The sequence below is a fragment of the Streptomyces sp. NPDC088810 genome (genome assembly GCF_044750305.1).
Lineage (GTDB): Bacteria > Actinomycetota > Actinomycetes > Streptomycetales > Streptomycetaceae > Streptomyces.
In genome coordinates this window covers 173,815-372,379 of the sequence record NZ_JBIVJQ010000001.1, presented here as the reverse complement: position 1 = coordinate 372,379, position 198,565 = coordinate 173,815, and the positions used below count along the sequence as shown (strand labels likewise).

At 71.5% G+C, this 198,565-nt stretch carries 178 protein-coding genes, 5 tRNA genes and 4 pseudogenes; 93 read left to right on the top strand and 94 right to left on the bottom strand.

Annotated features, from left to right (window positions below):
- Nucleotides 1–813 (top strand): annotated as a pseudogene (locus tag ACIP4Y_RS01700) (FHA domain-containing protein); the annotation flags it as partial.
- Nucleotides 814–820: 7 nt separating this feature from the next.
- Here ACIP4Y_RS01700 and ACIP4Y_RS01695 read toward each other — a convergent pair.
- Nucleotides 821–1,798 carry a methyltransferase domain-containing protein gene (locus tag ACIP4Y_RS01695; RefSeq protein WP_401386394.1) on the bottom strand — a complete coding sequence of 326 codons (978 nt, stop codon included), beginning with the start codon at nt 1,796–1,798 and terminating at the stop codon, nt 821–823.
- Nucleotides 1,799–1,893: 95 nt separating this feature from the next.
- Here ACIP4Y_RS01695 and ACIP4Y_RS01690 point away from each other — a divergent pair, with 95 nt between their 5' ends.
- The 4 genes from ACIP4Y_RS01690 (at nt 1,894) to ACIP4Y_RS01675 (ending at nt 9,475) form a co-directional block, all read left to right on the top strand.
- The gene (locus tag ACIP4Y_RS01690) at nt 1,894–2,298 is read left to right on the top strand and encodes a globin (RefSeq protein ID WP_401386391.1); all 405 of its coding nucleotides are present in this window, start codon (nt 1,894–1,896) and stop codon (nt 2,296–2,298) included.
- A 149-nt stretch (nt 2,299–2,447) separates the two neighbouring features.
- Nucleotides 2,448–5,750, top strand: a complete 3,303-nt coding sequence (locus tag ACIP4Y_RS01685) for an FtsX-like permease family protein (protein WP_401386388.1) — start codon at nt 2,448–2,450, stop codon at nt 5,748–5,750.
- Nucleotides 5,743–8,481, top strand: coding sequence for an FtsX-like permease family protein (locus ACIP4Y_RS01680; protein WP_401386385.1), 2,739 nt, complete (start codon nt 5,743–5,745; stop codon nt 8,479–8,481). Before ACIP4Y_RS01685 ends, ACIP4Y_RS01680 begins: the two co-directional genes overlap by 8 nt.
- 40 nt (nt 8,482–8,521) lie before the next feature.
- Nucleotides 8,522–9,475 (top strand): ABC transporter ATP-binding protein, encoded by a 954-nt coding sequence (locus ACIP4Y_RS01675; protein ID WP_401386382.1) that lies wholly within the window; start codon nt 8,522–8,524, stop codon nt 9,473–9,475.
- Nucleotides 9,476–9,494: 19 nt separating this feature from the next.
- Here ACIP4Y_RS01675 and ACIP4Y_RS01670 read toward each other — a convergent pair whose 3' ends face one another.
- The 5 genes from ACIP4Y_RS01670 to ACIP4Y_RS01650 form a co-directional block, all read right to left on the bottom strand.
- Complete coding sequence (locus tag ACIP4Y_RS01670; RefSeq protein ID WP_401386379.1) at nt 9,495–10,172, bottom strand: hypothetical protein; 678 nt, start codon at nt 10,170–10,172, stop codon at nt 9,495–9,497.
- Nucleotides 10,169–10,585, bottom strand: a complete 417-nt coding sequence (locus ACIP4Y_RS01665; protein ID WP_358647490.1) for a thioesterase family protein — start codon at nt 10,583–10,585, stop codon at nt 10,169–10,171. Before ACIP4Y_RS01665 ends, ACIP4Y_RS01670 begins: the two co-directional genes overlap by 4 nt.
- Nucleotides 10,586–10,591: 6 nt before the next feature.
- Nucleotides 10,592–12,256 carry an energy-dependent translational throttle protein EttA gene (ettA, locus tag ACIP4Y_RS01660; protein ID WP_358647488.1) on the bottom strand — a complete coding sequence of 555 codons (1,665 nt, stop codon included), beginning with the start codon at nt 12,254–12,256 and terminating at the stop codon, nt 10,592–10,594.
- Nucleotides 12,257–12,458: 202 nt separating this feature from the next.
- Nucleotides 12,459–12,908 carry a hypothetical protein gene (locus tag ACIP4Y_RS01655; protein WP_401386375.1) on the bottom strand — a complete coding sequence of 150 codons (450 nt, stop codon included), beginning with the start codon at nt 12,906–12,908 and terminating at the stop codon, nt 12,459–12,461.
- Between the two features lie 20 nt (nt 12,909–12,928).
- On the bottom strand, nt 12,929–13,204 hold the full coding sequence (locus ACIP4Y_RS01650; RefSeq protein ID WP_401386372.1) for a hypothetical protein: 276 nt from the start codon (nt 13,202–13,204) through the stop codon (nt 12,929–12,931).
- Nucleotides 13,205–13,434: 230 nt separating this feature from the next.
- Between ACIP4Y_RS01650 and ACIP4Y_RS01645 the strand changes: the two genes are divergently transcribed.
- Nucleotides 13,435–13,926: an MSMEG_6728 family protein gene (locus ACIP4Y_RS01645; protein WP_401386369.1), complete on the top strand. Its 492-nt coding sequence runs from the start codon at nt 13,435–13,437 to the stop codon at nt 13,924–13,926.
- Nucleotides 13,923–14,441, top strand: a complete 519-nt coding sequence (locus tag ACIP4Y_RS01640) for an HAD domain-containing protein (protein ID WP_401386366.1) — start codon at nt 13,923–13,925, stop codon at nt 14,439–14,441. Before ACIP4Y_RS01645 ends, ACIP4Y_RS01640 begins: the two co-directional genes overlap by 4 nt.
- A gap of 19 nt (nt 14,442–14,460) precedes the next feature.
- Here ACIP4Y_RS01640 and ACIP4Y_RS01635 read toward each other — a convergent pair whose 3' ends face one another.
- The 4 genes from ACIP4Y_RS01635 to ACIP4Y_RS01620 form a co-directional block, all read right to left on the bottom strand.
- Nucleotides 14,461–15,819, bottom strand: a complete 1,359-nt coding sequence (locus ACIP4Y_RS01635; RefSeq protein ID WP_401388610.1) for a Cys-Gln thioester bond-forming surface protein — start codon at nt 15,817–15,819, stop codon at nt 14,461–14,463.
- 289 nt (nt 15,820–16,108) lie between these two features.
- Nucleotides 16,109–16,585, bottom strand: a complete 477-nt coding sequence (locus ACIP4Y_RS01630) for a single-stranded DNA-binding protein (RefSeq protein WP_401386363.1) — start codon at nt 16,583–16,585, stop codon at nt 16,109–16,111.
- A gap of 307 nt (nt 16,586–16,892) precedes the next feature.
- The gene (locus tag ACIP4Y_RS01625; RefSeq protein WP_401386360.1) at nt 16,893–19,232 is read right to left on the bottom strand and encodes a GTPase; all 2,340 of its coding nucleotides are present in this window, start codon (nt 19,230–19,232) and stop codon (nt 16,893–16,895) included.
- 3 nt (nt 19,233–19,235) lie between these two features.
- Complete coding sequence (locus ACIP4Y_RS01620; RefSeq protein WP_401386357.1) at nt 19,236–20,843, bottom strand: dynamin family protein; 1,608 nt, start codon at nt 20,841–20,843, stop codon at nt 19,236–19,238.
- 319 nt (nt 20,844–21,162) lie between these two features.
- Between ACIP4Y_RS01620 and ACIP4Y_RS01615 the strand changes: the two genes are divergently transcribed.
- Nucleotides 21,163–21,238 (top strand) — tRNA-Arg (locus tag ACIP4Y_RS01615).
- Nucleotides 21,239–21,415: 177 nt separating this feature from the next.
- On the opposite strand, the gene ACIP4Y_RS01610 is transcribed toward ACIP4Y_RS01615, so the two are convergent.
- From ACIP4Y_RS01610 to ACIP4Y_RS01600, 3 genes are all read right to left on the bottom strand, one after another.
- Entirely contained in the window at nt 21,416–22,105 is a 690-nt protein-coding gene (locus ACIP4Y_RS01610) for a tyrosine-type recombinase/integrase (protein ID WP_401386354.1), read from the bottom strand.
- Nucleotides 22,106–22,204: 99 nt separating this feature from the next.
- A complete protein-coding gene (locus ACIP4Y_RS01605) occupies nt 22,205–22,354 on the bottom strand; it encodes a hypothetical protein (protein WP_401386351.1) in 150 nt (49 codons plus the stop codon).
- Between the two features lie 5 nt (nt 22,355–22,359).
- Nucleotides 22,360–22,584 carry a hypothetical protein gene (locus ACIP4Y_RS01600; protein ID WP_401388711.1) on the bottom strand — a complete coding sequence of 75 codons (225 nt, stop codon included), beginning with the start codon at nt 22,582–22,584 and terminating at the stop codon, nt 22,360–22,362.
- Between ACIP4Y_RS01600 and ACIP4Y_RS01595 the strand changes: the two are divergent.
- Nucleotides 22,539–22,679: pseudogene (locus tag ACIP4Y_RS01595) on the top strand (NUDIX hydrolase); the annotation flags it as partial. The gene ACIP4Y_RS01600 and the pseudogene ACIP4Y_RS01595 sit on opposite strands and share 46 nt — an antisense overlap.
- 2,865 nt (nt 22,680–25,544) lie before the next feature.
- Here the strand turns inward: ACIP4Y_RS01595 and ACIP4Y_RS01590 are convergent.
- The gene (locus ACIP4Y_RS01590; RefSeq protein WP_401386348.1) at nt 25,545–26,099 is read right to left on the bottom strand and encodes a hypothetical protein; all 555 of its coding nucleotides are present in this window, start codon (nt 26,097–26,099) and stop codon (nt 25,545–25,547) included.
- Nucleotides 26,100–26,216: 117 nt separating this feature from the next.
- Here ACIP4Y_RS01590 and ACIP4Y_RS01585 point away from each other — a divergent pair.
- The 4 genes and pseudogenes from ACIP4Y_RS01585 to ACIP4Y_RS01570 all read left to right on the top strand — a co-directional run.
- Nucleotides 26,217–26,510 (top strand): annotated as a pseudogene (locus ACIP4Y_RS01585) (RNA polymerase subunit sigma-24); the annotation flags it as partial.
- A 9-nt stretch (nt 26,511–26,519) separates the two neighbouring features.
- On the top strand, nt 26,520–27,029 hold the full coding sequence (locus ACIP4Y_RS01580; protein ID WP_401386345.1) for a nuclear transport factor 2 family protein: 510 nt from the start codon (nt 26,520–26,522) through the stop codon (nt 27,027–27,029).
- Nucleotides 27,030–27,117: 88 nt separating this feature from the next.
- Nucleotides 27,118–27,381: a hypothetical protein gene (locus tag ACIP4Y_RS01575; RefSeq protein WP_401386342.1), complete on the top strand. Its 264-nt coding sequence runs from the start codon at nt 27,118–27,120 to the stop codon at nt 27,379–27,381.
- A 246-nt stretch (nt 27,382–27,627) separates the two neighbouring features.
- Nucleotides 27,628–27,849: a hypothetical protein gene (locus ACIP4Y_RS01570; RefSeq protein ID WP_358647838.1), complete on the top strand. Its 222-nt coding sequence runs from the start codon at nt 27,628–27,630 to the stop codon at nt 27,847–27,849.
- Nucleotides 27,850–28,193: 344 nt separating this feature from the next.
- Here the strand turns inward: ACIP4Y_RS01570 and ACIP4Y_RS01565 are convergent, their stop codons facing one another.
- Complete coding sequence (locus tag ACIP4Y_RS01565) at nt 28,194–30,104, bottom strand: M64 family metallopeptidase (protein WP_401386338.1); 1,911 nt, start codon at nt 30,102–30,104, stop codon at nt 28,194–28,196.
- A gap of 9 nt (nt 30,105–30,113) precedes the next feature.
- Nucleotides 30,114–30,560 carry a hypothetical protein gene (locus tag ACIP4Y_RS01560; RefSeq protein ID WP_401386335.1) on the bottom strand — a complete coding sequence of 149 codons (447 nt, stop codon included), beginning with the start codon at nt 30,558–30,560 and terminating at the stop codon, nt 30,114–30,116.
- A 366-nt stretch (nt 30,561–30,926) separates the two neighbouring features.
- Between ACIP4Y_RS01560 and ACIP4Y_RS01555 the strand changes: the two genes are divergently transcribed.
- From ACIP4Y_RS01555 to ACIP4Y_RS01545, 3 genes are all read left to right on the top strand, one after another.
- The gene (locus tag ACIP4Y_RS01555; RefSeq protein WP_358647832.1) at nt 30,927–31,232 is read left to right on the top strand and encodes a hypothetical protein; all 306 of its coding nucleotides are present in this window, start codon (nt 30,927–30,929) and stop codon (nt 31,230–31,232) included.
- A gap of 306 nt (nt 31,233–31,538) precedes the next feature.
- Nucleotides 31,539–32,498: a D-2-hydroxyacid dehydrogenase family protein gene (locus ACIP4Y_RS01550; RefSeq protein WP_401386332.1), complete on the top strand. Its 960-nt coding sequence runs from the start codon at nt 31,539–31,541 to the stop codon at nt 32,496–32,498.
- A 337-nt stretch (nt 32,499–32,835) separates the two neighbouring features.
- The gene (locus ACIP4Y_RS01545; RefSeq protein WP_401386329.1) at nt 32,836–33,129 is read left to right on the top strand and encodes a chaplin; all 294 of its coding nucleotides are present in this window, start codon (nt 32,836–32,838) and stop codon (nt 33,127–33,129) included.
- A 102-nt stretch (nt 33,130–33,231) separates the two neighbouring features.
- Here the strand turns inward: ACIP4Y_RS01545 and ACIP4Y_RS01540 are convergent, their stop codons facing one another.
- The 7 genes from ACIP4Y_RS01540 to ACIP4Y_RS01510 all read right to left on the bottom strand — a co-directional run bounded on the left by ACIP4Y_RS01540 (nt 33,232) and on the right by ACIP4Y_RS01510 (nt 37,982).
- Nucleotides 33,232–34,098, bottom strand: coding sequence for a tyrosinase family protein (locus ACIP4Y_RS01540; protein WP_401386326.1), 867 nt, complete (start codon nt 34,096–34,098; stop codon nt 33,232–33,234).
- The gene (locus ACIP4Y_RS01535; protein ID WP_401386323.1) at nt 34,082–34,576 is read right to left on the bottom strand and encodes a tyrosinase family oxidase copper chaperone; all 495 of its coding nucleotides are present in this window, start codon (nt 34,574–34,576) and stop codon (nt 34,082–34,084) included. The genes ACIP4Y_RS01540 and ACIP4Y_RS01535 overlap by 17 nt, the downstream gene beginning before the upstream one ends.
- Nucleotides 34,577–34,677: 101 nt before the next feature.
- Entirely contained in the window at nt 34,678–35,190 is a 513-nt protein-coding gene (locus ACIP4Y_RS01530; protein ID WP_401386320.1) for a hypothetical protein, read from the bottom strand.
- Between the two features lie 151 nt (nt 35,191–35,341).
- Nucleotides 35,342–35,845, bottom strand: coding sequence for a DUF5949 family protein (locus ACIP4Y_RS01525; protein ID WP_358647820.1), 504 nt, complete (start codon nt 35,843–35,845; stop codon nt 35,342–35,344).
- Nucleotides 35,846–36,007: 162 nt separating this feature from the next.
- Entirely contained in the window at nt 36,008–36,295 is a 288-nt protein-coding gene (locus tag ACIP4Y_RS01520; protein WP_358647818.1) for a hypothetical protein, read from the bottom strand.
- A 153-nt stretch (nt 36,296–36,448) separates the two neighbouring features.
- Nucleotides 36,449–37,573, bottom strand: a complete 1,125-nt coding sequence (locus ACIP4Y_RS01515) for a hypothetical protein (RefSeq protein WP_401386315.1) — start codon at nt 37,571–37,573, stop codon at nt 36,449–36,451.
- A gap of 169 nt (nt 37,574–37,742) precedes the next feature.
- Entirely contained in the window at nt 37,743–37,982 is a 240-nt protein-coding gene (locus ACIP4Y_RS01510; RefSeq protein WP_401386312.1) for a chaplin, read from the bottom strand.
- Nucleotides 37,983–38,196: 214 nt separating this feature from the next.
- Between ACIP4Y_RS01510 and ACIP4Y_RS01505 the strand changes: the two genes are divergently transcribed.
- The 9 genes from ACIP4Y_RS01505 (at nt 38,197) to ACIP4Y_RS01465 (ending at nt 49,070) form a co-directional block, all read left to right on the top strand.
- On the top strand, nt 38,197–39,297 hold the full coding sequence (locus ACIP4Y_RS01505; RefSeq protein ID WP_401386310.1) for a DUF3344 domain-containing protein: 1,101 nt from the start codon (nt 38,197–38,199) through the stop codon (nt 39,295–39,297).
- Nucleotides 39,298–39,352: 55 nt separating this feature from the next.
- Entirely contained in the window at nt 39,353–40,546 is a 1,194-nt protein-coding gene (locus tag ACIP4Y_RS01500) for a glycosyltransferase family 4 protein (RefSeq protein WP_401386307.1), read from the top strand.
- Entirely contained in the window at nt 40,543–41,964 is a 1,422-nt protein-coding gene (locus tag ACIP4Y_RS01495; protein ID WP_401386304.1) for an exopolysaccharide biosynthesis polyprenyl glycosylphosphotransferase, read from the top strand. Before ACIP4Y_RS01500 ends, ACIP4Y_RS01495 begins: the two co-directional genes overlap by 4 nt.
- Nucleotides 41,965–41,967: 3 nt before the next feature.
- Nucleotides 41,968–43,329, top strand: coding sequence for an O-antigen ligase family protein (locus tag ACIP4Y_RS01490; RefSeq protein ID WP_401386301.1), 1,362 nt, complete (start codon nt 41,968–41,970; stop codon nt 43,327–43,329).
- A gap of 337 nt (nt 43,330–43,666) precedes the next feature.
- Nucleotides 43,667–45,391: a murein biosynthesis integral membrane protein MurJ gene (gene murJ, locus ACIP4Y_RS01485; RefSeq protein ID WP_401388607.1), complete on the top strand. Its 1,725-nt coding sequence runs from the start codon at nt 43,667–43,669 to the stop codon at nt 45,389–45,391.
- On the top strand, nt 45,375–46,136 hold the full coding sequence (locus ACIP4Y_RS01480) for a polysaccharide deacetylase family protein (RefSeq protein WP_401386298.1): 762 nt from the start codon (nt 45,375–45,377) through the stop codon (nt 46,134–46,136). The genes murJ and ACIP4Y_RS01480 overlap by 17 nt, the downstream gene beginning before the upstream one ends.
- The gene (locus tag ACIP4Y_RS01475) at nt 46,133–47,290 is read left to right on the top strand and encodes a glycosyltransferase (protein ID WP_401386295.1); all 1,158 of its coding nucleotides are present in this window, start codon (nt 46,133–46,135) and stop codon (nt 47,288–47,290) included. Before ACIP4Y_RS01480 ends, ACIP4Y_RS01475 begins: the two co-directional genes overlap by 4 nt.
- Complete coding sequence (locus ACIP4Y_RS01470) at nt 47,287–47,934, top strand: lipopolysaccharide biosynthesis protein (protein ID WP_401386292.1); 648 nt, start codon at nt 47,287–47,289, stop codon at nt 47,932–47,934. Before ACIP4Y_RS01475 ends, ACIP4Y_RS01470 begins: the two co-directional genes overlap by 4 nt.
- Nucleotides 47,931–49,070, top strand: a complete 1,140-nt coding sequence (locus ACIP4Y_RS01465) for a GNAT family N-acetyltransferase (protein ID WP_401386289.1) — start codon at nt 47,931–47,933, stop codon at nt 49,068–49,070. Before ACIP4Y_RS01470 ends, ACIP4Y_RS01465 begins: the two co-directional genes overlap by 4 nt.
- On the opposite strand, the gene ACIP4Y_RS01460 is transcribed toward ACIP4Y_RS01465, so the two are convergent.
- From ACIP4Y_RS01460 to ACIP4Y_RS01445, 4 genes are all read right to left on the bottom strand, one after another.
- The gene (locus ACIP4Y_RS01460; protein WP_401386286.1) at nt 49,067–50,422 is read right to left on the bottom strand and encodes a glycoside hydrolase family 26 protein; all 1,356 of its coding nucleotides are present in this window, start codon (nt 50,420–50,422) and stop codon (nt 49,067–49,069) included. The genes ACIP4Y_RS01465 and ACIP4Y_RS01460 overlap by 4 nt on opposite strands.
- Before the next feature lie 355 nt (nt 50,423–50,777).
- Nucleotides 50,778–51,542 carry a chaplin family protein gene (locus ACIP4Y_RS01455; RefSeq protein ID WP_401386283.1) on the bottom strand — a complete coding sequence of 255 codons (765 nt, stop codon included), beginning with the start codon at nt 51,540–51,542 and terminating at the stop codon, nt 50,778–50,780.
- A gap of 121 nt (nt 51,543–51,663) precedes the next feature.
- Nucleotides 51,664–51,903, bottom strand: coding sequence for a chaplin (locus ACIP4Y_RS01450; RefSeq protein WP_358638468.1), 240 nt, complete (start codon nt 51,901–51,903; stop codon nt 51,664–51,666).
- Between the two features lie 234 nt (nt 51,904–52,137).
- Nucleotides 52,138–52,536: a rodlin gene (locus tag ACIP4Y_RS01445; protein ID WP_358638495.1), complete on the bottom strand. Its 399-nt coding sequence runs from the start codon at nt 52,534–52,536 to the stop codon at nt 52,138–52,140.
- Between the two features lie 245 nt (nt 52,537–52,781).
- Between ACIP4Y_RS01445 and ACIP4Y_RS01440 the strand changes: the two genes are divergently transcribed.
- On the top strand, nt 52,782–53,180 hold the full coding sequence (locus ACIP4Y_RS01440; protein ID WP_358638466.1) for a rodlin: 399 nt from the start codon (nt 52,782–52,784) through the stop codon (nt 53,178–53,180).
- Nucleotides 53,181–53,231: 51 nt separating this feature from the next.
- On the opposite strand, the pseudogene ACIP4Y_RS01435 reads toward ACIP4Y_RS01440, so the two are convergent.
- The 4 genes and pseudogenes from ACIP4Y_RS01435 to ACIP4Y_RS01420 form a co-directional block, all read right to left on the bottom strand.
- A pseudogene (locus tag ACIP4Y_RS01435) lies at nt 53,232–53,693 on the bottom strand (long-chain fatty acid--CoA ligase); the annotation flags it as partial.
- A gap of 130 nt (nt 53,694–53,823) precedes the next feature.
- Nucleotides 53,824–54,678, bottom strand: coding sequence for an ABC transporter permease (locus ACIP4Y_RS01430; RefSeq protein WP_401386278.1), 855 nt, complete (start codon nt 54,676–54,678; stop codon nt 53,824–53,826).
- Nucleotides 54,675–57,323, bottom strand: coding sequence for a CocE/NonD family hydrolase (locus ACIP4Y_RS01425; RefSeq protein ID WP_401386275.1), 2,649 nt, complete (start codon nt 57,321–57,323; stop codon nt 54,675–54,677). The genes ACIP4Y_RS01430 and ACIP4Y_RS01425 overlap by 4 nt, the downstream gene beginning before the upstream one ends.
- Nucleotides 57,324–57,474: 151 nt before the next feature.
- Nucleotides 57,475–58,866 carry an APC family permease gene (locus ACIP4Y_RS01420; RefSeq protein ID WP_358638460.1) on the bottom strand — a complete coding sequence of 464 codons (1,392 nt, stop codon included), beginning with the start codon at nt 58,864–58,866 and terminating at the stop codon, nt 57,475–57,477.
- Between the two features lie 433 nt (nt 58,867–59,299).
- On the opposite strand from ACIP4Y_RS01420, the gene ACIP4Y_RS01415 reads away from it, so the two are divergent.
- Complete coding sequence (locus tag ACIP4Y_RS01415; protein WP_401386270.1) at nt 59,300–60,127, top strand: hypothetical protein; 828 nt, start codon at nt 59,300–59,302, stop codon at nt 60,125–60,127.
- Between the two features lie 54 nt (nt 60,128–60,181).
- On the opposite strand, the gene mmsA is transcribed toward ACIP4Y_RS01415, so the two are convergent.
- The 5 genes from mmsA to iolC form a co-directional block, all read right to left on the bottom strand.
- Nucleotides 60,182–61,684: a CoA-acylating methylmalonate-semialdehyde dehydrogenase gene (gene mmsA, locus ACIP4Y_RS01410; RefSeq protein WP_401386267.1), complete on the bottom strand. Its 1,503-nt coding sequence runs from the start codon at nt 61,682–61,684 to the stop codon at nt 60,182–60,184.
- A gap of 16 nt (nt 61,685–61,700) precedes the next feature.
- Entirely contained in the window at nt 61,701–63,578 is a 1,878-nt protein-coding gene (gene iolD / locus ACIP4Y_RS01405) for a 3D-(3,5/4)-trihydroxycyclohexane-1,2-dione acylhydrolase (decyclizing) (protein ID WP_401386264.1), read from the bottom strand.
- Nucleotides 63,575–64,414, bottom strand: a complete 840-nt coding sequence (gene iolB, locus ACIP4Y_RS01400) for a 5-deoxy-glucuronate isomerase (protein WP_401386261.1) — start codon at nt 64,412–64,414, stop codon at nt 63,575–63,577. The genes iolD and iolB overlap by 4 nt, the downstream gene beginning before the upstream one ends.
- A 7-nt stretch (nt 64,415–64,421) precedes the next feature.
- Complete coding sequence (locus ACIP4Y_RS01395) at nt 64,422–65,282, bottom strand: deoxyribose-phosphate aldolase (RefSeq protein ID WP_401388604.1); 861 nt, start codon at nt 65,280–65,282, stop codon at nt 64,422–64,424.
- Nucleotides 65,283–66,013: 731 nt separating this feature from the next.
- Nucleotides 66,014–66,964, bottom strand: coding sequence for a 5-dehydro-2-deoxygluconokinase (gene iolC, locus ACIP4Y_RS01390; protein ID WP_401386258.1), 951 nt, complete (start codon nt 66,962–66,964; stop codon nt 66,014–66,016).
- Between the two features lie 348 nt (nt 66,965–67,312).
- Between iolC and ACIP4Y_RS01385 the strand changes: the two genes are divergently transcribed.
- On the top strand, nt 67,313–67,513 hold the full coding sequence (locus ACIP4Y_RS01385; RefSeq protein ID WP_208032352.1) for an AlpA family transcriptional regulator: 201 nt from the start codon (nt 67,313–67,315) through the stop codon (nt 67,511–67,513).
- 42 nt (nt 67,514–67,555) lie between these two features.
- Here the strand turns inward: ACIP4Y_RS01385 and ACIP4Y_RS01380 are convergent, their stop codons facing one another.
- Entirely contained in the window at nt 67,556–68,599 is a 1,044-nt protein-coding gene (locus ACIP4Y_RS01380; RefSeq protein WP_401386254.1) for a zinc-dependent alcohol dehydrogenase family protein, read from the bottom strand.
- A gap of 288 nt (nt 68,600–68,887) precedes the next feature.
- Here ACIP4Y_RS01380 and ACIP4Y_RS01375 point away from each other — a divergent pair, with 288 nt between their 5' ends.
- From ACIP4Y_RS01375 to ACIP4Y_RS01355, 5 genes are all read left to right on the top strand, one after another.
- Nucleotides 68,888–70,300 carry a condensation domain-containing protein gene (locus tag ACIP4Y_RS01375; protein ID WP_401386251.1) on the top strand — a complete coding sequence of 471 codons (1,413 nt, stop codon included), beginning with the start codon at nt 68,888–68,890 and terminating at the stop codon, nt 70,298–70,300.
- 252 nt (nt 70,301–70,552) lie between these two features.
- Nucleotides 70,553–70,795: a hypothetical protein gene (locus ACIP4Y_RS01370; RefSeq protein WP_358638444.1), complete on the top strand. Its 243-nt coding sequence runs from the start codon at nt 70,553–70,555 to the stop codon at nt 70,793–70,795.
- Nucleotides 70,796–70,969: 174 nt separating this feature from the next.
- A complete protein-coding gene (locus ACIP4Y_RS01365) occupies nt 70,970–71,311 on the top strand; it encodes a hypothetical protein (RefSeq protein ID WP_401386246.1) in 342 nt (113 codons plus the stop codon).
- A gap of 166 nt (nt 71,312–71,477) precedes the next feature.
- Nucleotides 71,478–71,762 (top strand): hypothetical protein, encoded by a 285-nt coding sequence (locus ACIP4Y_RS01360; RefSeq protein ID WP_401386243.1) that lies wholly within the window; start codon nt 71,478–71,480, stop codon nt 71,760–71,762.
- A gap of 320 nt (nt 71,763–72,082) precedes the next feature.
- Nucleotides 72,083–72,427, top strand: coding sequence for a hypothetical protein (locus ACIP4Y_RS01355; protein WP_401386240.1), 345 nt, complete (start codon nt 72,083–72,085; stop codon nt 72,425–72,427).
- A 147-nt stretch (nt 72,428–72,574) separates the two neighbouring features.
- Here ACIP4Y_RS01355 and ACIP4Y_RS01350 read toward each other — a convergent pair whose 3' ends face one another.
- From ACIP4Y_RS01350 to ACIP4Y_RS01340, 3 genes are all read right to left on the bottom strand, one after another.
- Nucleotides 72,575–72,859, bottom strand: a complete 285-nt coding sequence (locus ACIP4Y_RS01350; protein WP_401386237.1) for a hypothetical protein — start codon at nt 72,857–72,859, stop codon at nt 72,575–72,577.
- 167 nt (nt 72,860–73,026) lie between these two features.
- Nucleotides 73,027–73,317 (bottom strand): hypothetical protein, encoded by a 291-nt coding sequence (locus ACIP4Y_RS01345; RefSeq protein ID WP_358638436.1) that lies wholly within the window; start codon nt 73,315–73,317, stop codon nt 73,027–73,029.
- Nucleotides 73,318–73,476: 159 nt separating this feature from the next.
- Nucleotides 73,477–73,962 (bottom strand): hypothetical protein, encoded by a 486-nt coding sequence (locus tag ACIP4Y_RS01340; protein WP_401386234.1) that lies wholly within the window; start codon nt 73,960–73,962, stop codon nt 73,477–73,479.
- Between the two features lie 454 nt (nt 73,963–74,416).
- Between ACIP4Y_RS01340 and ACIP4Y_RS01335 the strand changes: the two genes are divergently transcribed.
- The gene (locus ACIP4Y_RS01335) at nt 74,417–75,190 is read left to right on the top strand and encodes a hypothetical protein (protein ID WP_401386231.1); all 774 of its coding nucleotides are present in this window, start codon (nt 74,417–74,419) and stop codon (nt 75,188–75,190) included.
- Nucleotides 75,191–75,264: 74 nt separating this feature from the next.
- Nucleotides 75,265–75,540: a hypothetical protein gene (locus ACIP4Y_RS01330; RefSeq protein WP_358638430.1), complete on the top strand. Its 276-nt coding sequence runs from the start codon at nt 75,265–75,267 to the stop codon at nt 75,538–75,540.
- Between the two features lie 633 nt (nt 75,541–76,173).
- Here the strand turns inward: ACIP4Y_RS01330 and ACIP4Y_RS01325 are convergent.
- Nucleotides 76,174–76,923, bottom strand: a complete 750-nt coding sequence (locus ACIP4Y_RS01325; RefSeq protein WP_401386227.1) for a chaplin — start codon at nt 76,921–76,923, stop codon at nt 76,174–76,176.
- 236 nt (nt 76,924–77,159) lie between these two features.
- Here ACIP4Y_RS01325 and ACIP4Y_RS01320 point away from each other — a divergent pair, with 236 nt between their 5' ends.
- Together ACIP4Y_RS01320 and ACIP4Y_RS01315 are read left to right on the top strand one after the other, a co-directional pair.
- Nucleotides 77,160–77,399 (top strand): heavy-metal-associated domain-containing protein, encoded by a 240-nt coding sequence (locus ACIP4Y_RS01320; RefSeq protein WP_358638426.1) that lies wholly within the window; start codon nt 77,160–77,162, stop codon nt 77,397–77,399.
- 86 nt (nt 77,400–77,485) lie between these two features.
- Nucleotides 77,486–79,750 (top strand): heavy metal translocating P-type ATPase, encoded by a 2,265-nt coding sequence (locus ACIP4Y_RS01315; RefSeq protein WP_401386223.1) that lies wholly within the window; start codon nt 77,486–77,488, stop codon nt 79,748–79,750.
- Between the two features lie 762 nt (nt 79,751–80,512).
- On the opposite strand, the gene ACIP4Y_RS01310 is transcribed toward ACIP4Y_RS01315, so the two are convergent.
- From ACIP4Y_RS01310 to ACIP4Y_RS01295, 4 genes are all read right to left on the bottom strand, one after another.
- Nucleotides 80,513–81,802, bottom strand: a complete 1,290-nt coding sequence (locus ACIP4Y_RS01310; protein WP_358638423.1) for a citrate synthase — start codon at nt 81,800–81,802, stop codon at nt 80,513–80,515.
- A gap of 178 nt (nt 81,803–81,980) precedes the next feature.
- Nucleotides 81,981–84,257, bottom strand: a complete 2,277-nt coding sequence (locus ACIP4Y_RS01305) for an ATP-dependent RecD-like DNA helicase (protein ID WP_401386219.1) — start codon at nt 84,255–84,257, stop codon at nt 81,981–81,983.
- A gap of 41 nt (nt 84,258–84,298) precedes the next feature.
- A complete protein-coding gene (locus ACIP4Y_RS01300) occupies nt 84,299–84,493 on the bottom strand; it encodes a DUF397 domain-containing protein (protein WP_358638419.1) in 195 nt (64 codons plus the stop codon).
- Nucleotides 84,494–84,500: 7 nt separating this feature from the next.
- Nucleotides 84,501–85,337, bottom strand: a complete 837-nt coding sequence (locus ACIP4Y_RS01295) for a helix-turn-helix transcriptional regulator (protein ID WP_358638492.1) — start codon at nt 85,335–85,337, stop codon at nt 84,501–84,503.
- A gap of 203 nt (nt 85,338–85,540) precedes the next feature.
- Here ACIP4Y_RS01295 and ACIP4Y_RS01290 point away from each other — a divergent pair, with 203 nt between their 5' ends.
- The 7 genes from ACIP4Y_RS01290 (at nt 85,541) to rbsD (ending at nt 93,305) form a co-directional block, all read left to right on the top strand.
- Nucleotides 85,541–85,954, top strand: coding sequence for an ATP-binding protein (locus ACIP4Y_RS01290; protein WP_401386216.1), 414 nt, complete (start codon nt 85,541–85,543; stop codon nt 85,952–85,954).
- Nucleotides 85,954–86,850 (top strand): hypothetical protein, encoded by an 897-nt coding sequence (locus ACIP4Y_RS01285; protein ID WP_401386213.1) that lies wholly within the window; start codon nt 85,954–85,956, stop codon nt 86,848–86,850. Before ACIP4Y_RS01290 ends, ACIP4Y_RS01285 begins: the two co-directional genes overlap by 1 nt.
- Nucleotides 86,851–87,417: 567 nt before the next feature.
- A complete protein-coding gene (locus tag ACIP4Y_RS01280) occupies nt 87,418–88,467 on the top strand; it encodes a LacI family DNA-binding transcriptional regulator (RefSeq protein WP_401386210.1) in 1,050 nt (349 codons plus the stop codon).
- Nucleotides 88,464–89,984: a sugar ABC transporter ATP-binding protein gene (locus ACIP4Y_RS01275; RefSeq protein ID WP_401386207.1), complete on the top strand. Its 1,521-nt coding sequence runs from the start codon at nt 88,464–88,466 to the stop codon at nt 89,982–89,984. The genes ACIP4Y_RS01280 and ACIP4Y_RS01275 overlap by 4 nt, the downstream gene beginning before the upstream one ends.
- A complete protein-coding gene (locus ACIP4Y_RS01270; RefSeq protein ID WP_401386204.1) occupies nt 89,974–91,923 on the top strand; it encodes a substrate-binding domain-containing protein in 1,950 nt (649 codons plus the stop codon). The genes ACIP4Y_RS01275 and ACIP4Y_RS01270 overlap by 11 nt, the downstream gene beginning before the upstream one ends.
- A gap of 93 nt (nt 91,924–92,016) precedes the next feature.
- Nucleotides 92,017–92,919, top strand: coding sequence for a ribokinase (locus tag ACIP4Y_RS01265; RefSeq protein ID WP_401386201.1), 903 nt, complete (start codon nt 92,017–92,019; stop codon nt 92,917–92,919).
- Entirely contained in the window at nt 92,916–93,305 is a 390-nt protein-coding gene (gene rbsD / locus ACIP4Y_RS01260; protein ID WP_358638405.1) for a D-ribose pyranase, read from the top strand. Before ACIP4Y_RS01265 ends, rbsD begins: the two co-directional genes overlap by 4 nt.
- Nucleotides 93,306–93,490: 185 nt before the next feature.
- Here rbsD and ACIP4Y_RS01255 read toward each other — a convergent pair whose 3' ends face one another.
- From ACIP4Y_RS01255 to ACIP4Y_RS01245, 3 genes are read right to left on the bottom strand one after another with little or no spacing between them, the layout of a single operon-like run.
- Nucleotides 93,491–94,291 carry a sugar phosphate isomerase/epimerase family protein gene (locus ACIP4Y_RS01255; protein ID WP_401388601.1) on the bottom strand — a complete coding sequence of 267 codons (801 nt, stop codon included), beginning with the start codon at nt 94,289–94,291 and terminating at the stop codon, nt 93,491–93,493.
- A 32-nt stretch (nt 94,292–94,323) separates the two neighbouring features.
- Complete coding sequence (locus ACIP4Y_RS01250; RefSeq protein ID WP_401386197.1) at nt 94,324–95,475, bottom strand: dihydrodipicolinate synthase family protein; 1,152 nt, start codon at nt 95,473–95,475, stop codon at nt 94,324–94,326.
- On the bottom strand, nt 95,472–96,623 hold the full coding sequence (locus ACIP4Y_RS01245; protein WP_401386194.1) for a Gfo/Idh/MocA family protein: 1,152 nt from the start codon (nt 96,621–96,623) through the stop codon (nt 95,472–95,474). Before ACIP4Y_RS01245 ends, ACIP4Y_RS01250 begins: the two co-directional genes overlap by 4 nt.
- Nucleotides 96,624–96,834: 211 nt before the next feature.
- Here ACIP4Y_RS01245 and ACIP4Y_RS01240 point away from each other — a divergent pair, with 211 nt between their 5' ends.
- The 4 genes from ACIP4Y_RS01240 to ACIP4Y_RS01225 all read left to right on the top strand — a co-directional run bounded on the left by ACIP4Y_RS01240 (nt 96,835) and on the right by ACIP4Y_RS01225 (nt 101,040).
- On the top strand, nt 96,835–97,881 hold the full coding sequence (locus ACIP4Y_RS01240) for a LacI family DNA-binding transcriptional regulator (RefSeq protein ID WP_358638399.1): 1,047 nt from the start codon (nt 96,835–96,837) through the stop codon (nt 97,879–97,881).
- A 116-nt stretch (nt 97,882–97,997) separates the two neighbouring features.
- Nucleotides 97,998–98,594 carry a dihydrofolate reductase family protein gene (locus ACIP4Y_RS01235; protein ID WP_358638397.1) on the top strand — a complete coding sequence of 199 codons (597 nt, stop codon included), beginning with the start codon at nt 97,998–98,000 and terminating at the stop codon, nt 98,592–98,594.
- A gap of 304 nt (nt 98,595–98,898) precedes the next feature.
- Nucleotides 98,899–99,699, top strand: coding sequence for a sugar phosphate isomerase/epimerase family protein (locus tag ACIP4Y_RS01230; protein ID WP_401388598.1), 801 nt, complete (start codon nt 98,899–98,901; stop codon nt 99,697–99,699).
- A 99-nt stretch (nt 99,700–99,798) separates the two neighbouring features.
- On the top strand, nt 99,799–101,040 hold the full coding sequence (locus tag ACIP4Y_RS01225; RefSeq protein ID WP_401386190.1) for an MFS transporter: 1,242 nt from the start codon (nt 99,799–99,801) through the stop codon (nt 101,038–101,040).
- A 112-nt stretch (nt 101,041–101,152) separates the two neighbouring features.
- On the opposite strand, the gene ACIP4Y_RS01220 is transcribed toward ACIP4Y_RS01225, so the two are convergent.
- Entirely contained in the window at nt 101,153–101,683 is a 531-nt protein-coding gene (locus tag ACIP4Y_RS01220; protein ID WP_401386187.1) for an alpha/beta hydrolase, read from the bottom strand.
- Between the two features lie 82 nt (nt 101,684–101,765).
- Here ACIP4Y_RS01220 and ACIP4Y_RS01215 point away from each other — a divergent pair, with 82 nt between their 5' ends.
- Together ACIP4Y_RS01215 and ACIP4Y_RS01210 are read left to right on the top strand one after the other, a co-directional pair.
- Nucleotides 101,766–103,634: a glycoside hydrolase family 3 protein gene (locus ACIP4Y_RS01215; protein ID WP_401386184.1), complete on the top strand. Its 1,869-nt coding sequence runs from the start codon at nt 101,766–101,768 to the stop codon at nt 103,632–103,634.
- Between the two features lie 114 nt (nt 103,635–103,748).
- Nucleotides 103,749–104,069 (top strand): CU044_2847 family protein, encoded by a 321-nt coding sequence (locus tag ACIP4Y_RS01210; RefSeq protein ID WP_401386181.1) that lies wholly within the window; start codon nt 103,749–103,751, stop codon nt 104,067–104,069.
- 48 nt (nt 104,070–104,117) lie between these two features.
- Here ACIP4Y_RS01210 and ACIP4Y_RS01205 read toward each other — a convergent pair whose 3' ends face one another.
- The 10 genes from ACIP4Y_RS01205 to ACIP4Y_RS01160 all read right to left on the bottom strand — a co-directional run bounded on the left by ACIP4Y_RS01205 (nt 104,118) and on the right by ACIP4Y_RS01160 (nt 118,355).
- Entirely contained in the window at nt 104,118–105,533 is a 1,416-nt protein-coding gene (locus ACIP4Y_RS01205) for a S28 family serine protease (protein ID WP_401386178.1), read from the bottom strand.
- Between the two features lie 105 nt (nt 105,534–105,638).
- Nucleotides 105,639–106,046, bottom strand: a complete 408-nt coding sequence (locus tag ACIP4Y_RS01200) for a hypothetical protein (RefSeq protein ID WP_401386175.1) — start codon at nt 106,044–106,046, stop codon at nt 105,639–105,641.
- A gap of 111 nt (nt 106,047–106,157) precedes the next feature.
- Entirely contained in the window at nt 106,158–109,877 is a 3,720-nt protein-coding gene (locus ACIP4Y_RS01195) for an ABC transporter ATP-binding protein (protein WP_401386172.1), read from the bottom strand.
- A 243-nt stretch (nt 109,878–110,120) separates the two neighbouring features.
- Nucleotides 110,121–111,041: a serine hydrolase gene (locus tag ACIP4Y_RS01190; RefSeq protein WP_401386169.1), complete on the bottom strand. Its 921-nt coding sequence runs from the start codon at nt 111,039–111,041 to the stop codon at nt 110,121–110,123.
- A gap of 306 nt (nt 111,042–111,347) precedes the next feature.
- On the bottom strand, nt 111,348–112,271 hold the full coding sequence (locus tag ACIP4Y_RS01185) for a serine hydrolase (RefSeq protein ID WP_401386166.1): 924 nt from the start codon (nt 112,269–112,271) through the stop codon (nt 111,348–111,350).
- Between the two features lie 289 nt (nt 112,272–112,560).
- Nucleotides 112,561–113,223 (bottom strand): class F sortase, encoded by a 663-nt coding sequence (locus ACIP4Y_RS01180; protein ID WP_401386163.1) that lies wholly within the window; start codon nt 113,221–113,223, stop codon nt 112,561–112,563.
- A 131-nt stretch (nt 113,224–113,354) separates the two neighbouring features.
- Entirely contained in the window at nt 113,355–113,849 is a 495-nt protein-coding gene (locus ACIP4Y_RS01175) for a sortase (protein WP_358638378.1), read from the bottom strand.
- Nucleotides 113,850–114,175: 326 nt separating this feature from the next.
- Nucleotides 114,176–115,861 (bottom strand): thiamine pyrophosphate-binding protein, encoded by a 1,686-nt coding sequence (locus ACIP4Y_RS01170; protein WP_401386159.1) that lies wholly within the window; start codon nt 115,859–115,861, stop codon nt 114,176–114,178.
- Complete coding sequence (gene speB / locus ACIP4Y_RS01165) at nt 115,858–116,838, bottom strand: agmatinase (RefSeq protein ID WP_401386156.1); 981 nt, start codon at nt 116,836–116,838, stop codon at nt 115,858–115,860. The genes ACIP4Y_RS01170 and speB overlap by 4 nt, the downstream gene beginning before the upstream one ends.
- Nucleotides 116,839–116,894: 56 nt before the next feature.
- Nucleotides 116,895–118,355, bottom strand: coding sequence for a sodium:solute symporter (locus ACIP4Y_RS01160; RefSeq protein WP_401386153.1), 1,461 nt, complete (start codon nt 118,353–118,355; stop codon nt 116,895–116,897).
- A gap of 193 nt (nt 118,356–118,548) precedes the next feature.
- On the opposite strand from ACIP4Y_RS01160, the gene ACIP4Y_RS01155 reads away from it, so the two are divergent.
- Together ACIP4Y_RS01155 and ACIP4Y_RS01150 are read left to right on the top strand one after the other, a co-directional pair.
- Nucleotides 118,549–120,288, top strand: a complete 1,740-nt coding sequence (locus ACIP4Y_RS01155) for a PucR family transcriptional regulator ligand-binding domain-containing protein (RefSeq protein WP_401386150.1) — start codon at nt 118,549–118,551, stop codon at nt 120,286–120,288.
- Nucleotides 120,289–120,374: 86 nt separating this feature from the next.
- Entirely contained in the window at nt 120,375–121,163 is a 789-nt protein-coding gene (locus ACIP4Y_RS01150) for a phosphatase (protein ID WP_358638368.1), read from the top strand.
- 84 nt (nt 121,164–121,247) lie between these two features.
- Here the strand turns inward: ACIP4Y_RS01150 and ACIP4Y_RS01145 are convergent, their stop codons facing one another.
- The 4 genes from ACIP4Y_RS01145 to ACIP4Y_RS01130 all read right to left on the bottom strand — a co-directional run bounded on the left by ACIP4Y_RS01145 (nt 121,248) and on the right by ACIP4Y_RS01130 (nt 124,784).
- Complete coding sequence (locus tag ACIP4Y_RS01145; RefSeq protein ID WP_401386146.1) at nt 121,248–121,589, bottom strand: hypothetical protein; 342 nt, start codon at nt 121,587–121,589, stop codon at nt 121,248–121,250.
- A gap of 278 nt (nt 121,590–121,867) precedes the next feature.
- The gene (gene tesB, locus ACIP4Y_RS01140; RefSeq protein WP_358638365.1) at nt 121,868–122,734 is read right to left on the bottom strand and encodes an acyl-CoA thioesterase II; all 867 of its coding nucleotides are present in this window, start codon (nt 122,732–122,734) and stop codon (nt 121,868–121,870) included.
- A gap of 46 nt (nt 122,735–122,780) precedes the next feature.
- On the bottom strand, nt 122,781–123,938 hold the full coding sequence (locus tag ACIP4Y_RS01135) for an acyl-CoA dehydrogenase family protein (protein WP_401386142.1): 1,158 nt from the start codon (nt 123,936–123,938) through the stop codon (nt 122,781–122,783).
- A 249-nt stretch (nt 123,939–124,187) separates the two neighbouring features.
- Nucleotides 124,188–124,784 (bottom strand): TetR/AcrR family transcriptional regulator, encoded by a 597-nt coding sequence (locus ACIP4Y_RS01130; protein ID WP_401386139.1) that lies wholly within the window; start codon nt 124,782–124,784, stop codon nt 124,188–124,190.
- Between the two features lie 97 nt (nt 124,785–124,881).
- Between ACIP4Y_RS01130 and ACIP4Y_RS01125 the strand changes: the two genes are divergently transcribed.
- From ACIP4Y_RS01125 to ACIP4Y_RS01080, 10 genes are all read left to right on the top strand, one after another.
- On the top strand, nt 124,882–126,498 hold the full coding sequence (locus tag ACIP4Y_RS01125; RefSeq protein WP_401386136.1) for a carboxyl transferase domain-containing protein: 1,617 nt from the start codon (nt 124,882–124,884) through the stop codon (nt 126,496–126,498).
- An 11-nt stretch (nt 126,499–126,509) separates the two neighbouring features.
- The gene (locus tag ACIP4Y_RS01120; protein WP_401386133.1) at nt 126,510–128,426 is read left to right on the top strand and encodes a biotin carboxylase N-terminal domain-containing protein; all 1,917 of its coding nucleotides are present in this window, start codon (nt 126,510–126,512) and stop codon (nt 128,424–128,426) included.
- Nucleotides 128,427–128,443: 17 nt separating this feature from the next.
- On the top strand, nt 128,444–129,364 hold the full coding sequence (locus tag ACIP4Y_RS01115) for a hydroxymethylglutaryl-CoA lyase (protein WP_401388595.1): 921 nt from the start codon (nt 128,444–128,446) through the stop codon (nt 129,362–129,364).
- Between the two features lie 5 nt (nt 129,365–129,369).
- On the top strand, nt 129,370–130,530 hold the full coding sequence (locus ACIP4Y_RS01110) for an acyl-CoA dehydrogenase family protein (protein WP_358638353.1): 1,161 nt from the start codon (nt 129,370–129,372) through the stop codon (nt 130,528–130,530).
- A gap of 201 nt (nt 130,531–130,731) precedes the next feature.
- Nucleotides 130,732–131,778 (top strand): ABC transporter substrate-binding protein, encoded by a 1,047-nt coding sequence (locus ACIP4Y_RS01105; RefSeq protein WP_401386129.1) that lies wholly within the window; start codon nt 130,732–130,734, stop codon nt 131,776–131,778.
- Between the two features lie 40 nt (nt 131,779–131,818).
- Nucleotides 131,819–132,661 carry a siderophore-interacting protein gene (locus ACIP4Y_RS01100; RefSeq protein WP_401386126.1) on the top strand — a complete coding sequence of 281 codons (843 nt, stop codon included), beginning with the start codon at nt 131,819–131,821 and terminating at the stop codon, nt 132,659–132,661.
- A gap of 117 nt (nt 132,662–132,778) precedes the next feature.
- Entirely contained in the window at nt 132,779–134,221 is a 1,443-nt protein-coding gene (gene desA, locus ACIP4Y_RS01095) for a lysine decarboxylase DesA (protein WP_401386123.1), read from the top strand.
- Nucleotides 134,205–135,491 (top strand): lysine N(6)-hydroxylase/L-ornithine N(5)-oxygenase family protein, encoded by a 1,287-nt coding sequence (locus ACIP4Y_RS01090; RefSeq protein ID WP_401386120.1) that lies wholly within the window; start codon nt 134,205–134,207, stop codon nt 135,489–135,491. The genes desA and ACIP4Y_RS01090 overlap by 17 nt, the downstream gene beginning before the upstream one ends.
- Nucleotides 135,488–136,027, top strand: a complete 540-nt coding sequence (locus tag ACIP4Y_RS01085) for a GNAT family N-acetyltransferase (RefSeq protein WP_401386117.1) — start codon at nt 135,488–135,490, stop codon at nt 136,025–136,027. The genes ACIP4Y_RS01090 and ACIP4Y_RS01085 overlap by 4 nt, the downstream gene beginning before the upstream one ends.
- Nucleotides 136,024–137,793: an IucA/IucC family protein gene (locus ACIP4Y_RS01080; RefSeq protein ID WP_401386114.1), complete on the top strand. Its 1,770-nt coding sequence runs from the start codon at nt 136,024–136,026 to the stop codon at nt 137,791–137,793. Before ACIP4Y_RS01085 ends, ACIP4Y_RS01080 begins: the two co-directional genes overlap by 4 nt.
- 60 nt (nt 137,794–137,853) lie before the next feature.
- Here ACIP4Y_RS01080 and ACIP4Y_RS01075 read toward each other — a convergent pair whose 3' ends face one another.
- On the bottom strand, nt 137,854–139,452 hold the full coding sequence (locus ACIP4Y_RS01075) for a beta-N-acetylhexosaminidase (protein ID WP_401386111.1): 1,599 nt from the start codon (nt 139,450–139,452) through the stop codon (nt 137,854–137,856).
- Between the two features lie 95 nt (nt 139,453–139,547).
- Here ACIP4Y_RS01075 and ACIP4Y_RS01070 point away from each other — a divergent pair, with 95 nt between their 5' ends.
- Entirely contained in the window at nt 139,548–140,420 is an 873-nt protein-coding gene (locus ACIP4Y_RS01070) for a DUF4429 domain-containing protein (RefSeq protein ID WP_401386108.1), read from the top strand.
- Nucleotides 140,421–140,442: 22 nt separating this feature from the next.
- On the opposite strand, the gene ACIP4Y_RS01065 is transcribed toward ACIP4Y_RS01070, so the two are convergent.
- Entirely contained in the window at nt 140,443–142,002 is a 1,560-nt protein-coding gene (locus ACIP4Y_RS01065; protein ID WP_401386105.1) for a purple acid phosphatase family protein, read from the bottom strand.
- Between the two features lie 165 nt (nt 142,003–142,167).
- Between ACIP4Y_RS01065 and ACIP4Y_RS01060 the strand changes: the two genes are divergently transcribed.
- A complete protein-coding gene (locus ACIP4Y_RS01060; protein ID WP_358638334.1) occupies nt 142,168–142,425 on the top strand; it encodes a hypothetical protein in 258 nt (85 codons plus the stop codon).
- 46 nt (nt 142,426–142,471) lie between these two features.
- The gene (glmS, locus tag ACIP4Y_RS01055; RefSeq protein WP_358638332.1) at nt 142,472–144,289 is read left to right on the top strand and encodes a glutamine--fructose-6-phosphate transaminase (isomerizing); all 1,818 of its coding nucleotides are present in this window, start codon (nt 142,472–142,474) and stop codon (nt 144,287–144,289) included.
- Nucleotides 144,290–144,357: 68 nt separating this feature from the next.
- On the opposite strand, the gene ACIP4Y_RS01050 is transcribed toward glmS, so the two are convergent.
- Together ACIP4Y_RS01050 and ACIP4Y_RS01045 are read right to left on the bottom strand one after the other, a co-directional pair.
- Nucleotides 144,358–144,918: a hypothetical protein gene (locus ACIP4Y_RS01050; RefSeq protein WP_401386101.1), complete on the bottom strand. Its 561-nt coding sequence runs from the start codon at nt 144,916–144,918 to the stop codon at nt 144,358–144,360.
- Nucleotides 144,919–145,065: 147 nt separating this feature from the next.
- Nucleotides 145,066–145,593 (bottom strand): universal stress protein, encoded by a 528-nt coding sequence (locus ACIP4Y_RS01045; protein WP_053710488.1) that lies wholly within the window; start codon nt 145,591–145,593, stop codon nt 145,066–145,068.
- A 314-nt stretch (nt 145,594–145,907) separates the two neighbouring features.
- Here ACIP4Y_RS01045 and ACIP4Y_RS01040 point away from each other — a divergent pair, with 314 nt between their 5' ends.
- The 4 genes from ACIP4Y_RS01040 (at nt 145,908) to ACIP4Y_RS01025 (ending at nt 148,705) form a co-directional block, all read left to right on the top strand.
- Nucleotides 145,908–146,177: a hypothetical protein gene (locus ACIP4Y_RS01040; protein ID WP_401386097.1), complete on the top strand. Its 270-nt coding sequence runs from the start codon at nt 145,908–145,910 to the stop codon at nt 146,175–146,177.
- Nucleotides 146,178–146,555: 378 nt separating this feature from the next.
- Nucleotides 146,556–147,776: a helix-turn-helix domain-containing protein gene (locus ACIP4Y_RS01035; protein WP_358638327.1), complete on the top strand. Its 1,221-nt coding sequence runs from the start codon at nt 146,556–146,558 to the stop codon at nt 147,774–147,776.
- Nucleotides 147,777–147,901: 125 nt separating this feature from the next.
- Nucleotides 147,902–148,504 (top strand): oligoribonuclease, encoded by a 603-nt coding sequence (gene orn, locus ACIP4Y_RS01030; RefSeq protein WP_358638325.1) that lies wholly within the window; start codon nt 147,902–147,904, stop codon nt 148,502–148,504.
- Nucleotides 148,505–148,632: 128 nt separating this feature from the next.
- Nucleotides 148,633–148,705, top strand: a tRNA-His gene (locus ACIP4Y_RS01025).
- A 168-nt stretch (nt 148,706–148,873) separates the two neighbouring features.
- On the opposite strand, the gene ACIP4Y_RS01020 is transcribed toward ACIP4Y_RS01025, so the two are convergent.
- Nucleotides 148,874–149,929 carry a LacI family DNA-binding transcriptional regulator gene (locus ACIP4Y_RS01020; RefSeq protein WP_358638323.1) on the bottom strand — a complete coding sequence of 352 codons (1,056 nt, stop codon included), beginning with the start codon at nt 149,927–149,929 and terminating at the stop codon, nt 148,874–148,876.
- Between the two features lie 308 nt (nt 149,930–150,237).
- Between ACIP4Y_RS01020 and ACIP4Y_RS01015 the strand changes: the two genes are divergently transcribed.
- From ACIP4Y_RS01015 to ACIP4Y_RS01000, 4 genes are all read left to right on the top strand, one after another.
- The gene (locus tag ACIP4Y_RS01015) at nt 150,238–151,569 is read left to right on the top strand and encodes an ABC transporter substrate-binding protein (RefSeq protein WP_401386092.1); all 1,332 of its coding nucleotides are present in this window, start codon (nt 150,238–150,240) and stop codon (nt 151,567–151,569) included.
- Nucleotides 151,566–152,591, top strand: coding sequence for a carbohydrate ABC transporter permease (locus tag ACIP4Y_RS01010; protein WP_401386089.1), 1,026 nt, complete (start codon nt 151,566–151,568; stop codon nt 152,589–152,591). Before ACIP4Y_RS01015 ends, ACIP4Y_RS01010 begins: the two co-directional genes overlap by 4 nt.
- A complete protein-coding gene (locus tag ACIP4Y_RS01005) occupies nt 152,588–153,472 on the top strand; it encodes a carbohydrate ABC transporter permease (protein ID WP_401386086.1) in 885 nt (294 codons plus the stop codon). The genes ACIP4Y_RS01010 and ACIP4Y_RS01005 overlap by 4 nt, the downstream gene beginning before the upstream one ends.
- A gap of 100 nt (nt 153,473–153,572) precedes the next feature.
- Complete coding sequence (locus ACIP4Y_RS01000) at nt 153,573–155,003, top strand: GH1 family beta-glucosidase (RefSeq protein ID WP_401386083.1); 1,431 nt, start codon at nt 153,573–153,575, stop codon at nt 155,001–155,003.
- A gap of 75 nt (nt 155,004–155,078) precedes the next feature.
- On the opposite strand, the gene ACIP4Y_RS00995 is transcribed toward ACIP4Y_RS01000, so the two are convergent.
- The 3 genes from ACIP4Y_RS00995 to ACIP4Y_RS00985 form a co-directional block, all read right to left on the bottom strand.
- On the bottom strand, nt 155,079–156,524 hold the full coding sequence (locus ACIP4Y_RS00995; protein WP_401386080.1) for a cellulose binding domain-containing protein: 1,446 nt from the start codon (nt 156,522–156,524) through the stop codon (nt 155,079–155,081).
- 110 nt (nt 156,525–156,634) lie between these two features.
- Nucleotides 156,635–158,038: a sensor histidine kinase gene (locus tag ACIP4Y_RS00990; RefSeq protein ID WP_401386078.1), complete on the bottom strand. Its 1,404-nt coding sequence runs from the start codon at nt 158,036–158,038 to the stop codon at nt 156,635–156,637.
- Nucleotides 158,038–158,754 carry a response regulator transcription factor gene (locus ACIP4Y_RS00985; RefSeq protein WP_401386075.1) on the bottom strand — a complete coding sequence of 239 codons (717 nt, stop codon included), beginning with the start codon at nt 158,752–158,754 and terminating at the stop codon, nt 158,038–158,040. Before ACIP4Y_RS00985 ends, ACIP4Y_RS00990 begins: the two co-directional genes overlap by 1 nt.
- Nucleotides 158,755–158,853: 99 nt before the next feature.
- Between ACIP4Y_RS00985 and ACIP4Y_RS00980 the strand changes: the two genes are divergently transcribed.
- Entirely contained in the window at nt 158,854–159,366 is a 513-nt protein-coding gene (locus tag ACIP4Y_RS00980; RefSeq protein ID WP_401386072.1) for a hypothetical protein, read from the top strand.
- 18 nt (nt 159,367–159,384) lie between these two features.
- Here ACIP4Y_RS00980 and ACIP4Y_RS00975 read toward each other — a convergent pair whose 3' ends face one another.
- The 3 genes from ACIP4Y_RS00975 to ACIP4Y_RS00965 form a co-directional block, all read right to left on the bottom strand.
- Entirely contained in the window at nt 159,385–159,732 is a 348-nt protein-coding gene (locus ACIP4Y_RS00975) for a hypothetical protein (RefSeq protein WP_401386069.1), read from the bottom strand.
- 165 nt (nt 159,733–159,897) lie between these two features.
- Complete coding sequence (locus tag ACIP4Y_RS00970; RefSeq protein ID WP_401386066.1) at nt 159,898–160,764, bottom strand: spermidine synthase; 867 nt, start codon at nt 160,762–160,764, stop codon at nt 159,898–159,900.
- A 48-nt stretch (nt 160,765–160,812) separates the two neighbouring features.
- Entirely contained in the window at nt 160,813–161,226 is a 414-nt protein-coding gene (locus ACIP4Y_RS00965) for a hypothetical protein (RefSeq protein ID WP_401386063.1), read from the bottom strand.
- 266 nt (nt 161,227–161,492) lie between these two features.
- Between ACIP4Y_RS00965 and ACIP4Y_RS00960 the strand changes: the two genes are divergently transcribed.
- Complete coding sequence (locus ACIP4Y_RS00960; RefSeq protein WP_401386060.1) at nt 161,493–162,977, top strand: hypothetical protein; 1,485 nt, start codon at nt 161,493–161,495, stop codon at nt 162,975–162,977.
- Between the two features lie 10 nt (nt 162,978–162,987).
- Here the strand turns inward: ACIP4Y_RS00960 and ACIP4Y_RS00955 are convergent, their stop codons facing one another.
- On the bottom strand, nt 162,988–163,584 hold the full coding sequence (locus ACIP4Y_RS00955) for a histidine phosphatase family protein (protein WP_358638297.1): 597 nt from the start codon (nt 163,582–163,584) through the stop codon (nt 162,988–162,990).
- Nucleotides 163,585–163,822: 238 nt separating this feature from the next.
- Between ACIP4Y_RS00955 and ACIP4Y_RS00950 the strand changes: the two genes are divergently transcribed.
- The 4 genes from ACIP4Y_RS00950 to ACIP4Y_RS00935 are packed head-to-tail and all read left to right on the top strand — an operon-like array spanning nt 163,823 to nt 168,765.
- Nucleotides 163,823–164,767, top strand: coding sequence for a phosphatase PAP2 family protein (locus ACIP4Y_RS00950; protein ID WP_401386055.1), 945 nt, complete (start codon nt 163,823–163,825; stop codon nt 164,765–164,767).
- Complete coding sequence (locus ACIP4Y_RS00945; RefSeq protein ID WP_401386052.1) at nt 164,664–165,851, top strand: hypothetical protein; 1,188 nt, start codon at nt 164,664–164,666, stop codon at nt 165,849–165,851. Before ACIP4Y_RS00950 ends, ACIP4Y_RS00945 begins: the two co-directional genes overlap by 104 nt.
- Nucleotides 165,842–167,431 (top strand): hypothetical protein, encoded by a 1,590-nt coding sequence (locus tag ACIP4Y_RS00940; RefSeq protein ID WP_401386049.1) that lies wholly within the window; start codon nt 165,842–165,844, stop codon nt 167,429–167,431. Before ACIP4Y_RS00945 ends, ACIP4Y_RS00940 begins: the two co-directional genes overlap by 10 nt.
- Nucleotides 167,428–168,765 carry an AAA family ATPase gene (locus tag ACIP4Y_RS00935; protein ID WP_401386046.1) on the top strand — a complete coding sequence of 446 codons (1,338 nt, stop codon included), beginning with the start codon at nt 167,428–167,430 and terminating at the stop codon, nt 168,763–168,765. Before ACIP4Y_RS00940 ends, ACIP4Y_RS00935 begins: the two co-directional genes overlap by 4 nt.
- Nucleotides 168,766–168,786: 21 nt before the next feature.
- On the opposite strand, the gene ACIP4Y_RS00930 is transcribed toward ACIP4Y_RS00935, so the two are convergent.
- From ACIP4Y_RS00930 to ACIP4Y_RS00920, 3 genes are read right to left on the bottom strand one after another with little or no spacing between them, the layout of a single operon-like run.
- Nucleotides 168,787–169,635, bottom strand: a complete 849-nt coding sequence (locus tag ACIP4Y_RS00930; RefSeq protein WP_401386043.1) for a helix-turn-helix domain-containing protein — start codon at nt 169,633–169,635, stop codon at nt 168,787–168,789.
- A gap of 14 nt (nt 169,636–169,649) precedes the next feature.
- On the bottom strand, nt 169,650–170,165 hold the full coding sequence (locus ACIP4Y_RS00925) for a DUF6879 family protein (RefSeq protein ID WP_401386040.1): 516 nt from the start codon (nt 170,163–170,165) through the stop codon (nt 169,650–169,652).
- The gene (locus ACIP4Y_RS00920; protein ID WP_401386037.1) at nt 170,137–170,391 is read right to left on the bottom strand and encodes a hypothetical protein; all 255 of its coding nucleotides are present in this window, start codon (nt 170,389–170,391) and stop codon (nt 170,137–170,139) included. Before ACIP4Y_RS00920 ends, ACIP4Y_RS00925 begins: the two co-directional genes overlap by 29 nt.
- Before the next feature lie 908 nt (nt 170,392–171,299).
- On the opposite strand from ACIP4Y_RS00920, the gene ACIP4Y_RS00915 reads away from it, so the two are divergent.
- Nucleotides 171,300–171,788, top strand: a complete 489-nt coding sequence (locus ACIP4Y_RS00915; RefSeq protein WP_401386034.1) for a hypothetical protein — start codon at nt 171,300–171,302, stop codon at nt 171,786–171,788.
- Between the two features lie 120 nt (nt 171,789–171,908).
- Here the strand turns inward: ACIP4Y_RS00915 and ACIP4Y_RS00910 are convergent, their stop codons facing one another.
- The 5 genes from ACIP4Y_RS00910 to ACIP4Y_RS00890 all read right to left on the bottom strand — a co-directional run bounded on the left by ACIP4Y_RS00910 (nt 171,909) and on the right by ACIP4Y_RS00890 (nt 176,170).
- A complete protein-coding gene (locus ACIP4Y_RS00910; RefSeq protein WP_401386031.1) occupies nt 171,909–173,324 on the bottom strand; it encodes a DUF3987 domain-containing protein in 1,416 nt (471 codons plus the stop codon).
- 88 nt (nt 173,325–173,412) lie between these two features.
- Nucleotides 173,413–174,159 (bottom strand): histone-like nucleoid-structuring protein Lsr2, encoded by a 747-nt coding sequence (locus tag ACIP4Y_RS00905; RefSeq protein ID WP_401386028.1) that lies wholly within the window; start codon nt 174,157–174,159, stop codon nt 173,413–173,415.
- A 498-nt stretch (nt 174,160–174,657) separates the two neighbouring features.
- Nucleotides 174,658–175,566 (bottom strand): hypothetical protein, encoded by a 909-nt coding sequence (locus ACIP4Y_RS00900; RefSeq protein WP_401386025.1) that lies wholly within the window; start codon nt 175,564–175,566, stop codon nt 174,658–174,660.
- Nucleotides 175,567–175,580: 14 nt separating this feature from the next.
- A complete protein-coding gene (locus tag ACIP4Y_RS00895; RefSeq protein ID WP_401386022.1) occupies nt 175,581–175,925 on the bottom strand; it encodes a hypothetical protein in 345 nt (114 codons plus the stop codon).
- Nucleotides 175,926–175,954: 29 nt separating this feature from the next.
- Nucleotides 175,955–176,170 carry a helix-turn-helix domain-containing protein gene (locus tag ACIP4Y_RS00890; protein WP_401388592.1) on the bottom strand — a complete coding sequence of 72 codons (216 nt, stop codon included), beginning with the start codon at nt 176,168–176,170 and terminating at the stop codon, nt 175,955–175,957.
- Between the two features lie 321 nt (nt 176,171–176,491).
- Between ACIP4Y_RS00890 and ACIP4Y_RS00885 the strand changes: the two genes are divergently transcribed.
- Nucleotides 176,492–176,878, top strand: coding sequence for an STAS domain-containing protein (locus ACIP4Y_RS00885; RefSeq protein WP_401386019.1), 387 nt, complete (start codon nt 176,492–176,494; stop codon nt 176,876–176,878).
- A 188-nt stretch (nt 176,879–177,066) separates the two neighbouring features.
- On the opposite strand, the gene ACIP4Y_RS00880 is transcribed toward ACIP4Y_RS00885, so the two are convergent.
- Both ACIP4Y_RS00880 and ACIP4Y_RS00875 read right to left on the bottom strand, forming a co-directional pair.
- Complete coding sequence (locus tag ACIP4Y_RS00880) at nt 177,067–177,678, bottom strand: hypothetical protein (protein WP_401386016.1); 612 nt, start codon at nt 177,676–177,678, stop codon at nt 177,067–177,069.
- A 70-nt stretch (nt 177,679–177,748) separates the two neighbouring features.
- Complete coding sequence (locus tag ACIP4Y_RS00875) at nt 177,749–179,506, bottom strand: recombinase family protein (protein WP_401386013.1); 1,758 nt, start codon at nt 179,504–179,506, stop codon at nt 177,749–177,751.
- Nucleotides 179,507–179,860: 354 nt separating this feature from the next.
- Here ACIP4Y_RS00875 and ACIP4Y_RS00870 point away from each other — a divergent pair, with 354 nt between their 5' ends.
- Entirely contained in the window at nt 179,861–180,958 is a 1,098-nt protein-coding gene (locus ACIP4Y_RS00870) for an LLM class flavin-dependent oxidoreductase (RefSeq protein WP_401386010.1), read from the top strand.
- Here the strand turns inward: ACIP4Y_RS00870 and ACIP4Y_RS00865 are convergent.
- On the bottom strand, nt 180,937–182,742 hold the full coding sequence (locus ACIP4Y_RS00865) for a putative bifunctional diguanylate cyclase/phosphodiesterase (RefSeq protein WP_401386007.1): 1,806 nt from the start codon (nt 182,740–182,742) through the stop codon (nt 180,937–180,939). The two genes, ACIP4Y_RS00870 and ACIP4Y_RS00865, sit on opposite strands and share 22 nt — an antisense overlap.
- 331 nt (nt 182,743–183,073) lie before the next feature.
- On the opposite strand from ACIP4Y_RS00865, the gene ACIP4Y_RS00860 reads away from it, so the two are divergent.
- A complete protein-coding gene (locus tag ACIP4Y_RS00860; RefSeq protein WP_401386004.1) occupies nt 183,074–184,333 on the top strand; it encodes a M6 family metalloprotease domain-containing protein in 1,260 nt (419 codons plus the stop codon).
- Between the two features lie 83 nt (nt 184,334–184,416).
- Here ACIP4Y_RS00860 and ACIP4Y_RS00855 read toward each other — a convergent pair.
- From ACIP4Y_RS00855 to ACIP4Y_RS00840, 4 genes are all read right to left on the bottom strand, one after another.
- A tRNA-Lys gene (locus ACIP4Y_RS00855) sits at nt 184,417–184,490 on the bottom strand.
- Nucleotides 184,481–185,050 carry a bifunctional DNA primase/polymerase gene (locus ACIP4Y_RS00850; protein WP_358638281.1) on the bottom strand — a complete coding sequence of 190 codons (570 nt, stop codon included), beginning with the start codon at nt 185,048–185,050 and terminating at the stop codon, nt 184,481–184,483. The genes ACIP4Y_RS00855 and ACIP4Y_RS00850 overlap by 10 nt, the downstream gene beginning before the upstream one ends.
- 126 nt (nt 185,051–185,176) lie before the next feature.
- Nucleotides 185,177–185,545 (bottom strand): hypothetical protein, encoded by a 369-nt coding sequence (locus ACIP4Y_RS00845; RefSeq protein ID WP_358638279.1) that lies wholly within the window; start codon nt 185,543–185,545, stop codon nt 185,177–185,179.
- A 105-nt stretch (nt 185,546–185,650) separates the two neighbouring features.
- On the bottom strand, nt 185,651–186,382 hold the full coding sequence (locus tag ACIP4Y_RS00840; RefSeq protein ID WP_401386000.1) for a decarboxylase: 732 nt from the start codon (nt 186,380–186,382) through the stop codon (nt 185,651–185,653).
- Nucleotides 186,383–186,623: 241 nt separating this feature from the next.
- Between ACIP4Y_RS00840 and ACIP4Y_RS00835 the strand changes: the two genes are divergently transcribed.
- The 8 genes from ACIP4Y_RS00835 to ACIP4Y_RS00800 all read left to right on the top strand — a co-directional run bounded on the left by ACIP4Y_RS00835 (nt 186,624) and on the right by ACIP4Y_RS00800 (nt 193,236).
- The gene (locus tag ACIP4Y_RS00835; protein WP_401385997.1) at nt 186,624–187,577 is read left to right on the top strand and encodes a D-2-hydroxyacid dehydrogenase; all 954 of its coding nucleotides are present in this window, start codon (nt 186,624–186,626) and stop codon (nt 187,575–187,577) included.
- Nucleotides 187,578–187,605: 28 nt separating this feature from the next.
- Nucleotides 187,606–189,012, top strand: a complete 1,407-nt coding sequence (locus ACIP4Y_RS00830; RefSeq protein WP_401385994.1) for an amidase — start codon at nt 187,606–187,608, stop codon at nt 189,010–189,012.
- Between the two features lie 129 nt (nt 189,013–189,141).
- Nucleotides 189,142–190,056: an ectoine/hydroxyectoine ABC transporter substrate-binding protein EhuB gene (gene ehuB / locus ACIP4Y_RS00825; protein WP_401385991.1), complete on the top strand. Its 915-nt coding sequence runs from the start codon at nt 189,142–189,144 to the stop codon at nt 190,054–190,056.
- Nucleotides 190,056–190,703 carry an ectoine/hydroxyectoine ABC transporter permease subunit EhuC gene (gene ehuC, locus ACIP4Y_RS00820; protein ID WP_401385988.1) on the top strand — a complete coding sequence of 216 codons (648 nt, stop codon included), beginning with the start codon at nt 190,056–190,058 and terminating at the stop codon, nt 190,701–190,703. Before ehuB ends, ehuC begins: the two co-directional genes overlap by 1 nt.
- Nucleotides 190,700–191,350, top strand: coding sequence for an ectoine/hydroxyectoine ABC transporter permease subunit EhuD (ehuD, locus tag ACIP4Y_RS00815; protein WP_401385985.1), 651 nt, complete (start codon nt 190,700–190,702; stop codon nt 191,348–191,350). The genes ehuC and ehuD overlap by 4 nt, the downstream gene beginning before the upstream one ends.
- Entirely contained in the window at nt 191,340–192,122 is a 783-nt protein-coding gene (gene ehuA / locus ACIP4Y_RS00810; RefSeq protein ID WP_358638267.1) for an ectoine/hydroxyectoine ABC transporter ATP-binding protein EhuA, read from the top strand. Before ehuD ends, ehuA begins: the two co-directional genes overlap by 11 nt.
- Before the next feature lie 195 nt (nt 192,123–192,317).
- Entirely contained in the window at nt 192,318–193,070 is a 753-nt protein-coding gene (locus tag ACIP4Y_RS00805) for an IclR family transcriptional regulator (protein ID WP_401385981.1), read from the top strand.
- Between the two features lie 92 nt (nt 193,071–193,162).
- Nucleotides 193,163–193,236, top strand: a tRNA-Lys gene (locus tag ACIP4Y_RS00800).
- 139 nt (nt 193,237–193,375) lie between these two features.
- On the opposite strand, the gene ACIP4Y_RS00795 is transcribed toward ACIP4Y_RS00800, so the two are convergent.
- The 4 genes from ACIP4Y_RS00795 to ACIP4Y_RS00780 all read right to left on the bottom strand — a co-directional run bounded on the left by ACIP4Y_RS00795 (nt 193,376) and on the right by ACIP4Y_RS00780 (nt 197,180).
- Nucleotides 193,376–193,843 carry a DUF3592 domain-containing protein gene (locus tag ACIP4Y_RS00795; protein WP_401385979.1) on the bottom strand — a complete coding sequence of 156 codons (468 nt, stop codon included), beginning with the start codon at nt 193,841–193,843 and terminating at the stop codon, nt 193,376–193,378.
- Nucleotides 193,844–193,962: 119 nt separating this feature from the next.
- Complete coding sequence (locus ACIP4Y_RS00790; protein ID WP_358638261.1) at nt 193,963–194,568, bottom strand: lytic polysaccharide monooxygenase; 606 nt, start codon at nt 194,566–194,568, stop codon at nt 193,963–193,965.
- Nucleotides 194,569–194,693: 125 nt separating this feature from the next.
- Complete coding sequence (locus tag ACIP4Y_RS00785) at nt 194,694–195,830, bottom strand: SPFH domain-containing protein (protein ID WP_401385976.1); 1,137 nt, start codon at nt 195,828–195,830, stop codon at nt 194,694–194,696.
- Nucleotides 195,831–195,902: 72 nt separating this feature from the next.
- Nucleotides 195,903–197,180: a peptidoglycan-binding protein gene (locus ACIP4Y_RS00780; RefSeq protein WP_401385973.1), complete on the bottom strand. Its 1,278-nt coding sequence runs from the start codon at nt 197,178–197,180 to the stop codon at nt 195,903–195,905.
- 186 nt (nt 197,181–197,366) lie between these two features.
- Here ACIP4Y_RS00780 and ACIP4Y_RS00775 point away from each other — a divergent pair.
- Together ACIP4Y_RS00775 and ACIP4Y_RS00770 are read left to right on the top strand one after the other, a co-directional pair.
- A tRNA-Lys gene (locus ACIP4Y_RS00775) sits at nt 197,367–197,440 on the top strand.
- 76 nt (nt 197,441–197,516) lie between these two features.
- Nucleotides 197,517–198,206, top strand: a complete 690-nt coding sequence (locus ACIP4Y_RS00770) for a FadR/GntR family transcriptional regulator (protein WP_358638255.1) — start codon at nt 197,517–197,519, stop codon at nt 198,204–198,206.
- Nucleotides 198,207–198,565 lie beyond the last annotated feature (359 nt).

The window sequence follows — 198,565 nt, the reverse complement described above, 5'->3', positions numbered from 1 at the left end:
CCGGGCCAGGGCCAGGGCCAGGGCCCCGGTCAGGGCTTCGGCGGCCCGGGACAGGGTCCCGGCGGCCCGTCCGCACCCCCGGCCTTCGGGCGTGAGCCCTCCCGTCCCGGTGGCCCCACGGCGCCCGGCCCCTCCGGCTTCGGCGGCGGTCCCGGCGGTGCCCCGCAGGGATTCCAGCAGGCCGGGGCCCCGGCTCCGCCCGCGTTCCCGCGCGAGACCGGCCGCCCGCCGGCGGGCGACGACGACTGGGTGATCTCCCCGCCGTCGTCCCCAGGACCGGGCGGACCGGGCGGACCGGGTCAGGGCGGCGGCGGTCAGGGCGGCGGCTACGGCTACCCGCACCCCGGCGCCACCCAGGCCCCCTCCGGCCCCAACGGCTTCCCGCAGGCACCGCAGTCCTCCCAGCCGGCCACCTGGACGGCGACCATCGGCCCGGACCGCGAGTACTTCATGGCGATGATGCACCGCTCCGGCCCCGAGGCCGCCGGCCTGAACCTGCCCGCGTACTCGCCCGAGCAGCAGCGCACGCTCTCCGGCAACCAGGTCACCATCGGCCGCCGCCGGCACTCCACCGGCGACACCCCCGACATCGACCTGTCGGTGCCGCCGGAGGACCCGGGCGTCTCGCACCAGCACGCGGTGCTCGTGCAGCAGCCGGACGGCAGCTGGGCGGTCGTCGACCAGAACTCGACGAACGGCACCACGGTCAACATGTCGGAGGAGCCGATCCAGCCGTTCGTGCCGGTCCCGCTCCAGGACGGCGACCGGGTGCACGTGGGCGCCTGGACGACGATCACCGTCCGCCGGGGCTGAGCCGCGCTCAGGGCAGGGGCCAGACGTACGGCCCCTGCGGGTCGTCCAGCCACGCCCAGGTGTGCCCGCCGGCGACCGTGACGCCGTAGCGTCCGCGGCCCGGCTCGCCCTCGCGCTCCCACAGGGCGTACGCCTCCTGCGGGTCGAGGGTGCCCCGGGTCAGCGCGAGCAGGAAGCGGAACGGTTCCTGCCGGCGGGCCCGGCCGGGCAGCCCGGCCAGGCAGACGCCCTCGGGCTCGGCCCTGCCCTCGCCGCGCAGCGGCACGAAGAAGGCGGCCCCGGGCAGGAAGCGGCCCTCGGCGTGCTCCGCGTCCCGCACGGTCAGGGCGAGCAGGCCGGTGGCGAGCGGGGTGAGGATGCGCGCGCCGGGGCGGCACTGGGCGAGCCAGGCGCGCGGCACCGTGGGCAGCTCGCAGGTGGCGATGATCCGGTCGAAGGGGGCGCGTTCGGGCACTCCGCGCGCACCGTCGCCGGTGACGACGACCGGGTGGCAGCCGGCCGCGGCGAGGTGCTGCCGGGCCGACTCGGTGATCTCCGGTTCGAGGTCGACGGTGGTGACCAGGTCGCCGGCGCCGAGCCGGTGGGCGAGCAGGGCCGCGTTGTAGCCGGTGCCGGCGCCCACCTCCAGCACCCGGTCGCCGTCCTCGACGCGCAGGGCGACCAGCATCCGGGCCATCAGGGAGGGCTGGCTGCTGGAGGAGACCAGCTCGCCGTCGCGCAGCCGGGTGGCCAGCGGTTCGTCCGCGTAGGCGCCGCGCACCCAGCGTTCCCGGGCCTCGCGGTCGGGGCTCTCGGCCCAGCGGCGCTCGTAGCCACGCGCCCCGGCGACGTAGTAGTACGGCACGAACAGGTGCCGGGGCACCGCCGCGAACGCCTCCCGCCACACCGGGTCCGCGGTCCAGGCCCCGTCGGCGTCGATCTCCCGCACCAGGGCGGCCCGTGCCGCGTCGGCGAGAGCCTCGATGTCCGTGTCGTGGGCGCCCATGGGTCCACAGTAGGGGCGGGCGGTCCGCGGGCGGGGGCGTCCGGGGTGGTCCTAAGCCTGGAGTCCTGGGCCATCCCGTCTGAGACGATGGACGGGTGAATGAGATTCGGCGCGGCACGCTTCAGGAGCAGACCTTCTACGAGCAGGTCGGCGGGGAGGAGACCTTCCGCCGGCTCGTCCACCGTTTCTACGAGGGGGTCGCCGAGGACCCGCTCCTGCGGCCGATGTACCCGGAGGAGGACCTGGGCCCGGCCGAGGAGCGGCTGGCCCTGTTCCTGATGCAGTACTGGGGCGGGCCCACGACCTACAGCGAGAACCGCGGCCACCCGCGGCTGCGGATGCGGCACGCGCCGTTCACCGTGGACCGGGCGGCGCACGACGCCTGGCTGCGGCACATGCGGGCGGCGGTCGACGAGCTGGGGCTGTCCGAGGAGCACGAGCGGACGCTGTGGAACTACCTGACGTACGCCGCCGCGTCGATGGTGAACACCCCTGACTGATCGGGACGTCGCTGAAGGTCGGATTCCGGTCACCCGTCGCCGCATTCCGATCACAATCCGGTATAGACCGGCAGACAACCGCTTACCCGGCGCCCGGCGCTCTGCCAGCATCGCCCGAAGGTCTGGCAGTCCGGACACACGGGGGCCGGGTGACGGGGTTCGTCTTCTCACGCGCGCGTGCGCACCGCCTGCTGCTGTGCGCCGCTCTGCTGACGGTGGTGCTGACCACCGCGGTGCTGGCGACGCTCACGGCGTACTCGGGGGCGATCGGTGACGCGGCGCTGCGCCATGTGCTCGGCGACTCCCGCAACGCCGCCGACACCGCGCTGATCGTCAAGGCGGACGTGCCGCCGGCCGAGCGGGCCGCCGCCGACACCGCCGTACGCCGGGGAGCCCGCACCACGTTCGCCGGGTTACCGGTGACCGTACGGACCCTGCGCCGCTCGGGGCCGTACGCGCTGCCCCGCTCGCTCCAGCCGGCCGCGAGCCGGTCGGGCGACCCGGACCTGACCTACTTCGCGGCCCTGGACACCACCCGGCTGCGGCTGGCCGCCGGCCGCCTCCCGCGCCGCGGTGCCGGCGAGGTCGAGGTGGCGCTCCCGCAGGCCGCCGCCCGGGCGCTGCGGCTGGCGGCCGGCGACCGGCTCACCCTGACGGACCGGCTGAACGGCCCCGCGGTCCGGGTCCGGATCGTCGGCGTGTACCGCCCCGTCTCGGTGACGGCACCGTACTGGCGGCTGGACGACCTGCTCGGCCGCGGGGTGAAGGAGTCCGGCTTCACGACGTACGGCCCGCTCCTCGCCGCCCCCGGCGTCCTCGCCGGCGGCCGGGTCAGCGCCGGTTCCACGGGCTGGCTGGCCTCGGCCGACTTCACCTCGGTGACGACCGGCCGGATCGGGGAGCTGCGCACGGCGGCCCGGAAGGGCAGCGCGGCCCTGCGCGAGCCGACCGCGCTGAGCGGTACGACCGTCTCGCAGACCGCGCTGCCGGACGTGCTGGACCGGGTGGACCGTTCGCTGCTCGTGGCCCGCTCCACCCTGCTGATCATCGCCCTCCAGCTGGTACTCCTCGCCGGCTACGCGCTGCTCCTGGTCGCCCGGCTGCTCAGCACCGAACGCGCCGACGAGACCCGGCTGCTGCGCGCCCGCGGCGCCTCCCGGACCCGGATCGCCGTCCTCGCCGCGGCCGAGGCGCTGCTGCTCGCGCTGCCCGCGGCGGTGTGCGCGCCGCTGCTCGCCGGCCCGCTCACCGCCCTGCTCGCCGGGCACGGCCCGCTGGCCCGGCTCGGCCTGCGCCTGGACCTCCCGCCGGCCGGCCGGCCCGCAGTGTGGCTGGTGGCGGCCGCGGTGGCTCTCGGCTGCGCGCTCGCGGTGGCCGTCCCGGCCCTGACGGGCGCCGGGGCCGAGGTGCGCAAGCCGGGCGCCCGGCGGGCCTGGCCGCTGCCCCGCACGCTCCGCAGCAGGCCGGGCCGCACCGCCGTACCGGCCCCGCTGCGGGCCGGTGCCGACCTCGGGCTGCTCGCGATCGCCGGGGTGGCCTACCGGCAGCTGGGCCGGCAGGGCTCCGGGGGCGTGGCCGCGGACCGGTCGGGCACGCTCGGCGTCGATCCGCTGCTGGTGGCCGCGCCGGCGCTGGCCCTGCTCGCCGGGACCGTGCTCACGCTGCGGCTGCTGCCGCCCGTGGCCCGGTTCGCCGAGCGGTGGGCGGCCGGCGGGCGAGGGCTGCCGGTGGCACTGGCCGGCTGGCAGTTCAGCCGGCGCACCGCACGCGGCGCGGGCCCGGTGCTGCTGCTGGTCCTGGCCGTCGCCCTCGGCATGCTCGCGATCGGGCAGGCCTCCTCCTGGGACCGCTCGCAGGACGACCAGGCCGACTTCCGGGCCGGGGTGCCGGTGCGGGTCCTGGCCGCCGGGGCGGACGGGTTCGGCCGTACCGGCCTGTACGCCGATCTGCCGGACGTGCGCGAGGCCGCCCCGGCCGTGCGCGCCGCCCAGCCGCTGTCCGGCGACCGTACGGCCACCGTGCTGGCCCTCGACACCGCGCACGCGGCGGACGCCGTCCTCATGCGCCCCGACCTGGCCGACGAACCGGTACGGCCGCTGCTGGGCCGGCTCGCGCCCGGGGGCGCCCCCGCCGGGACCGAGGTGCCGGCGGGCACCGCCCGGCTGGAGCTGACGGCCCGCCTGCGCAGCTCGACCGGGCCGGGCACCACGACCGCGGTGACGGTGACGCTCGCGGACCGGTACGGGGTGCCGTACCAGCTGCCGCTCGGGCAGCTCCCCGCCGACGGGCGCCCGCACACCCTGAGCCTCGCCCTCGCCGCCTCCGGACCGGCGACCTTCACCGGACTCCGCCTGGACCTGACCCAGCCCGCCGAGCGCGCCGAGCGCCACCGCCTCGTCCTGGAGCGGTTGACCGCGGCCACGGCGGACGGCACGGAGCAGCGGCTCACGCTGCCCGCCCGGTGGACCACCACCGCCGAGGCCGGCGGCGCCGCCGTACCGAGCGCCGCCACCAGCCCCACCCGCCCCGAGGTCACCGGCACCCGCCCGCCGGCCTTCACCTACAGCACCGGCTACCTCCCCGACGCCGGCATCTGGACGGTCGCCTCCGCCACCCTCCGGCTCCAGGTCGCCCAGGCCGCGCCCGCCGAGGTGCCGGCCCTCGCGACCGACCGCTACCTGACCGCGGCGGGCGCCCGCGCCGGGCAGCGGATCGACCTCACGTTCGGCGACCGGCGGGTGCCGGTGCGGATCGTCCGGGCGGTCCGGGCGCTGCCCGCCACCGCCGACCCGGCGAACACCGGCGTCCGCGACGGCGGCGCCGTCCTGCTCGACCTGCGCGCCGTGAACCAGGTGCTCCAGGCCCGGTACGGGGAGAGCGCCGTGCCCACCGAGTGGTGGCTGGGCACCGCGCCCGGCGCCGCCGCCCGCGTGGCCGCCGCCGTGCGGGCGCTGCCGGACGTCGGTCCCGGACAGGTCGTGGTGCGCGACGAGATCGCCGCCGAGCTGCGCGACGACCCGTTCGGCGCCGGGCCGCAGGCCGCGTTCACGGCGGCGGCCGTGGTCGCGGCGGCGCTCGCCGCGGTCGGCTTCGCGGCCGGCGCCGCCGGCGCGCAACGGGCCCGCAGAGCCGAGTTCGCCGTGCTGCGCGCGCTCGGTGTGCCGCGCCGCCAGCTGGCCCGGACGGTCGCCGCCGAGCAGGCCGTCCTGGTGGGCCTGGCGCTCGCGGTGGGGCTCGGCCTGGGCACCGTACTGGCCCGTGCCGTCCTGCCGTTGATCGTCCTGACCGGGGAGGCGACCCGGCCGGTGCCCGACCTGCTGGTCCGGCTGCCGCCCGGCCGGGTCGCGTTGCTGCTCGCCGCCGTCGCCGCGGCCCCGCTGCTGATCGCGGCGGTGGCGGCCGCGCGCCGCGCCGAAACGGCGGCGGCACTGCGCGCACAGGGAGGTGAGTGAGTTGGACGGCCGTCCGGCACCGGCGGCTCCCGTGATCGCGCCATGGGTGCGGACCCGGCTGCGGGCCGCACCCGGCGCCGCCGTCGCGCTCGCGCTGCTGGTCGCGCTGACCGCGTGCCTGGCGGGCGCCTTCCCGCGCGCGGTGGACCGGTACGAGGACGCGGGCCTTCAGCACGCGCTCCGGCAGGCCCGCCCCGACCGCACCACCGTACGGGTGCAGGCGCCCCAGCCGGACCTCTCCCTGCCGCCCGAACGGCGCGCCGCGGCGCTGCGCCCGGCCACGCTGCGACGGCAGTACGAGAAGGTGCTCGGCGCGGTCGGCAGCCCGCTGACCGTGGACCGCGCCCAGTCCGCGTACGGCGTCACCGGCACCGTCAACCCGGCGGTGCCCGACCCGTGGCTGCCCCGGCCGACCGGGCTGCCCGCCCATGTCTCGCTGACCGCGCGCAGCGGCCTCGCCGAGCACGCGCGCGTGCGCACCGGGCGGCTGCCGCGCGCCGCGCACCCGGTCGACGGCACGACAGCCGAGGTGGAGGCCGCCGTCACCGCCGCCACCGCGCAAAGCCTGCACATCGAGGTGGGTTCGGTCGTCCACGTGCCGGCGCCCGGCCGTGCCCCGCTCGCCGTCCGGGTCACCGGCATCCTCGTCCCGCGCGACCCCGACGGCGCCTACTGGTCCACCGTCCCGCTGCTGCGCACCCCGACCCTCGTGACCCTGCCCACCCCCGGCCCGGACCCGGACAGGTACTGGCTCGGCGCGCTGCTGCTCGCCCCGGACGCGGCCCCCGCCCTGCTGGGCACCAGCACCAACCCGGCCCGCTACTGGCACCTCGCGCCCCGCCTGAGCGGCCTGCACGCACACGACGTGGAACGGCTCGAGCCGGCCGTCGCCTCCCTGGAGTCCGGGCCCGCGCTGCAACGCGCCCGCGCCGCCACGGACTACGGGGCCGACACCGGAACCGAACTCGACGGCGCGCTCGCCTCCTTCTCCCGGCTGCGCTCCGGCATCGCCCCGCTGGTCGCCGTCGCCGCCGCGGGCACCGCGACGGTCGTCGCCGTCGTCCTGCTCATGACCGGCGGGCTGGCCGCGGACCGGCGGCGCACCGAACTCGCCCTGCTGCGCGCCCGCGGCGCTTCCCTGCCGGGCCTCGCCGGCCGGCTGCTCGCCGAGACCGCCGTGGTCGCCGTACCGGCGGGCGCGCTCGGCCTGGCCGTGGCCCTGCTCGCGGTCCCCGCCGGCCGGCTCGCCCCCGCGGTCGCCGCCGCCCTCGCCGTCACCCTCACCGCCTGCGCCGCCCTCCCGCTGCGCGCCGCCCTCGCCCACCGCACGGTCCGGCTGACGGCCCCGCGCGAGGACCTCGCCTCGATACGGCCCTCCCGGCGCCGCGCGGTCGCCGAGCTGACCCTGCTGGTGCTGGCCGCCGGGGCGGTGGCGACCCTGCGCCGGCGCGGCACGACCGGCGACCAGCTGGTGGCCGTGGCCCCCGTCCTGGTCGGGGTCATCGCCGCGCTGCTGCTGCTCCGCCTCTACCCGCTGCTGCTGCGCCGCCTCTCCGGCCCCGCCGGGCGGCTCCGCGGCGCCCTCGGCCACCTCTCCCTGGCCCGCGCGGGCCGCGCCCAGGCCTCCGCGGTGCTCCCGTTGCTCGCCCTGCTGACCGCGCTGACCACGGCGGCGTTCGGCGGCTCGGTGCTGGCGGGGGTGGCCGAGGCCCGGGACCGGGCGGCCCTGCTCACCGTCGGCGCGGACGCCCGCGCGGACGCGAGCACCCCGCTGCCGGCGGACACCCCCGACCGGGTCCGGTCGGTGCCCGGGGTGCGCGCGGTGACCCCCGTCGGCATCTCCTACCAGGCCAAACCGCAGGACGGCCAGGACGCCGTACCGCTGGTGGGCGTGGACCCGCGCGGGTACGCGGAGCTGACGGCCCGCACCGGCCTGGGTGCCTTCCCGGCCGACCGCCTGGCCGGCCGCTCCGGCACCCTGCCCGCCGTCGCCTCGCCCTCCGTCGCCTCCGCGTACGGCACCCGGCGGCCCTTCCTGGTCCGGCTGGAGGACGGCAGCGCGGTCACCGTGCACATCGTCCTCGTCCGCGACCGCACCCCGGCGGTCCCCGGCGCCGACTTCCTCCTCGTCGACCGTGCGGGCCTGCCCGCCCCGGCGGCCCGCCCCACCACCCTGCTGCTGACCGGCGACCGGCTGCACGCGGGCGCGCTGCGGGACGCCGTCGGTGGCGCCGCCGTCCGGATCCGCGCCGAGGAACGCGCCCGGTACGCCGACTCGCCCCTCCAGTCCGGTGCCGAGCACGTGTACACGGCGGCGGTCGCCACCGGGGCCGGCTTCGCCGTCCTGGCCCTGCTGCTGTCCCTGCTCCGGGCGGCCCCCGAACGCGCCGCGCTCCTGGCCCGCCTCCGCACGATGGGCCTCACCCGCGCCCAGTCCCGCCGCCTGCTGGTCCTCGAGTCCCTGCCCCAGGCCGTCCTGGCAGCCGTGGGCGGCACTGTGACCGGCTGGTCCACGATCCGCCTCCTCTCCCCCGGCATCGACCTCACCGCCATCGCCCTCCCGACAGCCGAGGCCCCCTCCCCCGGTGCCGCACTCCGGCCCGACCCGTGGTCCCTCACGACCCCGGCCCTCGCGGTCCTGACGGTGACGGTGGGAGTGGCGGCCCTCCAGGCCTGGTGGACGGGCAGACGGAGTTCGGTGAGGGAACTACGGGCGGGGGACGGCCGATGAACGTCGAGCCGCAGCACCGGGCACCCACGCAGGAGACCCCATGACAACGAACCCGAGCCTGACCGAGCTGGCACACCGCGTCAGCGAGGCCAGGGCGAACCCCGTCTACGGCCACGACGCCCTCATCACCTGCGACCGCCTCGTGCGCATCTTCACCACGGACGGCATAGAGGTCCAAGCCCTCCAGGGCCTGGACCTCCTCGTCCGCGAGGGCGAACTCATGGCGCTGGTCGGCGCGTCAGGCAGCGGCAAGTCCACCCTGATGAACATCCTCGCCGGCCTCGACACCCCCACCGCCGGTGCCGCCCGCGTCGCCGGCCGCGACCTGCTCACCATGACCGCGAAGGACCGCCTCGCCTACCGCCGCGAGGTCGTCGGCTTCGTCCGGCAGCAGACCGCCCGCAACCTGCTCCCCTACCTCACCGCGGCCCAGAACGTCGCCCTCCCGCTCCAGCTCTCCGGCGCCCGCAAGGGCCGCCGGGCCCGCACCGAACGCGCCCTGGAACTCCTGGAGTTGCTGCAGGTGGCCGACTGCCGCGACCGCCGCCCGGAGCAGATGTCCGGCGGCCAGCAGCAGCGCGTCGCGATCGCCGTGGCCCTCGCCAACGGCCCCGCGGTGCTGCTCGCCGACGAACCCACCGGCGAACTCGACTCCCAGACGGCCGCCCAGATCTTCGACGCGTTCCGCACGGCCAACGAGACCCTCGGCACCACGATCGTCATCGTCACCCACGACCAGGCGGTGGCGGGCGAGGTCCGCCGTACGGTGGCGATCCGCGACGGCCGTACCTCCACCGAGGTGCTGCGCCGCAGCGAGATCGACGCGGCGACCGGCCATGAGACGGTCGTGGCCCGCGAGTACGCCATGCTCGACCGCGCCGGCCGGCTCCAACTGCCCGCCGACTATCTGCGCGCCCTGGACATGCGCGACCGCGTGGCCCTGGAACTGGAGTCCGACCACATCGGCGTATGGCCGGACGACACGGGTGCCTGACGGAACCGGGGACTCCGGCTCAGCGCACGCTCAGCCCGAAGGACCCGAGCCCCGCCTGCCGTACCGCCACCGACCCGTACGGCGTGCGCAGCCGCAGCCACGCCCCCGAGGAGAACAGCCCGGTGTCGCCCGGACCGGTCCCGGGCCGCAGGAAGCCCAGGGACTGGGCCGCGTGCACGGCCCGCACCGGCAGCCGGGTGCCTCTGATCTCCCGGGACCAGATGTCCCGCCCGATCCGGTCCAGCTCCGCGCGGGTACGGCCCTCGGGCGCCAGCTCCTCGGTGCGTGCGCGGAACTCGGCCACCGCGGCGGCGACCGTGGCGCGCAGCGCGTCCGGCGCGGGCAGCCCGGGCTCCGGCTGCCAGCCGGCGCGCGGCGGCAGCAGCCCGGCCCACGGCGGTCCGGTGACCGCGCCCGGGACGGCGGCGGTGGCCGCCCGCTCGTCCACGGACTCCAGGAGCTCGCCGGCGGAGACGGTCACGTCGAGGGTGACGTCCAGCCCGTCCTCGTACGGCTTCGCCAGCCGCACCGCGCGGACGGCCAGCACCTCGAAGGACGGCGGCCGGCCGAAGACGGCCAGGGCGGTGCCGGCCGCCTGCAGCCGCACCGCGGCCCCACGGTCGTAGTGGAGCAGCCGGGAGAGGAAGGCGGCGAGGTCCGCCGCCTCCGTCTCGTCGGCCAGGTGCAGCACCGTCATGCCGCGACGGCCTCCTCCTTGTCGGCCCCGTCCCGGTACTCCTCGAGGAACGCGCGCTCCTCGGCGGTGATCCGGCGGGGCCGCTGGGCCTCGAAGTCGAACGGCACGATGACCGTCGAGGCCCGCACGTACACGAGATCCTCGTCCTTCACCTCGTAGGCGATGGTGAAGGACGCGGCCCGGATCTCGGTGACCCACAGCTCGATGTCCACCGGGTGGTGCCGGTGCACGAGCTGCCGCTTGTAGTCGATCTCGTGGCGCGCCACCACCGACCCCTGCTTGAAGTCCTTCTCCGGACGGAACAGGAAGTCGATGCGGGCTTCCTCCAGGTAGCGGACGAAGACCGCGTTGTTGACGTGGCCGTAGGCGTCCATGTCCGACCAGCGCAGCGGACAGCGGTAGAGGTGCCGCAAGATCGATCAGCCCCGGGTCAGCTTCTTGTAGGTGGCACGGTGCGGACGCGCGGCGTCCGGGCCGAGCCGCTCGATCTTGTTCTTCTCGTACGACTCGAAGTTGCCCTCGAACCAGAACCACTTCGACTCACCCTCGTAGGCGAGGATGTGCGTCGCGACGCGGTCGAGGAACCACCGGTCGTGGGAGACGACGACGGCGCAGCCGGGGAAGTCCAGCAGCGCGTTCTCCAGGCTGGAGAGCGTCTCGACGTCGAGGTCGTTGGTGGGCTCGTCGAGGAGGAGCAGGTTGCCGCCCTGCTTCAGGGTCAGCGCAAGGTTGAGCCGGTTGCGCTCACCGCCGGAGAGCACGCCGGCCGGCTTCTGCTGGTCCGGGCCCTTGAAGCCGAACGCGGACACGTACGCCCGGCTCGGCATCTCGACCTGGCCGACGTTGATGTAGTCGAGGCCGTCGGACACGACCTCCCACAGCGTCCTCTTCGGGTCGATGTTCTCGCGGCTCTGGTCGACATAGGAGATCTTGACGGTGTCGCCGACCTTGATGTCACCGGAGTCCGGGGTCTCCAGACCCTGGATCATCTTGAACAGCGTGGTCTTGCCGGCGCCGTTCGGGCCGATGACGCCGACGATGCCGTTGCGCGGCAGCGTGAACGACAGACCGTCGACCAGCACCTTCTCGCCGAAGGACTTGTGCAGGTCGTTGACCTCGACCACGACGTTGCCCAGACGCGGGCCCGGCGGGATCTGGATCTCCTCGAAGTCCAGCTTCCGCATCTTCTCCGCCTCGGCGGCCATCTCCTCGTACCGCGCGAGACGGGCCTTGGACTTGGCCTGCCGCCCCTTGGCGTTGGAGCGGACCCACTCCAGCTCTTCCTTGAGCCGCTTCTGCCGCTTGGCGTCCTTCTGGCCCTCGACCTTGAGGCGGGCGGCCTTGGTCTCCAGGTACTTGGAGTAGTTGCCCTCGTAGCCGTGGAGGCGGCCGCGGTCGACCTCGCAGATCCAGCCGGCGACGTTGTCCAGGAAGTACCGGTCGTGGGTGACGGCGACGACGGTGCCCGGGTACTTGGCCAGGTGCTGCTCCAGCCAGTTCACGGACTCGGCGTCGAGGTGGTTGGTGGGCTCGTCGAGCAGCAGCAGGTCGGGCTGCTGCAGCAGCAGCTTGCACAGCGCGACGCGGCGGCGCTCACCACCGGAGAGGTTGGTCACGGGCCAGTCGCCGGGCGGGCAGCCCAGGGCGTCCATGGCCTGCTCGAGCTGGGCGTCCAGGTCCCAGGCCTCGGCGTGGTCCAGTTCCTCCTGGAGCTTGCCCATCTCCTCCAGCAGCGCGTCCGAGTAGTCGGTCGCCATCAGCTCGGCGATCTCGTTGAACCGGTCGAGCTTGCCCTTGATCTCGGCGACACCCTCCTGGACGTTCTCCAGGACCGTCTTGTCCTCGGTCAGCGGCGGCTCCTGCAGCAGGATGCCGACGGTGTAGCCGGGCGAGAGGAAGGCGTCACCGTTGGACGGCTGCTCCAGCCCCGCCATGATCTTCAGCACGGTCGACTTACCGGCACCGTTCGGGCCGACGACACCGATCTTCGCCCCCGGCAGGAAGCTCAGGGTGACGTCGTCGAGGATCACCTTGTCGCCGTGCGCTTTGCGCGCCTTGCGCATGGTGTAAATGAACTCAGCCAAGAGAAACCGTCCGGCAGCTTGAAATCTGGCAGTGGGCAGATACACCCCATCTTGCCGTACGGCCACCCCTGGGCGGAAACGCGTCGGGGCGAACGCCCCTGACCTGCGGCTTCGCCGCGCGCTCGGGTGGCTCATCCGTCACCGCAGGTCGCCGCCGGTCAGCCCCGACCGCCCGCGCACGGGGCCCGGAGACGGCCCTCGGTCACGGGGCGGTGTCGGGGCGGGCGGTGTGGGCGGGGTGGCCGGCCGTGCGGCGGGATTCCTTCATCTCCGCCTCGTAGAGGTGGTCCCGCCCTCCGGCCAACCGCTCCACCGCGGCATGTTCGAGGTCTTTGAACGGCTGGTAATAGGTGTCGTTGTAGGCCTCGATGATCTGGAACGTCCAATGGCCCGGGATGACGTTGCGGCCCAAGATTTCCGTCTGTACCTTGTCGGCCCACGCGGAGTGGCCGGCTTCCCGCAGAAGCCGTATCGCCCGGTCCAGTTCCAGATCGGCAGTGCCGGTCAGCTGATGAAAACTGTAGAGATGACCGCGGGCGCGTTCTGTCGTCTCCAAAGCCTTCGACAGCGACCCCAGAGCTCGGAGCGTCGTATCGCTCAGGCCGTCGGGGCGCTGATGTGCGCGGTCGGGACCGCCGCCGTCAACGTTCATGATCTTCCGTGTGGCCCTTTTCAGCCGGCTACCCGGTGTTCCGGGAATTCATGGACGCTGGCCGTCAGGGTGCCGTCCTGCTGTTCGTAATGGGACAGGGCGAGACCGAGACCGAAGAACGTGGGAGCCCACTCGCCCACGAAGAGGCCCCACCGGTCGGCGCGGGCGAGCCCGGTGCCGGGTTCGGCCTTCAGGCTGGTCACCCAGGCGGCAACAGTGAGGCCGATCGAGGTGAAAGCGGCCATGTAGGCGTGCTCGCTGCGGACGCCCATCTCGTGCATTTTCTTGACGATCATGTTGTTCTCCCGGTGCGCATCACAGCAGGCGCTGTCCAGACCTGAGTTCCCCACATTCCCGAGCCACACCCCGGCTCCGGGAAATCCGAGGACATTTTTATTTGTCGCTTCAACGTCGGTGCGGCCGACGGTGTTGGCACCAGGCGAAGTACTCCCGTAACCTTGGACTTCACCTCGCGCGAGTCGGGGATCAAGACCACGACAGTTCCCTGGCCGACAGGGGCGACGGCATGCAGACTTTCCTGCCTTATTCCGACTTCAGGTCCTCGGCCCTGACCCTGGACCGCCGGCGACTCGGAAAACAACGGGTCGAAGCATTGCAAGTACTTCGTGGCCTCGTCGTCCCGGGTTACGGATGGCGGCATCACCCGGCGGTACGCATGTGGGCGGGGTACGAGGAAGCGCTGGTCCGCTATGGCCTCGAAGTCTGCAAGGTATGGCGTGAATGCGGCCATCAGGACAGCTGCGCGGCCACCCTGGTCGCCGATCTCCTCGCATTCCGTCCCGGTGCGTCGGTTCGCCACCAAGCGCCGCTGGCGGCCGCCGGAGAACTGCCTCCCTGGCTCGGCGACGAGGCGTTCCACCGCAGCCACCGGTCAGCGCTGGTGCGCAAGGACCCGGGCACCTACGCGCCGCTCTTCCCCGATGTGCCGAACGATCTGCCCTACACGTGGCCGACGTCGGACCGTGCGGGGAACCTGCCGGGTGCCGTGCCGCCGTGACCGGTGCGGCGGGGCCTGCCCTGCTCTTCCTGGACGTCGACGGACCGCTCCTCCCGTTCGGGTCATCGGTCGCTGATCACCACGGTGCGCCCCTCGATCACCGGGGGAACCCGCTGCTGGAGCGGCTCGACCCGCGGACCGGGCCGCGGCTGCTCGCTCTGGGCTGCCGGCTCGTGTGGGCCTCGACCTGGGGGGACGAGGCGAACACGACGGTCGCCCCACGCCTCGGGCTGCCGAGGCTGCCCGTGGTGGAGTGGCCGGAGACCTGCGCCGACGACAGCCCGCGCGGCCTGCACTGGAAGACCCGCCCCCTCCTCGCGTGGGCCGGCCGCCGGCCGTTCGTCTGGCTCGACGACGAGATCGGCGCCCTGGACCGTCTCTGGGTCGCCGCCCGGCATCCCGGACCCTCGCTCCTGCACCGCGTCGACCCGGCCAAGGGCCTCACGGACGCCGACTTCGCCGCGCTCACCGCTTGGCTCCGCACCGCCGCGCCGCCCGCGTCCGCAGCCCTCTGAAAGCCACGGCAGCCCCGGGTCACTCGCCGGTCGGGTTCTCCCGCCGGCGCAGCACGACCAGCACCGCGCCGCCGATCACCACGAAGCCGATGGCCACCCCCGCGATCAGCGGGGTGATCGCGGAGCCGCCGGTCGCGGCCAGGTTGGTGTCGGGGACCGTGCTGCCGCCCACCGTGGCGGGGCTGGGCTCGTTGCGGAGCTGGGCCGTCTCCGTGGTCAGCGTGCCCTGCGTCTTGCAGTCCAGGACGCCGGTGAAGCGGTGGCTGAAGCCGTGCGGGCCGGTGATCGTGAAGTCGTAGGCCTGGTCCTCCTGGAGCGGCACCGTCACCGTGCGGGACACGCCCGCGGGAATCGTGTGCTCGGCGCCCAACAGCGAGAAGGTGAACGGCGCGTCACCCTTGTTGACCGCGGTGATGTCGACACCGCCCTTGGCGCAGTTCTTGCGGGCCGAGACCGCCGGTATGGCGCCCTCGGCCGCCCAGCCGGCCGTCGCGGTCGCGGAGACCGTGGACTCGCTGGAGCCGGCCAGGATCTGGGTCTGGCTGCGGCTCTCGGAGGCGAAGGCCCGGCCCACCGGCACGGTGGTCGACGCCTGCACGGACAACTGGGCCGATCCGTCCGCCGCGTCCTCGGGGACGTCGAAGAACAGCTGACTGCCGTCCTTCGCCGAGGTGATCGCCCTGCCGGTCCTGTCGATGATCCGGACCCCGCTGGTGGCGGCGTCCGCCGGCTGGCTCACCGTGACCGCGCCCGCGTTGGTGTGCACGGTCACCGGTCCCAGCAGGTCGCCCGGCCGCCCGGAGACGGCAGGCGGGTCCAGCGTGAGCGAGGCCTGCGGCTCGGTGACGCTCCGGGCACTCTTCTCCAGGTAGTCGGCGAGCTTCTCGGCCTGCGGGTCGACGGCGTCGACCTTCGCGCCGTCGGAGTAGCGCCAGATGGCCACCTGGGTGCCGGCCGCCGCGTCCTGCTCGGTCAGCCCGCTCGTGCCCGCCCGCCGGGCGAGTGCGGCGAGGTCGTTGACCTGGGGGTAGGAGTTCTGCAGGATCCAGCGGATCCGGCCCGCGTCCTTGTTGGTGCCCAGCGAGGTGCCGCTCCAGGGCGTCTCCTGGTACCGGGCGTCCCGCTGGGTCGGGTTGTGCAGGTCGACGCAGTACGTCTGCAGGGTGCCGCCGCCGTCCACGGACATCTCGAACAGGCCTGCGGACACCCGCTGGTCGGCGCCGTTCTCGTGGATCACGGCCTCGCCGTAGGTCTTCAGTCCGTTGATCGTGGCCGCCGCCCCGCCCTGTGTCTGCGCTCTGTCCTCGGCCACGGCCGTACCGGCGCCGGACAGCACGCCGGCCGCCACGAGTCCGGACACCGTGGTGGCGGCGGCCAGGCGGGCCGTTCCGGTGGACCGGCAGAACCCAGAGAGCGCAGCAAGCACAGAATTCCCCTTCGAGCAGGACCCGTTGGACGTGGGGGACGGTCCCACCAGCAGAATCGGCAGCCCCTAGGGGCACGCCCGGCATCCTATGGATCAGCCGGAGCCTCTCCCGGCGGTCGGATCATCCGATGGCCGATCCGATCCGTAATCGTTATCGCGAGGACAGTCCTTGAGCTGGCCATATCGACAAATCCACCGGTTCGTACGGTGTGTCGCGGCGGCGCGACGATCCCGACTGACGTCATGTCACCGTCACTGCCTCGCGGTCCTGTTGCCGCGCCCGGTCGTCCTGCGGGTCCGCCGGGCGCGGTGTCTCCCGGTCCGGCTCGGGCCGGACGGCCGTCGGCGGTGCCTCCGGTTTGACGGCGCGTTGGAAGGCCGCCGTACCGCGCGACAGGTCGTGGCCGATCGCGACGGCGTCGATGTCGGCGGAGGCCCACTGCTGCTGTCCCTCCCGCACCTCCGTGCGCACCTTCAACCGGCCCTGCACGACGACCGGCTGGCCCACCTCCACGCACGCGGCCACGTTGACCGCGAGCTGCCGGTTGGCCCACACGGTGAAGAAGTTGGTGTGCCCGTCCGTCCAGGCGCTCTTCTCCCGGTCCCAGTAGCGCGCGGTCACCGCCAGCCGGAACCGGGCCGACGGCCCCGCCGCCAGCTCGCGGTACGCCGGCTGGGTCGCCACGTTGCCCACCACACAGACGATGGTCTCGTTCATGTCCTCGCTCCCCTCCCCCGCCCGTCCCCTTCCGGCCGGGCGGACACGCGTACGGGCCCGTCCCGTACGGCTGCGTCTGCCGTGCCGGCGCGTACGACTGCCGTACGTGCCCGCACGTCCCCGCGACCGCCCGCACCGCCCGCCGCTTTCCGCGGCGGGACCCGCCGTGCGATCGCCGTGACCTCAGACTGCCTCCGCCGGGCCGAGCCCGCTGAGCGCTGTGGACCACCACCCGCCTGTGGAAAAGTCCGCCACCCGGACGGGTGACGCCTCGTCCCCGCCCCCTTCACCCACCGCCGGCGGCCCCTCAGCCCACCCGGGACCCGGACCGTACGACCCTGCCGTACTGCTCCCGCACCTCCCGGTACCGCAGCAGCTCCGACGCCACGGGATCGAGCACCCGGGCCCGGCCGCAGCTCGCCGCCGCCTCCCGCAGCCGCCGCTCCGCCTCCTGGCCGTAGCGCCGTGCGGGCCCCCGGGCCGCCATCCGGCAGGCCCACTCCACCAGCGGCCCGCCAATGATCCCGCACACCATCAGCAGCACCGGAACCCCCAGGTTGGGCGCCATCATCCCGGCGATCTGCCCCGCCAGCCACGCACCGCCCGCGACCTGCAACAGCGTCATCGCGGCCTGGACCAGTACGGCCACCGGCCACCAGCCCGGCCGCGGCGGGCGGCCCGGCGGCAGTCCGGCCCGTGCCGCCAGGTCGTCCAACGCCTCGGACAGCCCGTGGGAGCCGCGTACGGCGGCCTCGCGCACCGCCTGGGCCCAGGGCGCGGGCAGCCCGGCCGAGGCCCGGTCGGACACCGTACGGACCGCCTGTTCGACGCGCTGGCGGGCCGTGGCCTCCTCGTCGGCCTGGGCGCGCACGGCGTGGCGGCCCGTCGTGGAGTCACCCCGGCCCTGGTACCAGCGCCACAGCCGCAGCCAGGGCGTGCCGCAGGCCCGGTTGGCGTTGCGCAGCCAGGCGCGCTCGGCGGCCTCGCCCGCCGCGGTGGCACCCACCGCGTCCGCGAGCTGCGCGGCGAACTCCTCGCGCGCCTCCTCGCTCAGGCCGACCCGCCGGCCGGTGGCGTAGACGGGCCGCAGCTCGGCCGCGGCGGCGTCCACGTCGGCCGCCACCCGGCGGGCCGCGGCGCCGCGCTCCGCCACGAACTGGCCGAGCGCCTCGCGCAGATCGCCGACGCCCTCGCCGGTGAGCGCGGACAGCGCGAGCACGGTGGCGCCCGGTTCGCCGTGCTCGCCGAGCGCGATGCCGTCCTCGTCCAGCAGCCGCCGCAGATCGTCCAGGACCTGGTCGGCGGCGTCCCCGGGCAGCCGGTCCACCTGGTTGAGGACGATGAACATGATCTCCGCGTGGCCGGCCATCGGCCGCAGATAGCGCTCGTGCAGGACCGCGTCGGCGTACTTCTCGGGGTCGACCACCCAGATGACCGCGTCGACCAGCTTCAGGATCCGGTCGACCTGTTCGCGGTGCTGTACGGCGGCGGAGTCGTGGTCGGGCAGGTCGATCAGGACCAGCCCGCGCAACTGCCCCTCGACGTCCGGGCTGTGCAGCGGGCGGCGGCGCAGCCGGCCCGGGATGCCCAGCCGGTCGATCAGGCCGGCCGCGCCGTCGCTCCAGCTGCACGCGATGGGCGCGGCCGTGGTCGGCCGTCGTACGCCGGTCTCCGAGATGGGGACGCCGGCGAGCGCGTTGAACAGCTGGGACTTGCCGCTGCCGGTGGCGCCGGCGAGGGCGACGACGGTGTGCCGGCCGGAGAGCTTGCGGCGCGCGGCGGCCTCGTCCAGCACCCGGCCCGCCTCGGCGAGGGTACGGCTGTCCAGACGGGTGCGGGAGAGCCCGACGAGCTCGCGCAGGGCGTCCAGGCGGGAGCGCAGCGGGCCGTCGTACGCCAGTGGGGCCGGGGTGTGGCTGCCCGGCCCGCGGTGCGCCGGCTCCCCGGCTGAGGCGCGGTCGGCGGCGAGGGCGGCGGCGTTGGCCTCGGTGACGCGCCGCGCGATGAGGCCGTCGTCCCAGGTCTCCGAGGAGGACTCGGACTCGGCGTCGGACTTGGGGGGCGCGGCGTCGGCCGCGGGGCGGGGTGTGGAGGGGTGGGCGTGCGGCCGGGGGACGGGGACACCGCCCTCCTCGGCACGGTTCCCGCGCGCCGGGCGATCGTTGTCGTCCTTCACGCGCGCGGGGCGGCTGTTGTCGTCCCTGTCGTCCTTCACGCGCGCGGGGCCGCTGTTGTCGTCCCTGTCGTCCTTCACGCGCGCGGGACGCCCGCCGACGGCGTCCGTGCCGCTACCGTCCCCCGCCTCGCCCCCGTCCCCCGTGCCCCCGTCGCTCTCGCTCTCCTGCTCGTTCTTCGCCTTGCCCACGTCCTCGCCGGTGGAGAGGCCGCCGTCGGCGGGACGGCCGTCCGAAGTCCGCTCGTCGCCGGGGCCGTCCTCCTTCACGAGGCTCAGGCGCCCTTCCGTGAAGCCGCCCGCGCGTGAGACGCCGTCCCCGTCACCAGAACCGGCGTGACCGGAGTGACTTGCGTGTTCGGCGTGACCGCTGTGCTCCATGGCCCCGCCGCCGTCACCGCTGTCGCCGCCGTGGTCATTGCGCCTCATGTGCTCGGTGTGATCCATGTGGTCCTGGTCAGTGACGGCGGTCACCGGTCACCTCTCCTTCTGCAGTACGGACAGCGCGGCGATGAGTTCGGCCTGAGGCTCGGGATGGACGTCCAGCGCGTCCAACGGGGCGAGACGCCGCTCGCGTTCGGCGTGCATGACCCGGTCCACGTGCTCGATGAGCAGCCGCCCGGCCCGGTCGCGCAGCCGCAGCACGCCGTGGGCACCGAGCCGTTCGGCGAGCCCCTCGCCCGCGGTACGGGCCCGGCGTCCGCCCAGTACGGCGGTGGCGACCAGCGCGGCGACCACCTCGGGGTCGGGCGCGCCGGTGCGTTCCAGGACCCGTACCTCGTCCTCGGCGTACTCCTCCAGCTCGCGCCGCCAGCGCCGGGCCGCGAGCCCGATACGGTGCTCGGCCCGCTCCGCAGACGCCTCACGGCCGGCGAGTTCCGGGGCGTCGGCGGCGGGTTCGCGCCGCCAGGCGTCGTCGACGCGCTCGTCGGCGGCGGTGACCGCACACAGCAGGAGCGCGGCCAGGCTCTCCACGAGGGCGTCCAGGAGCTCCCCGGCGGTGCAGTCCAGGGGGAAGGCGCGCCAGCGCTTGAGCGCGTCCCCGGCGAGTACGGCGCCGGCCTGGAGACGGGCCCGCACGCGCGCGTGCTCCTTGTCGTAGGCGGCCTCCACGGCGGAGGTGAGCCGGAGGGCAGCCGCGTACTGGGCGGCGGCGGCGCTGGCCAGCTCGGGCATGCGGGACTTGAGCGAGTCGAGGACGCCGTAGGCCGTACGGGCCATGACGTGCTGCCGGGCCGCGGGGTCCTGGGCGTGCTGGACGAGCCAGCTCTTCAGGGGCGCGACGGCAGTGGCGGGCAGCAGACCGGCGCCCCAGGCGGACTCGGGCAGTTCGGGCACGGTGAAGCGGGGTACGTCGCCGAGCCCGGCCTTGGTGAGCAGGGCGCCGTACTGCCGGGAGACCTCGGAGACGACCTGGTGGGGAACCCGGTCCAGGACGGTGACGAGGGTCGCGTCGTACTCCTTGGCGGTGCGCAGCAGGTGCCAGGGGACGGCGTCGGCGTAGCGGGCGGCCGTGGTGACCATGATCCAGATGTCGGCGGCGCAGATCAGTTCCGCGGCGAGGACGCGGTTGTCGGCGATCAACGAGTCGATGTCGGGGGCGTCGAGGAGGGCGAGCCCGCGCGGGAGCGTGTCGGCGGTCTCGACGCGCACCACGCGCGCGGGATCGTCGTCGGAGATCACGAGCTCGTCGGCGGGGTCCTGGTGCGGTACCCACACGCGTGTGAGCTGGGGGAGCACGCGCATGCCGCTGAACCAGTGATGATCCTCCGGATGGCAGACCAGCACCGGCGTCCGGGTGGTCGGCCGCAGCACACCGGCCTCGCTCACGCGCCGGCCGACGAGGGAGTTGACGAGCGTCGACTTGCCCGCGCCGGTGGAGCCGCCGATGACGGCCAGCAGCGGCGCCTCGGGCTCCCGTAGGCGGGGCACGAGGTAGTCGTCGAGCTGCGCGAGGAGTTCGTCGCGGTTGGCACGCGCGCGTGGCGCCCCCGCGAGGGGCAGCGGAAAGCGTGCGGCGGCGACACGGTCGCGCAGAGCGGAGAGTGTGTCGAGCAGCTGAGGCCGTACGTCCAAGGTCACCACATGCGAAGAATGCCCAATTTTAGGGGAATTCTGAAGCATATGGACATGTCTGCGCGCCGACGGAACAGAACGGACGGAAGGGACGACCCGGACAGGGGCACAGGCCAGGCATAACGAGTGCACAACACCCGGTGCGTCGGACGCCAAAAGCGGTGCACGATTCGTACCTGCCTGCGATTATCAGGACCGCTTCACCGAACCTCCACATCGAGCCACGGAGGCGAAGCGACAGGGTCAAGGAACCGGGAGCCCTATCCTTGACCCCGGCAACGTCACGGGTCAGCCCACCCAGGGCACCGCACACGAGGCCACCCCACCGGCCCCCGTAGCTCAGTGGATAGAGCAGGCGCCTTCTAAGCGCTTGGCCGCAGGTTCGAGTCCTGCCGGGGGCGCCACGCTTCGCCCTCCCGCTCGGGAGGGCTTTTTGCTGGTCAGAGCGGATGTCAGTGGGTACAGCGAAGCCCCGGACGCCCTCTTGATGATCAAGGGTTGACTCCGGGGTGTCCGGCTGTCACCGGGTTCTCGCGGGTGGCTGTGTCGAATACGTGTCGAAGTTCTCGACCGGGGGAAGATCAGCCAGCGCCCGGCACCTCCGCCTCCGGAAGGTCACCCGCGGCTTCCAGCCGCCGCTTCAGGTCCGGCAGCTGCCCGTCGATGCACCGGGCGTACGTGGCGAGGAGCACGGCGACGCTGTTCCCGGCCCACTCGGCCACCTGGGCGGGCGGGATCCCGTCGTTGAGCCACTTCGTCAGGCGCGTGTGCCAGATGTCGTACACGCGCCGTCCAGTGGGTGACTCGAAGACGTGCGGGGGCAGTACGGCCTTCCGCGCGCTGCGCCACGCCCGCCGGATGACAGAGCCGGCGAGGATGCCACCGAACTCACCTTGGAAGAGGAGATCACCCGGGTGGAGCTGTTCATCGGCGATGTGCTGCCGCAGGATGCGCGTCAGGGCCGGGTGCCCCGGCACCGTGCGCGTCTCGCCCTGCGCTCGGCCCTTCAGGTCACGTTGCTCGTGAATCTCCCCCGTGTCGGTCCACTGCTTCCCGATCTCCGGCGTCGCCGTGTGGATCAGCAGCTCGCACCACTGGTCGTCGGCGTCGGGTTCCGGCAGGGTCACGTCCTCCACCCGCATGGCTACGGTTTCCTCGGGGCGGGGCCCGCAGTAGTACAGCGTGGCGAAGAAGGCGTGGAGCCGCTTGCCGCCGGGCGGCCGGCGCCGTATCCAGTCGAGGATGGCCGCCGCCTGCTCGGGATTCAGCAAGGACCGCTTGTCGACAGCGTTCGTGGTCTTCGTGGCCGCCGTCGACTCCTTGCCCTTGGGAAGGGGGTTGGTCCGAAGGATGCGCCGCCGGATCGCGTACTACATGGCGACGTTGAGGATCCGACGGTTGCGCTTCCGGGACCAGGCCGCCGCTTGCTTGCCATCGAGGCGGGTGTCGATGGCTTGCAGGACCTGGTCGACCTTCTCCGGGTCTTCCCAGGCCGAGACGGGCAGGGAATTCCGCTCCACCCACTTCAGGATGGCCGCCACGTCTCGGGGCGCGTCGGACGTCGGTTGGTGTTGAACGCCCATTCGCGAAGGGCCGTCCGCACGGCCGCAGGCGGGAACTGGGTGCGCTTTGCCCTCAGCAGGGCGATGGTGGTGGCGGTCAGGGTCTTCGCGATGTTCTTGCGACTGTTGCCGCCGAGTTGAGGCCAACGGGCGTCCACGTACTCGACGGCGAACTTGTACCAGCTCATGGCAGCCGACTTGGAGCGAAGTCAGCGAGCGCATGTCCGAGGTCTTCGCAGTCAGGCTCCTGGACGCCTTGGACGGCAACGGCCCACACGTACGCGAACGAGCACGCACCTTGTATGACGCCTCGGACGAGGCCCGGCGTGCGCTCAAGCACCTCGAAGCTCAGGTCTACATCGAGGGACCGCCATCGGTGATCTCAGCAGCAGTGGATCTAGGCACCAGTCTGACAGACTTCAAGCATCAGGTGTTCGACGTAATGGACCCCGAGGCGAGCGGGACGGTGGAGGCCATGAAAGCGGCTTGCACTGCGGCTTACGGGAAATATGTTGGCTTCCTCTATTAGGCTTCCCAAGCCGTGGGTGCCGATGGCCTTCAGACAGTACCTGAGTAGGTCGACATGTCTGGTGACTGAGCCGACCGCTCTGAGCAGCATTTGGTGCCCTGAGCAGTGCCGAAGCTGTCCCGCTCTGGTCTAGTGGCCGTCTCAGTTTCCGTCTCATTCAGCGCGGTTCACCGCCGTACAGGCAGGGCCGTCCGCATGGGCACCCCCAGCCGCACCCGCCCATGGACGCAGGTGAACGACCCTGTACTCCGCCCAACAAGGCACCAACAGACTTGGAAAACGTGCGTCTGCTTTCGGTCCGCGCTGCTCGGTGCGCGGCCGGCGCTGGCAGGTCTCTCCTTAGCCATCGACGAAGCCCGACCGTTGGTTAGGTCCCGGGTCGTGCCCGGACCACCCCCAACAGAGCCGGGGATGCAGCTGCTCTACAGAGTTGGACACCCCGGAAGCCGACCGCGCGTCTGAGACCCTAGCCATGGGCGCTGACAACGCTCCTCGCGAGCAGACACCCTGACGCCACGCGTCCGCACCACAACCGCACCAGATCGAGCGGGGAACAGCGGGGAATCACGGTGAAAGCAACCGGGCCCGACAAGGCCGCGTCGGAGCGGTCCGCCCAAGTCAGCGCCCAAACCGGCCCCGAATGACCGCAGCTTCCCAAGCTGAGGGCACTCCACCTGTGTCATGTCCAAGCGAGTCCCAAGGCTCGACGGCGAGGGTTTGAGGCTCACGCATGGCGCCAAGATGGAGGCATGGGTAGCTGGGGGGATCTAGCGGGACAAACGGCCAGTGCGCTCATTGGGACGTTGGCCGGCGGCGGCATCGCGATGTATGTGGCGCGGTGGCAAACCGCAAGGACTGTCGAATCACAAGTCCAGCTCGCGGCATCTCAAGAAGCTGCCAACAGCGCGTTAGCCCGTCGGCAATCGATGCAGCAGCGCTCCGCAGAGGCTGCACAGCGGCTCTTGGAACGCCTCGCAGAGCTTTACGCGTGGCTGCCCTCCTTGCCGGATCTTGCAGAGGACGAGCCGCGGCTGAGCCCGCAGGCTCGTGAGCGTTGTGCAGTGGCCCTCGACTCGGTCCGCCGGGGCATGCAAACCGACCTTCTCTCCGTAGGGGATGACCGTGTCCGCGCCCGGTACCGGGCGCTAGTGCGGTTGTGCTTCGACGTCGGGTACCGAGGCATCGGCCAGAGCAATCGCGAGCGCCAGGTTCGCGACGTACGCGGGTACCTGCGCTATGTCCAGTTCACGCTTGAGGCCGTGATCGACGGTAGCCCCTTGCCGGATGACTACGCGGCACCAGTGCTTGAGCGAAGTGACAGCACTCCCTGGCTGCCGCCGGCCTTGCCCTGGCACTGGCAGGACCCAGCCGACGACAGTTGACGACTGGCCACGTGAACACGGGCTTCGAGACACCGCTGTCCGTGCAATCTGCTCTACAGCAGTGGAATACAGCAACCGCCACAACCGCAGCAGACCGACAAAGCCCCTCGAAGACCTCACGACCAGCGTCCTGGACCGCAATGGCCATCCAGCCGATAGTTCGGGACGAAGGGATCGTGCCAGAACCGTGCCAGGTTGTGCGGGGAGCCGCGGGGAATGGCGGGGAACAGGTCGTCGGCCGGTCATGCTACATGGCCGCTCCGCACGAGATCAGCCCAGCAACCACACATAGAAGACCCAAGCTTCCCAAGCTCACGGCGCAGTGCCGTCTTCACTGACGCGCAGGTCTTCTCGCATACGCGCCCGAAGCACAGCAAGAGCATCGTCATGAGTTCGGCGTCCCTCCAGGTACACGGGATCAGTGACCAAGACTCCCTCCATTACCCGATCGCGGAGGTCGCGCAGGCGGCGGAAGGCATCCTCCGAGGCCTCTAGGACGCGGCTGGGCGCGCTGATGGCCATCTGATACCTCAATCCGATGCACGGTCCGAACGCCTCGCGAGCTGTGACGCGACGCGTTGAGGGTTCCATGTCCGGGTCACGAGCCATGTTGCCGCAAGCGTGACGAGCCTCGGACAGGCCAGCGAGGTAGTCCCCATACAGGGCTCGACGCGCTTGCGTCTCACGATCTAAGCGCTCCCGCCTCCACCGTTGACGGTCCAGAAGCATCGCGGATCCTGTGGCGATCGCCGCGCCAACTATGGTGCTGATCAAGGTGATCCACTGCATAGACAGACCGTAGTCACTGGTACGGCGCGGGTCGGCCCCGCACCACAAGCGCACCAGATCGAGCGGGGAACCACGGGGAACCGCGGGCAAAGCAGTCGAGCCCTAAGAAGCCACAGTCCGACCGTTCGCCCAGCTCAGCGCCAGAACCGGCTCCGGATGCTCGCAGCTTCCCACGCTGAGAGCGCGAGTTCGATTCTCGTCACCCGCTCCAATGCAGGCCCCCAGATCATGGGCTCGGGATTTCTTCGTTGTCTGGTCCCGGGGGCAGAGAGGGCTCACCACGTCCGCACCAGAGGGTGGGCTACGTGCTCGTGGGTTCCTGCCTTTGGTGCGGAGGGTTGCGGTGCTTTTCCTGCAGGGAATCGGGGCCGAGCAGGGGGCAAGCCCACCAACACGCGGCTAGGACAGGAGTGCCAGGCAGAGCGGCGATCGGCCGGCGCGAGCCACCTCACGGCCCAAAAATGAGTCCGATCACGTCGAAGGCCCGTCGCACGCTGCGACCCCAAATCAAGGTACATGCTATGACGATGCAACTACCCGTAACAATCGGCTCAGCTTCATCCGGAAAACCAGCTGCGGGCACTGCGATCGCTGCACCAGCCGCAAGCACAGCAGCCGCAATGATCCTAATGTATTCTCTATCTGGAGTCGGCTCTACATCCGTAAGCTGCTCTGGATCCAGCAGGGAAGAAAGTCGCGCCTGGCAATAGCGATCGGCGATCTTTGTAAGCATTTCTCCAATCTCCTCCAACCCCTCTCGCGGGTTATCGTCTAATCTCCTCTCGGCTTTGCGCAGTGCACCAATCACCTTCCTCTCATGCAATTTCAAAGCTGTACGGCGGTGTGACCAGAGCGGGACCGTGCCTCGCTGATTATGCGCATTGCGTAGAGCGCGAGTAACCGCTCCAATCCGCCGCGATGCACGCCGAAGCTCATGCGCCATTTGCTCGCCTCCAGATGAATGCGCACGGGCACACGCCGAAATAGCTTGCGCGATCTCCATTATGATCGCATAACGGCGAGCTCGCACCAACCATGTGATCCGAATTTGATTTTCACCTCCTGAGGTGGCGCCATGACGTCTAGCTACTATCGAGGGCGAGCTTTCGACGCCGGCCACATGATCGCGCCGGATGTCGTCCTGCTGACCGACGGTGGCGGAGTGGTGCCTGCCGCGCCGGCGCCCGTCGTGGGCGCCGACAGGGTGGCCCCCCTGCTGGCCAGGATCGACGCCGCGGTGTCGCTGCAGATGACACAGATCAACGGCTACCCGGCGCTCGTTCTCCGGCGGGACGGCAAGGCCGACACCATCCTGGCGGTGCGCATCGACGGCGGCCTCGTCACCGGGCTCTACGCCGTGCGCAATCCCGAGAAGCTGTCACGCATCGACCGCGAGACCCCGTTGAGCCGCTGAGCCCTTCCCATGGCCCGGGCGAAGACACGGGCAGAAAACCGCTGGCAGAGCGAACTGATACGTCTGGAGTCTGCATTGAGCCTCACCACCGACGACCGCCTGGAAATCCACGAGGTGATCGCACTGCATGGTCACCTGAGCGACGCCGGCGCCTATGAACGATTCGACGAGGTGTTCACCTGCGATCTCGTCATCGACGCCGGCGATCTCGGTCTCGCTCAACTGCCGGCACGCGCCCCCTCCCGGCCGCTCCTCGACGTGTACATCGCGGCCGCGCACCGCCACGGGTCCGATGGCCCGCTTGCCCACCATGTCACCAACGTCATCGTCCGTGAGGACGGCGAAGGCGCCCGGGCGTGGTCGAAGGGCATGGCCTTGAACCAGGACGGTTCCGTTGCCAGCGTCACCTACGAGGATCAACTCGTGCGCACACGTCAGGGCTGGCGCATCAGGCACCGGAAGATTTCAGCTCGTCGTAAGGCTGGGCATGGCGTCGAACCGCTCAGCCTGCCCGGCTGATCTCCGCGGCTGACGCGCAGGTCGGAGGCGTACGGGTGGACCGTCTTCCCGCCCCCACGAAACTCGCCCCTCGCCCCTCACCCGACCGGTGAGTTCCGCCGCGCCGGGTCGTCTGCATGTCGGGGATGGGCCCCTGGCGCTGCGGGAGGCCCGAGGAGAGCCGCCGCGCGCGATCGGCTGGCTGACGGGGCAGGAAAAGGCCGACGGTCGGCTGGAGTTCGGCGGCTGGGTCTGGCGTTATGACCTGGTGCCGCTCGGTCCGTCCGGGACCGAGGTGACGCTCACGTACGACTGGTCGGCGGTGCCGCGGTTCATCCGGGAGCGGTATCCGGTTCCCGCCGTTCGGTCCTGACCACCTCATCGACTCACTGCACCACCTGGCCCAGCTCGCCGCAGCCGCGTCCGACGCCTCTGCGCCCGGGTGGCGCTGTTCGAGGGCGGGTGCGGCACGCATCGGGCCGGAGTGCCCTTCGTCTGCGTTCCAGTTTGGTCTCTGTTGGTCAGGAAAGCGCAGGTCACGGACGTGGAGTGGGTGGCCTCGTGTGGATCTGTGCCCACGGCCACAGCAAAGGGCGCGCGAGTAGGCCCATACTGAACCATGACAAAGCCTGCTGCGCCGAAGCGTCACCTGCCCACCAGCCCCTTCAAGGCCCCGGTTCCACCGGCCCCCAAGCACTTCGCCATGGGCGATCAGGTCACGCACGACATGTACGGCCTCGGCCGGGTGATCGGCATCGAGGACGGTGTCGCGGCGCTCGTGGATTTCGGTTCGGTGCAAGTGCGGGTCCTGAGCCCGTACGCCAAGATGACCAAGCTGTAGAACCGCTGTGCCCGGTCACGGCACACCAGGACCCTTCGGGGACCTGCAACGAAAGAGAGCCCTCTCATCGATCTGACATCGCTGTTCTCCGCCCCGGAAGACCAACCGCGCCGCGCCGCTGCGGCGTCGCCCGCTCCGGCGACCAACCCCTTCCAGGCCCCCGACTTCGGGGAAGAGGAGACCTTGCCGCTCGAGGACGCACAGGCGGCTTGCCTCCACGAATGACGGTGGCGCCGGCAACGGCCCTGCCGCCGGCCGCCCTGCCCTCGGTGGCGGACGTACCAGTCCGCCACCCCCCTTGGTGAGCAAGGGCAGGCGCCGGGGCTCCGGCCGTCGCCGGGTTCTCAGGTGATGCCGAGCCGGAACCAGCCGGCCCAGCCGCCCGACGCGTCCCACCACGTGCTGTAGACGGTCCCGTCCGTGCCGACCGCGAACAGGTCCAGGTGTTCGGTGATCCGGGTCAGTGCCGCGATCTGGCTGCCGGGCTTGGCGACACCGCCGGAGACGTTGAACCACGCCGCCCATCCCGTGGTGTCGTGCCACCACGTCGAGTAGATCCGGTTGTCGGTGCCGACCACGAACAGGTCCATGTGATTCGTGTAGCGCACCACGGCTGTGACCGGTGAGCCCGCAGACGCGACGCCCCCGGACACCTGGAACCATCCCGCCCAGCCGCTGCGCGCGTCCCACCACGTCGACATGATCTTGCCGTCGGACGCCGTGGTGAACAGGTCCAGGTGGTCGCGGTGGCGGGCGACAGCCGTGACGGTGGAGTCGGGCCGGCAGGTGATGCCCGGCAGGGGGAACCACGCCGACCAGCCGGAACGCTCGTCCCACCAGGCGCTGTAGACGCGGTTGTCCGTGCCCACGGTGAAGACGTCGAGGTGGAAGGGGTAGCGCGCCACGGCCGTGACCGTGGCGCCGTTCGCCGCGACACCGCCGCCGATCTGGAACCAGTCGGCCGCCCAGCCCGTACGGGCGTCCCACCACGTCGACATGGTCCGGCCGTCGGACGCCGTGGTGAACAGGTCCAGGTGGTCGGCGTACCGACTGACGACGTTGACCGTCGAACCGGGCCGCGCGACGAGGCTGCCGACCCGGAACCAGCTCGCCCAGCCGGTCGACTGGTCCCACCAGGTGCTCCAGATCCGGCTGTCGGTGCCCACGACGAACAGGTCGAGGTGGCCGGCGTACCGTGCGATCGAGGTGACCGGCGCGCCCGTACCGCCGGGAGAGGCGAAGCCCCCGGAGACCTGGAACCATCCTGCCCAACCGCTGCTCGCGTCCCACCAGTCGGACATGGTGCGCCCGTCCGCCGCCACGGCGAAGACGTCCAGGTGCTCGGGGTAGCGGGCGACGACGCTGATCGGCGTGCGGTCACGGGCGGGCAGGGTCGCGAGGGGGCCGATCCGGTTCCAGATCACCTGTCGGCACACCCGGCAGAACGGGACGCTCAACTCCCGCATCTTGCAGGTGTACTCGGGCCGGTAGGCGCCGCAGTGGTAGTAGTGCGCACCCTCGAAGCAGCCGACCGTGCCGGCGGGTACCGGGCTGGGCCGTGTGTCCACCGTCGCGCAGTTCGGGTTGCTCATCGTGGGCAGCGCCGTGCTCGTGGCGACCGCCCAACCCCATTTCAGGGTGGTGCGGTTGGTGTTCAGCGTGACGTTCGGCTCGCCCGGCTCACCCGCCGGGTGGTGGTCGTGTCCGGTCTCGTTGCCGCCCGCGTAGTACGCGTACTCGTCCGCCAGTCCGTACGCCGTGTGCCCGACCTCGTGGATGGCGATCTCGGTTGCGCCGCTCGCGAGGGAGTAGGTGCCGACCGAGCCGCCGCTCCCGCCGTAGACCGTGGAGTTCACCACGACGATGGCGACGGAGAACTCCGGTACCTGGGCCGCGGCCGTCTGGAGCACCGTGGAGTTGTTGCACACGAGCAGCCGCCGGACGCCGTTCGCGCCGAACGTGGAGTCGAAGTACGTGCGGGCCGTCGCGCCGGTGCCCCCGGCGCCGACCGGGTCGTCGGCGCCGGAGTCGGTGGAGGTGACGTTGACCCGCCAGATGTTGATGGCCGGCCCGAGTTCGTTGTAGGGCGCGGTCGCGGTGAGCGCGGTGACGAAGTCCTTGCAGGCGGTGTCGAAATCGGTCTGCTGCGCGGCGGTGAAGCCGTCGCCCAGCAGCACGATGGTGAAGGCGCGGTTGCGCGGTGCGGAGCCGAAGATCTGGGTGCGGCCCTGGACGGTGCCGTCGGCGGTGGTCATCCCGGCCCCCTACCGCTCGAGCCGGAAGGTGGCGAGGTCGACGTCCTGCGTCGCGCCGGGCGGCGGACTCGTCGCGCCTCCGGCAGCGAATCGCGCCTCGGGGGCTGCCGGGGCGACGCGGACCACGGCGACCTCGGCGGCCTCGGCCGGTGCGGGGAGGAGCACGGTGAAGGCACCGCGTGCCTCGACGTCGACCCGGGTGATCGGCTCCGAGTGGTCTTCCGGGAAGACCTCGGCGCTCTCCCGGAAGGCCCCGCGGACGGGGACGCGGGCGAGGCGCCGGCCCTTGTCGTCGCGTGTCTCCACGAAGTTGCCCGGACGTACCTCGGGATGAGCGTCGAAGCCACTGATGACCGCGTCGACCGACTGCTGGGAGACGAGTCGTACGGAATCCCCCTCGTACTCGAAGATCAGGCGGACGACTCGGGCGGTGGGCGTCTGTTGCGGGCCGGCCATGGTGGCTCCTCCCCCGGAGACTGTGATGTCCGGAGATGTTCCCTGTCTGTGAAGTGCCGTGGAAGGCTGGTGTGCGCCCACGGCCGGGAACTCACACTGGAGCGCTGCGTCCCGTCTAACGAGGGCTCACACAACGGGCTTAGCCGGTGCGGCGCGGAGGGCCACGGGGGAAGCCGCAAGGATTCCCAGGGGGGACCGTGCGTGTTTGTCATACTTCGGGATTGTTCCCATGATATCGCTGACGGATCACGGGCGCTTGTCGGCACGGGGCCGGGCATGCCTTGGTCGGGGCTGGTTACTGGTGGGTTCACCGGCTTTTGTAAGATCCACTTCGACCAACTCGCGCCCTGTCAGGGGGAACAACTCATGACCAAGCGCCTTTCCGCGCTGGCCGTCTCGGCGGTCATCGCCGGCGGCTTCCTCGTCACGTCGGTGCCCGCTCACGCCGCCACGTCGGCCCAGAGCACGGTTGTGGCCAAGGCCACCGTCACGTGCAACCAGAAGGAGATGCGCCAGCAGATCGCCCGGCTCAAGACCAAGGCCGCGCAGCTGAAGCGGCTGGGGGAGAACGCGGCGGCCAGGAAGGCGCTGAGCGACGCGGCGGCCCTCCAGAAGAGGCTCGACGCGTGCATCAAGGCCGAGAACGAGCAGAGCAAGCCGTTCCCCGGCTGAGCCCCAGGTCTCCTCGCGTGGCGCTGCCCGACCCGTTCCGCGGGGGGTGGCGCCACACGCTTGTCCGGCCTGGAGCGTTTCCCCTGGTCAGCGTTGTCGCCATGGGGAGTGAGTCTCCTCAGGCGCTGCCTCGTCAGGCAAAGCGTGCGTTCCTTCAACGGGGGGCTTGTGGGGACCTTGGGGTTCTTCGCCTTCCTTCCCGGGCTGCCCCATGTCATCGACTGGGGAGCGGTTCTCGCGGCCCTCGGGGCGGGTGCCGAGCCGAGGGCGCCAGGTCGCTACAGTCGCCCTCGGAAGGGAGACGACGTGCGACTTCGCTGTGCGGTGCTGGATGACTTCCAGGGCGTGGCAACCGAGTTGGCCGACTGGTCGGTGGTCGAGGAGCAGGTGGAGGTCGTCGCGCTGCGCGAGCACATCGAGGGAGAGGATGCTCTCGCCGACGCGCTCGCCGGTTACGACATCGTCGTCACCCTGCGCGAACGCGTCCCCTTCCCCGGCTCGCTGATCGCCCGCCTCCCCCGGCTGAAGCTGCTCGTCGCCTCCGGGATGCGTAACAGCGTCATCGACTACGCTGCCGCCGAGGCGCACGGGGTCACCGTGTGCGGTACGGCGAGTTCCAGCACCCCGCCGGTCGAGCTGACCTGGGCGCTGCTGCTCGGGCTCGCCCGGGGCATCGTCCAGGAGAACAACGCCCTGCGGGGCAACGGCCCGTGGCAGTCGACCGTCGGCGCCGATCTGCACGGACGCCGGCTGGGCCTGCTCGGGCTGGGGAAGATCGGCAGCCGGGTCGCCCGGGTCGGGCTCGCCTTCGGCATGCGCGTCAGCGCGTGGAGCCAGAACCTCACGAAGGAGCGCGCCGAGGAGGTGGGCGTCGAACTCGTCGGCTCCAAGGAGGAGTTGCTCCGCGACAGCGACTTCGTGTCCGTCCATCTCGCGCTCAGCGACCGCACCCGGGGCCTGCTCGGTGCCGCCGAGCTCGCCCTGATGAAGCCGAGCGCCTATCTCGTCAACACCTCCCGCGCCGCGATCGTCGACCAGGACGCGCTGCTGGCCGCGCTGCACGAGGGCCGCATCGCCGGTGCCGGCGTCGACGTCTTCGACATCGAGCCGCTGCCCGGCGGCCACCCGATGCGCACAGCGCCCCGCCTCCTGGCCACGCCCCACCTCGGCTACGTCTCGCACGCCAACTACACGACGTACTACGGCCAGGCCGTGGAGGACATCCAGGCCTATCTGGCGGGCTCCCCCGTACGACAGCTGCCCTGAGGACGGCGGTACGGTCAGGCGGCCCGGCGCGGCACGCGTCCGTGGACGCCCTCGCTCCGGGGCAGTTGGTGCGCAACACCTACTGCGTACGGGTCCACTGTGCCGGGAGGCCGTAGGCGACGGCCGGGCCGTCCTCCGGTTCCCTCGGCCGAGACCGATCAGTCGCCGGGGCCCGCGCGTCACATCCGCCCGGCCCCGCCGCCACACCGCCGCGTCCTGCCCGTTAAACGAGTGATTCCGAGGTGATCACCGTGACCAGCCATGTGCGGCGCCGTTGAACGGGAAGTGCGGTGGCTGATCCGCCGTCGCGCGTTCCGAGCTACAGAAGGAGAACGTGATGTCTCGCATCGCGAAGGCAGCCGGTGTTGCCCTCGGCACCGGCGCCGTGGTGTTCAGCGGGGCCGGACTGGCCCTGGCCGACGCGGGCGCTGAGGGTGCGGCCGTCGGCTCGCCCGGCGTGCTGTCCGGCAATGTGATCCAGGTCCCGGTGCACATCCCGATCAACGTGTGCGGGAACACCGTAGACATCATCGCGCTGCTGAACCCGGCGTTCGGCAACGCCTGCGTCAACGACGGCGGCCACGGCAAGGCGGGCAACCCCGGTTCTGGTCAGGACGGCTACGGCAACTGAGCCGGGCGACCGCCCACAGGCAAGAGCCCCGGCACTGCGAACGCCGGGGCTCTTCCCATGTCCGGCCCGGTACGCGGGCACGTGCGCACGCGTACCGGTTGCTCACGCGTACCGGTAGATCCGGCTCACGTCCTCCAGCTGGTCCGGCGTCTCGTTCCACGGCGGCAGCTTCTCGTGCCGGGCTACGACCCGCTGGTGTTGCGCGTCGGAGGCGCCGGGCGGCTCGGCCGGGAGGTAACGGTGGTTGCGGTGGGCCCGCTGCCAGCGGTACCACTGCAGGTCGAGAAAGGCGTGGTGGAGCCAGAACACCGGGTCGTTGACGGACGCGCCGCCGACCATCGCGCCGCCGACCCAGCGGTGCACCCGGTTGTGGTTCTTCCAGGACCCGCTGCCGGTGCCGGCCCCCCAGCCTTCCAGCTTGTTGCGGAAGCCCCTGCGGGCGGTCGAGTCCCACGGCCACGCGTCGTAGACGGGATCGTCCAGCGCCCACCGCAGCTCACTCCGGGTGGGCAGCTGGAGGGGGGCGGCGGAGCGGCCGAGGTCCCGCGTGAGGAACTTTCCGTCGGTGACGCCCTCCCTGAGGGTCCAGTGCCCCGCCGCGTAGGCGAACGGGCCGGTCATTACCTGCCGGTCGGAGCGCCGGCCGTTCCCGCCGAGCAGGTCCTTCCGCCAAGGCACGGAGGTCGTCGTACGGTCCCGGGTCCAGTCCCAGTACGGCACCGTCACCGAGGTGTCGACGCGGCGCAGCGCCCGTTCGAGTTCCAGCAGGAACCTGCGGTGCCAGGGCAGGAAGGACGGCGCCATGTGGGCGGTGCGCAGCCCGCGCTCGCCGTCGGCGGTGTAGAACGCGATGTGCATGCGCACGAACTCGTCGTACTCACCTCGCCGTTTGAGTGCCAGCAGGGCGTTCACGAACCGTCGTCGCTCGCCCGCGGTGAGCGCGCTGACGTTCTTACGCACGTACGCCATGCTGTCCCCCCATGTGCGCATGCCCTCCCGGGTGCCCGCCGGTGAACCGGCCCGGCGCAAGGTCGCGCAGCTGCCGGCTGGGCCCGATCTCGTCCACGGCCGCCCGGGTCGCCTCCAGCGGCGTCCGGTACGACGTGTAGTGGTCGACCATGCTCAGCCAGGTCCCGTCGGCCCGGCGCATCAGGTGCAGCGGGATGCCGTCGATGGTGATCCGCCACTCGCCGCCGGCCTCCTCGCGAGCTGCGGCGGGCACCAGGGCACCGCGGATGGAGCGGCCCCGGTAGGTCTCGTCGAAGGAGCTGCCGCCGGGGCCTCCGGTCGGGGGCTCGGGACGGGAGGCGGCGACGAGCGGCGCCAGCGCCAGCGCGGTGGCGGAGGCCAGCAGCCCCCGCGCCATCTCCCTCCGGGACGGTCTGGTCCCCTGCACCCCGGCCCCCGGCTCCGCACCGACCCCTACTCCGCCCACACCGACGACCATGCTCGCTCCTCGTCCGGTTCAGATGTCCGTACCGGGCTAACCGGCCGGGGGCGCGCGGGGTCACCGGTGAGGAGCCATACGGCGGGTACGGTCGTGCCCGGCTACAGTCCCGGACCCGTGCCCACGTTGCCGTCCGCGACGGTCCGCAGAACCGGGGGGAGGACACCCGTCTGGGGAACCCTGGCGCCCGGCAGACCGAAGGTGCCTCCGTCGGGTGCGGTCAGGGGGGCGTCCACGGACAGACCGGGGGTGACGGTTCGCAGGTCGCCGGTGGGTGAGTCCACGTCGAGGTGGTCGAAGCCGTCGTCCAGAAGGTGCGGCAGCGGAGTCCTGGCGGCCAGGCCGGGCAGCCCGCTGCTCACCGGCAGCCGGGGCACGGTCCGGTCGGGGACGAGCCGGCCCGTGACGTACCGGGGTCCCTCGGGGACGCCGGGCTTCAGCAGCGGCAGTTCGGCGCCGAGCCTGGGCAGCTTCATGTCGAGCGGCTGGGAGACGCCCCCCAGGGGCACCGGGACGGGCACCGTGCCGGATGCCGCGGCGGGGGCTGCGGCGCCCACGGTGGCCGCGACGCCCGTGACGACGGCGGCAAGGGTTCCTCGGGTGGTCGGCTTCATGTCAGGTACGGTCCTTTTCAGCATGCGGGGATTCGAGGGTCCGTACCGCGTAACGAGCGGAAAACGCCTTCATTGCACAATTCCCCCGAGTGCCGTAATAGTCAGCTCGTGGCACGGGCGAGGCCGCGGCTGCCGCCTGCCGACCGGTGCATCAAGCGCGCAGGCTGCGGGCGGGCAGGTAGACGTGCGCGGCGGCGTTCGTCGTCTCGGGGGCTCCCGCGAACGCGGCCAGCTCCGCGCCCGCGACCGGCCGGCGGGGCCCGGTCGTGGGGCAGACGCGCGTGGTCAACATGAAATAGGCGTAACCGAGTTTCCCGACCGCCTCCAGCCACTCCGCCGGGGGCGTGACCTGAGTGGTGACGTTCGGCATCTGCAGGACGATCTGGCCGGCGACGACCAGCATGCTGACCTTCAGGCTCGGCCGGGTGGTGCCGTCGACGGGATTGCCGCCCACCGGCAGGCGCATGTCGTCGAGAAGCCGCGCCACGGCGGCGGACGCGCCCTCCGGGCCACCCGGTCCGTCGCCCAGGGAGCAGGCGAGCAGGCAGGGGGTCCTGCCGTCACCCTCCTCGTTCCTGGCCATCCAGGCGAGCAGGGCGAGCGTACCGAGATCGGCGCTACGGAAAGGGCGGGTTTCGCCGGATACTGAGGTCACCGCGCGACCATATCGACGGACCGCGGTGTGCCCTGGCGGCTTCTCACCCTTCCGGAGCAGCGTCCGGGCGCCGCTCCACACGAACGAGGGACCTGGTCCCGTTCATACGCCGAGGGCCGGTTCCGCGTGGCTGCGGAACCGGCCCGGAGGGGGCGAACGGCGTCAGCGCTTCAGGGGCAGGCCACCGAGCAGCGGCCGATGGTTGAGGGACGTGGTGGCGGCCTTGAGGTCGCTCAGCACGGAGTCCTTGTTCTCGGTGTTGAGCGCGTCCGACTGGTGCTGCAGCGGCATCAGGTCCTTCACCGTGGGCGGCTTGTCCGCGAGGTGGGCGAGCGCGCCGTTGACGCTCATGGGCGGCAGGTGGTGGGCGTCGTAGGCGAACGCGGGTGCGGCGGCGCCGGCAAGGGCCACGGAACCGGCGACTACGGCGGCGGCCTTCAGGGACTTCATCGTGTTCCTCTCTTCGGCAACTCATGTCACCCAGGGATTTCTGACGCCGTGCCTAACGATGTCCGACCGGGCCGGAAACTCCGCATCGAGAAGACATATGAAATTGCCGTGCATCCACCGGGATCCACACGCCCCGGCTGGTCGCCCGCCGGCTCACTCCGCGGGGAGGGTGGGCAGCGAGGGCAGGGAGTCGATGCTGGGAGCGGGCATGTCCTTGCCGAGGAGGGTCACCCCCAGCAGGTCGACCAGGCCGGACACGACGTCGGTGGCGGACGACAGGAGCTGGTCGAGCTGTCCGGTGACCGCCTTCACCAGATTGTCGACCGCGGTCTCCAGGGCGGAGAGCGCGTCATCGGCGAGGTCACGGGACGAGGGCGGGCTGACGATGTCCGCGTGCCGCATGGCAGCCCGCGCGGTGAGGGCCGCCGGGACGGCGGGGACCGCGGAAACAGCGGGGGCGGACGGGGACGCGGGCGTGGTCGGGCTCGCGGGTCTGGCGGGGGACGCCGGAGCGGTCGGCGTGGCGGGGGTGGTGGGGGTGGCGGGATTCGCGGGCTTCACCGGGGAAGTCGCCGGTGCCGTGGGCGTGTTGGCTGCACTGGGTGACGCGGGCCGGGCGGAGGCGGTCGGAGACGAGGGAGCCGTCGCCGTCGCAGGCTTCGCGGACGCCGTCGAAGTCGCGGGCGCCGAAGGAGCGGCAGGTCGGGCGGTGGCCGCCGGAGAAGCGGGTGCCGTGGGCGTCGCCGCAGCCGTGGGCTTCGCCGATGCCGCAGGGGTCGCGGATGCCGTCGGTGTCGCCTGAGCCGCGGGCTTGGACGGCGTCGTGGGAGTGGCCGCCGTGGGCGTCACCACAGCCGCAGGCTGCACGGACGCTGCCGACTGAGTGGGCGCCGGCGACTGGGAGTGGGCCGTCGGGCGCGGAGTCGTCGCCTGGGCCGGAGCCGTCGGGGCGGCCGGCCTGGGGCCGGTGGCGGCCTTGAGGATGGCCTGCTTCGCCGCCTCCCCCAGCCGTCTGGCCTCGTCGGCGGGGAGCTTGCCCTTCTCCAGCGACTGGTTGAGCAGTTCGACGACCGGATCGAGGACGGAACCGGCGGTGCCGAGGGCCCGGACCTGCGCGAGCAGTTTCTCCTTCTCCGCTGCCGGGACAGGCGCGCGGGAGGTGGCACGGTCGTGTTCCCGGACCGCGTCGGTGGCGACCGCGACCGGGCCGGTGATGCCGACGAGAACGGATGCGCACAGGACGGTGGACGCGAGACGCCGGGCAGGCAGATCACGCATGGGCGTTCCTTTCGGTGAACAGTGGGACCTGTGCCCACCGTCAGTTCACCGATCGCCCGGCGCAACCGCTCGCATACGGTGCGTGATCCGTTCGGAGGAGTGCAAACCGGCCGCCCGCCCCGCACATCGTCGCGGGGCGGGCGGCCGGCCGAAGGGTTGCGTCCCGACGTCAGTCGTTGGCGCAGGCGTTGCCGAACGCGGGGTTCAGCAGAGCGATGACGTTGACGGTGTTGCCGCACAGGTTGATCGGGATGTGGATCGGGACCTGGATGACGTTGCCCGACGCCACGCCCGGCGACTCGGCGGCGGCGGCGCCCGCACCGGCGTCGGCGGAGGCCACGCCGGCGCCGCCGGCGACGGCCGCGACGGCGGCGGAGGTCAGTACCAGGCCCTTCGCGATACGCGACATGGAGAGGTGCTCCTTGGGGTCGACACAAACATCCGAGCGGATGCCCGGCGCAGTGTCAACGCGCGGCGCCGCCGGGGGTTGTGCCGCCGATGGGGTGACAGGGGGCCGGGACGCCTTCACCTTTCCAACACACTTGCCGACTTTGTCCGTATTAGTCGGTATATCGACTAGAGTTGCGGATCTCTCCAGTACGTGCGAAAGGGCACCGCCGGTCATGCGCAAGTTCCTCGGTCCGCTGCTGCGTACAACGGCGGGCGCCCTCGCCTCCACCACCCTGGCCGTCCTCCCGGCCCTCGCCGCCCCGGCTGCGGCCGGGACCGGCACGCCGCCCTCCCCCGAGGACACGACGGACCCGGTCTTCGCTCCGCGCCACCACGCCGTGCAGCACGGCGGCTTCGTCCGCGCGGCCAACGCCTCCATCAGCTGCCGCGCGCCGGAGGCGCCCGCTTGCCCGGCGGTACGGGCGGGACGGACCGCGGTGAACGGCGACTTCGACATGTTCTACGTCGACGTCGACAACGACCCCCACACCTACAACTCCTCCCGGGCCGAGGTCCGCCTCCCCGAGGGCGGCCGGGTGACCTACGCCCGGCTGTACTGGGGTGGCAATCTGCGCGTAGGCGAGCAGAAGCCGCCGCGCGACAACGGGCGGGTGCTGATCGCCGCACCGGGTGGCACGTACAAGGAGGTTCTCGCCGACACGGTCGAGGGCCACCGGGTGGCAGGCGGCGCGGACGCCTTCCAGGCCTCGGCCGACGTCACCCGGCTGGTACGGCAGAGCGGTTCGGGGCTGTACACCGTCGCGCAGGTCAACACCGCCACGGGCAGGTCGGCGGTCGGGGCGTGGGGCGGCTGGACCCTGGTGGTGGCGTACGAGAACCCCGCGGAGCCGCTGCGCGAGCTGGCCCTCTGGGACGGTTTCGAGGCACTGGACACCCCCGTCGACGTCCGGCTCACCGGGATGCGCGTACCGGCGGGGGCGGGCGGACGCGTCGGTCTGGTGGCGTACGACGGTGACCGTGGCAGCGTGGGCGAGACGCTCACGCTCTCCGTCGGCCCCCGGCGTACGCCCGTCGCACTGCGCGACTCCGCCAATCCTCCGGACGACGTACTCAACTCCACGATCAGCGAACCGGGTGACGTACCCGCCCGACGGGTTCCGGCCTACGCCAACACGCTCGGCTACGACTCGGACGTGTTCGATCTCGGCCGGGCTCTGCGGCGCGGTGGTGACCAGCCGGGCTTCCGGCTCGTTTCCCACGCGGACGCGGCATGGGCCGGTGCGCTCTTCGCCGCCGTGGACGCCCGAAAGTAAAAGGCGCGTGCACGACCGCAGTCCCGAGCGCCCCCGTGAGCGAGGTAACCCGCGAATGCATCAGTCAGCACCCGACCTTCGGCCCCGGGTCCTGCACCTCGCGCAGCCCGTCGACGGCGGCGTCGCCCGGGTCGTGCTCGACCTGGCACGGGCTCAGCTCGCTGCGGGCCTGAGGGTCACGGCGGCCTGCCCCGGCGGCGCACTGGCCGCCGGCCTGCGGGAACTCGGCGCCGACGTCCGGTATTGGCGTGCCGGCCGGTCCCCGGGGCCCGGTCTGCCGGGCGAGGTACGGCGGCTCGTACGCCTGATCGACGAGGTACGCCCCGAACTGGTGCACGCACACAGCGCCAAGGCGGGCCTGGCCGCGCGGCTCGCCGTGCGCGGACGCGTCCCGACCGTGTTCCAACCGCACGCCTGGTCCTTCGAGGCCGTCGACGGCCTCACCGCGACACTCGCCCTGAACTGGGAACGGTGGGGGGCGCGCTGGGCCGACCGGGTGGTGTGCGTCAGCGAGGCGGAGCGTGCGACCGGACTGCGCGCCGGGGTGCGCGCGGCGTACACGGTCATCCCCAACGGCATCGACACGGCCCGCTTCTCCCCGGCCACGCCCATCGGCACCGCACCCGGCGACGAGCACCGCCCCCTCGTCGTGTGCGTGGGCCGCCTCTGCCGCCAGAAGGGTCAAGACGTACTGCTGCGGGCCTGGGAGGAGGTCCTCGGCGTGCTGCCACGGGCGAGACTCGTGCTTGTCGGTGACGGCCCCGACCGCGAGGCCTTACGGCGACAGGCACCCGCCTCCGTGCACTTCACCGGCGCCGTCGCCGACCCCGTGCCCTGGTACCGGGCCGCCGACCTGGTGGCGCTGCCCTCGCGCTGGGAGGGCATGGCGCTCGCCCCGCTGGAGGCACTGGGCTGCGGGACACCCGTCGTGCTCACCGACGTCGACGGCGCCCGGGAAAGCCTGCCGCCCGCACTCGCCGCGCACTGCCTGGTGCCGCCGGAGGATCCCGTGGCACTGGCCGGAGCGGTCACCGGGCTGCTGGCCGATCCGCCGCTGCGCGCGGCGCTCGGCGACCAGGGCCGTCGGCACGTCCTGTCCACGCACGACGTGCGGCTCACCGCCGAACGGTTCGCGGCCCTCTACTGCGCCCTTCTCGGCACCGCCGGCACGGGCCGCGGCGACCCGGCGGCGACCAGCGGAACAGCCCAGCTCGTACCCTCCGAGTGCAGGGAGTCCATCCACTCGTGACTGCGGAAAGCACCGTCCCCTCCCCCGGCGCGCAGCCATGGGACCACGGATTCGCGCCCGTCTCCGTCCTGCCGGCCCGCGCGGCAGGCGGCTTCCGGTTCCCGCTGCGGCGCCCGCCCGCGCGGCCCGCCTCGCCGCTGCCCCTGCTCGCCGCCGACCTGTTCGCCGCCCTGGTGGGCGGGGTCGCGCTGGACGAGGCCACCCGCCGGCCGCTGCCGGTCGCCGTGCTGGTGTCCGGCGCGTTGCTGCTGCGCCCGCACTCCGCACGGCCGGTGCCCGGCGTGCTCGACGAACTGCCCGCGGTGTGCGGGCGGATCGCCGTGGTCTGGCTGGGCCTGGCCGCGCTGCTCGCCACGTACGACCCGGGGCACGTCCTGACCGCCTCCACCCTGCTGCTGGGCTGCGCGCTGCACGCGGCGGCGGCCGGTGCGGGCCGGGGCGCGGTGCACTGGCGGCGCCGGGTCGCCCTGCGCCGCCACCCGCGTCCCGCCCTGGTGATCGGGCCCGCGGGGACCGCGCGGCGGGTGGCCGCCGCGCTGCTCCGGCAACCGGGCTGCGGAGTGCGCCCGGTGGGCGTGGTCGCGGAGCACCCGGACGGCGCCGACGGGCTGCCGGTGCTCACCACCGGCGAGGAGGTGGAGCGGGCGCTCATCCAGAACGGGGTGCGGGTCGCCCTCACCGTCCACCCGGCCGTGCGCACCGAGAAGGGGCCACTGCTGCGGGCCCTGGCCGAGTCCGGCTGCGCGCTGTGGGAGGTGGACGCGGACAGCCCGGCGTACGAGATGCGCGACCAGCTCGCCGGGTTCGCCGTGCGCCGCCTGGACCTGGGCGCGCGGCGGCGGACGAGCGTGGCCAAGCGGCTGCTGGACCTCGCGGTGTCCGGGACGCTGCTGCTGCTGGTCAGCCCGGTGCTGCTGGTGTGCGCGGCGGTCTTGCGGCTCACCGACGGGCCCGGGGTGGTGTTCCGGCAGGAGCGCATCGGCAAGGACGGCCGGCCCTTCACCCTGCTGAAGTTCCGCACCCACCGTCCGACCGACGAGCACGAGGCCGCCACCCGGTGGAGCGTGGCCGGTGAGCGGAAGATGAGCCCCTTCTGCCGGTTCCTGCGGCAGACCTCTCTGGACGAGCTGCTCCAGCTGTGGAACGTCGTGCGGGGCGACATGAGCCTGGTCGGTCCGCGACCCGAACGGCCCTACTTCGTCGCACAGTTCAGCCAGACCTACCCGGGCTACGCGGCACGCCACCGGGTGCAGACCGGGATCACCGGGCTCGCCCAGATCAACGGGCTGCGCGGCGACACCTCGATCGAGGACCGGGCCCGCTTCGACAACGCCTACATCGACAACTGGTCGCTGTGGCAGGACGTCTGCATCCTGCTGCGCACGGCCGCCGCGCTCGTACGATCCACGGGGAGCTGACGGATGGCCCTCACCCCGCCGTTCCACCGGCCCGCACGACCGTCCCCGGTGCTGCCGGTGGTGGCCGTGGTCGCGCTGCTCGCGCTGCCGGTCGCCCCCGCCGACGAGGGCGGTGCGGGTACCGCCGACGTGCTGTCCGCACTGGTCGTCGTCTTCTGCTCGGTACTGTTGCTGCGCGCGCGCCGCCGCCCGCTCACCCCCACCGCCGCGCTGGTCCTCGGGCTGCCGGTGGCCGGTCTCGCGCTGGCCGCTGCGCACGCGGTCTCGCCGGGCGCCGGGATCGCCGGGCTCGGCCGTTACCTCCAGGTCTTCGTCCTCGTTCCGGCCGCCGTCGTGCTCCTCGTCCGCGGCCGGGCCGACTTCCGGCTGCTGGCCTGGTCGCTGGTGGCCCTCGCGGGGTGGCAGGGGGCGGTCGGCGTGCACCAGTACGTCACCGGCACCGGTGCCTCCTACCAGGGCCAGGACATCCGCGCGGTCGGCACCTTCGGGGCGACGGACGTGATGGGCATGGCGACGGTGGTGTCCTTCGGGCTGGTGTGCGCGGTGGGCCTGGCGCTCGGCCGGTCCAGGGGGCGGGAGCGGGTACTCGCCGTCTGCTGCGCGCTCGCCCTTGCGGTTCCGCTCGCCCTGTCCTTCAGCCGGGGCGCCTGGATCGCGACCGCGGTCACCGCTACCGCCCAGCTGGTCCTGGCCGGGCCGCGCCGGGCGCTCAAGGCGGGGGCGGCCGTGGTAGCCGCGGGTGTGGTGCTGGTGGGCGGGTTCGGGGTGGGTACGACGATGCTCCAGGAGCGGCTCGACAGCATCACCCAGGTCACCGACGCGCCCGACCAGTCGGTCACCGACCGGTACACGATGTGGGCCGCGGCCACCGACATGTGGCGCGACCGCCCGCTGACCGGCGTCGGCCTGAAGGGCTTCCCCGAGCACCGCGACGGGCACGCCTCGCTCGCGCTGTCCTCGGGCAGCGACATCGCGGGCGCGGGTGCCGCCTACCACCGGCAGCCGCTGCTCTCACCGCACAACATGTACCTGCTGGTCCTCGGCGAACAGGGCCTGACCGGACTGGTCTGCCTCGCGGGCTCCTGGCTCGCCCTGCTGGTGTGCGCGCTGCGCGGCCTGTGGCGGACCCGCGCGGCCGGCGGCCGGGGCCTGGACTGCGCGCTGGTCGCCTGCGGCCTGCTGGTCTGGCAGCTGGTGGACTTCGCATACGCCGACATCGGCGGCCCGACGACCGTCCTGATGGCGGTGTGCTTCGGCCTGGTCGCCTGGTGGGCGCTGGTCGGCGCCGACCGGGCAGTTCCCGGTGACAGCATCGCCGTACCCGCCCCGCGGAACAGGGTGACGGGGGAGGCGGCCCTGCGATGACGGTCACCCATCCAAGCCGCAGACGACAGCTGACACCCCACCAGACGTGCCCGCTGCCCCGCCGAAACCGAAGGCCGACGAGATGACACGCCCCAGAACCGGTGGCGCACCGGGGCCGCAGCCGGGTACGGCTTGCGGGCCGGCGGTGGACGCGAGGCCCCAGCTCGGTACGGCACACCGGCCGGCGGTGGACGCGAGGCCCGAGACCGGCGGGATCGCTCTGCCGGTGGCCCGGTCGGCCGAACCACCCATGGAGAGACCCGCCACCACTGCAGCGGGCCAGGCCCGCCCCCCGGCACACCCCGCCCCCACCGAGACGCCCCTCGCCCCGACCCCCATGCCACCGCTCCTCGACCCCACCCCCGCACCCACCCCACCACCCCCCGGCCCTGCTCCGGTCCGGCCGCCTCTCACCCACGCCCCCACCTCACCGCACCTCACTCCCATCCCGGCCCTCGAACCGCCGGCCCTCGAACCGCCGGCCCCCGAACCCGCCCCGCCCACCCAGCGCTTCCTCGCTCACGCCACCCTCGTCACCGCCTCCCTCTCCATCGCGGCGGCGCTGCTCGGGCTGGTGCGGGACCAGTCACTGGCCCGGCTGTTCGGGGCCGGGCGGGACACGGACGCCTTCCTGGTCGCCTGGACCGTGCCGGAGTTCGCGGCCACGCTGCTCATCGAGGACGGGCTGGCCTTCGCGCTGATCCCGGCGTTCAGCATGGCCCTGGCCCGCCGCGCGCGGGGTGCCCCGGGCGATCCGGTGCGGTCGCTGGTGGCCGGCACCCTGCCCCGGCTGGCCCTGGGGTTCACGGCGGTCGGGGCGCTGCTCGGGCTGGGCGCGCCACAGTTCGTCGCGGCGCTCGCACCAGGCCTGCCCGACCCGGACCTCGCCGTGGACTGCACCCGGCTCACGGCGACCTGTGTGCTGAGCTTCGGCCTCGCCGGGTACGCCAGCGCGGCCCTCAGGGCGCACCGCCGCTTCCTGGCACCGGCGGCGATCTACGTGGCGTACAACGTCGGCATCATCACGGCGATGTACGCGCTCGGCGGCCGGTGGGGCGTGCGGTCGGCCGCGATCGGGGTGGCGGCGGGCGGCTGCCTGATGGTGGTGGTCCAGCTTCCGTCCTTGGTACGGCAGTTGCGCCGCCGCCGGATCAGCGGGACGGAGGCCAGAGCCGCCGCCCGGGCGCAGCCGTTGGACGTGCCACTCCTGGCCACCGTGCTGCTGTTCGCGCTGTGCCGGCAGTCACAGGTGCTGATCGAGCGGTTCCTCGCCTCGGAGCTGCCGGCCGGGGCCATCTCGCACCTGAACTACGCCCAGAAGGTCGCGCAGATCCCGATGACGCTGTCGATGATGCTGTGCACGGTCACCTTCCCGGTGGTGGCGCGGGCGCTGGCCGACGGCGAGACCGAGCGGGCCCGCAACCGGGTGGAGCAGGACCTGGCGCTGGCCGGCTGCCTGGTGATGCTCGGTACGGCCGCGGTCGTGGCCTGCGCCCCGCAGCTGATCGGGCTGCTCTTCCAGCGGGGCGCGTTCACGGCGCAGGACACCGCGGCGACCGCCGGTGTGATGCGGGTCTACGCACTCGGCCTGCTCGGCCAGACGTTGACCGGCGTCCTGGTCCGCTCCTACTTCTCGGCGGGCCGCGCCACCTGGTACCCGGTGGCCGCGATGACAGCGGGCATCGTCGCGACCTCCTGGATCGGCGCCTGGACGCTCGGTTCCTGGGGGGTCACCGGGATCGCGACCGCCAACGCCTCCGGCATCACCCTCACCGCGGCCCTGCTCCTCGCCGGGATGCGACGCCGCAGTGTGCCCATCCGGACCGGGCCGGTGCTGCACGAGCTGAGCCGGCCGCTGCGGGCGGCGGCGGTGGCCACCGTGGCCGGCGGGTTCGTGGCCGGCGTGCCGTCGGCTCCGCTCGCCGGGCTCGCCGCCGGGGGCGCCACGGTGACCGTCGTGTTCGTTCTCCTCGGCTGGGCCTTGGGCGCCCAGGGCTTCGCACCCGCACTCCGTTCCGTACGCTCCCTCACCCGAAAGCTCGCCCATGCCGTCCTCCGTTGAGTCCCCGGCCCTCACCCGGCGCCTCACCCCGGGCCCGGTCCCGTGGATCGCCATGTACCACTCGGTCGGCGACTGCTCCGACGACCCGTACCACGTCACGGTCACCCCGGACCGGCTGGAGCGGCAGCTGCGCTGGCTGCGCCGGCGTGGGCTGCGCGGGGTGTCGGTCACCGAGCTGCTCGCCGCCCGGGCCCGGGGCGAGGGGCGGGACCTGGTGGCGCTCACCTTCGACGACGGGTACGCCGACTTTCTCGACCACGCCCTGCCGCTGCTGGACGACGGGGGGTGCACGGCCACGCTGTTCGTGCTGCCCGGCCGGCTCGGCGGCGACAACGCCTGGGACCCCCTCGGCCCGCGCAAACCGCTGCTGACGGGCGACGGCATCCGCCGGGCCGCCGCCGCGGGCATGGAGATCGGCTCGCACGGCCTCACCCATGTCGACCTCACCCAGGCCGACGACCGCCTGCTGAAGGCCGAGATCGCCGAGAGCCGGGTGGCGCTGGAGGAGCTGACCGGCGCTCCCGTCACCGGTTTCTGCTATCCGTACGGCACGGTCGACCGGCGTGCCATGGAGGCCGTGCAGGAAGCCGGTTACGCCTACGCCTGCGCGATCGACCCCGGTGAGCTGACCGGCCCGTACGTCCTGCCCCGCGTGTACATCGGGCAGAACGACACCGCCGCACGCCTGTTCGTGAAGTACCGGCTGCACCGGCTGCGCCGGCGGCCCGTCGAGGGGCTGCGGTGAAGGCCCTGCACATCATCACCGGGCTCGGCGTGGGCGGTGCCGAGCAGCAACTGCGGCTGCTGTTGCGGCACCTGCCGGTCGCGTGCGAGGTGGTGACGCTGACCAACCCCGGGCCGGTGGCCGACGGGCTGGCGGCCGACGGGGTGCGGGTGACCCACCTCGGGATGGCCGGGAACCGCGATCTGGCCGCGCTGCCCCGGCTGGTCCGGCACATCCGGCGCGGCCGGTACGACCTCGTGCACACCCATCTGTACCGGGCCTGCCTGTACGGCCGGCTCGCCGCCCGGCTGGCCGGGGTCCGCGCGGTCGTGGCCACCGAACACTCCCTCGGCGACTCGCAGATGGAGGGCCGGCCGCTCACCGCGGGGGTCCGCGCCCTGTATCTGCTGGGCGAGCGGCTGGGACGGTCCACCGTCGCCGTCTCCCCCACGGTCGCCGCCCGGCTCGCCCGCTGGGGGGTGCCCGAGCCGCGCATCGCGGTCGTGCCCAACGGCATCGACCTGGCGCGGTTCGCCTTCGACGCGGACGCCCGCCGGCACACCCGCGCCCGGCTCGGGCTGCCTGCCGACGCGTTCGTCGTCGGCGGCATCGGGCGGCTCGCCCCCGGCAAACGTTTCGACGTCCTGATCCACGCCCTCGCCCGCCTCCCCGCCGACTGCCGGCTGCTGCTGGTCGGCGGCGGTCCGCAGGAGCCCGCACTGCGGCGGGCCGCGCGGGAGGCGGGGGTCACCGACCGGGTGCTGTTCGCCGGGGAGCGGCCGTACCTGCCCGACGGCTCGTCCGGGCCCGACCTGCCCGCGCTGGCCTCGGCGATGGACGTGCTGGCCTCGCCCTCCCCCGAGGAAGCGTTCGGCCTCGCGGTCGTGGAGGCGCTGGCGGCCGGGCTGCCGGTGCGCTACACCTCCTGCCCCGCCCTCGAGGACCTGCCGCCCGGGGCCGCCCGGGACGCGGTGCGCGTCCCGTGCGACGCCGGCGCCTACGCCCGCGCGCTCGCCGAGGTCCGCGCCGCCGGGCCCGGCCCGCGCACCGCCTCCGAGGCGGCCCGCCACTACTGCATCACCCGCAGCGCCGCCCGGCTCATGGACGTCTACACGGCGGCGTTCACCCGCACGGTCCCCCCGTCCCCATCCCCCGAGGGAGTCAGCCCTTCATGACCGAGAACCACGAACCGCACCGCCGAACCTCCCCTCTCCGTGCGCTCCCGCCCTGGTCGCTGGTGGCGGCCGGTGTCCTGGCGGGCGGGCTGCTGGGCGGCGGGTACGGCGTGCTGAAGTCGCCGGAGTACACGGCGACCAGCTATGTCGTCGCCGTCCCCGGCGAGCGGACCGACACCGCCACCGCGCTCGGCTTCGCACAGGCCTACGGCCGGGTCGCCACCCAGGTGGCGGTACTCGGCGACGCCCAGATGTGGGCCAGGGTTCCGGTGCGCACCCTGCGCGACAGTGTGCGCACCGCGACCTCGCCGGACGCCCCCATGATCGCCGTCTCCGCCACCTCCGTCCGCCCGGAGCAGGCCGCCGACATGGCCAACGCGGTCGCCCGCGCGCTCATCCGCCACGCCGACACCGCCAAGGCCGACACCCACGTCGGGCTCCTGCAGTTCTCCCGTGCGGTGAAGCCGAGCGCGCCCACCTCGCCGTCCGCCGCGGTGACCGGACTGGTCGGCGCGAGCGCGGGCGGGCTGCTCGGTGCCCTCGCGCTGCTGGTGCGGCCGAGGCGGCGTGTGGAGGAGGAGAGCGCGCGGTCGGCCTCCGTGCCCGGTCCGGCCGTCGCGGCCGACGCGAACAGCCAGCTGTGATCCCCACGTACCCGGCGGGCACCGCGCGTCCCGCCCGCGCCACGGGACTGATCAGCGAACTCGTCACCGACGAGGAGAGGTTCGCCGCGCTCGCCCCCGCCTGGGGGCGGCTCTTCGCGCGATGCGCCACCGCGACGCCGTTCCAGAGCCACGCCTGGCTGCACTCGTGGTGGCTGTCGTACGGCCTGCCCGGGCGGCTTCGGCTGCTGGTGGTACACGCCGGGCGGGAACTGGTGGCCGCCGCGCCGCTGATGCTGGTGCGGCGTCCGCTCCCCGCGCTGGTGCCGCTCGGCGGGACGGTCTCCGACTACGCCGACGTGCTGCTGGACGACGGCGACAACGGGCGGGCGGCCGGCGCGCTCACCGAGGCGCTCACGGACGCGGCCGGCACGGCGCTCATCGACTTCCGCGAGGTACGCCCGGGCGGCGCGGTGGAGCAGGTCTACGACCGCTGGCGCGGGCCCCGCCGCACGGTGAGCGACTCGTTGTGCCTCGAACTGCCCGCCGTACCCATGGACGAGCTGATCGCCCGGCTGTCGTCGGGCAAGTCCGGCCAGCGGGTGCGGGCGAAGCTGCGCAGGCTGTCCGCGCTGGGTGTCCAGCGGCGGGCGGTGGGCCCGGAGGAGGTGGACACGGCGATCGGCCGGCTGCTGGAACTGCACCGGCTGCAATGGCAGGACCGGAAGGTGACCGGTGAACATCTGCGGCCCCGGTTCCGCGAGCATCTGGTACGCGCGGTGGGCCCGATGGTGCGCTCGGGGAACGCGGTGGTCACCGAGTTCCGGATCGGCGACGAGGTGGTGGCCGTCGACCTGACCCTCGTCTCGGGCAGCCTGGCGGGCGGCTACCTCTACGGCGCGCATCCGGACCTGCGGCAGCGGAAGGTGGACGTGGCGGTGATGCTGCTGGACGCCTGCACCGAGCACACCGGCGGCGGCGCGCCCCGCACGCTGAGCCTGCTGCGCGGCGACGAGCCGTACAAGCGGCACTGGCGGCCCGAACGGGTCGTCAACCGACGGCTGCTCATGGCCCGGCGACGCACCGCCCCGCTGCTGACGGCCGCGCTGTGCGACGCGACCGCCCGGGAGCGGGGCAGGGAGGTGCTTCTCCGGTGGCGGGAGCGGGGCCAGGGCTAGCGGCTCCGCGACCACCAGTCGAAGCGGATGCAGAGCTTCCCGCCGAGCCAGTACTCGACCCAGTCGCCCAGGTCCAGCGGCGAGCAGCCGGCCGGGGGCTTCACGGTGGGCGTCGGCGTGGGTGTGGGTGTCGGCGTGGGCGTGGGCGTCGTGGCCGGCTGCTCGGTGCGACCGTACAGGGCGGTCCGGTAGATCCGCGCCGCACGGGGGTTGGCCGAGCACTGCCACACGCCGTGCGGGCAGTAGTCGGTCAGCGTGTTGTACAGCGGTTTGTGCTCGTCGATCCAGGCGAGCATACGCCGCATGTACTCGGTGTTGTCACCGTTGCGGAAGAGTCCCCATTCCGGGTAGGAAATGGGTTTGCCGTGCGATGTGGCGAAATCCACGTGGTGCTGGAGGCCGAAAGGTTCCTTCACCTGCTCGTCGAACGACAGTCCGCTCGGCTGGTCGTAGGTATCCATGCCGATGATGTCGACCGTGGCGTCCCCGGGATAGCACTCGGTCCACGGCACCGCGTCCCGGCCGCGGCTCGGCGTGAAGTCGAACCGGAATCTCTGGCCCGGCACGGAGCGCATGGTGGCCACGATCCTGTTCCAGTACGTCTTCCAGGCCTGAGGATCCGGTCCGCAGCGGTGGGTGTAGGTGGTGCCGTTCATCTCCCAGCCGAGCACGAGCACCGTGTCCGGCACCTTCAGCTCCACCAACCGCTCGGCCAGGGCCCTGAAGTGATGGTCGAACGCGCCGGCCGCGGCCTGTCGCAGCAGCCACCGCACCTGGCTGTCCGGGACGTTCTCCTCGTTGCGCTCCTGCATCGGCACGTTCAGGACGAGCGTCCGGTCCGCCTTCTGGCGCCGCCAGCGCGCCCACACGTCCAGGAAGCCGGGCGGGCCCTCGATGTCGCGCCAGCGCCCGCCGGGCAGATAGGTGTGGGCGACCTTCAGTTCGGTCCCGCCGAGCCACTGGCTCATCTCGGCCATGCGCGCGACTCCGAGGGCGCCGGAGTCGAGAAACGCACCGAAGGGCGGAAGGGTGCGGTGGGACGAGGGAGGTGCCGGGGTCTGCGACGGCGTGGCGGGCAGCGGTACCGGCGGGACGGCGGTGGCCGACTGGACCGCCGAAGTCGTCGGGGCGGGTGTGGTCGAAGGGACCGCCGGGGCTTGCGGAACCGTGGGAGTGGCCGGGGCGGTCGGGGTCGTCACGGTCGTCGGGACCGGAGCGGGCGGAGCGGCGGCCCGAGCCGCCCCCGGGCCCACGGTGAGGCCGGGGCCGACCGCCAGGGTGACCGACGCGACGGCTGCCGCCGCGATGACGGCCGGCCGCCCGGACCGGGCCTTGTGCTGTTGCGGAGCCATGCCCGCTCCCTTCGCCCACTCGCCATTCGCTGTCCAGCCGTTTCCGGTTACCGACACTCAGTCATGTAAATATGAATGGCGCCACTGCGGATACTGCATTCGCAGCCTCCTGGCCCTCGCACGGGCGAATGCGACACGGGCGGGACGTCGTGGCGGAGAAGTACACGGCGCTGTACACGGCGCTGTGCACGCGGCGGACGACCGGACGGCTTGTCCCCACGGCCTGACGATGTCGAGAAGGCGAGCGGTTAAGCAGCGGGCACGGCGGGACGCCGGCCACGCAGAGCCGGGTGTGACGGGTGCTGGAGAGGCGGTCGCGACGGGGTGCCGGGCGCTTGGTCCGGCACCCGGCGCGCTAACGGCGTCTGGCGGACCGGCCTCGCCGGTACAGGACCGCCCCGACCGCGATCAGCACGGCGCTGGCGGCCGAGGTCGCCATCATGGTCCGGCTGTCCCCACCGGTGTGCGGGAGCATGGGCGGCTGCTCGGGGCGCTCCCCGCCACCGCTGGGCGGCGGCGTGTGACCGGTCCCCGGAGGCGTGGTCTCGCCACCGCCGATCGGGGGTGTGGTGTGCCCGCCGCCGGGGGGCGTGCTGTGGTCGCCGCCCGGCGGGGTGGTCTCCTCACCGCCGTAGGGAGGACGGGTCGTCTCCTCGCCGCCATAGGGAGGACGGGTCGTCTCCTCGCCACCGTAGGGAGGCGGAGTGGTCTCCTCGCCGCCATAGAGAGGCAGCGTGGTGTCGTCGCTCTTCGCAGGGGGCGCGGAGTGGTCGGTGTCCGGCCCGAGTTGGTCGCCGTGACCACCGGAGACCGCGGGACCGCCGTACCCGGGGTCCTTCGAACCGCCGTTGCCGGAATCGGTCGGGCCGCCGCTCGGGGAGGCCGAGGAGTCGCCGTAGCCGACTCGGGGCTCGCTGTCGTCGTGCCCCTGCGCGCCGGGGGAGGCGGCAGTGCCCGGGACGTTCGCAGGGGTCTCGACGACGCTCTCGGACCGCACACCGGGGGAAGACTGCGCGGCACCCTGCGCTTGGGAGTCGGCGAGCGCGGAGCCGCCGTACAAGGACAGCACACCGGTCACGGCCGCGGCCACAACCATGCCCTTGCTGAGAGTCTGTCGCATGCTCGTGGTCTTTCCTGCTCGGAGAAGTGGAAAAGCCGGCCCCGGAACGACGACACCGAAGTTCGACGGTCCGGGGCCGGCCAGGTTCAGCCGGGGGCTGGTGCGTTGTGCGCGTCCTCAGTCACTTGCCGACGTTGCCGTTGACGCAGACGTTGCCGAACGCCGGGTTCAGCAGGGCGATGATGTTCACCGTGTTCCCGCACACGTTGATCGGCACGTGGATGGGGACCTGGATGACATTGCCGGACAGCACACCGGGAGAACCGACGGCAGCGCCCTCGGCACCGGCGTCGGCGAAGGCGGGTCCGGCCATGCCGAGGGCCAGGATGGCGCCCGTAACGACAGCAACGGTCTTCTTCATGGGTGTTCCCTTCTCTGGGGTCATGCCCCAATGACGGCCAGAACCGTGTGAGCACGACGTGAACAGTCGCGGCACGGAACGAGGGATAGACGCATTGGGAAGCCGCAGAACGCGGAAAGCGCGACAATCACTCGATCGCACCCCTTCCTCACGCGTTTTTCCTCGCCCGCGTCCGCGGAAATGCCCGGGCGGCCCGCAGACGATGCAGCGGACGACCCGGGCCGACAGATCGGCTCAGCTTTCGCCGTTGGCCGAAAGGACCGACACGTCCTCCAGGATGTGGGAGAGCGCGCCGTCACGCTTGGCGTTCGTGGAGTTGTCGGAGCACTGCTGCTGCACGTGGTCCGAGAGAACCGGGATGTCCTGGATAGTGCCGCCGATGGCCGCGTCGACGGCGACGTCGACGTCCTGAACACCGAGGCACGGCTTGTTGAGCGAGCCCTGCACCAGGGAGAGCTGCGGGCTCATGTTGCCCTTCGTCGCCGAGTTGCCGAACGACGATACGGCACCGTTTCCATTCGCGATGGTCGGTCCGTCGTCGTTGCCGATGGCAAGCGCCTGCGGCGCGGCCGCCACCGCCATTCCCACGACAGAAGCGGCGGTCGCAGCGGCGACCATTGCCTTCTTGAGCACTTCGCGTTCCTTTCCTCGTAGCGACGCATGCCCTACGGCCTCATCAACCAGGCGCATGAGGAATGGTTCCGCCCATTCACTCGGTTGGGCCCCAAGCGGCCCAGAGGTGACGAATAGCGCCCATCGGAAAAACACACCACCAGTCCAGCGCATCGGCCGACAGGGTGAACGGCAGAAACCAAGAAGAGGCCGCGGAGTTGACCAGAGCGCTCCGGTGGACGGGGTTTCTCAGAAAGGACTGGCCAGTGATCAAGAAGATTGTTGCCACTGCGGCCGTCGCTGCTTCGGCCATGGGCGCCTCCGCTGCCGCGGCACCGCAGGCGCTGGCGATCGGGAACGACAGCGGGCCGACCGTCGCGAACGGCAACGCGGGATGGCAGACCTATGGCAACTCGGCCACCTACGGCTACATGAGCCCGCAGATCGCCCTGATCCAGGGGTCTTTCAACAAGCCGTGCATCGCGGTGAACGACCTTCCGGCCTCCGTCGACGCGGCCATCGGTGGCGCGCTCCAGGATGTTCCGATCCTGTCCGACCACATGCAGCAGCAGTGCACCGAGAACTCGTCCAACGTCAAGCGCGACGGTGCGCTGGCACACGTGTTGGAGGACGTGTCGATCCTGTCCCAGAACGGCGAGAACTGACCCAGCGATCGAAGCGGGTCGCCGAGTGGTCCGGCGGCCCGCTTCGGCGTGTCAGCAGTGGTACAGCGCCTCGATCTGCTCCGCGTAGGCGGCCGTCACCGCGTGCCGCCGGACCTTCAGCGAGGGGGTCAGCAGCCCGTTCTCCTCGGTGAACTCCCCCTCGACCAGCGCGAACGCGCGGATCGACTCGGCACGGGAGACGGCCTCGTGGGCGTAGTCGACGGCCTTCTGCACCTCGGCGCGCAGCCGCTCCTGGCGGACCAGCTCGGCCGGCGGGGTGTCCGGCGGCAGCTTCCGTACCGACAGCCAGTGGGCGACCGCCTCCGGGTCGAGGGTGATCAGGGCGGCGACGAAGGGCCTGTTGTCGCCGACGACCAGGCACTGGCCGACGGGCGAGCGGCTGCGCAGCCGGTCCTCCAGGACGGCCGGCGAGACGTTCTTGCCGCCGGAGGTGACGAGGATGTCCTTCTTCCGGCCGGTGATGGTGAGATAGCCGTCGTCGTCTGCGCCGCCGGGCCCGTTTCAGGTCCCTGCGTACGCCCATGACGGCTCCCGGTGGGGGTGCGGACAGCGGCCCTTACCGTGAGTCAACTTACTCGGAAGTAAGAAAGGTCAATGGGGTGCGGGGGGACGGGATCAGGGACTAGGAGACGACGTCCTTGCGGGCGAAGCCCCGGAAGGCCAGGGCGAACAGCACCAAGGAGTAGGTGAGGGAGATCGCCGCGCCCTGGATCATGCCGGACCACTCGGGGCGGGGCTGGACGGCGTCGGCCCAGGCGAACTGCCAGTGCGCGGGCAGGAAGTCGCGCCAGTGGCCGAGGGCGGTGACGGCGTCCAGGACGTTGCCGACGATGGTCAGCCCGACGGCGCCGCCGACCGCGCCGAGCGGGGCGTCCGTCTTGGTCGACAGCCAGAACGCCAGAGCCGCGGTGACCAGCTGGGACACGAAGATGTACGCCACGGCCACCAGGAGCCGCTGGGCCGCCGTACCGGTGTCCAGCGCGCCGCCGGTGGGGATCTCCAGCGGACCCCAGCCGTAGGCGGCCGTGCCGACGATGAGCGCCACCAGCGGCAGCAGCACCATCGCGGCGAGGCTCATCCCGAGCGCCACGACGAGCTTGGACCACAGCAGCCGGGCCCGGGGCACCGGCGCGGCCAGCAGATAGCGCAGCGAGGACCAGCTCGCCTCCGAGGCGACCGTGTCCCCGCAGAACAGGGCGACCGGGATCACCAGCAGGAAGCCCGCCGAGACGAACAGGTTCACGGCGGCGAAGTTGGCGCCGGAGGCGGTGGCCGTGTCCATCAGCGTGATCTGGCTGTTCCGGCCGCCCGGGTCGCCGCCGATCGCGAAGGCGATCAGCAGCACGAACGGCAGCACGGCCAGGATCGCGCCCATGACCAGGGTGCGGCGCCGCTTGAGCTGGCGGACCAGCTCGACCCCCAGCGGCAGGGTGCGCCCCGCCTGATAACCGGAGGCGACCTCGGTGAGCGTGCTCATGCGGAACCTCCGATCAGGGTGAGGAAGGCGTCTTCCAGGCGGCGGTGCGGGCCGACCGAGGCAACCGGCACCTCCAGCCGCACCAGCTCCACGACCAGCCGTTCGGCCGTGCCGCCGGGTGCGAGCCGGACCAGCAGTCCGTCGTCGGTGCGCACCGCGGAGGCGACGCCGGGCAGCGCGCCCACCTTCTCGGCCACCGGTTCCTCCACGGGTAGGGCGGTGCCGACGAGCAGGGTGTCGCCGGAGCCGACGATCTCCCGGACCGGGCCGGCCTGCACCAGCCGGCCGCGGTCCATCACGACCAGGTGGGTGCAGGACTGCTCCACCTCGGCCAGCAGATGGCTGGAGACGATCACCGTACGGCCGTCGGCCGCGTAGCGGATCATCACCTCGCGCATCTCGCGGATCTGGGGCGGGTCCAGGCCGTTGGTGGGCTCGTCCAGGATGAGCAGATCGGGCAGGCCGAGCATGGCCTGGGCGATGGCCAGGCGCTGGCGCATGCCCTGGGAGTACGTGCGCACCGCGCGGGCGAGCGCGTCGCCGAGCCCGGCGATCTCCAGGGCCTCGTCCAGGTGGGCGTCCTCGGGCGGGCGGCCGGTGGCCCGCCAGTACAGCTCCAGGTTCTCCCGGCCGGACAGGTGCGGCAGGAAACCCGCGCCCTCCACGAAGGCGCCGACCCGGGAGAGCACCGACGCGCCCGGCCGGACCGCGTGGCCGAAGACGCGAATCTCGCCCTCGTCCGGCCGGATCAGGCCCATCAGCATGCGCAGGGTGGTGGTCTTGCCCGCGCCGTTCGGGCCGAGCAGTCCGAGGACCTGGCCCTTCTCCACCCGGAAGGAGAGGTCCCGGACGGCGTACCGGTCGGTGGCACCGGCGTACCGCTTGCTCAAGCCCTCGATCACCAGCGGGACCTCGGCCAGCTCCGGGTCGGGTGCCGGGGCGGCCGTGCGGCGGCGGGCGGTGAGCAGCAGGGCGAGGGCGGCGACCGCGCCGGCCGCGGGCAGCCACCAGACCCAGGCGGGCAGGGGCGCGGCGGCGGTGCTGACGGCGGGGGCGGTCGGCACGCTCAGGTCTCCCTTCAGGGAGACGGTGTAGGTGGCGGGGGCGGCCGGCGAGGCGTAGCCCAGGTCGGTGGAGGCCAGGACCAGGCGGAGCCGGTGGCCCTTCTGCACCTCGTGGTCGATCGCCGGGAGGGTGACGGTGACGTCCTTGCCCGCCTTGGCGCCGGTCACCCGGAAGGGCGCGACGAGCTGGGCGGGCAGCACCTGCCGGGTGCCGTCGGGGCCGACGTCGTAGACCTTGCCGAACAGGACGGCGTCGTCGCGGGTGGAGGCGATGTGCACGGTGGCGGTCGGGGCGCCGGTGATCTGCAGGTCGCGGGTGAGCGGCGCCGAGTCGAACTTCGCGTACTGGCCGGGGAAGTCCAGGGAGACGCCGACGCCGAGCGCGGACAGCTGGGAGAGGCCGCCGGAGCCGCCGAGGCCGGGCAGGGCCGAGACACCGGGCGGGGTGGCGCCGGCCGGGTTGGCGATGTGCTGGGTGCCGCCGGTGAGCGGGATGGCCCGCGGGTGGTCGTGCAGGCCCGGATAGGCGGCGGCGCTCGCGCCGCGCAGCTGGGCGGTGCCGTCGGTGGAGTCGATGCCTCCGGTGCGGGTGATCCGGAAGGCGGGGCCGGTGTCGGTGGCCTTGTCGCCCTTGAGGTACCGGTCGAACCAGGCCCGCACACGCGCCTCGACCCGGCTGGTCTCCATGTCGCCGCCGTCGTGTCCGCCGGCGATCCAGTCGACGTCAACGGGGGCGCCGTTCGCACGGATGGCCTTCGCGGCCGCGTCGGCCTGGCCGAGGGGGAACAGGGAGTCCGTCTGCCCCTGCACCAGCAGGGTGGGCACCTTGATGCGGTCGCCGACGGCGGACGGCGAGCGCTCCTCCAGCAGCTTCCGGGCGGCCGGGTCCGGGATGCCGGACTCCGCGACCCGTTCGTACATCCGGCACAGCGCGGGCTTGAAGCGGGCGCAGCCGCCGCCGGTGTTGACGAAGACGCCGGCCCACAGCTTCTTGAACACGCCGTTCGGGAACAGGGCGTCCGCGAGGTTCCAGTAGGTGATGGCCGGGGCGATGGCGTCGACCCGGTGGTCGTACCCGGCGGTGAGCAGGGAGATCGCGCCGCCGTAGGAGCCGCCGGCCATGCCCACGCGCGGGTCGCCGGGTTTGTCGAGCTGGACCTCGGGCCGCTTCGCCAGCCAGTCGATGAGCCGGGAGACGTCGGCGACCTCGCCCTTCGGGTCGTTCAGGCCGATCTTCCCGGTGGACCTGCCGAAGCCGCGCGCGGACCAGGTCAGCACCGCGTACCCGTCCCGGGCGAGGTCCTCGGCCTGCCGGCGCATGTCCTGCTTGCTGCCGCCGAAGCCGTGCGCCAGCAGGACGGCGGGGTGGCGGCCGCCGTCGGCCGGGGTGACGTACGAGGTGTCCAGGCGCACCCCGTCGACCGCCATGACCTGGTCGCTGACGCGCACGGTCCGCGTGTCCTCGGAGGCGAGGGCCGCCGTCCACGTGCCGGCACCGGCGAGCACCACGACGGCGGCCGCGGCGGCGGTGAGCCGACGGGGCCGCCGAAGGCTCCGCAGGGCGGGCAGTCGAAGATCCATGCGTCAACGGTACGGGGCGGGGCTGACAACCGCGGCAGACCTCGGGGTGAAGGGGCGCCCCTTCTCCGGGAGTACGGGGCCGCCCCGTCGTACCGCGGTCGTGGTACGCGGCTCCCCCCGCCCCTGTGCGGCCCCTTGCGGGGCGCACGGGTCAGACCTGCGCGTCCTCCGGGATCGACACCAGCCAGTGGGTCTCCTTGCGCGGGCGCAGGTACAGGGCCCAGTACAGGGTGGCCGCGGCGGTGATACCGCCCGTCCACAGGAGATACGTGGTCTCCTGCTGGGTCAGGATGTAGGCCAGGACGGCGATGAGCAGGACCGGCATGGCGGGCCAGAGCGGCATGCGCCAGGCGGGGGTGTGGTGGTGGGAGCCGCGGCGCCCGAGCAGGGCGGCGATCGCCACCAGCAGGTACATGCCGGTCACCGAGACGCCGGTGACGCCGTACAAGGTGTCCAGGTTGACGAAACAGAGGAGCGCGCCGGGGACGCCGACCGCGAGGGTGGCGACCCAGGGGGAGCCGAAGCGGCCGAGCTTGGAGAAGACGGTGTTGACCGGGCCGGGCCAGGCCTTGTCGCGGGCGGAGGCGAACAGGACGCGGGAGTTCTGGATGACCATGACGATGCCCGCGTTGATGATCGCGAGGGCCACGCAGAGGCTGACGAAGGTGCCGACCGCGGAGTTGGACCAGGCGGTGACCATGGAGCTGATGTCGCCGCCGGTCAGTTCCTCCAGGTCGGAGGCGCCCATGGTGATCGCGGCGACCGGCACCAGGATGACCACGGTGGAGATCGCGAGGGTGGCGAGGACCGTGCGGGCGACGTTGCGGCGCGGGTTCTCCAGTTCCTCGGAGAGGTAGACGGCGGTGGAGAAGCCCTGGGTGACGAAGAGGGCGATGGCGAGGCCGGAGACCACCAGCATGGCCGTCACCGTGTCCGTGTGGCCGTGCGCGCCGGCCACCTGCATCGAGACCAGGCTGCCCGCCCCGCGGTGGCTGTGCGAGAAGCCCAGCAGGGCGACGACCCCGGCGGCGACGACCTCCAGGACCAGGAAGATGCCGGTGATCCAGGCGTTGGCGCGCAGGTCGAGCAGGCCGGCGAGGGTGGCCAGCAGCATCACTCCGGCGCCGGTCATGGACGGGTCGAGGTGGACGAGGGGGGCGAGGTAGTCCGCCGTGCCCATCGCGATCACCGGGGGCACGATCATCACGACCAGCAGGGAGAGCACGAAGACGAGCCAGCCCGCGAGCCGTCCGGCCATCGTGGAGACCATGGCGTACTCGCCGCCCGCGCTGGGGATGAGGGTGCCCAGCTCGGAGTAGCAGAACGCCACGGCGATACAGAGGAGGGAGCCGATGGCGATCGTCAGGGCGGTGGCGGTGCCGAGAGAGCCGAACAGATCGGGGACGACCACGAAGAGCGTGGAGGCGGGGGTGACGCAGGACAGCGTCAGCAGGGTTCCGCCGACGACACCGATGGAGCGCTTCAGCCCCGGCGCGGGGGCTGAAGAGGTGTCTGCCACGGACTTCTGGAGCGTGTCGGTCATACGGCGGTTCCGATCGACTCGTGCGACTGAGGGTGGGGGTCGGGAGCGCTATCGCCTCCGGCGGATCGTCGTACGTTCGTCTCGTCCGCTCCCGGCGCTGCATAGCGAACCCCGACGAAAACCGCTGCGTCAATGGCCGTTTACCTTCGGATTCCGCACTTCAAGAAACCGGTACGGCGCATCACTTTCCCAGGCTGTGATGCCCTGTAGGTGCAACCATCAAGCCCGAGCCGAATGTGACCTTGCTTTCAAAGGAAATATATCGGCCACCCCTTCGTCACCCGTTTCGTCCGCCCAGAACGAGAACCGCAGCCGTCGCGTCAAAAAAATGTCAGCCGTCCGGTATCCGGACGGCTTATCCAGTCGCGTCCATGTCAGTAGTGGCCGATAGAGTGCGCCCCGCACAGCAGACGGACAGCTTTGGGGTGGGGACATGACGATGCGGCACACCGGCGCCTGGGCGGCGCTGACGACAGCGGCGCTGGTCGCGGCCTCCGGCTGTGGCACGGAGGGCGCGAAGACGGCCGTCAAGGCGGTCGGCAAGGCCGACCAGGCGATGGCGGCGCTGGCCCGGGCCACGGACCGGACGGAGGCGCTGGGGTCGGCCGAGGTGCGGATGACGACCGACACCGGCACCAGCGGCCCGATCGCCATGAACGGCACGTACTCCTGGGGCGACGGATACGCCTTCGACGTGGAGATGGACACCAAGGCCGCGAACATGCAGGCCGTGAACCACTCCCCCACGACGCACGTGCTGTTCGTCGACGGCGTCTACTACTACGACGTCGACCGCTTCCCCTCCGGCCCGTACCAGGGCAAGGACTGGATCAGGGTCGACGGTTCGGCGATCTTCGGGGAGAAGGGCGCCCAGGCCCTGAGCGGTGACAACGGCAGCCCATCCGCCTCCATGAAGGGCCTGAAGTACGCCAAGGACGTCAAGGACCTCGGCACGCAGACCGTGAACGGGCGGCGCACCACGCACTACCGCGGTGTGATCGACAGCGCCCACATGGGCAAGTTCAAGGACGTCTACGGCGAGGGCAGCCCCATGGGCGCGGCGACCGGCACCAGGTCGATCGTGATGGACGTGTGGGTCGGCTCCGACGACCTGCCGGTGCGGCTGAAGGAGAAGTTCGGCGTCATGACCGTCAGCATGGACTTCGACAAGTTCGGCAAGGCGGCCTCCGTCAAGGCGCCGCCGGCCGCGCGGACCGCCGACCTCACCGAAGTGATCAAGAAGCAACAGCAGCAGCGGTGAACGCGCCGGTGCCCCGCCCTCTCGCGCGGAGGGCGGGGCACCGTGCCGTCCGGCTCAGTGGTTGCGCGGGAAGCCCAGGTCCACGCCCGCCGGGGCGTCTGCCGGGTCGGGCCAGCGCGTGGTGACGACCTTGCCGCGGGTGTAGAAGTGCGTGCCGTCGTTGCCGTAGATGTGGTGGTCGCCGAAGAGCGAGTCCTTCCAGCCGCCGAAGGAGTGGTAGCCCACCGGCACCGGGATCGGCACGTTCACGCCGACCATGCCGGCCTCGATCTCCAGCTGGAAGCGGCGGGCGGCGCCGCCGTCCCGGGTGAAGATCGCGGTGCCGTTGCCGAACGGCGAGGCGTTGATGAGCGCCACGCCCTCCTCGTAGGTGTCGGCGCGCAGCACGCACAGCACCGGGCCGAAGATCTCGTCCTGGTACGCCTTCGCGCTGGTCGGCACCTTGTCCAGCAGCGAGATGCCGATCCAGTGGCCGTCCTCGAAGCCCTCGACGGTGTAGCCGGTGCCGTCGAGCACCACCTCCGCGCCCTCGGCGGCGGCGCCCTCCACGTAGGAGGCCACCTTGTCCCGGTGCGCCTTGGTGATCAGCGGGCCCATCTCGGACGCCGGGTCGTTGCCCGGACCGATCTTGATCTTCTCGGCGCGCTCGCGGATCTTCTCCACCAGCGTGTCGCCGATGGCACCCACCGCCACGACGGCCGAGATGGCCATGCAGCGCTCGCCCGCGGAGCCGTAGGCCGCGCTCACCGCCGCGTCGGCCGCCGCGTCCAGGTCGGCGTCCGGCAGCACCAGCATGTGGTTCTTGGCGCCGCCGAGGGCCTGTACGCGCTTGCCGTTGGCGGAGGCGGTGGTGTGGATGTAGCGGGCGATCGGCGTCGACCCGACGAAGGAGACGGCCTTGACGTCCGGGTGCTCCAGCAGGCGGTCGACGGCCACCTTGTCGCCGTGCACGACGTTGAAGACACCGTCGGGCAGGCCCGCCTCCGCGAGCAGCTCCGCGAGGCGGATCGCGGCCGAGGGGTCCTTCTCGCTCGGCTTGAGCACGAAGGTGTTGCCGCAGGCGATGGCGATCGGGAACATCCACATCGGGACCATCGCCGGGAAGTTGAACGGCGTGATGCCGGCGACGACACCGAGCGGCTGACGGATGGAGGAGACGTCCACGCGGCTCGCGACCTGCGTGGACAGCTCGCCCTTCAGCTGGACGTTGATCCCGCAGGCCAGGTCCACGATCTCCAGGCCGCGGGCGACCTCGCCGAGCGCGTCCGAGTGCACCTTTCCGTGCTCGGCGGTGATCAGCTCGGCGATCTCGTCGCGGTGCGCGTCGAGCAGCGCCCGGAACTTGAACAGGATGGACGTGCGCTGCGCCAGCGAGGACTGGCCCCAGGTCAGATAGGCGTCCTTGGCCGCCGCGACGGCCGCGTCCACCTCCTCGACCGACGCGAACGCGACCTTCGTGGTGACCGCGCCGGTCGCCGGGTCGGTGACCGGCCCGTACGTGCCCGACGCGCCTTCGACGGTCTTGCCGCCGATCCAGTGGTTGACGATCTTCGTCATGCCCAGAGACTCCTTCTTACAGATGGCGGCGTCGGGTCGAGACGTGCCGTTCGTACAGCTCTCGTGCCTTGACCGCGGACGGTCGGGTCGCGGTCTCGGCCACAGGAACATCCCACCAGGCCTGCGCCGGAGGCGCGCCCGACACAGTGTCGGACGTTTCGGTCTCCACGTAGACACATGTGGGAGTGTCGGCGGCCCGCGCGTCGGCGAGCGCCGCGCGCAGGTCGCGTACGGTCTTGGCGCGCAGCACCCGCATGCCGAGGCTGGCCGCGTTGGCGGCGAGGTCGACGGGCAGCGGGGCGCCCGTGAAGGTGCCGTCCTCCGCGGTGTAGCGGTAGGCCGTGCCGAACCGTTCGCCGCCCACCGACTCCGAGAGCCCGCCGATCGAGGCGTACCCGTGGTTCTGCACCAGCAGGATCTTGATCGCGATGCCCTCCTGGACGGCGGTCACGATCTCCGTCGGCATCATCAGATACGTGCCGTCCCCGACCAGCGCCCACACGTTCCGCTCGGGCGCGGCGAGCTTCACGCCGAGGGCGGCGGGAATCTCGTAGCCCATGCAGGAGTAGCCGTACTCCAGGTGGTACTGGTCCGCCGACCGCGCCCGCCACAGCTTGTGCAGGTCGCCGGGGAGCGAGCCGGCCGCGTTGACGATGATGTCCGACTCGTCCACCAGCGCGTCCAGGGTGCCGATGACCTGCGGCTGGGTCGGCCGTGCGTCGATCTCGTCGGCCGCGAAGCAGGCGTCGACGCGCTGCTCCCAGCGCTCCTTGTCCTCGGTGTACTCGGTGACGTAGGAGCCGGTGACCCGGTGGCCGTGCATCTGCAGCCGCTCGGTCAGCTCCTCCAGACCGTTGCGGGCGTCGGCGACCAGCGGGAGTCCGGCCAGCTTGTGGCCGTCGAAGGGCGCGATGTTGAGGTTGAGGAAGCGGACGTCCGGGTTCTCGAAGAGGGTGCCGGAGGCGGTGGTGAAGTCGGTGTAGCGGGTGCCGACGCCGATCACCAGGTCCGCGGTGCGGGCCAGCTCGTCGGCGGTCGCGGTGCCGGTGTGGCCGATCCCGCCGACGTCCTGCGGGTGGTCGTACCGGAGCGAGCCCTTGCCGGCCTGCGTGGAGGCGACCGGGATGCGGGTCGCCGCGGCGAACTCCGCGAGGGCCTCCTCGGCGCGGCTGTGGTGGACCCCGCCGCCGGCGACGACGAGGGGCCTGCGCGCCTCGCGGATCGCCCGGACGGCCTCGGCCAGCTCGGCCGGGTCCGCGCCCGGCCGCCGTACGGTCCACACGCGCGTCGAGAAGAACTCCTCCGGCCAGTCGTACGCCTCCGCCTGGACGTCCTGCGGCAGGGCGAGCGTGACCGCGCCGGTCTCCACCGGGTCGGTGAGGACCCGCACGGCCTGGAGCGCGCCCGGGATCAGGGCCTCCGGGCGGGTGATGCGGTCGAAGTACCTGGATACCGGGCGCAGGGTGTCGTTGACCGACACATCGCCGGCGTACGGCAGCTCCAGCTGCTGCAGGACCGGGTCGGCGGGGCGGGCGGCGAAGACGTCGCCGGGCAGCAGCAGCACCGGGAGGTGGTTGATGGTCGCGAGGGCGGCGCCGGTGACGAGGTTGGTCGCGCCGGGGCCGATCGACGTCGTCACCGCGTGCGTGGACAGCCGGTTCGACTGGCGGGCGTAGCCGACCGCCGCGTGCACCATGGACTGCTCGTTGCGGCCCTGGTGGTACGGCATGACGTCGGCGTACTCGACCAGCGCCTGGCCGAGGCCCGCGACGTTGCCGTGCCCGAAGATGCCCCAGGTGGCGCCGATCAGCCGCTGCCGCTCGCCGTCGCGTTCGGTGTACTGGGCGGCGAGGAAACGGACCAGTGCCTGGGCGACGGTCAGCCGGATCGTCATCGGTAGCCCCCTGTGGTCTCGGTGTGGTCGGGGTGGAAGCAGATCCGCCACTCCCTGGTCTGGCCGGGGCCCGCCATGACGTTCAGGTAGTACATGTCATGGCCGGGCTGGGCGATGGACGGGCCGTGCCAGCCGTCGGGGACGAGGACGGCGTCGCCGGAGCGGACCTCGGCGAGGACGTCCGAGCCGCCCTCGCGCGAGGGGAACACGCGCTGGTACCCGAGACCGTTCGGCCCGTCGATCTCGAAGTAGTAGATCTCCTCCAGCTCGGACTCCTCGCCGGGCCGGTGCTCGTCGTGCTTGTGCGGCGGGTACGAGGACCAGTTGCCGCCGGGGGTGATCACCTCTACGGCGATCAGCTTGTCGCACGCGAAGGAGTCGGCGGAGGCGAAGTTGCGTACCCGGCGGGCACAGGTGCCGCTGCCGCGTTCTTCGACGGGGACCTCCGGCGCGGGGCCGTAGCGGGCGGGGAGTCGTCGCTCGCACTTCGCTCCTGCCAGGGCGAAGCGGCCTCCCGCGCCGGAGGCGATCAGAACCCGGGCGTCCCGGGGCGCGTACGCGAAGTCGGAGACCCCGCTGAACACGCTGTCCCGGCCCAGGAGTTGGAACTCGTCCTGCTCGGTTGACGCAGTTTCAATTTGTACGGTACATCCGCCTTCCAGTGGAAGCACGATCCACTCACTGTCGCCGGTGGTGAACGTATGGCTGCCACCGGGCGCCAACTCCACGACACGCAGGCTGCTGTGCGTCCAGCCGGCCGCCTTGGGGTCGATGTCGACGGCGTACAGGGCGTTCGCGGTGGCGCCCCTGGGCAGATGCAGATCGGTGCTGGTCATGCGGCCCTCACAGCAGTCCTACGGCGGTGTCCACGGCGGCGGCCACATCGCCGTCCGCCGGGTACAGCAGCGAGCGGCCGACCACCAGACCGCGCACGGTGGGGAGTTGGAGCGCGCCGCGCCACTTCTCGTAGGCGGCGACCTGGTCCTCGGGCGAGTCGCCGATGTCCCCGCCGAGCAGCACGGCGGGCAGCGTGGAGGTCTCCATGACCCGGGCCATGTCGTCGGGGTTCTCGGTGACCGGCACCTTCAGCCAGGTGTAGGCGGAGGAGCCGCCGAGGCCGGAGGCGATGGCGATGGACCGGGTGACCGCCTCGGCGGACAGGTCGTTCGCCACCCTCCCCTCGGGGGTGCGGCGGCTGATGAACGGCTCCACGAACACCGGCAGTCGGCGCGCGGCCATGGCGTCGATGGCGCGGGCGGTGGACTCCAGGGTGGTCAGGGAGCCCGGGTCGGCGTAGTCGACGCGCAGCAGCAGTTTGCCCGCGTCGAAACCGAGGCGCTCGATGTCCTCCGGGCGGTGGCCGGTGAACCGGTCGTCCAGTTCGAAGCTGGCGCCCTGCAGCCCGCCGCGGTTCATGGAGCCCATGACGACCTTGTGGTCCAGGGCGCCGAGCAGGAGCAGGTCGTCCAGGATGTCGGCGGTGGCGAGGACGCCGTCGACACCGGGCCGGGACAGCGCGAGGCAGAGGCGTTCGAGCAGGCCGGCGCGGTTGGCCATGGCGAGCTTGCGGTCGCCGACGCCGAGTGCGCCGCGGGCCGGGTGGTCGGCGGCGACGATCATCAGCCGGCCGCTCTCGTTCAGCAGGGGCCGTCGGGCCCGGCGGGCGGCGGCCTCGGCGATCGCCTCGGGGTGGCGGGTGCGGATACGGACGAGTTCGGCGACGTCGACGCGGGGCGCGCGGGTGCCTGCGGCGCCTCGGCGGGGGGCGGTCGCGGTGACGCCCGGGCGCGAGATGCCCTCGCGGGCAGCGGTGGCACCACCTTCTCGGGCCACGTCCGCCGCAGCGCCCTCACCGGCGGCGGCACCCTCCTGGGGCACAACCGCCGCGGCGTCAGGGCTCGAGGCAGCGGTGCCCTCACGGGCCCCGGCGACGTCACCTCCTCGGGGCGCGTCCGCCACGACATCCGGGAGCGAGACCGCAGCGCCCTCACCGGCGGCGGCACCCTCCTGGGGCACGTCCGCCGCGGCGTCAGGGCTGGAGGCAGCGGTGCCTTCACGGGCCCCGGTGACGCCACCTCCTCGGGGCGCGTCCGCCACGACATCCGAGCGCGAGACCGCAGCACCCTTGCCGGCGGCGGCACCCTCCTGGGGCACGTCCGTCGCAGCATCCGAGCCGGAGACCACAGCACCCTTGCCGGCGGCGGCACTCTCCGGGGGCACATCCGTCGCAGCATCCGAGCCGGAGACCACAGCACCCTCACCGGCAGCGGCACCCTCCGGGGGCACGTCCGTCGCAGCATCCGGGAGCGAGACCGCAGCGCCCTCGCCGGCGGCGCCGTCCTCCCGGGGCACGTCCGCCGCGGCTGCGGTGTTCTCGCGGGGTGTGCCCGCGCCGGAACCGCCCTCGTGTCGCGTGCCCGCGACCCGGCCGGCCCTCACAGCACCGCTCCGGCCTCGAGCGCGGCGGCGACCTCGTCCGGGGTCGGCATCGCGGAGGAGCACTCCAGGCGGGAGGCGACGATGGCGCCGGCCGCGTTGGCGTGCCGCATGATCGTCTCCAGGTCCCAGCCGGCCAGCAGACCGTGGCAGAGGGAGCCGCCGAAGGCGTCGCCGGCGCCGAGTCCGTTGAGGACGGTGACGGGCAGCGGCGGGACCTCGGCGGACTCGCCCTCCCGGTTGACGGCGAGGACCCCCTTGGGTCCCTGCTTGACGACGGCCAGTTCGACCCCGGCGTCCAGCAGGGCGCGGGCGGCGGCATGCGGTTCGCGTACGCCGGTGGCGACCTCGACCTCGTCCAGGTTGCCGACGGCGACGGTGGTGTGGCGCAGGGCCTCGGCGTAGAAGGGGCGGGCGGCACCGGGGTCCGACCAGAACATGGGGCGCCAGTCGAGGTCGAAGACGGTGGTGCCGGCCTTGGCGCGGTGGGCGAGGGCCGCCAGGGTCGCCGTACGGCTGGGCTCCTCGCTCAGGCCGGTCCCGGTGACCCAGAAGATCCGGGCCTCGCCGATGGCGTCGAGGTCCAGCTCGTGGGCGTCGATCTCCAGGTCGGGGGCCTTGGGCTGCCGGTAGAAGTAGAGCGGGAAGTCGTCCGGCGGGAAGACCTCGCAGAAGGTGACCGGGGTGGGCAGGCCGGGGACGGGGCTGACCCAGCGGTCGTCGACGCCGAAGCCGCGCAGTGCCTGGTGGAGGTAGGTGCCGAACGGGTCGTCGCCGGTGCGGGTGATCACGGCGGTGTCCCGGCCGAGCCGGGCGGCGGCGACCGCGACGTTCGTCGCCGACCCGCCGAGGAACTTGCCGAAAGACGACACCTGGGCGAGCGGGACACCGGTCTGCAGCGGGTAGAGGTCCACTCCGATCCGCCCCATGGTGATCAGGTCGTAGGCCATCGGCTTCCCTTCGTCACGGCTCTCCCCGGCTTTCTAGTCCCGCTCGCCTCGCCCTGTCAATGTTTTGTCCAGACATTCGGACCAGTTCCCTCCGGGGGTCTGGCGGGGTGCACCCGCCCGGCGCCCCGCATCGATGCACTCTGTAGTCGCTGCGTCACAAATACCCCCTTCCTGTCACACATGTCCCGTCTGCGCGGGCCTTGGGTCACACCCGGTCAACAGGCGTTCCCGGCTGGTCACTCTGCGTCGTTCAACGGGGCACAGGCTTGGTGATCGCCAGCGCAGCGCCCGGTCCCCCCGGCGGCCTTTCCCGGTCGCCGCCGTGGTGCGCGCGGGGAGGTGCAACGCATGACCGACCGAAGGCTCTGGTCGTACAAGGAGATCGCGGCGCACATCCGGGTGCAGCCGGACACCGTACGGTCCTATCGCAAGCACGGGCTGCTGCCCCCGCCCGACCACGTCGAGGGGGGCAAGCCCTACTGGTACGCCGACACGGTCCGCGCCTGGGTCGCCTCCCGCCCCCGCAACCGCGGCCGCGGAGACGACTGACCCCTGCCGCCGGAGCCGGCGGCCGGCCGGGGGGGCAGGCCGTCAGCTCCGGGGTTCGATGACCGTGACGCCCGCGCCCGGCGCCGTGTCCATCGCGGCGAGAGCCGCCGGGGCAGCGTCGAGCGTGATCGTCCGGGTCACCAGGAGGTCCGGGCGCAGGACGCCGGAGCGGACCAGGTGCAGCATGCCGGGGTAGGTGTGCGCGGCCATGCCGTGGCTGCCGAGGAGTTCCAGCTCCAGGGCGATCGCGCGGGCGAGCGGGACCGGCGTGGTGCCGTCGGCCGAGGGCAGCAGGCCGACCTGGACGTGCCGGCCGCGGCGGCGCAGGCCGTTCACCGAGGCCGCGCAGGTGGCGGGCGAGCCGAGGGCGTCGAGGGAGAGGTGGGCACCGCCGCCGGTCAGTTCGCGGACGGCGGCGGCCGGATCGGACACGCCGGACGCGTCCAGGCACGCGGCGGCGCCGAACTCCCGTGCCAGCTCCAGGGCCCCGGGCGAGACGTCGACCGCGACCACCCGGGCCCCCGAGGCCGCCGCGATCATCACCGCCGACAGGCCGACCCCGCCGCAGCCGTGCACCGCGACCCACTCCCCGGCCGCCACCCGGCCCTGCTGCACCACGGCACGGAACGCGGTCGCGAAGCGGCAGCCGAGCGCGGCGGCGGTGCTGTACGCCATGTCGTCCGGGAGCGCGACGAGATTGACGTCGGCGTGGTCGAGCGCGACGTACTCGGCGAAGGAGCCCCAGTGGTGGAAGCCGGGCTGGGTCTGCCGCTCGCACACCTGCTGGTCGCCCGCCATGCAGGACGGGCAGGTGCCGCAGGCGCACACGAACGGCACGGTGACCCGGTCGCCGGGCCGCCAGCCGGTCACCCGCGCACCCACCGCCTCCACCACCCCGGCGAGTTCGTGCCCCGGCACGTGCGGCAGCGTGATGTCCGGGTCGTGTCCCATCCAGCCGTGCCAGTCGCTGCGGCAGAGACCGGTGGCCTCGACACGGACGATCACGCCGTGGGGGGCCGGGTGGGGGTCGGGCACGTCCCGTACCTCGGCGAGGTCGCCGTATCGCTCGAAGACCACGGCTCGCATGCATGCTCCTTTCGGGAAACTGTGCGAAGGCTAGGGCCACGACGACGGTTCGCGGTCACCCCCGCTCAATGCCGCCGTGAGAACGACCAGTTCGTATGACTGCGGTCGTGCACCACGTTTCCGGCGGCGAACACCGTTGGCACAACGCCCGTTTGGCGTCAGGAGGACAGTTCGCTTCGCCGTTCGAGGCGTCACACATCCCGATGAAAAGCCGACGACACAGCGACCACCGCTCGCACACGGCTCCCCCTTGATCAAGCTGGTGTCTTCTGCGAAGGAGACGCCCCTGTGCGAATTTCTGACATTCAGCGCTGCGAGGTCCGGCCCGGACGGCTCGTGGAGTGGACGTTCAGCCCGGCGACCATCACAGCCGCGTCAGCACTGCCGGCGGACCCGCGGCCGCCGGCGTACATCCAGGAGTCACACGTCAGGACGGCACGGTCGGTACGCGCAGACGGACTGTTCGTACCGACGTGGCTGGGCACGGCGTTCGACCTTCCGGGCCGAGCCGACCTCGACGCACTGGAACAGGCGTTGCGCCGCTGGACGGTGCGTCACGAGACGCTGCGCAGCGGCTTCCGTTGGGCCGGCGACGAACTGCACCGGTTCACGCTCGCCGAGAAGGACGTGTCGCTGCACCGCGAGGTGATCGGCGACTTCGCGGACGCGAAGTCGCTGGTCCGGTACATGCAGGATCGGTTCGATGTGGCGGCGGACGCGCTCGGCTGGCCGAACCTCATCTACGCGGCCGTCGTCCGCGACGACTCCACCAGCGTGTACGCGGTCTTCGACCACACCAATGTCGACGCCTACTCCCTCCAGCGCATCCCGGAAGAGATCCACGAACTGTACACGGCGGGCGTCACGGGACGGCCCACCGTCGGTACGCCTGCGGGAAGTTACGTGGACTTCTGCGAACAGGAGCGGGTGGACGCGGACGGGATCGACGACACGCACGCGATCGTCGCGCGCTGGCGGGAGTTCATCGGCCGGTGCGACGGAAGGCTTCCCGCGTTCCCCGTCGACCTCGGTCTGCAACCCGGCAGCCCCCTGCCCGCCCAGAAGCTGATGTGCGAGCCGCTCCTCGACGCGGACGCGGCCGCCGCCTTCGAGGAGCGCTGCCGGCCCCATGGCGGCAGCCTGGTGGGCCTCCTGGCCGCGACCAGCATCATCGTCCACGAGCTCGGCGGGCACCCGTACTACCGCACGGTCGTCCCGTTCCACACCCGGCTGAAGCCCGCCTGGTCGGACTCCGTGGGCTGGTACGTCGGCGGCGCACCGATCGAGGTGCCCGCGACGCGGGACTTCGACGACGCGCTCACCGCCGTCCGCGCCGAGCTGCGGGCGAACCGCTCGCTTGCGCGCATCCCGCTGGCCCGCGTACTGCGCCTGCTCGGCGCGGACTTCCGCCCGACCTCGCCCGACCTGTACTCGATCGTCTCGTATGTGGATGCCCGCCTCACTGTCGGCTCGGCCCGCTGGAGCGAGAAGAAGGCGTACGGGCTGATCCGGGTGTCGTACGGCGACCAGGTGTGCGTCTGGGTCAACCGGCTGCACGAAGGACTGTGGCTCGCCTGCCGTTACCCGGACACCGACGTCGCCTATAAGAACGTACGGCGGTACGTCGAGGGACTGCGGGACCTGATCGCCTCCGCATCGGCACGCGATGACCTCCGGGTCGCGGAGCCGGTGCTTCCCTGACCCAACCGTCCCCCGGCTCACCCGTGTTGGAGCACGCGCCGCACTCGGCCCGCACGACCCCATGCGCCACGACGCCCGGCACCGGGCGAACTCCCGCCCCTGTCGCGGCATTTGGCGGGCGCTCGACTTCCCGGACCCTTGCCCCTCATGACACAGACGTCGAGCACGGAACCACTCGCTCGTTACTGCTAGTATCGGGCCGGTCACAATAGGCAACCAGCCTCAACGAACAAGCAAAGAACCGAGGGTTCCATGCGCAAGCTTCAGCAGGTCGTGATCGCAGCAGTGGCGGCCGGCGGCCTGACGGCCATCGGCGCCGGCACCGCCATCGCCGGCACCTCCGACGGAGGGCTGCAGGTCAACGACCTCTACCGCCCCTACCAGGAGTGCAGCCCGCAGACGGTGTCCGAGAACGACATCCCGGTCGCCGTGCTCGGTCTGGCCGACACCATGGACACCACCTGCGGCCAGTACAACAACGCTTTCACCGGCTGAGTTCGACGGCGTCATCGTGCGCGACGCTCGCGCGGAACCCTGCGAGGTCAACTCGGCAGGGCCCCGCTCCCCGGCCGGTCGCCCGAGCGTCGAAGACAGAGCCCGGCGCGGCCGGTGACCGGGGCGCACGATGCCCGGCCACCCGGGCACTCTCACAGAGGGAAAACGCATCACATGTTCAGCATGAAGAAGATCGTGGCCGCCTCGGGACTGCTCGGCGGCCTCGTCCTGACCTGCGCCGGCGTCACTCAGGCGTACGCCGGAGTGGACCCGGGGACCTGCACCCGCGACCTGCTGGGCAGCCTCACCTGCACACAGCGGATCACAGGCCACATCCCCGAAGACGGCGTCCTCCCCCACCAGGAGAACTGTCAGAGGGTGCAGCCGGTGACCGTGCCCGCCGCCCTGGGCAACGGCCGGGTGCGGGTCGGACCCGAGGTGACCTGCTCCCCTGAGACAAGGGGAGTGCCCGAGGAGACCAACGAGCGGCCGGAGTCGCCCGGTCTGTGGAGTTAGACGCGCGGGCCGGAGCTTTCCGGCCTGTGCCGCGCGATGCCGGTACGGCATAAGAGGGACCGACGCGACATGTGGAGTGTAGATCCTCAATTGCTACTCGCCGTAAGTATAAGCTCACTACGAGTAGTCAAGCCGGGCATCGTGCCTGGGTCAGAAAGGGTCAAACATGCGTAAGTTTCAGCGTGCTGCAGTCGTAGCGGCGGCGGTCATGGGGCTGTCCACCCTCGGTGCCGGGGTCGGCTTCGCCTACGGCGGCGACGACTCGGCTCCGGAGGTCACCGCCGTGGCCAACTCGTCGGCGAACGCCGTGGCCGTCGGTGGCGGTTACTACGTGCAGCCGCAGGACAAGCACGAGGCCAAGCCGGAGGAGCAGGGTTACCCGGGACCCGAGCAGGGTTACGGCGAGCACGAGGGTGAGCACGAGGGTGAGCACGAGGGCGAGGGCGAGTAAAGACGTAACGGGGCCCATCCCCTCGGCGCCACGGCAACGGGCGCATCGACCTTCTTCGGAAGCCTGATGCACATCGCACGAACTCGACGTCCCGGTCCCACACCGGCTCGACCCGTTCGACGGTGTGCCGAGTGACCCCATGGCGAAGTCAGCCCGGACGCGCGGCTCCAACGGCCCGCGTCCGGGCTGCCGTCGTCCCGCCTGGCGCTCGCCTCGCCGCGCGCTCAGGCGCAGATGATCTGTTCCGACCTTCTCGGGCCCGGGCGCACGCCGGTTGATGGCACAGGCGCCTGGGCCTCCGTCGTAAAGGAGAGCAACACATGTCCACACTGCAGAAGATCGCCACTGTATCGGGGCTCGTCGGCGGTTTCGCCCTGATCTGCGTCGGGGCCGGACACGCGTACGCGGACACGAACCCGGGTGACTGCAAGACGACGGCACAAGGGGGCACCGTGTGCGTCCGCAAGAGCGAGACCCGGATCGACAAGGACGGCACACACACCCTCAAGCAGGAGCAGGACTGCTCGTTGGCCGACCGGCCGCGCGTGGTGTTCCCGGAGGACCAACTGGCGGGCAGTGGGTCCGCCAGCGTCGGAGAGGTGGTGGACTGCTCCAACAGGGCGGAGCTGCCCAAGGGCTTCAAGAAGCCGCACATCGAGTTCTGAAGTTCGCCGGCGAATGCCGGACCGGGATCCTTCCCGGTCCGGCATTTCGTTTTCGCGGAAGTATGCCTGCCGGCCGCACACAAATGCCCGGTACCCCGGCCGATGGCCGGGGTACCGGGAAAGGATTTCGGCTCTACTTCGGCTCTACTAACCGCCGAAGCTGTTGTTGCAGCCCATGGTCGAGCCGATGTCGGTGGCCTGGGCCCCCGGGTTGCCTTCGCCGTTCAGCAGGTTGCCGCCCAGGCCGTTGAGGATACCGACCTCGCCCAGGACGTCGGCGTTCAGGTCGTGCGACGTACAGGTGCTCTTCTGCTTGACGTCGAATGCGTCGCCGCCCTTGCCCCCCTGGCCGGCGTGGGCAGCGCCGGCACCCAGGAGCCCGACGCTGCTGAACGCGGCGACGAGGACGGCAGCCATGCGGAGCTTGTGCATGTCATCTCCGATGAAGTGAGGGTGTATGCGATCGGTGAGGATCGATGTTCGTGCGTTCGTGGCCCCGGAGGGCCTACCGGTGCATGCAGATTGGTCCCGGCACCCTGCCCGAAGCCCGGATGCCGGGACCATTGATCATCCGGCGCCGGTCGCGCCGCGCAAGACCCTTAGAGGGCGCTGTTGTTGCAGCCCATCGTCGAGCCGATGTCGGTGGCCTGGGCGCCCGGGTTGCCCTCGCCGTTGAGCGCGTTGCCCAGCAGGCCGTTGAGGATGCCGACCTCACCGAGGACGTCGAGGTTCAGGTCGTGCGACTTGCAGTGCGAGCTCTGCGTGATGCTGAACTTGTCGCCGTGGTCACCGCCCTTGCCGTCGCCCTGGCCCGCGTGGGCCGTGCCGCTCACGAGTCCGATGGTGCCGAGCGCGGCGACCAGGACGGCAACGTTGCGAAGCTTGCGCATGTCATCTCCGATGATCTCAGTGAGTGCGATCTGTGAGTGATCGACTCGTCTCAGTTACGGAAGACTAATACGAAGTATCCCAAAACGGACAACGGCGCGCCGATTTCATGAGCACTCACCAGCAATGACCCGAAAAGCCGTATCCGGTGCGCTCGGTGGCTACTGGAGCATGCCGGTGGCGCTGGCGAGGGAGTTCGCCTGACTGTTGGCCTGGGTGCACTCGACGCCGTGTGTCTCGGACGCCGCGAGCAGAGCGACCGGGATGTTCGCGTCGAGCAACGTCTGCGGGCTGCACTCCTGGTACGGACGGAACAGGTTGTTCTGGTGTACCGGGGCGCCCTGTTGCGACTGCGGGGCCTGCGGGGTGACTTGCGGGCTGATCTGCGGGTTCAGCTGCGGGTTGATCTGCGGGGCGATTTCGGTGCCCCGTTGCGGGGCCGCCTGCCGCGGGGCCGGTGAGCCGTACGTCTGAGCGGTCGCCTGGGATGAGGTGGCCGCGGCGGCCTGGGCGTCCGGCTGGGAAACGGGAGGCGGAGCAGCCCCGTTGTGGGCGGCGGGGGTGACGGCGGAGCTGGGGCCGGCGCCGACGGCTGTCAGACCACCGGCTGCTGCAACGACGAGCGCGACTTGCTGAAGCTTGCGCATGGAATCCTCGGCCCTTCATTGACCTGTACACGGAACCTGTTGAAATGCTGATGCGGCAGCCCGGTTGTCGCTTTTCTTGCTGCCCTCAGCGGCGGCGATGGAGCATCGCGCCTGGCTTCTGAGGAACGATGCGGGAACGGACTCAGATACGGGCGCCTGATGGGGGTCACCCATTTGACCCAAAGGCGCGTGGGACGCAAAGCCGGCCCTCACACGGCAAACGGGTGACGGCTCCCCGGGACCGTGACCACAGCGAGGAGTCGTCGTTCCAACGGGGAGAGGGGCAGCGGCCGTCAACCCGTAGAGGAATGAGGGAATTCGCTGTCGGCTCCGACGCGAAGTCCGCGGGCTACTCAGCACTACCCCTGCTGACCGTGCAGTGCGATGACCGCACCCGCCGCACGCGTGACCGCGCTGAATGCAATGTTTCAGGTATCGAAGGGCCGAGGGTTTCATGCGCAAGCTTCACAGGGCCGCGCTCGTTGTAGCAGCGGCCAGCGGTCTGTCCGCCATCGGCGTCGGCGTCAGCCATGCCGACACGCTCGTCGCACCCGGCAGTCCAACTCCGGCGCCGGCTCCCGAGTATCCGGCTCCCCAGCAGGCACCCGCGTACCAGGCCGCACCGGCCCCCGTGTACCAGGCCGCACCGGCACCTGCGTACCAGGCCGCACCGGCCCCCGCGTACCAAGCCGCACCGGCCCCCGCGTACCAAGCCGCACCGGCCCCCGCGTACCAGGCCCCACCGGCACCCGTGTACCAAGCCGCACCGGCACCTGCGTACCAGGCACCCGCCTACCAGGCCGCACCCCCGGCACCCGCGTACCAGCCGGCCCAGCCACCCCCGCAGCAGCAGACCGGTTACGCCGCGGCCTCGGCCACATCGCTGGGAACGGCACAGGCCTCCACCACGCCGTACCCGCAGCAAGCTGCTCCGGCGCAGCCGGTCCAAGCCGCTCCCCCGCAGCCGGCGCAGCAGCCGCAGGTTGTGCCGCAGGTCATGCCGCAGGTCATGCCGCAGGTCGCCCCCCAGGTGGCGGTGCCCCAGGCATTCGGCCCGGAGCCCCCGATGTTTGTCGCCCCGCAGGTGAACCCTCAGGTCAACCCGCAGGTCAACCCGCTCCTCAACCCGCAGGTCACGCCGGGGAGCGTGCCGGAACTGGCACCGGTCGGCCTTGGGCAGATCGCGGCGCCACCCGTCGGCCAGCTGGGACTTCCCCGGCTCGGCTGACGGCCTCACCGAAATCATCCGAAACCGCGACGCGATCTCGTGCAGATCGCGTCCCCTCAACCAACGGAGTAGCAGTGGGCAAGTTTCACAAGGTGGTCCTCGTGGGCGCCATCCTCGGCAGTGTCGGCTCCTTCGGCGGCAACACCGCCTTCGCACACGGTGAGCCGGGCCACGACCTCGACATCACGCAGGGCGTCGAGTGCCGCTCGCACGACATGAACATCGAGGTGATCGGCAGCATCGGTGCGCTCACCGGCCTGGCGGGCAACCTGCTGAACGGTGAAGGCAACCCCGGCGCGCAGCAGAACCACCTCGGTTCGGACATGGGCTGCAACAACCAGGCGCTCTGACGGCCTCGCCACCCTCGGTTCGGGCACGCACAGATCACTCCGAGACCACGTCAATGCCATCGCGTGTGGCGTGGCCTCCCGGTCTCTGCGTGCCCTTTCCCACGACACGATGTCGTCGGCCGGACCGGTGTACGGCCGGCACCCGGATCGGTTGGGACGTGTCGCGGGCCCCGGGAGTTCTGCACATGACTCCCGGGGCCCGGACCGAAGGGAACGCACCCCTTCAACGACACTGCGCACCTGGAGTCACGCGCCCGTTCCTCCTCCTCTCAAGCGGTCACGCCGCCATCGGGGCGTTGAGCCTCGGGCGAGGACAAGCCGCCCGTCGGCCTGGTTGTCCCGCACCTACACGGCGCACCTCGTCGGCCGGTGAGGCCGTCGCAGCGCCGTGACGGAAAGAAGCGCTGCCACAGCCGTCCCGTCCCCTGGGTGCCAGTGGGACAGCGGAGGCTCCTCGAGGGCCACGTGGGCGCACGCGGCCCTCGGGTTCCCGGACCGGGACGGCGCCCGACGGTGAGGCGGGCATTCGCCCCGGGGACGGCACGCCGCCGGTTCAGCACTGCGGGTCCAGGAGGGGGCACGGTGGGCCCGCAGCACTGGTCCGAACCGGGGCACGCCCCAGGGACGGGGCCCTCAGCGGACGTGGCCCCCACTGAAGCGGCGGTACAGGATCCCACCCGTGAGGATGAGAGCGGCACTGCCCGCAAGGGCCGGGGCCGTGAGGTCCGCTCCGGTGTGGGCGAGCGAGGACGCCACGGGGCGCGGGGCGAGGTGGGACCGGGCGGAAGCCGGAGGCTTGGGGGCCCGGGGCCTCGGGACCGCGGAGTGCGGGCGCTGGATCGGGTGGCCGCCGGATTCGTTGACGGAGTGGTTGCCGAAGACCGGGTTGCCCACACCGACCACGTTGACACTGTTCCCGGAGACGTTCACCGGCAGGTCGACCGGGAGTTGGAGATTGTTGCCCGACAGCAGCCCGGGCGAGTCCGCGGTGCCGCCGTGAGCCGACGCCACACCGGACGTGACCGATCCGCCGCTGTGGTCCGCGCTGTCGGCTTTCGCCGCGCCGCCGGCCCCGGCACCGTCGACCTTCACCGTGCCGTTCTTCCCGGCACCGACGGTCTTCGCCGCGCCGCCGTTCACACAGGTGTTGCCCATGGCCGGATTGAGCAGCCCCACTACGTCGACGGTGTTGCCGCAGATGTTCACCGGCACGTGCACCGGGACCTGGACGGTATTTCCGGAGAGCACCCCGGGCGAGCCGGCCGCCGTACCGTCGGCAACGGCCCCGTCGGCCGCGAAGGCGGCGGACACCGGGAACGCCACGGCCATCGCGCCGGACGCGGCGGCGACGGCGAACACACCGTTTCGGGTAGTCCGTCTCATAGGTTTCCTGCCTTCCTGACATCATCGCGGGCACTCACCCGCACCCACATAAAACGGACGTGCCCCATCCGGAGTTATGGCGTACCGCCCTCCAGTTGCTCCGGGCGGGAACCTGCCCTCGCGGCGCGCAGAGGGTTTCGCACTGGCGCCATACCCCCAGGGGGTATAAAATGCGGAAGCGTGGGATCTCCCCAGGGACCCCACTGGCCCCGAACGCCTCGACGAGGAGTAACGACATGACCGCCCACACCGACACCCCGGGCTCCGTCACCACCGTCTACAAGGTGACCGGCATGAGCTGTGGCCACTGCGAGGGCGCCGTCTCCGGCGAGATCTCCCAGCTCCCGGGCGTCAGCTCGGTCAAGGCCGTCGCGTCGACCGGCGAGGTGACCGTCGTCTCCACGGCCCCGCTGGACGAGGAGGCCGTGCGCGCCGCCGTCGACGAGGCCGGCTTCGAGCTGGCCGGCCAGGCCTGAGGAAGACCCTCCGTTTCCCTGACCGGGCCGTACCGACCAGCTCATACTGGCTCCGTACGGCCCGGTCCGATGTCTGGAGTCCGGACATGACCAGCACCACCGCAGAGACAGCCGCCGCCACGGACGCGACCGCCGAGGTCGAGCTGCTCATCGGCGGCATGACCTGCGCCTCCTGCGCCGCCCGCGTCGAGAAGAAGCTCAACCGGATGGACGGCGTCAGCGCCACCGTCAACTACGCCACCGAGAAGGCCAGGGTCACCTACGCCCCGAGCATCCAGGTCGCCGACCTGATCGCCACCGTGGAGAGGACCGGCTACACCGCCGAGGAGCCCCCGCCGCCGGAGCCCGCGCCCGAGACCGCGCCGGACACTCCCGAACGCGACACCGAACGCGACACCGAACTCGGCGCCCTCCGGCACCGCCTGCTCGTCTCCGCGCTCCTCGCCGCGCCCGTGGTGCTGCTCGCGATGATCCCGGCGCTCCAGTTCGACAGCTGGCAGTGGCTCTCCCTCACCCTCGCCGCGCCGGTCGTCGTCTGGGGCGGATGGCCCTTCCACCGGGCCGCCTGGACCAACCTGCGGCACGGCGCCGCCACCATGGACACCCTCGTCTCGGTCGGCACACTCGCCGCATTCGGCTGGTCGCTGTGGGCGCTGTTCCTCGGCGACGCGGGCATGCCGGGCATGCACGACGAGTTCCGCCTCACCGTCTCCCGCATGGACGGTGCCTCCACCATCTACCTGGAGGTGGCCGCCGGCGTCGTCGCGCTGATCCTGCTCGGCCGCTACCTGGAGGCCCGCTCCAAGCGCCGCGCGGGTGCCGCCCTGAGGGCCCTGATGGAGCTGGGCGCCAAGGACGTGGCGGTGCTGCGGGCCGGCCGCGAGGTGCGGGTCCCGGTGACGTCCCTGGCCGTCGGCGACCGGTTCGTCGTACGGCCCGGCGAGAAGATCGCCACCGACGGCACCGTCGTGGAGGGCCTCTCCGCGGTGGACGCGTCCATGCTGACCGGCGAGTCGGTGCCGGTGGACGTCGGCCCCGGCGACCGGGTCACCGGCGCCACGGTCAACGCGGGCGGCCGGCTGGTCGTCGAGGCCGCCCGGGTCGGCGCGGACACCCAGCTCGCCCGGATGGCGAGGCTGGTGGAGGACGCACAGAACGGCAAGGCCGAGGTGCAGCGGCTCGCCGACCGGATCTCCGCCGTCTTCGTGCCCGTCGTCATCCTCATCGCGCTCGGCACCTTCGGCGTCTGGCTGGGGGTCACCGGCGACACGGCCGCCGCGTTCACGGCCGCCGTCGCCGTGCTGATCATCGCCTGCCCGTGCGCGCTGGGCCTCGCCACGCCGACCGCGCTGATGGTCGGCACCGGGCGCGGCGCCCAGCTCGGCATCCTACTCAAGGGCCCCGAGGTGCTGGAGTCCACGCGCCGCGTGGACACGGTCGTCCTCGACAAGACCGGCACGGTCACCACCGGCCGGATGAGCCTGCAGGCGGTGTACGTCGCCGAGGGCGAGGACGAGAAGGAGCTGCTGCGGCTCGCGGGCGCCCTGGAGCACGCCTCCGAGCACCCCGTGGCCCGCGCGATCGCCGCCGGCGCCGAGGAACGCGCCGGGGCGCTGCCGGCCGTCGAGCACTTCCAGAACGTGCCCGGGCGGGGCGTACGCGGGCGCGTGGACGGCCGTGAGGTGGCCGTGGGCCGCCTGTACGAGGAGTTGCCGCAGGAGGTGGCGCGCGCGGCCCACGAGGCCGAGCAGGAGGGCCGTACGGCCGTCGTGGCCGGCTGGGACGGGCGGGCCCGCGGGGTCCTCGCCGTCGCCGACGCGGTCAAGGAGACCAGCGCCGAGGCGGTCCGCGAGCTGCGTGCGCTGGGGCTCACCCCGGTGCTGCTCACCGGGGACAACCGGACCGTCGCCGAGGCGGTCGCCCGGCAGGTCGGCATCGACGCGGCGCACGTGTTCGCCGAGGTGCTGCCCGAGGACAAGGTGGACGTCGTACGACGGCTGCAGCGCGAGGGGCGGTCGGTGGCGATGGTCGGCGACGGCGTGAACGACGCCGCCGCGCTCGCCACCGCGGACCTGGGCCTGGCCATGGGCACGGGCACGGACGCGGCGATCGAGGCCGGTGACCTGACGCTCGTGCGGGGGGACCTGCGGGTGGCCGCGGACGCGATCCGGCTGTCCCGTCGGACGCTGGCCACCATCAAGGGCAACCTGGTGTGGGCCTTCGGCTACAACGTCGCGGCGCTGCCGCTGGCCGCCGCGGGGCTGCTCAACCCAATGATCGCGGGGGCGGCCATGGCCTTCTCCTCGGTGTTCGTGGTCACCAACAGTCTGCGGCTGCGGGCCTTCCGGTGAAGCGCGCGCCTCACATAAGCTCTTCACAAGGCTCGCGCATCATCCTTACGCTTGAGTCCCGATCGGCGTATCGGGGCTCTTGCGCACCTAAGGGACATATGCAAGAGACGCAGATCACAGTGATGCGAACGTAACCATCGAAGGGGTTCGAAGGTCTAAGTTGGCGATGTCAGACCAGCGTCTTGGGGGGCGCTGACTGGCATCTGGGGATGTCTTGGGGGACTTCCTCAGAGATGCGTTGCCGGGGCACGTACACCGGGAAGCTTTGAGCGGCCCTCCCAGCGTGCGTTGTCCCGGCAGATCGCACCGCATCACTGGAGTGCGGCGAGTTTTGCTCGTTGTGCTCAACCGACAGCGATTCAGGCGCTGTCCTCTCCGAGCGCCCGGCCGGATCCCGTGGGGGGAATCCGCACCGGGACATGGGAAGGCGCCCTGGACGTCGGCCCGTGGGGGGACCGGCGTCTCAGGGCGCCTTCTACTTTTCCTGCACCGCTACGCCTCGTCGCGCTGTGCGGCTACGACGAGACAGTCAGGCACCTGGAGCGCACCGCACCCCAGGCACCCATCCGAAACACACGCGGCGCTCCGGCACGAAGTCGCGCCGCACGACGCCCGTGACCATGCCAACCCGGGTGGACAACCCCCGGACCCCCCGGCCGTCCAGACGCCCGAGCCGCGCGGGCCGGCGCACCGGAGGCCGGAGACGACGTACTCCCAGCGCCGGGACGCCATCCGGGTGGCGCGTCCCCTCACCGGCAGGTGTCAGCGCTCCTCGACCGGCACGAAGTCGCGCAGCTCCACGCCCGTGTAGATCTGGCGCGGGCGGCCGATGCGGGAGCCGGGCTCCTTGATCATCTCGGTCCACTGGGCGATCCAGCCCGGGAGCCGGCCGAGGGCGAAGAGGACCGTGAACATCTCGGTCGGGAAGCCCATGGCGCGGTAGATCAGGCCGGTGTAGAAGTCGACGTTCGGGTACAGCTTGCGCTCGACGAAGTAGTCGTCGGACAGCGCGTGCTCCTCCAGCTTCAGGGCGATGTCGAGGAGCTCGTCCTCCTTGCCCAGCGCGGAGAGCACATCGTGCGCGGCGGCCTTGATGATCTTGGCGCGCGGGTCGAAGTTCTTGTAGACCCGGTGGCCGAAGCCCATCAGCCGGACACCGTCCTCCTTGTTCTTCACCTTGCGGATGAAGGTGTCGACGTCGGAACCGGAGTCGCGGATGCCCTCCAGCATCTCCAGCACGGACTGGTTGGCACCGCCGTGCAGCGGGCCCCACAGCGCGTTGATGCCGGCCGAGATCGAGGCGAACATGTTGGCCTGCGAGGAGCCGACCAGACGGACCGTGGAGGTCGAACAGTTCTGCTCGTGGTCGGCGTGCAGGATCAGCAGCTTGTCCAGCGCGGCGACGACGACCGGGTCCAGCTCGTACTCGTCGGCCGGCACGGAGAAGGTCATGCGCAGGAAGTTCTCGACGTAACCGAGGTCGTTGCGCGGGTAGACGAACGGGTGGCCGATCGACTTCTTGTACGCGTACGCGGCGATCGTCGGAAGCTTCGCGAGCAGCCGGATCGTGGAAAGGTCGCGCTGCTTCTCGTCGAAGGGGTTGTGGCTGTCCTGGTAGAAGGTGGACAGCGCCGAGACGACCGAGGACAGCATGGCCATCGGGTGGGCGTCACGCGGGAAGCCCTTGTAGAAGTTCTTGACGTCCTCGTGCAGCAGGGTGTGCCGCGTGACGTCGTTCTTGAACGTGGAGAGCTCGTCGACGGTCGGCAGCTCGCCGTTGATCAGCAGGTACGCCACCTCGAGGAAGGTGGAACGTTCGGCCAGCTGCTCGATGGGGTAGCCGCGGTAGCGGAGGATGCCCGCCTCGCCGTCGAGGTAGGTGATCGCGGATTTATAGGCGGCCGTGTTGCCGTACCCACTGTCCAGGGTCACCAGACCGGTCTGGGCGCGGAGCTTCCCGATGTCGAAGCCCTTGTCGCCGACGGTGCTGCCGACCACCGGGTAGGTGTACTCGCCGTCGCCGTACCGCAGTACTACAGAGTTGTCGCTCACGTCTTCCCTCACCGACGTAGTGCCTCATCTTCGAGGTGCCCTGACTGTCTCTACCATCCCCCATTTGGCTCAGGAGAGTGCACTCGGGGTCGACCATTGGGCCTATTGGCGGCACTCAGTGCCGCCAACCTGCTCATCCTGCCCCCTCCGAGGGGCATCTGGAAGTGCTCTGTGACCTTCATGACTCATTTGATCGATCATTTTTTGTACCGAGCCTGAAGTCGAGGGCCGTACAGCGCCGTCCGGCCGACACCGTGCGCACCGCCTGCCCGATCGCCCTGCGGGAACCGACGAGGACGACCAGCTGACGGGCCCGGGTCACCGCCGTGTAGAGCAGGTTCCGCTGGAGCATCATCCATGCCCCTGTGGTGACGGGGATCACCACCGCGGGATATTCACTGCCCTGCGAGCGGTGAATGGTCACCGCGTACGCGTGCGCCAGTTCGTCCAGTTCGTCGAATTCGTACGGAACCTCCTCATCCTCGTCCGTCAGCACGGTCAGGCGCTGGTCGACCGGATCGAGCGAGGTGACGACACCCACGGTGCCGTTGAAGACACCGTTCTTCCCTTTCTCGTAATTGTTACGAATCTGGGTGACCTTGTCGCCGACACGGAACACCCGGCCGCCGAACCGCTTCTCCGGCACATCGGGGCGCCCCGGCGTGATGGCCTGCTGGAGCAGCCCGTTGAGCGCGCCCGCCCCGGCCGGCCCCCGGTGCATCGGCGCCAGCACCTGCACGTCCCGGCGGGGGTCCAGCCCGAACTTGGCCGGAATCCGCCGCGCGGCCACGTCGACGGTGAGCCGGCCGGCCGCCTCCGTGTCGTCCTCGACGAAGAGGAAGAAATCCTTCAGCCCGTCGGTGAGCGGATGCTGCCCCGCGTTGATCCGGTGCGCGTTCGTGACGACACCCGACTGCTGGGCCTGCCGGAAGACCCGGGTGAGCCGTACGGCCGGGACGGGGCTGCCGTCGGCGAGCAGGTCCCGCAGGACCTCACCGGCACCGACGCTCGGCAACTGGTCCACGTCCCCCACGAACAGCAGATGCGCCCCCGGCGGTACGGCCTTCGCCAGCTTGTTGGCGAGCAGCAGGTCCAGCATCGACGCCTCGTCCACGACCACCAGGTCGGCATCCAGCGGCCGGTCCCGGTCATAGGCCGCGTCGCCGCCCGGCTTCAGCTCCAGCAGCCGGTGCACGGTGGAGGCCTCCGCGCCGGTCAGCTCCGCCAGCCGCTTGGCCGCCCGGCCGGTCGGAGCGGCCAGCACCACCCTGGCCCGCCGGGCCCGGGCCAGCTCCACGATCGAACGCACGGTGAACGACTTCCCGCACCCCGGCCCCCCGGTGAGGACGGCGACCTTCTCGGTCAGCGCGAGCTTCACGGCCGCCTCCTGCTCGGGCGCGAGGTCGACCCCGGTGCGCGTCTTCAGCCATCCGAGCGCCTTGCCCCAGTCCACGTCCCGGAAGCCCGGCATCCGGTCCTGGTCCGTGCGCAGCAGCCGCAGCAGCTGGGCCGACAGGGACAGTTCGGCCCGGTGGAAGGGCACGAGGTAGACGGCGCTGACCGGCTCCTCGCCGCCGTCGGGCCCGGGCACCTTCTCCCGTACGACCCCCGGATCGGCCCCCTCCTCCGGCGCCCGGCCCAGCTCGGCGAGACACTCGATGACCAGCCCGGTGTCGACCTGGAGCAGCTTGACCGCATCGGCGATCAGCCGCTCCTCCGGCAGAAAGCAGTGCCCCTGGTCGGCGGACTGCGACAGCGCGTACTGCAGGCCGGCCTTCACCCGCTCCGGGCTGTCGTGCGGGATGCCGACCGACTGGGCGATCTTGTCGGCGGTCAGGAAGCCGATGCCCCAGACGTCGGCCGCCAGCCGGTACGGCTGCTCCTTGACGACCGAGATCGACTCGTCGCCGTACTTCTTGTAGATCCGCACGGCGATGGACGTGGACACCTCGACGGTCTGCAGGAAGAGCATGACCTCCTTGATCGCCTTCTGCTCCTCCCAGGCGTCCGCGATCTTCTTGGTGCGCTTCGGTCCGAGCCCCGGCACCTCGATCAGCCGCTTCGGCTCCTCCTCGATGATCCGCAGCGTGTCCAGCCCGAAGTGCTGCGTGATGCGGTCGGCGAAGACCGGCCCGATCCCCTTGACCAGCCCCGATCCCAGGTAGCGCCGGATGCCCTGCACGGTGGCCGGCAGCACGGTCGTGTAGTTCTCGACATGGAACTGCTTGCCGTACTGCGGGTGCGAGCCCCAGCGGCCCTCCATCCGCAGGGACTCCCCCACCTGGGCGCCGAGCAGCGCGCCGACGACGGTGAGGAGGTCGCCGGCGCCTCTTCCCGTGTCGACCCGGGCCACCGTGTAGCCGTTCTCCTCGTTGACGTACGTGACCCGCTCCAGCACGCCTTCGACCACGGCAAGCCGCCGCTCACCGGCCTGGGTCCCCGCCTCTTGAGCCATGATCCGACGGTACCGGTGGGGTGTGACAACGGGTTACCGGATCAGGGGCGGGGGTGTGCCTTGAGGGCCCGGAGGAAGGCGGTGAAGGCGGGGGTGGGGAAGGTGAGGGGGGTGCGGGTGGGGGCCTTTGAGTCACGGATGGCTGTGTGGGTGGGGGTGGTGGCGATTTCTACGCAGGCGTTTCCGTCGCCCTCGCCCGAGTACGACGACTTACGCCAGTTGACGAGGGTGGTCATGGGTACCTCACAGCTCCTTGGCCAGCTTGTGGATGAAGTCGCGCGACTGGTCGGGTTCGAGCGAAACATCCTTCACCATACGGAAGCGGGTTCGATAGGCGTTGAGCTGCGCTTCGGAATCGATGAACACTGACCCGTGAGGCGCGTCCCGTACCACCGTGTCCAGCTTCGGCAGAGGGCCACCCACGTACGTCATCGTGCTTGAAGCCCTGGTGAAACCGTCCAAGTCAAAGGGGACGACGCGTACCGTGATGTCGTCCGCCTCGGACAGTTGCAGCAACTTGGCAAGCTGGGCTCGGGAGGCGCTACGGTCGCTGACCCTGATACGCAGGGCCGCCTCGTGGATCACCAACTCGTACGGGATGGTGAACCGCTGGCGCTGCATTCGGTGGCGGACCCGCAACTCCAACTCCTCCGAAGTCAGTTCGGGCACCCTGGAAGAAAAGACAGCGCGGGCGTACTCCTCCGTCTGCACCAGGCCGGACACGTGCAGGATCGCCACCTCGCACAGGAACGTGGCGTGACGCTCCAGCTCCGCGAGGTCCAGGAACGAGGTCGGCAGCAGCCCCCGGTACTCCTCCCACCAGCCGCGTGTCCTATCGGTGGCCATCGCTACCAGGGCGTCGATGAAGTCTTCGTCCGCGCAGGCATAGTGGGACGCCAGGCGACGCAGCCGCTTCTCGCTCACGCCCGAAAGACCTGCCTCGATCTGACTGATCTGCGGAGCACTCACACCGAGAAGCGCCGCCGCTTCCCTGGCGGTGAACCCTGCCGCCTCGCGAAGTCTGCGCAGCTCGATGGCCAGGCGCATCTGTCGTGCCGTTGGCTCGCTCCTCAACACCATGGCCTGCCCTTCCAACGCCCCTGCTGAAGCTGCTCTTTCGAGCGACAGATTACGCGACCGGCTTGCACGACCTAAACACTTAAGTCTACGTTCGGTGATGCAGCGCACACGCAGCGGAAGCGCACCGTGCCGTCCTGCCATGACGGCTACGGCAATGCCACCGCGCGCCCAATTTCCCCCTCACTCGCCGGAGTTGATGACACATGCCCACAAGCGACGACACCTGGGACTACACGCTCTACATCCCCAACGACCCGAGAGCCGTGACCGTCTGCCGCCGCACCCTGCGCGTGATCCTGACGATGCACGACCTGACCGGGCTCGTGGACACGGCGGAGCTGCTGGCGACGGAGTTGGTGTCCAACGCGGTGCGGCACACCAAGGGGCCGGCGGCGCTGCGGGTGCGCCGCTCCCTGGAGGGCCTGGTGTGGATCGGGGCGTGGGACACGGACCCGGCGCCGCCGGAGCCGCCGGTGCCGTTGGAGCAGTCGCTGGAGCGGGAGGACGGGCGGGGGCTGGGCCTGGTGACGGCCTGCGCGGAGTACTGGGGGTGGCAGCCCTCGGCCCGGTTCGGGGACCGGGGGAAGTACGTGTGGTGTGAGCTGGGGGTGGCGTGATGGTCGGCTCGTCGCATGAGGCGCTGCACCGGATCTTCCAGAAGGATCCGACGCTGCTGACGAAGGCGTTACAGAAGGTGCTGCACGTGCCGTTTCCCGAGCCGAGGGAGATCGCGGCACTGAACGTGGACCTGACGGAGATCGAACCGGTCGAGCGCCGGGTGGACACGTTGCTGCGGGCGGAGACGGACGAGGGCACGTACCTGCTGGTGGTGGAGTCGCAGGGCAAGGTGGACGACCGGAAGCGGGGCAGCTGGCCGTACTACCTGTCGTACCTGTACGAGAAGTACCGGTGCGAGCCGGTGCTCATCGTCATCACGCAGAGCAGTGCCACGGCGAAGTGGGCGTCCCGTCCGATCCGGCTCGGTTTCCCGGGGTGGGACTCGCTGACGGTGCGTCCGCTGGTGCTGGGGCCGGACAACGTGCCGGTGATCGCGGACGAGCGGCAGGCCGAGCGGGATGTCCCTCTTGCGGTGCTGTCGGCGATGACACACGGGCGTGGTCCGCAGGCGGCGGCCATACTGGAGTCCCTGGCATCCGCCCTGCGGACCATCGACCCCGACAGTGCCGCGGTCTTCGTGCAGTTCGTCGACTCCTGCCTGGCCGATCCCCAGGCGAAGCAGATGTGGAGGGAATTGATGACGGCGATCCAGTACTTCTGGCGACACCCGCTGGCTGAGCAGGTACGCGAAGAAGGGCGAGAACAGGGCCTGGAACAGGGGCGCATCCAGGACCGCCAGGAAATGACCCTCCGCATCCTCGAATGGCGGGGTATCTCGGTGCCCGAGGAAGTCCGCCAGCGCGTCGGGACCTGCACGGACCTCGGCCAGCTGGAGGTCTGGGCCCAGCGCGCCGTCCACGCGGCCGAGGCGACGGAGTTGTTCGCCGAGGAGTGAGCACATGACCGTCGGGCCGCTCGCTTCCCGGCCGGTGTCGTGCCTCCGTGGTCCGCGTCAGAAGCGAGCGAGCGGCCCGGAACAGCGGTGGCCCAGCCCGGTACCGGGCCCTTGGGCATGCCGAGCAGCACCGTGGGAGGGGGTGCGCGCTCGCGCCTCGCATGGACGCCGGGTGGGCGGGGTGGGACGCGACGGCTGGGCGGCGGCACGCCGGCAGAGCTTGGCGGCTCACGGTTGTGGGCGGGACGCGGCGGCGTCCGGCGAGGCGCCGGCGCGCGCCCTGCCGAAGGCAACCGAGCCGTCGCGGAAGCCTCTCGACCCGGAGGCCTCCAAGTCCAGGGGGCTTGCGTACCTCCACTGCGACTTCTGGTCGCGCAAGGCTCCGGTCGCCCCTGCATCCCCGCCCGCGTAGTACGGCGGACGGCGGCGGGGGCGTCGGGTGCCCCGGTCACGATTGGGTTTCGGCCACCTCCCGCCTCTTGCCCGCGCCCGTGTAATCGATTCCAATCCTTCCTACGCCGAGGGATGTAATCGATTCCACGAGTCCACGAGGAGGTGGGGCCGGCGATGGCGAGTATCAAGGATGTCGCCGCTGCGGCGGGGGTGTCCGTGGCGACCGTGTCGCGGGTGCTGAACGGGCATCCGTCCGTCAGTGCCGAGGCGCGGGCGCGGGTGATGGGGGCCGTGGCGGACCTGGGGTATCGGCCCAATGCCGTCGCCCGGTCGCTGCGGACCGATCAGACGCACACCCTCGGGCTCGTCATCAGCGACGTGCTGAATCCTTACTTCACCGAGCTGGCGCGGTCCGTCGAAGAGGAGGCCCGGGCGCTCGGGTACAGCGTGATCATCGGCAACGCCGACGAGCGGCCGGAGCTGCAGGACCATCACGTGCGGAATCTGCTCGACCGGCGGATCGACGGGCTGCTGGTGTCGCCCACCGATGGCGGGTCGCCCCTGATGCTCGATGCCGCTCGGGCCGGGACTCCCATGGTGTTCGTCGACCGGTGGATCCCGGGGGTGGATGTCCCGGTGGTCCGGGCCGACGGGCGCGAGGCCGTGCGGGATCTCGTCGCCCACCTGTACGGGCTAGGGCACCGGCGGCTCGCCATCATCGCCGGGCCGGCCGCCACCACCACCGGCAGCGAGCGGGTCGAGGCCTTCCGGGCCGCGCTCGCCGAGTACGGGCTTCCGCTGCCGGATGCCTACATCGGGCAGGGCGACTTCCAGGCCGAGAGCGGGCGGCGGGTCACCGAGGGGTTCCTGGATCTGCCGGAGCCGCCCGAGGTCGTGTTCGCGGCCGACAACCTGATGGCGCTCGGCGCGCTGGACGCCGTACGCGCGCGCGGGCTGCGCGTGCCGGACGACATCGCGCTCGCCGCGTTCGACGACATCCCCTGGTTCGTGCACACCGATCCACCGGTCACCGCGATCGCCCAGCCCACCGGCGAGCTGGGGCGGGCCGCCGTACGCGCCCTGGTCGACCGGATCGAGGGGCGTGCCCCGCAGTCCGTCACGCTGGCCGCGCGGCTCGTCGTGCGCCGCTCGTGCGGAGAAGCCGCACCCCGGACCACACCCCCCACGCAGTCCCCCTCCCCAGTGCAAAGGAGCACGTCGTGAGCAACCCGGACGAGTTGCTGCGCATCGAGGGCATACGCAAGACCTTCCCCGGCGTGGTCGCGCTCGACGGCGTCGACTTCGACCTGCGCCGGGGTGAGGTCCATGTGCTGCTCGGTGAGAACGGCGCCGGCAAGAGCACGCTGATCAAGATGCTCTCCGGGGCCTACACCCCCGACGCCGGCCGGATTCTCGTAGGCGGTGAGGAGGTGCGCATCCACGGTGCGCAGGACTCCGAGCGGCTCGGTATCGCCACCATCTACCAGGAGTTCAACCTGGTGCCCGATCTGACCGTCGCCGAGAACATCTTCCTGGGGCGGCAGCCGCGCCGCTTCGGGATGATCGACCGGAAGCGGATGGAGGCCGAGGCCGAAGCGCTGCTGAAGCGGGTCGGGGTCCACGTCTCGCCACGCGCGCGCGTGCGGGAACTGGGGATCGCGCGGCTGCAGATGGTCGAGATCGCCAAGGCGCTCAGCCTCGACGCGCGCGTCCTCGTCATGGACGAGCCGACCGCCGTGCTCACCTCGGAGGAGGTGGAGAAGCTCTTCGCCATCGTGCGGTCGCTGCGCGCGGACGGCGTGGGGATCGTGTTCATCACCCATCACCTGGAGGAGATCGCCGCTCTGGGGGACCGGGTCACCGTCATCCGGGACGGGCGGAGCGTGGGCCGGGTGCCCGCCGCCACGCCCGAGGACGAGCTGGTACGGCTGATGGTGGGGCGGTCCATCGAGCAGCAGTACCCGCGGGAGAGGCCGGAGAAGGGCGCCCCACTGCTGTCCGTCGAGGGGCTCGGCCGGGACGGCGTCTTCCACGACGTGAGCTTCGAGGTGCACGCCGGCGAGGTCGTCGGCATCGCGGGCCTCGTGGGCGCCGGGCGGACGGAGGTCGTGCGGGCGGTGTTCGGCGCCGATCCGTACGACCACGGGGTCGTGCGGGTCTCCGGTACGCAGGTCAGGCGGCACGACGTGAACGCGGCGATGGCGGCCGGGATCGGGCTCGTACCGGAGGACCGCAAGGGCCAGGGACTGGTGCTGGACGCCTCCGTCGAGGAGAACCTGGGGCTCGTCACGCTGCGGTCCGCCACCCGGGCGGGGCTGGTCGACCGCAAGGCGCAGTACGCGGCCGCGGAGCGGATCGCCGGGCAGCTGAACGTGCGGATGGCGGGCCTCGGGCAGCAGGTGAGGACCCTGTCCGGCGGCAACCAGCAGAAGGTCGTCATCGGCAAGTGGCTGCTGGCAGACACCAAGGTGCTGATCCTGGACGAGCCGACGCGCGGTATCGACGTCGGCGCCAAGGTCGAGATCTACCAGCTGATCAACGAACTGACGGCCGCCGGGGCCGCCGTCCTGATGATCTCCAGCGATCTGCCCGAGGTGCTCGGCATGAGCGACCGGGTGCTGGTGATGGCCCAGGGCCGGATCGCCGGTGAACTCTCCGCCGGCGAGGCCACGCAGGACACGGTGATGTCCCTCGCCGTGAGCACCCTTACTACCGAACGGGAGGCCACCCGTGGCCACTGACACGCTCAAGAGCACGACGGGCGCGAGTGGCGCCCCGGGCGGCCTGCGCCGGCTGCTCCTCGACAACGGCGCGCTCACCGCGCTGATCGTCCTCGTCGTCGCCCTGTCGGCGCTGTCCGGCGACTTCCTGACGACGGACAACCTGCTGAACATCGGCGTCCAGGCGGCCGTGACGGCGATCCTCGCCTTCGGTGTGACGTTCGTGATCGTCTCGGCGGGCATCGATCTGTCCGTCGGCTCGGTGGCCGCCCTGTCGGCGACCGTGCTGGCCTGGAGCGCGACCTCCCACGGGGTGCCGGTCGTGCTCGCGGTGCTGATGGCGGTCGCCACGGGTGTGGTCGCCGGTCTGGTGAACGGTTTCCTCATCGCCTACGGCAAGCTGCCGCCGTTCATCGCGACGCTGGCCATGCTCTCGGTGGGCCGCGGTCTGGCCCTGGTGATCTCGCAGGGCTCCCCCATCGCGTTCCCGGACTCGGTCTCCCACCTCGGGGACACCCTCGGCGGCTGGCTGCCGGTGCCGGTGCTGGTCATGGTGGTGATGGGGCTGTTCGCCGCGTTCGTGCTGGGACGGACGTACATCGGCCGGTCCATGTACGCGATCGGCGGCAACGAGGAGGCCGCGCGGCTGTCGGGCCTGCGCGTCCACCGGCAGAAGCTCGCCGTCTACGCCCTGTCCGGTGTGTTCGCCGCCGTCGCGGGCGTCGTGCTGGCCGCCCGGCTGTCCTCGGCACAGCCGCAGGCCGCCGACGGCTACGAGCTGGACGCCATCGCCGCGGTCGTCATCGGCGGCGCCTCGCTGGCGGGCGGCACCGGAAAGGCGTCCGGCACGCTGATCGGCGCGCTGATCCTGGCGGTGCTCCGCAACGGGCTCAACCTGCTGTCGGTGTCGGCGTTCTGGCAGCAGGTCGTGATCGGTGTCGTGATCGCGCTGGCGGTGCTGCTGGACACCGTGCGCCGCAAGGCCGGGGCGACTGCGGTGGCCGCCGGTGCGGGCGGGCCGACGGGCCGGCAGGCGGTGACGTACGCGCTGGCCGCCGTGGTCACCGTCGCCGTCGTCGGCGCCACCTCGTTCCTGCACGGCGGTTCCCCGTCGTCCGCGAACCCGAAGCTGGGCCTGTCGCTGTCCACGCTCAACAACCCGTTCTTCGTGCAGATCCGGGCGGGCGCCCAGGCCGAGGCGGAGAAGCTGGGCGTGGACCTGACCGTCACCGACGCCCAGAACGACGCCTCCCAGCAGGCCAACCAGCTGCAGAACTTCACCAGTTCCAGGCTCGGCGCGATCATCGTCAACCCGGTGGACTCGGACGCGGCGGGCAACTCCGTCAAGGCCGCCGACAAGGCGGGGATCCCGGTGATCGCCGTCGACCGCGGTGTCAACAAGGCGTCCGTGGACGCCCTGGTGGCCTCGGACAACGTCGCCGGCGGCGAGCTGGCCGCGAAGACCCTCGCGGAGAAGCTGGGCGGCGAGGGGAAGATCGTCATCCTGCAGGGCCAGGCGGGCACGTCGGCGGCGCGCGAGCGGGCGGCCGGGTTCGCCCGGGGCCTCAGGGCCTACCCGGGCATCCGGGTGCTGGCCCAGCAGCCCGCCGACTTCGACCGCACCAAGGGCCTCGACGTGATGTCGAACCTGCTCCAGGCCCACCCGGACGTGCAGGGCGTCATCGCCGCCAACGACGAGATGGCCCTGGGCGCGGTCAAGGCGCTCGGCTCGAAGGCCGGCCGGTCGGTGCAGGTGGTCGGTTTCGACGGCACCCCGGACGGGCTGAAGGCGGTCGAGGGCGGCACGCTGTACGCGTCCGTCGCCCAGCAGCCCTCGCAGCTGGGGCGGATCGCCGTGGACAACGCCCTCAAGGCGGTCCGCGGCGAGAAGGTGGAGCCGACGGTGAAGGTGCCGGTGAAGGTGGTCACGAAGGACAACGTGGCCGGCTTCAGCGGCTGACAACGGACGACCGGGCGGGCGGCCGTACCCGGGGTGGCGTACACCCCGGGTGCCGGCCGTCCGCCCCGGGTCATCTCTCAGGGGAGTCAACTGATGTACGACTACGACCTTCTGGTCGTGGGCTCGGCCAACGCCGACCTGGTGATCGATGTCGGGCGGCGGCCGGCCGCCGGCGAGACCGTGCTCGGCGGCGACCTGGCCGTGTACCCGGGCGGCAAGGGTGCCAACCAGGCGGTCGCCGCCGCCCGGCTGGGCGCCGGTACGGCCCTGCTGGCGCGGGTCGGCGACGACGGCCACGGCCGGCTGCTGCTCGACTCCCTGCGCGCGGCCGGGGTCGACACGGTGGGGGTGCTGGTGGGCGGGGCCCCGACGGGGGTCGCGCTGATCACCGTGGACCCGTCCGGTGACAACAGCATCGTGGTGTCGCCGGGCGCCAACTCCCGTCTGCTGCCCGCGGACGTGCGGGCGGCGACGAGCCTCTTCCACGCCTCCCGGGTGGTGTCGGCGCAGCTGGAGATCCCGCTGGAGACGGTCGTGGAGGTGGTGCGGAACCTGGCGCCGGGCAGCCGCTTCGTGCTGAACCCGTCCCCGCCGCGTGAGCTGCCCGCGGAGGTGCTGGCGGCCTGTGACCCGCTGATCGTGAACGAGCACGAGGCACGGGTGATCCTCGGTGCCGCCTGTGTGAGCGAGGACCCCGCGGACTGGGCCCGGCTGCTGCTGGCCAAGGGTCCGCGCTCGGTGGTGGTGACGCTGGGCGCGGAGGGGGCGCTGGCGGGCGACGCCTCCGGGGTGACCCGGGTGCCGTCGGTGAAGGTGGACGCGGTGGACACCACCGGTGCCGGGGACGCGTTCACGGCGGCCCTGGCCTGGAGGCTGGGCGCGGGTGCGGCTCTGGCGGAGGCGGCGGCGTACGCGGCCCGGGTCGGCGCGGCGGCCGTGACCAAGCGGGGCGCGCAGGAGTCGTACCCGACGGCGGCGGAGGTGGACGCGCTGTGAAGAAGGCGGGGATCCTCAACCGGCATCTGGCCGGTGCGCTGGCCGAGCTGGGCCACGGGCACCAGGTGCTGGTCTGCGACGCGGGCATGCCGATACCCGAGGGACCCCGGGTCGTGGACCTGGCGTTCCGGGCCGGTGTCCCGTCGTTCGCCGACGTGCTGGACGGTCTGCTGGCCGAGCTGGTGGTGGAGGGCGCCACGGCGGCGCAGGAGGTACGGGCGGCCAATCCCGCGGCGGCCGAGCTGCTGGCGGGCCGCTTCCCGGAGCTGGCGCTCGTCCCGCACGAGCGGCTGAAGGAGCGGTCGGCCGGGGCCCGGCTGATCGTCCGCACCGGGGAGGCCCGGCCGTACGCGAACGTGCTGCTGCGCTGCGGGGTGTTCTTCTAGCCGGCCGTCGCAGACGTTTCGAGGGGGCGTTTCCCGGCCGCAGGCCCGGTCACGCCCCCTCGTTCTCCCCTCCCCGCCGGAACCCGCAACCCCCCCGGGTCCCCCGTGGTTCCGACGCCATGTACGACACCGCAGGCGGCGGAATGGTTGCACCCGCTTCCGCGGATTTTTCTCGCGCCGGCCCGCTAGCGGATCACGTGCTCCACGAACCGCTCGGCCGTCCGGGCGAGGACCTCCCGGCCGTCCTGGGCCCACAGGTCCTCGTTGAACAGCTCGACCTCGATGGGTCCGGTGTAGCCGGCGGCCTCCACGTAGCCCTTCCATGCACGCATGTCGATCGAGCCGTCGCCGATCTGGCCGCGGCCGGTGAGGACGCCCTCGGGCAGCGGGGTGGTCCAGTCGGCGAGCTGGAAGGCGTGGATCCGGCCGGCCGCGCCCGCGCGGGCGATCTGGGCGGGCGCCTGGTCGTCCCACCACACGTGGTACGTGTCCACGGTCACCCCGACCTGGTGCGCGGGGAAGCGTTCGGCGAGGTCCAGGGCCTGGGCGAGGGTGGAGACCACGCAGCGGTCGGCGGCGTACATGGGGTGCAGGGGTTCGATGGCGAGCCGTACCCCGCGTTCGGCCGCGTACGGGGCGAGGACGGCGAGGGCGTCCGCGATGCGCTCCCGGGCGCCGTGCAGGTCCTTGCTGCCCATCGGGAGGCCGCCGGAGACCAGGACCAGGGTGTCCGTGCCGAGCGCGGCGGCCTCGTCGACGGCCGCGTGGTTGTCGGCCAGCGCCGCGGACCGCTCGGCGGGGTCGGTCGCCGTGAGGAAGCCGCCCCGGCACAGCGTCGTCACCGTCAGGCCGGCGTCGCGGACCAGCTTGGCGGTCGCCTCCAGACCGTACGCCTGGACCGGCTCCCGCCACAGGCCCACCTGTCCGATGCCCAATGGGCCGCAGGCGTCGACCAGTTCGGGCATCGACAGCTGCTTGACCGTCATCTGGTTGATGGAGAAACGCGCGAGATCCGTGCTCACCGGTCCACCCCGTACACACTCAGCAGGCTCTTCATCCGCTCCTCCGCCAGCTTGGGGTCCGGGAACAGGCCGAGGGAGTCGGCGAGTTCGTAGGCGCGGGCCAGGTGCGGCAGGGAGCGCGCCGACTGGAGGCCGCCGACCATGACGAAGTGGCTCTGGTGGCCGGCGAGCCAGGCGAGCAGGACCACACCCGTCTTGTAGAAGCGGGTGGGGGCCTGGAAGAGGTGGCGGGACAACGCAACGGTCGGGTCGAGGAGTTCGCGGAAGCCCTTGACGTCCCCGGTGTCCAGGACCCGGACCGCCTGCGCCGCGAGCGGGCCCAGCGGGTCGAAGATGCCGAGCAGGGCGTGGCTGAAGCCCTGGTCGTCGCCCGCGATCAGCTCGGGGTAGTTGAAGTCGTCGCCCGTGTAGCAGCGCACGCCCTGCGGCAGCCGCCGTCTGAGGTCGATCTCGCGCTGCGCGTCCAGCAGGGAGATCTTGACGCCGTCGACCTTGTCGGGGTGCGCGGCGATGACCTCCAGGAAGGTCTCGGTGGCCGCGTCCAGGTCGGCCGAGCCCCAGTAGCCCTCCAGGGCCGGGTCGAACATCGGGCCCAGCCAGTGCAGGATCACCGGTTCGGCGGCCTGGCGCAGGAGGTGGCCGTAGATCTCCAGGTAGTCCTCGGGGCCCTTCGCCGCCGCGGCCAGGGCGCGGGACGCCATCAGGACGGCCTGGGCGCCGGCCTCCTCGACGACCGCGAGCTGCTCCTCGTAGGCCGCGCGGATGCCGGCCGGGCTGCCCGCGGTGAGCTGGTCGGTGCCGACGCCGCAGGCGATACGGCCGCCGACGGCGCGCGCCTCGGCCGCGCTGCGCCGGATCAGCTCGGCGGCGCCCGCCCAGTCCAGGCCCATCCCGCGCTGGGCGGTGTCCATGGCCTCGGCGACGCCGAGCCCGTGGGACCACAGGTGCCGGCGGAAGGCGAGGGTGGCGTCCCAGTCGACGGCGGCGGGCGAGTCGGGGGAGACGTCGGCGTACGGGTCGGCGACGACGTGGGCCGCAGAGAAGACCGTACGGGAGGCGAAGGGGGCGGCGGAGGAGAAGGCCGGCGGGTCGGTGCGGGGCTCGTAGGCGCGCAGGGTGCCGTCCGCCGCGGGGAGGTGGATGGTCACAGGGCGATCTCCGGTACGTCGATGCGGCGGCCCTCGGCGGAGGACCGCAGGCCCAGTTCGGCGAGCTGCACGCCGCGGGCGCCGGCCAGCAGGTCCCAGTGGTAGGGGGCGTCGGCGTAGACGTGCTTGAGGAACAGCTCCCACTGGGCCTTGAAGCCGTTGTCGAACTCGGCGTTGTCGGGCACCTCCTGCCACTGGGCGCGGAAGACCTCGGTGGCGGGGATGTCCGGGTTCCACACGGGCTTGGGGGTGGCGCTGCGGTGCTGGACGCGGCATCTGCGCAGTCCGGCGACGGCCGAGCCCTCGGTGCCGTCGACCTGGAACTCCACCAGTTCGTCGCGGTTGACGCGGACCGCCCACGAGGAGTTGATCTGGGCGACCGCGCCGCCCTCCAGCTCGAAGATGCCGTAGGCGGCGTCGTCGGCGGTGGCGTCGTAGGGCTTGCCCTGTTCGTCCCAGCGCTGCGGGACGTGGGTGGTGGCGAGGGCCTGGACGGACTTCACGCGGCCGAACAGCTCGTGCAGGACGTACTCCCAGTGCGGGAACATGTCGACGACGATGCCACCGCCGTCCTCGGCCCGGTAGTTCCAGGAGGGGCGCTGGGCGGGCTGCCAGTCGCCCTCGAAGACCCAGTAGCCGAACTCGCCGCGCACGGAGAGGATCCGGCCGAAGAAGCCGCCGTCGATGAGCCGCTTCAGCTTCAGCAGGCCCGGCAGGAAGATCTTGTCCTGGACGACGCCGTGCCTGACGCCCTTGTCGTGGGCGAGGCGGGCGAGGGCGAGGGCGCCGTCGAGGCCGGTGGCGGTGGGCTTCTCGGTGTAGATGTGCTTGCCGGCCGCGATCGCCTTGGTGAGGGCCTCCTCGCGGGCGGAGGTGACCTGGGAGTCGAAGTAGATGTCGACGCCCGGGTCGGCGAGGACGGCGTCCAGGTCGGTGGAGACGTGGTCGAGTCCGTGCCGCTCGGCGATCTCGCGCAGGGCGTGTTCGCGGCGGCCGAGCAGGATGGGTTCGGGCCAGAGCACGGTGCCGTCGCCGAGGTCGAGGCCGCCCTGTTCGCGCAGGGCGAGGATCGACCGGACGAGGTGCTGGCGGTAGCCCATGCGCCCGGTCACGCCGTTCATGGCGATACGCACCGTCTTGCGTGTCACGTGAGTCCCCTTCGTGGGCCGGTGTAGCAAGCGCTTTCTATTGAGGAGAAGCTAGCCTCTGGGCGTGGTCTGTACAAGACCGTGTCCGCTTCGAGTTGTTCGAGGGGGCGAACAACCGGGGGTCGTGGCCTTAAGGTCTGCTCGGAACCAGGACGTGTGCCTGGCTGTCTACGAGGGCGTACGACATGACGCGTGACCGGAGGACGACGAGATGACCGTGACCCTGGCGGACGTGGCGGCCCGCGCCCAGGTCTCCCCCGCGACGGTGTCGCGCGTGCTGAACGGCAACTACCCGGTCGCCGCATCCACGCGCGAACGGGTGCTGCGGGCGGTGGACGAGCTGGACTACGTCCTCAACGGTCCTGCCAGCGCGCTCGCCGCGGCCACCTCCGACCTGGTCGGCATCCTCGTCAACGACATCGCCGACCCGTTCTTCGGGATCATGGCGAGCGCGATCCAGGCCGAGATCGGCGGGCCGGGCGGGCGCGCGGGCGGCGAGCGCCTGGCGGTCGTCTGCAACACCGGCGGCTCCCCCGAGCGCGAACTGACCTACCTCACGCTGCTCCAGCGGCAGCGGGCCGCGGCCGTGGTGCTGACCGGCGGGGCCGTGGAGGACGCGCCGCACGCGGCGGCGGTCGCCGGGAAGCTGCGCAAGCTGGCGGACGCGGGGACCCGGGTGGTGCTGTGCGGGCGCCCGCCGGCGCCGGACACCCAGGCCGTCGCGCTCACCTTCGACAACCGGGGCGGCGCCCGCGCGCTGACCGACCACCTGATCGGCCTCGGCCACCGCCGGCTCGGCTACATCGCCGGCCCCGAGGAACGCACCACCACCCGGCACCGCCTGGAGGGCCACCGTGCCGCGCTGGCGGCGGCGGGCATCGAGGAGGACCCGCGCTGGACGGTCCACGGCCGCTACGACCGCCGGTCCGGCTACGAGGCCACGCTGGAGCTGCTGCGCCGTGATCCCTCCCTGACGGCGATCGTCGCCGCGAACGACTCCGTCGCGCTCGGCGCCTGCGCCGCCCTGCGTGAGTCCGGTCTGCGCATCCCCGGGGACGTCTCGGTGGCCGGCTTCGACGACCTGCCCTTCAGCATCGACGCGGTGCCGTCCCTGACGACGGTCCGGCTGCCGCTGGCGGAGGCGGGGGCACGGGCCGGACGCATCGCGATGGGCCGGGAGGAGCCGCCGCCCGGGGGGATCGCGTCGGTGCGGGGGGAGTTGATGGTGCGGGGGTCCTCCGGAGTGCCGCGGGAGTAAGGGTGCGGGGTGCCGCGGCGGCGTCGCCACCCGTTCCCGGACGGCACCGATGAGTTTTCGGGGTGCCGGCCGTCTTCATCGTCGCAGCGAAGAACACTTCCCCGAGGAGCAACGCCATGCGTGTCGTCGTCACCGAGTTCATCAGTCTGGACGGGGTCGTGCAGGCCCCGGGTGGGCCCGAGGAGGACACCGACGGGGGGTTCGCGCACGGGGGCTGGTCGCATCCGTTCTTCGATCCGGAGGTGGTCGGCGGGGCGTTCGCCGCGGGGCTGGAGCGGGCCGAGGCGCTGCTGTACGGGCGGCGGACTTACCTGACGATGGCCGCCGCGTGGCCCGAGCGGGCGGGGGACCCCTTCGCCGATCGGCTCAACTCGATGCGCAAGTACGTCGTGTCCGACACCCTCGGGGACGACGAGCTGAGCTGGGCCGACACCGTGCGGATCCCGGGTGCGCGGGCGCTGGAGAAGGTGCGGGAGCTGCGGGCCGCCGAGGGCGGGGACCTGGCGATGATGGGCAGCCCCACGCTGGTGCGGGCGCTGATCGAGGCCGGGCTGGTGGACGAGTTGCAGCTCGTGGTCATGCCGGTGCTGCTCGGCGGCGGGAAGTCGATCTTCCCGGCGGACGGGGGCAAGCGGGCCTGGGAACTGGTGTCGTCGGCCACGGCGAAGACCGGGGCGCAGGTGAACGTGTACCGGCCGGCTGGTCAGGCGTAGGAACGGGCGCGGGAGCACGGGCGGCTCCGGCTCCGGCTCCGGCTCCGGCTCCGGCTCCGGCTCCGGCTCCGGCTCCGGCTCCGGGGCAGGGTCTTTGCCCGGGGCACGTAGGACGGGCGGCTCGCGCGCGGACCGCGCTGGTGACGCATACGGTCCGGCGGGAATGAACAACGGCGGGCGGCGACCCACCGCTTGCTCCGACCCGCCCGCCGCCTGCCTCCGCCCCGCCTGATCGGCCGGTACTCGGCGGTGCGGGTGAGTGACGGCTGGGGTGCGGGGGTAGGAGCGAGTAGGGTCCGTGACCATGAAGCTGGCGTTCTCCACTCTCGGTGTCCCCGGCCTTCCCGTGCCGGACGTCCTCGCGCTCGCGACCGCCCACGGCTACCACGGCGTCGAACTGCGCGCCCACCCCGAGGAGCCGGTGCACCCGGGCCTGACGCCCGCCGAACGCGCCGAGACCGCGGCTCTGTTCCGCAGCGCGGGCGTCGAGGTGCTCGGTCTCGCCGGGTACGCGCGTGTCGCCGCCCCGGGCGAGGACGCGCCGGTGCTGGCGGAGATCCGGGACCTCCTCGGGCTGGCCCACGACCTGGGCGCGCCCTTCGTCCGGGTCTTCCCCGGTGCCGATCCGGACCGGCCCCGCGAGGAGTCGGACGCGATCGCCGCCCGGCGGCTCGGCACCGCCGCCGAGGACGCCTCCGCGCTGGGCGTGCGGATCCTGCTGGAGACCCACGACTCGCACCGCACGGGCGCCGACGTGATCCGGATCCTCGGCCCGGTCGGCCACCGGCAGGTGGGCGCGCTGTGGGACGTGATGCACACGTGGCTGGGCGGTGAGCAGCCGTCGGAGACGTACGCGGCCCTCGCCCCGCACCTGGGCTACGTCCAGGTCAAGGACATCGCCTCCGCCGAGGACACCACCCCGCTGCCGCTCGGCACGGGGGTGCTGCCGCTCACCGAGTGCGTGGACGTGCTGTCCCGGCAGGGCTGGGACGGCTGGCTGTGCTGGGAGTACGAGAAGCGCTGGTACGAGGGGGCCGCTGCGCTCCCGGATCTGCTCGGCGCCGGCCGCGAGCATCTGGCGCGGCTGCTGGGCGAGGCGGCCTGACCGAAGCCCCGGACAGGGAAATCCGCTGGCGGGTGCCCGGGCGCGCGGTTAGCCTCCCCCGGTGATCCAGCCACCAGGGCCGTGCGCCCGCCTCCGCTCATGAGCCTCGCCCGCTCGCTCATAGACGTACGACCACTGCGCACCTCCCCCGTCTTCCGGCGGCTGCTGATCGGCCGGACCGTGTCCGTGCTCGGCGGGTTCATGACCATGGTGACGGTCATGTACCAGGTCTGGGACATGACCCGCAGCACCGCCTGGACCGGTGCGGTGGGGCTGGCGCAGGCGCTGCCGCTGGTGGTGTTCGGGCTGTTCGCCGGGGCCTGGGTGGACCGGGCGGACCGGCGCCGGGTCTTCCTCGCGGCCACCGTCGGCCAGGCGGTCTGCTCGCTGCTGCTGGCCGTGCAGGGCTTCACCGGGCACGTGCCGGTGGCGGTCGTCCTGCTGCTCGTCGCCGTGCAGTCGGCCTTCGGCGCGCTCGGCGCCCCGGCCGCCGGGGTCTTCGTACCGCGGCTGCTGCCCAAGGAGCAGGTGGCCGCCGGGCTGGCGCTGCAGCAGGTCACCGGTCAGTCGATGATGCTGCTCGGCCCCGCCCTGGCCGGGCTGCTGGTGGGCTGGTTCGGCATCGGCGTCTGCTATCTGCTGGACGCCCTCAGTTTCGGCCTCGCCTTCCACGGCGCCCGCGGGCTGCCCGCGCTGCCGCCGCAGGGCGAGCCGTCGCGGGCCGGGGTGCACGGGGTGCTGGACGGGCTGCGGTTCCTGGCCGGGCACCGGGTGGTGCGGGGCGCGCTGGTCACCGACCTCGCCGCGACCGTGCTCTCGTTCCCGGTGAGCCTGTTCCCGCTGGTCAACGCCGAGCGGTTCGGCGGCGATCCGCGCACCCTCGGCCTGTTCCTGTCGGCGCTGGCGGTGGGCGGTGTCGCGGCGACCGCGCTGTCCGGTCCGCTGACCCGGCTGGCCCGGCCGGGCCCGGTGATGCTGTGCGCGTCCGCCACCTGGGGCGCGGCGCTGGTCCTGTTCGGCCTGGCCGGCAGCCCCTGGCTGGGCCTGGCCCTGCTCGCGCTGGCCGGTGCGGCGGACGCCACGGCGGTGGTCTCCCGCTCCACGCTCGTGCAGACCCGCACCCCTGACGCGCTGCTCGGCCGGGTCACGGCGGCCGAGCAGATCGTCGGCCAGGCGGGCCCGAGCCTCGGCAACGTGCGCGGCGGTCTGCTGGCCGGCTGGACCTCGGGCACGACCGCCCTGATCAGCGGCGGCCTGCTGTGCGTCCTGGCGGTGGCGGCGGTCGCGACGACGACCCCGGAGCTGCGCGACCGGGCTACCGGGGTGCCGGACGAGGCGTGAGCGGTGCGGTGCCGTCGACGCACCAGTCCAGAACCGCGGCCAGGAGCCGTACCCGGCCTCCAGGCGAGGCGGGCGGCGCCGGGCAGGACGTCGGCGGTAAGCCCCAACCGGACTACCGCAGTCCCGGACGAGGCGTCAGCGGGGCGATGCCGTCGACGCACCAGTCCAGAACCGCCGGCCAGGAGTCGTACCCGGCCTCCAGGTCGAGGTGGGCGGCGCCGGGGAGGATGTCGGCGGGGAGGCCGAGCGGCTCGGCGAAGAGCGTGCCCGCGCCCTCGGGGCAGTACGGGTCGTCGTCGCCGGCGACCAGCCGGGTCGGTCCGGGCAGGGTGAAGTCGGGCGCGGGCGGCGCGAAGGCGGCCACCTCCGGGTACCGGGCGAGGACGGAACCGGAGGGCGGGGCGACCAGCAGCACCCGATCCGCGTACCGCAGTTGCTTCATGCCCCGGGCGGCAGCGTGCAGCCACAGCACGCAGGACAGGCTGTGCGCCACCACGACCCGCTCGCCCGAGGCGTCCAATCGGCGGCGGCAGCGAGGAAGGCCGCATGATGACGCCTCGTCGGAGCCGCGGTCCCGGCTGTCCAGGGGCTGGACGCGCCCCGGGAATGCGCGGTCGGCGGCCCCTTCCTGGTTACTGTGCATTCCCTTGACGGAAAGAAACTTCCCGGATATTGGTGACTCCTCGGAAGTTTCCTTCAGCGGTTCTCCTCTGGAAGGAGCGCACGTGCACGACACCAGCACGGGAAGCGACACCGGCACGGGAAGCGACACGCGCACGGGAAGCACGGGAAACACCGCACGGCCGTCCAGACGCGCCGTCCTCACCGCCACCGCGGGCCTCACAGCCGCGCTGACCGTACCGGCGACCGCCCACGCCGCCGCCTCCGGCGACCGCCGGCTGCGCGCCCTGGTCTCCCGCATGACCCTGGAGGAGAAGGTCGGCCAGCTCTTCGTGATGCGGGTCTACGGCCACTCCGCCACCGCCCCCGACCAGGCCGACATCGACGCCAACCTCAAGGAGATCGGCGTCCGTACCGCCGCCGAGCTGATCGCGAAGTACCGCGTCGGCGGCATCATCTACTTCACCTGGGCGCACAACACCCGTGACCCGCACCAGATCGCCGACCTGTCCAACGGCATCCAGCGGGCCTCGCTGGAGCAGCCGCGCGGTCTGCCGGTGCTCATCGCCACCGACCAGGAGCACGGGGCCGTCTGCCGGGTCGGCAAGCCCGCCACGCTCTTCCCCGGTGCCATGGCGATCGGCGCGGGCGGCTCCCGCTCCGACGCGCGCACCCTCGGCCGGATCTCGGGCGCCGAGCTGCGTGCGATGGGCATCAACCAGGACTACTCCCCCGACGCCGACGTGAACGTCAACCCGGCCAACCCGGTCATCGGCGTCCGCTCCTTCGGCGCCGACCCGGACGCGGTCGCCGAGCTGGTCGCCGCCGAGGTGAGGGGCTATCAGGCGGCCGGGGTCGCGGCGACCGCCAAGCACTTCCCGGGCCACGGGGACACCGCCGTCGACAGCCACTACGGCTTCCCGGTCATCACGCACAGCCGGGAGCTGTGGGAGGAGCTGGACGCGGTGCCGTTCCGGGCCGCGATCCGGGCGGGCATCGACTCGGTCATGACCGCGCACATCCAGTTCCCGGCCCTGGACGGCTCCGGTGACCCGGCGACCCTCTCGCGGCCGATCCTCACCGGCATCCTGCGCGGGGAACTCGGCTACGACGGGGTCGTGATCACCGACTCCCTGGGCATGCAGGGCGTGCGCACCAAGTACGGCGACGACCGGGTGCCGGTGCTCGCCCTCAAGGCCGGGGTGGACCAGCTGCTCAACCCGCCGTCGCTGGAGGTCGCCTGGAACGCGGTGCTGAAGGCCGTGCGGGAGGGCGAGCTGACCGAGGCCCGGCTGGACGAATCGATCCTGCGCATCCTGCGGCTGAAGGCCCGGCGCGGGCTCTTCGACGACCCCTGGGCCGACCCGGCCGGCGTCGACGGCACGGTGGGCACCGAGGCCCACCTGGCCAAGGCCGACCGCATCGCCGAACGCACCACCACCCTGCTGGTCAACGAGGACGGCACCCTGCCCCTCGACCGCCGCCGGCAGCGCAGGCTCCTCGTCGTCGGCGCCGACCCCGCCTCCCCGTCCGGCACCACCGGCCCGCCCACCGGCGTCCTGGCCGCCGCCCTCACCGAGCTGGGCTTCACCGCCACCGCCCTGTCCACCGGCACCGCCCCCTCCGCGGCGACCGTCGACAAGGCGGTCACGGCCGCCCGGGACGCTGACGCGGTGGTCGTGGCCACCTACAACGTGACCGCGACCAGCACCCAACGCACCCTGGTGGAACGCCTGCTGGGCACCGGCAGGCCGGTGATCGCGGTGGCCGTCCGCAACCCGTACGACGTCGCCCAGCTGCCTTCCGTCCCGGCCTGCCTGGCCACGTACTGCTGGACGGACGTCGAACTGCGCGCCGCCGCACGGGTCATCGCCGGCCGGGTGGCACCGCGCGGGAAGCTGCCGGTGCCGGTGCAGCGGGCGGACGATCCGACGCGGGTGCTGTACCCCGTCGGGCACGGCCTGAGGTACTAGCCGCGGGAGCCCCGCCTCCTCCGTACGGCCCACGTCCGGCTGCGGCACATGCCGGTCATGGCCGATCCTGGCCGGGACGTGCGGCCGACGCCCACGCGCAACGGAGGAGGCGCCGTGACACTCCTGACCCGGATCCCGCTGGAGGGCGGAGGCTTCCTCCTGGTCGAGGCACCGGCCGGCCCGGAGGGGCCGGTGAAGGCCGCGCGAGGGGTCGGGGATTTCCTGCAGGAGGCACCGCGGACCCTGCAGGAGGCCCTGGAACCGGTCACCCAGGCGGCCCAGACCACCCTGGACCAGTTGCGCAAGGCCCGGCCCGACGAGATCACCGTCACGTTCGGGGTGGACCTCGCGGTCGAGGCCGGAGCGGTGATCACCAAGGGCCGGGCCACCTGCCACCTCCAGGTGACGATGTCCTGGCAGAAATCTCATGAATGACACGACGGCGGGCCCTCGCGAACCCGCCGCCAGTCACCTCTCACGGGCTTACGGCCGCAACGCCGGCTCCCGCTCCGCGTCCCGTACGTCCAGCTTCGCGTCGTACCGGGCCAGCGGCTTCGCCTGGGCCACGGTGGACGGGGAGAGGCCCGCCCAGTCCAGGATGCGGGCCGTGGCCAGGCTCTTCTGGTCCGGGACCAGGCCCGCCACGTTCGCGCCGTGGTTCATGCCGGGGGCCGTGAGGACGTAGGAGTCATGGGCTCCCTTGCCGAGCCGGAAGCGTTCCGAGCCCCAGGGGTCGTTCTGGCCGTAGACGAAGAGCATGTGGTGCGCGCGGTGGCGGACCCACGTGTCCACGTCGCGCATCGCGTCCGGCTGGAAGCGCATCGGGATGGAGCGCGGGACGAAGTTGCGCGGCGGCTGGTAGCCGTAGCGGATCAGCTTCCGCTCGATGCGCGGGAAGTGGATCGTCGGCGCGCCGAGCTGTGTGCCCGCCTGGTAGTAGTACGGGGTGTACGTCTCCAGGCCCTGGTCGGTGTAGGCGGAGAAGCCGGAGATCGTGTCGACCGAGTTCCAGATCTCCTCGTCGGTCGCGGTCGCAGCGTTCGCCGGGACGGTGTCGCAGTCCTTCAGGAGGCTGTACTGCCAGAAGCCCCAGACGTAGTCCAGGACGACCGCCTCATATGCCTTGTCCAGGCCGCCGATGGTGGTGAAGGTGTAGCCCTTCTCCGCCGCGTACGCCGCGTACTTCCTCTCCAGCGGGGCGCGCCGCACCAGCGCCTCCCGCTGGACGGCGTTCAGCCGGTCCCGGCACTCCTTGGTGCCGACCCGCTCGAAGAAGCGGTCGTACGCCGAGTCCTCGTTGTTCACGACGTCGTTGGGGGCGACGTAGGCCACCACGCCGTTCATGTCACGGGGGTAGAAGCGCTCGTAGTAGGTGGCCGTCATGCCGCCCTTGGAGCCGCCCGTGGCCAGCCAGTTGGCGGAGTAGACCGGCTTCAGGGCCTCGTACACGCGGTGCTGGTCGCTCGCCGCCTGCCAGATGTCCAGCGTGGACCAGTCGGCCGGGTCGGGGCGGGACGGGGTGAAGAAGCGGTACTCCAGGGAGACCTGGTTGCCGTCCACGATCTGGGTGGGCTCGCGGCGCGACGGGTTGGTGGAGACGTTGTAGCCGCTGGTGTAGAAGACCGTCGGGCGGGTCACGTCCCGGTGCAGCACGGTGATGCGCTGCTGGAAGGTGCCCCGGTCCGGATGGCGGTGGTCGATCGGCTGGGTGTAGTTCAGGACGAAGTAGCGGTAGCCGGGGTACGGCTTCTCCTGGACGAGGCTCATGCCGGGTATCGACAGGAGCCGGTCCTTGATGTCGGCGGGCTCGGGCTCGGCGGCGGTGGCCGCGCCGGCCGCCGTGCTCAGCGTGCCTATGAAGACCGTGAGCGCCAGCAGCCATCTGAGCGCCTTGCGCATGCGCACTCTCCCCTGTGAGACAGATGTGCGCCGGAAGCTATCCCAGCAACCTGCCTCACACCAGGGGTAATTGAGCGCTCCTCACCGAAGGGCCGCTTCAGCCGCTCAGCACAGGATCCAGCCGGAGCTGGTCGAGTACCGGCCCACCGCGCCTTTGATCCAGACACAGCGGTGGCCGGCGTGCACGATCACCGGGCCGGCGTGGTACCGGTAGCGGCCCCTGTCGACGACGGGCCGGTTGCCGCGGGCCTGCACGCTGACCGACATGGTCCGGGCGGCGCCGGGGGCTCTGGCCACGGTGACGGCACAGACGTAGCCGTTGCGCTGGTAGACGTGGGTGACCCCGGTCCTGAACGGCAGGGTCTTCACCTCCCGTCCGGCGCAGGTGCCGGCCGGTCCCGCCGCCTGCGCGGCCCCCGTCGCCGTGAGCGTGAACGCCCCGGACACGGCCAGCACGGCCGCGCCGAGCGCCAGTCGCCTGCGCAGTCGTCGGCCTATCGCACCACTGTGCACTGTCGTCCTCCCCGTAATCGAACGCGCTCCCCCGTGTCCGTACTGATGTACGGACGCATGGGTGTGTCGGATGGTTGCACGACCGTCAGCGACACACCCCAGCCAGGGGCCTCAGCGGGACGCGCCGACCGGCTCCTCCGGCTCGGACTGGCCGACGAAGGTCCGCCACAGCTCGGCGTACCGGCCGCCGCGGGCCAGCAGTTCCTCGTGGGTGCCGTCCTCCGCGACCCGGCCGCGGTCCATCACCACCACCCGGTCCGCGCGGGCCGCGGTGGTGAGCCGGTGCGCGACGACCAGCGTCGTACGGCGGCCCGCCAGCCGGTCGGTGGCCTGGTTGACCTGGGCCTCGGTGGCGAGGTCCAGGGCGGCCGTGGCCTCGTCCAGCAGCAGGATGTCCGGGTCGACCAGTTCGGCGCGGGCCAGCGCGATCAGCTGGCGCTGCCCGGCGGAGAGGTTGCGGCCGCGCTCGGCGACCTCGTGCAGATAGCCGCCCTCCAGGGTGGCGATCATCTCGTGCGCGCCGACCGTGCGGGCCGCCGCCTCCACCTCGGCGTCGGTGGCGCCGGGGCGGCCGTAGGCGATGGCGTCGCGGATGGTGCCCGGGAAGAGGTACGCCTCCTGCGGCACGACCCCAAGGCGGTGCCGGTACGCGGTGAGGTCCAGCGCGCGCAGGTCCGTACCGTCGACCGTGACCCGTCCGGCGGTCGGGTCGTAGAACCGCGCGACCAACTTGACCAGGGTCGACTTGCCGGCGCCCGTCTCGCCGACGAACGCGACCGTCTGCCCGGCCGGGATCGTGAGGTCGATGCCGGACAGCGCCTCCTCCTCGCCGCCGTACGCGAAGTGCACGCCCTCGAAGGCGATGTCACCGCGCAGGGACAGCACGTCGAGGGGTTCGGCGGCGGACCGCGTGGACGTCGGCTCGCGCAGCAGCTCCTGGATGCGGCCCAGCGAGACCGTGGCCTGCTGGTAGCCGTCGAAGACCTGGGAGAGCTGCTGGACCGGCGCGAAGAACAGGTCGATGTAGAGCAGGTACGCCACCAGGGCGCCCGTCGTCAGCGTGGCCGCCTCCACCCGGCCCGCGCCCGCGATCAGCACGGCCGCCGCGGCGACCGAGGACAGCAGCTGCACGAACGGGAAGTAGACCGATATCAGCCACTGGCCGCGGATACGGGCGCGCCGGTAGCCGTCACTGCGCTCGGCGAACCGGCGTCCGCCGTCCCGCTCCCGCCCGAAGGCCTGCACGATCCGCAGCCCGGCCACGGTCTCCTGGAGGTCGGCGTTCACCGTGGAGACCCGCTCGCGGGCGAGTTCGTACGCCTTCACACTCGCCCGGCGGAAGAAGAAGGTGGCCACGAACAGCGGGGGCAGGGTCGCGAAGACGACGAGTGCGAGCTGGAGGTCGAGCACCAGCAGGGCGGCCATGATCCCGAAGAAGGTGACGACCGAGACGAAGGCGGTGACCAGGCCGGTCTGCAGGAACGTGGAGAGCGCGTCGACGTCCGTCGTCATCCGGGTCATGATCCGGCCGGTCAGCTCGCGCTCGTAGTAGTCCAGGCCGAGCCGCTGGAGCTGCGAGAAGATCTTCAGCCGCAGCGAGTACAGCACACGCTCGCCGGTACGGCCGGTCATCCGGATCTCGCCGATCTGCGCGGCCCACTGCACCAGCACGGTCAGCAGGGCGAGCAGGGCGGCCGACCACACCGCGCCGATCGCCGCCTTGGTCACGCCGGAGTCGATGCCGTGCCGGATCAGCACCGGCAGCAGCAGGCCCGCGCCCGCGTCCACAGCGACCAGCAGCAGGCTGACCAGCAGGGGCAGCCCGAAGCCGCGCAGCAGGCGGCGCAGGCCGTAGGAGTCCTCGGGCAGGACCGCGCGACCCTCGTCGATGTCCGGAGTGTCGGTGGCCGGGGGCAGCGCGTCCACCTGGGCGAGCAGCTCCGTGGTGGCCGGGGAGCCGGACAGGGCCGTGTCCTTGGGTTCGCGGTCGCCGGTCCACAGCCGGGGGGTCACCCCGCGCTCGGCGTCGAACTCGGCGTCCAGCTCGTCCCGGACGGAGGTGTCCTCCCGCGGCTCGGCCGGGCGGGCGTGGCCCGGGGAGACCCCGCCCAGCTCGTCGGGGTCGGTGAGCAGCCGGCGGTAGAGGGCCGAGCGCTCCTGCAGCTCCTCGTGGGTGCCGAGGTCGGCGAGCCGGCCGCCGTCGAGGACGGCGATGCGGTCGGCGAGGTTCAGGGTGGAGCGGCGGTGGGCGATGAGCAGGGTCGTACGGCCCTGCATCACGTGCTGGAGCGCCTCGTGGATCTCGTGCTCGACCCGGGCGTCCACGGCCGAGGTGGCGTCGTCCAGGACCAGCAGGCGGGGGTCGGTGAGCAGGGCACGGGCGAGCGCGACGCGCTGGCGCTGGCCGCCGGAGAGGGTCAGGCCCTGCTCGCCGACCTTGGTGTCGTAGCCGTCGGGCAGCTCCCTGATGAAACGATCCGCCTGGGCGGCGCGGGCGGCGGCCTCGATTTCCTCCCGGGTGGCGTCCGGGCGGCCGTAGGCGATGTTGTGGCGGACGGTGTCGGAGAAGAGGAACGAATCTTCAGGGACCAGGCCGATCGCGGCCCGCAGCGAGTCCAGGGTCAGCTCGCGCACGTCGTGGCCGCCGATGAGGACGGCGCCGTGGGTGACGTCGTAGAAGCGCGGCAGGAGCAGGGAGAGGGTGGACTTGCCGGAGCCCGAGGAGCCGACGACGGCGAGGGTCTCGCCGGGCCGGATCTCGAAGCTCAGCCCGTCCAGCACCGGACGCGCGTGGTCGTAGCCGAAGGACACGTCGTCGAACTCGACGGTCGCGGGAGCGTCGGCGGGCAGCTCCTTGGTGCCGTCCTTCAGGGTGGGCTCGGTGTCGATCAGCTCCAGGACGCGCTCGGTGCCGGCCCGGGCCTGCTGGCCGACCGTGAGGACCATCGCGAGCATGCGGACCGGGCCGACCAGCTGGGCCAGGTAGGTGGAGAAGGCCACGAAGGTGCCGAGCGTGATGTGACCGCGTACGGCCAGCCAGCCGCCGAGGGCCAGCATGGCGACCTGGCCGAGCGCCGGGACGGCCTGGAGGGCCGGGGTGTACCTGCTGTTCAGGCGGATCGTGCGCAGGCGCCCCGCGAACAGCCGGCGGCCGACCTCGCGCAGCTTGCCGGTCTCCTGGTCCTCCTGCCCGAAGCCCTTCACCACGCGGACACCGCTCACCGCGCCGTCGACCACACCGGCCACGGCGGCGGCCTGGGCCTGGGCGTACCAGGTGGCGGGGTGCAGCCTGCTGCGGCTGCGGCGGGCGATCCAGCCGAGGGCGGGCGCGACGGCCAGGGCGACCACGGTCAGCGGCAGCGACAGCCACGCCATGATCACCAGGGAGATCAGGAAGAGCAGGACGTTCCCGATGGTCATCGGGAGCATGAAGAGCAGGCCCTGGATCAGCTGGAGGTCGCTGGTGGCGCGGCCGACGACCTGCCCGGTGGACAGCTCGTCCTGGCGGCGGCCGTCCAGCCGGGTGATCGTGCCGTACATCTCGGTCCGCAGGTCGTGCTGGACGTCCAGGGCGAGCCGGCCGCCGTAGAAGCGGCGGATGTAGGTCAGGGCGTAGACGAGGAGGGCCGCGCCGACGAGGGCGCCGGCCCACGGGGCCATGGCGCGGGTGCGGGCACCGATCACATCGTCGATGATCACCTTGGTGATCAGCGGGACGACGGCCAGGACGGCCATGCCGGCGAGGGACGAGCCGAGGGCCAGGACGACGTCCTTCGGATACCGCCAGGCGTACCCCGCCAGGCGTCGTGCCCATCCCCGTTGCGCTGCCACTCCGGTGCCTTCCGTTCGACCTGCTCTACCGCAACACACCAACGTCACGAGGAGCGGATTTCATCCCTCCGCAACGAAAAGCTCCGCTGGGTCCGGCCCCGGCGGCACTGCGGTGCGGACGCCTCGGCCGGGCCGCGCGGTCGGTGCCGGCAGGGCACCGAAGCGGTCACGCGTGTTCCCGCGGGCCCGGCGGCGGTCGGGCAGCCGGCCGCCGCCGCGCCGGCGTGACCGTCTCGGGAGACGTCAGCCCTGCGGGGGTACGGCGACGAACGCCTCGCTCGGCGAGTCGGTCGGGGTGTAGCGGGTGACACCGGAGGTGGCCGGCACCAGGTCCTTGTGGATCGCCTTGGCGACGTTCTGGATGGTGGCCACGCCGTAGTCCATGGTGCTGTTGTCCTGCGTCAGCACGGTGATCATGTAGTCGTGGCCGGCGCCGTTGAAGGTGCCCAGGCTGTGCACCCGCCAGCCGTGCGTGGAGCGCTGCAGCCAGCCGTTCTTCACGTGCACCGAGACGGACGACGGCGCCCCGGCCGGGGTGCCCCAGCGCTGGTCCGCGACGACCTGGCCCATGAGCTTGAGGATGTAGGCGCGGGCGTTGTCGCTCAGCACGCTGTTCTTGGCGGTGACCAGCTTGAGCAGCTTCTGCTCGTCGGTGACGTTCTCTTGGGTCAGGCCCCAGTAGCCGTCCGCACCCGGCACGGTCTTCGTCATGCCGGCCGCCGTGAGGAAGCCCTGGATCTTCGCCGTGCCCAGCTGCTTCCACAGCGTGCTGGTCGCGTCGTTGTCCGACTCGGTGATCATGGCCGTGGCGAGTTCGTCCTCGGTGTCGGTCAGGTACCGGTTGCTCTTCTTCGCGTCCCACAGCAGCGTGGCGAGCACGGTGACCTTCACGGTGCTGGCCGAGTCGAAGGCGGTTGTGGCGTTCAGGGTGCAGGTGGTGCCGGTGGAGCGGTCGTACAGACCGAGGCCGACGGTGCCCTCGCGGTTCGCCAGGGCGGCCGTAATGTCCTTCTTCAGCTTGGCGGCCAGGCCGGTACGGGCGGACGTGCACGCGACGGTGGCCGTCGGTGCCGCCGCGGCCGGAAGGACGGTGGCGCAGACGAGCAGCGTGGCACCGAAGGCGGTCGTGAATGCCCCGGCTCTGCGGGATATCCGGTGGGTCATGAAGGCTTCCCCCTTTGACGTCGGACGGGCGTCCTGCGAGTACGCATGTTCGCAGGGCGGGAGTTCGCAGGATCAGGAGGGTCTGCCACCGGGCCGGCAGCCCGTCGGCGAGGACCGGGCGGCGGCCAACGCTCCTACGGCGGCGGCCTGTTGCCGCGGCCCCGCGCCGCCCGTGTCCTGCGCGCTGTACCTCTTACGCGACCGTCATCGGCCCGCGAGAGCGGCCGACCGGGACCGCTGCCGACCGGATCCGGCAACGCCGGCCGGCAGCGGCGGGGCCTGACGAGGCGGCCGTGAGGCCCCGGGTCAGCCCTGCGGGGGTACGGCGACGAACGCCTCGCTCGGCGAGTCGGTCGGGGTGTAGCGGGTGACACCGGACGTGGCCGGCACCAGGTCCTTGTGGATCGCCTTGGCGACGTTCTGGATCGTGGTCACGCCGTAGCCCATGGTGCTGTTGTCCTGCGTCAGCACGGTGATCGTGTAGTCGTGCCCGGCGCCGTTGAAGGTGCCCAGGCTGTGCACCCGCCAGCCGTGCGTGGAGCGCTGCAGCCAGCCGTTCTTCACGTGCACCGAGACGGACGACGGCGCCCCGGCCGGAGTGCCCCAGCGCTGGGAGGAGACGACCTGGCCCATGAGCTTGAGGATGTAGGTGCGGGCGTTGTCGCTCAGCACGCTGTTCTTGGCGGTGACCAGCTTGAGGAGCTTCTGCTCGTCGTTGACGTTCTCCCGGGTCAGGCCCCAGTAACCGTCCGCACCCGGCACGGTCTTGGTCATGCCGGCGGCGGACAGGAAGCCCTTGATCTTCGTCATGCCGAGCTGCTTCCAGAGCTTGCTGGTCGCGGTGTTGTCGGACTGGGTGATCATGGCCTTGGCGAGCGACTGCTCGGTGCTCGTCAGGTACCGGTTGTGCTTCTTCGCGTCCCACAGCAGCGTGGCGAGCACGGTGACCTTCACGGTGCTGGCCGAGTCGAAGGCGCTGGTGGCCCGCAGGGTGCAGGTGGTTTTGGTGCTGCGGTCGTACAGGCCGATGGCGACGGTTCCCTTGCGGTTCGCCAGGGCGGCCGTGATGTCCTTCGTCAGCTTGGCGGCCAGGCCCGCCTTGGCGGACGTGCAGGTCACGGCGGGCGTGACCGCGGCGGCCGGAGTGGCGGCGGTCACGGCCGGTATGAGCAGCGCGGCACTGACGGCGGCCGCGAGCACACCGGCCCGGCCGGATGTCCGGTAAGTCATGGAAAGTCCCCTTGAAGTCGTACGGGCGTCCCCCTGAACGCCGTTGAGCGCACCCGTGCGCTGCCTCAATGGACTCGCCAAAGGGGTCGATAGTTGTACGTGCGTTCGGGGAAGGGGACGTGCCTCACCGGGCCCTCGCCGGCCCTCGGGGTCCGGACGGGACTCGGCACGGCTTCCGCGACCGTGGGGGTGAAGGCGGCTCAGCGGACCGCGGGCGGCGGCGCCTACGCGCTGGCCGGCGTCCGCGTGCGGCGGCCGGCGCCCGACCGTCCGGCGCCCGTCCGTCCGGCTACGTCACCGCGGTCAGCGTCGCGTAGACCACGACGTTGCCCAGGTAGCCGGTGCGCTTGGTGTAGCCGCCACCGCAGGTGATCAACCGGAGTTCGGGCCGGCCGGAACCGCCGTAGACCTTCTCGCTGGGGAACTTCTCCCGGTCGTACAACTCGACGGCGCGGACGGCGAACACCGCTGTCCGCCGGTCCGCCCGGCGGATCTCGATGGTGGTGCCCCGGGCCAGGGTGCCGAGATCGTAGAAGACACCGGGGTCGCCGGTGGGTGTGTCCACATGCCCGGTGGCGACGGCGGTTCCCGCCGAGCCGGGAGCCGTGCCGTCGCCGTACCAGCCGGCGAGGCCGGGTTCGCCGGCTGGCGGGGGCCGTAGCGCACCTGCCGCATCGAGGCCCACGCGGGTCATCGGGGCGTCCACGCCGATGGCGGCGATCCGGAGCCGGACCGGATCCGCGGGGGGCAGCGGACGGACCGTGCGGCCGGTGGGGTGCGCGGAGGCCGAGAAGGCCTGGGCCGCCGACGGCCGCGGCGGCTCCCCGTCGTGGACCCCGTCGTGGACCCCGTTGATCAGCAGCATGGCACCCGCCGTCATCGCGCAGGCGAGAAGGAGCCCGGCGGGGCTCAACGCGTCTCGGGGCGCGCTGGTGTGGTGTCCGGGTGCCATCGCGGTCGGGCCTCTGCTTCACGGCGGGTACGGCACAGCGGGTGGTGCGGGCCTCGCGGCCATCGGACGGAGCCCGTTCGGGGGCCGGTCACGGGCCGAGGCGGGTGGGGCCGGCGGGAGGTGTCGGACGGTCAGGTCCGGTTGCCGTTCGGGCGGCGGCGCAGCCAGACCGCACCCCCGGCGGCGGCCGTGACGAGCAGCCCGCCGCCCAGGACGAGCCCCGTACCCGTGTCCTCGTCCGGTCCGAAGCCGGCGCTGACCGAGCCGGTCGGAGGGCGGCCGGTGACCTGGTACGTCTCCGTGAGCTTCGTCAGTGGCGGACACTTCAGGGTGATGGTGTCGCTGCTGCCCGGCCGGGTTCCCTCCGGGATCCGGAACCGGCCGGTCAGCTCCCCCTCCTCGTCGCCTTCGAAGAGGTGGAACTCTCCGCCCACCTCCGACCAGCCCTTGCCGTAGTCCGCGTCGGGGTCGCAGGCGCTCGTACTGACCGTGACCGTGGAGCCCGGGTAGGCGTTCCACGAGTCGATACGGACATCCGAGTCATCGGCGGCGGCAGCGGCCGGGATCTGCAGTCCGAGCGCACCGAGAGCCAGGCCGATCCCCGCACCCAGGTGTGTGTAACGCATGCGAATCCTCCAACGGAACAGTGTCCGGCCTGTCTGCGCGGCGCCTCTCCTGTGTTCCACTCACGAGGCAACCGACAGTCCGTCAGTTCCGCAACCTGACGCAGCGCCGGATGTGTCACCCAGTCAGGTGCCGCGGGGTCCCGTTCTGGTCGCTTGCGCAGGTCACACCCCCGGAGATCACGGATGCGAATCATCCACCGCCCCGTCCCCATCACGGTGAAAGGGTGACGCCGCCGAGGTCGCCGTCACCGGGCGCGCCCGGCCGCTGCCGGGACGGGTGACGGGCGGGGCGGCGGACCGGCCGCGTCGCCGTTCCCGCCGCCCGGTCAGCCCAGATGCGTCGGCGCGAACATCCGCAGCACCGCCGGGAGGACGACCACCGAGGGCCCCGGCGCGGACAGGGCCTTGGCCAGGTCCTCCTCCAGCGCCTCCGGGGTCGTACGGACGCCCGGTACGCCGAAGGACTCCGCGAGGGCCACGTAGTCCGGACGGTGCAATTCCGTCGCCGTCGGCCGGCCGAAGGCGTCCGTCATGTACTCGCGGAGGATGCCGTAGCCACCGTCGTCGATGATCAGCCAGGTGACCGGCAGGTCGTACTGCTTCGCCGTCGCGAGCTCGGCGATCGAGTACAGGGCGCCGCCGTCGCCGGACACCGCCAGCACCGGGCGGGTCGGGTCCGCCGCCGCCGCGCCCAGGGCCGCCGGGAAGCCGTAGCCGAGGCCGCCGGCGCCCTGCGCCGAGTGCATGGTGTTGGGGCCCTGCGCGTCGAACGCCGACCAGGCCCAGTAGGCCAGGATCGTCATGTCCCAGAAGGACGGGGAGTCGGCCGGCAGGGCGCGGCGGACCGACGCCAGCACGTCCTGCTCCAGGGTGAGTTGCTGGGACGTGATGCGGTCGGCGACCTTGGCCAGCAGCTCCCGCACCCGCTCCGGTGCCGAGGCGTCCGTGCGCTCCTCGACCGTCTCCAACAGGGCCTGGAGGGCCAGGCGTGCGTCCGCGTGGATGCCGAGGGCCGGGTGGTTGGACTCCAGTTTGCCGAGGTCCGCCTCGATCTGGATCACTCGGCCGCGGGGCTGGAACGTGTGGTAGTTGGAGGACAGTTCGCCGAGGCCCGAGCCGACCACCAGGAGGACGTCCGCGTCCTCCAGGAAGTCCGTCGTGTGCCGGTCCTCCAGCCAGGACTGCAGGGACAGGGGGTGGTTCCAGGGGAACGCGCCCTTGCCGCCGAAGGTCGTCACGACCGGTGCCTGAAGCCTCTCGGCCAGCTGGAGCAGCTTGCCGGACGCGTCGGCGCGTACGACACCGCCGCCCGCGATGACCGCCGGGCGGGACGCGCGGGACAGCAGGTCGGCCGCCACCGCGGTGAGTTCGGGGCGCGGGACCAGGTCGTCCGGGGTCGCGTCCATCGCCGTCACCACCGGCAGCGAGGTCTCCGCCAGCAGGACGTCCTGCGGGATCTCCACCCACACCGGGCCGTGCGGGGCGGTCAGCGCCGACTTCCAGGCCGCCGCGATCGCGGAGGGGATCTGCGACGGGGTGCGGACGGTGTGGACCGACTTGACGACTCCGCGGAACGAGGCGGCTTGGTCCGGGAGTTCGTGGAGGTAGCCGTGCCGGCCGCCGCCCAGGCCCGCCGTCGGGATCTGGCTGCTGATCGCCAGGACGGGGGCGGAGGCGGCCGCCGCCTCCTGGAGCGCGGCCAGTGACGTCAGCGCGCCCGGGCCGGTCGAGAGCAGCAGCGGTGCCGCCTCGCCGGTGATCCTGCCGTAGGCGTCGGCCGCGAAGCCCGCGTTGTTCTCCACCCGCAGGCCCACGTAGCGCAGCGTCGAGCGGCGCAGGGCGTCGAACATGCCGAGGGCGTGCTGGCCGGGCAGGCCGAAGACCGTGGTCGCGCCGAGCCCGGCCAGCGTCTCCACGACCAGGTCTCCGCCGTTGCGCCCCGGGGGAGGGTTCAGGGCGGCGGTGATCTGCGCCGTCGTCGGGCGGAGTACCAGGTCGTGGTCGTGAGTCACTTCGCTTCCGCGTCCTTCCGCGCCGCCGCGATCTGGCGGCTCATGATGGTGGTCAGTTCGTACGCCGTGTGGGAGGCCGCGACCGAGGTGATCTCCGCGTGGTCGTAGGCCGGGGCGACCTCGACGACGTCCGCCGAGACCAGGTTGCACGACGCCAGACCGCGCAGGATCTCCAGCAGCTCGCGGGAGGTCATGCCGCCCGCCTCCGGGGTGCCGGTGCCGGGCGCGTGCGCCGGGTCGAGGCAGTCGATGTCGATGGAGATGTACAGCGGGCGGTCGCCGATGCGCTGGCGCAGCTGGTCGGCCACCTCGTCGGCGCCCCGGCGGTAGATGTCCGCCGAGGTGACGATGCCGAAGCCCATCTTCTCGTCGTCGGTGAGGTCCTGCTTGCCGTACAGCGGGCCGCGGGTGCCGACGTGGGAGAGGGCCGAGGTGTCGAGGATGCCCTCCTCGACTGCGCGGCGGAACGGCGTGCCGTGCGTGTACTCGGCGCCGAAGTAGGTGTCCCAGGTGTCCAGGTGGGCGTCGAAGTGGAGCAGGGCGACCGGGCCGTGCTTCTTGGCCACCGAGCGCAGCAGCGGCAGGGCGATGGTGTGGTCGCCGCCGAGGGTCATCAGGCGGGCGCCGGTGCCGAGCAGCTCGTCGGCCGCGGCCTCGATCGTCTCGACGGCCTCGTTGATGTTGAACGGGTTCACGGCGATGTCGCCGCCGTCCGCGACCTGCGCGAGGGCGAACGGGGAGGCGTCCTGCGCCGGGTTGTACGGGCGCAGCAGCCGGGACGCCTCGCGGATGGCGTTGCCGCCGAAGCGGGCGCCCGGCCGGTACGAGACGCCGGAGTCGAACGGCACGCCGACCACGGCGACGTCGGCGGTGCCGACCTCGTCCAGACGGGGCAGCCGGGCGAAGGTCGCGGGTCCGGCGTACCGCGGGATGCGGGAGGAGTCGACGGGGCCGCGGGGCGTCTCGTTGCTGCTCATGGTGAATTGCCTTCTTTCCAGCGCTTCATCGCGCTTGTACTGCTTTCCCTATGACTCTACTGGGGAGCCGGGACCGGTTCGGACGCGAGTTCGGGGGATCGGCCGGCGAGGCGCTCGCGCCAGGCGGCGAGGACCGCCTCGTCGGTGGGCCTGGTCGCCAGGGAGACGGCGACGTAGACCGCGAGGGAGGCCAGCAGGCCGTAGTAGACGGGTTCGTTGGCGAGGATGCCGTAGCCGGCCATCAGGCCGATGACGGCGAGGCCGCCGACGACGACGGAGGCCAGCGCGCCCTGGACCGTGCCGCGCTTCCACAGCAGGCCGCCGAGGATGGGCACGAGCAGGCCGCCGACGAGGAGGTTGTAGGCGACGGTGAGCGCCTCGACCACGTTGTTCAGCGCGATCGCCGTGCCGATCACGGCCAGGCCCATGATCAGGATGAAGGCGCGGTTGCCCTTGACCTCGTCGTGTTCCTCGCCGCCGCGGCGTACGACACCGCGCAGCCGGGACCAGATGTCGTTGTTGGCGACCGTGGCGCAGGCGATCAGGGCGCCGGAGGAGGTGGACATCACGGCGGCGAGGGCGGCGGCCAGGACCAGGCCGCGCACGCCGACGGGCAGCTCGTCCTTGACGATGGTGGCGAAGGCGTCGTCGGCGCTGCCCAGGTCGGGGTAGAGCACCTTGGCGGCGGTGCCGATCACCGCGCCGGCGAGGGCGTAGGCCAGACAGTAGGTTCCGGCCACCGTGCCGCCCCATTTGGCGGTCTTGTCGCTGCGGGCGGTGAACACGCGCTGCCAGATGTCCTGGCCGATGAGCATGCCGAAGGTGTAGATCAGCACGTAGGTGAAGATCGTCTCGCCGCCGATGCCCAGCGGGTCGAAGTACGAGGTCGGCAGCTTGGCCTTCATCTCGGAGAACCCGCCCGCCTTGACGACGGCTATCGGCAGCAGGAGCAGGAGCACGCCGATCGTCTTGACCACGAACTGGACCATGTCGGTCAGCGTGATGGACCACATGCCGCCGAGGGTGGAGTACGCGACGACGATCGAGCCGCCCAGGATGATCGCGACGGTCCGGTTCATGTCGAACAGGACGTCGAAGATCGTGGCGTAGGCGATGGTCGAGGTCACTGCGAGCATGAGGGTGTACGCCCACATGACCACGCCGGAGATCACGCCGGCCCGGCCGCCGTAGCGCAGGTCGAGCATCTCGGAGACCGTGTAGACCTTCAGGCGGGCGATGCGCGCCGAGAAGAAGACCGAAAGGGCGAGCAGGCCCAGGCCGATGGTGAAGACCATCCAGGCGCCGGAGAGGCCGTACTGGTAGCCGAGGCCCACCCCGCCGATGGTGGAGGCGCCGCCGAGGACGATCGCCGCCATGGTGCCGGAGTACATGGCGGGCCCGAGGCGCCGGCCGGCCACCAGGAACTCGCTCTTGGACTTGGCGCGGCGCATGCCCCACCAGCCCATGGCCAGCATGCCGGCGAGATAGACGACGATCACTGTGTAGTCGACGGCCATGGGGCGGCCCTCCTTCGCGCACTGTCCGGTGGCGTGTCGTGCAGATGCTTCGGTGATGTGTCGGCAGCGGCTCGCGGGGACATCCGCCCGTACCCGCGGCTGCCGTGCCCACCCGACACTAGGTGGCCGGAAAGCGACTGCGAAGTGTACGTTTCATCCATATGAACGGGGCGGGATGGAGGGAACGCACACCATGCCGGAGACGATCGCCCCAGCGGTCCCACCGACCCCACCTGTCCCGCTCCAGGCGCTGCTGGCCCGCGAGGACCTCGCCCTGCGGCAGATCGCCGGGCCGGCGGATCCGGGGATCGTGATCCACTGGGCGCACACCTCGGAGATGGCCGACCCGTACCCGTACCTGCTGGGCGGCGAGCTGCTGCTGACGGCCGGGGTGCACATCCCGGAGGCCGCCGGCTCGGGCACCTACTTCGAGGACTACGTCTCCCGGATCGTGGCGGCGGGCGGCGCCGCCCTCGGCTTCGGGCTGGCCCCGGTGCACGACACGGTCCCGCGCGCCCTGGTCGTCGCCTGCGAGCGGTACGGCCTGCCGCTGCTGGAGGTGCCGCCGCAGACCACCTTCTCCGGCGTGGCCCGCGCGGTGTGGCAGCTGATGGCACAGGCCCGGCTGGCCGAACTGCGCCGGGTCACCGAGGCCCAGCAGAGCCTCGCGGCAGCCGCGTCCCGGCCGGATCCGGTCCCCTCGGTGCTGCGCCAGCTGGCCCAGCGGCTGGGCGGCCGCGCGGTGCTGTACGGGCCCGACGGCACGGAGGTCGCGGGGGCGGGCCGGGAGACCCCGGAGGCCGTGCGGACGGCGCTCGCGGAGCTGGCCGGGGTGGTGCGCCCGACGACGGCAGCGGCCGCGGACACCGGCCGTCCGCCCGCCACCCCGGTCTCGCCCTCGGCACCGGGCCCGGTGCCGACACCGTCCGGACCGGCGACCCGGCCGAGGCCCGCCTCCCCCGCCCAGGCCTCCCCCGCACCCCCGGCCCCCACCGCACCGGCCACCCGCCCGCACCCCGCCTCCGCACCAGGGCCGTCGACGGCACCGGCCGGTCCCCCCACCCGGCCGAGACCCGCCTCCCCCGCCCAGGCCTCCCACGCCTCCCCCGCAGCCACCCGTGCGCACCCCACCTCCGCCACCGACACGCACGGCTCGACCCACCTCGCCGTCTACGCGCTCGGGGCCGGAGCCGGGTTCGTGCTCGGTGTGGCCGCTCCCCGGCGCGACCCGGGGGACCACACCATCGCCTCCGTCGCCGCCGTCCTGCTGTCCCTGCTGACCGGTGAACACCAGAGCGGGGCCGGGGCGGCCCGGTCCTCCGCGCTCGTGCGGCTGCTGCTGGGCGCCCCGCCCGAGCAGGTGGCCCCGCTGCTCGGCACCGGGCAGTGGCTCGTCGTCCACGCGCGGCCGGAGGCGCAGGCACCGGACGCGGTCGCGGCCTCCGCGCTCGGCGCCGCCCTGGGCTCACCGCTGGTCGACCTCGCCGGTGACGTCGTACGGGTGCTGGTGCCGGCGGACCGGGAGCCGGAGCCGCAACCCGGGTGGACGCTCGGGGTGAGTGCCGCGGCCGGGCCGCCGGAGTGGCCGGCCGCCGACACCCAGGCCGCCCGTGCCCTCGCCCGGGCCCGCGCGACCCGTACCCCGCTGGTCCGGCACGCCGCCCGCCCGGCGCTGGAGGACCTGGTGCCGCGGGCGGACGCCGACACGCACGCCCGTACGCTGCTCGCTCCCCTCGCGGGGCAGGCCGCGCTCGCCGAGACCCTGCGCACCTGGCTGTCGCTGCACGGCAGTTGGGACCGTACGGCGGTGGCGCTGGACGTGCACCGCAACACCGTGCGGCAGCGGATCGCCCGCTGCGCCGCCCTGTTGGCCGCCGACCTGGACGACCCGGACGTCCGGATGGAGTTGTGGTTCGCGCTGCGGCGGACCTGAGGACCGGGCCCGGAGAGCCGAGTGACCCCCGTCCCAGCGGGCGATATGCCAAGGACGCCGGCCGCGGGCTGCCCCACAATGGAGGCATGCCGATATCCGGGACACCCAGCCGCGCCCAGCTCGTCGAACACCTGGTGCGCACCCGTATCGCGGGGGACGTCGCCACGCCCCGCGAGAACAACCTCTCCCACTACCGCCAGCTCGCCAACGGTGTCCGGGGCTTCTGGTTCGGCCTGGAGCTGGGCGACCGCTGGACGGACGAGCAGGACGTGCTCGCGGTGATGGCCGAGCGGGTGGGTGTCAACGACGACCCCGAGTACCGGTACGGACAGGACACCATCGACCCCGAGCTGACCGTGGACGCGCTGGACCGGATGGCGGCGCGGCTGCGCAAGGCGGCCGAGGGGCGGCAACGGGTGCTGTTCGCGACCGGACACCCGGGCGGTCTGCTGGACGTGCACCGGGCCACGGCCGCCGCGTTGCGCGCCGCCGGCTGCGAGATCGTGGTCATCCCGGACGGGCTGCAGACGGAGGAGGGGTACGTCATGCAGTTCGCGGACGTGGCCGTGCTGGAGCACGGGGCCTCGCTGTGGCACACCCACTCGGGCGAGCCGATGCGGGCCGTTCTGACCGGACTCGAGCGGGAGGGACGGCCGTTGCCGGACCTGGTGGTCGCGGACCACGGCTGGGCCGGGTACGCGGGTCAGCACGGCGTCGACTCCGTCGGGTACGCCGACTGCAACGACCCGGCCCTGTTCCTCGCCGAGTCCGAGGGCACCGTCCAGGTCGTCGTGCCGCTGGACGACCATGTCGTCAGCCCGCGTTACTACGACCCCATGACGGCGTATCTGCTCGCCGAGGCGGAACTGGCCTGACGGCGTGCCGGATCTGACGGAGTGACAGGCGTGACGTGCGGTCCCGTCGCCGGGGCCGCACGCCGCGCTCAGTGCGTGGTCGGGTCAGTGACCGTGCCCACCTCCTCCGTTGCCGCCATGGTCGCCGCCGTAGCCGCCGTTGTCGCCGTGGTCACCGCCGTAGCCACCGTTGTCGCCGTGGTCACCGCCGTAGCCACCGTTGTCGCCGTGGTCGCCGTGGTCGCCGTAGTCGTCGTCATCGTCGCCCCACGAGCTGTGGTCGCCGTGACGCCCGTTGTCGTCGTCTCCCCAGCTGCTGCTGTAGGAGCCGTGGTCGCTGTGGTCCGCGGCAGAGGCGGTCCCGGCTGTGCCGATCGCGGCTCCGCCGGCCAGCAGGAGGCCGGAGGCGGACAACGCGACAAGACGCCTCGTGCGCTGTGATCGCATGGGAGTACCTTCCATCTCCATCGTCTCTCGCGACTCCCGGCGGAAGGCGCGAGGTGGATGGCCACGCCGCTGCAGATGCGAAGATGCGGCGCGGTCTTCAGATGTCACCGCAATGAAGTGATACGAAACGGCGTCGAGAACCCCCGGATGCCGGGCGCACCGGCTGAACCGGGCAGGCCGTTCGTTGCGGCTTTCACTAAAGGAGCCTACTGCCGCATGGGTCACATGTCTTCCGGGAGCGGCACCACCCCGTGCCCAGGCGCACATCCGTCGGGCCGTCAGCGCGGGACGCGGACCACGCCCTCCTGGATGACCGAGATGGCGAGCCGTCCGTCCTGGGTGTAGATGCGGGCCTGACCGAGGCCGCGGCCGCCGTGCGCGGACGGCGACTCCTGGTCGTACAGCAGCCATTCGTCGGCGCGGAAGGGCCGGTGGAACCACATCGCGTGGTCCAGGGACGCCCCGACGACGTCCCCGACGGCCCAGCCGCCGCGCCCGTGCGCGAGCAGCACGGAGTCGAGCAGGGTCATGTCGGAGACGTAGGTGGCGAGGACCACGTGCAGCAGGGGGTCGTCGTCGAGTTTGCCGTTGGTGCGGAACCACACCTGGGAGTGCGGCTCGCGCGGCTCGCCGTACTGCCCGTACGGCGGCTCGTCCACGTACCTCAGGTCGATCGCCTCGCGGGCCTCCAGGAACCGCTCCACCACCTCGGGCGCGAGGTGGCCGTAGCCGCGCAGCCGCTCGTGGGAGGTGGGCAGGGTCGCCGGGTCGGGCGCGGCGGGCATGGGCGCCTGGTGCTCCAGCCCGTCCTCGTAAGCCTGGAAGGACGCCGAGAGGTGGAAGATCGGCTTGCCGTGCTGGACGGCGACGACCCGGCGGGTGGTGAAGGACCGGCCGTCCCGGATGCGGTCCACGGTGTAGACGATCGGCGCTCCCGGGTCGCCGGGGCGCAGGAAGTACGCGTGCAGGGAGTGGGCGGGCCGGTCCGCGGGGACCGTCCGCCCTGCGGCGACCAGCGCCTGCGCCGCGACCTGCCCGCCGAAGACGCGCGGGACGACGGCGGAGCGGGAACGGCCGCGGAAGATGTTCTCCTCGATCTGCTCGAGGTCGAGCAGATCGAGGAGATCCTGGAGTGCCTGGCTCATGGCGTCAGTTGTACCGGCCAGTGATCGCGTGTCGGTGTCGCGGGCCTTACAGGCCCATGTCCTTGGCGATGATCGTCTTCATGATCTCGCTGGTGCCGCCGTAGATGCGGTTGACGCGGTTGTCCGCGTACAGGCGGGCGATCGGGTACTCGTTCATGTAGCCGTAGCCGCCGTGCAGCTGGAGGCAGCGGTCGATGACGCGGTGCGCGACCTCGGTGCAGAACAGCTTCGCCGAGGCGGCCTCGGCCGGGGTCAGCTCGCCGGCGTCCAGGGCCTCCAGGGCGCGGTCGGCGACCGCCTCGGCGGCGTCCACCTCTGCCTGGCAGGCGGCCAGCTCGAACTTGGTGTTCTGGAAGTGCGCGACCGGCTTGCCGAAGACGGTGCGCTCCTGCACGTACTGCTTGGCGAACCGGACGGCGGCCTTGGCCTGCGCGTAGGCGCCGAAGGCGATGCCCCAGCGCTCGGAGGCCAGGTTGTGGCCGAGGTAGTAGAAGCCCTTGTTCTCCTCGCCGAGGAGGTCCTCGACCGGCACCTTGACGTCGACGAAGGCCAGCTCGGCCGTGTCGGAGGTGCGCAGGCCCAGCTTGTCCAGCTTGCGGCCGACGGAGTAGCCCTCGGACTTGGTGTCCACGGCGAACAGGGAGATGCCGTGGCGGCGGTCCTCGGCGGTCGGCGCGGCGGTACGGGCGCAGACGATCACCTTGTCGGCGTGGACGCCACCGGTGATGAAGGTCTTGGCGCCGTTGAGGACGTAGTGCGTGCCGTCCTCGGAGAGCCTGGCGGTGGTCTTCATGCCCGCGAGGTCCGAACCGGTGCCCGGCTCGGTCATCGCGATGGCCCACATCTCCTCGCCGGTGACGAACTTCGGCAGGTAGCGCTTCTTCTGCTCGTCGTTGGCCAGCATCTTGATGTAGGGCAGGGCGAGCAGCACGTGCACGCCGGAGCCGCCGAACTGGACGCCCGCGCGCGAGGTCTCCTCGTAGAGGACGGCCTCGAACTTGTGGGTGTCCAGGCCCGCGCCGCCGAACTCCTCCGGCACGCTGATGCCGAAGACGCCCAGCTCACCGAGCTTGTAGTAGAAGTCGCGCGGCGCCTGGCCGGCGGCGAACCACTCGTCGTACACCGGTACGACCTCGGCCTCGATGAAGGCGCGAAGGGTCTCCCGGAACGCCTCGTGATCCTCGTTGAACACCGTACGGCGCACGCCGTCACCTCCACGTACCTGACATCGGCATGTCTAAGCGCTTGCTCACTCAACCGTACCGGCGAGTACGGAACCCCGTCCAGAGGGGTTCCGCCGTAACGCTCGTCACGCCCGCTTCACTGGCAGCCCCAGGCGGATGCCACGGACACAGGCCTCCGCGCAGCGGCGCGCCCATCCAGTAGCGCCGCAGCGAGCGCGGCCACCGCCCGTAGCGCTCTCGGACCCGTCACTCCCCCGGCCGTGGAGCCGCTACTCCTCGCCGGCCGCCGCGAACGCTCCCCGCGCCATCCGGTGCAGCAGCACCGCCGTCGTCTGGCGGCCGGGGAGCGTGCCGGCGCGGCCGAGGTGCGGGGTGGAGTTGAGCAGGCCGAAGACCGAGTGGACCGCGGAGCGGGCGGCCGGCTCGGTCAGCCCGGGGTACACCTCGCGGACCACCTCCACCCACAGCTCGACGTACTGCCGCTGCAGCTGCCGCACCAGCTTGCGGTCGCTGTCGCGCAGGCGGTCCAGCTCACGGTCGTGCAGGGTGATGAGCGGGCGGTCGTCCAGGGCGAAGTCGATGTGGCCCTCGATCAGGGAGTCGAGGATCCGGGTCGCCGGCACCCCGTCGGCCTCGGCCAGCCGCCGCTTGGCACCGGTGAGCAGCTGTCCGCTGATGCCGACCAGCAGCTCGGCGAGCATCGCGTCCTTGCCCGGGAAGTGCCGGTACAGACCGGGGCCGCTGATGCCGACCGCGGCACCTATCTCGTCGACACCGACGCCGTGGAAACCGCGCTCGGCGAAGAGCCGGGCGGCCTCCTTGAGGATCTGCTCGCGGCGGGTCGTGGCGTCGGTTCTGGTGACCATGCGGTCAATTCTAGACAGCGAGGTTAGCGGTCGTTAACCTGAAGGAAATGGTTAACGCTCATTAACTGGTTCGATCACCGGGTGAGGGGACCGCAGGATGCAGGAGGCACCGGAGCTGACGAGCGCGGCAGACCCCGCGTCGGAGGCCTGGCGGGCCAATGAACAGGCCCATCTCGCCCTCGTGGAGGAGCTGCGCGCCAAGCTGGCCGCGGCGGCCCTCGGCGGCGGCGAGAAGGCGCGGGCGCGGCACACCGCGCGCGGCAAGCTGCTGCCGAGGGACAGGGTGGACACGCTGCTCGACCCGGGCTCGCCCTTCCTGGAGCTGGCCCCGCTCGCGGCCGACGGGATGTACGAGGGACAGGCCCCGGCCGCCGGGGTGATCGCCGGGATCGGCCGGGTCGGCGGTCGCGAGTGCGTGATCGTCGCCAACGACGCCACGGTCAAGGGCGGCACGTACTACCCGATGACGGTGAAGAAGCACCTGCGCGCGCAGGAGGTGGCCCTGGACAACCGGCTGCCGTGCGTCTACCTGGTCGACTCCGGCGGGGCCTTCCTGCCGATGCAGGACGAGGTCTTCCCGGACCGGGACCACTTCGGCCGGATCTTCTACAACCAGGCGCGGATGTCCGGCGCCGGCATCCCGCAGATCGCGGCCGTCCTCGGCTCCTGCACGGCCGGCGGGGCGTACGTGCCGGCGATGAGCGACGAGGCCGTGATCGTCCGCAACCAGGGCACGATCTTCCTCGGCGGGCCGCCCCTGGTGAAGGCGGCCACCGGCGAGGTCGTCACCGCCGAGGAGCTGGGCGGCGGCGAGGTGCACTCCCGGGTCTCCGGGGTCACCGACCACCTCGCGGAGGACGACGCGCACGCCCTGAGGATCGTCCGGAACATCGTGGCCACGCTGCCCGCCCGGCGCTCCCTGCCCTGGGAGGTGCAGCCGTCCGTCGAGCCCAAAATCGACCCCTACGGGCTGTACGGCGCCGTCCCGGTCGACTCCCGCACCCCCTACGACGTCCGCGAGATCATCGCGCGCGTGGTCGACGGTTCCCGGTTCGCCGAGTTCAAGAGCGAGTTCGGGCAGACCCTGGTCACCGGGTTCGCCCGGATCCACGGCCACCCGGTCGGGATCGTCGCCAACAACGGCATCCTGTTCGCCGAGTCCGCCCAGAAGGGCGCCCACTTCATCGAGCTGTGCGACCAGCGCGGCATCCCGCTGGTGTTCCTGCAGAACATCTCCGGCTTCATGGTCGGCAAGGACTACGAGGCGGGCGGCATCGCCAAGCACGGCGCCAAGATGGTGACGGCGGTGGCCTGCACGCGCGTGCCGAAGCTGACGGTCGTCGTCGGCGGCTCCTACGGCGCGGGCAACTACTCGATGTGCGGCCGGGCGTACTCGCCCCGCTTCCTGTGGATGTGGCCCAACGCCAAGATCTCCGTCATGGGCGGCGAGCAGGCCGCCAGCGTCCTGGCCACCGTCAAGCGCGACCAGCTGGAGGCGCGCGGCGAGGAGTGGCCGGCCGAGGAGGAAGAGGCCTTCAAGGCACCGATCCGCGCGCAGTACGAGCGCCAGGGCAACGCCTACTACGCCACCGCCCGCCTGTGGGACGACGGCGTGATCGACCCGCTGGACACCCGTCAGGTCCTCGGCCTCGCCCTGACGGCCTGCGCCAACGCGCCTCTGGGAGAGCCCCAGTTCGGCGTCTTCCGGATGTGAGGAGGGGAACCGTGTTCGACACAGTGCTGGTGGCCAACCGGGGCGAGATCGCCGTACGCGTCATCCGTACGCTCCGCTCGCTGGGCGTGCGCTCGGTGGCGGTCTTCTCCGACGCCGACGCCGACGCACGGCACGTCCGGGAGGCCGACACGGCGGTACGGATCGGTCCGGCACCGGCCGCCGAGAGCTATCTGTCGGTGGAGCGGCTGCTGGAGGCCGCCGCCCGCACCGGCGCCCAGGCCGTCCACCCGGGGTACGGGTTCCTCGCCGAGAACGCGGGCTTCGCGCGCGCGTGCGAGGAGGCGGGGCTGGTCTTCATCGGCCCGCCCGCCGACGCGATCGCGCTCATGGGCGACAAGATCCGCGCCAAGGAGACGGTGAAGGCGGCCGGGGTGCCGGTCGTACCCGGCGGGCGTGACCCCGACCTGGCCGCGGCGGCCCGCGAGCTGGGGGCGCCCGTGCTGCTGAAGCCGTCCGCCGGCGGTGGCGGCAAGGGCATGCGGCTGGTGCGGGACATGAGCGTGCTGGAGGAGGAGATCGCCGCCGCCCGCCGCGAGGCCCGCGCCTCCTTCGGGGACGACACCCTGCTGGTGGAGCGGTGGGTCGACCGGCCCCGGCACATCGAGATCCAGGTGCTGGCCGACGGCCACGGCAACGTGGTCCACCTCGGCGAGCGCGAGTGCTCCCTCCAGCGGCGCCACCAGAAGATCATCGAGGAGGCGCCGAGCGTCCTCCTGGACGAGGCGACCCGGGCCGCGATGGGCGCGGCGGCCGTGCAGGCGGCCCGCTCGTGCGGGTACCGGGGCGCGGGCACGGTCGAGTTCATCGTCCCGGGCGGCGACCCGTCGTCGTACTACTTCATGGAGATGAACACCCGCCTCCAGGTGGAGCACCCGGTCACCGAACTCGTCACCGGGCTCGACCTGGTCGAGTGGCAGCTGCGGGTGGCGGCCGGGGAGCCGCTGGGCTTCGCGCAGGAGGACCTGCGGCTGACCGGGCACGCGGTGGAGGCCCGGATCTGCGCCGAGGACCCCGCGCGCGGGTTCCTCCCGTCCGGCGGCACGGTGCTGCTGCTGGACGAGCCCCAGGGCGACGGCGTCCGCACCGATTCCGGGCTGAGCGAGGGCACCGAGGTGGGCAGCCTCTACGACCCGATGCTGTCCAAGGTGATCGCCTACGGCCCCGACCGCGCGACGGCGCTCAGAAAGCTGCGGGCGGCCCTCGCGGAGACGGTCACGCTGGGCGTGCAGACCAACGCGGGCTTCCTGCGCCGGCTGCTGGCCCATCCGGCCGTGGTGGCGGGCGAGTTGGACACCGGTCTGGTCGAGCGGGTGGTGGACGAGCTGGTCCCCGCCCAGGTGCCGGAGGAGGTGTACGAGGCGGCGGCGGCCGTGCGGCTGGCGGCGCTGCAACCGCGCGCGGAGGGCTGGACCGACCCGTTCTCGGTGCCGAGCGGCTGGCGGATGGGCGGCACCCCGAAGCCGCCGTCCTTCCCGCTGCGGGTGCAGGACCCGGTGACCCACACGCCCCGGGGCGCCCACACGGTCACCGGGGACCGGGTGTCCGTCACCCTCGACGGCGTCCGGCACACCTTCCGCCGCGCCGGCGACTGGCTGGGCCGCGACGGCGACGCCTGGCACGTCCGCGACCACGACCCGGTGGCCGCGTCCTTGAACCGCTCGGCCCACGCGGGCGCCGACTCGCTCACCGCGCCCATGCCCGGCACGGTGACGGTGGTGAAGGTGGCCGTCGGGGACGAGGTCGCCGCCGGGCAGAGCCTGCTGGTGGTGGAGGCGATGAAGATGGAGCACGTCATCTCCGCCCCGCACGCCGGCACGGTCGCCGAGCTGGACGTGACGCCGGGCACCACGGTCGCCATGGACCAGGTGCTGGCCGTCATCGCACCGCACGAGGAGGTGGCGCAGTGACCGCCGGGGGACTGCCCATGGTCGTGCCGGCCCCGGACCTGCCCGCGCGGGTGCGGATCCACGAGGTCGGCGCGCGCGACGGACTGCAGAACGAGAAGACGGCCGTGCCGACGGCGGTGAAGGCGGAGTTCATCCGCCGGCTGGCCGCCGCGGGCCTGACCACGATCGAGGCGACGAGCTTCGTGCACCCCAAGTGGGTGCCCCAGCTCGCGGACGCCGAGGAGCTGTTCCCGCTGGTCCGGGAGCTGGGCGCCGACCTGCCGGTGCTGGTGCCCAACCAGCGGGGCCTGGACCGGGCGCTGGCCCTCGGTGCCGAGCGCGTCGCCGTGTTCGCCAGCGCCACCGAGTCCTTCGCGAAGGCCAACCTCAACCGCACGCTGGACGAGTCCCTGGCGGTGTTCGAGCCGGTGGTGCGGCAGGCCAAGGACCGGGGCGTGTACGTGCGCGGCTATGTGTCGATGTGCTTCGGCGACCCGTGGGAGGGCGCGGTGCCGCTGCACCAGGTGGCCCGCGTCTGCACGGCCCTGCGGGACATGGGCTGCGACGAGCTGAGCCTCGGCGACACGATCGGGGTGGCCACCCCGGGCCATGTGCTCGAACTGCTCTCTGCGCTGAACGAGGAGGGGGTGCCGACGAACGTGATCGGCGTGCACTTCCACGACACCTACGGCCAGGCGCTCGCCAACACGCTGGCCGCGCTGCGACACGGCGTGACCACGGTCGACGCCTCCGCGGGCGGGCTCGGCGGCTGCCCGTACGCCAAGTCCGCCACCGGCAACCTCGCCACCGAAGACCTCGTCTGGATGCTGCACGGACTCGGCATCGAGACGGGGGTCGACCTCGGCCGTCTGACCGCCACCAGCGTGTGGATGGCCGAACAGCTGGGCCGGCCCAGCCCGTCCCGTACCGTCCGCGCTCTCTCCCACAAGGACCAGTGATCAGCATGGACCACCGCCTCAGCCCCGAGCTGGAGGAACTCCGCCGTACGGTCGAGCAGTTCGCGCACGATGTCGTCGCGCCGAAGATCGGCGACTTCTACGAGCGGCACGAGTTCCCGTACGAGATCGTCCGGGAGATGGGCCGCATGGGCCTGTTCGGACTGCCGTTCCCGGAGGAGTACGGCGGGATGGGCGGCGACTACCTGGCCCTGGGCCTCGTGCTGGAGGAGCTGGCCCGCGTCGACTCCTCGGTGGCCATCACGCTGGAGGCGGGGGTGTCGCTGGGCGCGATGCCGATCCACCTCTTCGGCACGGAGGAGCAGAAGCGGCAGTGGCTGCCCCGGCTCTGTTCCGGCGAGATCCTGGGCGCGTTCGGCCTTACGGAACCCGACGGCGGCAGCGACGCCGGGGCGACCCGTACGACGGCCCGCCTGGACCCGGACACCGACGAATGGGTGATCAACGGCACGAAGTGCTTCATCACCAACTCCGGTACGGACATCACGGGCCTGGTCACGGTGACCGCCGTGACCGGCCGCAAGCCGGACGGCAGGCCGGAGATCTCGGCGATCATCGTCCCGTCCGGCACGCCGGGCTTCACGGTGGCGGCGCCGTACTCGAAGGTCGGCTGGAACGCCTCCGACACGCGTGAGCTGTCCTTCGCCGACGTCCGGGTGCCCGCCGCCAACCTGCTGGGCGAACAGGGCCGCGGCTACGCCCAGTTCCTGCGCATCCTGGACGAGGGCCGCATCGCGATCGCCGCCCTCGCCACCGGCCTGGCCCAGGGCTGCGTGGACGAGTCGGTGAAGTACGCCAGGGAACGCCACGCCTTCGGCAGGCCCATCGGCGCCAACCAGGCCATCCAGTTCAAGATCGCCGACATGGAGATGAAGGCCCACACGGCCCGCCTGGCATGGCGCGACGCGGCCAGCCGCCTGGTGGCCGGCGAACCCTTCAAGAAGGAGGCGGCCCTGGCCAAGCTCCACTCCTCCACGGTCGCCGTCGACAACGCCCGCGACGCCACCCAGATCCACGGCGGCTACGGCTTCATGAACGAGTACCCGGTGGCCCGCATGTGGCGCGACTCCAAGATCCTGGAGATCGGCGAGGGCACGAGCGAGGTCCAGCGCATGCTGATCGCCCGTGAACTCGGGCTGGTGAGCTGAGCCCCGCACGGGACCGGCGCCGCACGGCTGCCGGTCCCGTGTCATGGAATACGCCAACTCCACGGGAAGCAGGGGCCGTCCACAGGTCCCGCACAGGACGGACGGGTGGCCACCCGCCCCTGGACATCAGCTGAGGTTAGGCTAACCTACCTTGGAACTTGTCCGGCGGGCGCTTCGCCCCGTTCGAAAGCAGTCATACCCATGCCCCTCGCCCGTGCCACCCACCTCACTCGCCGCGGCCTGCTCGCCGCCGGCGGCGCCCTCGGTCTCGGTGCCGCGCTCGCCGCCTGCGGGGACGACAAGGGCAAAGACAGTGGCTCCGGCACGGAGGCGAAGGGCGGGAAGTCCGGGCCCTGGTCCTTCAAGGACGACCGCGGCACGACCGTGAAGCTGGACAAGGTGCCCGCGAACATCGTCGCGTTCACCGGTGTCGGCGCCGCGCTGTACGACTACGGCATCCAGGTGAAGGGCGTCTTCGGTCCGACGAAGACCACCGCCGGCAAGCCCGACGTCCAGGCCGGCGACATGGACATCAGCAAGGTGACGGTCCTGGGCAACGCCTGGGGCCAGTTCAGCATCGAGAAGTACGCCTCTCTCGCCCCGGACGTGCTCATCACCACGATGTTCGACGGCGCCAGCACCCTCTGGTACGTCCCCGAGGAGTCGAAGAAGAAGATCGCCCAGCTCGCTCCCAGCGTGGGCATCTCGGTCTACGACCGCCAGCTCACCCAGCCGCTGCAGCGCATGTGGGACCTCGCCGAGTCGCTCGGCGCGGACATGAAGGCCGCGAAGGCCGCCGACGCCAAGAAGCGCTTCGAGGACGCCGCCGCCCGGCTGCGCGCGGCCGCCAAGGCCAAGCCCGGCCTCAAGGTGATGGCCGGTTCCGCGAGCGACCAGCTGTTCTACGTCTCCGGCACCAACCTCTCCATCGACCTGGAGTACTTCAAGGCCCTCGGCGTGAACTTCGTGGAGCCGCCGGAGAGCGCCAAGAAGCAGGGCGGCGGCTGGTACGAGTCGCTCAGCTGGGAGAACGTCGACAAGTACAAGGCCGACATCATCATGATGGACGACCGCTCCTCGGCCATCCAGCCCGCCGACATCACCAAGGCCACCTGGAAGAAGCTGCCCGCGGTCAAGGCCGGGCAGGTCATCTCCCGCTCCCCCGAGCCGATCCTGTCGTACGACAAGTGCGTGCCGCTGCTGACGAACCTGGCCGAGGCCCTGGAGAAGGCCAAGAAGGTCAGCTGACCCCCGACAGAGCCCTGGACCCCCACTCTCAGGAGCCCACATGACGACGGCCGTGGCCGCCCCGTTCCGTTTCTTCGCTCTTCAGGTCGTACGGACGAGGCGGCTCGGCCCGTCTCTGGTCCGGGTCACCTTCGGCGGAGCCGATCTGCACGCCTTCCACTCCGACGGGCGGGACCAGTCCCTGTCGCTCTTCCTCCCGCACCCCGGGCAGAGCGAACCCGTCGTCCCGCTGGAGCTGGGCGACGGCTGGTGGCAGGGCTGGCGGGAACTGCCGGACGACGTGCGGGCGGTGATGCGCTCGTACACGCTCAGGGCACTGCGCAGGGACCCCGACGAGGTCGACATCGACTTCGCGCTGCACGGGGTCGAGCCGGGTGCCGCCACGCCCGCCGGGCCGGCCTCCCGCTGGGCCGCGCGGGCCGCCGCCGGCGACCGGGTGCTGCTGCTCGGGCCCGCCGTCGCCGACAACCGGGCGATCCGGTTCCGCCCGCCCGAGGACACCGGGCTCGTCGTGCTGTGCGGCGACGAGACCGCCGTACCGGCCGCGACCGCGATCCTGGGGTCCCTGCCCGCCGGCACCCGGGTCCGGGCCTGGCTGGAGGTGCCGCACGCCGGTGACGTCCAGGACGTGTGCACGGACGCGGACGCGGAGATCACGTGGCTCGTACGGCACGACGGGTCCCCCATGGCCGTCGACGCCGTACGGGCCGCCCAGCTCACCGACACCGAACGGGCGTACGTGTGGCTCGCGGGCGAGTCCGGTCAGGTCAAGGCGCTGCGGCGGCACTTCGTCGGCGAGCGCGGGGTGGACCGGCGGCGCGTCACCTTCGTCGGCTACTGGCGGCAGGGCATGACGGAGGAACAGCTCCGGGCCGCGGAGTAGCACCGGGCGCGTCCCTTCCGTGACATCGATTGCGGAGAGGTGCGCCTCGACCCGCGTAACTTAGGTTAGGCTAACCTAAGTTGAACCCGACGGACCGTCCCCTCGGAGGACCCCCCCATGCGCTCGCACCTGCTCAATGGCCTCACCGCGGAGCACTACCGCCGCTCCGTGACCGAAGGAGTCGAGCGGGTGGCGGCCAAACTCGCCACCACCGACCGTCCGTTCACCGGCGTCACCGTGGACGCCCTCTCCCCCGCCATCGACGCGATCGACCTGGACCGCCCGCTGGGCGACACCGCCGCGGTGCTGGACGAGCTGGAGGACGTCTACCTCCGGGACGCGGTCTACTTCCACCACCCCCGTTACCTGGCCCACCTCAACTGCCCGGTCGTCATCCCGGCGGTGCTCGGAGAGACCGTGCTCTCCGCGGTCAACTCCTCGCTGGACACCTGGGACCAGTCGGCCGGCGGCACCCTCATCGAGCGCAAACTCATCGACTGGACGGCCGCGCGCATCGGCCTCGGCCCGGCCGCCGACGGCGTCTTCACCTCCGGCGGCACCCAGTCCAACCTGCAGGCGCTGCTGCTGGCCCGGGAGGAGGCCAAGACCGACAGCCTTGCGAAACTGCGGATCTTCGCCTCCGAGGTCAGCCACTTCAGCGTGCAGAAGTCCGCCAAACTGCTCGGCCTCGGTCCGGACGCCGTCGTCGCGATCCCCGTCGACCACGACAAGCGCCTGCAGACGGTCGCCCTCGCCCGCGAGCTGGAGCGCTGCGCGAGCGACGGCCTGGTCCCCATGGCCGTCGTCGCCACCGCCGGCACCACCGACTTCGGCTCCATCGACCCGCTGCCGGAGATCGCCGGGCTGTGCGCCCAGTACGGCGTCTGGATGCACGTGGACGCGGCCTACGGCTGCGGGCTGCTCGCCTCCCTGAAGTACCGGGACCGCATCGACGGCATCGAGCGCGCCGACTCGGTCACCGTCGACTACCACAAGTCCTTCTTCCAGCCGGTCAGTTCCTCCGCCGTGCTGGTGCGGGACGCGGCCACGCTGCGGCACGTCACCTACCACGCGGAGTACCTCAACCCGCGCCGCATGGTGCAGGAACGTATCCCCAACCAGGTGGACAAGTCCCTCCAGACCACCCGCCGCTTCGACGCCCTCAAGCTGTGGATGACGCTGCGCACGATGGGCGCCGACGGCATCGGGCAGCTCTTCGACGAGGTGTGCGACCTGGCGGCCGAGGGCTGGAAGCTGCTGGCCGCCGACCCGCGCTACGACGTCGTCGTCGAGCCCAGCCTGTCCACCCTCGTCTTCCGCTACGTCCCGGAGGCCGTCACCGACCCCGCCGAGATCGACCGTGCCAACCTCTACGCCCGCAAGGCCCTGTTCGCCTCCGGTGACGCCGTGGTCGCGGGCACCAAGGTGGCCGGCCGCCACTACCTGAAGTTCACCCTGCTCAACCCCGAGACACAGGCGGCCGACATCGCCGCCGTCCTCGATCTGATCGCCGGCCATGCCGAGCAGTACCTGGGAGAGTCCCTTGACCGCGCGTCCTGAAGCCCCGCACCGGACCTACGACTTCGTGGGGATCGGGCTCGGCCCCTTCAACCTCGGCCTCGCCTGCCTGACCGAGCCGATCGCCGAACTGGACGGCGTGTTCCTGGAGTCCAAGCCCGACTTCGAGTGGCACGCCGGCATGTTCCTGGACGGCGCCCACCTCCAGACCCCGTTCATGTCGGACCTGGTCACCCTGGCCGACCCGACCTCGCCGTACTCCTTCCTGAACTACCTGAAGGAGAAGGGCAGACTGTACTCGTTCTACATCCGCGAGAACTTCTACCCGCTGCGGGTCGAGTACGACGACTACTGCCGCTGGGCCGCCGGGCAGCTGAGCAGTGTCCGCTTCGGCACCACGGTCACCGAGGTGACGTACGAGGACGAGCTGTACGTCGTCCGCACCGAGGCCGGCGACACCTACCGCGCCCGGCACCTGGTGCTCGGCACCGGCACGGCCCCCTTCGTGCCTCAGGCGTGCCGGGGGCTCGGCGGGGACTTCCTGCACAACTCCCGGTACCTGCACAGCAAGGCGGAGCTGCTGAAGAAGAAGTCCGTCACGATCGTCGGCAGCGGGCAGAGCGCGGCCGAGATCTACTACGAGCTGCTCGCCGAGATCGACGTCCACGGCTACCAGCTCAACTGGGTCACCCGCTCCCCGCGGTTCTTCCCGCTGGAGTACACCAAACTGACCCTGGAGATGACCTCCCCGGACTACATCGACTACTTCCGGGAGCTGCCCGAGGAGACCCGCTACCGGCTGGAGAAGCAGCAGAAGGGCCTGTTCAAGGGCATCAACTCGGACCTCATCGACTCGATCTTCGACCTGCTGTACCAGAAGAACGTCGAGAGCGGCGACCGTCCGGTGCCCACCCGGCTGCTCACCAACTCCACGCTGCGCACGGCGGTGTACCAGGACGGCACGTACACGCTCGGCTTCCACCAGGACGAGCAGGGCAAGGACTTCGAGATCCGCACCGAGGGCCTGGTCCTGGCCACCGGCTACCACTACACCCCGCCGGCCTTCCTGGCCCCGGTCCGGGACCGGCTGCGCTTCGACGGGCACGGCCGCTTCGACGTCGCCCGCAACTACGCCATCGACGTCACCGGCCGCGGCGTCTTCCTCCAGAACGCCGGCGTCCACACGCACAGCATCACCAGCCCCGACCTGGGCATGGGCGCGTACCGGAACGCGTACATCATCCGTGAGCTGCTCGGCACGGAGTACTACCCGGTCGAGAAGACCATCGCCTTCCAGGAGTTCGCGGTATGACCAGCACACCCCCGCCCTTCACGTTCCGTCCCGTCGACCCGCTGACGGACGCCGAGCTGCTGCACTCCTGGGTCACCCACCCCAAGGCGGCCTTCTGGATGATGCAGGACGCGCGACTGGAGGACGTCGAGCGCGCCTACATGGAGATCGCGGCCGACGAGCACCACCACGCGCTGCTCGGGCTGCGGGACGGCACGCCCGCGTTCCTGATGGAGAAGTACGACCCCGCGCACCGGGAACTGGCCGGCCTGTACGAGCCGCGGTCCGGGGACATCGGCATGCACTTCCTGACCCCGGCCACCGACACCCCCGAGCACGGGTTCACCAGGTCGGTCATCACCGCCGTGATGTTCCATCTCTTCGAGGACCCGTCGGTGCGGCGGGTCGTCGTCGATCCGGACGTCCGCAACACGGCCGTGCACGCCCTGAACGCGGCCGTCGGGTTCGTGCCCGAGCGGGAGATCGACAAGCCGGAGAAGCGTGCCCTGCTGAGCTTCTGCACCCGCGAACAGTTCGAGACGGCGGTGACCGCATGACCCTCGCCGACGCCGTGGCCCATCTGTCCCCCGAGCGCTGGGCGACCGCCAACCGGCTGCTGCTGCGCAAGGCGCTCGCCGAGTTCGCGCACGAGCGGCTGATCACCCCGGAGGAGGACGGCGACGGGTACGTCGTCCGCAGCGACGACGGGCTCACCAGCTACCGGTTCCGGGCCGTGCGGCGGGCCCTGGACCACTGGCAGATCGACCCCGATTCCCTCACCCGGCACCGGGACGGCAGTGAACTCCCGCTGGCCGCAATGGACTTCTTCATCGAGCTGAAGAAGTCCCTGGGGCTGAGCGACGACATCCTGCCGGTGTACCTGGAGGAGATCTCCTCCACCCTGTCGGGCACCTGCTACAAGCTCACCAAGCCGCAGGTGACCTCCGCCGAACTGGCCCACAGCGGCTTCCAGGACGTCGAGACCGGGATGACCGAGGGCCACCCGTGCTTCGTCGCGAACAACGGGCGGCTCGGCTTCGGCATCCACGAGTACCTGTCGTACGCCCCCGAGACGGCGAGCCCGGTCCGGCTGGTGTGGCTGGCCGCGCACCGCTCGCGGGCCGCGTTCACGGCCGGCGCCGGGATCGAGTACGAGTCGTTCCTGCGGGACGAGCTGGGCGAGAAGACGGTGGAGCGGTTCCGTGCCGTCCTCACCGACCGGGGCCTGGACCCGGCCGAGTACCTGTTCATCCCGGTCCACCCCTGGCAGTGGTGGAACAAGCTGAGCGTCACGTTCGCCGCCGAGGTGGCCCGTGAGCTGCTGGTCTGTCTCGGCGAGGGCGACGACGAGTATCTGGCCCAGCAGTCGATCCGGACCTTCTTCAACACCAGCGCCCCGCACAAGCACTACGTGAAGACGGCCCTGTCGGTACTCAACATGGGCTTCATGCGGGGTCTGTCGGCCGCCTACATGGAGGCGACCCCGGCGATCAACGACTGGCTGGCCCAGCTGATCGACAGCGACCCGGTGCTGAGGTCCACCGGCCTGACGATCATCCGGGAACGGGCCGCCGTCGGCTACCGGCACCTGGAGTACGAGCGGGCCACCGACCGGTACTCGCCGTACCGCAAGATGCTGGCCGCGCTGTGGCGGGAGAGCCCGGTGCCCTCGCTGCGGGACGGCGAGACCCTCGCGACCATGGCCTCCCTGCTGCACGTCGACCACCGGGGCGCCTCCCTCGCGGGCGCGCTGATCGAGCGGTCGGGCCTGCCCCCGGCCGAGTGGCTGCGGCAGTACCTGCGGGCCTACTACACCCCGCTGATGCACAGCTTCTACGCCTACGACCTGGTGTTCATGCCGCACGGGGAGAACGTCGTCCTGGTGCTGAAGGACGGCGCCGTGCAGCGGGCGGTCTACAAGGACATCGCCGAGGAGATCGCCGTCATGGACCCGGACGCGGCCCTGCCGCCGGAGGTCCGGCGGATCCGTGTCGAGGTCCCCGAGGACAAGAAGCTGCTGTCGATCTTCACGGACGTCTTCGACTGCTTCTTCCGCTTCCTCGCCGCCCACCTCGCCGCCGAGGGCGTCCTGGCGGAGGACGACTTCTGGCGCACGGTCGCCGAGGTCACCCGCGAGTACCAGGAGGCGAACCCGGAACTGGCCGACAGGTTCCGCCAGTACGACATGTTCGCCCCCGAGTTCGCCCTGTCCTGCCTCAACCGCCTCCAACTGCGCAACAACCGCCAGATGGTGGACCTCGCCGACCCGTCCGGCGCACTCCAGCTGGCCGGCAGCCTGAGCAATCCCATCGCCGGCTTCTGACGGCGCCGCAAACGGACGGGCACCCCGCAGTACGGTCCTGCGGGGTGCCCGTCGGTGTGGTCAGCGGGTCGGCCAGGGCACCTGTGGTGAACGGTAGTAGTGGATGCCCAGGGCGTCCCAGCGCGGGGCCTGGGCGGCCAGCCGCACCCGGTAGGCGGTCCAGCCGTGGGTGGCCGGCGGTGACCAGCCCAGCTCGGCGACGCCGGCGAGGCGCGGGAACGCCATGTACTCGATGTCGGCGGTCCTGGCGAGGGTCTCGGACCACAGCGGTGCCTCGACGCCCCGGACCGCCGCAGCCGGGACTCCGGACAGGTAGGCGCCGGGGTCCCAGTCGTAGGAGCGCCTCACCTCCACCAGGCCCGCCCACTTGGTGCCGAGCCTGGTGGCGCTCGTGTACTTCATGTCCAGGTAGACCCGGTCGGCCGGGGACAGGATCAGGCCCGTGCCGTTCCGGGCGGCCTGCGCGACCTGCGCCTTCTCCGCCGCGCTGGTGCCGTCCAGGCCCCAGTACTGGGCGAGGGCGCCGCGGGCCGGGTGCGCGCCGGTGAGCTGGTGCCAGCCGATGACCGTCTTGCCGTACCGGGCGACGACCGGCTGCACGCGGTCCATGAAGGTGACGTAGTCGGCGTGGCTCGTGGAGTGCGCCTCGTCGCCGCCGATGTGCAGATAGCGGCCCGGGGTGAGGGCGGCCAGCTCCCGGATCACGTCGTCCACGAAGTCGTAGGTGACCTGCCGGGGCACGCACAGCGAGCTGAAGCCGACCTTGGTGCCGGTGTACAGCGGGGGTGCCACGCCGTCGCAGTTGAGCTGCGCGTAGGAGGCGAGGGCCGCGTTGGTGTGGCCGGGCATGTCGATCTCGGGCACGACCTCCAGATGGCGGGAGGCCGCGTACCGGACGATCTCCTGGTAGTCGGCCTTGGTGTAGAAGCCGCCCCGGCCGCCGCCGACCTGGGTGGAGCCGCCGTAGGTGGTCAGGCGCGGCCAGGAGCCGACGGCGATGCGCCAGCCCTGGTCGTCGCTCAGGTGCAGGTGCAGCTCGTTGATCTTGTAGAGGGCCAACTGGTCGACATAGCGCTTGACCTGGGCGACCGTGAAGAAGTGCCGGGCGACGTCCAGCATGGCGCCCCGGTAGGCGTAGCGCGGGCGGTCCTGGATGGTGCCGCCGGCGATCCGCCAGGGTCCGGGCTGCACGGTCTTCTTCTCGACGGCGGCCGGCAGGAGCTGGCGCAGGGTCTGGACGCCGTGGAACAGCCCGGCGGGGGTGCTCGCGGTCAGGGTGACCCCGTCGGCGCCGCTCTTCAGCCGGTACCCCTCGGCACCGAAGTCCCCGCCGGCCAGACGGAGTCGGATGCCTCCGGTGCCGCGGTCGGTGACCGGCAGCGGGTAGCCGGTGGCGGGCCGCAGCAGGCCGGCCAGGTAGCCGCCGATCCGGCGGACCTCGGCCGAGCCGTCGACACGCACGCTGGTCGCCCGGGTGATGCGGTACGGCGTCCCGCCCGGGGTGACCGAGGCAGGCGCCGGGACCACCCGGTCCAGCGGGGTCGGGGCGGCGGCCTGTGTCGTGGGCGCCGCCCCGAGGGTGAAGGCGCCGGCCGCCGCGAGCAGCAGGGCGCCGAGGACGCGGGGTGTTCGGGGAGTCGTGCTGTGGTTCCGTCTCACATGCGCTCCCTTCGGAGGGGGTCGACCGTCGGGGGGGCTGACTGCCCGACGTGGTCGAGACCACTGTCCCGCAGATCGGGTGAAACAATCCCCGCATGGCGGAAATCATCCAGAAGGACGGCACCTGGGTCTTCGACGGCGACGCCCTGCGCATCACCCCCGGCCGGGACAAGAGCGTGGGCCTGCTCCGCCGCGAGCTGGGCGAACTCGTCGTACCGCTCGGGGCGTTGGCCGGTGTCTCGTTCGAACAGGGCCGGAAGGCGGGGCGGCTCAGGCTGCGGCTGCGCGACGGCGCCGACCCGCTGCTCCAGGCCACCGCCGGCCGGCTCGCCGAGGCGCACGAGCCGTACCAGCTGGCCGTGGAGCCCGACCGGTACGGCGTCGCCGAGTACGTCGCCGACGAGCTGCGCAACGCCCTGCTGCTGGAGGGGATTTCCCCGGACCCGGCCGACACCTACCTGCTGCCGGGCCCGTCGCTGCCGGTGTCCGTCTCGGCCGGGGACGGCACGGCGGGCTTCGACGGGGAGCGGGTGCGGCTGGAGTGGAACTGGAAGACGGAGGACGCCAAGGCCTCCGCGGGCCCCCGCACGATCCCGCTCGCGGACATCACCGGCGTGGAGTGGCAGCCGGCGGCCGGCCTGGAGAACGGGCATCTGCGGTTCCTGGTGCGCGGCGCCCCGGTCACCGCGCCGCCCAAGTACGACCCGAACGCGGTCGAGCTGTGGGGCTTCCGGAAGGACCCGCTGATGGCCCTGGTCGCGGCGGCCGTACAGGCCCGCCTGCCGCACCCGTCGGCGGCCGGCCCCGGCCTGCGGAAGATCCCGTCGCAGCCGGCCGGGGAGCGGGCCGGGGACGACCACGACGCGCTGTTGCGCCGGCTGCGCGAGCTGGGCGAGCTGCACCGTGACGGGGTGCTGACGGACGAGGAGTTCACCCTGGCCAAGCAGGCGGTCCTCAGGCGCCTGTGAGGACCGCCTGCGCCACGGGTGCCTACTTGGCCTTGCGGGACACCGTGAAGTGGTCGATGCGGTCGCCGGTCTCGGCGATGCCCGACACCTTCAGCGTGGTCTGCCGGCCCTTGGGCGCGGGCCTGACGTCCACGCGCAGGAAGGAGTAGTTCAGGTACCGCACCCGGGACCAGGCGACGGTCTCATCCACCTTGCCCTCCTTGGTGTTGACGAAGGAGGCCACGGAGTCGGTCTCGTGCTCGTGGCCCTCGTAGGAGTCCGGGGCGGAGAAGGCGTACAGGCTGCGCCCGGCCGCACCGGCGGTGACGTACACCACACCGTCGGTCTCGGGGTAGGCGGTGCCGCCGATCGGCAGCTTCTTGGCGACCTTGCCCGCCTTGATGACGTCGGTGCGCTCGTACTGGTGGTTGTGGCCATTGATCACCAGGTCCACCGTGTACTTCTCGAACAGCGGCACCCACTCCTGGCGCACCCCGCCTTCCGAGGCGTGCGCGGTGGAGGTGCAGTAGGCGCAGTGGTGGAAGAAGACGACGATGAAGTCCACGTCCTTCGACGCGCGGAACTTCTTCAGCCGGCCTTCCAGCCACTTCGTCTGCGTTCCGCCGGATATGCCCAGGTTCGCCGGGATCTCGAAGGAAATGTCGTTGGCGTCGAGCGAGATGACCGCCGTGTTGCCGTAGACGAAGGAGTAGACGCCCGGCAGGTTCTTCTTGTCGGGGCCGTTGTCCGGAAGGTTCCAGCGGGCCTCCTCGCCGCCGTAACCGTTGGGCGAGTACCAGGCCTCCATGTCGTGGTTGCCGTAGGCGGGCATCCACGGGACCTGCTTGGCGACCGACTCGGTCTGGGCGAGGAAGGAGTCCCAGGTGCGCGAGTCGAAGCCGGTGTCGGTGGTCTTGCCCGCGCCGGACGGGTCGGCGTAGGCGATGTCGCCGGCGTGCAGGTGGAAGGCCGGGTTCTGGCCGAGGAGGAGGCTGTTGTTGGCCAGGCCGTGGTAGCCGACGCCCTCGTCGCCGAAGGCGGTGAAGGTGAACGGCGCCTTGTGGGCGGGGGCGGTGGTGAAGGTGCCCAGGGTGCCCAGCAGGTGCGGTGCGGCCGGGTCGAAGCCCTGGTGGCCGACGCCGTAGTAGTAGGTCCTGCCGGGGCGCAGGTGGGTCAGCTTGGCGTGCAGGTAGTACTGGGTGTGGTCGCCGCTGGCGCCGACACCGGCCGGGGTGTACAGGGTGCGGACCTCGGCCTCGATCCTGCGGGAGAGGTCCCAGGGGTGGGCGCCGACGCGGATGAAGGGCTTCTTGACGGCCACCGGGACCTGCCAGGAGACGGTGATCTCGGTGCGCGGGTCATTGCCCCAGGCGAGATGGCGGCCGAAGGGGGCGACGAGGGAGCCGTCGACGGCCGCGGAGGCGGTGTGCTGGGCCGGCACGGCGGCCTGGGCGGTGGCACCCGGCACGAACGCGCCACCGGTGACGGCGCCCAGCGTGACGGCACCGCCCCTGATCACGGTGCGCCGCGAGAACCTGGCGCGCAGGTACTCATGCTGTTCGGCCATGCTCATGCGCGCGGCCAGCTTCTCGGGTACTCCCATACGCGGAATGTCCATGGCGTCTGAAACTCGTCCGTTCGGGCAACGCGCCGCAAGACGCAGGATGGACAGCTTGCGAACAGAGCGCCATAAGACTCTCAACAGCCGCTTGCCCGGAATCGGGCACGATTCTTGCGAAAGTGCCGCCGGTACTCCAGGATCTACCGGGTGCACGACGAACTTGTTGATCATCTGACGCGGTCCACGCCCCTCAGCCGGGGCGAGGCGCTGCGCGTGGTCCAGGACGTGCTCGCCTATTTCGACGAGACGGCCCAGGAGTACGTCCGTCGCCGCCACCGCGAACTCCAGGCCCAGGGCCTGGTGAACACGGAGATCTTCGAACGGATCGAGGCGGACCTGAAATACCGGGCGGTGGCGCCGCCGGAGCTGACGCTCAGGCAGCTGCGCCGCATGGTCTACGGCTGAAACCAGCCGGAGCCGGACCAGCGACAGCCAAGGGATACCTCTATATATGTGCGGAATTGTCGGATACATCGGGAAGCGTGACGTCGCCCCCCTCCTGCTGGAGGGACTCCAGCGCCTGGAGTACCGCGGCTACGACTCCGCGGGCATCGTCGTCACCTCCCCGAAGACGCCCGGTCTGAAGATGGTCAAGGCCAAGGGCCGGGTGCGCGACCTGGAGGCCAAGGTCCCGGCGCGCTTCAAGGGCACCACCGGTATCGCCCACACCCGCTGGGCCACCCACGGCGCCCCCTCCGACGTGAACGCCCACCCGCACATGTCGGCCGACCAGAAGGTGGCCGTCGTCCACAACGGCATCATCGACAACGCCGCCGACCTGCGCCGCAAGCTGGAGGCGGACGGCGTCGAGTTCCTCTCCGAGACCGACACCGAGGTCCTCGTCCACCTGATCGCCCGCTCCCAGGCCGAGAAGCTGGAGGACAAGGTCCGCGAGACCCTGCGGGTGGTCGAGGGCACGTACGGCATCGCGGTCATGCACGCCGACTTCTCCGACCGCATCGTGGTGGCCCGCAACGGCTCCCCGGTCGTCCTCGGCATCGGCGAGAAGGAGATGTTCGTCGCCTCGGACATCGCCGCCCTGGTCGCCCACACCCGGCAGATAGTGACGCTGGACGACGGCGAGATGGCCACCCTCAAGGCCGACGACTTCCGCACCTACACCACCGAGGGCACCCGCACCTCGGCCGAGCCGACCACCGTGGAGTGGGAGGCGGCCTCCTACGACATGGGCGGCCACGACACCTACATGCACAAGGAGATCTTCGAGCAGGCCGACGCCGTGGACCGCGTACTGCGCGGCCGCATCGACGACCGGTTCTCCACCGTGCACCTCGGCGGTCTCAACCTGGACGCCCGCGAGGCCCGGCAGATCCGCCGCGTGAAGATCCTCGGCTGCGGCACCTCGTACCACGCGGGCATGATCGGCGCCCAGATGATCGAGGAGCTGGCCCGCATCCCCGCCGACGCCGAGCCCGCGTCCGAGTTCCGCTACCGCAACGCGGTCGTCGACCCCGACACCCTGTACATCGCGGTCTCCCAGTCCGGTGAGACGTACGACGTCCTCGCCGCCGTCCAGGAACTCAAGCGCAAGGGCGCCCGGGTCCTCGGCGTGGTGAACGTGGTCGGCTCGGCGATCGCCCGCGAGGCCGACGGCGGCGTCTACGTGCACGCCGGCCCCGAGGTCTGCGTCGTCTCCACCAAGTGCTTCACCAACACCACGGTCGCCTTCGCGCTGCTCGCCCTGCACCTGGGCCGCACCCGCGACCTCTCGGTCCGCGACGGCAAGCGGATCATCGAGGGCCTGCGCAAGCTGCCCGAGCAGATCACCGAGATCCTCAAGCAGGAGGAGGACATCAAGCAGCTGGCGGAGAGCTACGCCGACGCCCGCTCGATGCTCTTCATCGGCCGCGTCCGGGGCTACCCGGTGGCCCGCGAGGCCTCCCTGAAGCTCAAGGAGGTCTCCTACATCCACGCCGAGGCCTACCCCGCCTCCGAGCTGAAGCACGGCCCGCTGGCCCTCATCGAGCCGGCCCTCCCCACGGTCGCGATCGTCCCCGACGACGACCTGCTGGAGAAGAACCGCGCGGCCCTGGAGGAGATCAAGGCCCGCAGCGGCAAGATCCTCGCCGTGGCCCACCAGCACCAGGAGAAGGCGGACCAGACGATCCTCGTCCCGAAGAACGAGGACGAACTGGACCCCATCCTGATGGGCATCCCCCTCCAGCTCCTCGCCTACCACACGGCCAAGGCCCTGGGCCGCGACATCGACAAGCCGCGCAACCTCGCGAAGTCGGTGACGGTCGAGTAGGACGCGGGAACAGAACGGACCCCCACGTGGCCACCTTCACGCGGGGGTCCTTTCCGTGCTGCTGCTCATCAGCCGGCGGCCGTCACCCCCCGGCCCGCAGCACGCCCCGGAAGGGCCGTCGGCCAGTGGGCCAGCGCGGCCGTCGCCGCGTACCAGGCCAGCGCGCCCGAGCCGGCGGCCACCCAGCCGCCGGCCTTGGTGAGAGCCGAACTGTCCGCGAACTGCGCCACGGCGAGCACGAGCATCGCCAGGAACAGCAGGCCGTGCATGACCTGGCCGAGACCGTCCCCGCCGGCGAGGGTCAGCGTGAGCGCCACGAGGGCGAACAGAAGCAGGAAGAGCCCGCCCGCGTTGGCGGACGAGTGGCCGGCGACCGCCCAGGTGAACCACAGCGCACCGAGGGCCGCGAAGCCCGTACCGGAGGCGCTGTCACGGTCCCGGAGGGCCAGCAGGCCGATGACGAACAGGGCAACTCCGCCCACGTAGTGGGCCACTGACACGGCGTCGGACGCGGCCACGCCGTCGATGACACCGGTGGTACCGAGTCCGAACGCCAACAGGGTTATGCCCAGGGCGAGTCGGCCGACCACGGTGGTGCTTCCGCTTCCCGCAGAGACGTCGTTGTCCACGGCGGGCTCCCTTCGTGCAGGTGCAGTCGTGCGGTGAGCGCTATATGCCCTTCACAAAGGCACAACCCACCTCTACGCGCGAGTAGTTTTGCGCTGCACCACGCTGCACCAGGCCGCACCGAGCTGCATCAGGGGGAGTCGGGAAGGTCAGGGAATGACGATCACGGGCCGCTGCGCCCGCTTGGCGAGCCGTCCCGCGACGGAGCCGAAGATCCGGCCGACGATGCCGTGCGTGGAGCCGACGACGATCGCGTCGGCCTCGTACTCCCGCCCGACCTCTTCCAGCTCGTGACAGATGTCACCGCCCCGCTCGACCAGGATCCACGGCACCTCGGCCAGATAGTCCGCACACGCCAGCTCCAGCCCCAGGACCTCCGTGCGGTGGTCCGGCACGTCCACGAAGACGGGCGGCTCGCAGCCGGCCCAGACGGTGGTGGGCAGCCGGTTCGCGACATGCACGATGATCAGACCGGAGTGGGAACGGTGGGCCATGCCGATCGCGTAGGCGAGGGCGCGCTCGCTGGAGGTGGAGCCGTCGAAGCCGACGACGACTCCGTGCCGGAAGGCGGGGTCGCAGGAAGGGCGTGACTCTTCCGCCGCCAGGGGATCGGCCGCCGTGGGATCGGCGACCGGCCGCTTGCGGTCCGCGGGTTCGAAGAATTCGTGACCGGCCATGGCTGTCTCGGCGTTGTGATCCTTTATGGGAGGGACGACAGTGTGCGGCGGAGCTGTGTCCGGGAAAGGTCTTCCCAAGCCCATACCCTCAAGGGTACGGCGGCACGCCTCCTGAGCCCAGATCCCGCGCACGCTCCGTGAGCGGTCCCCCGACGTCCGTAGGGGTTCACCGGAGCATGCACGAGCCGCGCCCGTAACGCAATGGTTGCTGCCCCGTACAGGCGGTTTGCACAGCGTTCACAGCTGCGCCTGCGGTGACCGACCGGTCGAACGGGCGTTGAATCGGGGTGAGCCACCGCCACAGGGAGTACGAGATGCCCGGACCCCGACCCAGCAGCGAGCCGCGCCCCGCGCCCGACACCGCGAGCGATGTGATCCGCTGGGCGGCCTTCAGCTGCGTGCTCGTGCCCGTGGTGCTCGTCTGGTACGGCGCCTCGCTGGCCGGCGCCGCGGGCACCGCGCTGGGCCTCGCCGCCGTCACGGCCGTCTGCCGGGTGCTGCTGCGCCGCTCGGAGCGGTGCGCCCAGCGTTGCGCCACGCAAAGAGGCGGACGTCACACCCGGGAGCAGACACCGGTCGACTGACCTGTTTCCGCGCCTCCGAACGCTGCTTTTCAGCCAACTTCTGGATATCGACCAGGAGGGGTCCGAACCACCCTCCAACCCCCGTTCCACCTGCACGGAAAGGGTCTACGGGCCGCTGCGCACCCTACGCGGTTTGGCCACTGCGACAAGGCGCACTTCCCTGCACGCCTCACGAGTGCAACGCTTCGTGATCGAATGCTTCACGCCAAGTTGTCATGTCGACAATGTGCCGCGTGGGGAACTGGTCACCGCCCGATCGCGGGAGCCAGTAAATTCGATCTTGACTGTCTTACGGCGGGGGACTCGTGCAGGACCGAGGGGAAACGTGCAGGAGCGACACAACCGAGGAGCCGCGACCACCGAGGGGGGCTTAGCAGTATGAGCCACGACTCCACTGCCTCGCCGGACGCCGCAGCCCGGAAACTGTCCGGGCGACGCCGCAAGGAGATCGTCGCGGTGCTGCTGTTCAGCGGCGGCCCCATTTTCGAGAGTTCCATTCCGCTGTCGGTGTTCGGGATCGACCGCCAGGACGCCGGCGTGCCGCGCTACCGCCTGTTGGTGTGTGCCGGCGAGGAAGGCCCGCTGCGGACCACAGGGGGCCTGGAACTCACCGCACCGCATGGGCTGGAGGCGATCTCACGCGCCGGGACGGTCGTCGTACCGGCCTGGCGGTCGATCACCTCACCGCCACCGGAGGAGGCACTCGACGCGCTGCGCCGGGCACACGAGGAAGGCGCCCGCATCGTCGGGCTGTGCACGGGCGCGTTCGTGCTCGCCGCGGCCGGACTGCTGGACGGCCGCCCGGCGACCACCCACTGGATGTACGCACCGACGCTGGCCAAGCGCTATCCGTCGGTGCACGTCGATCCGCGTGAGCTGTTCGTCGACGACGGCGACGTGCTGACGAGCGCGGGTACGGCGGCCGGAATCGATCTCTGTCTCCACATCGTGCGGACGGACCACGGCAACGAGGCGGCCGGCGCGCTCGCCCGGCGTCTGGTGGTCCCGCCGCGCCGGTCGGGCGGTCAGGAGCGCTACCTCGATCGGTCTTTACCAGAGGAGATCGGCGCCGACCCGCTCGCCGAGGTCGTCGCCTGGGCGCTGGAACACCTCCACGAGCAGTTCGACGTGGAGACCCTGGCGGCACGCGCCTACATGAGCCGCCGTACGTTCGACCGCCGGTTCCGCTCGCTCACCGGGAGCGCTCCGCTGCAGTGGCTGATCACGCAGCGGGTGCTCCAGGCGCAGCGGCTGCTGGAGACGTCGGACTATTCCGTGGACGAGGTGGCGGGGCGGTGCGGCTTCCGTTCACCTGTCGCGCTGCGCGGGCACTTCCGCCGCCAGCTCGGCTCGTCCCCGGCCGCCTACCGGGCCGCCTACCGGGCCCGTCGGCCGCAGGGCGACAAGCCGGGCGAGGCGGAGCCGTCGGTGTCGACGGCCGGCCAGCAGGGCGCGCCCGCGGGCCTGTCCGGCACCGGACCGGTGGGCCCGCCACCGGCCCTGCTGCACGAGCACCGGGACGGCGGGGTGCCGCTGCAGAGCCGCCGGGCCGCGGCCGGCGCGGTGGGGCTGCTGCCGGGGCCGCGCAGCGGTAACTGAGCGGTCCGCGCACGGAGCGCGAAGGGGGGCGGAGCCCGGCTCCGCCCCCCTTCGCGTGTCCGCGCACCGACAAGGTCGGCGCACGGTCGGTCCAGCTCAGCGCGGCGCGCCGTAAGGTGAGACACATGAACGATCGCATGGTGTGGATCGACTGCGAGATGACCGGCCTCTCGCTGTCCGACGACGCGCTCATCGAGGTGGCCGCCCTCGTCACCGACTCCGAGCTGAACGTACTCGGCGAGGGGGTGGACATCGTCATCCGCCCGCCGGCCCGGGCTCTGGAGACGATGCCGGAGGTGGTCCGTCAGATGCACACCGCGTCCGGACTGCTCGCCGAGCTGGAGCACGGCACGACCCTGAAGGACGCCGAGGAGCAGGTCCTGGCGTACGTGAAGGAGCACGTGAAGGAGCCCGGCAAGGCGCCCCTGTGCGGAAACTCGGTCGGCACCGACCGGGGCTTCCTGCTGCGGGACATGCCGACCCTGGAGGACTACCTCCACTACCGGATCGTCGACGTGTCCTCGGTCAAGGAGCTGGCCCGCCGCTGGTACCCGCGGGCGTACTTCAACAGCCCGGAGAAGAACGGCAACCACCGGGCCCTCGCCGACATCCGCGAGTCGATCGCCGAGCTGCGCTACTACCGCGAGGCCATCTTCGTGCCGCAGCCCGGCCCGGACTCCGACACCGCCAGGGCGATCGCCGCCAAGCACGTCCTGCCCGCGCAGTAGCCGCCCGCGCGGGCTCCGCCAGGGCCGCTCGGCGGCCCGCGCGAAAACCTGTGCGCGAGCACCCCTTCGGACCCTGTAGACTTCTTCTCGGCCGGTCGGGGAAACGACAAGTTCCACCGCCGGTCATGGTGGGTGTAGCTCAGCTGGTAGAGCACCTGGTTGTGGTCCAGGATGCCGCGGGTTCGAGTCCCGTCACTCACCCTGAGTGTTCAGCCGGTGACTCCGTCGCAAGACGGGTCACCGGCTGAACACGTTTCGGGGCTCCTTGGGATCGCGCGCAGGCCGGGATCGGCAGATGTGTTCCAGCTCCCACCGGCCCGGCCCGCGGCTTCGCCGCGCCCCGGCGGAACGGATCTGCCGATCCCCCCGCTAGGAGGACGCCCGCACCACCAGCTCCGTCGGGAGCACCGCCCGGCGGCGGTCCAGGCCGCGGGACGCCGGTGGGCGGCGGTCGGCGATCTCGGTGAGGAGGAGGTCGATCATCGCGCGGCCCATCTCCTCGATGGGCTGGCGGACGCTGGTGAGCGGCGGGTCCATGTGGCGGGCGATGGCGGAGTCGTCGTAGCCGACCAGGGCGACGTCGTCGGGGATGCGGCGGCCCGCCTCGCGCAGCACCTGACGGGCGCCGGCCGCCATCACGTCCGAGCCGGCGAAGACCGCGTCCAGGTCGGGGTGGTGGGACAGCAGGACCGTCATCGCCCGGCGGCCGCCCTCCTCGGTGAAGTCGCCCGGCTCGATGAGGAGGTCGTCGGCCGGGTGGCCGGCGTCGCGCAGGGCCTCGCGGTAGCCGTCGACGCGGCGCTGGGCGCCGTAGACGTCCAGGCGGCCGGTGATGTGGGCGATCCGGCGGCGGCCCCGGCCGAGCAGGTGCTCCACGGCCGAGCGGGCCCCGCCGTAGTTGTCCGAGTCCACCGAGGTGAGCGACTCGGCCGCCGAGCGCGGGCCGCTGATCACGGCGGGGATCTCCAGCTGGGCCAGGAGGTCGGGCAGGGGGTCGTCGGCGTGGACGGAGACCAGCAGGACGCCGTCGACGCGGTGGGCCGCCAGGTACTGGGCCAGCCGCTGCCGCTCGCGGTCGCTGCCCGCGAAGATCAGCAGCAGCTGCATCTCGGTGTCGGAGATCTCGGCGCCGACCCCGCGCAGCATGTCCGAGAAGTACGGCTCGGCGAAGAACCGGGTCTCCGGCTCGGGGACGACCAGGGCGATGGCGTCGGTGCGGTTGGCCGCGAGGGCGCGGGCGGCGGTGTTGGGGACGTAGCCGAGTTCGGCGACGGCCGCCTCGACCGCGGCGCGGGTGGCGTCGCTGACCCGGGGGGAGCCGTTGATCACCCGGGAGACCGTGCCCCGCCCGACCCCGGCCCGCGCGGCGACCTCTTCGAGCGTGGGCCGCCCTCCGCTCCGGCCCCGCCCTCCGTGGCTTGCCATGGGCTCCGCCTTTCTCGCCGTGTCCTGTCTGGCTGGAATCTAACAGTCCTGGCCAGAGTGGTGAGCGGTACCAGGCGGCCCGCGAGGGCAGTTAACAGGCAGATAACTGAACGCGGTTCGCCCTGTCCGTTCCCTTGACACCCCGCCGGGAACCGACGACCCTTCAACACATCACTTGTGGGAGCGCTCCCACAGTACCTGACACCTACACATCCCGCACGTTCCCCGCCCGAGCCGCAGCGAGTACGAACGGGCCCAATTCCAGCAGTTGGCCGGGGGGTCGGCACGTCAGGCAACAGGAGGACGTAATGCGCACGAGCATCCGCCGGTCCCAGCGGCTGATGGCCCTCGCGGCCGTGGCCGCACTGACCACCGGGCTGCTGGCCGGCTGCGCCAACGACTCGGACGACGGCTCGTCGAACAACTCGGGCGGTGACGGCGGTGGCGGCAAGGGCAAGATCACGCTGACCATCGGGACCTTCGGCGTCTTCGGCTACAAGCAGGCCGGCCTCTACGACGAGTACATGAAGCTCCACAAGGACATCAACATCAAGGAGAACGTCACCACTCGTACCGACGTCTACTGGCCGAAGGTGCTCACCCGCCTCCAGGCCGGCTCCGGCACCGACGACGTCCAGGCCATCGAGGTCGGCAACATCACCGAGGCCGTCCAGACCCAGGCGAACAAGTTCGTCGACCTCGGCAAGGAGGTCGACAAGTCGCAGTGGCTGGACTGGAAGCTCGCGCAGGCCACCACCAAGGACGGCAAGACCATCGGCCTCGGCACGGACATCGGCCCGATGGCGATCTGCTACCGCAAGGACCTGTTCAAGAAGGCCGGTCTGGAGACGGACCGCACCAAGCTGGCCGCCCAGTGGAAGGGTGACTGGCAGAAGTACGTCGACGTGGGCAAGCAGTACATGAAGAAGGCGCCGAACGGCACCAAGTTCGTGGACTCCGCCTCCTCGGTGTACAACGCGGCCCTCGGCGGCGCCGAGACCCGGTACTACGACAAGGACGGCAACATCGTCTGGGACGAGTCCGAGGGTGTGAAGAAGTCCTGGGACGCGGCGATGGCCGTCGCCACCAGCAACATGTCGGCCAAGCTGAAGCAGTTCGACAAGCCGTGGGACCAGGGCTTCGCCAACGGCACCTTCGCGAGCGTGGCCTGCCCGGCCTGGATGATCGGCTACATCGAGCAGAAGTCCGGTGACTCCGGCAAGGGCAACTGGGACGTGGCGGCGGCCCCGACCGCGGCCAACTGGGGCGGCTCCTTCCTCGGCGTGCCGACGGCGGGCAAGCACCAGAAGGAGGCCATCGAGCTGGTGAAGTGGCTGACGGCGCCGGAGCAGCAGGCGAAGGTCTTCGCCAAGCAGGCCAGCTTCCCGTCGACCCCGTCGGCGTACGCGAGCCTCAAGCCGGCCGCCGACACCACGACGTACTTCTCCAACGCGCCGATCACGCAGATCTTCGCCGACTCGGCCAAGACCATCCCGGTCCAGTACTTCGGCGTCAAGGACCAGCCGATCAACAGCGCGCTGACCGACGTCGGCATCCTCCAGGTCGAGCAGAAGGGCAAGTCGCCCGAGCAGGGCTGGGACGCCGCGAAGAACGAGATCAAGGACGTGCTCGGCCAGTGAGCAGCTCCAAGCAGGCTCTCGCGCATCCCGCGTCGAGCGCCGAGGCCGCGCCCGGCAGCACGCCGGGCGCGGCCCGGGGCGCTCGCGGTCGCGGTGCGCCGGCGGCGCCCGACTCCTGGCGCAGCCGGCTGTACCGCTGGGACATGAAGGCGTCGCCGTACGCCTTCGTCGCCCCCTTCTTCCTCCTCTTCGGGGCCTTCTCGCTGGTCCCGCTGCTCTACACGGCCTGGTACTCGCTGCACGACGTGCAGCTGTCGGCACTCGACCACCAGACCTGGGCGGGCCTGGACAACTACCGGAACCTGCTGTCCTCGGACTTCTTCTGGAACGCCCTGAAGAACACCCTGAGCATCGGCGTCATCTCGACCGTGCCGCAGCTGCTGGCCGCGCTCGCGCTCGCGCACCTGCTCAACTACAAGCTGCGCGGCTCGACCATGTGGCGCGTGGTGATGCTGACCCCGTACGCCACCTCGGTGGCGGCGGCGACCCTGGTGTTCACGCTGCTGTACTCGTGGGACGGCGGCATGGTCAACTGGGTCCTCCACTTCTTCGGGGTGGACCCGGTCAACTGGCGGGAGTCCGACTGGGGTTCGCAGTTCGCGGTGTCGTCCATCGTGATCTGGCGGTGGACCGGGTACAACGCGCTGATCTATCTGGCCGCCATGCAGGCGATCCCGGCCGATCTGTACGAGTCGGCGGCGATCGACGGCGCCAACCGCTGGCAGCAGTTCCGGCACGTGACCGTTCCGCAGCTGCGGCCGACGATCCTGTTCACGGTGGTCGTCTCCACCATCGGCGCCACCCAGCTCTTCGGTGAGCCGCTGCTGTTCGGCGGGGTCAGCGGGTCCAAGGGCGGCTCGGAGCACCAGTACCAGACGCTCGGTCTGTACATGTACGACCAGGGCTGGATCATCGGCAACCTCGGCAAGGCGTCCGCGATCGCCTGGTCGATGTTCCTGATCCTGCTGATCGTGGCCGCGGTCAATCTGCTGCTCACCCGACGGCTGAGGAAGTCCCAATGACCACCACTGAACTGACCCTGCCCCGGGAGGCGGGCCGGCGCCGCGGCCGGATGGGCGCGGGCAAGCAGCTGCACGCGGGCCCGGTGACCTACCTCGTGCTCACCGTGTTCGCGCTGGTCTCGCTGGCCCCGCTGGTGTGGACGGCGATCGCGGCCTCCCGCACCGACCGGCGCCTGGCCCAGACCCCGCCGCCGCTGTGGTTCGGCGGCAACCTCTTCAAGAACCTCGAGGCGGCCTGGGACCAGGCCGGGCTCGGCACCGCCATGCTGAACTCGGTGATCGTGGCGGGCACCATCACGGTGAGCACGGTGCTGTTCTCCACGCTGGCCGGGTTCGCCTTCGCCAAGCTGCGGTTCCGGTTCTCCAGCGTGCTGTTGCTGCTGACCATCGGCACCATGATGATCCCGCCGCAGCTGGCCGTCGTACCGCTGTACCTGTGGATGTCGGACCTGGGCTGGTCCAACCAGCTCCAGACGGTGATCCTGCCGAGCCTGGTGACCGCGTTCGGTACGTTCTTCATGCGGCAGTACCTGGTGCAGGCGCTGCCGACGGAGCTGATCGAGGCGGCCCGGGTGGACGGGGCGAGCAGCCTGCGGATCGTGTGGCACGTGGTCTTCCCGGCCGCGCGGCCCGCGATGGCGGTGCTGGGCCTGCTGACGTTCGTGTTCGCCTGGAACGACTTCCTGTGGCCGATCATCGCCCTGACCCAGCAGAACCCGACCGTGCAGGTGGCCCTGAACTCGCTCGGCACCGGGTACGTCCCCGACCAAGCGGTGATCATGGCGGGCGCGCTGCTCGGTACGCTGCCGCTGCTGGTCGCCTTCCTGCTGTTCGGCAAGCAGATCGTGGGCGGGATCATGCAGGGCGCGATCAAGGGCTGATCCGCCCGTCCGGCTTCAAGGGGGCCGGTCGACCGCCGTCCCGGCCCCTTCTCCCCCACTTCATCCGTCGGCTCTTCCGACCCTTCATGGGAGCGCTTCCATGCCTGACTCCGTTTCCTCCGTGACGTTTCCTCCCGCCTTCCTCTGGGGCGCCGCGACCTCGGCGTACCAGATCGAGGGGGCGGTGCGGGAGGACGGCCGCACCCCCTCGATCTGGGACACCTTCAGCCATACGCCGGGCAAGACGGCCGGCGGCGAGACGGGGGACGTCGCGGTCGACCACTACCACCGCTACCGCGACGACGTGGCACTGATGGCGGAGCTGGGCCTGACCGCGTACCGCTTCTCCGTCTCCTGGTCCCGGGTGCAGCCGACGGGCCGGGGGCCGGCGGTCCAGCGCGGACTGGACTTCTACCGCCGGCTGGTCGACGAGCTGCTGGCACGGGGCATCAGGCCGGCGCTCACCCTCTACCACTGGGATCTGCCGCAGGAGCTGGAGGACGCGGGCGGCTGGCCGGTGCGGGACACCGCGTTCCGGTTCGCCGAGTACGCCCAGCTCGTCGGCGAGGCGCTGGGCGACCGGGTGGAGCAGTGGATCACCCTCAACGAGCCGTGGTGCAGCGCCTTCCTCGGGTACGGCTCCGGGGTGCACGCGCCCGGGCGCACCGACCCGGCGGCCTCGCTGCGCGCGGCCCACCATCTCAACCTGGGGCACGGGCTGGCCGCTTCGGCGCTGCGGGCGGCGATGCCGGCCCGCAACCAGATCGCGGTCAGCCTCAACTCCTCCGTCGTACGGCCGCTCTCCCAGGACCCCGCGGACCTGGCTGCGGCCCGCCGGATCGACGACCTGGCCAACGGCGTCTTCCACGGCCCGATGCTGCACGGCGCGTACCCGTCGTCGCTGCTGGAGGCCACCCGCTCGGTGACCGACTGGTCGTACGTCCTCGACGGCGACGTCCGCACGATCAACGCCCCGCTGGACGCTCTCGGCCTGAACTACTACACGCCGACCCTGGTCTCGGCCGCGTCCGGCGAGGCCAAGGGCCCCCGGGCGGACGGCCACGGCTCCAGCGAGCACTCGCCCTGGCCGGCCGCGGACGACGTCCTCTTCCACCAGACCCCCGGCGACCGTACGGAGATGGGCTGGACGATCGACCCGACGGGACTGTACGACCTGATCATGCGCTACGCGCGCGAGGCGCCGGGCCTGCCCCTGTACGTCACCGAGAACGGCGCGGCCTACGACGACAAGCCCGACCCCGACGGCCGGGTGCACGACCCCGAGCGCATCGCCTACCTGTACGGGCATCTGTCGGAGGTGCGCCGCGCGATCGCCGACGGCGCCGATGTGCGCGGGTACTACCTGTGGTCCCTGATGGACAACTTCGAGTGGGCGTACGGCTACGGCAAGCGGTTCGGCGCGGTGTACGTGGACTACGCCACGCTGGAGCGGACGCCGAAGTCGAGCGCGCGGTGGTACGCGGAGGCGGCCCGGACGGGGGTGCTGCCGCCGGTGGAGCCCGCCGCGTGACAGGCGGGGCGCGGCCCGTCGTGGGAGCGGGCCGCGCCCTCTTGCTCGGACGGAAGTGCCGGTGGCGTGTCCGGGCTATCCCTTGTACGCCCCGAACGCCTTGGCGAAGGCGGACTTCTCCTGGATGACGGAGCTGCAGGTGGCGTCGGCGGTGGGCTTGGTGCCGCCCGGGCACTGCTGGTCGCGGGTCGCGGACCACATGGAGAGCCAGCCGAGGCCCTTGGACTTGGCGAAGTTCACCAGCTGGGTGGCGTCCTCGACCTTGAAGACCTCGGAGGAGACGTCGTTGACGCCGATCATCGGGGTGACGGCGACGGTCTTCCAGGCGGCGGCGTCGGACAGCCCCAGCACGCTCTTGACCTGGGCCTGGGTGGCCGTCGCGGCCTGCTCGGCGTACGTGCCCATGTCACCGCTGTACGAGGGGCCGTAGTCCATCGCCATGATGTTGACGGTGGTGATCTTCACGCCGTTGGCCTTGGCGTCGGCGAGGAGGTTCACACCGTCCTGGGTGAGGCCCTCGGGCATCACCGGGAGGGTGAAGGAGACGTCCAGGTTCGGGTGCCGGGCCTGGAGCTTGGCGATGGCCTGGGCGCGGCGGGTGTTGGCCGCGGTGTCGGGCAGCGCGCCGCCCTCGACGTCGAAGTCCACCTTGGTCAGCTTGAACGCGTCGACCGCCTTGCCGTAGGCCGCCGCCAGCGCGTCCGCGGAGGAGCAGGTGGTGGCCAGCTCGGAGCCGGAGGCGCCGCCGAAGGAGACCCGGACGTCACCGCCCTTGGCGCGCAGCGAGCCGATCTGCGCGGCCACGGCGTCGCCGGTGAGGTCCGTGACGCCGCCCCACTTGGGGGTGCAGCCGCCGCCGTCGGTGAGGAAGGCGAGGTTGTAGTTCTTCACGCCGGTCGCGTCGGCGGCGCCGAGGAGGTCGAAGGCCGGGTAGAGGCTGGTGTCGACGTAGGGGGCGAAGCCGGCGGAGCCGGTGGTGCCGGTCCCGGTGCTGCCCGTGGGGGTGGGCGTGGGCGTGGCGGTCGTCTTGGTGGGGGTGGGGGTGGGGGCCGGCGTGGTCTGCGTCGGCCGGCCGCTCGGCTCGGGGGTCGCGCCGCCGTCCGCGGAACACTGGGTGTTGTCGATACGACAGCCGGTCGGGTCGCCGCTGCCGGTCACCACGAAGCCGACGGTCACCGACTTGCCGGGGGCCAGGCCCTCGGTGTCCCACTTCGCCGGCTTCACGGTGACGTGCCGACCGCTCACGCTGGACTCGCCGTTCCAGAGCGAGCCGAGCTTGGCGCCCGCCGGGAGGTCGAACTCCAGCGTCCAGGTCTTCTCGGCCTGACCGGTGTTGTTGGTGACGACGTACTGGGCGGTGTAGCCCGTCGACCAGTCGCTGGTCTTCGTGTACGCCGCGTTCACCCCGGCCGCGTTCGCGGTGCCGGTGAGCAGGACCGCGCCGCCGCCCACCACGGCCGCGGCCACCAGGCCGCCTATCGCCTTGTTCCTGCCACTGATCCTGCGCCGGTGCGTGCTCATGGGCGTGCCTGCCTTCGCTGTTCACGGGGGTGGGGTGCGGCAGCACGCTAGCGACCGGGAAATGGACAAATGGCTTGTTCCGGCCGTCGGTTGGAGACCTTAGGGTTCGCTTAAGGAAGGGATCGGGGACGGTTAAAGGTCGAGACCAATTTCCCCGGCCGGCGCCTGCGTGCGGCCCCCCGCTGTCTGCGCCCCACCGTCTTGCGCGCGTCCAGCTGGAACCAGATCCGCACCTCCGTGCCGCCCAGCACCGAGCCGCCGATGCGGACGTCTCCGCCGGTGGACTCGGCGAGCCGGCGCACGATGTCCAGGCCGAGGCCGGTGGAGCCGGTGGTCCCCGAACCCCGGCCGCGGGCCATCGCCGCCTCGGGGTCGGTTATGCCGGGGCCCGCGTCGGAGACGAGCACGATCACCGCGTCCTCCCCGTTGTGCACGTCGACCGCGAAGGCGGTGCCCTCGGGGGTGTGCCGGAAGACATTGCCGAGCAGGGCGTCGAGGGCGGCGGCCAGGTCGGCGCGGGCCACGGGTATGCGCACCGGCCGGTCCACGCCGGCCACCCGCCACTTGCGGCCCTCGTCCTCGGCCAGCGCGGACCAGAACTCCATGCGCTCGCGGACCACTTCGGCCGCGTCGCACCCGGCGCCGGGCCCGGCGGCGGCCGTCTGCGGCTTGGCCTCCCGGGCCGTGCGGATGATGGCGTCGACCTCGCGCTCCAGCTGGGCGACGGCCGCGCGGGTCTGCTCGGCGGCCGGTCCGGCGCCGAGGGAGGCCGCGTTCAGCCGGAGGACGGTGAGCGGAGTGCGCAGCCGGTGCGAGAGGTCGGCGGCCAGCTCCCGCTCGTTGGCGAGGAGCTGCACGACCTGGTCGGCCATGGAGTTGAACGCGACGGCGGCGAGCCGGAGTTCGGTCGGGCCCTCCTCCCGCACCCGGGCGCCCAGCTTGCCCTCGCCCAGTTCGTGCGCGCCCTCGACCAGCCGCCGGGCGGGCCGCACCATGCGCACCCCGAGCCGGTCGGCGACGGCCACCGAGCCGACGGTCAGCGCGAGGCCGACGGCCGCGAGCACCGCCCAGGCCGTGCCGACGCCGTTGGTCACCTCCGACTCGGGGACGTACACCTCGACCACGGCGATGGCGCCGGAGCCGAGCGCGACCGGCTGGAGCAGGGTGGAGCCGCCGGGCACGGTGGTGGTGGAGGCGCGGCCCAGTCTCCGCACGGCCTGGATGTCGCGGGCAGCGGCGCGCTGCCGGCCGAGGTCGAGCGCGGCCCGGCCGCCGTCGGCGGGCAGGTGGACGGCCATCCCGGAGTCGGCGCCGGCCGAGGCCACCACCCGCTCCAGCTCCTCCCGGTCGGTGGTGATGGACAGCGCGGGCGCGACCGCGGCGGCCTGCCGCTCGGCGCCTGCGAAGGCGCGGTCGCGGGCCATCTCCTTGACGACCAGGCCGAGCGGGACGGCGAAGGCGACCACGACCATGGTGGTGACCGCCAGACAGACCTTGACCAGGGCCCACCTCATCACGGGACCTGCCCGTCCGCCGAGGGGTCCGCGGGGGGTTCGAGCTTCACGCCGACCCCGCGCAGGGTGTGCAGGTAGCGCGGCCGGGCGGCCGTCTCCCCCAGTTTCCGGCGCAGCCAGGACAGATGGACGTCGATGGTCTGGTCGTCGCCGTAGGACTGCTGCCAGACCTCGGCGAGGAGTTCCTTGCGCGCGACGACGACGCCTGGGCGGCCGGCCAGGAAGGCGAGCAGGTCGAACTCCCGGCGGGTCAGGTCGAGCCGGACGCCGTCCAACGCGGCCTGGCGGCGGAGCGGGTCGACGGTCAGGCCGCCGACGCGCAGGACGGCCGGGGGCGGGGCCTCCGCGCCGGCGGAACGGGCCCGGCGCAGCACGGCCGCGATCCGGGCGGAGAGGTGCTCGACGGAGAACGGTTTGGTGAGATAGTCGTCCGCCCCCGCGTTCAGCAGCCGGACGACCTCCGTCTCGTCGTCCCGGGCGGTGGCGATGATGACGGGCACGTCGGTGATGCCGCGGAGCATCTTCAGCGCCTCGGAGCCGTCCAGGTCGGGCAGTCCGAGGTCCAGGATGACCAGGTCGAAGCGGAAATGGGCGACCTCGCGCAGCGCCTCCAGCGCCGTACCGACGCTGCGCACCGTGTGTGCGGCGTCGGTCAGGTGCCGGATGAGCGCCGAGCGTACGAACTGGTCGTCCTCGACCACGAGAACACTTGCCATGCGCCGCACCGTACGCCATGCGGCCGACCCCGGGCGGGCGCCTGTGGACAACCCGGGGCATGTGCACACAGCGGTACCGCTGGGGCAGTATGGCCCGCGATGCGCAGAGGACTCGTACACGTACTGGCGTGGCTGCTCGCGACGGGAGCGGCGGTCACGCTGTCCTGGTGGGGCGTGCACACGGTGATGGCGGGGACGGCGTACGACCCGCCGCGCGCCCTGCCGGTCACGGCGGCCGACGCGGACACCCGGGACGTGCGGCCCGCGTCCCGGACGCCCTCTCCCTCCCCGACCCCGTCGCACGAGCGGCCGGCCCGGCCGACGCCCACGCCGACGCGCACCGCGGCCCGCACGCAGCCCCCTTCCCCCACCCCCACTGCCTCCGCCTCCGGCCGGGTCAGGTCCTACGACACCGAGGGCGGCCGGGCGGTGTTCGACCTGGGTCCGGCCGACGCGACGCTGGTGTCGGCGACCCCGGGGACCGGCTGGGGGATGCAGGTGTGGAAGACGGAGAGCTGGATCAGGGTGGAGTTCAGCCGGGGCGCGGACCGGGTGACGGTGTTCTGCACCTGGCACGACGGGCCGCCGCGGGTCGAGGTGGGCACGTACTGACTCCGTCCGGACGGGTCGTCAGGGGGCGCAGACGACGTAGACGGTGCCGCTGGCGGCCCCGCCGCCCACGCGCTGCCGGAGGTCGCCCTTCCACCCGACCGGCTTGCCGGCGGAGTTCTTGACCGGCTCGGAGCGGGCGACGTACATGCTGCTCTGGACGTCGGCGCCTACGCCGCCGCCGGTCGCCGCCCAGCCGGACGGACAGGAGACCGTCGTCGCGCCGGAGAAGTACTTGGACCGGACGACGGGGTTGGTGACCGCGGCGTCGGCCGTGGACGAGGTGAGCGAGTCGAACGCGACCAGGGCGAGGAGGACCGCGGCGACCGCGCCCAGGGCGTAGGCGATCCGTCGGACAGAAGCGCTCATGACCATTTCCTTCCGGTTTCTTCCGGTGTGGTGGAAGACCAGGTCAGCAGTGGCCGTTGAGCGACACGCGGACGGCTTCCGAAATGGGCACAAGGTGTCCGAAGAGAATCGTTCGCGGCAGTTCCTGATCGCGGTGGCGACCGGTCCGCAGCCGGGGGCGGGGCCCTAGTCGAACACCGAGGGCGGCGGGGCCGGGGAGGCCACCGCGGCCTCGTCCGTCACGGGCAGCGCGCCACCGGTGAAGTCGGTGAGCTGCCTGCCGTGTTCGACCCGGCCGGGGTGCGGATCGGAGGCGGCGCGGCGGGTGAGGTCGGCGAGCGGCAGCGGGACGTCGGCGGCGACCAGGATCGCGTTGCCGAAGCGCTTGCCGCGCAGCACGGCCGCGTCCGCGATCAGCGCGAGTTCGCCGAACCGGGCGGCGGCGGTGGCGATCTGGCCGCGCAGGTGCGCGAGCGGCGGGCCGTCGGCGAGGTTGGCCGCGTAGACACCGGAGGGCTTCAGGGCGCGGCGGACCTCGTCCAGGAACTCGGTGGAGGTGAGGTGGGCGGGGGTGCGGGCCCCGCTGAACACGTCCGCGAGGACCAGATCGGCCCAGCCGTCCGGCACCTTGGCCAGGCCCGCGCGCGCGTCGACGGCGCGCACCCGGATCCGCGCGTTCGGGTCCAGCGGCAGCTCACGGCGGACCAGGTGGACCAGGCGCGCGTCCCACTCCACGACCTGCTGGGTGGAGCGGGGCCGGGTCGCGGCGACGTACCGCGCGAGGGTGAACGCGCCGCCGCCGAGGTGCACGGCGTGCACGGGCTTGCCGGGCGGGGCGACGAGGTCGATGACATGGCCGAGGCGCCGCTGGTACTCGAAGGAGAGGTGGGCCGGGTCGTCCAGGTCGACGTGCGACTGGGGTGCCCCGTCGATCAGCAGCGTCCAGGCCCGGTCGCGGTCCGGGTCGGGTACGAGCCGCGCGATCCCGCCGTCGACCGGCTCCTCGGCGGCGGCGGCGGCCGGCCTGCGCCGCGTGTTCCTGGACCTGCCCATGGGGCCATTTTCGCAGCTGCTGCGAGCGGTCGGGGCCGCAGGCGGGCGTCAGCGGCAGTTGTCGGCGGCCTCGAGCAGGCGGGCCGCCTCGCCCAGGGCCCGGCGCAACACCACCGGGTCGGTGGCGAGGTCGGCCTCGCCGGGCGGCAGCAGCCAGTCGGAGCCCGCCACCGGCGGCTCGGGGGCCAGCCGCAGCCCGCGGCCGTCCGTCTCGGTGCAGGTGCTGCCGGGCAGGTCCCAGCCGGCGGCCGTACCGGCCGGGACCAGGAAACCGAGGGTGCCGCAGCCGTCGTCGTGCAGCACGGGTCCCACCGCGTCCGCGGCTCCCCGCCGCAGGATGTCGACCGCCTCCAGCCCCTGCCGGGTCGGCACCGTCACGAGGTCGCATGCCGTGTCACCCGCCGCGAACGACGACGGCGACGACGGCGACGTACAAGGATCGTTGCCCTGGCTGGTCTCCATGCCGGCCTCCACCACACAGCCCTGTTGCGGTCCATGGAGTCCAACGCGCGAGCGCGTCAACGGCTACGGCACAAGTGCGCCGCAAAGGATGGCACTTCATGGCAGATCGTGGATGAGATATCCGGTTTGTAGCCAAACACCGCGTGGCGGGTCCTTCACAGCAGGTACGTTCATGCCCGCCGGAACCAGGGCGTCACACGGGCAACTCGTCCCGAAATCATCCCGGTCCCGGCATGGTTCGACGGTTCGCACGAGAGGACCCGGCCATGGCGTCGTCAACCGTGACCTCGTCACAGCCCGAACGGCCAGCCCGGCCGAACCTCGCCTTCCGGCAACTGCGCGGCCGGCGCTCACCGGCCGAGTTCGCGGCGCTGGTACGGCGGGCGGCACGGGAGATCGGTGAGCGGGTGAGCTGTGACGCGCGCTACATCGGCCGGGTCGAGGCCGGCGAGATCCGCTGCCCCAACTACGCGTACGAACGGGTGTTCCTGCACATGTTCCCCGGCCGCACCCTCACCGACCTCGGCTTCGCCCCCCGCTCGTCCGTCCGCGGCCGCGCGGCACGGACGGCCGGGGAGGCGCCGCAGCCGCCCACCGCGGGCGCGGCGCCCGGTGAGTCACGCGCGGCCGGGGAGCCGTATGACCCCTACGACACGCAGGACACGCACGATCCGCACGACCGGCACGAACCGCACGAACCATATGCGGAAGACCCCCTGAACCACGAGGAGAGCGACGTGCTGCGTCGCGCATTCATGACCGGCGGAGGCGCCACGGTGGCCGCCGCCACGCTGGCCCCGCTGGGGCTCGCCACCGGCGCCGCGGCGGCCGAACGGCCCCTGCGGCGGGCCGGAACCCCCGAGGCGACGGCGCTGGAGGAGGCCGTCCGCCGGATCCGGCTGCTCGACGACCGGCACGGCGCGGACGGCCTCTACCGGCGCGCTGCCGCTCCGCTGCGCGCCGCCTACGCGCTGCTCGACGCCGGCGCGACCAGGCAGACCACCGCCGACCGGCTGCATGCGGGCGCCGGTGAACTGGCCATCTCCGTGGGCTGGCTGGCCCACGACTCCGGGCGCTTCGACGACGCCCGCTCGCACTACGCGGAGGCGCTGGCCACCGCCCGCATGACCGGAGACCAGGCCCTGGAGGCACACGCCTTCTGCAACACCGCGTTCCTCGCCCGGGACGCCGGGCGGCCCCGGGAGGCGGTCCGGGCCGCGCAGGCCGCGCAGCGCGCCGCCCGGCCGCTCGGCTCCGACCGGCTGCTGTCCCTGCTCGCGCTGCGCGAGGCGGGCGGCTGGGCGGGGCTCGCCGACCGCACCGGCTGTGCGCAGGCGCTGGCCCGCGCGCACGCCCTCTTCGAGCGGGGCCGCTCGGACGCCGACCCCGAGTGGATGAGCTTCTACGGAGAGGCCGAACTGGAGGGGCTGGAGGCGCAGTGCTGGTCCACGCTGGGCGACTGGGGGCGGGCGTCCCGGCACGCGTGGCGGGCGGCGCGTCTGCAGGATCCGCACTTCACCCGCAACATCGCGCTCTACACCGCGGAGCTGGCCGACGACCTCGCCCGCGAGGGCCGTCCCGACGAGGCGGCGGAGGCGGGGCTGCGGGTGCTGTCGTTGCTGGACCAGGTCCAGTCCTCCCGCATCCAGACGATGCTCGCCGGGACCGCGCGGGTGCTGCTGCCGCACCGGCGGGCGTCGGGGGTGTCGGAGTTCCTGGACCGCCACGCTTCGCTGCCCCGGCGGGTGTAGGGGCGTCCGGTCAGCCCGCCAGGTGCCCCAGGTCGTTCCAGCTCTCGATCGCCGGTTCCCCGTAGGCCCAGCCGAGGACGGACAGCGAGGTCGGGTTCAGCCGGATGCGCGCCGCGAAGTCCAGCGGCAGCCCCAGCCACCGCGCGCCGATCGATCGCAGGATGTGCCCGTGGGCGAAGACCAGGACGTCGCGGTCGGCCGAGCGGGCCCAGGCGACGACCTCGTCCGCGCGCGCGGTGACCTCGGCGAGGGTCTCGCCCTCCGGGACCCCGTCCCGCCAGATCAGCCAGCCGGGCCGGACGGCCTGGATCTCGGCCGGGGTCATGCCCTCGTACGCGCCGTAGTCCCACTCCAGGAGCGTGTCCCACGTCGTGGCGCGGTCGCCGAAGCCGGCCAGTTCGCAGGTCTCCCGCGCGCGGGACAGCGGGCTGGTGCGCACCTCGGCGCCCGCCAGCCCGTCCAGCGGCGCCCGGTGCAGCCGCTCGCCGAGCAGCTTGGCCCCGCGCCGCCCCTCCTCCAGCAACGGCACGTCGGTCCTGCCGGTGTGCTTGCCGGACAGCGACCAGGCCGTCTGTCCGTGCCGGGCCAGCAGGATGCGCGGTGCCATGCGAGACCTCTCCGGTGAGCGAGCGGAACCGGGACGAGCAACCCGGAACAAGTGGATGCGGTCCTTCCATCATCGCGCACCCCGATTCCGGGCAACCCGCCGGGCGATCCCGGCGTCTTCGTGGACTGGGAACGCACCGAAGGTGTCCGGAGCTCCCCTCATGGGCCGAGTAGCGACACCGTAAAGTGGCACGGTCGCCCGCCGGGGCGCCGTACAGCAGAAGGGGGAGGGCGATCGGATGCCGCAGACCGAGACACCGGGCACCGAGGTGGTCCCGCGAACCCGGCTGCGCTGGTGGACCGAGCTGCCCCTGATCCTGCTGGTCTACGGCTGCTACTCGGCCGGCCGGCTCCTCGCGCGCGGTGACGTCGGCAGTGCCGTCGACCACGGCCTGGCGATCCTGCGCATCGAGAAGGCCCTGCACCTCGACGCCGAGCACCCGCTCAACCGGCTGTTCACGCGCGAGGCCTGGCTCGGGGTACCCGCCGACTTCTGGTACGCCTCGCTGCACTACCTGGTGACGCCGGTCGTCCTGGTCTGGCTGTTCCGGGCCCGCACCGAGCACTACCGGACGGCCCGCACCTGGCTGATGACGTCCACGTTCATCGGCCTGATCGGCTTCACCCTGCTGCCGACCTGCCCGCCCCGCCTGCTCTCCGCCGGCCACGGCTTCGTCGACACGATGGCCCAGTACAGCTCGTACGGCTGGTGGGGCGGAGAGGCCAGCGCCCCGCGCGGCATGGGCGGCATGACCAACCAGTACGCGGCGATGCCGAGTCTGCACGTGGGCTGGGCGCTGTGGTGCGGGGTCATGCTGTGGCGATACGGCGGCACCCGCCTGGCGAAGGCCTTCGGTGTCCTCTACCCGCTGCTGACCGCGATCGTGGTCATGGGCACCGCCAACCACTACTTCCTGGACGCGGCCGCGGGCGTCGCCGTGATGGGCGTCGGCCTCCTGCTGGCGCCGCGCGTGATGCGGGCCGCGGACCTGGTCCGTGTCCGGCTGTCCCGCAGCACCGCACCGGCCCCGGACGCCACGGGTTCCCCGATTGTCAGTGCCGGATGCCAGACTTCGGCGGGTGAGCGAATTCCACGGCAGCGCGAGTCGCGGCTCGACCCCGCGGCCGGACCGGACGCCTCCCCCAGCGACGCGGGCGAAGGGACTCCGGCACCGGCTCGCTGAGCTGCGCGGTCCCGACGTACCGGCCAAGGCCCTGGACGCCCGTGCCCTCGCCGCCCTCGCCGCGAACCCGGGGTGCGCCCGGCGGGCGGTCCTGGACGGCGCCGGGGTGGACAAGGCCCGGCTGGCGACCGCGCTGGGTGCGCCGTCGGGCTTCGGGCAGTCGCAGTTCGCGCTGACCCGGGGCAACGCGTTCGAGGCGCGGGTGAAGGCGGACGGCTGTGCGGAGCTGCTGCGGCTGGTGCACAGCCGGCTCGACCCGGGCGCCGAACCGCCCGCCGGGGCGGCCGTACCCGACCTGAGCGCGCACGGCCCCGAGGGGCGTACGGCCCGTACGGCGCTGGCGCTGCGCGAGGCCGCGCAGGCGGGCGGCTGGACCCTGCTGGACCATCCGATGCTCGCCCTGGACGTGGCGGGTTCGCCCGCCTTCCTGGAGCCGGACGCGGTGGTGGTGCACCCGGACGGCAGCTGGTCGGTGGTGGAGATCAAGTCCTTCCCGATGGTGGACGGTTCCGCGGACCCGGCGAAGGTGGGCGCGGCGGCCCGGCAGGCGGCGGTGTACGTGCTCGCCCTGGAGGAGGTCGCGGCGCGGCTGGATCCCGCCCCGCGCGTGCGGCACCGGGTGCTGCTGGTGTGCCCGAAGGACTTCTCGAACCTGCCCGCCGCTTCCGCCGTCGACATCCGCAGGCAGCGCGCCGTCACCGCTCGCCAGCTGGCCCGGCTCACCCGGATCGAGGAACTCGCCGGCGCGCTGCCCGAGGGCACGTGCTTCGCGCCCGACCGGCCCGCCGAGGAGCTGACGGCGGCCGTGGAGGCGGTGCCGGCGACCTACGCGCCCGAGTGCCTGTCCGCCTGCGAACTGGCCTTCCACTGCCGGGACCGGGCCCGCGCGGCCGGCGCGGTCACCCGCCTCGGCCGGCCCCTGCGGGCCGAACTGGGGGGCCTGGCCACGGTGGAGGAGGTGCTGGCCGCCGCCCGCGGCGAGAGCGGCGACCCGGACGACCCGGCGGTGGCCGCCCTGCGCCGGGCCGCGGCCCTGCGCGCGGAGGCGCTGGCGACGGCCGCGGAGGTGTCCGCGTGTCCCTGATCACCACGCTCGCCCGGCTGGAGGCCGTCGGCAGCGGCCGGGCGCAGCCCGCGGCGACCGTCCGGCACCGGCATCTGTCGGACCGTCCGCTGGTGTTCGTGCCGCTCACCACCGCCGGTGAGACCGGCGCCCCGCTCGGCGCGCTGGTCGGCACCGACCGGGACGCGCCCCGCCTGCTGGTCGTACCGCAGCCCCGCGACCGCGATCTGCGCTTCGCGTTCCTGGCCGAGCTGGCCGACATCGTCCTGCCGTACATCGACGCGTACGCGCAGTCGGTGGAGGCGGCCGAGCGCACCGAGACCGACCCGGAGACCGGCAAGCGGGTCAAGGTGGCGGCGGAGCTGTGCGCGGACGCGCCGCAGCTGATCGTGCCGAGCCGCACGGGCCTGGACCTCGTCCGGCTGCTGGGCCGCTCGATGCGGTTCCGGCGCACCGCCGAGCAGGACCCGGACGCGCCCTATCCGGCGCCGCCCCGGGTGCCGCTGCTCGGCCGCTGGCTGACCCACTACGGCGAGCGGGCCCGGGTCCCCGGCTCCTCGCTGCTGCTGGCCCTGACCGACGTGCTGTCCCGGCACTGGGCGACCGGCCAGTCCGGCCTGGAGGACCAGCACCTGGGCGCGCTGCTCGCCTGGATCGACCCCCCGGAGGGGCTGACCGGCGCCGAGGCCGCCCGCCGGGCCGAACTCGCCCGGGACGCCGACGGGCAGCTGCTGTGCCCGCCGGCCGGCCCCGCCACCGACCCGGCGTTCGACAACAAGCTGCTGGCCCCGGCGATCGAGCGCTACGACCGCGCGCGGACCGCCCTGGCCGCCGCCGAGGACCCGCTGGAGGCCGACGGCCGGCTGGCCGCGCTGACCCGGGCCGAGCGGGAGATCCGTGATCTGGTCGAGAGCCGCACCCGGCCCACCTGGGACGCGGTGTGGCGGGGCCTGGACCTGCTGCGGACGCTGCCTGCCGGCGCGCACGTGGAGGGGCGCTGGACCCGGGACCGCTGGTCGTTCACGGCGCACCGGGACCGGGTGCTGGCCGGCGAGCCGCCGCAGCCGCGCCGGGACGACGCGGTGACGGCGGCGAACAAGCTGGCCACGCGCGAGCGGGAGCAGGCCCGGCTGGAGGCGCAGGAGGCGCTGGACGATCCGCTGGTGATGGCGGGGCGGCGGCTGGCCGGGGAGGCGTTCGCGGGCGAGGTGACCGATGTCGGGATGGCGTACAGCGAGGGCAGACGGCCGAGCCCGCGCCCGCTGGTGACGGTCCGCACGGAGGACCGGCCGCATCTCGCGGAGCGGGCGCGGGTGTACCGCTCGCTGGGCGGCAAGCCGCAGTCGGCGGAGTTCGTCGGTCAGGAGGCCGAGGGCGTCCTCGTGCTGCGGATCCTGGACCGGATGGGCCGCGGCAAGGAGCCCGAGCCCGGGTCGGTGCCGGAGAAGGGCGACCGGGTCTGCTTCACGCTCTTCGAGCACGAGCAGCGCGGCGGCGCGAAGCTGCCCGACCCCGAGGAGACGCCCTGGACGCACGGCGGCCCGCCGGGCGAACCGGCGCCGGAGGCCCCCGACCCCGTGACCGAGGAGGACGTGCTGTGACGACCGTCGACTTCGACCCCGGAGCCGAGGCCGCCCGCGCCACCGACGCGATCCTGGACGACACGCTGCACGGTGGCCGACGGGGCGTGGTGGTGGACTCGCCGCCGGGCGCCGGCAAGTCGACCCTGGTGGTCCGCGCGGCCCTCGAACTCGCCGACGCGGGCCGCCCGCTGATGGTGGTGGCCCAGACCAACGCCCAGGTCGACGACCTGGTCCTGCGGCTCGCCGAGAAGAACCCGGAGCTGCCCGTGGGCCGGCTGCACAGCAGCGACGCCGACGCGTACGACAAGGCGCTGGACGCCCTGCCGCAGGTCCGTACGTCGGCGAAGGCGGCCGAGCTGAACGGTCTGCCGGTCGTCCTGTCCACCGCCGCGAAGTGGGCGCACGTGAAGGTGGACGAGCCGTGGCGGCACGCGATCGTGGACGAGGCGTACCAGATGCGCTCGGACTCCCTGCTCGCCGTGGCCGGCCTGTTCGAGCGGGCGCTGTTCGTGGGCGACCCCGGGCAGCTCGACCCCTTCTCCATCGTGGGCAGCGAGCAGTGGGCGGGCCTGTCGTACGACCCCTCGGCGTCCGCCGTCACCACCCTCCTGGCCCACAACCCGGACCTGCCCCAGCACCGCCTCCCGGTCTCCTGGCGCCTGCCGGCCTCGGCGGCCCCCCTGGTCTCGACCGCGTTCTACCCCTACACCCCCTTCCGCAGCGGTACGTCCCACGGCGACCGCCGGCTGACCTTCGCGGTCCCCTCCGACGGCTCCGGCCCGGACCGGGTGATCGACGAGGCCGCGGAGTCCGGCTGGGGCCTGCTGGAACTGCCCGCCCGGCACACCCCGCGCACGGACCCGGAGGCGGTACGGGCGGTCGCCGCGGTCGTCCGGCGCCTGCTGGACCGGGGCGGCGCGGCGGTCTCGGAGCGCGCACCGGAGCCGGCACCGCTCACCGCGGACCGGATCGCCGTCGGCACCGCCCACCGCGACCAGGCGGCGGCTGTCCGCGCGGCCCTGGCCGACCTCGGCGTGCCGGACGTGACCGTCGACACCGCGAACCGCCTCCAGGGCCGCGAGTACGACGTCACGGTCGTCCTGCACCCGCTCTCCGGCCGCCCCGACGCCACCGCCTTCCACCTGGAGACCGGCCGCCTGTGCGTCCTGGCCTCGCGCCACCGCCACGCCTGCATCATGGTCTGCCGCGCCGGCGTGACCGACCTCCTGGACGACTACCCCTCCACGGAACCGGTCCAGCTCGGCACGCTGGTGAAGTTCCCGGACGGCTGGGATGCAATGTTTACCACATACCTTCACCTGCTGGAGCACCGTGTGTCCTGGCGTCCCTGAGCTGCGGTGACGCGCAGGCAGTCAGTCCAGGGACGCCAGCGCACCGGCTATGAGAGCACGTGCAGCCGCTCCCCTCACGGCATCCTGTGACAGCCGTTCAAAGGCTCGGCTATACAGCTCCACCTGGCTGGGCTGCGTGAGGGTGGCGGCAGCGTCCAGGGTGTCCGCGTGCACCCTGGTGTCGTCGAAGATCGTGAAGGTGGGCATGGGCCACACGGCTCGTTGAGCCGAGAACGGGATGAGCCCCACGGCAACGTTCTGGAGATCCATGACCCCAAGCAAGTGACCAAGCTGTGCCGCCATGGTCTCCGCGCTGCACAGGCGGTACCGCAACACCGATTCCTCCAGCACGAACGAGAACCGGCGTGCGCCATTGGTCAGCACCTCGTTACGCCTCATACGGGCCGCCACGGCATCGCTCACGTCGTCCGGAGTCCCCCGGAAGTGTGCGATGGAGGACAGCAGGGCGGCGGCGTATCCGGGTGTCTGAAGAAAGCCGGGGATCACATCGGAGACGTAGACCCTGAATATCTTCGTTTGTTGGTACAGATCCCCAGTGGACTCCTGCAAACGACGGAGACCGCTTCGCTGGAGTCGCCTCCACTGCACATGAGCATCTGCGGACTGCCTGTTGGCTGCGATCAGGTCGGGGGCTTGGTCATCAGCGGCGCAGGCTTGGCACCAGGCTTTGATGTCCGCGTCGGAGGGAGGGGTTTTGGCGTTCTCGATCCGGGATGACTTTGACTCTGACCAACCGCACCTGACGGCCAGCTCCCGCCCACTGATTCCCGCATCCTTCCGGATCTCACGCAGACGGCCGGCCAGTTCTTCACGGGCCTTTTGAACACGTGAGGAGGGGTGTGGGGGCATGGAGCTGGCTTTCGTCAGATCTCGTACAGGTGGTGCGGGATCGCTCGCTCCCAGACCGCTTCGAAGGCGGCGGAGCACAGCTTCACGGCTTCCGGGTCCGCCGTGATCTCGTCTTCCACCACCACTCCACCACCTGAGAAGTGGTGCACCCGCAGCAGGGTGCCATCGAAGAGCCAGAAGTCATTGCCCGGCAAGGCGATAGCCGTAGCCCGTCGCCGTGGCAACCACCGCACTTCCTCACCCGCTGTCACGTTGGCACGGGTGACGTAGTGCTCCCAGCGGATGTAGTCCGATACCGGCTCGGAGATCACCCGGGCCCGGCGGATCGCCACTCCCCGGGCCACGGTGTCCGCGATCAGTTGGTCGTACGGATGCCACCAGGACGCGCGATCCTCCCAGTCAATCCGCTCGCCCCGCTGCCATGCCTCGAACCGGTCCGTCGGGGCGTACGAGTCACGCAGTTCCAGGTGAACGGCGGACCGCTCGCACTGGCCAAGCAGCTCAGCGAAGCTGGGCACGCTCGACGGCATCACATGCCTCCCTGATCATCGGGATCATCCGGGCCGGAATCCTCACGATGGCTTCACTGTCGGGTACCGAACCGTTCGCGGGGCTGCTCGCCTCGCACTCCGCCTGAGTGTCGGTGCTCGGCTTCCACCCCTGCAACAAGATCTCCTGGGCGTCCGCGTCAGCCCACACGGTGGGGCAGTGGTCCCGGTCCGTGTTTGGGTCGATTCCGATGAACTGTACGGCCATGACTAGCTCCCTGGTCTAGGCGCTTGCTCGGGCTTGCATCAGCTTCGTTGAACTGCGGAGACACCGTCAATAGCGCTACTAGCCACGCTGATTGGCGTGCAAGCTCATGCAAGTCTGTGGAGTCCGACACTCGGCAGTTCCTACCGTCGGCACATCGAAGCGGAACCGATCGGGAGGGTGCGGTGCGATGGGCGAGAGCAGGGCACAGGACACCGAAGCGGCTGATCGTCTGGGCAGCAGTGAGGCCCGACAGTTCCTCTCCCGCCTCTCCGGAGCATTCGGCGTAAACGGAGTGCTCATGGTGCAGAAGAGCCAGCCTGGCCCCGAAGGGGCCGATATGGCTCCCAGCTCGGCCTTGTGTTGGCCCCAGTGCGAGTGCGGGAGCCCGAAATGCCCTGACTACAAGGCCCCGCCGACCAGGCCGACAGATGGACTACGCACCAGAGTTTCTGAGGTCAACGCGCGGAGCCGCAGGGGTGGGCTGTGACTACCAGAGCGGTGATGCGTTACGTCGAGCACAAGATCACCCAACACCCGGACACGGAGGTAACCTTCGAGGCCGAGTGTCTGACGCACGCATGCGGTTGGCAGGCCACCCCTTCCTCTGATGGGGCCGCCGTCGATGTGGAGTGCATGAGCCATACCGGCCGGACCGGTCACGGCGCCTTCCGTCGCCTCTGTACGTCCTTCGCCCTGGTGGTCCGGAACGAGTAGCCGCCTGACGCACCAGCCGAAGCCGGCCTAGCGCACTTCAGCGGCTAGGACGCTTACACCTCGAAGCCTTGCCCTGCCGAACGTCCCCCGTAACTGGCAGGGAGCAGGCTCATGTTGCTCACCAAGAGGACAAGAGCTCTGTCAGTGCACGGGAGTAAGATTCGTGCACACTCTGACTGCGCATAGGGGGGCACGTGGTCGACTGGGCCGGACTCATCAGCACGCTTGTCTTCGGCTTCGCTGCCGGAATGATCACGGCTTGGCGGAAAGCCTCGATTGAGGCAACCATGATCTGGGTTGATGATCTCCGGCATCGCGTCGAGATCATGAAGGGCGACCGGGAGAAGAGACAGCAGCTCCGGCACGTCAAGATGGATGAGGATCGCGCCGCTGAGCTAAAGGCTGCCGAAGAGGAGCGTAAACGGATTAGGCGAGCGCATCTAGAACTGACAAAAGCGCTGCCGATTGTCAACGAAGCGGTTAAGACTTGGGCGACTGAGCCAGCCAGGCATCGCGAACTTGTCAGTGCACTTCGAGCCAGCCTGGAAAGGCTTTCCAGTAACGGAGTGAAGGTCGCACATAACATCAATGATTGGCGTAGTCCAGATAAGTGGGACCTGCAATATCTCGCTAAGAACATCGACACCGAAACGCACAAATACGCCACCCTGAGAGGTAAGTAAACTCAAGACGGCCACTCGATGATCTGCACCCACCTTTGAGTACAGTCCGTTTACTTGGTGGGGCATCTATCCAGCGAAAGAAAGAAGCCCCCGGAAGCACCGGGGGCAAATTTGCATTTCCTAGAGCAGAGCAAGAAAGGGATTCAAGTCGACCGGTTCTGCGCGCTTCACCGGTTGCTTCGGTTCCGACACATGCTCAGGGACCTGCTTCGGTGTCGGGCGATAAGCGTCCAGACGGACAACCTGAGCGCGGTTCCGCTCACACTCCGCGCTTGCCGGCCGCACCTCTGCGTGACCGGAAGTGCTCGCGTTCTGCTCACCCTTCGCGCTGGCCGGCTGCGGCACAGAGTCACCAGAACTGTCCCCGCGGAGCGTGAAAACGGTGGCCGGTCGGCCGGTCCTCCCGGACCGTTCCACGGTCACGAGGATGCCGGGCAGTTCCTTGACTTCCGCTGCGGTCGCTCCCACGTACGGGAGCACCTGGGAGGAAGTGGCCCGACCGCCGTGCATCTCGATCCGGGCCCGCACCTTGTCCTCAAGGGTGAGCGGCTGCCGCTTCACCTTGGGGGAGGTCGCTCCCTTGGTTATGCGGACGGCGTCTTGCACCGACCGGCGGACCAAGCTGAAGGCGGCAGACAGCGTGTCTTCCGTGATCGCCTCCGAGCACTCGGACACTGCCAGGCAGGCCGCAACTCTGAGCGTCTGCTCTGCCGTCCGCTCGATGAACACTGCCTGTCCTTCGGGCAGGGTCTCACCCAGGATGCGGGCGTACCGGCGAACCACCCGCCACAGCGGCCGGGCATCCTCCGCAAGCGTGATCACGCGCGGCCTGGCCGTGGCCCAACCGTAGGCGTCGGACAGGTCCCGCCCATCTACTTCCGGCAGGCTCACCCGGTCGTCATCCAGCAGCGGCACCGACCCGAGCAGGAAGGGAAGGATGCGGTTGTACGACCCTCCCGCCGCTTCCGACTCACCGACGTACTTCGACCAGTCAGACGGCGTGACGTGACAGTGCAGGACCATTGCAGGGTCCCGTACTTCCTGCGCCTCATCCTTGGTCGTGTTGCGCAACGCTGCCCCATCCCATGCGGTCCGCAGCTTGGTCGTGAACGAGGCATCCCGCTTCACTCTGCGGAGCACTTCCGACCACTCTTCTTCGACCACCAGAGTCCGCACGTCCCGCCCGTGCTCGGTCTCGGCCGTCGCTTCCTGCTGCTCCCACAGATGATTGACCAGGCTCGCCCCGGACGTGATCCCGGACGTGGTGTGCGTGGCCAGGAAGCGGCCCAGAGCCTTGTCCAGGACGTGATGCGCCGCCCGGAGCGCGGTTCCCTTGCCGCGCCCGGTACCGGCCACCAGAGCGGACCACAGCAGCACGGGCCGGGGGCCACGGGAAGACACCTTGACCGAGCCACCGATAGCGGCCGACCACATCGACAGGGCAGCCACATACACCCCCAGGGGGTCCGCTTCCAGGAATGGGGAGATCCTGCGAACCGCGCGACCGATGGGACCGTACAGAACGGGGGTGCTCATGCTGCCTCTATCTCGAACAGGGTTGATTGGGTGGCCACTGGCCGGGGAGGCCGGGCGCACTCGACGCCCGGCACTGCGGGGGCGGCACTCAGGCCGCTGCCGCTTTTCCCTCGGATGCGTCCCGATGGGTCAGCTCGTAGGCGTGACGAACATGCATGCGGATGCGTCCCTTTGTGGGCACGGCGTAGCCGTTCTCTCGTGCCCATGCCCGGACGGCACGGTTGCGTTCACGCTCGCTCATCCCCGAGCGGTCGACCTTGGCAGGCTCCGGAAGCGGGTCGCCGCCGACCAACTCACCCGATCGAACAGCCGACTTGAAGCGTCCCACTTCCCGCACGTCCATCACAGGAATGCCACGCTCGGAAGCGTCCCGCAGCTTGGTGGCGTTGCGGTCGCCACCCTCACCCAGGATCAGCAGGACCGTGCTGTCGTCGGCACGGCCGACCACCTCATATCCCAGGTTGCGCACTGCTTCCCGCGCGTCTTCCCAGTCGTATCCCGGAACCTCACCGGCGATCATCACGGACGGCACCGGCTCAGGGTCGGACTCCACCACGGGCACCGCTTCCGGCTCCGGCTCCGGCTCCGGCTCCGGCTCCGAGGCAGCTTCAACGACCGGCGCGGACTCAGGCTCAGTCTGTACGGCCTCTCGCTCAGACGGCGCACCCAGAGCGTCACAGAGGTACCTGCCGAAAGAGACGTCGTGTTCAAGGCACAGGTGCCAGGTGTCCTTACCCAAGGTCAGGGATGAAGTGGCCTCAACTTCAGAGCCGTCACGCGCAAGGTGTGCATCACAAAAGGTGTACTCAACCGGCACAAGCACCGTCTTACGCATAGCGCTGCATTCCTTCGTTAGTGCGGAAGTCTGAGTGAGGGTCCGGAGCGTTGCTCTACGGCTTCCCCGCTGACATCCATTCTTCCGCGTCCCTATCACGGAACGGTAACTAACGAATAACTGAAGTATTACTCAAATGTTTATGAATGCCGGGGGTAATACCTAATAGAAAAGAAATAGGACCCACCGGGGGTGCCGTCCTTCCATCGTGTACGGGTTTCAAATTTTCACGGCTCACCGATTCTCACACCCATGGAATCTGAAATACCTCAGATTCGACCCCAAGGAAGGGTGTTTTGGAGGCCAAAGAGGTGAAAACAAGAGAGGTCCGTCACATTTTTGGCGGTTGGTGTCCCAGAAACCGGAAATGGACACCAGTTGCGCATCCTGACTCTTGGTTCTCGTCACAGTGAGTCGACGGCCGGCGTGAGTCTCGGTCAACTGAGCGTGAGAGGAACGGGCCCCCGCGGAGTGCAGGGGCCCGAACGAATCCAGGGGTCAGGAAGTAGGCCAGGTAACGGCAGCCTTGACAATTCCCTTGGTGGGCTTGGACTCATCAAAGGTGCTGTCGGCCTTCTTGGTGTCCAGCTCCGGGTACCGCACGATCTTTCCGCCGTACAGGTGCAGGGTGTCGATGTAGTCAGCGCGGTACTTCTCCGACTGTCCCTCACGGAAACCAGTGAACTGGCTGGCGTAGGTGGCGAACTCCGAGTGACCCGCCACGATGTCCACACCAGCAGGCATGGCCGTAGTGGTCAGGATGGTGAACCCGGCAAGGCGAGCAACAACGCCATTGGCAGTAACACCGCCTTCGCCGTACGCGGCAGCGTTAGCCACGGCCGGATGCTCGATGAGGTATCGCTTCACGCGCGGCGAGACGACCACGTAACGGCCTGCCGGGATGTCGCTGTCGTCCAGGGCCAGCATCATGTCCAGGATCGCGCTGTAGAGGCTCTGAGGGATGTTCTCGGCCGTCGGTGTGATGGCTGGAAGCGCCGTCGCCCCGGTGGCGATGATGTTGCCCATGAAGGCGTCAGCCTCGCGGGCCAAGGCCCGGATCATCTGCTGGTTGATCGGCGAGTCAAGGCCACCGGCAAGCTGAACCCGTTCCGCATCTTCGACCAAAACCTGTAGATACTTCGCCTCAGTAATAGTGAGCTTCTGATCCACGGTCTCCGGCCGCTGGGCCGTCATACCGTCAGCGATCGTGTAATCGCCCACGGTGGGCCGAAGAAGACTGTTGATGTGGACGACATCACCCTTCTGCCGGATCTCGCCCTCATACTTGTTATTCGCCACAAACGGCGACGCCCAGACAAGAAGTGGGTCGAACTGCGTGAGAAGTTCCGCGTCCCAAATCTCAGGGATGAAAGTGGTAGTGCCGGGCTGCTGATAGGCAAGGCTCATAGAGATACTCCTAGTTATCGCTTACGAACGTCGAGAGAAATGCGGCGGGGCTCAGGCAGAGGGCCGCCACTGCGGTTTGGGCCGGAGCCGACGAGATGGGGGAACGCCGGGTCCTTGGGCTTGAAAGGCGCAAGGGCCTTGTCCATGGCCTCGGCTGAAGGCTTGCCGTCTTCACCAAGCAGCTTGGAACCATCCAGGTATTCGGTGAACCCATCCGGGAGAGTAATTCCGGCCTGGGCGGCGTGGCCCTTAAGTTCAGCCCGTGCCAGCTTCCCGGAATACTCCCGCTCGACCTCGGCTCGGAGGGAAGGGGAAGGGTCGGCCGGCATGGCCTGGGGGGTCGGTTGTGCGTCGCTCATGGCGACACCTCCTAACTAAGGGTTCGGGTTTAGGCAGCCCGGTTGCTCTCTGCCTCACTCATGAGTGAGGACAGGGGGATACGGAGATGCCTGGCGGCCAGTGCAAGAGTGCGAAGACTCGGACACGTCTCACCGGACTCCCAGCGGCGCACTGTGGACGGGGCTACGCGAATCCCCTCAGCCAGGGCTTCCACAGAAAGCCCTAGAGCAGTGCGGCGGGCCGCGAAGAAGTGACGATCAAACATTGATGACTCCATTCCAGTCATGCAGGAATGCGCGACGGCAGGCAAAAAGAAAGCCCCGGCCTCTGCGGCCGAGGTCGATCAAGTCCCGTGAGGATGACTCTCACTAATGATGTATGTGTCCTGTCACGCACTTCCGCCCTAATGAGGGGAGAAGTGAGACGGACCCCACAGCGACCCTGCTCTCACTAAAGATGTCGGTGTCAAAGCGTCCGGTCTGGGACAGCACCATCAGCAAGTGAGGCGCATGTCACCTGTTTGTAACAGTTGCTGGAGGGCAAGTGCCCCTCGCCGGACCGTGGCCGCTCAGGCATACTGCTACTCATGAGTCAAGGTGAGTGGCATGGTGAGCAGGCAGACCCGCAGCTCGGCGGGGCCACTCCGACGGCCGCTGGCGTCGTTCAGTACGAGCTGAACGGGGCGTGGGTAGTCGCCGCTCACGGGGAGTACGACATGAAGACGATCGCTCCCCTCGCCGATGCCCTGGAGGCCGCCGCGCGTAAGCATTCGATTGTGGTGCTGGACGTCGCCGGGGTTACCTTCGGAGACTCAACATTCTTGAATCTCCTGCTTCGCGTTCATTCACAAACCACTCTTCGGCTCGTTGCTCCCGCACCGCAGTTTCAACGGGTGCTTGAGATTACCGAAGCTGATTCCGTCCTAGATATACGCGCGTCCCTGGAAGACGCTTGCTTGGCCGAGAAGTCCTAGGTGTCGTTGGCAACCAGTTGCCTAACTCCACTTGCCTTGGCTGACTCAGGACCCCAAAGGTCCTGAACTGAACAGGAAATGAGAGAGGGCCCCGGCAGAGGGGCCCCTACTCACTACTACCTACGCTCTATGAGCTACGTACTACCAACTACTAACTAAGTCCCCGGTTCAACGGGGAAATGAGCACGCTAGACGCCAAGGGCAGCTCGACAGACTACCGGGCCCCAGGGTGGTGCCGCGTTGAACGGGTCGGCGGGGTCAGGGCAGTCCCCTCCCGGGTGGGCCGGGCAGGCTTCGACGCTTCCCGTCTCGGAGGGTTCAGCCGGCCGTGACGCTCCGTTTTTCGGCGCTGCCTTCTTCCTGGGCTTGCTCGGCAGGGTGTCGGCCACGGTGATGACCTCATCATCCACGGAGTTCGACAGCGCGGGGTAAGTCTCCTCATCGTCCAGCAGCTCCAAGGGCACCGACAGGCGGAGCTTCGCCGCCCGTCCCTGCTTGCCTTGCTGGGTGAAGAACCCGAACCGTGTCAGTACGTCCCGGCACCTCTTCCCAGGGTGGTCGTTCGTGTTGTAGCCCAGCTCATCCGCGATCGTCGTATCCCCGGTGAACATCAGGCCGGTACGGCCGTTCGTATGCCGGAGCTGGGCCAAGGCCCACAGCAGATGTTCACGCCCGAACTCGGGTGCCTCGCGGGCCAGTAGGCCACCCGGCCCGAAGGCATCGAACAGGGCTCGGGTCCACTCGGTCTTCACGTCATGGGTCGCAGCAAGCAGGCGGCGCGGCCACGGTGTCTCAGTCATTCGCACTTCCTAGGCAAAGGGGAGGACCCCGGGACAAGCCCGGGGTCCTGGGAGGGGTCAGGCGGGATGGCTACGGCTCGGGGTCAAAGTCATCCCTGTACTTCTCCTGCTTCAGTTCCTCCAGATCAGTCAGTTGGTGAAGCTGTTCAGAGAGCAAGCTAAGGAACGCCGCGTAGGCTCCCCGCTCGTACTCTTCGCCCTCGCTCGACGCCCAGTTGCCTTGCAGAGCACCGCTCGCCCGCTCTTGCAGATCCTTCGGAGTGATGAGGCCGATGGACAGCCCCACCTTGGGGCTACCTACGAGGAAGATCCGGAAACCGGCCTTACGAAGGAACGGGCCTCGCTCCTTCCAATCGGCCATCTGCTGCCACTTCGCGCGGTAGGTCTGGCCGGTGCTCGTCTCTTCCCAGCGGCCTGGGACGAAGGGCTCTTCCTGGAGCGTTGCGAGGTTCGTGGCGTGGCGCTCAAGCGTCGCCGTGAGCGCCGTGACAGCAGCCGCCGAAGAAGCCTGGGCGATGGCCTGAGAGAGGTTCTCCATGGCCGCTTCCAGTTCCTTGATCTGCTGCCTGTTGTCCTTGCCGGGCACGTACGAGCGTTCCGTTATGTACTCGGCTCCCAGCTTGGAGAGGAATGACTCCTCTACGGCCTGGTAGATCTCTACCTGGGGCCACGACGTGGAGAACTGGCAAGCGTCACCGTTGGACCAAGAGGCACAGCGGAAATACTTGTGCTTCTTGGTGTTCCCCGTGCTCAGCTTCACCAGGGAGCTGTTTTCGTACATCTTCATGCCGCACGGGCAGTACAAGACTCCCGTCATGGGCGAGGCGTTCGACTTGATGCCCGCCCTGTACTTGCCCAGCTCGGTGACGGCGATCTGTAGCTTGTCGAACTCATCGTCCGTCAGGATCGGGTCAGCCCATCGCACGGGCAATCCGTCCCTGAGCAGCGGCTCACCCTTGTGCATCGCCACGCCCTTGAGTGTGGGCTTCTTCAGGATCTTGCCGAGGGTGGACGTGCTCCACTTGGTGCCCTTGATGTGCGTCTTGACGCCCGCCTTGTTCTCCTGGGCGTTGATGCTCCGCTGGTAGTCCTGAGAGGTCAGAACTCCGCGCGGGCAGTCACACTGCGGCGTCTCGCTGCCCTGGTCGACGCAATCCGCGACGTGCCGGGGGCGGGAGTTCCAGTCGGTGCAGAGCTGACCCATGGACCATCCCTGCTCCGCGATTCGCTCGTACGCCTCACGGACGAGAGGGCCAGTTACCGGGTCGATCACGAGCTTGAAGCGCTGCTTGCCGTGGTGATCCACCATGACAGGCCGGTAGCCAAAGGGCCAGGTGCCGCCGCCCCACAGGCTCGCATCACGGTAGTACTGCGTCTGGTTCCGACGCTTCCTCACGATCGCTTCGCGGTACTCCTGTGCCTGAGTCGCCTTGATGTAGGCGATCATCCGGCCCGTGGGCGTGTGGATGTCGAGGCTCGGATCATCGAGACAGACGATCTCCTTGCCGCCCTTGTGGCAGCGCTCCGCGAACCTGTCCCAGTGGTGCTGATCCCGGGTGATCCGGTCCAGCGACGTAACCATGATCGCGTCCCACTCGTGCCAGAGCGGGTCCTTCATCCATCGGCCGAGCTTCGGCCGGTCGTCCAGGTTGACCGCGCCGGAGACACAGACATCCTCGACCTCTCCAGCCACGGTGAACCTGGCTTCCTCGGTCGCGCGGTCCAGCTCCTCCCCCTGGCGGAGCAGGGCGGAGCTGTCCTCAGTGTCACGGCTGATACGCCGCACCTTGAGGACCCGCATACCGGGCAAGAGACGTGCACTGGACATAGCCTCACCTTCCGTTACCGGAGCCCTGGGGTCCAAATTTGGTGATCTTGTTTTCCCAGGGCTGGGAGGCGAACCACGCGGTCCTGTCCCACCTGGCCGAACACCGGGTGACCTGGCGCCCCTGACGTCCGGCACCGCCCCATCCACCGGACGGAGTCCGGCCGACGGTCACAGCCCGGACGGCTGGGAGGCGAACCACGCGGTCCTGTCCCACCTGGCCGAACACCGGGTGACCTGGCGGTGACGTGCGCGCCGAGTCGCTCGCGCCCGGAACCGGGCCGGTTTCCGGAATAAGCGGAGAGTCTCTCCTGTTAGTACCGGGACAGCTCAGGCTCGGAACAGGAGGCTCACACCGTGGTGGCAGACGAGGCAGACGAGATCCGGGGGACCGGCCACGGGACCGCCCCGGCGCCCCTCTCCGTACTGGATCTGGTGACGGTGGGCGCGGGCAGTACCGCGACGGACGCCCTGCGCACCAGCGTCGCGCTCGCCCGGCTCGCGGAGGCCCGCGGCTTCCACCGCTACTGGGTCGCCGAGCACCACTCCATGCCCGGCGTGGCCTCCTCCTCGCCTGCCGTGATCCTCGCCCACCTCGCCGCCCACACCGACCGCATCCGGCTCGGCTCGGGCGGCGTCATGCTGCCCAACCACGCCCCGCTGGTGATCGCGGAGCAGTTCGGCACGCTGGAGGCGATGGCGCCGGGGCGGATCGACCTGGGCCTGGGCCGGGCGCCGGGCACGGACGGGGCCACCGCCGCCACCCTGCGCCGTACCGACACCCTCAACGAGGGCGCCGACGACTTCCCGCAGCAGCTCGCGGAGCTGACCCGGTTCCTGGACGACAGCTTCCCGGACGGGCACCCGTACGCCCGTATCCACGCGATCCCCGGCCCCGTGCAGGGAACCGCCCCCGGCGGCGTGCAGTCCCCGCACCGCCCGCCGATCTGGCTGCTCGGCTCCTCCGGCTTCAGCGCCCGGCTGGCCGGCATGCTGGGCCTGCCGTTCGCCTTCGCGCACCACTTCTCCGCGCAGAACACCATCCCGGCGCTCGACCTGTACCGGCAGACCTTCCGGCCCTCCGCCGTGCTGGCCGAGCCGTACGCCCTCATCGGCGTCTCCGCGATCGCCACGGACGACGAGCGGGAGGCCCGCCGCCAGACCCGCGCGGTGGCGCTGAACATGCTCCGGCTGCGCACCGGCCGGCCTGGCCTGTTCCCGGACCCGAAGGACGTCGAGAGCCACGAGTTCAGCCCGATGGAGGAGGAGTTCGTCGCCTCCTGGACGGCGAACATCGTGCACGGCACCGCCGACGAGGTCCGCGCCGGCCTGGACGATCTGCACAAGCGCACCGGCGCCGACGAGCTGATGCTCACCTCGCACGCACACCGCGGCGAACTGCGGCTGCGCTCGTACGAGTTGATCGCGGACGCCTACGGGTTGCCGACCGCGTAGGTCTGCTCCCCCAGCAGCTCGGAGATACGATCCGGCGACACCGGGCGGGAGTACAGCCAGCCCTGTCCGGTGTCGCAGCCGATCCGGCGCAGCCGGGTGGCCTGCGCCGAGGTCTCCACGCACTCCGCGGTGACCGTCAGGCCGAGCCGGTGGGCGAGCTGGATCATCGCCTCCACGATGACCTCGTCGGCCGGATTGGGGGCGACCGCCTTCTTGTCGCCCTCGTACTGGAAGCCGCGCACGAAGGAGCCGTCCAGCTTCAGCGTGGAGACCGGCAGCCGGCTCAGGTAGGCGAGGTTCGAGTAGCCGGTGCCGAAGTCGTCGATGGCGATGCGCACGCCCATGTCGCTCAGGGCCTGCAGCGCCTGGAGCGGGCGGCCCGCCGAGCCCATCACCGCCGACTCGGTCAGCTCCAGCTGGAGCAGGTGCGGGGCGAGCCCGGTCTCGGCGAGGACCTCTGCCACGTCGGCCACCAGGTCGGAGTCCCACACCTGCCGTACGGCGACGTTCACGCTGACGAAGATGGGCGGTTCGCCGGGGCGGTCCAGCTGCCAGCGGCGGGCCTGCCGGCAGGCGGTGGCGAGCGCCCAGCGGCCGAGCTGCACGATCGACCCGTCCTCCTCCGCCAATCCGATGAACCGATTCGGCGTCAAGGTGCCGAACTGCGGGTGATGCCAGCGGATCAGCGCCTCCACGCCATTGAGCCGGCCGTCCTCCATGGCCACCAACGGCTGGTAGTCGAGGACGAATTCGCCGCGTTCGATGGCGGGGCGGAGCGTGGAGGACAGCGCCTGACGGGTCATCCGGTGGGCGTTGCGCTCGGGGTCGAACAGGGTCCAGCGGCCCTTGCCGTCGGCCTTCGCCCAGTACAGCGTCGTATCGGCCGCCTGCATCAGGCCCGTTGCCGTCGTACCGGCCGCGTGCCGCTCGACGACGCCGATGGACGCGGTCAACGACAGCCGCTGCCCGGCCAGATCGAAGGGTTCCTCCAGCGCCTTCAGCGCGGACTCGGCGAGGTCGGCGAGCTGTTCGGTGCCGGTGGAGTCCTCCACCAGCAGCGCGAACTCGTCGCCGCCGAGCCGGGCCACCAGGGGAGTTGCCGCGCGGGCGTAGCCGGTCTCGTCGGCGACCCGGGTCAGGCGTCCGGCCACGGCCGCCAGGAGCCGGTCGCCGACGCGGTGGCCGAGGGTGTCGTTGACGGCCTTGAAGCCGTCGAGGTCCAGGTAGCACAGGCCGATCCGGCCGGTGCCGCTCTGCTCGTACGACTCCGCCTCCAGCGCGGCCGTCAGGCGCTCGAAGAACAGCGTGCGGTTGGGCAGCCGGGTCACCGGGTCGTGCATCTGCAAGTGCCGCAGCTGTGCCTGGAGTTCGCGGCGGGAGCTGATGTCGGTGACCGACATCAGCACGCCGGGCTCGCCGTCGGCCAGCGGGGCGACGGTGATCTGCACCCACACCGAGAGCCCCTCGGGGCGTTTGAGGCGGCGGGTGCAGCGCAGGCGGGCCTGCCGGCCGCGCAGCACCTCGCGGTAGGCGTGCCAGCTGCGGGCGTCGGAGGCCAGGTCCACCAGGTCGGCGGCGACCCGCCCGACGAGGGTGTCCGGGTCGGTGCCGAGCAGCTCGCCGAGGGCGGCGTTGGCGCTGACGACGTAGCCCTCGGGGGCCACGACCGCCATGGCGAGCGGCGCGGTCGCGAAGACACGGTGGTAGGTGGTGTGGTGACTGTCTGTGACGGCTGACCGGTCGAGGTCTGCCGCGGGCGTCGGCCCTTCGGACGTTCCGCTCACCGCTCGCTCCCGCAGTGCACTCGATCTGTGTCCGTGCCTGTCCGTGCCGGAAAGTGTGCCGATCATAGAGGCTGGCCCCGGGCCCTTCCAGCCACTGTCCAGTGTCCCGGACCGACCACAGGTTCTGACAGATCGTTTCTGCCCGCACCTGGACGGGTTCTACAGGCCCCCGACCAGTTGTGACGTTCCGTGAGTGTTTCGGGGTGTCGGGCGCCGGGGCGCGCCGGGGTACGACGGGGGCGCGCTCACCCTTCTGGTGCAGGCAAACAGGGCAAAGCCCGACGAATACCAGCAATCTGGGTGCGGGTCCCGCGAACCGCATCCGGAGGTCATGTCCGTGCCCAAGCTGCGCAGCACCGCCGCCGTGTTCACCACGATGTCGGCGCTCGCCGCGACCTCGATCCTCACCGGACCGTCGGCCGCCGAGCCGTTCTCGACGGCCCCCTGCGCCCTGCACCGCACCGAGGCCCACCACTCCGAGGGCGTGGACACCTGGAACCCTGTCTACACCCGCCCGGCCGGCGCACTCGACGCCGTGATGGTCTTCCTCTCCTTCCCTGACGCCACCCCTCGCACCACCCCCGCCCAGCTGGCCGCCGACCACTTCCCGGCCACCAGCCGCTTCTACGAGCAGGCGTCCTACGGCAGGTTCACCCTGCGCCCGCACCCGTTGCAGCACTGGCTGCGCATGCCGCGCCCGTCGACGTCGTACGCCATGCGGCGGGACTGGAGCGCCGAGGACCGGGCCGCCTATCTGCGGGACGCGTTCGCCGTGGCCGACAAGGAGGTCGACTTCTCGCGCTACCCGGTCGTGTACCTGGTCGCCGACCCGGACGCGCCCGGCGTCGACTCGGACGCCACGAAGGTGGTGAACCTCGAGACACCCCTGCACAGGGACGGCACCGACATCCACCGGGTCGTCACGGTGTTCGAGCATCATCCACCGGACCGGCTGGTCCTCGCCCACGAGACCGGCCACGTCTTCGACCTGCCCGACCTGTACCACCGTCCGGTCGACGGCAAGGGCGACTGGGACACCTACGTGGGTGACTGGGACCTGATGGGCAGCCAGTTCGGGCTGGCCCCCGACCTGTTCGGCTGGCACAAGTGGCGGCTGGGCTGGCTGGGCCCGCGCCAGGTGGTGTGCGTGCGCGGTGCCACCCCGGCCCGGCTCACCCTGGAGCCCCTGGCGGCCGGGCCGGGCGTCACGGTGCCGGGCGCGGGTGGCACCCCCGCCTTCGGCCTCGGCGACGGCGTCAAGCTCGCGGTCGTGCGCACGGGCCCGGACAGCGCCCTCGCCTTCGAGGCGCGCGGCGCGGCCGGCAACGACCGGGTGTCCTGCCGGCAGGGGATCCTGGTCTACCGGGTGCACGGCGGCGCCGCGTCCGGCGACGGGCCGGTCCAGGTCGTGGACGCCCACCCGCACACCGACGCCTGCTGGGAGAACTCGGTCTACCCGCCCCTCGCCGACGCGCCGGTCTTCCTCGGGGAGAGCTTCACCGTGCCCGGGGAGGGCGTGAAGGTGGAGGCGGAGGGCCGGACGGCCTCGGGGGCGTGGACGGTGAAGATCACACCGGGAGTCGAGGACTGAGGACCCGGCGCGGCGAGCAGCCGCAGGTGTATACGAAAACGGCGGGCCGGATTCTTTCGAACCGGACCCGCCGTTTTGTTGCGTGCGCCGCCAGGGACTCGAACCCCGGACCCGCTGATTAAGAGTCAGCTGCTCTAACCAACTGAGCTAGCGGCGCCTGCTGACGTCGTAGACATTAGCATCCTGGTCGGCCGGAGGAAAAATCGAAATCCGTACCGCCGCCCGGGCGGCGCGCACGGCCGCCCAGAGCAGCACCTCGGGGCCGGGCAGCCACGGGTGCCGGGTGTCCGGGGCGACCAGCCAGCGGGCGGAGCCGGAGGCGTCGTCGCAGGTCAGGGGCGGTACGGTCACCGCGTCGCCGACGCCGTGACACAGCAGCGGCGGCACCGCCTGGGCCCGCTGCGACCCCCACTCCTCCCAGTCCAGCAGCGAGGGCAGCCGCTGGGCCGTGCCCGGGGCGGCGAACAGCAGGATCCGGCCCCGGAACACCGCGACCGGGCCCGAGCCCGCGCCCTGGTCCCACAGCCGGTCCAGCATGCGGCGCCCGAAGACCGCCGGGGCGCTCACCACGTCGAAGACGGTGCCGCAGGGCAGGACGACCGGGGCGTCCGGGCGCTCCTCCCACAGGGCCAGGGTGCTGCGCGCATACGTTCCTGCCGAGGCGAGCCAGGCGACGCCGTCGGGGCTGACACGGGTGACGTTCGGTGCGCTGCTCATGTACTACGTGTACAGGCTGTGAGCGGACCGTTCTTCTGGGTTGCCGAAAACCGGGACAGGGGCGGTCGAGGAGGAGTATCTTGCCCGCCTGGCATATGCCGACCGGGTGTTACAGCGGATCGGGTGTCACAGCGGATCGGCGGGCGTGCGTCCGTCCGGCTCGCCGCGCATCAGGTCCCGGCCGAACTCGACCATCTTCTTCGCGTAGTCCTCGGTCCACTCCGCCCGCTCGGCGATGTCCGCCGGGGTCAGCCGGTCGAACCGGCGCGGGTCGGCGAGCTGGGCCGCCGCGATGGCCTGGAACTCCACCGCCCGGTCGGCGGCCGCGCGGAACGCCTGGGTCAGCTCCGTCGCCCGGGTCAGCAGCGCCCGCGGATCCTCGATCGACTCCAGGTCGAAGAAGTGCTCCGGATCCCCGGCTGCCTCCGCGGGCTCGAAGAGCAGGGGCGCGGGGCGTAGCCGCGGTTCGTTCCGACGCGGCGTGGGCTCCGCCATGACTCGTCTCCTCCTCGTACGGTTCACCGGCACCGCCTTCAGGTGGGCCACCGTCCATTGTCCCGCGCCCACGCAAGGGGACCTACGGCGAGAAGGAACCCGGGGCTACACCTGCACCAACGGCTCCCGGGTGAAGAGGCTCCCCAGCGACGGCGCGTTCACCCGGCGGTCGGCGAGCCGCAGGGCCTCCCACACGGTGACCTGGTTGGCGGTGAGCACCGGCTTGGACAGGACCTTCTCCAGCAGGCCGAGGTGCGCGGCGGTGTGCAGGGCGGTGTCCGGCAGCAGCACGGCCTCCGCGTCGGCGGCGTCGGCCGCGCGGGCCAGCGTGAGGACGTCCTCCTCCCCCCAGGTGGCGACCTCCGCCGCGGTGGCGACGCCCGAGGAGCGCAGCCCCGTCACCTCCAGGCCACCGGACCGCAGGAAGTCCGCGAAGAGGGCGGTGACGTCGTCCGGGTAGGTGGCGCCGACGGCGACCCGTCGTACGCCGATCTCCCGGGCCGCGTGCACGAAGGCGAAGGACGTCGACGAGGCCGGCATCCCGGCCAGCCGGGCCAGGTTCCGCACCTGTTCCTGGGCGCCCTCCCAGCCGTGCACGAAGCTGCCGCTGGTGCACGCCCACACCACCGTCTCGGCCCCGGCCAGCCGCAGCTCCTCCACGCCCTCGGCGAGCCGGGCGGCGGTGCCCGTCCCGTGCAGCACGTCCACCCCGTGGGCGTCCTCGCCGCTGTCGGTGTGGCTCAGCTCCACCCGGATGTCGCTGCCCAGGAGCTGCTCGATGCGCGGATAGTCGTCCTCGGCGAAGTGGCCCGGGTAGAGGAATCCGAGTGCGGTCATGTCCAGCCTTCCTGCTGTTCTTCGGGCAGTACGGGGCCCGGGTACCCAGCCGGCGCAGCGCAGCTCATTTCGTGACCTGGTTGGCCGAGATGGCGGGGGCGTCACAGCGTCCACGGCCGGCACCGGGCTCACGCTGGGAGACGAGTGGGCAACGGATCGTGGGTACGCCCGTGTTGACGAGGGTGGGTTCGGGTGCGAGCGTGGTCAATCCGCGCATGTCAGACGCCGGGAGCCGCCCCGCATGACGCCGACCGTCCCCACTGTGCTGGTCCTCGACGCCGATCCGCCGCCCCGGCTCGGCCGCCTCACCGGGCGCGCCCGGATCGTGCACACGGACGGGGCGCACCTGGCCGAGCGGCTGCCCGCCGCGGACGTGCTGCTGGTGTGGGACTTCACCTCGCCCGTGGTCCGCGAGGCGTGGCCCGGGGGCGGGCCGCGGCCGCGCTGGGTGCACACGGCGAGCGCGGGCGTGGACCATCTGATGTGCCCGGAGCTGGCCGCGTCGGACACGGTGGTGACCAACGCGCGCGGGATCTTCGACCAGCCGATCGCCGAGTACGTGGCGGCCCTGGTGCTGGCGGTCGCCAAGGATCTGCCGCGCACGCTGGAGTACCAGCGGGAGCGAACCTGGCGGCACCGGGAGACCCGGCGGGTGGCGGGCACGCGCGCGTGCGTGGTCGGCTCGGGTCCGATCGGCCGGGCGATCGCCCGCGCGCTGAAGGCCCTGGGCGTGACGACGGCGCTGGTCGGGCGGGTGCCGCGGACCGGCATCCACGGACCGGACGACCTGGACCGGCTGGTCTCCCGCGCGGACTGGGTGATCGCGGCGGCCCCGCTGACCGAGCAGACGTACCGCATGTTCGACGCCCGCCGGTTCGGCGTGATGCAGCCCTCGGCGTTCTTCGTGAACGTCGGCCGGGGTGACCTGGTCGACGAGGAAGCCCTCGCCCGGGCGCTGGCCCGGCGCTGGATCGCGGGCGCGGCGCTGGACGTGTTCGCCGCCGAACCGCTGCCCGCGGACAGTGCGCTGTGGGAGCTGCCGGGGCTGATCGTGTCCCCGCACATGAGCGGCGACACGATCGGCTGGCGGGACGACCTCGGCGCGCAGTTCGTGGAGTTGTACGAACGGTGGGCGGCGGGCAGATCCCTGCCCAACGTGGTCGACAAGACGCGTGGATACGTGCCCGGTCACTGAAGGACCGTCACCGACCCCTGGAGGGTGCATGCAGCTCACCGATCTGACCGCCGGCCGGCTCCTGGACGGGTACCGCAAGGGCGAGTTCAGCCCGGTGGAGGTGACCGAGGAGGCGCTGGAGCGGGCGCGGCGGAGCCGGCCGGAGGTGACCGCGTTCGTGCGGCTCACCGAGGAGGACGCGCGCGCCCGGGCCCGGGAGTCGGAGGCCCGCTGGCGGCGCGGGGAGCCGGTCGGGCTGGTCGACGGGGTGCCGGTAACGGTCAAGGACATCCTGCTGCTGCGCGGCCACCCCACCCTGCGCGGCTCGAAGACCATCAGCGAGCAGGGGAGATGGGACGAGGACGCGCCGCCGGTGGCGCGGCTGCGCGAGCACGGCGCGGTGTTCCTCGGCAAGACCACCACGCCCGAGTACGGCTGGAAGGGCGTCACCGACTCCCCGTTGACCGGGATCACCCGCAATCCGTACGACACCACGCGCACCGCCGGCGGCTCCAGCGGCGGCAGCGCGGCGGCCGTGGCGCTCGGCGCGGGCCCGCTGTCGCTGGGCACGGACGGCGGCGGCAGCATCCGCATCCCGGCCGCGTTCTGCGGGATCTTCGGACTGAAGCCGACGTACGGCAGGGTGCCGCTGTATCCGGCGAGCGCGTTCGGCACGCTGTCGCACACCGGGCCGATGACCCGGGACGCGGCCGACGCGGCCCTGCTGCTGGATGTGATCGGCACCCCCGACCCGCGTGACTGGTCGGCGCTGCCGCCCGCGCCCGGTTCCTTCAGGGAGGCGCTGCGGGGAGGTGTGCGGGGGCTGCGGGTGGCGTACTCGCCGACGTTGGGCGGGCAGGTGGCGGTGCAGCCGGCGGTTGCCGCGGCGGTACGGCGGGCGGTGGCCGCGCTCGCCGACCTCGGCGCGTACGTCGAGGAGACCGACCCCGACTTCAGCGATCCGGTGGACGCCTTCCACACCCTGTGGTTCACCGGCGCGGCCCGCCTCACGCAGAGCTTCTCGCCGCGCCGCCGGCAGCTGCTGGACCCCGGGCTGCGGGAGATCTGCGCGCAGGGCGCCCGGATGAGCGCGCTGGAGTACCTGGCCGCGGTGGAGGTCCGGATGAGCCTCGGGCGGCGGATGGGGCGCTTCCACGAGCGGTACGACCTGCTGGTGACGCCGACCGTGCCGCTGACCGCGTTCGAGGCGGGCCTGGAGGTGCCGAAGGGTTCGGTGTTCCGGCGCTGGACGGGGTGGACCCCGTTCACGTACCCGTTCCATCTGACCCAGCAGCCCGCGGCGAGCGTGCCGGTGGGACTGGACGGGGCGGGCCTGCCGGTGGGGATGCAGATCGTCGCCGCGCGGCACCGGGACGATCTGGTGCTGCGGGCAGCGCACGCGTTGTACGAGGCCGGCCTGCCCCTGCCCGGGAAGGTCACGCCGGCCGGAAACTGAGCACAGTACCGGGGAGTCAGTGGGCGTTCCGTGGAGGTGAAGGGCAGGAAGAGGACGTAGATTGCGCGTCGGCGCAGGCCGGGAAAACCAGGGTGCATAGCCCGATTGGCCTTGGGTAGCCGCGCCGCCATGGCTCCACCACTTGGCAACGACGTACACACGATCCGGTCGGAACACAGACACACCCGGCGCTCGGTGCTCGCGGGCCTCGCCGCGTTCGGCGCGCTGGGCGGGGCGGGCTGCACCCGGGTGGCGTCGGCGTCCGGCAAGGGCGGCGGCGATCTGCTGGAGCGGCTGCGCGCGCTGGGTGTCGTACGGCTCGGGATCGCCGGGGAGATTCCCTTCGGGTACATCGACAGGAACGGGAAGCTCACCGGGGAGGCGCCCGAGCTGGCGCGGGTGATCTTCAAGCGGCTCGGCGTGGACCGGGTGCAGCCGGTGCCGACCGAGTTCGGCTCGCTGATCCCGGGGTTGAAGTCGCAGCAGTTCGACGTGGTGGCCGCGGGCATGTACGTCACCCCGGACCGCTGCGAGCAGGTGATCTTCGCGGACCCCGACTACCGGATGCCGGACGCCTTCATCGTCCGCAAGGGCAACCCGCTGGGCCTGCGCACCTACGCGGACGCGCTGCGCAAGCACGCCAAGGTGGCCACCGGGACCGGGTACGCGCAGATCCAGCACGCGGTGGAGGCGGGCTACAAGGAGAACGACCTCGTCATCGTGCCGGACCAGGTCGCGGGGCTGAACGCGGTGGAGTCCGGGCGGGTCGACCTGTTCGCGGCCACGGCGGTCACCGCCCGGCTCGTCGCCCGGGGCTCCGCCAAGGCCGAGTCGACCGAGCCGTTCGTCGCGCTCGTCGACGGCAAGCCGAAGGCGGACGGCGGGGCGTTCGCGTTCCGGCCGGCCGAGACGCGGCTGCGGGACGCCTTCAACGCCGAGCTGCACAAGCTGCGCCGCAGCGGGGAGCTGTACCGGATCGTCCGGCCCTTCGGTTTCACCAAGGCCGAGATGACGACCCTGACCGCGAAGGAGTTGTGCGGCTGATGACTGCGGGACTCTGGGAACTCGTCCTCCACGGCATGGGCATCACACTGCAGTTGCTGGTGTACAGCGCGCTGCTCGCCCTCGCGGTCTCCTTCGTCGCCGGTGCCGCGCGCACCCACCGCTCGCGCCTCGTCCGCTTCCTCGCGGCCTGCTACACCGAGGTGTTCCGCGGCACCTCGGCGCTGGTGATGATCTTCTGGGTGTTCTTCGTGCTCCCGGTCGCCTTCGGCTGGCAGCTGGTGCCGATGTGGGCCGGCACGCTCGCGCTGGGCCTGACCTACGGCGCGTACGGCTCGGAGATCGTGCGCGGCGCCCTGGCCGCGGTGGACCCGGCCCAGCGGGAGGGCGGGATCGCGCTCGGCTTCTCGCCCTGGCAGCGGCTGCGGCTGATCCTGCTGCCGCAGGCGGTGCCGGAGATGATCCCGTCCTTCTCCAACCTGCTGGTCGAACTGCTCAAGGGCACCGCGCTGGTGTCCATCACGGGCATGGGCGACCTGGCGTTCAGCGGCAACCTGGTCCGTCTCGCCCTCCAGCAGAGCGGCCAGATCTACGCGTACCTGCTGCTGATCTACTTCGTGATCGCCTTCCTGCTGACCCGCGGGATGCGGGTGCTGGAGCGCCGGCTGAAGGCGGAGGTGGCCCGATGAGCTGGGACTGGGGAGCCGTCGCCGACTTCCTGCCGTACTTCTGGAAGGGCCTGGCCGTCACCCTGGAGGCGCTGGCCCTGGGGTCGCTGATCTCGTTCGCGCTGGGCCTGGTGTGGACCCTGCTGCTGCGCACGCCGACCCGGTGGGTGCGCTGGCCGGTGGGCATCTTCACGGAGTTCGTGCGGGACACCCCGCTGCTGGTGCAGCTGTTCTTCCTGTTCTACGTGCTGCCGGAGGCGGGCGTGACCCTGTCCCCGCTGATCACCGGGGTCCTCGGGCTCGGGCTGCACTACTCGACGTACACGATGCAGGTCTACCGGGCCGGTATCGAGGCGGTGCCGCCGGGCCAGTGGGAGGCCGCGACGGCGCTCAGCCTGCCGGTGCGGCGCACCTGGACGGCGGTGATCCTGCCGCAGGCGGTCCGCCGGGTGGTGCCGCCGCTCGGCAACTACGTCATCGCGATGCTGAAGGACACGCCGATGCTGATGACGATCGGCGTGTTGGAGATGCTGGGCCGGGCGCGGCTCGTCTCCCAGCAGCACTTCCAGTTCACCGAGCCCCTGACGGTGATCGGGGTCGCCTTCATCGTCGTCTCGTACCTGGCCTCCCTTTGTCTGCGCACCCTGGAGCGACGCCTTGTCCGTTGAGACCAGCAAGCAGCCGGCCGTGACCGGCACCCTGCCGACCGAGCTGATCCGTCTGGAGGGCGTGACCAAGCGGTTCGGGGACAACACCGTCCTCGACGGCCTGGACCTGTCCGTGGACGCGGGCCGGCACGTCACCCTGATCGGCCCCTCCGGCTCCGGCAAGACCACGATCCTCAGACTGCTGATGACCCTCACGAAGCCGGACGAGGGCACGATCACCGTGGACGGGCAGCGGCTGTTCCCGGCGCCGGAGAAGCAGGTCCGGGAGGTCCGCAAGAAGATCGGGATGGTGTTCCAGCAGTTCAACCTGTTCCCGAACATGTCGGTGCTGCGCAATCTCACCGAGGCGCCGGTGCGAGTGCTCGGCCTGTCGAAGGACGAGGCCGAGGCGCGGGCCCGGGAGCTGCTGGACCTGGTGGGCCTGGCCGACAAGTGCGACGCGAAGCCGACCCGGCTCTCCGGCGGGCAGCAGCAGCGGGTGGCGATCGCCCGGGCGCTGGCGATGCGGCCGCAGGTGCTGCTGCTGGACGAGGTGACGTCCGCGCTCGACCCGGAGCTGGTCGCGGGCGTGCTGGACCTGCTCCGGGACATCGCGCGCAGCACCGACATCACGATGCTGTGCGTGACCCACGAGATGGGTTTCGCCCGGGACATCTCCGACCAGGTGCTGATGTTCGACGGGGGCCGGGTCATCGAGGCCGGGCCGCCGGAGAAGATCTTCGGCGACCCGGAGCGGCAGCGCACCCGGGAATTCATCAGCGCGGTGCTGTGAGGACGCGGGGTCCGGGCGGGAAGAGCCGAGGTCCGCTCGCTGGAGCATGACCCTGGCATATGCCAGCGGATCACCACCGCAGTTGGGAGCCGGGGCGCACGGGCGCAATCTCGCCAACAACCTCTCGCCGTCCAGCCTTTGACGGCTATCGTGGTAACGATCCGCCGACCCGGATCGTGGCCGAGGGGGACCGACATGAGGATCGAGCCGACCGCCCCGTACCACTCCGCCCAGGACGCGCTGCGCGTGCTGGAGACCGTGGCCCGGCACTCCGCCGGCGTCACCGACACCGAGCTGGCCCGCCGCACCGGCCTCGGCGCCGAGCGGCTCACCGCCCTGCTGCGGATGCTGCGCCGCGAGGGCTACGTCGAGCAGATCACCGACGGCGCGTACGTCACCGGCGACACCCTGCGCCGGCTCACCTCGGCGCACGACCGGGAGCGGGCCTTGCGCGACAAGCTCCAGCACACCCTGGACCGGCTGCGCGACTCGGTCGGCGCGGCGGTCTACCTCAGCCGGTATCTCGACGGCGAGGTCCGCGTCACCCAGTACGCCGCCGGCCCGGCCACCCCGGCGGTCAACGAGTGGGTGGACTTCCGCTGCTCCGCCCACGCCACCGCCGTCGGCAAGAGCCTGCTGACCCAGCTGGACCACAACGCCCGCCGCGACCACCTGTCCCGGTACAAGATGGCCCGCCTGACCTCGCGGACGATCACCAGTGACAAGCTGCTGCTGTCCCGGCTGGAGTCGCAGCCGCCGACGGTGCCGGTCCTGGACCTCCAGGAGTACGCGGTCGGCACGGTCTGCGCGGCGGTACCGCTTACCGCGGGGGCCTCGGTGGGCTGCCTGGCCGTGTCGCTCCCGGTGGAGCACGCGCACCGGCTGAAGCAGGCGGCGGAGACCCTGAACCGGAGCGCGGCTCCGGTGGTCCTGTCGCTGACGCTCTAGATCCGGCCGTGGTCACGAGCACCCCTCGGGACCAGGTAGTATTTTCTTCGTCGCCGGCCGCGGAAGGAAAATCCGAGGCAGGCGGGAGTCATGCGCCGCTAGCTCAGTTGGTTAGAGCAGCTGACTCTTAATCAGCGGGTCCGGGGTTCGAGTCCCTGGCGGCGCACGTGATCGAAGGGCCCCTCGCTTTTGCGAGGGGCCCTTCGGCGTCTTCCCTGGCCAGTGGCCGGTACGACGCCTCCCCCGGCGACCGTCGTCGGCTCCATGGCGACGCACGGTAACCGACACGCGTCAGATGGGGAGGGCTACGGCATCATGCCGCCGGGCTCGGAGAACATCATGTGGGCCACGGCCATGAAGCCGATGCAGAAGGTGCCGACCGTGCCGAGGAGGACCAGTCCGGCGCCGGTGCCGGCGGCGAGCCTGCTGCGCGCCGGGGGCAGCGCGGTGGCGCGCTGGGGAAGCTCCGGCAGGTAGCGCACGGTCACGAAGTCGCCCTCCAGGACGGTGGCGGGGCCGTTCTCCTCCTCGAAGCGGACCGTGCGGCCCTCACGGGTGGTGAACTCGTAGACGTGGTGCACGGTTGTGTGCACGGAGGTGTCCCCGCCGCCCCCGCTGGTCGTGGTGAACATCCGCAGGCAGCGCGCCTCGGCGGTGAGGCCGTGCCTCCACGTCCTGCTGATCCGCCGGGCACGGCGGACCAGCAGGTACGCGGCGTACGCGCAGCCCGCGAGCATGAGGGCGGGGACGGCGTAGAAGAGCGACTCGAACATGAGGTTCCCCCGAGGAAGGTCCGCCGCTCCCGATCGAGCGGTGTGGCGGGAACCTACCCGGCACGCGGGGCGCCCGGCCTCAAGGGAACCTCAGTTTCCGTCCCGTACCGGAACGGGGATCAGAAGGTGACGTCCGAGCAGGCGTAGAACGCGTTGCCCGTGTCGGCGATCGTCCACACCGCGAGGATGACGTGGTGTCCGCTCAGGCCGCTCGGCAGGGTGCCGCTGTGGCTGAGGGTGGCCGGCGGGCGCTGGCCGTTGTAGGGCACCGTCAGGAACGGGGTGAGGTTGAGGTCCGAGCGGGCGAGGTTGTGGTTCTGATTCCAGCCCGGCTTGGTGACGTAGTACTTGAAGTCCGTCGTGGCGTGCATGGCGGTGAACTGCCAGCGGAACGTGTACGACTGGCCGCCCGTCACCTTGGTGGCGGGCCAGGCCGCGCCGGACGGCGTCCTCGGCGAGCTGAGCGGGGCGAACTGGCCCAGGCCCGCGTTGCAGATCTGGCCGTCGGCGGGCCCGGCGGCCGGGAAGCCCTTGGGGCCCTCGACGCTCTGCGGCTCCCACTGGATCTGGCCGCAGTTGGCGACGGTGCCGTTCTGACAGAGCTTCTGCCTGCTGATGGGGAGGTCGGTGTAGCCGTGCCCGCTGGCGCCGCCGGTGGAGAGCGCGAAGGCTCCCGCGGTGACCGCGCCCAGCACGACCGCGGACAACTTGGTCTTGGTGCGCATGCTGCCGCTCCTGGGGAACGTGGGGAGTTCGGTGAGCCGTGCAGATCAGGTCTAGACCAAGTCTCAGATTATTGCCGTTAGTTGAACATGTCCATACCAATCGCGGACCGGCTGTGCGCCCGCCGCTACACCGGCTCCCCGCGCCCCGAGCAGAACGCCACCGTCAGGTCACGGACCAGCACCTTGCGCTCGTAGTCGTCCAGTTCGACCAGACCGCGCATGGTCAGCCGGGTCACCGTGTCCTCCACCGAGTCCACCACCGAGCTGAGCATGCTGGCCCGCTGCCGGGCGTCCAGCGCGGCGATCCGGCGCCGGTGCATCGCGGCGGCCACCTCGGGGGCGTAGTCCACCCGGACCGGCTGCACCGAGAACACCTCCACGCCGACCGGCGCGGTCTCCGTCGCCACCAGCCGGGTCAGCGCGTCCCCGGCCGCCGTCGTCCCGCCCCGCACCCCGCCCGCCGGCTCCACCGGCACCCGGGCCAGCGCCGCCTCCACGCACTCGCGCAGATAGGTCTCGTGGTCGTCGATGCCGAGCAGGGCCCGCGCGGTGTCCCGCACCCGCCACACCACCAGCACCACCACCCGCAGCGCCACCCCGTCGGGGTCCGTCGCCGGCATCGCCTCGCTGCGCCAGTGCCGCAGCCGCACGTCCACCCGGCGGCGCAGCACCAGCGGGTTCACCCACAGCAGCCCGGTACGCCGGACCGTCCCCCGGTACCGCCCGAACAGGCCCAGCACCCACGCCCGTCCGGCCCGCCCTCGGGCCAGCCCGCCGAAGCCGAAGGCGCCGAGCATCCCGGCCCCGGCGTACGCGGCCCAGTGCGCGGGACCGAGACCGGCGCCCGTGGACGCCGGCAGCCGCAGCGCCTCGGTGGCCAGCGGCGGCAGCAGCCCCGCCCACCAGGTGGTGGCCAGGCAGCCGGTGACCCCGCAGGCCCCGGCCAGCACCCCGGCCGCGCCGGGCAGCACCCGCGCCGGGCGTTCCGCCAGCTCCGGGTCGGCCTGCGGCAGCGGGCGCCTGCGCACCGGCACCGGGCGGCGCAGTCGCGGTTGTTCGCCGGTGCCCTGCCGGCGGGCCACCACGGCCGGCCGGAGCGGCACCTTCACCGGGTCGGGGTCGTCCCGGAAGAGCAGGTGGACGGGGATCTCGGTGGTCGCCTCGTTCTGGATCAGGCGGGCCGGCCGGGTGCCGGGGCCGGCGGCCACGCCGTCCGACTGCCCCTCGGATTCGGGCGGCGTGTGGGATGCGGTCGTACTCATGCGTGCTCCAGCCTCCGCGCCAGACGCGTCATGAACAGGAAACAGGGGTGTGAAGTGCGGGTGGGGGCCCGGTCAGGCGAACAGGCGGCGCCAGGTCTCCGGCCCGGGGTAGCCGTCCGCCGCACCGCCGCGCCAGCCCTGGGCGCGCTGGAAGGCCTCGACGGCCCTCCGGTCCGCCTCGCCCCAGTGCGGACCGGGACCGAGGCCGTAGAACCGGCCGAATCCTTTCTTCACCAGCTGGGCGCCGAGCCGGGTGATGTAGTCGTTGCTCTGGCCCGGCCGGAAGTACCGCCGGCCGGGATAGCCGGGGACCCCGTGCGAGGCGGGTCCGGCGGCCGGGATGTCCTTGCCCTGGCCCGTGGCCAGCAGTTCCCAGGTGCGCCGGCCGGGGATCCCGTCGGCGTCGGCGCCCGTCCAGCCCTGGGCGCGCTGGAACGCCTGGGTGGCGCGCCGGTCGGCCTCGCCCCAGACCGGTCCCGGGCCCTGGGCGTAGGAGGAGCGTGCGCCCCTGGCGATCAGCATCTCGCCGAGCAGGGTGACGTACTTGTTGCGGGCGCCTGGGCCGAAGTAGGCCGCCCCCGGGTAGGCCGCCACCGCCTTCCCGCCGGGCGCCGGGCCGGTGCCGGCCGCGGCCTTGGTCAGGCCCTTGTAGCGGTAGGGGATGTACTTGGCGGCGTTGCTCCAGTAGGGGTAGGGCGTGGCCTGGCGGCGGGTGTGCGGGGGCGTCTGCTCGTAGACCGTGTAGTAGGTGTGCGTGTAGTCCGTCCAGCCGCCGAAGATCACGACGTGGGAGCCTTTCTCGGGGTTGTCGGGGTTGTGGTACAGCAGGATGTCGCCGGGTTGCAGCTCCTCCTTGGTGATCTTCACGCCGAACGCGCCGAGGCTGCCGGTCCACTCGTTGTTCGGCAGTCCCCAGGCCATGGAGACATAGCCGGAGCAGTCCTGCCGGTAGCCGTCGGACCAGAAGGCGTACATGCTGTACGGCACCTTCGCGGCGACCCAGACCTTGGCGCGGTTGATGATCGCCGTCCGGGTGGTGGCGGGGAGCGGGGCGGTCGGGGACCCCCCGGGCTTGCCCGCCGGGCCGTGCAGCGGGGCCTTGGCGCCCTGCGGGGTGTCGGGTTCGCCGTCGCCGGGCAGGGCCTGGCGGTGCGGGGAGTGGTCGGGGGTGAGGGCGGCGGCCGGCGGGACCGTGCCGAGGACGGCGGACGCGGCGGCCACGACCACCACTCCGCGGGCCGCCGGGTGGCTACGGCCGGGCAGGGGACGGAGGGCCGGCCGCTCGTGGGCGCAGCCGGGGCAGTCGCAGTCGCTCGCCGGGTCGATGTCCTCGAACACGGGAGCGGTCATGCGATCTGCCTCACATTCGGGGGTGGTTTGTCCGCGAGTGTGCACGTTGATCAGTTTCCCAACCGGGCACGGAACGCGCATTTTGACGGTCCGAATGATGTACGCGGTCCTCCGGGTGGCCGCCCCGCCCCCTCCCGGTGGTCAGGAGCACCCCTGGGGGTCGGGTAGAGTTTTCTCCGTCAGCAGGCGCCGCTAGCTCAGTTGGTTAGAGCAGCTGACTCTTAATCAGCGGGTCCGGGGTTCGAGTCCCTGGCGGCGCACCGACCGGAAAGCCCCTCGCGGAAGCGGGGGGCTTTTCGCATGCCCTCCGCCCGAATGGCCGGATACCCTCTCGCCATGGCAGCCCGGGACCTTCAGGAGCGGATCAAGAAGCTGATCGTGGACCAGCGGCTGCCCTCGGGCGCCCCGCTGCCCACCGAGCCGGAGCTGATGCGGCTCCTCGGGGCGAGCCGGAACTCGGTGCGGGAGGCGCTGAAGGCGCTCCAGGCGATGGGCATCGTGGAGATCCGGCACGGGTTCGGGACGTACGTCGGCTCGATGTCGTTCGCGCCGATGATCGAGGGGCTGGCCTTCCGCACCGTGGCCGGCCACTACCGCGGCGAGGATTCCCTGCTCCAGCTGCTGGAGCTGCGTGAGGCCGTCGAGACCGGGCTGGTGTCGCGGCTGGCCGGGCGGCTGCCGGAGGCGGACCTCGTGGCGCTGGAGGCGCTCGTGGAACGCATGGAGCGGGAGGCCGCCGAGGGGACCGGGCTCGCCGAGACCGACCGCGCCTTTCACGCCACGCTCTACCGGGGGCTGGACAACGTGCTGCTCGGCGAGGTGCTGGAGGCGTTCTGGGACGCCTTCCACCGGGTGCAGCAGGACCTCGTGGAGGTGGCACAGGATCCGCGGGTCACCTGCCGCCAGCACCGGGAGATCCTGGACGCGGTGCGCTCCGGCGACTCCCTGCGCGCGGAACGGGCCATACGCGACCACTTCGGCAACCTCCGCACCCGCCTGTCCCCGGTGGCGGCCACCAAGGGGTGAGCGGCCGGGGGTGCCTGGCAAGCGGGCGCAGAGCGGTGGACCTGGGGGGAGCGACGCAGGGGCGCTCGGCCGGTCGTCCCGGCAAGGTACGCGACGACCCCGACGCTCGCGGTGCAGCCGCCGCGCGGCTTCCGGCCAGGGGCCCGGTGACTGCGGGCCTGGCCGGGGATCAGCCGGTCGTCCCGGGCAGGTACGCGACGACCACGACGCTCGCGGTGCAGCCACCGGCACGGTCCGAGCCGCCGCACGACTTCCGGCCAGGGACCCGGTGACTGCGGGCCTGGCCGGGGATCAGCCGGTCGTCCCGGGCAGGTACGCGACGACCACGACGCTCGCGGTGCAGCCACCGGCACGGTCCG

Bases quoted from the DNA above. Each gene is read 5' to 3' on its own strand.
- ACIP4Y_RS01695 (WP_401386394.1), bottom strand. From the start codon at position 1,798: ATGGGCGCCCACGACACGGACATCGAGGCTCTCGCCGACGCGGCACGG.
- ACIP4Y_RS01675 (WP_401386382.1), top strand. From the start codon at position 8,522: ATGACAACGAACCCGAGCCTGACCGAGCTGGCACACCGCGTCAGCGAG.
- ACIP4Y_RS01670 (WP_401386379.1), bottom strand. From the start codon at position 10,172: ATGACGGTGCTGCACCTGGCCGACGAGACGGAGGCGGCGGACCTCGCC.
- ACIP4Y_RS01655 (WP_401386375.1), bottom strand. From the start codon at position 12,908: ATGAACGTTGACGGCGGCGGTCCCGACCGCGCACATCAGCGCCCCGAC.
- ACIP4Y_RS01650 (WP_401386372.1), bottom strand. From the start codon at position 13,204: ATGATCGTCAAGAAAATGCACGAGATGGGCGTCCGCAGCGAGCACGCC.
- ACIP4Y_RS01645 (WP_401386369.1), top strand. From the start codon at position 13,435: ATGCAGACTTTCCTGCCTTATTCCGACTTCAGGTCCTCGGCCCTGACC.
- ACIP4Y_RS01630 (WP_401386363.1), bottom strand. From the start codon at position 16,585: ATGAACGAGACCATCGTCTGTGTGGTGGGCAACGTGGCGACCCAGCCG.
- ACIP4Y_RS01600 (WP_401388711.1), bottom strand. From the start codon at position 22,584: ATGAGCTGGTACAAGTTCGCCGTCGAGTACGTGGACGCCCGTTGGCCT.
- ACIP4Y_RS01590 (WP_401386348.1), bottom strand. From the start codon at position 26,099: ATGGAGATCGCGCAAGCTATTTCGGCGTGTGCCCGTGCGCATTCATCT.
- ACIP4Y_RS01580 (WP_401386345.1), top strand. From the start codon at position 26,520: ATGGCCCGGGCGAAGACACGGGCAGAAAACCGCTGGCAGAGCGAACTG.
- ACIP4Y_RS01570 (WP_358647838.1), top strand. From the start codon at position 27,628: ATGACAAAGCCTGCTGCGCCGAAGCGTCACCTGCCCACCAGCCCCTTC.
- ACIP4Y_RS01565 (WP_401386338.1), bottom strand. From the start codon at position 30,104: ATGACCACCGCCGACGGCACCGTCCAGGGCCGCACCCAGATCTTCGGC.
- ACIP4Y_RS01560 (WP_401386335.1), bottom strand. From the start codon at position 30,560: ATGGCCGGCCCGCAACAGACGCCCACCGCCCGAGTCGTCCGCCTGATC.
- ACIP4Y_RS01555 (WP_358647832.1), top strand. From the start codon at position 30,927: ATGACCAAGCGCCTTTCCGCGCTGGCCGTCTCGGCGGTCATCGCCGGC.
- ACIP4Y_RS01545 (WP_401386329.1), top strand. From the start codon at position 32,836: ATGTCTCGCATCGCGAAGGCAGCCGGTGTTGCCCTCGGCACCGGCGCC.
- ACIP4Y_RS01540 (WP_401386326.1), bottom strand. From the start codon at position 34,098: ATGGCGTACGTGCGTAAGAACGTCAGCGCGCTCACCGCGGGCGAGCGA.
- ACIP4Y_RS01535 (WP_401386323.1), bottom strand. From the start codon at position 34,576: ATGGTCGTCGGTGTGGGCGGAGTAGGGGTCGGTGCGGAGCCGGGGGCC.
- ACIP4Y_RS01530 (WP_401386320.1), bottom strand. From the start codon at position 35,190: ATGAAGCCGACCACCCGAGGAACCCTTGCCGCCGTCGTCACGGGCGTC.
- ACIP4Y_RS01520 (WP_358647818.1), bottom strand. From the start codon at position 36,295: ATGAAGTCCCTGAAGGCCGCCGCCGTAGTCGCCGGTTCCGTGGCCCTT.
- ACIP4Y_RS01515 (WP_401386315.1), bottom strand. From the start codon at position 37,573: ATGCGTGATCTGCCTGCCCGGCGTCTCGCGTCCACCGTCCTGTGCGCA.
- ACIP4Y_RS01510 (WP_401386312.1), bottom strand. From the start codon at position 37,982: ATGTCGCGTATCGCGAAGGGCCTGGTACTGACCTCCGCCGCCGTCGCG.
- ACIP4Y_RS01505 (WP_401386310.1), top strand. From the start codon at position 38,197: ATGCGCAAGTTCCTCGGTCCGCTGCTGCGTACAACGGCGGGCGCCCTC.
- ACIP4Y_RS01500 (WP_401386307.1), top strand. From the start codon at position 39,353: ATGCATCAGTCAGCACCCGACCTTCGGCCCCGGGTCCTGCACCTCGCG.
- ACIP4Y_RS01490 (WP_401386301.1), top strand. From the start codon at position 41,968: ATGGCCCTCACCCCGCCGTTCCACCGGCCCGCACGACCGTCCCCGGTG.
- murJ (WP_401388607.1), top strand. From the start codon at position 43,667: ATGCCACCGCTCCTCGACCCCACCCCCGCACCCACCCCACCACCCCCC.
- ACIP4Y_RS01480 (WP_401386298.1), top strand. From the start codon at position 45,375: ATGCCGTCCTCCGTTGAGTCCCCGGCCCTCACCCGGCGCCTCACCCCG.
- ACIP4Y_RS01470 (WP_401386292.1), top strand. From the start codon at position 47,287: ATGACCGAGAACCACGAACCGCACCGCCGAACCTCCCCTCTCCGTGCG.
- ACIP4Y_RS01460 (WP_401386286.1), bottom strand. From the start codon at position 50,422: ATGGCTCCGCAACAGCACAAGGCCCGGTCCGGGCGGCCGGCCGTCATC.
- ACIP4Y_RS01455 (WP_401386283.1), bottom strand. From the start codon at position 51,542: ATGCGACAGACTCTCAGCAAGGGCATGGTTGTGGCCGCGGCCGTGACC.
- ACIP4Y_RS01450 (WP_358638468.1), bottom strand. From the start codon at position 51,903: ATGAAGAAGACCGTTGCTGTCGTTACGGGCGCCATCCTGGCCCTCGGC.
- ACIP4Y_RS01430 (WP_401386278.1), bottom strand. From the start codon at position 54,678: ATGAGCACGCTCACCGAGGTCGCCTCCGGTTATCAGGCGGGGCGCACC.
- ACIP4Y_RS01425 (WP_401386275.1), bottom strand. From the start codon at position 57,323: ATGGATCTTCGACTGCCCGCCCTGCGGAGCCTTCGGCGGCCCCGTCGG.
- ACIP4Y_RS01420 (WP_358638460.1), bottom strand. From the start codon at position 58,866: ATGACCGACACGCTCCAGAAGTCCGTGGCAGACACCTCTTCAGCCCCC.
- ACIP4Y_RS01415 (WP_401386270.1), top strand. From the start codon at position 59,300: ATGACGATGCGGCACACCGGCGCCTGGGCGGCGCTGACGACAGCGGCG.
- mmsA (WP_401386267.1), bottom strand. From the start codon at position 61,684: ATGACGAAGATCGTCAACCACTGGATCGGCGGCAAGACCGTCGAAGGC.
- iolD (WP_401386264.1), bottom strand. From the start codon at position 63,578: ATGACGATCCGGCTGACCGTCGCCCAGGCACTGGTCCGTTTCCTCGCC.
- iolB (WP_401386261.1), bottom strand. From the start codon at position 64,414: ATGACCAGCACCGATCTGCATCTGCCCAGGGGCGCCACCGCGAACGCC.
- iolC (WP_401386258.1), bottom strand. From the start codon at position 66,964: ATGGCCTACGACCTGATCACCATGGGGCGGATCGGAGTGGACCTCTAC.
- ACIP4Y_RS01385 (WP_208032352.1), top strand. From the start codon at position 67,313: ATGACCGACCGAAGGCTCTGGTCGTACAAGGAGATCGCGGCGCACATC.
- ACIP4Y_RS01380 (WP_401386254.1), bottom strand. From the start codon at position 68,599: ATGCGAGCCGTGGTCTTCGAGCGATACGGCGACCTCGCCGAGGTACGG.
- ACIP4Y_RS01370 (WP_358638444.1), top strand. From the start codon at position 70,553: ATGCGCAAGCTTCAGCAGGTCGTGATCGCAGCAGTGGCGGCCGGCGGC.
- ACIP4Y_RS01365 (WP_401386246.1), top strand. From the start codon at position 70,970: ATGTTCAGCATGAAGAAGATCGTGGCCGCCTCGGGACTGCTCGGCGGC.
- ACIP4Y_RS01360 (WP_401386243.1), top strand. From the start codon at position 71,478: ATGCGTAAGTTTCAGCGTGCTGCAGTCGTAGCGGCGGCGGTCATGGGG.
- ACIP4Y_RS01355 (WP_401386240.1), top strand. From the start codon at position 72,083: ATGTCCACACTGCAGAAGATCGCCACTGTATCGGGGCTCGTCGGCGGT.
- ACIP4Y_RS01350 (WP_401386237.1), bottom strand. From the start codon at position 72,859: ATGCACAAGCTCCGCATGGCTGCCGTCCTCGTCGCCGCGTTCAGCAGC.
- ACIP4Y_RS01345 (WP_358638436.1), bottom strand. From the start codon at position 73,317: ATGCGCAAGCTTCGCAACGTTGCCGTCCTGGTCGCCGCGCTCGGCACC.
- ACIP4Y_RS01340 (WP_401386234.1), bottom strand. From the start codon at position 73,962: ATGCGCAAGCTTCAGCAAGTCGCGCTCGTCGTTGCAGCAGCCGGTGGT.
- ACIP4Y_RS01335 (WP_401386231.1), top strand. From the start codon at position 74,417: ATGCGCAAGCTTCACAGGGCCGCGCTCGTTGTAGCAGCGGCCAGCGGT.
- ACIP4Y_RS01325 (WP_401386227.1), bottom strand. From the start codon at position 76,923: ATGAGACGGACTACCCGAAACGGTGTGTTCGCCGTCGCCGCCGCGTCC.
- ACIP4Y_RS01320 (WP_358638426.1), top strand. From the start codon at position 77,160: ATGACCGCCCACACCGACACCCCGGGCTCCGTCACCACCGTCTACAAG.
- ACIP4Y_RS01315 (WP_401386223.1), top strand. From the start codon at position 77,486: ATGACCAGCACCACCGCAGAGACAGCCGCCGCCACGGACGCGACCGCC.
- ACIP4Y_RS01305 (WP_401386219.1), bottom strand. From the start codon at position 84,257: ATGGCTCAAGAGGCGGGGACCCAGGCCGGTGAGCGGCGGCTTGCCGTG.
- ACIP4Y_RS01300 (WP_358638419.1), bottom strand. From the start codon at position 84,493: ATGACCACCCTCGTCAACTGGCGTAAGTCGTCGTACTCGGGCGAGGGC.
- ACIP4Y_RS01295 (WP_358638492.1), bottom strand. From the start codon at position 85,337: ATGGTGTTGAGGAGCGAGCCAACGGCACGACAGATGCGCCTGGCCATC.
- ACIP4Y_RS01290 (WP_401386216.1), top strand. From the start codon at position 85,541: ATGCCCACAAGCGACGACACCTGGGACTACACGCTCTACATCCCCAAC.
- ACIP4Y_RS01285 (WP_401386213.1), top strand. From the start codon at position 85,954: ATGGTCGGCTCGTCGCATGAGGCGCTGCACCGGATCTTCCAGAAGGAT.
- ACIP4Y_RS01280 (WP_401386210.1), top strand. From the start codon at position 87,418: ATGGCGAGTATCAAGGATGTCGCCGCTGCGGCGGGGGTGTCCGTGGCG.
- ACIP4Y_RS01265 (WP_401386201.1), top strand. From the start codon at position 92,017: ATGTACGACTACGACCTTCTGGTCGTGGGCTCGGCCAACGCCGACCTG.
- ACIP4Y_RS01255 (WP_401388601.1), bottom strand. From the start codon at position 94,291: ATGACGGTCAAGCAGCTGTCGATGCCCGAACTGGTCGACGCCTGCGGC.
- ACIP4Y_RS01240 (WP_358638399.1), top strand. From the start codon at position 96,835: ATGACCGTGACCCTGGCGGACGTGGCGGCCCGCGCCCAGGTCTCCCCC.
- ACIP4Y_RS01235 (WP_358638397.1), top strand. From the start codon at position 97,998: ATGCGTGTCGTCGTCACCGAGTTCATCAGTCTGGACGGGGTCGTGCAG.
- ACIP4Y_RS01230 (WP_401388598.1), top strand. From the start codon at position 98,899: ATGAAGCTGGCGTTCTCCACTCTCGGTGTCCCCGGCCTTCCCGTGCCG.
- ACIP4Y_RS01225 (WP_401386190.1), top strand. From the start codon at position 99,799: ATGAGCCTCGCCCGCTCGCTCATAGACGTACGACCACTGCGCACCTCC.
- ACIP4Y_RS01220 (WP_401386187.1), bottom strand. From the start codon at position 101,683: ATGCACAGTAACCAGGAAGGGGCCGCCGACCGCGCATTCCCGGGGCGC.
- ACIP4Y_RS01205 (WP_401386178.1), bottom strand. From the start codon at position 105,533: ATGCGCAAGGCGCTCAGATGGCTGCTGGCGCTCACGGTCTTCATAGGC.
- ACIP4Y_RS01190 (WP_401386169.1), bottom strand. From the start codon at position 111,041: ATGACCCACCGGATATCCCGCAGAGCCGGGGCATTCACGACCGCCTTC.
- ACIP4Y_RS01185 (WP_401386166.1), bottom strand. From the start codon at position 112,271: ATGACTTACCGGACATCCGGCCGGGCCGGTGTGCTCGCGGCCGCCGTC.
- ACIP4Y_RS01180 (WP_401386163.1), bottom strand. From the start codon at position 113,223: ATGGCACCCGGACACCACACCAGCGCGCCCCGAGACGCGTTGAGCCCC.
- ACIP4Y_RS01175 (WP_358638378.1), bottom strand. From the start codon at position 113,849: ATGCGTTACACACACCTGGGTGCGGGGATCGGCCTGGCTCTCGGTGCG.
- speB (WP_401386156.1), bottom strand. From the start codon at position 116,838: ATGAGCAGCAACGAGACGCCCCGCGGCCCCGTCGACTCCTCCCGCATC.
- ACIP4Y_RS01160 (WP_401386153.1), bottom strand. From the start codon at position 118,355: ATGGCCGTCGACTACACAGTGATCGTCGTCTATCTCGCCGGCATGCTG.
- ACIP4Y_RS01155 (WP_401386150.1), top strand. From the start codon at position 118,549: ATGCCGGAGACGATCGCCCCAGCGGTCCCACCGACCCCACCTGTCCCG.
- ACIP4Y_RS01150 (WP_358638368.1), top strand. From the start codon at position 120,375: ATGCCGATATCCGGGACACCCAGCCGCGCCCAGCTCGTCGAACACCTG.
- ACIP4Y_RS01145 (WP_401386146.1), bottom strand. From the start codon at position 121,589: ATGCGATCACAGCGCACGAGGCGTCTTGTCGCGTTGTCCGCCTCCGGC.
- tesB (WP_358638365.1), bottom strand. From the start codon at position 122,734: ATGAGCCAGGCACTCCAGGATCTCCTCGATCTGCTCGACCTCGAGCAG.
- ACIP4Y_RS01130 (WP_401386139.1), bottom strand. From the start codon at position 124,784: ATGGTCACCAGAACCGACGCCACGACCCGCCGCGAGCAGATCCTCAAG.
- ACIP4Y_RS01125 (WP_401386136.1), top strand. From the start codon at position 124,882: ATGCAGGAGGCACCGGAGCTGACGAGCGCGGCAGACCCCGCGTCGGAG.
- ACIP4Y_RS01115 (WP_401388595.1), top strand. From the start codon at position 128,444: ATGGTCGTGCCGGCCCCGGACCTGCCCGCGCGGGTGCGGATCCACGAG.
- ACIP4Y_RS01110 (WP_358638353.1), top strand. From the start codon at position 129,370: ATGGACCACCGCCTCAGCCCCGAGCTGGAGGAACTCCGCCGTACGGTC.
- ACIP4Y_RS01105 (WP_401386129.1), top strand. From the start codon at position 130,732: ATGCCCCTCGCCCGTGCCACCCACCTCACTCGCCGCGGCCTGCTCGCC.
- ACIP4Y_RS01100 (WP_401386126.1), top strand. From the start codon at position 131,819: ATGACGACGGCCGTGGCCGCCCCGTTCCGTTTCTTCGCTCTTCAGGTC.
- desA (WP_401386123.1), top strand. From the start codon at position 132,779: ATGCGCTCGCACCTGCTCAATGGCCTCACCGCGGAGCACTACCGCCGC.
- ACIP4Y_RS01085 (WP_401386117.1), top strand. From the start codon at position 135,488: ATGACCAGCACACCCCCGCCCTTCACGTTCCGTCCCGTCGACCCGCTG.
- ACIP4Y_RS01080 (WP_401386114.1), top strand. From the start codon at position 136,024: ATGACCCTCGCCGACGCCGTGGCCCATCTGTCCCCCGAGCGCTGGGCG.
- ACIP4Y_RS01070 (WP_401386108.1), top strand. From the start codon at position 139,548: ATGGCGGAAATCATCCAGAAGGACGGCACCTGGGTCTTCGACGGCGAC.
- ACIP4Y_RS01065 (WP_401386105.1), bottom strand. From the start codon at position 142,002: ATGGGAGTACCCGAGAAGCTGGCCGCGCGCATGAGCATGGCCGAACAG.
- glmS (WP_358638332.1), top strand. From the start codon at position 142,472: ATGTGCGGAATTGTCGGATACATCGGGAAGCGTGACGTCGCCCCCCTC.
- ACIP4Y_RS01045 (WP_053710488.1), bottom strand. From the start codon at position 145,593: ATGGCCGGTCACGAATTCTTCGAACCCGCGGACCGCAAGCGGCCGGTC.
- ACIP4Y_RS01040 (WP_401386097.1), top strand. From the start codon at position 145,908: ATGCCCGGACCCCGACCCAGCAGCGAGCCGCGCCCCGCGCCCGACACC.
- ACIP4Y_RS01035 (WP_358638327.1), top strand. From the start codon at position 146,556: ATGAGCCACGACTCCACTGCCTCGCCGGACGCCGCAGCCCGGAAACTG.
- orn (WP_358638325.1), top strand. From the start codon at position 147,902: ATGAACGATCGCATGGTGTGGATCGACTGCGAGATGACCGGCCTCTCG.
- ACIP4Y_RS01020 (WP_358638323.1), bottom strand. From the start codon at position 149,929: ATGGCAAGCCACGGAGGGCGGGGCCGGAGCGGAGGGCGGCCCACGCTC.
- ACIP4Y_RS01015 (WP_401386092.1), top strand. From the start codon at position 150,238: ATGCGCACGAGCATCCGCCGGTCCCAGCGGCTGATGGCCCTCGCGGCC.
- ACIP4Y_RS01005 (WP_401386086.1), top strand. From the start codon at position 152,588: ATGACCACCACTGAACTGACCCTGCCCCGGGAGGCGGGCCGGCGCCGC.
- ACIP4Y_RS01000 (WP_401386083.1), top strand. From the start codon at position 153,573: ATGCCTGACTCCGTTTCCTCCGTGACGTTTCCTCCCGCCTTCCTCTGG.
- ACIP4Y_RS00995 (WP_401386080.1), bottom strand. From the start codon at position 156,524: ATGAGCACGCACCGGCGCAGGATCAGTGGCAGGAACAAGGCGATAGGC.
- ACIP4Y_RS00990 (WP_401386078.1), bottom strand. From the start codon at position 158,038: ATGAGGTGGGCCCTGGTCAAGGTCTGTCTGGCGGTCACCACCATGGTC.
- ACIP4Y_RS00985 (WP_401386075.1), bottom strand. From the start codon at position 158,754: ATGGCAAGTGTTCTCGTGGTCGAGGACGACCAGTTCGTACGCTCGGCG.
- ACIP4Y_RS00980 (WP_401386072.1), top strand. From the start codon at position 158,854: ATGCGCAGAGGACTCGTACACGTACTGGCGTGGCTGCTCGCGACGGGA.
- ACIP4Y_RS00975 (WP_401386069.1), bottom strand. From the start codon at position 159,732: ATGAGCGCTTCTGTCCGACGGATCGCCTACGCCCTGGGCGCGGTCGCC.
- ACIP4Y_RS00970 (WP_401386066.1), bottom strand. From the start codon at position 160,764: ATGGGCAGGTCCAGGAACACGCGGCGCAGGCCGGCCGCCGCCGCCGCC.
- ACIP4Y_RS00965 (WP_401386063.1), bottom strand. From the start codon at position 161,226: ATGGAGACCAGCCAGGGCAACGATCCTTGTACGTCGCCGTCGTCGCCG.
- ACIP4Y_RS00960 (WP_401386060.1), top strand. From the start codon at position 161,493: ATGGCGTCGTCAACCGTGACCTCGTCACAGCCCGAACGGCCAGCCCGG.
- ACIP4Y_RS00955 (WP_358638297.1), bottom strand. From the start codon at position 163,584: ATGGCACCGCGCATCCTGCTGGCCCGGCACGGACAGACGGCCTGGTCG.
- ACIP4Y_RS00950 (WP_401386055.1), top strand. From the start codon at position 163,823: ATGCCGCAGACCGAGACACCGGGCACCGAGGTGGTCCCGCGAACCCGG.
- ACIP4Y_RS00930 (WP_401386043.1), bottom strand. From the start codon at position 169,635: ATGCCCCCACACCCCTCCTCACGTGTTCAAAAGGCCCGTGAAGAACTG.
- ACIP4Y_RS00925 (WP_401386040.1), bottom strand. From the start codon at position 170,165: ATGCCGTCGAGCGTGCCCAGCTTCGCTGAGCTGCTTGGCCAGTGCGAG.
- ACIP4Y_RS00920 (WP_401386037.1), bottom strand. From the start codon at position 170,391: ATGGCCGTACAGTTCATCGGAATCGACCCAAACACGGACCGGGACCAC.
- ACIP4Y_RS00910 (WP_401386031.1), bottom strand. From the start codon at position 173,324: ATGAGCACCCCCGTTCTGTACGGTCCCATCGGTCGCGCGGTTCGCAGG.
- ACIP4Y_RS00905 (WP_401386028.1), bottom strand. From the start codon at position 174,159: ATGCGTAAGACGGTGCTTGTGCCGGTTGAGTACACCTTTTGTGATGCA.
- ACIP4Y_RS00900 (WP_401386025.1), bottom strand. From the start codon at position 175,566: ATGAGCCTTGCCTATCAGCAGCCCGGCACTACCACTTTCATCCCTGAG.
- ACIP4Y_RS00895 (WP_401386022.1), bottom strand. From the start codon at position 175,925: ATGAGCGACGCACAACCGACCCCCCAGGCCATGCCGGCCGACCCTTCC.
- ACIP4Y_RS00890 (WP_401388592.1), bottom strand. From the start codon at position 176,170: ATGTTTGATCGTCACTTCTTCGCGGCCCGCCGCACTGCTCTAGGGCTT.
- ACIP4Y_RS00885 (WP_401386019.1), top strand. From the start codon at position 176,492: ATGAGTCAAGGTGAGTGGCATGGTGAGCAGGCAGACCCGCAGCTCGGC.
- ACIP4Y_RS00880 (WP_401386016.1), bottom strand. From the start codon at position 177,678: ATGACTGAGACACCGTGGCCGCGCCGCCTGCTTGCTGCGACCCATGAC.
- ACIP4Y_RS00875 (WP_401386013.1), bottom strand. From the start codon at position 179,506: ATGTCCAGTGCACGTCTCTTGCCCGGTATGCGGGTCCTCAAGGTGCGG.
- ACIP4Y_RS00860 (WP_401386004.1), top strand. From the start codon at position 183,074: ATGTCCGTGCCCAAGCTGCGCAGCACCGCCGCCGTGTTCACCACGATG.
- ACIP4Y_RS00850 (WP_358638281.1), bottom strand. From the start codon at position 185,050: ATGAGCAGCGCACCGAACGTCACCCGTGTCAGCCCCGACGGCGTCGCC.
- ACIP4Y_RS00845 (WP_358638279.1), bottom strand. From the start codon at position 185,545: ATGGCGGAGCCCACGCCGCGTCGGAACGAACCGCGGCTACGCCCCGCG.
- ACIP4Y_RS00840 (WP_401386000.1), bottom strand. From the start codon at position 186,382: ATGACCGCACTCGGATTCCTCTACCCGGGCCACTTCGCCGAGGACGAC.
- ACIP4Y_RS00835 (WP_401385997.1), top strand. From the start codon at position 186,624: ATGACGCCGACCGTCCCCACTGTGCTGGTCCTCGACGCCGATCCGCCG.
- ACIP4Y_RS00830 (WP_401385994.1), top strand. From the start codon at position 187,606: ATGCAGCTCACCGATCTGACCGCCGGCCGGCTCCTGGACGGGTACCGC.
- ehuB (WP_401385991.1), top strand. From the start codon at position 189,142: ATGGCTCCACCACTTGGCAACGACGTACACACGATCCGGTCGGAACAC.
- ehuC (WP_401385988.1), top strand. From the start codon at position 190,056: ATGACTGCGGGACTCTGGGAACTCGTCCTCCACGGCATGGGCATCACA.
- ehuD (WP_401385985.1), top strand. From the start codon at position 190,700: ATGAGCTGGGACTGGGGAGCCGTCGCCGACTTCCTGCCGTACTTCTGG.
- ACIP4Y_RS00805 (WP_401385981.1), top strand. From the start codon at position 192,318: ATGAGGATCGAGCCGACCGCCCCGTACCACTCCGCCCAGGACGCGCTG.
- ACIP4Y_RS00795 (WP_401385979.1), bottom strand. From the start codon at position 193,843: ATGTTCGAGTCGCTCTTCTACGCCGTCCCCGCCCTCATGCTCGCGGGC.
- ACIP4Y_RS00790 (WP_358638261.1), bottom strand. From the start codon at position 194,568: ATGCGCACCAAGACCAAGTTGTCCGCGGTCGTGCTGGGCGCGGTCACC.
- ACIP4Y_RS00785 (WP_401385976.1), bottom strand. From the start codon at position 195,830: ATGAGTACGACCGCATCCCACACGCCGCCCGAATCCGAGGGGCAGTCG.
- ACIP4Y_RS00780 (WP_401385973.1), bottom strand. From the start codon at position 197,180: ATGACCGCTCCCGTGTTCGAGGACATCGACCCGGCGAGCGACTGCGAC.
- ACIP4Y_RS00770 (WP_358638255.1), top strand. From the start codon at position 197,517: ATGGCAGCCCGGGACCTTCAGGAGCGGATCAAGAAGCTGATCGTGGAC.